Origin of the sequence: Peribacillus sp. NPDC058075 (assembly GCF_042885195.1) — a bacterium.
GTDB lineage: Bacteria > Bacillota > Bacilli > Bacillales > DSM-1321 > Peribacillus.
Map to the genome: position 1 here is coordinate 1146078 of NZ_JBHVSL010000001.1, position 230686 is coordinate 1376763.

The following is a 230686-nucleotide window of genomic DNA, read 5'->3' on the forward strand; positions in this document are numbered from 1 at the left end:
AGAAAATTACAGTAAGGAAAATAAGTTAATTTCAAGGCTTGCGGCAGGTGGATTTCGGGATATTACAAGAATTGCTTCAAGCAGTCCGGAAATGTGGCGTGACATTTTGTTACATAACCGGGATGTGCTACTTGAATTAATGAATGATTGGCTGAATGAAATGGAGCATATAAAAGGTCTGGTCGCGAATGAAGATAGTGAAGAAATCCTTCGATTCTTCACCGATGCCAAGATTTTCAGGGATGATTTGCCAACATCTGCGAAAGGCGCCATACCAGCGTTTTATGATTTATATATCGATATACCGGATTATGCCGGAATAATTTCTGAGATTACCGGATATTTGGCACAGGAAGGTATCAGCATTACAAACATAAGGATCATTGAAACCAGAGAAGAGATATACGGTGTGCTGGTCATCAGCTTCCAAACGGATGTTGATCGCATTAAAGCTTCGGAGTGTATTTCAAGACATACAGATTATGAAACGATCCTGGCATAATATTAATAGGGAAGGATGGTTTTATGAATACAAAAAAATTACAAACGAACATCCAAACATTACGTGGTTCGATTGCCATACCTGGAGATAAGTCGATCTCCCATCGTTCGATAATGTTCGGAGCCCTTGCCGAGGGGGAAACGACAGTCACTAATTTTCTTCCAGGAGCGGATTGTTTGAGTACGATTTCCTGTTTTAAGCAGCTTGGAGTCCATATTGAACAAGATGGCCAGCACGTCAAAATTGCAGGCAAAGGTTTTAAAGGATTAACTGAACCTGAATCAGTGCTGGATGTCGGAAATTCTGGTACCACGATCAGGTTAATGATGGGCATTTTGGCAGGACAGGAATTTTCGGCCGTTTTGGCAGGTGACGAATCAATAGCCAAACGTCCAATGACCCGGGTAGTAAACCCTCTTCGCCAGATGGGAGCGATCATTGATGGCCGCAAAGGAGCCGAATACACCCCGCTTTTCATAAGAGGAGGCCAATTAAAAGGTTTTCGCTATGAATTGCCTGTGGCAAGTGCGCAGGTGAAATCAGCGATAATTTTGGCTGGTTTACAGGCAGAAGGTGAAACGATCATTATCGAACCGGAAGAGACCCGTGATCATACAGAACGAATGATCCAAGAGTTTGGCGGGAAAATCGAAAAGGACGGTCAAACGATTAAAGTAAGTGGAAATCAAGTCTTCAAAGGAACTAACATCCATGTGCCGGGTGATATTTCTTCAGCGGCTTTCTTCATGGTGGCTGCAGCGATTACGGAAAATAGTGAAGTGGTATTAAAGAATGTCGGCCTTAATCCGACAAGGACTGGAATCATCGAAGTCATGAAATCGATGGGGGCGGATATTACGATAGAGAAGAAGACGACCGAGGGTGAACCTGCAGGAGACATCACTGTCAGAAGCTCCCGGCTAAAGGGAACGACCATCAGCGGTGATTTAATTCCGCGTCTCATTGATGAAATACCGGTCATTGCACTTTTGGCAACACAGGCTGAAGGGATAACGACAATCAAGGATGCAGCAGAACTTAAAGTGAAAGAGACGAATCGAATTGATACTGTTGCAAATGAGCTTTCCGTCCTGGGCGCAGATATAACCCCGACAGCAGACGGATTGATCATCAAAGGGCGTAAAGCCTTGAATGGTGGTAAGGTTACAAGCCATGGGGACCATCGTATCGGGATGATGCTTGCTGTAGCGGCTTTGATAACGGATGGGGAAGTGGAACTTGCTGACCCTGATGCCATAGATGTATCATATCCACAATTTTTTGGTCATTTGACGCAATTGATAAAGTGAATATAAAAAAAGTTTACATACCTTATTTGGTCTGTAAACTTTTTTTAAATCCTGAAAAGCGTTGAAAGCGCTAACATTCGGACTTTTTATACCTGTATTGATCATGAAAATAAATGAAAATGGTGTTCATGGTCAAAAAGGAGATTTACCATAGCGTGGAGAATTAACTAGTAACCTTTTTTTAATGAGAATGGGAGGGGACTTCATCAATGGAATACAGGGCTACAGTATGGTAAACTAATGAATACTGTTTACTATACATCTTGCGATTATATGGTATTTTGTTCTTAATGGCAGAGTATGTTACATTATGGCGTGAGTGTGTATGACTAAGGACCAAGTCTATCATGCAAAAGGAAGGATTCAACAATGAACAAAGTGGAACAAGTTATACAGCATTTAAAAAAAGGGGAATTAACAGAAGCTCTTAAACATATAAATCGAATTAAATCATCAGAGTCAGCAGAGGACATATTGTTGCTGGCCGAAGAAATGCTCCAGCTTGGTTTTGCGGAGGAGGCAAAGGATCTTTTTGAACATCTGCTGCAACTCTATCCCGATGAAGGAGAATTAATTGTTTCGTTGGCGGAAATCCTGATTGACATGGACCAGGAAGATGAAGCGATGCTGATGCTTGAAAAAGTAAGTGCAGATGATGAAGTATATCCAAGTGCTTTGCTTTTGGAAGCGGACCTGTATCAATTACAGGGGATGGACGAGGTCAGCGAAAGGAAATTACTGCAGGCCAAAGAAATGCTTCCAGATGAGATCATCATTGATTTTGCACTAGCTGAACTGTTCTTTCATCAAGGAAGGGATCAGGAAGCCATTGCAAATTACATAAAGGTTTTGGAACAGGAACAAGAAATCGCTGGTGTTAATGTCAATCAGAGGCTTGCTGAAGCATTAAGCAGTTCGGGGAAGTTCGAGGATGCCCTTCCGCACTTTGAAAAGGCCTTAAAGGATGGACTTGAAATCAATACCCTATTTGAATATGCATTTACAGCTTTTCAGGCAGGTCTTTATGACACAGCCGTACGAAAGTTCATTGAACTGAAAGAATTAGATCATGAATACCATTCTTTATATTTGTACTTGGCAAAGAGTTATGAACATCTTGAAGATCTGGAAAATGCCCTGAAAACAGTCAAAGAAGGAATCAAGGCTGATGAATTCAATAAGGAACTTTACTTCTTCGGTGGAAAAATTGCCTTGAAAAGCGGGCTTGATGAAGAGGCGGAAAATCTATTTAAAGAAGCACTGGCCATTGATCCGGGATACCTGGAAGCTGCACTCACCCTCTTGAAATTGTATATGCACCACGAACGGTATGAAGATGTATTGGAGTGTATTGGTGAAGTAAGGCGATATGGAGAGGATGATCCGCAGTTTGAATGGATAGCTGCTGTATCATATCAGCATACTGAACAATTTAAAGAGTCATTAACCAGCTATCATAAAGCATATAATTCATTCAAGAACAATCAAGATTTCCTTGAGGATTATGGTTTCTTTTTAATTGAAGAAGGAGACAGAGCCACATCTAGAGAAGTATTTAATAAGCTCCTTGAGATGAACCCGGCGAATGATGAGTATGCGATGATATTGGAGCGGCTAGGTGAAAGCACAGATGAAATGTAGATAAGTGAAACGAAACTAAATCTAGACAGAGGAGGGAATTCATGGTGGCTGCCCCTGTTTCTGTGAATGAGAAGAAGGATTTTATTCGGTGGTTTTTAAATCATTATCAACTGAAACGAAGAGAATGTGTGTGGATTTTGAATTACTTAATGAGTCATGATCAACTAATGAAAAAGGTTCATTTTGTAGAAAATGCACAATATTGCCCACGTGGATTGATTATGTCGACACATTGTGTGGATGAGGTCCCTTTCAGGTTCTATAAGTCCAATATCATGACGACCGATGCAGAGAAATCTTTTCATGATATCCGTTTAAATCGGGATGAAGACATTTATATTCAGCTTAATTTTAAATCGTCTTATTCTTCCTATCAATATGCAGCGGTACTCGAGAACAACCCCTTCATGCCGAAATCAACGGCGTCGAATGAAAAAGACCAGCTGCTGGCTGAACAATTTTTGGAAAGAAGCATGTTGTATTTTCAAAGGGACCGTTTGCTTAAGGAAATCGATGAAGCCCTTGATAAGCATGATGAACTAGCATTTAAGAACTTGACCGAACAATTGAATCAATTAAAAGTACTTGGATGAAATATATTGACCTTTCCGTAATCAGGAAAGGTTTTTATTTTTTATAAAACATTGATAAAATTCACATTTTTGTAAAGACTATGGGTATATGGTAAAGATGTTATAAAAATAATGGTAAAATGATAAGGAGTTGATTTAAAAAATCGGGAGTGAAGAAAAAACATGAAGTGGACAGCAAAAGATCTTGACATGTATATGCAGTCAAAAGAGTATGTGGATACCGTTTTGATTCCTTTGGTTCCCCTATCTTTTCGAGGACAAATGAAGCAAACGGGCTCGATGAATGAATTTCTTACATTTTTAAGCTTGGAAATTGAAAAGCAGATGAAAGGAAGAATTCTTTTATTGCCAACATTTCATTATTTAAGTGATGAATTGGATAAGGTTGAGCGGTTAAAACGTTGGGCCAATGAAGTGAAAGAAAATAATTTCGAGCATGTTTTTTTTCTTACATCGGATTTTGAGTGGAAAAAGGAGGAGCGGGAATTAGAAAATAATTTAGTATGGATTCCTGCCATCCCGCTGGAAGGGCTTGAAATCGAACAAGCAAGGGAAATGATTCACCAGCAAGTTATCCAAATCCTTGATATTTTCTCTTATAATTGGAAAAATGAAAAAAAGTAGGATTTTTCGCATTATTTGACACATAGTTGCCACCTTTTGGGTTTTACAAATATTGACCTTGGTAAATTATTGAGATATCATGGAAATGTCCTAGTTTTATAGTGTCGCTATTTATTGGTCCTTTGGGCTCTCAGTATAGTAATAGAGGGGGGGAAAACGCATGAGCAAGCATAATGTTTCACGACGTCAATTCCTTAATTACACACTTACTGGCGTTGGTGGATTTATGGCGGCCGGTATGTTGATGCCTATGGTTAGGTTTGCAATTGATCCTGTATTATCAGCAGATAAAGGCGGGGATTACGTTGCAACTAAACAGAAGGTAGGTGAACTGACTACCGAACCAACCCGTGTCGACTTTAGTTTTAAACAGGTCGATGGGTGGTATGAGTCTGAAGAAACAAATACAGCTTGGGTTTACAAAACGGATGATGGTAAGATCGTTGCTTTATCTCCAATCTGTAAACATTTAGGCTGTACGGTAGGCTGGAATACGGATAAGACTAATCCGAATCAATTTTTCTGTCCTTGCCATTATGGCAGGTATACGAAAGATGGAGTGAATGTGAAAGGGACACCGCCGGTTTCACCATTGGATGTCTATGACACGAAAGAAAAAGATGGAATACTTTATTTGGGTCAACTAAAACCGCATGGGGAGGCGTAAACATTGCTAACAAAGTTATATGACTGGGTGGACGAGCGTTTAGATATTACGCCATTATGGCGGGATATTGCTGACCATGAGGTTCCAGAACATGTTAACCCCGCACATCATTTTTCTGCATTCGTATATTGTTTTGGTGGGTTAACTTTCTTTATTACGGTCATCCAAATCTTGTCAGGCATGTTCTTGACGATGTACTATGTCCCGGACATTAAAAACGCTTGGGAATCTGTTTATTATTTGCAAAATGAAGTTGCCTTCGGTCAAATTGTCCGTGGTATGCATCACTGGGGAGCAAGTCTAGTTATCGTTATGATGTTTTTACATACTCTTCGTGTCTTCTTCCAGGGAGCTTACAAAAAACCGCGTGAATTGAACTGGATGGTCGGCGTGTTGATTTTCTTCATCATGCTGGCATTAGGCTTGACTGGTTATTTATTGCCTTGGGATATGAAAGCGCTATTCGCAACGAAGGTTACTTTGACAATTGTCGAATCGGTACCATTGATGGGGCCGGCACTCAAGACATTGATAGCAGGAGATCCAACCATCGTTGGAGCACAGACATTGACACGATTCTTTGCTATCCATGTATTCTTCCTGCCAGCAGCATTATTTGCTTTACTAGCGGCTCATTTCCTGATGATCCGAAAACAAGGTATTTCAGGCCCGCTATAAAAGAATGGTGAACCAAAAACCAAATAAACCTTTTCATAAAGGAGGGGAATTGTTCAATGCATCGTGGGAAAGGTATGAAATTCGTAGGTGACTCGCGTATCTCCGCGGACCGTAAACCGAATATTCCGAAAGATTATTCAGAATATCCTGGGAAAACTGAAGCATTTTGGCCTAATTTCCTTTTAAAAGAATGGATGGTAGGAGCTGTATTTCTTGTAGGTTATCTTTGCCTGACAATCGCTCATCCGTCACCATTGGAAAGGATAGCAGATCCTACAGATACAGGGTATATTCCGCTGCCGGACTGGTATTTCCTATTCCTTTACCAATTACTTAAGTATACCTATGCTTCAGGTCCTTATAATGCAATCGGGTCCATGGTAATACCTGGTTTGGCTTTCGGGGCATTGCTTTTGGCACCTTTTCTGGATCGTGGTACAGAGCGGAGCCCGGCGAAACGTCCTTTTGCTGTAGGCTTCATGTTATTGGCAATGGCCGGCGTTTTCTATTTAACATGGGAATCCGCAGCCCATCACGATTGGGAAGCTTCCAAGAAGCAAGGAGCGATCGTGGAAGGTGCAGACATTGATAAAGAGAGCGATGGGTATAAATTAATGGATTCTAATGGGTGTATCAGCTGTCATGGAGCAGAATTAACTGGTGGAGCAGGAGCGCCAAGCTTAATTGACACTGGTTTAAAGCCAGAGGAAATCTCTAAGATCGCAGTCAAAGGCCAGGGCGCCATGCCAGCTGGCATGTTCAAAGGTACAGATGAAGAATTGAAAACATTAGCTGAATTTGTATCAGGTTTATCGGCAAAATAAATAGCATCCACAGCATTTTCTTTCATATGCTGCAAATGAAGCTGACGACTACGGTTGTCGGCTTTTTTTATTGGTAAATTGAAGCGTTAATGAGAAGAAATTGAAATGAATACTTGGTTTTCTGGTTGATGGCCTGTAAAATGAGTATACATGAGAATGTAAGTGAGGGTAAAAGAATGAATGTTATCTACAGTTGGCTTGCAAATCGGCAAATGCTCGTTTTGTTATTATTAATAAATATATTCGGAACAGCCTATGGATATTATTGGTACGGTAGTCAATTGGAAAACACTCCGGCGATTTTTTTGGCATTTGTACCGGATAGCCCGACTGCCAGCCTGTTTTTTGTATTTGTTTTAACGGGTTTCCTTTTAAGAAGGAATTTCGGACTTATGGAAGCATTGGCGATAATGACACTATTCAAATATGGCATATGGGCAGTTGTAATGAATTTGATGACCTACGTGACAACAGGTTCATTGCCATGGGAAGGTTATATGTTAATGGCTTCTCATTTGGGGATGGCGATTCAAGGGATATTATATGCACCATTTTATCGAATAAAACCTTGGCATATGATAGTGGCAGGGATCTGGACCATACATAATGACATAATCGATTATGTTTTTGAAATGATGCCAATATACCGTGATTTATTGGTATATATGAATTCGATAGGTTATTTCACTTTTTGGCTCAGCATACTTTCCATTTTTGTCGGCTGGTACTTTGGATATAGAAATAAGCGAATCACCCTATCCTTCCCTTAAAAAGTTAACTCTAAATACAGCTTTGTAAAAGCTGGGGTAACTTTTTTATGTTGAACGAGGTCTACTCATGTTTTTTCTTTCATATCGTTTTAGTAGAGATATGAGGAGGGACGAGTAGCATGTTGAAAAAATTCATATTAACCATTGCTGTTTTATTTGTCGTCTTACATTTCCCTGTCTATGCAGAATCCTCTTCAAGTTTGGAGCAATTAGATGACATTTCCGATAGAGCCTTGGAAATGACCAAGTTGAAGCGATATGGAGATTCGGAAAAGATGCTGACGTTTTTTTCTGACCGGTTTTTAAAAGATACAGCGAAAGAGCAGATCCTTGACATGGACGAACTTCGAATTATCACTGTAGCTCATAATGAAGCGTTGATGACAATAAAGGATATGAATAAGGGAGATTCCGAAAAGGTTAATTCTGTCACAAAGTTCCGGCTTGTTGTTGATGCGGTCAAGTCTACTCATCAGCCACTTTGGACAGAGATGGAGGATCAAATGATGAATTCTTTCCAGCAGACAAAGAATGCTGCCATCAAACAAGACACCATTACATTTAATAGCCAATTGAACTTATTCCTATCACAATATGAAATGATATATCCAAGCTTGAAAGTCGACCTTTCCAAAGAAACGATGCAGCAACTGGACACGAGGATTCAATACATCAACCAATACCGCCCGGAGGTAATCAGTGATGGAGATAATCAGGAGGAACTGGAAGCGTTGCAAAACGAACTAACCTCCATTTTTGATGATATGGGTGAAGATGATGCAGATCCTTCCCTTTGGTGGGTCATCATTTCGACAGGCTCAATCATTATCATGACGCTTTCTTATGTAGGCTGGAGAAAATATAAAGGGGATAGGGAAAAACCAAGGAAAGAACATAATGATTAAAAAGACACGGGAAGAGAACACTATATTTGACACGGTTGCCTTCAATCCATAGAATTAAGAGTAATAAGAGTTATAGGAGGATACCATGTATTTCATTTATTTGGCGATTATCATTTTAATCCCGATTTATGCACAAATGAAAGTGAAAAGCACGTATAAAAAATATTCAAAGGTATCGGCCTCTTCCGGAATGAATGGTGCTGAGACGGCTCGTGCCATTTTGGATCAAAATGGACTGTTCAATGTCAGGGTCGAAGAGACACCTGGAATGCTTTCGGATCATTATGACCCAAGGGATAAAACGGTGCGTTTATCAACGGATAACTATCACGGCCATTCAGTTGCTGGCGTAGCGGTTGCAGCCCATGAAGTTGGACATGCGATTCAAGATAAAGAAGCATATGCATTCTTGCGTTTCCGCCATGCATTAGTACCGGTAGCTAATTTTGGCTCTAACATATCTTGGATTTTGATTTTAATCGGGATGCTAGCTTCACTTCCTAATTTGCTTTTGGCGGGTATCGTATTTATGTCAGCCGCTGTATTGTTCCAAGTGATAACACTGCCGGTTGAATTCAATGCTTCTTCTCGGGCAATGGATCAACTCGTTTCCGCTGGGGTCATCCGGAATGATGAAGAACGGGAAACGAAAAAAGTATTAAGTGCTGCTGCGATGACTTATGTTGCTGCCGCTCTTGTAGCCGTACTGGAATTAGTTCGTCTTCTGCTTATGTATACAGGAATGAGGGAAGAAGATTAATTTGAAAAGGACTCCATCTTGGGATGGGGTCCTTTTTCGTTTTAAAGAGTTTTTGCTGCACATTGCTAATAAAATGCAGGTAGACAGGGCAAAATTAACCAATGGATTACCTTTCAATGGGATTCTTGTTCTCATCAAGGGTAAAGCCCTCACCCAATACATCATGAACTTCACTTACTGATACAAATGCATGAGGGTCCACCGATGTTATGGCATTTTTTAAGCGGACTAACTCATTTTTGCCGACAACACAATAGAGTACTTCGCGGTCATTGCGTGTAAAGGATCCATAACCCCTTAATACAGTTACGCCCCGCTCCATATCATTCATGATTTTTTCTGCAATTTCCATGTTTTTATCACTAATGATTATTGCACCTCTAGCAGCATAGGCTCCTTCTTGCATAAAGTCGATTACTCTGGCACCTATAAATACGGCAACTAGGGTATACATCGCTTCACGGTAATCCAGGTAGGTAAGGATGGACAGGCCAATGACGACGGCATCAAAGATGAACATCGTCCGTCCCATGCCCACTCCTAAGTAACGATGGGCAAAACGGGCAATGATATCCACTCCGCCTGTTGTCCCTCCGTAACGAAAGATGATGCCCAGCCCGACACCAACAGATACACCGGCAAACAATGCCACCAGCATCAAATCGTTTCCGAGATCGATTTCGATTTCGTATCTTTCGAAAACCCATAGCCAAACGGAGAGGCCAACCGTTCCGATTATCGTATATAAGAAAGATGTGCGCCCTAGATATTTCCACCCTATTAAAAATAAGGGAATATTCAAAATCAAATTAGAATAAGAAGGATTTATCCCGATAAGTTGATATATAATCAATGTGAGACCGGTGAATCCGCCTTCGGCCAAGTTGTTCTGCATGTTAAAATGCACGAGGCCAAAAGCGAAGATTCCAGCCCCAAAAAGGATGAAGATGATATTTTTCAATTTCAAGCCCAAAAGCATGTCCCATACCTCCAAAGGTTTACATTTCATTAATTTACTTATTATAACTAATTAACCAACTATGGGCAATTTTGATTCGCGAACGTATCTGTTGTCATCTGTTTCACTTTTAGCTAACATGGAGAAGGTATGATGTTTGAAAACGAAATCAAGAATGGGTGACTATATGGAAAAGCATAAGACGATCCAACAAATGCAAGCGGAGGTCGACCAATACATAGGACAATTTAAAGAAGGATATTTCAGCCCTCTGGCCATGCTGGCCCGTATGTCTGAAGAACTTGGCGAGTTGGCTAGGGAAGTCAATCATTACCATGGTGAAAAACCAAAGAAGGCAACAGAAGAAGAGAATACGATTGAAGCGGAATTGGGGGACATGCTTTTTGTGTTGATTTGTTTTGCCAATTCTTTAGGGATTGACCTTCAAAACTCGCATGATTTGGTCATGGAAAAGTTCACAACCCGTGATAAAGATAGATGGACAAGAAAAGAAGAATAATTGGAGGAGGAAGGTAAAGATGAGTAAAGTGAAAGTTATAGTAGCTGGTCCACGTGGCAGAATGGGAAATGAAGCGGTGAAGCTTGTACATAGGACAGAAGGGTTTGAATTGGCAGCTGTCATAGATCGCAAGCATAACGGGGAAAGCCTCTCCGCAATAGAAGGTTTTCACGGCATTGAAGCACCGGTTTTTTCGGATATAAATGAATGCTTTTCTTCCGTAAAAGCGGACGTATTGATCGATTTGACCACACCCGAAGTGGGGATGCTTCATACCGAAACGGCACTTAATCATGGCATCCGCCCTGTAGTGGGAACGACTGGTTTTACTAAGGAAGATTTAGCGAAGCTGGATTCATTAACAAAAGAAAAGGGCATTGGCTGCATCATCGCTCCAAACTTTGCAATCGGAGCCATTTTGATGATGAAGTTTTCCCAAATGGCCGCAAAGTACTTCCCGGATGTGGAAATCATAGAAATGCACCATGATCAAAAACTGGATGCACCTTCTGGAACTGCTTCCAAAACGGCAGACATGATTGCAGCAGTCCGTGAAACGAAACAACAGGGGCACCCTAATGAAAAAGAAACCATCCAGGGGGCAAGAGGCGCAAATGTGGATGGTATGCATATCCACAGTGTCCGGCTACCTGGATTGGTTGCCCATCAACAGGTGCTTTTCGGAAGTGATGGAGAGTTATTGACGGTTCGGCATGATTCCTTTAATCGAGCTTCCTTCATGTCAGGAGTCAAACTTGCTGTCGATACCGTCATGAAGTTGGATGTTCTTGTATATGGCCTGGAAAATATTATTGAATAGGGATCAGGAGGATTTACGATGAAAATTGCCTTAATTGCCCATGATATGAAAAAAGAAGATATCATTCAATTTGTAACAGCCTATAAAGAGGTATTTGAGCAGCATGAATTATATGCTACAGGAACGACCGGGAAAAGGATCATGGAAGAAGTATCGCTGCCTGTCCATCGTTTTCATTCAGGACCTCTTGGCGGGGATCAGGAAATAGGTGCAATGATCGCGCGCGGAGAAATGGACATGGTCCTTTTTTTCCGCGATCCATTGACATCACAGCCACATGAACCAGATGTATCGGCGCTTATACGCCTATCAGATGTTTATGAAATTCCCTTGGCGACAAATATGGGCACGGCAGAAGTGCTGATACAAGGTTTGAAGCATGGGTATATGGACTGGCTAAAACTACGGAAAAAACAAGGTGAGATAAATGATAAACAAAAGTAATATAGATATTCTGGCTTTCGGCGCACATGCGGATGATGTTGAAATCGGTATGGGTGGCACGATCGCCAAATATGTGCAACAAGGCAGGGAAATTGTCATTTGTGATTTGACAAAAGCTGAAATGTCATCCAATGGAACCGTTCCATTGCGGCAAGAGGAAGCGAATAAGGCTGCAGAAATTCTTGGGGTGAAGAGGATTTCCCTTGATTTACCCGACCGGGGCCTATACATGAAAGCGGAATACATAAATCAAATCATTACGGTCATTCGCCAATATAAGCCTGCACTTGTATTTGCACCATTTTTGGAAGATCGCCATCCCGATCATGGTAACTGTGCCAAATTGGTGGAGGAAGCAGTTTTTTCGGCAGGAGTAAGAAAGTATATGGAAGAAGCAGGCCTTGATTCTCATCGTGTCCAAAATATGTACTATTATATGATCAATGGGTTTCACAAACCGGACTTTGTCGTGGACATCAGTTCCACAATATCGAAAAAGCTGGATAGCCTTAGGGCATACCGCAGCCAATTCGAAGGAAGTCAAGTATCTGTAGAAACACCGCTGGTGAATGGCTATATCGAGACTGTCGAGGCACGGGAGCGGATGTTCGGCAAAGAAGTGGGTGTCGCCTATGCGGAGGGATTCATGACTAAAAAACCGTTACTGATCGATGCCGACTTGTTAGGAGAAAAATAATCTTATGAAATTAAAAATTGGAATTACCTGTTACCCTACAGTTGGGGGTTCTGGTGTCGTAGCAACTGAATTAGGCAAGATGCTTGCTGAAAAAGGACATGAAATACATTTCATTTCTTCAAGCCTCCCTTTTCGCTTGAATAAGATGTACTGTAATATTTTTTATCACCAAGTTGAAGTGAACTCATATTCAGTCTTTCAATATCCACCATATGACCTGGCGCTTGCGAGCAAGATAGCGGATGTCGTAAAACGGGAGAAATTAGATATTCTCCACGTTCATTATGCAATTCCCCATGCAGTTTGTGCAATTCTTGCAAAGCAGATGTCAGGTAATGAAGTAAAGATCGTAACTACACTGCATGGTACGGACATAACCGTATTAGGCCATGATCCTTCATTGACCAATTTGATAAAATTCGGGATAGAGCAATCAGATGTCGTTACAGGAGTATCTAATTCCCTTGTTCAGCAGACACACGAATTAATCGCACCGGATAAGGAAATCAAAACCGTTTATAATTTTATTGATGAAAGAGATTACCATAAATCAAATTCCGATTACCTTAAGGATGAATACGGAATCAGTGAAGATGAAAAAGTGATCATACATGTTTCGAATTTCCGTTCGGTCAAGCGAGTGAAAGACGTTATCCAAGCGTTTTATCTAACTCAAAAGAAAATGCCTGCAAAGCTTCTACTCGTAGGGGATGGGCCGGAAGTGACAACCGTTTTGAAATTGGCTAATGATCTTGGAATCGATGATTCGGTCTTGTTTCTTGGTAAGCAGGATAACCTTGCCGAATTATATTCAATCAGTGATTTGATATTCCTGTTATCGGAAAAAGAGAGCTTCGGACTTGTGCTGCTCGAGGCGATGGCATGTGGAGTTCCTTGTATAGGGACCAATATCGGGGGAATTCCTGAAGTCATCGTTGACGGGGAGACTGGTTATATTTGTGAATTGGGAAATGTCAAAATGGTTGCTGAAAAAGCGATTGGACTTTTAAGCGACCCGGTTTTACATAAACGCTTTTCTGAAGCTGCGCTGGAAAGGGCCAATACTGAATTTCACAGTGATACGATTATGGCTGAGTATGAAGCCATCTACATTCAAGCACTTGAAGGTAAATCCATGGAATAGGGAGGGGATGCTGATGGATCGGTTATTCTTAAAATCAGTACCCATTCTGGAATTGATTGAAGAAGCAGGATACGAGGCTTATTTCGTTGGCGGCTCTGTAAGGGATTATATCCTTGGAAGGCCCATTAACGATGTGGACATCGCCACTTCCGCAACACCCCAGGAAATCAAAAGAATTTTTCCTAATACGGCTGATATCGGGATTGACCACGGAACAGTGCTCGTCATTACGGATACGGGTACATACGAAATTACGACGTTTAGAACGGAAAGCGGGTATTCGGACTTTCGCAGACCCGATGCTGTACAATTTGTCCGTTCTTTGACTGAGGATTTGCAAAGAAGAGATTTTACGATGAATGCAATGGCAATGGATAAGACCGGTAAGATCATCGATCCATTTAATGGTAAGCGAGATTTGGCTGGAAAAAGGATCATTACGGTTGGCAACCCGCATGAAAGGTTTCATGAGGATGCATTGAGAATGATGCGTGCATTAAGATTCGTCAGTCAACTTGATTTTGAACTGGATCAAGAAACCTTTGCTTCCCTTAAAGAAAACGCCCAGATCATCAGTGAAATTGCTGTCGAAAGAATCCTGGTTGAATTTGAGAAACTATTGGCAGGCTCCAATAAAGTCAGGGCTTTTTCACTCTTGCTGGAAAGCGGTTTATATCGATACCTGCCCCTATTCTCCAGTAAAAAGGATCATTTAATGGAATTATTGAACCTGCGGCTTCATCAGCTAAAAGCGGCAGAAATATGGTCTATAATCATGGTTCACACAAAGGATCAGGAAATGGAAGAGGCTTTGAGGGAATGGAAGCTGCCATTGAAAAGCATAAGAAACGTTCAACGTACGATACAGCTAGTGAAGAAAGAGGATCCATCCGCCATCGATATATTTCGTGCAGGTCATGACGTATCTGTACAAGCTGCAAAAGTCAAGGCGGCGATGACTGGCGGTAATGTATCGGATGCGGAGGAGAATGCACATCAAAGCTATAATGGACTTATTATTAAACAAATGTCGGATCTTGCCGTTAAGGGGACGGATTTATTGAATTGGCAACAAGAAAAGCCAGGTCCATGGGTCAAGGAATACTTGGAAAAAATATTGAAAGCTGTCTTGAATGAAGAATTAAGTAATGAGAAAGAAGAAATAAAGAGGTGGCTGGTGAAATGCAATCTGAGTTAAGAACAAAGCTGATGGAAGCCCTCTCAAAAGCGGATGGTGCGTTTATATCCGGTCAGGAAATTGCTGAATACATTGGCTGTTCGCGCACAGCTGTCTGGAAGCATATAGAAGACCTGCGCAGTGAAGGGTATAATGTTGAAGCTGTAAGGAAAAAAGGCTACCGGATCATATCAGCGCCGGAAAAAGTGTCCGAGAGCGAAATACAGCTTGGCTTGGAAACAAAAACGATCGGCAAGATGATCCACTATCAGGAAACTGTAGAATCCACGCAAAAAATTGCGCATCAACTCGCAAATGAAGGCGTTCAGGAGGGGACCCTCGTCGTTGCCGAGGAGCAGTTATCCGGAAAAGGCAGGCTAATGAGATCTTGGCATTCCCCAAAATTCAGCGGCATATGGATGAGTCTCATCCTAAGACCGAAAATCCCGATTCATGAGGCCCCTCAGCTTACATTATTGGCAGCCGTCGCTGTTGCTCAGGCTATAGAGGATACCACTGAATTGAAGCCGCAAATAAAGTGGCCGAATGATATTTTGGTGAATCGCAAGAAAGTGGTGGGCATTCTTACCGAGATGCAGGCTGAATCAGATAGGATTCATTCTGTCATTATCGGAATTGGAATGAATATCAATCAGCAATTGGAGGATTTTCCTGTAGATCTGCAGGAAAAGGCGTCTTCCCTTCTTATAGAAAGTGGAGGGACGGTTTCAAGGTCAAAGGTCATTCAACGAGCATTGTTTCGTCTGGAAAATTTGTACGAACTCTATTTAGATCGAGGCTTCATGCCAATAAAGGATTTATGGGAGAGTTATGCGATCAGTCTCGGACAGGTAATCAAAGCCAGTACCGTTAATGATACGATTGTCGGAAAAGCGTTGGGCATAACGGATTCAGGCGTTTTACTTCTTGAAGACGGCAAAGGAACCGTCCATTCGATATATTCTGCTGATATTGAAATTCAGTAGATTTTTGTCAAATTCGTGAAAATTAAATAGAAATTTTCAATTTGGCTTGTTATAATGCAAGTGGGCAGTATCTCATGTGAACTGCACCCCCATGAATACCAAATTTATTTGAAAATCTGCCTTGATCCAGAGAACTGGACGGGGACGGAGGGATGAAACTTCTGATGAGACAAAGGGATTGACTAAAAAGATAAGTGCTGTTTATTGATCGATATGTGGCTTTTTCAGCCATTTTTCGTAGTAAAACAGATACTTTTTTAGTCAGTCCTTTTTTTGCGCATGAATGTATAGACACCAGTTTTCGCTGATGTTTTCATCTCCTCCATCAAAAGGAGGAAACGTAATGAAATTGTCTGGGGATTTTTTGAAAATGAAACAAAATCAAGAGAAAATTGTCATGCTGACGGCTTATGATTACCCGTCAGCAAAGTTAGCCGAACAATCAGGTGTAGACATGATTTTAGTCGGAGATTCTTTAGGAATGGTCGTATTGGGATATGAATCAACAGTTCCAGTTACGGTGAATGACATGATCCATCATACAAAGGCAGTAAAACGAGGGGCACCCAATACATTTGTTGTGACGGATATGCCATTTATGAGCTATCACCTATCTATGGATGAAACACTCAAGAATGCAGCCCGGATCATGCAGGAAGGTCATGCGGATGCCGTAAAGCTTGAGGGAGCGGATGATGTGGTTGAAAAAATATCGGCATTGACCAAGGCGGGCATCCCTGTTGTAGCCCATCTTGGCTTGACTCCTCAATCAGTCGGCGTTCTGGGCGGATATAAAGTGCAAGGAAAAGATGCCGAAAGTGCAGCACAGCTATTGGAAGATGCGAGAAAGTGTGAAGCGGCAGGGGCGATGGCAGTAGTCTTTGAATGTGTTCCATATCAAGTGGGGGAACTCGTTACACGGAACCTTGACATTCCAACGATTGGAATTGGGGCAGGTGCTGAAACGGATGGTCAAGTCCTCGTTTACCATGATGTCATCAAGTATGGCGTAGACCGGCTGGCGAAATTCGTAAAAGTTTATGGAGATGCCAATGAACTGATTGGCCAATCGATTACAAGCTACGTGAATGAAGTGAAATCTAAAGTTTTTCCGTCGGAGAAACATACATTCACGATGAAGGAAGAGCAGCTTTCTGAACTTTACGGAGGCAAAAGATGAAAACATTTACAACAGCAGCTGATTTGCAATTGGCACTTAGAGAGGAAAAAAACAATAACAAAAGCATTGGCTATGTAGCGACAATGGGGTTTTTACATGAGGGGCATGCAACCCTTTTGGAAAAGGCGCGCAAAGAAAATGACATTGTGGTAATGAGTATTTTTGTCAATCCGACGCAATTTGGACCCAATGAGGATTTTGAAACATATCCGCGGGATTTGGAACGGGATGAAAAAGTCGCAGCCAATGGCGGAGTTGATTATCTCTTCTATCCAACCGTCCACGAAATGTACGGTGAAGAACCATCTGTAAAAGTGGTTGTCCAAAGCAGGACGGATGTTTTATGCGGCAGACAAAGGCCTGGACACTTTGATGGTGTTGCGACTGTGTTAACGAAATTCTTCAATATCATTCTTCCAGATAGAGCTTATTTTGGTAAGAAGGATGCCCAGCAAGTCGCTGTGATAGATGGACTGATCAAAGACTTTAATTTCCCTATCCAGCTTATTGCTGTAGATACCGTACGTGAAGAAGATGGGTTAGCGAAGAGCTCGCGAAATGTGAACCTATCAGATCAGGAGCGCTTGGAGGCTAAAGAGCTGTACCAAAGTTTATTGAAGGCCAAAGAGGCGGTTGAATCAGGTGAAAGAAATGCAGCAACCGTCACGGCCATAGTAAGTGAACATATTGGTGCCAACACAAGTGGAGTGATCGACTATATTGAAGTCTATCAATACCCTGAACTTAAACCGCTTGAATCGCTGGCTGGAAATATCATCATTGCAATGGCTGTAAAGTTCAAGCATGCAAGACTAATAGATAATATCACTTTATATGTAGAATAATTCATGAATCAGGGGGAATTGAGATGTTTCGAACGATGATGAATGGAAAAATCCACCGTGCAAGGGTAACTGAGGCTAATTTGAACTATGTAGGCAGCATTACGATTGATGAAGACATAATTGATGCGGTTGGTATTCTGCCTAATGAAAAAGTCGCCATCGTGAATAATAATAATGGTGCCCGACTTGAAACGTATGTGATTGCGGGTGAACGGGGCAGCGGTGTCGTGTGTTTGAACGGAGCGGCAGCAAGACTGGTGCAGCCGGATGACATCGTGATAATCATTTCTTATGTGATGGTTTCAGAAGATAAACTGGGGGATCATAAACCAAAAGTTGCGATCATGAATGAAAATAACAAAATCATTGATCTGATTTCAAACGAACCTGCAGCTACAATCATGTAAGCGGAGGGCCGGCACAAAATGCATGGATCATGCATACAGGTGCCGGCCCTTTTCGTTCGTTGATGAACCGCTCGTTTCCTTTATTACGATTATTATGGTATAAAAAAGATAAGAGAATTCCATCAGGAAGTGGAGAAAGTGAAGTTTGAGGTGTACAATTCATGATGCAACGATATGTAGTGGTCGATTTGGAAACAACAGGGAATTCTCCGAAAAAAGGGGATAGGATTATTCAATTTGCTGGCGTGGTCATCGAAAATGACCAGATTGTGGATGAATACTCGACATATATCCACCCTGGACAGGAAATTTCCTTGTTTATTGAAGAATTGACCGGAATAAGCAACGAGACGGTAAAAAATGCACCTGACTTTGAAGATGTTGCAGAAAATATTGCCCGGCTTATAGAAGGGGCTTGTTTTGTTGCCCATAATGTTTTATTTGATTTATCTTTTCTACAGGAAGAACTGGTAAGATGCGGATTTGAGCCGTTTTATGGTTCCACCCTTGATACAGTGGAGTTAGCGAAAATTTTAAAACCAACATCCGATGGATATAAGCTGCACCAGCTGGCTAAAGAAGAAAACCTGGATCATTCCAGGCCCCATCAAGCGGATAGTGATGCATATGCGACCGCTTTATTATTGTTGGAACTGAAAAAAAAGCTGATGAATCTTCCAGTGATGACACTTAAACAGTTATATCGATTATCATATTCCTTACAAAGTGAGATTTCCGAATTGATAGATGCTTGCATTGCAAGCAAACTTGCTAAAGCGGAAGTCCATTCACCTGATCTCATTACTTATAGGGGCCTAGCATTTAAAAAGGCCGAAGACGAAAGTGATCAAAAAGACACGGGGGCGGAATTTCCGCTCGATGATGAGAAAAAAATAGCCATGCTTCAAAGTGCATACCCTTCCTTTGAAGCAAGAAGCGGACAACTTGATATGATGAATATGATTCACCATTCCTTCGAATCCAGCCAGGATGCAATCATTGAAGCTGGGACAGGTATTGGGAAATCCATAGGCTATCTGCTTCCTGCCGTCTATTTTTCAAAAAAGCATCATAAACCTGTCGTCGTTTCGACATACACGCTTCAGCTACAGGATCAACTACTTCAAAACGAGGTTCCCAAACTTAAAAAAATACTTCCCTTTACCTTTCAAGCTGTTTTGCTAAAGGGGAGAAGTAATTATTTGAGCTTGGCAAAGTTCGAAAGGGCATTGCGTGAGAAGGAAGATAATTATGAAACGGCATTAACGAAAATGCAGATATTGGTTTGGCTCACTGAAACCGTAACAGGCGATAAAGATGAATTGAATCTTACAAGCGGCGGTCAGCTATTTTGGAACAGGCTTCAAAGCGATGGTCTTACATACGCCGGATTAAAACAGCCCTGGCTTGAATTGGATTTTTTTGAACGGGCAAAAAGAACAGCTGGCAAGGCGGATATCATCATTACTAACCATTCATTTTTAATGACGGATCTGCTTACAGAAGATGCCTTGATTCCAAAAAAAGGGTATTTGATACTCGATGAAGCACACCATTTGGAACAGGCAGCATCTAAACAGCTTGGGAGCAGGCTTAATTACATTTCGGTGAAGACGGTTTTGAACAGACTAGGGACATCAGATCAAAAGCAATTATTATATAAATTGGACAGGATGCTCTTAAATAATGGACTGGCAGATGGGAAGTCCACCCATGAATTAGATCAAAAGCTTAGTGATTTTGCCTATGAATTCGAACAGCTTTTTTATTACATTTCCAATCAGGCGGAAAAACTTTCACGTTCCATGAGTCCAAAACGGCTTTCGTTCAAAATAGATGATGGAAGATGGGGTAAAGCGATTCTGGTCGCTGAGCGATTGGTGGATTTATTAGGATACATCATCACGGAGTTAGAAAAAAGATTAGCTCTTTTATTGAATAATGAGTCCCCCTTAGGAAAAAATTCATTATTTCACTTGAATGATATCGAGGTGCTGCTAGGACATTTACAGGATACCAGGGACTCCTTGCATGAATTTTTCATCAAGCCGCATGAAGAAAATATTTATTGGCTTGATTATACGAATGCAGCACCCCAGCATGGGGTGACTTTGACGGTTCAGCCGATTGCAGGAAGCAAACGGCTATGGGATTCCTATTTCGGGCGCCAAAAAAGTGTGGTCATGACATCGGCAACCCTCGTGGTGAAGGATTCTTTTAAGTATTTTAAAGAACAACTCGGTTTAGAAAATGAGCCAATGCAGACAGCAAGTTTTCCTTCACCTTTTCCTTATAAGGAACTCGTAAAGGTTCTGGTTCCAAATGATCTACCAGATATTAATTGCTTAACAGTTGAGGAATTCTCCGAAACCGCGGCAAACCATATTATTGCTGCCGCTCAAGCGGCGAAAGGGAGGATGATGGTCTTATTCACCTCGCATGAAATGCTGCGGGCGACCTATCATTCCATCAAGGATAGTGGGGTCCTGGATGAGTTCACCCTGTTTGCACAGGGGATTTCTGGCGGAAGCCGGATGAGGCTCCTAAGGAATTTCCAAAACTTCGAGAAAGCCGTCCTGTTTGGGACAACCAGCCTATGGGAAGGCGTCGATATCCCAGGCGAGGATTTATCTTGTTTAATCATTGTCAGGCTGCCATTTTCGCCACCGGATGAACCAGTGACAGCTGCAAAATGCCAACTTCTCGAGAAGCAAGGGCGTAATCCTTTCTCTGCGTATTCTTTACCGGAAGCCCTGTTAAGGTTCCGGCAAGGATTCGGCAGACTTATACGGACGCCCGAAGATAGAGGGATTTTGGTTATTCTTGATCGCCGCATCATCACTGCTAAATATGGAACTGAATTTCAAAAGGCCATTCCTGAAGTGGACTGGCACCAAGCCTCAATAAAAGAAATGGCTGAAATGATAGAGAATTGGATTTAAAGAATCTATCGTTTTTTCATTAATCTAAATGGATTTTTATGAATTTATAAAGAAAAATAACCTCTGAACTGGTATAATGTGATAGGTGGTAAAGCCTTCAAATCCTATTCATACCAGTGGTTGTTGACAATTTATAAAAATGGAGGGGCGTTTTCATGGAAAGTAAAATCGAAGTAATTTCAACAGTCAGGTTGCAACATTCTCCTGATCTGTATAAAATTGTGGATTCCTTGAACCGAACATTGAAAAAAGACGATTTAATGTTCGGTCTCGCATTGGATTCCGAAGATCAAGAAAAAGCGATATTTACAATTTATCGTACATAGAAAGAGGGAAAAGCAGCTTTGAAAAAATGGTTGATTATTGCTTCCATCTTGGTCCTTTGTTTTATCGGATTTGTCAGCGGGGCATATATTAAAGCGTTGCAGCCTAAAAAAGAGGCTGGTAATGAGGCTTTTAAAAAGGCGAAGGAAGAGGGCGGCCTTGTGACCATGGAAGATTTCTACCTCTATAATGGGCAGGATTCATACTCTGTCATCATTGGTAAGGGAGAAAAAGGGACTAAAAAAATAGTCTGGCTTCCTGAGGACAAGAAGAAAGAAATAGTAGTGGAAAACTATAAAGATGGTAAATCAAAAAAAGAGATTTTAAACATTGTCAAAGAAAAGCTTAATCCCCAAAAAATCATTTCGGTTAAGCTAGGCATGGAAAAGAACGTTCCGCTTTGGGAAGTAACATATCTTGATGAATCCGAGCGTTTTAACTATGACTATTATGATTTTAAAACAGGGGAATGGCTAAAGTATTATCGAAGCATTTAGAATGGAGGATTAATTAAAATGAAATTAGCGAACCGGGTTCAGTCATTAACGCCATCAACAACATTGGCCATAACGGCAAAAGCAAAGGAGCTTAAGGCCCAAGGTCTGGATATAATTGGTTTGGGTGCTGGTGAACCAGATTATAATACACCCCAACATATCATAGATGCAGCACTTCTTTCCATGAATGAAGGTCAAACTAAATACACGCCATCCGCTGGTCTTCCGAAGCTAAAAGAAGCAATTGCGGCTAAATTGAAGCGTGATCAAGGCTTGGATTACAAACCGTCTGAAATTGTAGTTGGCTCAGGTGCAAAGCACGCGCTTTACACATTGTTTCAAGCTATCCTGGATGAAGAAGATGAAGTCATTGTTCCGATACCATATTGGGTAAGCTATCCTGAGCAAATCAAGCTTGCTGACGGAAAGCCGGTTTATGTAGTCGGTAAAGAAGAAAATCAATATAAAATCACAAAAGAACAATTAGAACAAGCAATTACCGAAAAAACGAAAGCGGTTATCATCAACTCGCCAAGCAATCCTACGGGCATGCTTTATTCCAGGGAAGAATTGGCGGCTATCGGGGAAGTTTGCCTTGCTCATGATATCTTGATCATTTCCGACGAAATTTACGAAAAATTGGTTTATGGAAATGCTAAACATACATCCATTGCAGAGATTTCACCTGAATTGAAAAAGCAAACGATCATCATCAATGGTGTATCTAAATCGCATTCGATGACTGGCTGGAGAATTGGTTATGCAGTCGGTGAAGAGTCCATCATTAAAGCAATGACGAACCTTGCCAGCCATAGCACATCAAATCCTACCACAACTGCACAATATGGTGCGATTGCCGCTTATGAAGGCACACAAGAACCTGTTGAAGAAATGCGTCAGGCATTTGAAGGCCGTTTGAATAAGATATATGATAAACTGGTTGAAATTCCAGGCATTAGCTGCATTAAACCACAAGGTGCATTTTATTTATTCCCGAACGTTAAACGTGCAGTTGAATTAACAGGGTACAGCAATGTCGAAGATTTTACGACTGCGTTGCTGGAAGAAGCTCAAGTGGCTGTTATTCCAGGTTCAGGGTTCGGTGCACCTGATAACATCAGACTCTCTTATGCAACTTCACTGGATCTGTTGGAAGCTGCAGTTGAAAGAATACAATCATTCGTTAAATCAAAAATGGCATAATTTTTTAAAAACCTGCAGACTACCTGGCTACAACAGGGTCTGCAGGTTTTTTTGTTGAATTTTATTTTGATATGATACATTCGGGAAGTAGACATGAAAAGCATTTGGCTCACTTCACTATAGCTAAGGAAAAGATGGATTATTTGCCTCCCTTTATGTTTTTTGTCTTCGGAGAAACAGCTCATTAAACAGTTAAACAAGCTTTTAAAGAAAAAATAAAAATCATATATGATTTTTAATAAAAACCGATTGCAATCATATATGATTTCATATATGATGAAAATATGGAAGAGAAAAACAAAACACCCAGCAAAAAACAAATAGCTTATGAGCACCTTCGTAAATTAATTTTGGATGGAACATATGGTTCTGGACAGCGGATCATTATCGATCAAACGGCAAAAGAACTAAGTTTAAGTCCGATTCCTGTCAGAGAAGCGATCAGACAACTGGAATCCGACGGCCTTATTCAATATAAGCCTTATAGTGGAGCAGTGGTTACAAGCATTAATGAGAGCGAATACATTGAAACTCTATCTGTTCTATCTTTACTTGAAGGATATGCAGCTGCCCTCAGTTCTTTAACGATGAAAGATGATGATTTTGAAAATCTGATTAATTTAAACAAAGAAATGGAAAAAGCCCTCCATAACTTTGAATTAGAGCTGTTTGGTAAGTTAAACGAATGTTTTCATGAGCAAATTTATGAAAAGTGCGGAAATTCCTTTTTAAAAGAGGAAATTAAACAGGCGCAACAAAGAATGAATAGAGTCAGAAAGTCCATGTTCACCATGGTACCGCAACGTGCAGTCCAATCGATTCGCGAACATGAAAGCATCATAAAGCTTTTAAAGGAAAAAGCATCTTTTGAAGAAATTGAATCACTGGTGAGAAAGCATAAATTGAATGCCATCAGTACATTCAAACAGAGGTCGGAAACTAACCACGATCAGGCTCTTTGATGACCCAGGCCTTGTTTTATAATAGTCGATCGATTATTCATAAAAGCAAGGCCGATTTTTACGTTAATTATTCCGAATATTCAAATAATGAAAGGGCGGTAGAAAAAATGTACGAGGAAATCAAAAGTCGTTTAAGAGGATCCATCGCTCCAATTATCACTCCGTTTGATGACAAGATGGAAGTGGATGTAAAGGCAATTGAAAATCTAGTAAACTGGCATATTGAAAGCGGTTCCCACGGAATCTCGGTATGCGGGACTACCGGTGAGCCGAGTTCTCTAACGATTGAGGAACGGGAATTAGTGATGGAAACGGCAATCAAAACAGCAAAAGCACGTGTTCCGGTTGCACCAGGTACTGGATCTGCCAATCAGAAAGAAACATTGCATTTGACTAAAAGGGCACAGGAAATGGGGGCTGATGCTGCTTTAGTCATCGTTCCTTATTACAATAAGCCGAATCAACAGGCACTTTTCAATCACTTTAAGACGGTGGCCGATTCAGTTGATATCCCGCTTATCGTTTATAACATTCCCGGAAGAACGGCAACGAATTTGGAAGTGAAGACATTGGCACGCCTTGCTGAAGATTGTGAAAATATAATTGGAGTAAAGGAATCTAATAAAGATTTTGAACATGTGAACCGTGTCTTATTAAATTGCGGAAGGGATTTTCTCTTATATTCGGGCATCGAATTATTATGCTATCCGATGTTGGCTATTGGAGGGGCAGGACATATTAGTGCTACAGCCAATATCACTCCTAAAGAAGTGGCGGAAATTTATAACCATTGGGTGGAGGGGGATGTTGAAAAGGCACTTGACCTACATTACAAATTAATGCCATTGAATGATGTTTTGTTTAAAGAAACGAATCCAGGACCCTTAAAAGCGGCGATGGGGATGATGGGGAAAATCAATCCTGCATTACGGCCGCCTATGGGACCGCCTTCGGAGCCGTTGGAAAAAGAACTGCGTGAAACCCTTCAATCATACGGATTGATTGACCAAATAATCCAGTCATAATTGCTGAATTGGGAAGATTGCACAAATCCAAACGATTTTTGTCATCTTCCCGAATTAATTTTTAAAGGAGGATGTATTCATGCAAACCTTTCCGGTGCAAAATGTCAAGCATTACATCAATGGTCAATTTGTCGATGGTATCTCAGGAAAAACATTTGAAAATCTAAGCCCTTTTAATAATCAGGCAATCAATAATGTGGCAGAAGGATTTAAAGAGGATATTGATCAAGCGGTCGCTGCCGCAAGAGCTGCATTCGATAATGGCCCATGGAGAACCATGAAAGTGGAAGAAAGACTAAAGTACATTAATAGGATTGCTGATTTAATTGAAGAGAATGCCGAAGAAATTTCCTTTCTGGAATCACTTGATACAGGGTTGCCGATTAGCCAAACAAAAAAACAAGCGGCAAGGGGAGCGGAGAATTTCCGTTTTTATTCTGAAATGGTGAAAAGCAGGCTAATAGGAGAGTCATATCAAGTGGATGACACTTTCATCAATTATACGATTCATAAATCGATAGGAGTGGCAGGATTAATCACTCCTTGGAATGCGCCTTTCATGTTAGAAACCTGGAAGATTGCCCCGGCCCTGGCTACAGGTAATACATGTGTCCTTAAACCGGCGGAGTGGTCCCCCTTGACTGCCAATAAATTAGCACAAATCATTGATCAATCCGGTCTGCCAAAGGGAGTATTTAATATCGTTCACGGTTTTGGGGAGACAGCAGGGGCGTCCTTGGTTGCCCATCCTGAAGTCCAATTGATATCCTTTACCGGTGAAACGACAACAGGCGCTGAAATCATTAAAAATGGTGCAGATACAATGAAACGTTTTTCCATGGAGCTCGGAGGGAAATCACCAGCCGTCATTTTTGAAGATGCCGATCTAGAAAAGGCCCTGGATTCAGTGGTATGGGGAATCTATTCATTCAATGGGGAGCGCTGCACAGCCAATTCCAGATTATTTGTCCATGAATCGATAATAGACCAGTTCGTTGCAGAATTGAAGGAACGTGTTCATACTATCAAAATTGGAAATCCAATGGATCCAGACACGGAAATCGGACCGCTGATCCATCGTACCCATTTTAAAAATGTCTCCCGATATCTGGATATAGCAAAAGATGAAGGGGCGGAAATTGTAAGCGGTACCATACCAAGTGCATTCAAGGAAGGGAATTATATTGCCCCGACGCTTCTCTTGAACTGTACAAATGATATGACGGTGGCACAAGAAGAGATTTTTGGACCAGTCATGGCCGTCATTCCTTTCAAGACTGAAGAGGAAGTGCTGAAAATGGCCAATGATGTAAAGTATGGGCTAGCTGCTTATGTATGGACAAATGATATGAAACGGGGACATAGATTTGCTCAAGCCGTCGATAGTGGGATGGTCTGGGTGAATTCCCAAAACGTCAGGGATTTGCGGATACCGTTTGGAGGATCGAAATATAGTGGGGTAGGACGTGAAGGTGGACATTATAGCTTTGAATTCTATACGGAAACACAAGTTATCCACGTAGCAATTGGAGAACATCATATTCCGAAATTTGGGGACGTAAAACGAAATGCCGTTTCTTCTGCTGAAAACTAATCCGGGTGACATAAAGAAGGGGAGATTACTATGAATTTTTCTATTATTCGTGTGGCGAGAACGATACTTAATGTAACGGATTTAGATAGATCCAGAGCCTTTTATGTGGATGCTTTAGGTTTTATTGAAACGGAAAGAACGAATGATCACGTATATTTACGTGGTTTAGAGGAAGCGCATCATCACTCGCTTATCTTGCAAAAGGCAGAAAAGCCGAGCGTTGAAGCAATAGGATACAAGGTTGAAAAAGAGGAAGATCTTGAAGAATTGGAATCTTTCTTGCTGTCCAAGGGAATGAAAATGAAGTGGATGCAGGAAGGAACCCAGCATGCACTAGGCAAGTCGCTCCGAGTACAGGATATTTCCGGATTGCCAATCGAATTTTTCAGCAAAATGGATAAAGCAGAGAGAATGCTGCAACGATTCGATATGCATAGGGGTTCAAGGGTCCAAAGGATCGATCATGTGAATTGTAATGTAACAAATGTGCAAAAAGCCTATGATTTTTATGTGAAAGAATTAGGGTTTGCCTGCTCGGAAGATACAGTGGATGAGTCGGGCCAATTATGGGCAACGTGGCTACATAGAAAACAAACCGTCCATGACCAGGCATTCATGAACGGAATCGGCCCAAGACTTCATCATGTAGGTTTCTTTTTGCCTGACCCCCTTGCAATTATCCAGGCCTGTGATGTACTGGCATCACTTGGATATGCACAGTCCATCGAACGCGGACCCGGACGGCATGGTCTATCCAATGCATTCTTCCTATATTTAAGAGACCCGGACGGTCACAGAATCGAATTATACAATGGGGATTACTTAACATCTGACCCGGATACCGAACCGATTCATTGGGATTTGAATGATCCAAGACGCCAGACATTCTGGGGAGCCAAAGCACCGGATTCATGGTTTGATGAGGCTTCTGCTGTTCTTGATATAATATCAGGTGAAGAAGTTCCTCTTAAAGAACCGATTCTGGCAAAAAGCAAGCCTGAATTCATCATCTGAAAAAAGCGGATTCGGATGAATGATTGATCGAGTGTTTCGGCATAACATGCATTAACTTCACATGGTCATTTGGACAGGGCAGCAGTGGGAACTAACAGCTGCCCTATCTGTAATTGTCCCGGTGACAAAATGCGTACGGAAAGCTTAGGGATGGGCTTAGACCTTCTTTGTGCAGATGAGTTGTTTGGATTTTGTTCGGTGATTTCTGACAATGGAGAGGCTCAATACTATTTGAAAAATAAATATCAGAAGAGGTGTTAAGAGATGGTTCGGTTGGAAAAAAACCTTCAAGAATCGGAACAAATTAATCCAGTGGATTATGAAAGGATTGTTGCCTCCAAAGAGTTTCAGAATATGCTTTCCGATAAAAAGAAATTCGTCATCCCATTTACGATATTCTTTATGGGATATTCCCTGCTTTTGCCCTTCTTGGTTTTTTACACAGATATCCTGGATCACCCTTTCATTGGGGACATAACATGGGCGTGGGTGTACGGTGTCTCCATTACAGTTATGTCTGTATGGGTTTGCAGCGTATATGTAAGGAAATCAGAAAAAATCGATGAACAAATAAAAGAAATCATCGAGAAAGAAGGGCTTTGAAGCATGAATTGGACAGTTATTATTCTCTTTGCACTAATGTCGATAGGCACTCTTTTCATTACGTATTTCGCTTCCAAAAAAACTAAAACGGCAGGCTCATTTTATACGGCTGGGGGCGGTTTGACCGCTAGGCAAAATGGACTTGCATTGGCCGGGGATTTTATGTCGGCTTCCACATTTTTAGGGTTGATTGGAGCGTTTTCCTTAACGGGGTATGATGGTTTCTTCCTGATGTACGGTGCACTTGTTTCATTTCTTGTCGTGTTATTCCTAGTGGCTGAACCATTAAGGAACTTAGGAAAATACACATTGGCTGATATGGTGACTACAAGGTTTAAATATAAACAGGTCCGGGGAGTGACCGCTTTTAATACCTTGGTGATATCAGTCATGTACATGCTGGGTCAACTTGTTGCGGCAGGCGCTTTATTTAAATTGCTTTTAGACATCCCGTATAATACCTCTGTCATCATCGTGGGTATTGTCATGTTGGTATTTGTTCTATTTGGGGGGATGACGGCGACGAGCTGGGTGCAGATCATTAAAGCCATCCTGCTGATTGGCGGAGTGTTTATATTATTCATGATCGTCATGTGGAAGTTGAATTATAGTTTCATTGGAATTTTTACGGAAATGAAAACAGCGACACCCATGGGTGCAGATTACCTGAAGGCAGGTATTAAATATGCCAGTGGGTGGGATGCAGCTTCCTTGTCTCTGGGCCTAATTCTGGGAACGGCGGGTCTACCGCACATTTTAATCCGTTTTTTGACTGTCCCGAATGCACAAGTGGCAAGGAAGTCGGTTGTTTGGGTGATGTGGATTATGGGTGCTTTTCATATCATGGTCATTTTTCTCGGATTCGGTGCTGCGAAGTTGGTTGGAACATCTAATATCATGGCCGCTAATCCGGCGGGTAACATGGCTGCACCTTTATTGGCCCAACTTGTGGGCGGGGACATCTTATTCGCCTTTATTGCGGCCGTTTCCTTCGCAACGATACTCGCAGTAGTTGCGGGAATCGTTTTAACAGGTGCTACGGCATTTTCACATGATTTTTATAATGAGATAGTAAAAGATGGAAAAGCGACGGAAAAACAGCAAATGACGATGGCAAGATGGGCTTCCGTTGGTGTGACTGCACTTGCAATCGTTTTATCATTAGGTCTTCAGGAATTCAATGTAGCGTTTCTTGCATCGATTGCTTTTACATTGGCAGCCAGTTCGAATTTGCCAGTCATCCTTCTCACCATCTATTGGAAAAAATTCAATAAAACCGGTGCAATAGTCGGTATGATGACAGGTCTTTTTGGTACACTTTTGCTAGTGGCATTAAGTCCAAATGTCTGGAACCCGGTACCCGGAGCAACCATCATGACAGGTGATCCGATTTTTCCTTTGAATTCACCAGGAATCGTTTCCATTCCGCTTGGATTCCTCGCGTGCTATTTGGGTGCCTTGATCGGTAATCGCAGGGGTGGTTTGAAAGCGGTTGCAAAAGACAATTATAATGAAATCCTCGTAAAGTCCAATACCGGTCATGATGTTAAGGGTGTTTTGCGACATTGAATGATGTAAAAGCGTGCCTAGAAATAAAGCGCAGGTCAGCACACTTGTGAATGGATTTGAAAAAGCAGCCATCTCCTGATGAGTTGCTTTTTTCTTTACAATGGATAAAGAAATTCGAACAAAGGTGCACTAATATTCAAGGATAACGGGGCATTCATTCAGAAAATGTTTCTAGAAATTTGACGGCGCCTTTGGAAAGATAGCGTTCTTCGAGCCAAATAAGGGCGGCTTCGGATTGTACTTCACAATCTATCAATTCGACAATTTTTATCCCCTGGGTTGAAAACGATTTGGATGTGGTACGTGGCATGATGGTAGCTCCTATTCCTTCCTTCACTAAAGATAAGATCATTGCAGCATCAGGACATTCACAAACAATCGTAGGTTCGAATCCATGTCTTAAGCATTCATCCACTATAAGTTCGTAAGTACCTTGACCGCTAACCCTATGCAGCAATAAGAGGGGATATTCTTTAATTTGTTTGAATTCGATGGAGTCTGGGATATCCCAATCTTTTGGGGTGACAAGCACAAAACCTTCCGGCGGAAGGTTAATCGATGCGAATTGCTTACCGTTAATAGGAAGCCGTACAATGGCCAACTCGATTTCCCTGTTTATTAAGCCTTCTGACAAACGGAACGTATCACCTTCCATTAACTTGAATCGTATGTCAGGGTATTTAACTCTAAAGGTCCTCATCCTTTGCGGAATGTAAGAAAAGCAAGTTTTTACTGACCCTATGGAAAGGGTGCCCTTTACCCCTTTACTGACTTCCTTCACTTCCAGTAGTGATTCTTCAAACTGGTTTAATAGAGCTTCAGCTTTTTTATAAAGGACCTTGCCAGTTTCAGTGAGTTCAAGTTTCTTTCCATTCCGATCGAAAAGTTTTTCACCGATTTCCATTTCCATTAATTTAAGTTGCTGGCTAAGAGGCGGTTGAGCAATATGTAATTTTTTTGCGGCTTTGGTTACTTGCTCTTCCTGAACGATTGTCACAAAATATTTTAACTGCCGGATGTCCATTATATACACCTCATACATATGATTAACATATACATATTGAATTTTTTAAGTATTATATATCTATCATAACACATGGTATATTTTGTTATAGGAATTAATTCAATATTTGGAATTCATTTAATTGTAAGCGCTTTATTAAATTGAACTAAGGGGGATGCAATTATGTCGGCTAAAACAGGTAAAGAATATATCGATAGGGTAGACAAGGCAAAGGCGAATGTATGGATCAATGGGGAGCAAGTTAAAGATAAGATCAGTCAACACCCAGCTTTTAAAGGGGTCATGAAAACACAGGCCGAATTATATGATTTGCAGCATGATTCCGCGAAAAATGACATCATGACTTATATTTCACCAACTTCAAACGAAAGAGTAGGGACCTCATTCATGCAGCCGCGGACTAAGGAAGACCTTGAAAAAAGGAGGAAGATGATTCAGGAATGGGCAAGGCATAATAATGGAATGATGGGACGTTCCCCTGATTATATCAACAGCGGGATGATGGCGTACGGGACTGCAGCGGATATGTTCGGCACTCAGGATTCGGCATTTGCAAAAAATATGAAGGATTATTATGAGCTCTGCCGGGAAAAGGATTTGTCGTTGACACATACCTTGATTCAACCACAGGTTAATAGGGGAGTTAGTGCCGCAAAGCTTCCGGATCCTTACATTGCTGCAAGAATTGCTGGCAAGAATTCAGAAGGGCTTATTATTAAGGGAGCCAGATTATTAGCTACACAAGGAGGAATAACGGATGAAATCATGGTTTTCCCTTCGACATTGCTAAAACAATCAGAAGAAGAAAACCCTTATGCATTCGCATTCTCGATACCAAATAATACACCGGGATTGAAATTCATCTGTCGTGAATCATTCGACTATGGCAAGTCACATTTTGACCATCCACTTGGTTCACGATTTGAGGAGATGGATACGATTATCGTTTTTGATGATGTAGTCGTTCCTTGGAATCGGGTATTTGCATATGGGGATGTCGGCATTTGCAACCAGGCTTATAATGAAAGCAATGCAGTTGTTCATATGACCCATCAGGTGGTATCGAAGAATATCGCCAAAACCGAGTTCATTTTGGGGATTTTGCAGCTTATGGCGGAAACCATCAATATCGGGCAATACCAGCATGTTCAGGAGAAAATCTCGGAAGTCATCATGGCGCTTGAAACGCTAAAGGCTTTCATAACAGCTTCGGAGGCAAACGCGAAATTGGATAAATGGGGAATGATGACACCTGATTTCACACCATTAAACATAGCCCGTAATTATTATCCGAAGATTTACCCTAGATTCAGTGAAATAATGCAGCTTCTTGGAGCTAGCGGCTTAATGGCGATTCCAAATGAAGCCGATTTCAATTCGGAGCTTCGAGGGGATTTGGATAAATATCTTCAAGCCGCGAATGGCGGAGCCTATGACAGGGTCAAATTGTATCGTCTCGCATGGGATGTATGCATGAGTTCATTTGGATCCAGGCAAACCCTGTACGAACGATTCTTTTTTGGAGATCCGGTCCGTATGGCGAGCGCTTTATATAACGGCTATGATAAACAGGAATATGTGGATCGTGTCAAGGAGTTCTTGAACCGTACTGAAAACCTTGCAGAAATCAACTGAGCCCGGCAGTATGGGCAAAACATTTTAATGTAAGGCTCTTTTCGTAAAGATTGTTGTTTTTAAAACAAAACGATTTAAGGTTGATTGGAGCGGAAGTGCGAGACTCCTGCAGGAGCAGCGGGACAGGTGAGACCCCACGTTTACGCCGAGGAGGCTCACCGCCCGCCCCGCGGAAAGCGAGCATCTGGAGGGGAAATCAACCACACCGCACTACTTGGTAAATAGCAGTAAATAGCAACAAAGTATGCGAAAACAGTCTAATTTAAAGGCCTTCCCGATGATGAGGAAGGCCTTTAAATATGAAACCTTGTTCATTTATTATATCGATTATGGATATTATTCTTCTTATATGTTCCAAAATCACTGAATTCCGAAAGTTCCATGGAGAGGGCAAGATATCTTTTTGAAAAGAGGGAAGCCAAATGGGATTCCAACGTTTCGAAAAGTTGCTCACATACTTTGGTTTTATCACTGTCTTTACGTCCAGCGCCAATTTTTAAGATGGCATGAACAAAGGCATCATCCTCTGTACCATCGGCAACACGATAATGATTCAATTCAATGGCCCGCGATCGAATGCCGCCAATTGGAAAGATGGAAGGATAGGATATCAGTACATCATTCACCTTCCTTAATAAGCTGTCAATCTGGATATCCTCTTTGATATTATCCGTATATTCAATAATGATATGAGGCATGTGATTAGTCCCTTCCGTTCATTATGGATTTTAGATGCGGCCTATCCCGGCCTTCGGTAAAAATATCGTCACCGACTATTGTGTTGACGAGTTTCCCGATACCTTCAATTTCAGTGATGATTTCATCGCCTACAGCAGTATCCGCCAATCCTTCAGGTGTGCCTGTCAATATGATATCGCCTGGGCTCAATGTCATGAAGCTGCTAAAATATTCAATTAAATCAGCAATGCCGAAAATCATGTCTTTCGTGTTGCCTTGCTGAGTCAATTTTCCGTTGACGTAAGTTTTGATGGCAAGATTCGAAGTATCTGGAATATCCTCGGCATCGACAAGCCAAGGCCCAATGGGGGTACAGGTATCGCGATTTTTGACCTTTAAGTTTGGTCGGTAGTAATTCTCCAGATAATCCCGTATTGCATAATCATTTGCAATCGTATATCCACTTACATACTTAAAGGCTTCTTCCTTTTTAATGTTCTTCGCCTTTTTACCTATGACCACTGCCAGTTCACATTCATAATGCATAAAAGCTGCATCAGCAGGCCGTCTTGTCTGTCCCCGGTGGCCGATAAAGGTATTGGGGCCTTTTAAGAACGCAAGGGGTTCTTCCGGGGCTTTAAAAGCAAGCTCCTTCGCATGGTCTGCATAATTCAAGCCAAGTGCGAAGACAGTTCGTGGTTCCACTGGGGGAAGCCAGACAACATCCTGCTCATTGACAATCCGGCCATCCGCCAATTGGAGCTGGCCATGATATTCAATTGCTGGATGTACGGCACCTGCATAGGCTACACGTGCGCTCTTCATAAAATCCCCTCCAGTGATAGTTTTTCCTCGGAAATGATTGTATTTTCCAAATATCCGATTTCATCAATTTCTATTCTGACATGATCATTGGCTTTTGCCAGCGGTGCATTCTCTGGAACTCCAACTAGAAGGACGTCACCGGTACTCAATGTCATGAAGTCTGTTACATCCTCAATAAGGCGGGATATGGAGCGAATTAAATTTGACGTTGAATTTTCTTGCTTTAGCTCTCCATTTATATAAACACGTATTCCTAAAGAATCGGGGTTGGATATCGATTCCTTGGATACGACCCAGGGACCGATCGGGCAAAATCCATCACGGGCTTTATGACGGATCGCAGGACGGAAAAAGCTTTCATGAGGAATGCTGATATCATTGGCAATCGTAAATCCTTCTATATAATCCAATGCATATTCTTTCTTGACCCTTGTGGCCGTTTTACCGATTACAATTCCAAGTGCGGCCCCGATTTCCAATTTAGGTATGCTGTTTGGAAGCGGAACTGGATTTGAAAAAGAAGAAAACGTGTTTCTAGGTTTAATATAAAGGATCGGCCCTTTAGGAGGTTCATTATAGGGAGGATGGTCGATCTTTCCCTTCAATGCTTCCAATGATCCTTTATAGTTTAATAATGTTCCATATACCGTTCCTGAAATAGGGTTATCCAACTTGATTTGTGATACCTCATACTTATCACCATTCATTAATATGTGGCGGTTCGACAGTATTTCGATATCTTCTGAATATTCTGACTCAATGAGCTTCACTCTTGCTTTTGTCATGGACACTCACCCCTTGATTTTTTATTAATCATATATGATATCGTATATGATTTTTTGCGTAAGTTCAACATATTTAGATTATTCAGTATAATTAGACAAAAAATGTTAGAAAAAAGAGGTGTTTCAATAGAAAAATGCCTTGAACATTTAGTTAGTATGTAGCTAGGAATTCAAATTGAAAGAATGTGAATGGGGGATGTTCCGATGATGAATGGCAAAGAGTATTTAGAAAGTTTACGTGATGGAAGAACAGTATTCTTGAACGGCGATAAGGTAAATGATGTGACGACACACCCGGCATATCGTAATTCTGCCAGGTCAATTGCCCAACTGTATGATGCTCTCCATGATCCGGTTAGTGCACGGATTTTAACAGCTAAGACAGATGAAGGCCATACCACCCATAAGTTTTTCAAGGCTTCAAAGAACGGAACAGAGCTGCTTGAAGCAAGGGATGCCATAGCGCAATGGTCAAAATTGAGCTATGGTTTCATGGGTCGCACGCCTGATTATAAAGCTGCCTTTACAGGGTCATTGGGACCGTATAGCGATTTTTATAAAGGATTTGAAGATAATGCGAAAAGATGGTATGAAAAAACCACAAGGGATGTTCCCTTCTGTAACTATACAATTATAAATCCGGCAATGGATAGGAATAAATCGCTACATGAAAATAAAGAGGTTTTTGTGCGAACGGTAGAAGAACGGGATGATGGAATAATCGTAAGCGGCGCCAAAATGGTTGGTACTTCTGCAGCTCTTACGAATTATAATTTTGTTGCGAATTATTCTCCTGTCGATCTTGGGGAAGGAGATAGAAGCCATGCATTGATTTTCTTTGTTTCCGATGAATGCCCCTGGATTAAAAATGATCAGCAGACAGTCTTTTGAGGAAACGGCTTTCAAGAGAGGCACTCCTTTCGATTACCCGCTTTCAAGTCGGTTCGACGAAAATGACGCAGTAATCGTCCTTGATCATGTTTTCATCCCATGGGAGAATGTATTCGCCTATAATAATGTGGAAATTGCCAATGGATTTAGATCCAAGACTGGATGGATGAACAGATATACATTTCATGGCTGTACACGCTATGCGGTGAAATTGGATTTTATGGCTGGGCTTCTGATGAACTACGGAAATGGCAGGAACGAATCAATTTAGGGGAGTACAAGCCAATATCGGGGAAGTGCTTGCTTACAGGAATATGTTTTGGGCAATTTCGACAGCGATGGCTACAGATCCTATGGAAGGGCCGAATGGCACTGTTCTGCCCAATAGCACATACGCAACTGCATATAGGGTGTTGGCACCTATGGTATGGCCAAAGGTAAAACAGATATTTGAACAGGTTGTAGCAGGTAATCTCATCCAGCTCCCATCAAGCTCCAAGGATTTTTTAAACCCTGAGGTCCGTCCGTATCTAGATAAATATTATAAGGGTTCAGGCGGGGTTTCGGCAGTGGAAAGGGTAAAACTGATGAAACTTATATGGGATTCCATCGGAACTGAATTTGGTGGAAGGAATGAATTATATGAAATCAATTATGCGGGTAACCATGAAAATATTAGGCTAGAAACCCTGAAAATGGCAAATGGACAATCGGCTAAATTCAAAGCGTTTGTGGACTTGGCAATGGACGATTATGACCTTCATGGCTGGACAAACGATAAGTGGATAAATGAAGATGATGGCGTTGATGTTGATTTGATCCGGCTCCGAATGAATTAATCTGAGCAGGAAAAACGTGAAAAAGAATGGTTTGTTATTGACTCCCGCCGGCTTTTCCACCAATGCATGATATGAATGCGTTTACATTTTTCCTTGATAGGAAAGGTGTGGAAAAAGTATAATATTATGTAAAAGGAAAGCTAGGGGGAGTCATGACGAATCTTTTGAATCTAAAGAATGACGAAGGAGAAATTCATTTAAATGATGAGAGGATGATCCTGACTTCCTCTTCAATTTTCGGTACCCTAAGAAAAGACTTGATTGAGAATATTGGATTTGAAAGAATGAAGTCTTTTTTGATACGTTATGGCTGGAATATCGGAGTCAATGATGCTAAAAAGGCACTAAGAGGGAATTTGTCAACGGTTAAGGAAATACTGAGGCAAGGTCCCATCTTACATATGCTGCAGGGGTATACAAAAGTCAATACTATAAAACTGGAATTATCAATGAATAATCAAACGGATGTACATTCTGTAAAGGTGGAAGGGGTTTGGGTGAATTCTTATGAGGCAGAGGAACATATCACCCAGACAGGCATCGGGGAAAAGCCAATCTGTTATACATTGACGGGTTATGCAAGTGGATTTTATTCAACGGTCTGCGGTCATGAAGTGATTTTTAAGGAAAGAGCCTGTAAGGGAGCTGGGCATTCAGAGTGTAGATACGAAGGTAAATCGATACATTTATGGGGCATGGAGATTCAGGATGAATTGAAATATTATAAAAGCAAACCGATTGTTCAAGAGCTTGCGATGACCTATGAAAAGCTGCTGGAGGAACGCAATAGTTTATCAAAAGTGATGGATATTCATCATTTGCTGACAGAAGAGTTAATTAACGGAAGAAACCTTCAATCGATAGTGAGGACGGTTTATCAGAAAACGAAAATACCTTTGTTGATGGAGAACTTCAATAGCAATCAGGTTTATCATGCTGGATTTCACAAAGGGAAGGTAAGGGAAGTCAGGAATCAGCTCAAACTAATGAGGGAAAATGGACCTGTCACATTGGAGACTGGAAGAATCGTAAAAAATGGGATGGAGCTGCTTTATACTCCCATTACGATACAAAATAAAACTTATGGCTATTGTGTTTTTGCGCAATCGGATTTGGTCGAAGGAAAAATGAACCTGGAAATCAATCGAATGATTCTTGAAAGGGTGTCAATGACCGGTTCCTTATTCCTCTTAAATGAGAAAAGCAGTTTTGAAGCCCTCGAAAGGGTAAAAGGTGTATTTCTTGAACAAATATTAAATGGAGAGTTTGCTTCCAGAGAAGAAATAATCAAAAAAAGCATGTATTTAGACACTTCATTGGATCATCCTTTCACCATTGCGGTGCTTGACTATGGTTTATCCTCCGTTCCGAGGACAGAGAATGACTATTTCAGTCAGCAAAAAATCATCGAAGAGATTTATAGTTTCTTTAAAAAGCGGAATCAAGTTGTCTTAACAGCCTTAAGGGATGGTAATATCGTATTGCTTATACCGCTGAGTCCGGGAAATGAATTTCAACTTCGCACCAAGGAATGCATCAATCACTTATATACTGTTTTTAGCGGATATACCTTTAAAATGGGGCTTGGCACAATAAGTGATGAATTAGAACGGGCTCAGGAGGTTTTTCAAGAAGCTTTAACTGCATTGAATATGAATGAAGGAACCCGGGATGTTATCAAATTTGAAGAAGTGGATCTGCTATCCATCTTAATGCATACGGGGAGTACTCCAGCGGTCCTGCAAAAAGCCGAGAAAATGCTGGGTCCTTTATTGATGAAAGATGACCCAAAATGAATTATTGAAAACGCTTTATGTATTTCTGCAATGCGGTGGAAATCTTGAATGCAGTATGAAAGAATTGAACATTTCAATGAGTGGTTTACGATATCGGATCAAAAGACTTGAAGAGCTGCTTTCCTGCCAAATAAGAAATCCTAAAAGTGCTTTTCAATTATATGCATCATTTGAAACCCTGTTAAAGGCGAAAATGATTTCCATTGGTTGATAGGATTCAATTCTTTGTTGAAAATAGAATTGAATGATACAAGAAGACTTTACTGTAATGAGCTTGGGCGATAGTGAAAGGTAATCTACCATATAATCTGGCTAGTACACTCCAAAACAAAATAAGAGTGAAAAGGCATGAAAGTTCGCTTCAATTGATTTATTTGCTTGTAAGCAGGGCTATGGGTATAATAAGTAGAGTAAATTCCTTAGTAAGTTAAGCTATTTTTGGAGGTAAATTCCGTGAAAATTACAATAAAAGATGCTAGTAAATTCGTCGATCAAGAAGTTACCATTGGAGGCTGGCTTGCCAGCAAACGTTCCAGTGGGAAAATTGCTTTCCTTCAAATCCGTGATGGCTCTGGTTTCATTCAAGGTGTGGTCGTGAAAGCTGATGTGGGTGAAGAAATTTTCGCTCGTGCGAAATCGGTTTCGCAAGAGTCTTCCTTGTATGTAACAGGAGTCATTCAAAAGGATGAACGCTCGCCGTTCGGTTTTGAACTACAGGTGAAAGATATTGAAATCATCCATGAATCATTGGATTATCCCATTACACCTAAAGCGCATGGTCCTGAATTCTTAATGGATAACCGCCATTTGTGGCTGCGTTCAAAACGTCAGCATGCAGTCATGAAGATCCGGAATGAAATAATCCGTGCTACATATGAATTCTTTAATGAAGAAGGTTTCGTTAAAGTTGATCCCCCAATTTTAACTGGAAGCGCACCAGAGGGAACGAGTGAATTGTTCGCGACTAAGTACTTTGATGAGGATGCATACCTTTCACAAAGTGGTCAGCTCTATATGGAAGCGGCTGCCATGGCACTAGGGAAGGTATTTTCATTTGGCCCTACCTTCAGGGCAGAAAAATCCAAAACAAGACGACATTTAATCGAGTTCTGGATGATTGAACCAGAAATGGCTTTTATCGAATTTAAAGAAAACCTGGAGGTTCAGGAGCAATTCGTTTCTTCAATCGTCCAATCCGTATTGAAAAACTGTCAGCTTGAGTTGAATACACTGGGCCGTGACATAGCGAAGCTTGAACAAATTCAAGCTCCTTTCCCGCGTATTACATATGATGAAGCCATTAAGTTCCTTCATGAACAAGGATTTGATGATATCCAATGGGGTGATGATTTTGGGGCTCCGCACGAAACTGCGATAGCGGAAAGTTATGATAAGCCCGTTTTCATAACTCATTACCCAACTAAAATCAAACCTTTTTATATGCAACCAGACCCTGACAGGGAAGAAGTCGTTCTTTGTGCCGATTTGATCGCTCCAGAAGGATATGGAGAAATAATTGGCGGTTCAGAGCGGATTCATGATCAGGGATTGCTTGAGCAGAGAATCAATGAGCATGGCTTGAGCGAGGATGCTTACAAATGGTATATGGAATTAAGAAAATATGGCTCTGTACCGCATTCAGGCTTCGGTTTGGGATTAGAACGCACCGTTGCGTGGATCAGCGGAGTCGAGCATGTCCGTGAAACCATCCCGTTCCCACGCCTATTAAATCGATTATATCCTTGATTCCGTAATGAAGCGGTTATCTTGCCATATTTGGCAGATAACCGTTTTTTGTTAAAATTATAAACTTATTCGGGGAGCCGTATTCATGTTATACTTAACCAGAGGTGTCCAAAAACATGAATAAAGAACATTTATATGCGTGGTTTAAGGAAGGAACGATAACGATTCCATCCTTTTTGCTGACTAACTATAGTACAATGGGACTAAATGAACAAGAAATGGTCCTTTTATTACAATTGCAAAGCTTCATAGATAAAGGTAACCATTTTCCTGCACCATCCCAACTTTCTGACCGAATGACATTGCAGGAAACGGAATGTCTATTCTTGATACAGCGTTTGGTCCAAAGGGGATTTATTGAAATGATGGTTGAGGAGAGCCAAGAAATCGGACAGGAAAAATACTCGTTGTCTCCACTTTATGAAAAAATGATGGACTGTTTCTTGAAAACTTTGAAACAGACAGAGTCTGCTGAAAGCCAAAAAGCGGGGGAGAGCCTTTATACGATTTTTGAACAGGAGTTCGGCCGCCCTTTATCTCCATATGAATGCGAGACATTGGCAATGTGGATGGAGGATGACCATCAACCCGAAATCATTAAGTCAGCTCTGAGGGAGTCTGTCATATCCGGAAAATTGAATTTCCGATATATTGATCGAATTTTATTCGAGTGGAAAAAGAATGGGATTAAAACCTTGGAACAGGCAAGGGAGCAAGGACAAAAATTTAGAGTTCACCAAAAGAGGGACCGAAAGACGGAAAATGCACGACCATTGAAAGATGTGCCTTTCTATAACTGGCTCGAGCAGTAATGTAAATTGAAGGAGAACCAATATGTTGAATAAAGCTCAAATTCGATATTGTCTGGATACGATGGGGGAAATGTTTCCGGATGCCCATTGTGAGCTGAATCACTCCAATCCATTTGAATTGGTGATTGCTGTTGCCCTGTCAGCTCAGTGTACGGATGTATTAGTCAATAAAGTAACGAAGGATTTATTTCAAAAATATAAAACGCCTGAGGATTACATAAGCGTTCCGATAGAAGAGCTGGAAAATGATATTCGCTCAATCGGTTTGTTTCGTAACAAGGCTAAGAATATACAAAAGTTGTCGCGCATGCTGATCGAAGAATACGGGAAGGAAGTTCCCAGTGATCGTGATGAGCTTGTTAAATTGCCTGGCGTTGGCAGAAAGACGGCGAATGTAGTCGTATCCGTTGCTTTTGATGTGCCTGCGATTGCTGTGGATACCCATGTAGAGCGTGTTTCCAAGCGCCTTGGTTTATGCCGTTGGAAGGATAGTGTCCTCGATGTTGAGAAAACGTTGATGGCTAAGATACCAAAGGATGAATGGTCCGTTACGCATCACCGCCTGATATTCTTTGGACGCTATCATTGCAAGGCCCAGTCACCAAGATGTGAAACCTGCCCGCTTCTTGAATTATGCCGTGAAGGAAAAAAAAGAATGAAAAGGAAAGAAGCCAATTGACGCAGTCGATATCACTGAAAGTCCCTGAAGAATTGGACCACCCTTTGTTTTTTCCGGAAAAGAAAACCATCTTGGTAAAAGAGCGTTTTACAGGTTGGAGTGGAACGATCTCATTTGAGGCTTTCCCGTATGAGTTACTTTATTATAATAATGTAAAGGCATATACTCCTTGGACTAAGGGGGCATTGCATATAAAGGAACTTCTGGAAAAATGGAAGGGAATTGATTCAGAATGCAGTTTGCTATTTTCCGAGCGAAAAGTGGGACAGACTTTGGGACTCATGAAGAAAGGAATCGGTTTATTTTTAACCGCAGTCTTCTGGATGCATGGAAAGCCAGTGGTATTGAGTGATTTCCGGGCAAAAATAGAATCCTTTACCCATATTCCGGTGAACCTTGCTGAAAGGCTTTCCTTCATACTAGCTAGACCCGCCTTTTTTCATTCATATAGACAACTTAGTGAGTTGTTCCGAGAATTTGAAAAACAATATGTGAAGTTCATGATTAAAATTAAGAACAGCCAAAAAAACGTCTAAGCTAAAAGCTTAGACGTTTTTTAGTCAATCTTTATATATTTATTCCGTATCTTTGTTTGGATCTGGGTCCGGGGTAGGGTCAGGGTTCTCAACTGGTTTTTCCTCTTTTACCGTACCAGGGTCAGTGGCATCATTCCCGCCTTCGACGTCCTCATCACCACCATTATTGCCATTTCCATCATCAGTGTTGTTGCCATTACCGTTACCATTATTATCAGTGTTGCCATTACCATTATTGCCGTTGTTACCGTTATTACCGTTGTTACCGTTATTACCGTTGTTACCGTTATTACCGTTATTTTCGTCATTGCCATTATTGCCGTTTTCGCCATTGTTATTTTTGTCTTCATCTTGCTTATCTTCTTCGCCTTCAGCAGGCGTTTCTTGTTCCAAATCTTCACCTTCGCCCGGAGCTTCAATCTCCTGGTCCTCAGTATCCTCAGGGACTTCCGCTACAGTAGGTATTTTGACTGATGTACTTGCAGGATCACTTTGTTGGTTATCCACTAAAGCTACCACTGAGAAAGTATATTTACTGCCAGGGGTTGGATTAGGGATCGTTAAACTAGTATCTTTCGATTTTTTTAATACGCTCTCTGCTCCGCCATCAACGGACATCTTAACCTCGAATTGGGTATTCCCATTTCCTTTAGGATATGACCATGATAGATTGATTTCATTGCTTTCCTGATTGTAGGAAGCGTTAATGCCAGGTGTGTCGATTTTTTCATATTCTGTCGTCACTTGTGTTGGTTCGTGACCTTTAACATAATATTCATAAGTGATCTTACTGCTTGGTGTGTATTCATTGGCTTTAACAGCTGGATTCGAACCTTTGATGACTCCAACCTTCACAACACTGTCAGGTTGATCAAAGTCTTTCGTTTCTTTTGATTGAGCCATATGTTCCATTAAATTCTTAAAGATGGATTTAGGGATCCTCTGAGATGATTCACCCAGATATTCCATTTTCTCACCAGATGCATTATCATAACCAGCCCAAACCGCGACAGTATAATTGGTTGTATAACCTGCCATCCAGCTATCTTTTACACCGGAAGATGGGATGTTGTTCGCTGCACGCTGTTCAGGCGTGAAATTGGTTGAACCCGTTTTACCGGCTACAGGGAGACTAGGTATATTGGCTAATCTTCCTGTTCCAAAAGGTTCTTTCATGACGCTTTTCAACATATCCGTCACGATGAAAGCTGTGGAATCTTTCATGACTGGTTTTGATTCTGTCTTGTTTTTAATGGTTGTTTTATCACGTAAGACTATTTTTTTAACACTATGCGGCTCATTATATATACCGTTGTTTCCGAATGAACTGTAGGCTCCGGCAAGTTCGAGTGTAGAAACATCCTTACCGCCGCCCAATGCTGCAGATTCGGTGATTTCCTTGTCAAAAGGAATGCCAAGGTCAGTGGCAAAATCACGTGCACGGTCCAATCCGACTGCTTGAAGCGTTTTTAAGGCAGGGATATTTAATGACCGAGCAAGTGCTTCACGAGTTGTTACAGTACCATAATGTCGTCCGGAAGCATTTTTAAGCGGTGTTCCATCACTGTAACTGTATTCCTCATCCTTGATTTGATGATAGGTGGACCAATTTAAATATTCTACGGCAGGACCATAATCTAGAATAGGCTTAATGGTCGAACCAGGTGATCGCTTGGCATCCGTTGCATAATTCCAGCCGCGTTTAACCGTCGTGTTCCTGCCGCCGCCCACTGCTTTGATTTCACCAGTTTCTGTATCGAGTAATGTGACTCCGGCTTGGAGATCTTTACTTGGATAATTGATGATTTCATCACTGTTCAACATGTTATAGACATATTCTTGGGCATCTTTATCTATTGTCGTTTGGATTTCCAAACCATCTGTAAAGACGTTATAGTCACCCATATCCCCGACTTCCTCAATTACCAAATCGATGAATGCATCATATGCCGTCGTATCGATGTGACTCTTATCGATTTCTTGAAGTCCCTCTGTTATATCGATGCTTTGTGCATTTTTCATTTCCGTTTCGGTGATATATCCATGTTTATTCATTAAGTGCAGGACAATATCACGGCGTTCTTTCGCACGTTCAGGGTATTTATACGGGTCATACCTGCTTGGACTTTGCGGTAATCCTACAAGCATGGCCGCTTCGTTCAATTTTAATTCGTTTAGATCTTTTCCATAATAAGTTTGCGATGCAGTTAAGATCCCGTTTGCGCGGTTTGCAAAGAAAATCTTATTCACATACATTTCAAAAATTTCTTCTTTTGTATATTTTCTTTCAAGCTGAATGGATAGCCACATTTCCTGGACTTTCCTTTTGATGGTCTTATCAGGTGTTAAATAAGAACGCTTGATAACCTGCTGGGTCAATGTACTTGCACCCTCTGAGCCGAACCCGTTTTTTAAGTTGGCTATGACGGCACTGCCCAGACGTAAGAAGTCGACACCATGGTGTTCATAGAATCGTGAATCTTCCGTTGCCAGGAAAGCTTCTTCGACAAGATCGGGTATGTCTTCATAATTTACATAATCCCGGTTTTCCTTTCCGATTTCAGCTAGCAATTTACCATTTTCATCGAGAATCTTGGATGTGACTGGATCTTTCAAAAGCTTTTCGTCGAGTTTTGGAGCGTCGCTTATAAAGTAAGCCATTGCCGCTCCTCCGGCAACAAGGCCTATTATTCCGATTGTAACAAGTATAAGGAAAATTCGCTTAAGCATATTTGTTGGCTTTTTAGGACCTTTATTCTGTCCCTTTTTTTGAGTCTGCCCCTGCTTTCGGCGTTCTTCTCTAGTATTATATTTTTCAGCCATTACAGCTAACCTGCCTTTCTAAAAAAACTAAAAATTTTCTGCGATGAGCGAATCTACTACTTTAATATAGTCAATTCTCGGTTGAAAGCCAAGAGTAATCTTTCGTGAACTGTTTTCAACCTCTTGAAGAGTTATAGATTTGCGCCCGCCTTCTTTCATTCTCTTCCAATAATAACTCAGTTGTTCAGAACTCATTACATATATATCATCCATTGCTGAAAACCGAATGATCACAAATGCAATTCCGTCATGCTGAACGATTTGTTTCATATGTTCAATTTGATGGTCATGAAAATTCTTCAGAGGGAACGAACTGCTGTTTTTCGTTTCCTTTGCCTCAAAATCAATGTACTTTCCTTTATAAACACCATTGTAATCGGTGGTCGATGCTTGTTTGAAATAAGCTTCTTTAATGACTGCAGCACTTCTTTTCGGATAGTGGACATCGACAATTTGAATGGGTGTCGGTTTTTTATGGATGACGGCAATGCCGTGTGCTAAATAATACTGATTGGTTTCGTTCAAATCGTCTTCCAATGTTTTTCCCCGGTTGCTGTAACTGATTTTTTTAAGTGGGCTTTTCTTTTCTTCCATAGCCTGCGGTACAAATCTTCGTCCGTTGGGATAATGAAATGCCACTTTTACCCCTCCTTTTTTTCACTTATCTATATTAGCAAAAAAAGAATCCAAAATGTGAATAAAAAGAATTGTTTCTTAGAACGATAGCATTTATGTACAACTATATGTCACAATTCATCGCTATAGAAAGGTGGACACATAGATGCGATTATTAAAGACGGAAAAGCAATTGCTACATTCCATAAAAGCTCAAACCGCTAAAGGGAATAGGGATAATATATCAAGGACAAAGGCATATGAACGATTTTTCAAAATGCATCCCGAAATACAATGGTCATTTTTAGCGGGGATGGTTTCTAGAAATGCAGGCTGGAATATGTGTGATCTCGAAGGGATTTGGTTTTCCCATTTGCTTGGCCTGAAATACAGGCGTCACTTATTCCTGACGTATGAAGATGCCAACTGGAGAATATTCCAAGATGCATACCCGCAATTGCTTCTCTATCATTATTCGACGAAGTATGAACGTCCTTTGTTTCACTTATGTCATTATTTTTTTATTACCAAATTCATGACGGACGAATGGTATGCCTTTTGGAAACATGGAAATCGGGGAAAATTGGTCACTGCGCTTATCATAAATGAACAAAACATCATAGAAGAACCGGTTATTAAAAAACAATCTCTCGTATTTCATTCACTATTATTTGTCCTGCAGGACTGGATGCATTTTAGCACCGTTTTATTTCCTACTTGCAATGGAGAACTGTATGGCTCGTCCGTTTCTCATTTTAGAAATATCGATAAAAGAATTGAATTGGGGAAAAGGTTGGCTGGCCTTTTATTTTCTGGAGATTTGTTTCCGCTATTCTATGAATTTTCCAGCAGGACAGAACCAACGGGATCCAGATATGATTATGAACAATATCGAAAAAATCCTAGGTACCATGAAACCCCGATGTTGAGGGGAGTATATCCAGTGATTCATCATCAAGCAGGGATGACAGATCAATGGGATATGAAAAAAAAGGTTAAAAAAAAATGGCTCATTGAACCCAAATGGGAAGAAGACCCTCATTTGACCGATTGGTATGACCATAAACAAAAGCAGCTGCATACGGCAGCAATGATCAAAAATTGGATATTATAATAGCAAACAGGGAAGGCGTCGTGTAAGCCTTCCCTGTTTTATCGGTCAGTATTTATGTCTTACGTAGAGGGGCGGTTTTCTCCGCTAAGCTTCGGGTTTCCCGTTCCCGCCTTTTTGGTGGGCGGCTTTTGTCGTTTTTCGTTTTTTTGCTGTCTGCTTTCATTCGACTGCATAAAATCACCTCCTGTCTGTATTCTTGTTTAAAACTTCATTCTTCATTCTGCCATTGTTGTCGAAGGGCATAATAAATTAAGTGAATTGCACTTTCTTTGCCGATTCCCTTCTAGTTTTGTCAGTCATGAAGGGCTTTCTGATAAAAAAAAGAATAGTACAGGTAAAGAATGGGAGGGATCAGCATGGTCAATAAAAGTGTCGCTACAGAGGAGATATTAAGGATGATAGCTGAGATCAGTACCAGCCTGGAACGTTTGGAAATTTCATATGGGGAAACTGTAAATACAGTGCGGTGCAAACTATGGGCGGAGCAATATACATTAGTTAACGAAGCCCAGGAAGCCATTGAGAAAGCCGAGGATTATTGGGTAAATGCTGAAGCTGTAAACCATTCCTTTTCCCTTGCCCCGAAAAAAACAATAATAAAGCATAATGTTCTCACTGAATTGCACGTATAAGCCAGAGGAATATCATTTTATAATGAAGTGGATTATAATAAGGGAAACAATTGTGCGGAGGAATATATTGTGCAAAAAGAAAAACTGCAGCTATTAACGGAACAATTAATAAAATTTACGAACCAAGCGGATGATATCTATGAGGGTGTACGGAAGGAAGGAAAGGAAAAGGATTTTTTTTCGGATGTCAAGCCGTTTGCAGACCAGGTAAGGACCGCATGCATCGAATGGGAAACCGGAATGAAGAAGTGGATGAAAGAAACCGAATTTAGGCATCTTTTCCCCGAGCAAATCGAACAAACCGCCCATAACCTTTCTGATGTGGCCGTACAGGCATTTTTTCCTAAAACAAGTTATAAGCGATTTAAAAGCCATGTTCAATCGGTGGAATTCATCCTTAATAATGTAAGAACGGAAATCAATCGGATTTTATCATAAAAATATCTACACTTTATTACCCCTTTTTTCATATATTATCAGAACCATGTAATGAAAAAAGAGGAGGGCTCATTGACATGATGAGATCCGGTTTTAACCAAATCTCCCCAAATCAAGGACAGTTTCCTCAATCAATGACGGAATATTGGGGAGGGTACCAGCAGCCAATGCCGTATCCTCCGCCCAATAATCATGAACAACCATTTATGTATCCATATCATCTCCAGGATACAGGGGGCTATATGACACCATATCATGATCCTTATCAGCAAGCGGCCTATCATCCATTCCAAGCAGTCCAGCAGCAGGCGATGCCTGTGGGAGCTTATCCAGGCAGCAGTGTGATGCAGCCAATGGCACAAATGCAGCCAATCCAGTCCAATCAGCAGCCGCAAGCTTTTAGTCCGTTCGCCAATCCGTTACAGCCAGCTAAAAGACCTCCGCAAGGTCAGCAGCAGGCTCATAATCCATATCCTAAGCAGCAGTTCATGCAAAAACCCCAGCCGTCTGGTTTCAAATCGGTCATGAATCAATTCAAAACACAAGATGGCTCGATGGATATAACGAAGATGATGAATACAGCTGGACAAATGATGAATACAGTTTCTCAAGTATCTTCAATGGTCAAAGGAGTAGGGGGCTTCTTTAAAGCTTAGATGGTGAATAAAGGAAAAGCAGACTTACAAGTGACCCAGCCACTTTTTTAAGTCTGCTTTTATTCATTTCTAATGGATTTCAATCCGATTCCCCCTGATTTTGGGTAGCTGAAGCGTGAGGATGCCATCGCGATGTCGAGCGATGACATTTGCTTCATCAATGGGTTTTGGAAAGGAAATGGTTCTTGAAAGAGTGCCTGCTGAAACTTCTTTTTGAAACATTCCTTGATTATTATGTCTTCTATCTACTTGCTTTGCAGTTATGGTTACCTCATGGGCCAGTACATCAATGGATATTTGGCTGCGTGCAATTCCAGGCAAAGTGGCGGTAAGGGTATATTCTGAATGAGTTTCATGAACATCAACCGGAAAGCTGCGTTCTTTCGCAGAACCGAAGAAATCGTCAAGAGATTGCAGCATGCCTTTAGGAGGCCTTTCGGAAAACAGCCGATCCATTTTGTTAATGAAATGGGTAAAGGGTTCTTTTCTCCGATTATTATTATTTTCAGAAGAGGTCATCACGGTGCTCCTTTCTAAAAAATTCCTTTGCCTATAGGCTATGTGAGGAATTAAGAAATGTGAATGCACTGTTGGGTTTCAGATAAAGGACTATAGGGAATAACGTTACTGAATGATTAGAAAAGGAAATGAGGGGTTTATATGACAGATAATAGCAAGCTTTCCTACATAGATACCGGGAAAGGAAATGAAACATTGTTGTTTATTCATGGATTTTGCGGAAGCCATGAATATTGGAGTGACATCATTGCTGAATTAAAGGATGAATACCGGGTTATTGCCGTTGATTTACGGGGGCATGGTGCAAGTGAGGAAATGGGGGAATCTTTCTCGATTGAAGATATGGCTGCTGATATTGCGTCATTACTGGACGAGCTGGAAATCGGAAAGGTATATATGTTTGGTCATTCGCTTGGGGGATATATCACCTTGGCGTTCGCAGAAAGGTTTCCTGGGAAATTGTCTGGTTTTTCATTGGTACATTCTACAGCTTTGCCGGACGATGAGACTGGAAAGGCTGGGCGCTTGAAATCTGTCGAGAAAATCAAAAGTGAGGGAATTCCTGCTTTCATTGACGGACTTATACCTAAGCTTTTCGCTAATCCCGAAGATTCCAATATTGAACAAACTAAGGAAATCGGCTATAAAACAAGTGAAAGCGGTGCAATAGGGTCTTTACATGCCATGAGGAACAGAATAGACAGAAATCATGTGCTCCAAGATACAAAGTTGCCTGTCTTATTGGTTGCAGGTGAAGAGGATAAGCTCATTCCCGTTGAAAAAACCTTTTCTGTAAAAGGGAGCCATATCCATGAAGTTATACTTAAGGGCAGCGGCCATATGGGAATGCTGGAAGCTCCAAACAAACTACTCGAAGAAATCATTCGCTTTGTCGAAAAGAATTAAATGATAAAAGACCGAGCTGGAGACGGGATGTTGCCGTTTCCAGCTTTTTTTTGAATAGGAAATAGTTTCCCTTTTGTATAGAACGTTCATTCGGTAGAATAGGAGTATGAGGTGGTTATATGAAACTGCGAAAAAATTTACAAGAAGTTATTAAGGATTTAAAAACAAATGAGGATTTTAAAGATAACATCGTACATTGGCAAGTAATTGAAGCGAAAGAGGCAAAACATGTCCCTTTTCCCGCTGCAATGAATGATAAGATCAAGCATGCTCTTGAAATACGGGGGATAAAGGGGTTGTACACCCATCAGGCAACTGCATTTGATACTGCTGTCAGTGGCAATAGCCTTGTGGCGGTCACACCAACAGCTTCTGGTAAAACATTATGCTATAATTTGCCGGTCCTTCAAAAAATACTGGAAAATGAAAAAACCAGGGCGCTTTATATATTTCCGACAAAGGCGCTGAGCTATGATCAAAAAAGCGAATTGAATGAAATGATCGATGAAATGGATGCTAAGATAAATAGTTATACATACGACGGGGACACACCTTCAAACATCAGGCAAAAAATCCGCCAGGCCGGGCATATCGTGATCACCAATCCTGATATGCTCCATTCCGGAATCCTGCCCCATCACACGAAATGGGTCTCTTTGTTTGAAAACTTGAAGTATGTGGTCATTGATGAACTTCATATTTACCGCGGCGTTTTCGGAAGTCATACAGCCAACGTCATAAGAAGGTTAAAAAGGATCTGCAAGTTTTATGGAAGCGACCCTGTATTCATCTGTACTTCCGCTACGATCAATAACCCAAAAGAGTTAGCAGAAGAGCTTACGGAAAAACAAATGGTCCTTATCGATAATAACGGAGCCCCAAGTGGGAAAAAGCATTTTGTATTTTATAATCCCCCAATAGTCAATAAACCGCTCAACATACGAAGGAGTGCGGTTTTGGAAGTCAGGAAGCTGGCAAATGAATTTTTGAAAAATAAAATACAAACCATCGTTTTTGCGCGAAGCAGGGTTCGAGTGGAAATTCTATTGACGTATTTACAGGAACTTGTGTCAAAGCAATTGGGGCCAAAATCGATCAGGGGCTATCGCGGCGGATATCTGCCAACACAGCGGAGGGAAATTGAACAAGGCCTCAGGGATGGTTCCATTTATGGGGTGGTTTCCACAAATGCACTTGAGTTGGGTGTCGATATCGGCCAGCTTCAGGTTTGCATTATGACCGGTTACCCTGGATCCATATCGAGTGCCTGGCAGCAGGCTGGTCGAGCAGGAAGAAGGCATGGTGAAGCGTTGATCATCATGGTCGGCAGTTCAAGTGCCCTTGATCAATATATCGTACAGCATCCCGATTATTTCTTTACCAGAAATCCAGAAACGGCAAGAATTAATCCGGATAATCTTTTGATCTTGGTTGATCATGTAAAATGTGCAGCATATGAGCTGCCATTTAAAAAAGGCGATACTTTTGGGAAAACAGAGATTATGGACGTTCTTGAATTCCTTACGGAAGAAAGGGTCTTACACCTAAATGGGGATAAATGGCATTGGATGAATGATGCTTTTCCCGCAAGCAATATCAGCCTGCGCTCAGCGGCACAGGAAAATGTCGTGATCATCGACCAAACGAATGCACCGGTTAATCGGGTCATAGGGGAAATGGATACGTTCAGTGCAATGACCCTTCTTCACGATGAAGCCATTTATTTACACCAGGGAATTCAATTTCAGGTGGAAGAACTTGATTGGGATGAAAAGAAGGCTTATGTACGTGAAGTCAATGTGGACTATTATACGGATGCTAACCTTGCTGTCCAATTGTCTGTATTGGAAGTCGATAAACAGCGAACTTTCGCTTCGACAGCAGCTGCTTTTGGTGATGTCGCAATCCGGGCGATGCCTACGATCTTCAAAAAAATCAAATTTGAAACTCATGAAAATATTGGTTCAGGTCCAATCAGTCTCCCTGAGATGGAACTGCATACGAGTTCGGCCATGCTTTCCATGGATCCTGATATATTTAAGTGGGACGAAAATCGAATAGAACAAGGAATGATAGGTGCTTCGCATGCGCTTAATTACATGATTCCGCTATATGTTATGTGCGATCCGCATGATATTCATGTTTATCCGCAGGTGAAGGCAGCGCATAATGAAAAACCGACCATTTTTATCTATGATAGTTATCCGGGAGGCATAGGGTTAAGTGATAAAGTATATGAAAATTCTGAAGTCATTCTGCTGGAAACAATATCAATGATCGATAATTGCACTTGTGAAAGCGGCTGTCCTTCCTGTATCGGTACAGAATCCGCAACGAAAACAGCCAAGAGTGATGCCAAACAATTATTAGGCCAATTTTGTAAGCAAAAACATTAATAGATTGCAGTGATAGATGAAAAGAGGTGTAATTTCATGTCTTTAAAAAATAAATTGAACCGCATGAAAACGCATATGAACCTGGGGAAACATCCTTCTCCTGTAGAAGAAAGTGACCAGGCAGTGAATGAAGAAATTCCTTACTTTGAAAAGTGGCAGGAGAACGATACCGATTCCTTTCACTTCGACGGTGACTATTGTTTCATTAGGGAAGTCCGCTACCCTATAAATCACAAACACGGGTTATATGAATTTTCCGAGCTGAAAAAGGTCGTAAAAGAGTGGAATCAAACTTCATTGGAGCATCCACTCTCCGCCAGGGGCGTTAAGAGTGAAGATCTGTTTTTCTTCGATACGGAAACGACAGGGCTAGGAGGCGGAGCAGGCAATACCATTTTTTTACTAGGGTATGCCTATTTAGAAGGTGAAGAAGTAGTCGTGAAGCAACATATCCTTCCGCAGCCTGGAAGTGAAATACCGCTATATCAAAGCTTTCTGGAAAACATCAATTACGAAACGCTTGTCACATATAATGGTAAATCCTTTGATTGGCCCCAGCTAAAAACGAGACATACCTTGATAAAGGAACATGTACCAAAACTACCGGAATTCGGACATTTCGATTTGTATCATGCTTCAAGACGACTTTGGAGAAACAAATTGGAACGAGTGAAATTATCAGCTGTCGAAACAGATATTCTAGGTGTACATAGGGAGGATGATATTCCTGGATATTTGGCTCCGATGATTTATTTTGATTTTGTTGAGAGGAAGAATCCGGAAATACTGTTTGGGATCATGAAGCATAATGAATTGGATATCTTATCACTGATCACTTTGTATATTCATTTGTCCCGAAAAATCCTCCAAATCGATGGATATACCGAAGAGTCCATGGAAATTGCACGATGGCTTGCTTATTTGGGGAAAAAAGAGGAGTCAGTTGAGACCTATCAAAAAATACTGGAAGCGGGTAATGAGGAAGATCGGATATTAGCCGGCCATGCCTTAGCCTTCCAGAAAAAGAAACAAAAACAATTCGATGAAGCTTTGGAAATTTGGAAGGAAGTCGCCTTAAAAGGGAATGTGCAAATTAGGATACAGGCACAGATTGAATGTGCAAAATTATACGAACATCAATTTAAGGACGTCGGTCATGCTCTAAAATGTTCGATAATCGCGCATCAAGAGATGCTTAGGGAAGGGACGGCCCTGGAAAAAAAACAGCTGGAATTGGAAAAGAGGATCCGGCGGCTTGAAAAGAAAGAGGAATCAAAGGATATTTCCGTATATAAGGGACCAAGAAACTTTTTTTAGTGCAAAAGGCCGAAAATAAAAAATATGAATACAATTATTGTAGCCTTCAACTATTGTGTGTAAAATGGAAAGAGTTGAGGGTGGAATTCAGAAACGTTCATTTCATGCCTTTACATCATATAAAATTAAGGTGAAAGCGGAGCGGAGAAATGTATAAAACGACTTTATTTCTATTTTTTGTAGTTCTTTGTTTAACGATAGTTTTGTTTACTTCATTAAAAGACAGTCTCTATTCCTTTTTATAGAAAATTCCTCATTTCATTTGACGGTTAGCTAGATATAATAATGATAGTGTACTTATTGACAGCCATCCATCGTTTTATACTTATTCTGTATAAATAGGTCATTTCATCAGTACACGTATCCCCTTTTTTTCATAGTCTGTAATGGTAAGACTAAACTTATCATGATGAAAGGGGACGTATTATAAATGTATTTTCGTAATTGTGGAGGAAATAACCCCAATGTAATGGGCACATCCAATGTAATGGGCACATCCAATGTAATGGGAGCATACGGGAACGCACCTGGAGTAATGGGCGCATCAACTGGTAAAAACTCCAACGTAATGGGAGCGTCTACTGGTAAAAAATCTAACGTAATGGGAGCCTATAGTCCAACGGCTGTGTCTCCAGCGCAATATGGTCCATCGGCTGTGTCACCAGCGCAATATGGTCCAACACAAACATCTCCATCTCAAGTTGCCCCAGCGCAAGTCTCTCCAACACAGCAATTTGTCAATACGAATGTTTCGAACACAGTGATCCCTGTCGTTCATCCATCACATACTACAAATGTCAATAAACATGTGAACACGTTTAAGCATTATTTCCCGCATACTCAATCCGTGGTGAACGAGTGCTATAATCAACACTTGATTTGTGGAAGGCCGCCGCACAACCCATGCTGTCCGCCTAGGCATTTCGGATACTAAAAAATAAGGGCTTATTAAGCCCTTGTTTTCTTATATAATCATGTCATGTTAAAGGAGATTAGCCAAGAGATGAAGGTTTTGTATATGACGGGCTACAAGGCTTTTGAATTCGGGATATTCAAAAATGACCATGATGCCGTAAAATATATAAAGAAAGCGATGAAGCAGCGTCTCCTGCCATTGGTGGAAGACGGGCTGGAATGGGTGATCATCTCAGGTCAATTGGGTACGGAACTATGGGGTGCCGAAGTGGTGTTCGAATTACAGGAAGAATATCATCAGCTTAAATTAGGGGTGCTTACTCCTTTCCTGAAACAGGAAGAGTCATGGAACGAGACGAATCAAGAATATTACCGATCCATATTGGCCCGTGCCGATTTTGTTGAGTCCATTTTCAACAAACCATATGAAGGGCCACAACAGCTGAAAACCAAAAATAGGTATATGGTCCATAAAAGCGATGCCATACTCATCATTTTCGAAGCTGAAAAAGAAGGATCAGCCCGATATCCTTATTTCGAGGCGATGAAAAAGGCGGAAACACAGCCTTACCCCATCTTTCAGATAAACTTTGATGATCTGCAACTGGCTGCGGAAGAAGCCAGCTGGTCCGAAGAATGATGGAGTGAAAATAATTATGGATTAAAAGTTGTTTCTAAAGCATAATCATATTATGATGAAATTTAGATACAGATTTAATGGGATTACATAACGTTCTCTGAAACAGTAAGCTTACAAAATGGTGTTTCGTTGACAAACCCAAGCAGATTTGAAAAAATAATAAAAAGTCGATTGTATTGGCGAAAGTATTGAGGTGAAGTCTTATGCTATCAGATAAGATAAAATTAACGGCTAAAGATATTCTTGAAAAAGATTTTAAAACAGCCATGCGCGGTTATAAACCTGAAGATGTGGATCAATTCCTGGATCTGATCATTAAAGATTATGAAGTGTTCCATCAGGAAATTGAAGATCTAAAACAAGAAAATCTTAAATTGAAAAAACAAGCCGAAGAGAGTACAAAACGTCCAAATCAACCTGCACCAAGTGCCACTCCGGGAACCACTAACTTTGACATTCTTAAACGGTTATCCAACTTGGAAAAGCACGTTTTTGGTAACAAGCTTTTTGACTGAGATTTTGCATTGTAAAAGTGAAAGTGATTTTGGTATTGAGTTTTCGTGAATAATGGAGTATAATCAATTATGTTATGTTAACGTTTGGGTAATTGCTGCTGCATTTATGCAGTAGAGGAAAGTCCATGCTCGCACGGACTGCGATGTCCGTAGTGTTCGTGCCTGGCGAAAAAATAAGCTTGGGCAGCAATCTTGGATTGCTGACGGCTGGGAAAATGCCTAAGTCCTTTTGGATATGGCATGAATACCTATAAAAGTGCCACAGTGACGGAGCCTTTACAGAAATGTAAAGGGTGGAACGAGGTAAACCCCACGAGCGAGAAACCCAAATTAATGGTAGGGGCGCTTTCTTCCTTGGAATTGAACGAGGAGAAGGACAGAAGCACTTGCTTCTGTAGATAGATGATTACCGCCGAAGTACGAGACGCGAGTCGCTTGCAGTACTGAGGAACAAAACATGGCTTACAGAACGTTATCATATAACACCAAAAGCACAACTCTCCTTTTAAAAGGGGAGTTTTTGTTTATGGAGAATGCTCTTCTATAAAAAGATCGGGCATTTCCATTTATTTTTCGTTTTCTGTAACACGGCTGTGTTAAACTTAAAACTTGGCATTGCGTTCGAATGATTAGGAAAATGGCTTACATGAAGTCTGTCGGTAACGTTTTTAAAAATAGTGTTGGAATGTTAAGCATTTCTTTGATTCTGGGTATCCTATTTATAAAGGTACCTTAACGCTTCTGTTAGCCCCAAAATGAAGGAATCAAGACAGAACTTCAAACTTCAGGATAATGGATGGGAAGCATACATAATTGGTTGGATGTTTTAATTCCAAGGTGTATTTAAGGTACAAGGATCATTGAGTAAAGCTATACTTCACGGTGATTAATACGCTGCATGATCGGCTAATTGATATATAAAAACGCGGTGGACCATAAGGTTTACATGTAAAAAATCAATGCCTGATTCTAAATACATAAAGGAAAGAAATTCGGGAAAAAGTGCCATTGATTTGGATTAATGGAAAGAAGGTGCAGGATTAATGAAACAATTCGATATAATCGCTACATCAGCAATGGGATTGGAATCAATTGTTGCCAAGGAAGTGCGGGATCTTGGTTACGATTGTCAAGTCGAAAATGGTAAAATCACCTATAAAGGGGATCAATCCGCCATTGCCCGCTCTAATTTATGGCTGCGCAGTGCCGATAGGGTGAAAATTAAAGTCGCGGAATTCAAAGCATATTCATTTGATGAGTTGTTTGAAAAAACAAAGGCCTTGAATTGGGAGGATTTCTTATCAGCCGATGTCGAGTTTCCCGTGAGTGGAAAATCCGTTAAGTCAAAGCTATACAGTGTCCCTGATTGTCAGGCTATTGTAAAAAAGGCGATTGTTGATAGATTGAAAAGTAAATATAAGCAAGTATCTTGGTTTGCGGAGACAGGACCTTTGTTTAAAATTGAAGTGTCTATTTTAAAAGATGTAGTGACACTTACCATAGACACTTCAGGTGCAGGTTTGCATAAACGGGGGTATCGTACAGGGCAGGGAGAGGCGCCCCTAAAAGAAACATTGGCGGCTGCGTTAATCATGCTGACCAATTGGAAACCGGATAAACCTTTTATAGATCCATTTTGTGGATCTGGAACGATTCCCATCGAGGCGGCCTTAATTGGGCAGAATATAGCACCTGGGTTTAATAGGGAATTCGTTTCCGAAACCTGGTCATGGATGGACAGCAAGGTTTGGGATGAAGCGCGGATTGAGGCTGAAGATTTAGCTGACTATGATCAATACTTGGACATAACCGGATGTGATATTGACCATCGAATGGTCGATATAGCTAAGGCGAATAGTTTTGAAGCCGGTCTTGGTGATCTAATTGATTTCAAACAAATGCAGGTGAGGGATATCTCGACCAAGAAAGAGTATGGTGTCATTGTCGGGAACCCTCCTTATGGAGAACGTCTTGGTGAGAAAAAAGAGGTAGAGCAGATGTATAGGGAAATGGGCCAGGCCTTCAAGAAGCTTGATACATGGTCGGTATACATGATTACCTCCAACCCTGACTTCGAACAGCATTACGGTAAGCCTGCAACGAAAAAAAGGAAATTGTTCAATGGTTTCATCCGTGCCGACCTTTATCAATATTGGGGGAAAAGGCCGCCAAGGCAGCCTCAAGGTGAATGAGTAGGTAGAATATAATGGAGGATTTTGTTAGTCAGGACGATTTATTCATAATAGGTTCCAGTCTTGCTTATCATTTCCTTTTCTGTTATTATAATAATGAATTATTTTTGTTCAGATTTAAGGAATACCTTAATATTCTTTTGAGCAAGGATAGTAATATAATGTGTGGAGAACACACTAGGAGGCAACAAAAATGGAACAAGGTAAAGTAAAATGGTTTAACGCAGAAAAAGGTTTTGGATTCATCGAACGTGAAGGTGGAGACGATGTATTCGTACATTTCTCAGCTATCCAAGGCGAAGGTTTCAAAACACTTGAAGAAGGCCAAGACGTTACATTTGATGTAGAACAAGGTCAACGTGGACCACAAGCATCAAACGTAAACAAAGCTTAATTCAACCTTATATTATTTACAGACAGGCTCTCTTGGAGCCTGTCTTTTATTTTACGAATCGGGCAACCGGACAGCATACATACATATTGCCTTTCATTCTTATAATAGGTAAATATCTTGACTACTAATGTGAAATAAAGGATAATATACTTTTGCCTAAGATAATAATGATTCGGATTCTATATAATGATGATAGATAAAAGGGGAGACCATGATGCTTAAAACACTGCCTTTTTCGGTAACAAAGGAAGATTCTTTTTACGATAAGCTTTCAGAATGGATCGGTGATGTTTTTTACGATATTCTTCCCGAAAAAGGATTTGAGCTGCGTGACGAACAAATCTTCATGGCTTTTCAGTTAGAAAAAGCCTTCAAAGAAAAAAATGTAAGTTTTGCTGAAGCAGGGGTAGGGACCGGTAAGACTTTGGTCTATTTACTATATGCGATTTGTTATGCGAGATATACGAATAAACCGGCAATTATTTCATGTGCAGATGAAACGTTGATTGAACAGCTTGTCAAAGAGGAAGGCGACATCCAAAAAATCAAGAATGCTTTAGGTATTGAAGTGGATGTTCGGCTTGCCAAATATCACGATCAATATGTATGTCTTAAAAAATTGGATTATGCTGTGAATCATGAGGATTCAGAGGGGATAGATCAGCTCTATGATGAACTTCCCAAGTTTGTTCATGATAACTCATCCATGAACGCCTATACAGCATATGGGGACCGTAAACAGTATCCATATTTAAATGATGAAGACTGGTCTAAAGTTGGCTGGGATCAGCTTCAAAACTGTTTTACTTGTGATAAACGCCATCGTTGTGGGCAAACCCTATCACGGGACCATTACCGAAAATCAAGTGATTTGATCATTTGTTCACATGACTTCTTCATGGAGCATGTATGGACTAAGGAAAAGCGTAAGCGTGAAGGTCAGTTACCATTACTGCCTGATCATAGCTGCGTTGTCTTTGATGAAGGTCATCTTTTGGAATTTGCTGCTCAAAAGGCTTTAACTTATAAAGTTGGGGAACAAACCCTTGCTTCGGTTCTGGAATTGCTTACAGCTAATCAGGTTCGTGAAGAAACTTTATACATCATCGAGGACTTAATTGATATCAATGAAGAATTTTTTGATTTGTTGGATGAAAAAGCGATACATGTCAGCGGATCTAATCGTTATGAAATCCCGATGTCAAAAGAAATAACAAGCTTTGCCCAAAAGCTTCATAAAAAGGTTGAAGAGTTAGAGGAGAACCTTGTTTTTGAAGCGGAAATGTACACGATCAATGATTATGATCTAAAAGTGACGGAAGAGTATTTAGAGCAGCTGGGCTACTCCCTTTCTCTATTTGTGAAGGATGAACAGGCCGTTTCCTGGTTTGAAGAAAATGAAATGACCAAAACATTGGTCATCATGCCAAGGCTTGTGCAGGATATCTTGTCTGAACAGGTATTCTCGAAAAAAATCCCTTACATTTTTTCATCGGCAACATTATCGGATAATAAATCCTTCCAATATATTGCAGATAGTTTAGGGATAGAAAAGTATGACAGCTTTTCCGTTGAATCACCATTTGATTACGACGAAGTCATGAAAATGAACATGCCGGTCTTCGAAAATGGAAATCAATTGGCAAAACTTCAATATACAATGAAGACAATTGAGGAAAATGAAGGTCGAACACTAGTGTTATTCCATTCAAAAGAAGAATTGCAATGGTTCAAGGAAAACTGCCCAATATCATCTTATCCATTTTATTTTGAAGGGGAAGCGGAAATCAGTGAGCTTGTTAAGAAGTTCCAAGAGGATGAGCAATCTGTCCTTTTCTCCTATCATTTATGGGAAGGTCTTGATGTTCCAGGACCTTCATTACAAAATGTAGTGATACACTCGCTTCCATTCCCGCCTCGCGATCCGGTTTTCGAAGCCAAACGTAACTCGGTTACCGATTCATTCGAAGAAGTGGATCTTCCATACATGCTCCTTCGATTGCGCCAGGGAATAGGGCGTTTGATCAGGACGAGCAATGATACGGGAACCGTCCAGATTTTGATTGAAAAGGATCTTTCGGAACATGTGAAAGAGAAGATTGTATCCATTCTTCCTGTCACGATTTAAATAAAACCCGATCTAAAATGAGAGCCAAGGGAACCCCTTGGCTCTTATTTATTTGAATTTATTAATCGGAGTGGTTCTGAAATGAAAGTCTTTTGTATAATATGGTAAAGTGTAGTTGGAAGGAGCAGTGAATATGAAAAAAAAGAGTATAGAACTGATAGAAAAAGAGTTTAAAGAATATGTAAAGAAAATCTCGGCTTTTAATGAAGCTCTCGCGTTAATTTTTTGGGATTTGCGTACAGGTGCACCTAAAAAGGGAGTTGAGCAGCGTTCCGAAGTTATCGGTATGCTTTCCTCCGAAGTTTTCAATATGAGCACAAGTAAGGAAATGGAATCCTTCATTGAAGAACTTTCGATGGATGAAGCCATTCTTAGTGAATCGATGAATAAGATGGTACAAGAGTGTAAAAAAGAGTTTGAAAGGAATAAGAAAATTCCTGCGAACGAATATAAGGAATTCGTCATTTTACAATCGCGTTCTGAAAGTGCATGGGAAGAGGCAAGGGAAAAAGCTGATTTTTCTTTATTTCAACCTTATCTGGAGCAAATTGTAGCATATACCCGTAGGTTCGTAGAGTACTGGGGATATGAAGGGACGAAATATAATACCCTTTTAAACATATATGAACCAGGCATGACTGTAGACATACTTGACAGCGTATTCAGTGAGCTTCGGTCGAGGATCGTTCCCTTGGTGAAACAGATTGCAAAAAGCGAACATAGACCGGAAACAGCGTTCCTATATAAAGAATTTCCAAAAGAAAAACAGCATCAACTCAACTTGGAAATTTTAAAACAGCTAGGATACGATTTCAAGGCAGGCAGGCTTGATGAAACAGTTCACCCTTTTGAAATTAGAATAAATAGGGGCGATGTCCGGGTGACGACCCGATACGATGAAAATGATTTTAGGGGGGCAATCTTTGGTACCATTCATGAATGTGGACATGCCATTTATGAGCAGAATATCGCCGAAGAGCTAACCGGAACACTTCTCGATAGCGGGACATCCATGGGGATCCATGAATCACAATCTTTGTTTTTCGAAAACTTCATTGGACGGAACCATAGCTTTTGGAAAAATAAATTTTCCTTATTAAAAGAATATGCTCCCGAACAATTCCAAGATGTGTCGCTGGATGAGTTTTACCGGGGCATTAACGAATCAAAACCATCGTTCATCCGTATTGACGCAGATGAACTGACGTATCCTCTACATATTATGATTCGGTATGAGCTGGAAAAGGCCCTCTTTAATGGGGAACTTGAAGTGAAGGATTTACCGCAAGTCTGGAATGAAAAATACAAGGATTATTTGGGAATTGCACCTGAAAATGATGCAATGGGCGTGTTGCAAGATGTACACTGGGCAGATGGCAGCTTTGGCTATTTCCCTTCTTATGCATTGGGATATATGTATGCAGCCCAATTCAAGCAATCGATGCTTAAGGATTTGCCTGATTTCGATGAACTGTTGGAAGCTGGTGAAATTGAACCAATCAGGAAATGGCTTAATGAAAAAATACATAAATACGGAAAAACAAAAAAGCCGCTGGAGATTTTGAAAGAAACGACAGGGGAAGGCCTGAATGTCCAGTATTTAATAAATTACCTTGAAAATAAATATAAAGAAGTTTATAAAATCAAATGAATCAAAGAAGAAGGACTTGGATTAAATCTCAGCCCTTCTCAGTTTGTAGACAAGAGGGTTCGGAATTAAAAAATTCCGGACCCATTTTTAAATTCCATATAAATTTCTGCTTAAAGTTATGAGATTGGGCTCAGTGGCTCAAAGATATGAGTCCAGGGGAGACACCGCAGGCGCAAAGGCGCCGAGAAGGCTCCCGGACCGCCCGCGGAAAGCGAGTGGCTGAAGAGGAAATCAACGGTCTAATTGACAAACCATAAAAAAGAAGAAGGACTTGGATTAAAACTCAAGCCCTTCTTCTTTTTTATGGTCGCTGCAAAAACGCATGGTATAATACCAGTAAAATGGAATATGATGTTTTTTTGATAGGAAATCCAGGTTATTTAGGTTTTTGATTTCGCAATTTTCTAATAATACGAATAATGATTTATTTTTTTAATTTAAAGTTCGGTTTTTATCAAAAATTACTTTTCAAATAGAGCCAGCGTTGATATAATTCATATATTAATAACATATTAAGTTTCACTCGTATAATAGCAGGGATATGGCCTGCAAGTTTCTACCGGATTACCGTAAATAATTCGACTATGGGTGAGTAATAGATCTTGTTGCGTAAATGAAGGCCTTTGCTTATTCATTTTTCATTCATGCCCAAGAAGTATTGCTTCACTCCAAAAAAGTGCCGCAATGTTTCTTGGGCTTTTTTATATGCCGGGAAATAATTGTGTGGTTTATGGATCAATAAACATCCAAGATTGGGAGGAACCTTCATGCAACTTTTAAAGGAAAAAATCTTGTCCGAGGGTCAAGCTTTATCAGAAGATATTTTAAAAGTAGATTCATTCTTAAATCATCAAATGGATCCTATGCTAATGAAAGAAATTGGTAAAGAATTCGTTAAACGTTTCGAACACAAGGAAATCACGAAAGTGCTGACAATTGAATCATCAGGCATTGGTCCTGGTTTGATGGCTGCTTTGGAATTGGAAGTTCCGCTCATTTTTGCCCGTAAACGTAAATCACTTACTTTAACAAATGATTTAGTGACGGCTTCCGTTCATTCCTTTACAAAAAAAGAAACCAATACCATTACGGTTTCCAATAAATATATTGAAGCTGGAGATAAGGTTTTGATCATCGATGACTTCCTTGCGGTCGGACAGGCAGCCAGGGGCTTGGTGGAAATCTGTAAGCAGGTTGGAGCAGAAGTGGCTGGAATCGGCATCGTGATTGAAAAAGCATTTCAAAGTGGTGGTAAGGATCTTAGGCAACAAGGTTTCCAAGTGGAATCACTTGCACGAATTGCTGAGTTGAAATTCGGTGAGATAACTTTCGCTGAGGAAAAGGAAGGAGCATCCGTCAATGTCTAATCAGTCACCATTAAAAGTTGCATCCTTAGGATTACAACATGTTCTCGCCATGTATGCCGGTGCAGTCGTCATTCCATTGATTGTCGGTGGGGCGCTGGAATTGACTGCAGCGCAGTTAACTTATTTAGTATCGATAGATATTTTGATGTGCGGGATAGCAACTTTATTGCAAGTGTGGAAAAATAAATTCTTTGGAATTGGGCTTCCGGTCGTCCTAGGCTGCACATTTACAGCAGTTAGCCCGATGATTGCAATTGGTACGCAATATGGAATCAACTCCATTTATGGATCTATTTTGGCGTCGGGATTGATCGTCATTATCATTAGTAAGTTCTTCGGAAAATTGGCAAGGTTCTTCCCGCCCATTGTCACTGGATCGGTCGTTTTGATTATTGGCATTACGCTCATTCCTGTTGCCATCAACAATCTTGGTGGAGGCCAGGGAGCTGCTGATTTTGGAGACTTGAACAATGTAGCGCTTGGTTTTGGAACTTTGTTATTTATTATATTCATGTATAAATTCTCAACGGGATTCTTACGCTCCATTTCTATTTTATTGGGGCTGTTAGTCGGTACCTTTGCTGCCTTTTTCCTTGGAAAAGTAGATTTTAGCTCAGTGGTCAGTGCGAATTGGCTGCATATGCCTCATTTTTTCTACTTTGGAACCCCGACATTTAACATCACGGCGATCATTACAATGACATTGGTGGCAATCGTCAGCTTGGTGGAATCAACTGGTGTTTATTATGCCCTTGGTGAAATCACGGATAAAGAAATATCAGAAGACGATCTAGCTCGCGGATATCGTGCTGAAGGTCTGGCCATCATGATTGGCGGCTTGTTCAATTCGTTTCCGTATACAGCCTTTTCACAAAATGTCGGCTTGATTCAATTGTCGGGCATTAAAACAAGGAATGTCATATACACAACAGCGGGCATTCTCATTTTCATAGGATTTGTTCCAAAAATCGGTGCTTTCACGACAATTATCCCTTCATCCGTGCTTGGCGGTGCAATGGTTGCGATGTTCGGGATGGTAATTGCCGCTGGAATTAAGATGTTGAGCAAAGTGGATTTTGCTTCTCAAGAAAATTTATTGATCATCGCTTGTTCAGTAGGTATGGGACTTGGGGTGACGGTCGTTCCTGAACTATTTGCACAAATTCCGGAAAGCTTTAAAATCTTGACGGAAAACGGTATTGTAGCCGGAAGTTTGACAGCCATTTTCTTGAATATCGTATTTAACATCATCCCTACAAAAGGGAAAGTGAAGGAAACGCATATTGAAGGGCGAAATGTAGCCTGATTAAACTAGTTTTAGTTAACTTGATAGAATCACAAATTTAATGCCCAAGATCCTCAAGAGATGAGGATTTTGGGCATTTTTTCATTTAGGCCGAATAATATCATGGATAATGAAATTGGCATTTTGTCAGATAAAAGGAAACTCTCTTCACTTTTTGAATATATTGATAGTATATGTTCAGGAAAGTAGTGATAGGGATGGAGAAAAAATATTGTATTCATTGTCGGACCATTCTAAACCAGGAGTATAGGTGCAGTGTGTGTGGAAAAGAGGAGTTTCAAAATATCATTATACAAGTGCAAAATCAATCTTCAGTAAAGAAGGAAGAATGAAAGTGCCCCTTACCGATTATAGGTAAGGGGTTTCTTGTTTCGTGATCACATTTTAATCATTAAGTTGATTTGAAGAGGAACTGCGCATTCCAATGAAATGGGTAAATGGATTTCTTCATGAAACCTATATTTTGGTATCGCCCACAATGACGGCGGGCGGTGTAATATCAATCAATGCATCCTCATCTGTTAAAGAGATGGCAATGTTACCGGCAAGCATGTTACCGAATTTTGCAGCAAAAGATTCAAGCCTAACGGCATGCCAGTCCCCCAATCATTATTCTCCCACGGATATCCCCTGTCATGCCAATAAGGATGCTAATGAATTCCTGAAGGCGTTTGAATGTCCAAAAGAAAGAACTAACGGACTTAACGGCCAGGATGATTCCATTTAACCATTTTGTGATTATTGCGATGATTTCCAATTTCGTTCCTCCGCTTCCATGGTAATGTTCTCTAATTTATCAGATTTATAGTCGTTTTTACCTAGTCAGTTAGAAGAAAAGAAAAAATATTATGAAATGCGAATAAATATAACCATATAGCTATAAAGCATAATTGATATCCGGGTGGGTATATTAACCATATCATGAATAATCAGGGGTGGAATCATGCCATATTTATTATCTGCATCACATATAAAGCTGCCACATTTACTCTCACAGGAAAAAATCATGGAATTTTCGAGAGAAATATTTGGAGCATCATTTAAGAATATAGAACGGTTACTAAAAGCCTTTAAGAATGGGCAAGTGGAAAATCGATATTTTTCAAATGATCTTGAATGGTTTAAAGAGGATCATTCTTTTGCCGATCGTAATGATTTATATATAGAGCAAGCAGTCAAGTTTGGGAAAGAAGCTATAGAAAAATGCTTAGCCAACAGAGAATTTTTAAAAGAAGAACTGCAGGCAAACGAGCTAGATGCTTTCTTCTTTATCTCAAGCACGGGTATTGCTACCCCGACCATTGATGCCAGGATAATGAATGAACTTCCATTTAACCCGCATACTAAAAGGATTCCGATTTGGGGGCTTGGCTGTGCAGGGGGAGCGAGCGGCCTATCACGTGCTTTTGAATATTGCCAAGCATACCCGACGGCGAAGGTCATTGTTTTAAGCGTGGAGTTATGCAGTCTGACATTTCAAAGGAACGATATTTCCAAAAGTAATTTAATTGGAACTTCCTTATTTTCTGATGGAGTAAGCTGTATTTTGGTTTGCGGTGATGAAGTGCAGAATGAACAGTTTTCAAAAAAAGTAAGACATTTGCAATTTTTGGATTCTCAATCTACGCTTATGCCGAAATCATTGGATGTAATGGGGTGGGACGTTAAGGATCAAGGATTATACGTGATCTTTTCGAAAGATATCCCTACAATCATCAAGGATTGGCTTAAACCGAATGTTCAAGAGTTCTTAATGGAGAATGGATTCGATCTAAGTGACATAAAAGATTTCATCGCTCATCCTGGAGGCAAAAAAGTAATCGATGCTTATCACGAAGCCCTCGGATTCGATGAAAGCATGACGGCAGAGTCAATGAGAGTATTGAGGGAATTTGGAAATATGTCCTCAGCAACAATTTTGTACGTCCTGGAGAGGTTCATGCAAAGGGGCGGGAATAAAGGTGAGGCGGGCTTGGCTGCTGCATTAGGGCCTGGGTTTTCATCTGAACTAGTGTTAATGAGGTGGACGTGATGATCTTTGCCATTTTCATTATCGTGATCGCAATACAACGCCTGGTTGAATTATATATCGCCAAACAAAATGAAAAACAGCTGAAAGCTGCAGGAGCAGTGGAATACGGTGAGTCCCATTACAGATGGATGGTTCTAATGCATCTTAGTTTTTTTATTGTTCTCATTATTGAAGTGATCATGCTTGAAAGGAATATGTCTGGACTTTGGCCAATTTGGCTGACCCTGTTTCTAATTGCGCAGTCAGGCAGGATTTGGGCAATCCGTTCATTGGGAAAACATTGGAATACAAAAATCATAGTGGTTCCTGATGCCGATGTAGTCATTAAAGGTCCTTATAAATATGTCAAACATCCGAACTATATCATAGTCGCAACTGAGATTTTAGTTATTTCCTTATTATTCAATGCATATTATACTGCTATCATCTTCAGTTTATTGAATGTCTGGATGATGACGGTAAGAATCCCGATGGAAGAGAAGGCATTGAAGGAACACACGGAATATTCTACGGTTTTTAAGGGAAAATAATAAAAAAAATTAATTTCGTATTGAAAATGATTATCGTTCGTGATAAGATTCTAAATGAAGATGAAAATTATTCTCATTCGGATCTCGATCATTTTATTTAAATAACTAATAACTAAAAGCTAAACAATATATAAGAGGATGGTGTTAGTAATGGTTTGGGTATTCATTTTATTGACAATCGCTACATATGGTTTTGTGATGAAACATGTATTGAATAATATTCAAAAACCGGCAAAGGCAGTAAAACCTTATACCGGGTCACCAATTGAAAACCGAGCTGCTTTTAACCCCACCCCTACAACCAGGTAAACATCCTGGTTTTTTTTTTGCATTCCAAGTCAATATGAATCAAACTGCTTGAATCCACCGATCGGTGGTTTTTTTTTGAACATGGACTGTAATGAATCATATAGTAAAAATAAAGCTGATGGTATGAATAACAAACGAAATCGTTTACAATAAGAATATCAAAATGACGATAGATTAAGGGGTATGGATTCATGATTCAAGAAACATTAAAGCAACAGTCCAAATTGGGGATTTTGACTGCCATGTATGAGAAATTTCAATCGGCAGGTGATACAGGCAATGCCGATAAACTGAAACAGTTAATCATGAAAGTGGATAATGAGGAGTTCATCATTGCTTTTTGCGGGCATTTTTCAGCGGGGAAATCCAGTATGATCAATTTTTTTCTTGGTGATCAAGTACTGCCTTCAAGTCCGATTCCAACGAGTGCAAATACGGTAAAAGTCCAAAAAGGGGAAGACTATGCCAAGGTCTTTTACCATCATCAGCCACCCGTATTATTTCCTGCACCTTATGATTTTAAAGAGGTCAAGAAATTTGCAAAGGATGGAGACTCAGTATCGGCAATAACGATAAGCTCCAATGATTTTTCACTGCCGGATTCATGTGCGATCATGGATACGCCAGGAATTGATTCAACAGATGATGCACATAGAGTCTCTACGGAATCTGCCTTGCATCTGGCTGATGTTGTTTTCTATGTCATGGACTATAATCACGTCCAATCAGAGGTGAACTTCTTATTCACGAAAGAATTGTTAGAGGCTGAAAAACCGACATACTTAATTATCAATATGATTGATAAGCATGATGAGAAAGAGCTTAGCTTTCAAGACTTCAAGCTTTCCGTTACTGAAGCATTTGCGAACTGGAATGTATATCCTGATGGGATTTTTTATACTTCCGTAAGAGACTTGAACAATCGTGAAAATGAAATAGAAGTCGTCAAGCAATTCATATATGAAATGGCTGGCAAAGGTCTAAATGATGGCAAAGATGCCATCATGCAATCGGCTAATGCCCTTGTCGAAAGGCATCTTAATTGGCTGAAGGAGCAGTATGAAGAAGAACATGCAGATGATTTTGAAGTATTGTCGGAACTTCCTCATGAAGAACGAGTACACCTGACGAATCAAGTGGACAGCCTGTTGAAAGAAAAAAAATCATTAACGGGTCGCATAGAGGACATCAAGGTCCAATATGCTCATGCATTAGAAACGATTTTGAAAGGTGCGTACATCATGCCCGCGGCAACACGGGACCTAGGTAAATCTTTCTTGGAATCGGCTCAGCCCGACTTTAAAATGGGATTATTATTTGCCAAGAAAAAAACGGATGCCGAACGTGAGGCACGTATCAAGGCGTTTTTGAACGATTTACAAGAAAAGGTGAAAACCCAGCTTGAATGGCACCTTAAAGAATTAGCCGTTAAAATGCTTAATCAAGCGGAGATCCATGATTCACCGCTTGAAGGTAAGGCTCAGGCACTTCAGATCGAGGTAACGGAATCTTACATAAAAAATTCTTTGAGGCCACAAGTCGATATTACGGGGGAATACGTTTTAAACTATACGAATGATTTGGCATCAGCCATCAAAAAGAAAGCACGTGATGTATCTGAAGGATTTTTAAATGATTTGGTTGACGTTATGGAAGAAGTAGTGGAACAACAGTCCATATCCATCGATAAGGAGCTTGAAGGTTATTCTGAATTTGCGGAAGCCCTTAAAGTTACTGCTGCGATGAACGCGGAAATCGTTTACCAAACGGAGCGTTTAGAGGCCATTGCGAATCAAACTGAATCATTGGTCGATGATCGCGATATTGATATGCTTTTAACTCAATGGAATGAAGAGGAAAAAAATATTACGGTCAAAATCATGAAAACCGATAAAGGAAGTAGCTCAAGGTCAGTCAAGGAACAAATTGAAAGTGATCATTATAAAGAAAACAAGGAAGCTACACCTTCCGTGACTGTTTCTACATCTGATGCTGCTGATTTACGCGGAAAAGAAAAGCTGATGGAGACTGCAGCGAGTTTACAACAGGCGGCCAAGTTAATCCAACCTTTGAGAGGATTTCAATCACTTTATAAGGAATTGAAAGAGAAGGCAAATCGCTTGGAACAGCAGACGTTCACGGTTGCCCTCTTCGGTGCATTCAGTGCGGGCAAATCTTCCTTCGCCAATGCGTTGATGGGAGAAAGCGTCCTTCCTGTATCACCAAATCCGACAACTGCGGCAATCAACAAAATCATGTCTTCGGACGCAGAGCATCCACATGGAACGGCAACCGTCAAATTAAAGACCGAGGCGATGCTGTTGGAAGATGTAAGCCTTGCCTTGGCAGCTTTTGATAAATCGGCAAAGACTCTAGATGAAGCCCTCCAACTAGCAGGGCAAATCATTGCGAAGGCGGGGGAAGTCGATAAGGGGAAGACTCATTTATCCTTTCTAAGGGCGTTCCATCAAGGGCTGCCTGAGTACCAAAATGATTTAGGAAATGTGGTTACGGTAGATCTTGAAGGATTTAAACGTTTTGCTGCAGAAGAGTCCAAGTCATGTCTAGTTGATCTGATTGAATTACGTTATGACTGTGAAATGACTAAGCAGGGGATGGTCCTTGTAGACACCCCTGGGGCGGATTCGATAAATGCACGACATACAGGAGCAGCTTTCGAATATATTAAGAATTCGGATGCCATTCTTTTTGTGACCTATTATAATCACCCATTCTCACGGGCAGACAGGGAGTTCTTGATACAACTTGGACGTGTCAAAGATTCATTCGCTATGGATAAGATGTTTTTCATTGTCAATGCTGTCGATCTGGCACAAACCACTGACGAATTGGACGAAGTGATGGATTATGTCACAGATCAATTGAATGGTTTCGGAATCCGTTTTCCAAAACTGTTCCCGCTTACGAGTAAGGGAGCGTTGATGGAAAAACAAACGCCTGGTTCATTTAAGCATTCGTTCCTTCCTAATAGCGGAATCTCGGAATTCCAAGGCCAATTCGATTCTTTCATAGAAAACGATTTAACTGGACTAGCAATTGAATCGGCTCAAGCGGCTGTAAAAAGAACGGAAGAACTGCTAAGAGATGTAATTACAGCTTCAAGGCAGGATGAGAAAGCGAAACGAAATGCCCTGGAGGCCCTTTCACAAGAGGCACAGTCCATTTCTGAACTCCTCTCAGTCATTAAAGGGGATGCGGAAAGGCAACGTTTGAAAAAAGAAGTCGACGAATTGACCTTCTATAGTAAACAACGAGTCTTCTTCCGGTTTAATGATTTCTTTAAAGAATCGTTCAATCCGGCTGTTTTAAAAGATGATGGAGGCGATCTGAAAATTGTCCTCAAGCAATCGATGAAGAACTTATTGGAAGCGTTAGGCTTTGACCTTGCCCAGGAAATGCGGGCAACGGCATTAAGGACGGAAATGTTCGTAAATAAATTACTGAATGAGAAACAAAGCAGTTTGCTTCAGCAAATGCAAAAAGTAAGAAGAACCCTTTCATTGCAGCCATATGAACCTAATGAGAGGGAGTCCATTGAATTCACTGGAGCTTTTGCCCAATTGGATACGGGAGAATTCAAAAAGGAATTGGCGCTATTTAAAAATCCAAAATCTTTCTTTGAAAAAAATGAAAAAGCGAAAATGAGTGAAGGGCTTCAGAAGCGTTTGGATGAACCTGCCCTAATATATGTTAAAGAACAAGGTGAGCGGATTTTCGAAATGTATAATGAAGTCCTCGATCAAGAGTTACTCGCGATTCAAAAAGAGTTTAAGACGGAAATATCGGATATCTTTGCAGGCTTACGTGCAGCATTGGAGGAAACGGTCGATTTACCGTATTATGAAAATGCTGTAGCTGAATTGGTAAAAATGCATTCGAAATAGAAACGAGGTTCATTCATGAAAGAAAACCTTATTTCAAGATTGAGATACCTGGAAAAGAAAGAGGATATGACCATTTTGATGGCTGCTGTTACTGGCAGCCATTCTTTTGGTTTAGCATCCGGCCTATCTGATCATGATGTTCGATTTATATATGTTCATAATGATAAGCGATCATACCTCAGCTTAAGTCAGCCAGTTGAAGTCATTCAAATGAAAGAAGGCCCATTTGACATGGAAGGCTGGGATCTTTTTAAATCATCACATCTTACCTTAAAGAGTAATCCTGCTTTATTTGAATTATTTCAGTCGCAAATCAAGTTGATTATGCATCACGATTATTATAGGAAGATGAATGGTTTAATAGCGGATTGCTATTCCAAAAAGGCACTGGGGCATCATTATTATCGGATGATGCGCGACAATCTTCAACAATTGACAAAAACAAGGGAATCCAAAAGAAAAGAACTAAAAATATGGGTACAAGTATGCCGTTCATATTTAATCTTGGAATATATCATCCAACGGAGTTCGCTGCCACCTTTATCGGTATGGGAATTACTTGAATTGGTTTCCATTGATCAAGAATTGAAAACCGGGATGACCCGGATATTCAAGGCAAAACAAATGGAAGAATGTATAAGCAACAATGAAAGTGAAAAGAATCTTTCGCTTTTAGAAGGGAAATCACTTTCCTTAAAGAATGAAATAACTAGGCTACATCAAGGGAAGGGCATGGAAACGGAGCTTAATGAATTAATTTGGGCCATTTTGAAGTAGGGGGTTATACAAATGAGTTTTATAATCGAAAAAGAAGAGCTGTTGCCGTTGCTGAATTCCAATGATATAAGAATTTGTGACTGCCGCTTTCAGCTAGGCACTCCTGATGCAGGGTATAAGGCATACAAACAAGACCATATTTCCGGCGCCGTTTATTTCGATCTTGAAAAGGACTTATCGGGTCAGGTTAAAGAACATGGCGGAAGACATCCTCTTCCTGACCTTGAAACCTTTAAAGGTAAACTGGAATCAAATGGAATAACCAATGATACGGTACTTATTGCATATGATGGCGGTGAAGGTTCTTTTGCTTCCAGGTTTGTGTGGCTGCTGAGCTACCTTGGGCATCGGAAAGTTTTTGTTCTTAACGGGGGATATCGCGCCTGGAGTGATGCGGGCTATCCCATTGACTCGAATCAAACGAATGATGTGCCAGCAGAATATCATATCGATTTAAATGAGTCTGTTTTGGCTTCTTTTCAAACAGTAAAGGATTACACAATGAATAGGCCAGACGATGTCATTTTAATCGATTCGAGGGAATCTAAACGCTACGAGGGAATTGAGGAGCCAATTGATAAAAAAGCCGGCCATATACCTGGTGCCGTAAATAAGGTGTGGACGAACGTTCTGGAAAATGGCTATTTTAAAAAGAAGGAAGATCTTCAGTCGAATTTCACAGGCATCGGTAATGATAAGGAAATCATTGTGTACTGCGGTTCAGGTGTAACGGCATCGCCAAATTATATCGCCCTGAAAGAAGCGGGCTTTAATGATGTGAAGATTTATATTGGCAGCTTCAGTGACTGGATCTCCTACGATGATAATCCAATTGAATAATATTATTTCCAATTAAACGATCCTTAAAAAAGAGGCCGGTTATGTTAAAATGGAAGTACATCATGATAGAGGTGATAATGTGTTAATGAAAGAAAACGAGCAGCACCCTTCCTTTATGCTTGTCGATGGGATGGCGCTTTTATTTAGAGCTTTTTATGCAACGGCTGTTACTGGTCAATTCATGATTAACTCGAAAGGCATGCCAACCAATGCCGTTCAAGGTTTTTTGAAGCATATGCTGACGGCGGTGAATCACTTTTCACCCAGTCATGTAGCGGTGTGTTGGGATATGGGCAGCAAGACCTTCAGAAATGAATTATTTGATGGATACAAGGCTAATCGATCAGAAGCTCCAGTCGAAATGATACCTCAATTCGACCTGGCGAAAAAAGCGGTTGAAGCATTTGATATCCCTAACATAGGGCTCTCTGGATATGAGGCAGATGACTGTATCGGGACAATTGCCAAGGCATCTGCTCAAGGTAGCCGGGTGGGTATATTGACTGGCGATCAAGATATGCTTCAGTTAATAGATGAAAACATTTCCGTACTACTGTTAAAAAAAGGGTATGGTAACTATGAGGTGCATAATCCCGATAGCTTTTTTGAATGGAAAGGGATCACACCAAGACAAATGATCGATTTAAAAGCTTTAATGGGTGATACAGCTGATAACTATCCCGGAGTTAAAGGAATAGGGGAGAAGACAGCGTTGAAATTATTGATTCAGTATCAAAGTATCGAAGGGATTCTTGAAAATGTTGCTTCATTGACGAATGGGCAGAGGGCTAAAATTGAATCCGCCGTCGATATGCTTCATTTATCCAGAAAGCTAGCAGAAATAAAATGTGATGTACCAATTTCATGTTCTTTGGATGATGCGGTCTATCAGTATGATCGCGAGAAGGTCAAAAATCTGGCTAGAGATCATGAATTCAGGACATTATTGCGAATGATTTAATCAAACAAAACGGAGCTTCCCAATGGGAGCTCCTTTATTTTGTACGGTGATTTTTTTGTCGAAAAATGGATAGTCAAAATCTTTGATATACGGTAAGATGAAAATAAGGCATGAATTATGGAGTGGATGCAGAAGTGGCGAAATCAACTGAAGAGTATGTTCGTTTTTTAGAGGGTAAAGGATTCACTTTTGGTAATGACGCTATTGGTTTTATTTATTTTGGTAAGCGCTACACGGATGCAAGTGATATTTTAGTCAATGCTGCAATAGAATTGACATTGAAGGCACAAAAGAATTTTGATGGCAGCTTTTATATTTCCTTTTTGGAAAACTTAAAACAAAATGGCATTGAAACGCGTAGTGCAGCGGTATCGTTTGCAAAAGAACAGGGGCTGCTAAAATAAATCGGACTTCGTAACTGGAAGTCCGATTTATTTTATTGGCCTTTTCAAGTAAACTCCTGTGTCACCGGTTTCTTTTTCTTAACAGGCAGTACAGCGAAAATCATTCCCAAGAAAATGAATGCGCAGCCAGTGATGGAGGCGGTAGTCAATTTTTCCCCTATCAATATGTATGAGGATAACGCAGCAAAAACCGGTTCCATTGAAAAGATCAGCGCCACTCTAGTAGGGGTCGTATAGGCTTGGAAGAAGGTTTGGGCGAAAAAGGCGAATGCCGTGGCAAGGGCCGCAGTAACCAATAAAGCAGTCCATACATCCTTCTTTAACATGACCTCTGAGCTGAAGATGACGGAATGATTCTCGTTGAAAATGAAGGCTGAAACAAATGATAATAAAGATACGGTCGAAACCTGAATCAGCGTCAACGGTAAAGCGGGTAGGGTCTTTGCATATCTGGCGGTAGTAATGATCTGCATGGCAAAACTGATTGCGCATAAAAATACCAGTAAATCACCGATATTCAAATTGGAGCGGTCAGCGAAAGTCATTAAATAAAGCCCAATGGTTGCAGCGGCGACACCAATCATTGTATTCCGGGAAAGCCGATGTTTTAAAAGCAGCAAGGAAAAAACAGGTACCATGACGACACTTAATCCTGTTATGAAGCCTGTCTTCGCAGGGGTCGTATAATTCAATCCGATCGTTTGAAGCCCATATCCAAGAAAAAGCCAAACCCCAATATGAAACCCGGCTATAACGAGGTCCTTATTCCACGTTTTCGCCTTTTTGTGTAAAGTCGATATATAAGGAATGAGCAAGAAAACGAAGGCCATGAAAAAACGGACGGCATTAAACGTGAATGGGTCAAGAAATGATAGGGCATTTTGTACCATGACAAAAGTGACGCCCCAAATGAATACAACGAATAATAACGAAAAATCAGCTGTCTTGTTCATGAATTTCCTCAGCCTTATTCATGCGAATGGCCCGTCTTGCCAATTCATCCGCGGACTTGTTTTCAAGGTTTGGAATCCATTTCATGAAAAATAATTCAAGCTCGTCGGAAAGCTTTAACGCCCGTTCCAGCAATATCGCATACTTATTTTTTGCAAATCTTTTTTCAATGGCCTGGTTGATGGCTTGGGAGTCCGTACGGAAAGAAACGATTTGATACTTATTGGCTACACAAATTTCCAATGCTTTGATTAAAGCATGGTACTCAGCTTCATGGTTTTCCATATTTCCAAGCGGAAATGAATGCCTCTCGACCACACCGTTATTATTTATGAAAACACCTGCGCCGCTCGGCCCGGGATTGCCCGCACTGGCACCATCAATATACACTTCGATCAATATATGCTCCTCCTCGAGTTTAACTGTCAATATGCCTTTATAAAAAACGTTTCATAATAAGATTGAAACATGAGAATTTCAGGCTGATATGGGAACTATAATTAAAAAGAGTGGTTCAAATGCTTACAATATATTATAAAGGGTATGACGAAAAAAAGGTATGAAAATTGTAAGCTGTTCTGCATGAATGGTGAATGGATAAGGAGCTGGAAATCTTTGAAGGTAATTATGCAATGGACCTATCATGCTTCCAAAAAACCATCTGCTGATTTCGTTTCGGATTGGCTTGATGCCGGGACTGCACTGGTCATTACGGAAGATCTTGAAAAGGCAGGAAGGCTGAAAGAAGTGGAATTCAAGGATGAATTCGATACAACATGGACGAAGAAAGAGCTAAAGAAACTTCTGACGGAAGTTGAGGAAGAGCCGCAGGATGTGACGGTTTTTTTTGATGGCGGTTATCAAAAAGATGAAAAGGTGGCAGGACTCGGTGTAGCGATTTATTTTCGTCAAGGTAAGAAGTTCTGGCGGTTACGCACAAACGTGAAATTGGACCAATTCGAATCCAATAATGAAGCGGAATATGCGGCCTTTCATGAAGCCGTCAGACAAATGGAGGAACTTGGGATCCACCATCAAAGCTGTGTCTTTAAAGGGGATTCTCTCGTTGTCTTAAATCAACTTTCCGGTGAATGGCCCTGTATGGAAGAAAACTTAAATAAATGGCTGGACCGTATTGAAGCGAAACTGGATAAATTAAAGATCATTCCGGTCTGCAAGCCAATTTCTCGAAAGGAAAACCAGGAAGCTGATCGCCTTGCAACACTTGCACTGCAGGGAAAAGCCATTTTCAGCAAAATAGAGATTGCTGAGTCAAAGGAGCCATAACAACAATGAACAGGAAAAAAATATATGAAGAAGTGGAAGATGTACTCGCTTCATTTTGCCAGGATTGTTTTTTACGAAAGCATTTTCGAAAAGAGAAGGGGCGTACGTATGCCCATCAGTTTTGTATTTCAGAATGTACGGTTGGTGAAAAATTAAAACGCCTGGGCAATGAACTTAGTGACCGAGCTTAAGTACCAAAAAAAATTGTTTTTCGTTAAGATAAAATGTCATGAAGGATATGGTATTATAGGTAAAAAATAGAGAAAAGTGTGAGAGCAATGAAAAATAGAAGAGGGAAGCTGATTAATAAAGCGAATCCGCCTCTTACCATATCTGAAATTGATTTCATAATGGAAGAATTGAAAAAAGGTGAATCTACTTTAACTGAAGATCATGTACAATCTAAAGTAAAGATTCATGAGAGAATCAACAAAGCTTCTACTCAAATCAAAAACATCTTTCAAGATATACGTAAAGAAGGAAAAATACAGCTTGAAAAGGTTGAAGTGATTAAAGCTGAGGTAGCACCTGTCATTGCAGAAGCTGCAAAGAGTCCTGATGTTTATTACCTTTTCGAAGAGATGCAAGCAGAAAGCGAGTACACGTATAAGCATAATATCGGTGTCGGAATCATTGCCACTTATCTAGGGATGAAGCTTGGATTATCAAAAGAAAACCTTTCAGCACTGACACTGGCAGCCACACTGCATGACGTGGGTAAAACAAGGATTCCTGATAGAATATTGGAAAAGCCGGGTAAACTGACTGCGGCAGAATATGAAGAAATGAAACGCCATGCCATCTATGGTTATGAATTACTTAAAAATATCCCTGGAATCCCACCATCGATTGCCGTAACAGCCCTTCAGCACCATGAACGGGAAGATGGGAAAGGCTATCCACTTGGTCTGATGGAGAATGACATTCATCATCATTCGAAAATCGTCGCAATCGCCGATGTATTCCATGCGATGTCTTCAAATCGTGTATATCATCAGGCCATGCCGTTTTATAAGGTGATTGAGCAAATGAACAACGATATGTTCGGTAAATTCAATCCAGAAATACTGCTGGAGTTTGTAAACCGATTAATGTCCACTTTGGTTGGAAAAGAAGTCACGCTTACTAATGGACGAATGGGGACGATCATCATGATCAATCCATACGATCCCCTTAAAGTCCTTTTGAAAACCAGTTCAGGGATCATGGATTTGCGAATGGAAAAAGAATGGAAGATTGAACGAATCATCGGTTAATGAAAAAGAGCCCGATTATAAAAAATCGGGCTCTTCGTCATTCTGCTTTACTGAATCGAAATAAGTTTTGAGCATCACTTTATTTTCGCTGAAGTCTGCAATCGTATATTGATCAAGGACCTTTAAAAAAGCATCCAAGGCATTATTAAGGACAAATTTCAATGAACAAACGGGAGAAATCACACAGTTATCGTGATCTTTAAAACATTCCACTAAATAAAAATCTTCTTCGGTTTTCCGTACCAGTTCCCCTACATTTATTTCAGCGGGTGATTTTGCAAGCCGGAAACCGCCATTTCTTCCACGTATTGTCTCAATATATCCTAATTTACCCAGATTATGAACTATCTTCATCAAGTGATTTTTAGACAGTTGATAAACTTCAGATATCTCTTTAATATTTGACAATTTGCTTTGGTCGTGGGAAGCCAGGTAAATCAACACTCTAAGTGAGTAATCGGAATAACTCGTCAACCTCATGTTTATCGCCTCACATTCTATCCCCATTAGACTATATCATAAATGTGAACATTTTATAAACATGAAAACGTATTGTTTAAAAAGATGTATATAAAATATTGCTTTTCATGCATTTAAGTTCTAATATAAACATGTATTTAAAATACTTGTTTATGAAGAGGGGCTTACCTATGCTATCCCAGAAAACTATCGATGTTATTAAATCAACCGTTCCCGTATTAGAAGTGCATGGTGCAACTATCACAACTGTATTCTATAAAAATCTTTTCGAAGCACATCCTGAATTGTTAAATGTCTTTAATCACGCCAATCAAAAAAAGGGACGCCAGCAAACTGCACTTGCCAACACGGTTTTGGCAGCGGCTATACATATAGATCAGCTTGAAACGATCTTACCTGCTGTAAAGCAAATAGCACAAAAACACAGAAGCCTTGCAGTTAAGGCTGAACATTATCCTATTGTTGGAGAATATCTTTTAGGTGCAATCAAGGAAGTGTTACAAGATTCGGCTACAGAGGAGATCCTCCAAGCTTGGGGAGAAGCCTATGGAGTCATTGCCGGTGTTTTCATTAGCATCGAAAAGGAAATGTACGATCAAGCTTCCAATCAGGTCAGCGGATGGTCTGATTTCAAACGATTCACAGTGGTGGAAAAAGTACGGGAAAGTGACGTAATCACTTCCTTTTATTTAAAACCAGCAAATGGAGATAAAGTCCCATCATTTCTTCCTGGACAATATTTTACTGTTCGTATCGAGATACCGGGTGAACGCTATTTATTCAACCGTCAGTATAGTTTGTCTGATGTTCCGGGAAAAGATTACTTCCGGATTTCCGTTAAAAAGGAAAAGCCTGGAACATCTCCTGATGGAAGGGTCTCTAACTACTTGCATGAATCCATTCAGATGGGTGACAGTATAGACGTAACGGCTCCAGCAGGTGATTTCACCATTGATTTGGGAAAACGAACTCCGGCAGTATTCTTGAGCGGAGGCGTTGGCATAACGCCTTTCATGAGTATGGTTCATGCAGTAGCTGAACAAACACCTGAGCGTGATGTCCAATTCATTCACGCATCCGATAATGGCAATTTACAGCCGTTCAGAACGGACCTGACAGATTTAACCCACAAGCTTTCCAGTTATCATTTATCCTTTGTCTTTAAAAATCCGAGTGAGGATGATAAGAACCTGCCGAATTTTTCAAAGCAAGGGTATGTTGATAAGGAATTATTGAGCAGTATTGTTAAACCTGAAGCTGATTATTATGTGTGCGGCCCTGTGCCTTTCATGAGGGCCATCATCACTTACCTGAAAGAACTTGGGGTAGACACGGATAAAATTCACTATGAATTCTTCGGCCCAGCGATGGCGCTATAAGGTTCATTCATCGAAGGAATGTTATTGACATCAAGAAGATAATTTTGCATACTATATTAAAACAATGAACGTTGAGAGAAGATTAGTATGCGAGAATCACTGTGACAGAGAGCGGCGTCAATTGCTGGAAGACCCGCGACAGGAATGCGCAGAACCTGCTTCTTGAGTCCTATGCAAAACATAGGCGCAAACCCTGGCGTTATCAGGCAAAGTGGAATGCATGAACTTGCATTCAATGAAGGTGGTACCACGGAGAGCAGCCCTTTTCGTCCTTATTTCGAGGATGAAAAGGGCTTTTTTTCATGTCTTAGATATTTATTGGAGGAAGTAATCGATGGAAAAGAAACGCATCGTTGTAAAGATAGGAAGTAGTTCTTTGACCAACACACAAGGTGAAATCGACCAGAATAAATTTTCCGATCATATCCAGGCAGTGGCAGCTTTAAGGAAAGCGGGCCATGAAGTTGTCCTTGTTTCATCAGGTGCTGTAGCGACAGGTTTTCGCAAGCTTGGCTACCCGACGAGACCTGTCACTCTCAAAGGAAAACAAGCTGCGGCAGCTGTAGGTCAAAGCCTTTTGATTCAATCGTATATGGAACAATTAGGGCATTTTGGAATCGTTCCGGCGCAGATTTTATTAACAAGGAAAGATTTTTCGAAAAAAGATAGATATAAAAATGCATATGCCACATTGATGGAATTACTTGAACGCGGCATCCTCCCGATTATAAATGAAAATGATACAGTATCGGTCGAGGAGTTGACTTTTGGTGATAATGATATGCTATCCGCCTTAGTAAGCGGGCTGGTCCACGCGACAAACTTGATCATATTAACGGACATTAATGGGCTTTATGACTCCAATCCACAGTCAAATCCAGGGGCTAAACGATTTGAAAAGCTATCCGAAATAACGGATGATTTATTGCAAATGGCAGAAGGTGCAGGATCCAATGTCGGAACGGGTGGGATGAAATCGAAGCTGATTGCAGCGCAAACTGCATTGTCTCTAGGGGTGAAAGTATTCATCGGTTCTGGTTTGGGGAGTGATAAACTTCTAACAATCCTTGATGGCAATGGTGATGGCACGTATATTGGGAATGAAGTCTTGACGACGGTAACGAAAAACAAACAATGGATATCCCTTCATTCACAAGTATCCGGGAAAATTTTCGTTGATGAAGGTGCCGAAAGGGCCTTAGTTTCAAATGGCAGCAGTCTTCTGCCAGCTGGAGTTTATGAAATAAAAGGAGTCTTCAATAAGGGCGATGTTGTCGAAGTCTTTGGTGCAAATGGATTATTAGGGCGGGGTGAGGTCCTTTATTCCGACGAAGAATTAAAACAGGCGATGGGAAAGAGGACATCCGATCTTATAATCACTTCCATAGAAGTCATCCATCGCGATAAATGGGTGAAAGCATAAAAAATCAATTTCATGAAAGCAAAGGGGGAATTTGGAAATGAGTGAAGTGACGGCGAAAGGAAAGGCAGCCAAAAAAGCCAGTTATCAGCTAATCGGTTTGAGTACGGAAAAGAAGAATGAGGCACTTGGAAAAATTGCTAAACAACTTATTATTGATAAAGATTTTTTGATAAAGGAAAACCAAAAGGATCTGGAAGATGGCAGGAAAAAAGGCTTCAGTGAGTCTATATTAGATCGAATCATGCTGAATGTTAACCGTATTGAGGACATGGCAGCGGCCATTATGCTTTTAATCGATTTAAATGATCCAATTGGTGATCAATTGGAGACGATCGAAAAAGAGAATGGTTTATTGATTAAAAAGCAACGGGTGCCGATCGGGGTAATCGGGATGATTTATGAAGCAAGGCCTAACGTGACCATCGATGCAGCTACATTATCCTTGAAAACGGGGAATGCGGTCCTATTAAGAGGCAGCTCGTCAGCAAAATACTCCAATATTGCACTAGTCTCTTCCATTCATAAAGCATTAGAGAATACCGAAATCCCTGTAGAAGCTGTTCAGTTGATCGAGGATACGAGTCGTGAAACCGCTAAGGAACTTTTTCATCTTAATGAGTATTTAGATGTTTTGATTCCGCGCGGCGGAAAGAATTTAATTGAAACGGTCATTAAGGAGTCCACTGTTCCCGTCCTTGAAACAGGAGCAGGCAATTGCCATATCTTCATCGATCAGACCGCAGATTTCACGATGGTCGAGAAAATTGTTTTAAACGGTAAAACTCAGCGCCCATCCGTATGCAATGCTATTGAGGGGCTTCTAATCCATGAAGAATGGTTTAAAGAAAATGGAGTGCGTATTTTGGAACTCCTGGACGAAAAGGGTATTGAATTATATGGAGATGAAGCGGTTTGCAGCTCCTTTCCGAGAGCGAAAACGGCTACGGAGGAAGATTGGTCAACTGAGTACCTAGCTTTAAAAATCAGCGTAAAAACTGTAAAAAGTGTATACGAAGCCATTGATCACATAAACCGATACGGTTCCAAGCATTCTGAAGCAATCCTGACGGGGGATGAACAAAACGCTTCTGCATTTTTGAATAAAGTAGATGCAGCTGCAGTGTATCACAATGCTTCCACCCGTTTTACCGACGGCTTTGAATTCGGTTATGGCGCAGAAATCGGCATTTCCACACAAAAGCTTCATGCACGTGGACCAATGGGTTTACCTGCCTTAACATCAAGCAAGTACTTCATTTACGGCCAGGGGCAAATCCGGGAATGAAATTCATATCTTTCATGGAAGGTTATTAAAACTCAATTAAGGGTAATGTATAATACATTACTTTTAAAGGAGCAGATACCATGGACAAGAGGTTTATAGCAATATATGAAAATGCAAATGAAGCGACTTCAGCAGTCGAAAACTTAAAGGAACAAGGATATACATCCGATCAAATATCAGTAGTGGCAAAAAATATTGATAAATTACCCAGTGAAGCCGAAGAAGTCGGCCCGGCAAAGACTGATGGATTAGTCGCTGGGGCCGCAGCCGGCGGCGCTGTCGGATTAACAGGTCTGCTTATTGGAATGAGTGCATTGGCCGTACCAGGAATTGGACCGATATTGGCAGCAGGACCGATTTTCGCCACTTTTGGCGGAGCCGCAGCCGGTGCAGTATCGGGAGCAGGCGGATTGAGAAAGCCATTATTGGATCTTGGACTGGAGGAAGCCGAAGTCGAACAATATGTGGAGGATATTAAAGCAGGGAAAATCCTTGTCATAGCGGATCCTATTTAAGTTCGCCAGTAAAACCACCTTGAATGAGCGGATTTACGAAGTTTGATAACTGCTAATGCCCGCAAAGACTCAAAATAATATTTATTGAAAAACCCCGTTCAGGATTTCTTGAACGGGGTTAATATGTTTGTAGACTAATTTTATTGTCACGAACGATAAAATCAAAAGGAATTCCACATTGGTATGAAGAATTAAAGGAATATAGTCCTATTACCGAGAAAGGAAGGGGAATTATGGAATAAAAGTGGATGTCAATGCCACTTTAAGAAATTAAAGAAGATTTTTTCATGATGATTTTCACCTTAAGAATCATTATACTGATAATAATGTTAAAAGGCGTATTCTATTGAAGAAAAGCAAGTTTTAATGTGATGACCTGAATGACCATATTAAATACCCAATCGAAATCCTTATGATGAAAAAACCCATGATAAAGGGTTTTTTATTTTTCAAAGTCATTTTCTGAATTCTAATATCTAAATAAAATGCAGAATTACTATTTTTAAAGTCTCAATTGTACTCACGTCATTACCTTTCTTATTGCGGCTTTGAATGAGAACCTTTGCGGCATTCTTAGCTTACCATATGATATTCATTCATTGTATGACTAGGTCTAGAATAAATAACAGGTTGCTTTTAGCTTATATCCGATAAACCAAAATAATTTACGTTGGAGGTGGGTATTTTGATAAAAATAAAACTCGTCGTTCCTCGAAAAGGGTATATTACGGACGCTTTTGAAAGATTTGAGGAATTCAACAAGTTGGAAGCATCGGAAAACAATGATAACGGTTCGGTGAAGTTTGTGCTAGAGGAGGTAGTTGAGGATGCCGATAAGATTGGGAAGCTGAAGCTTGATGCTGATGTGATTATTTCAAGGGGATTAATCACGAAACTTTTAAAAGAAAGCAATGAATTCATTCCAATCGTTGATATACCAGTACAGGGTATTGATCTTATTCGTTCCCTGCATGATTGCAAGGCACGTTTTGGAAGTAAAAAAGTGGCCGTCATAGGTGCGTTAAATATGATTTATGGCGTGGAGAACCTTTCGGATATCGTTGATTTGCCAATTCAGTCCTATATATTAAATGATATCGAGTCCTCAGTCAGTTTAGTGGATTTGGCAGCCAGGGATGGCTGTGAGGTTGTGTTAAGTGGTTTAAGTACCTGTAAATATGCCGAAGAAATAGGGTTGGGAGCCATTTTGGTTGATACTGGAAAGGAATCATTTCGGCAGGCGTTGATTGAGGCAAAAAGAGTAGCTCTTGTCAGCAGAAGGGAACAGGAGAAGACCAAGCGTTACCAAACGATTCTTAATTATGCCTATGAAGGGGTTATTGCTATAGATTTGAAGGGGCTAATATCCGTATTTAATACGGCGGCTCAGGAAATATTATCGATTGCCAAGGGGAGTTTAATTGGAAATTCAATATACGATATAATAAAGCCCGGGAAATTTCGTAATATGCTTTTAAGCGACGATGAATACGAAAAAGATACGGTTGCTTACCAATCCATTCAATTATCAGTAAAAAAAGTTGGGATATTTTTAAAAGGCAAAAAAGTGGGGGATATGGTCGCCTTTCAGGATGTTACCCGCATACAGGAGATGGAAGGGAAGTTCTTTAGAAAACTTCATTCACGCGGACATGTGGCGAAGTACACATTTGATGATATATTGTATCGAAGCCACGAAATTAAGAGGACGATTGAAACGGCTCAACGTTATAGTGAAGTAGATTCAAACATTCTTATAATTGGAGAAACTGGAACGGGCAAGGAAATATTCGCCCAAAGCATACATAATCATAGCAATCGTAAAAATAACCCGTTTGTAGCCATTAATTGCGCAGCCCTTCCCGAAAATTTATTGGAAAGCGAGCTTTTCGGATATGCAGAAGGAGCTTTCACGGGAGCCATGAAAGGCGGAAAGCAAGGGTTTTTTGAACTGGCCCATAGAGGTACGATTTTTTTAGATGAAATAGGGGAAATCTCCCCAAAAATGCAAAGCCGGCTGCTACGTGTCCTTCAAGAGCGGGAAATCATGCGCATCGGTGATGATAAAGTAATTCCGGTTGATGTAAGAATTGTATCGGCAACGAACAAGGATCTCATGCAAATGGTGAAAAGTAATGACTTTCGGGAGGATCTGTATTATCGCTTGAGTGTGCTGGACCTTGTATTGCCTCCGCTTCGGGAACGCAGAGAAGATATTCCTTTATTGGTGAATGCTTTTATTCGGAAAAGTCATTCGGATCAAGAACAAATCAAGATTACGGATAGTGCCATGAAAAAGCTGAGTGAAGGGAATTGGGAAGGGAATATTCGCCAATTGCAAAATTTTTGTGAGCGATTATGTGCTCTGTATAAGAACAAATTAATTGATGTGTACGATATCGAAATGTATTTTCCAAATAGAAGTAAAAAGAAAGTTCCGCTGTCGCAACAAGACCGAGAGAGCGATATGTCACCTGGAATACATGTATCCGAGCGTGAAAGAATTGTTCAAACGTTAATGAAGGTGAATTTTAATAAAGGAAAAGCTGCCTTTGAGTTAGGCATGAGTCGCACGACATTATGGAGAAAGATGAAAAACTTTAATATTGAAACAAATTGAAACAAATTGAAACAAATTAATTCAGCATGAAACAATTTGTTTACTTTATTTATGTCTTAATTTGAGAACTAATTGGCTTCTTTCTTGAAAAAAGGGATGTTTTTTATGTTGGCACAATAATTGTATATAAACAATGGAGTAGGAAAGATTTTTCCTTCAAGGTTAACATGAAAGGTTGGTGGAAATGTGAGTCATTTAGTGTATATTCCTCAAGATATTGAGAAGGAGGGGAAAAGTTATTTAATAGAAAAAGGCTTTAATATTAAAGTAGGGTCTGATTTGTCGCAAGAAATTCTTATGGAAGAAATCAAGGGGTGTGATGCAGTACTGACGAGATCAACGGCTGTTATAAGTAGAGAAGTTATTACAGCAGCTGAAAACCTAAAAGTAATAGCTAAGTATGGAGTGGGCTTGGACAATATCGATATAGAAGCAGCTACTGAGCGTGGCATTTATGTAACAAATACCCCAGAGGCGAATGCGAATTCTGTAGCTGAACATGTAATGGCATTAATTTTATCATTGTCCAAAAACTTGAGCTTGGCTGATAAAGAGCTGCGCAGCGGGAATTTTGCTATCCGTAATCAACTTTTTGGCATGGACTTGGAAGGCAAGGTTTTGGGGATTATTGGACTAGGGAGAATCGGTAGAATACTGGCAAAAAAGGCTTCCGAAGGCTTCGATATGAAAGTGATTGGCTACGACCCCTATGTTACAGCCAGCCAGAATTCTGTGCTGGAGCTAGCATCAGATTTAGAATGGGTATTCAGAAACTCTGATGTTATTAGTCTACATCTGCCGTTAACGAAAACAACAAAAGGAATAATTGGAAGCCGTGAGTTTTCCTGGATGAAACCCTCCTCCTTTTTTGTAAACGCTTCCAGAGGCGGCGTGGTTAAGGAAAGTGATTTAGTAAACGCTTTGCAAGCGGGCGAGATTGCCGGCGCTGGAATAGACGTATTTGAAGTTGAACCTCCTGATAAAAGGAATCCCCTTTTTAAAATGGATAATGTGATTGTCAGTCCTCATAATGCGGCATTGACGAAGGAAGGTTCGATACGCATGGCTGTACATGCAGCTATGCAAGTGGAACAAGTTCTTACTGGCGTGAAACCGAACTGGGCTGTAAACGAGCCCTTAACTAAAGGGGTGTCAATGTAATAATACAGTGATAATTATCTATTTTTTCTGATAAATAAGGTTTGAAAGATTCGAGTTTGGCATTTGTTGATAAGGATGGTGAACAAATGAAGAAAATAATCTATGTGATAAGTGCAATACCGGCACTTGGCTCGCTTGTGGTTATCAATCGAATTGAACCTTATGTGTTAGGGATGCCATTTGTTCTTTTTTGGGCCATATTATGGGTTTGTCTTACATCAGTGTTTTTGATAATTGCCAATAAACTTGATCCTGCAACCGAGGAGGAAGAAGACTGATGAATGAAGCCCTGCTTGTTATCCTTTTCTTTCTGGTTCTGTGTATTTGGTTAGGGCTTCAAGCTCGAAAAGGTAAAAATATGAGTTTGGAACAATGGGCTATAGGCGGAAGAGGCTTCGGCAGCTTTTTGATCTTCTTCTTGATAGCAGGTGAAATGTTTACGACATATACGTTTTTGGGGGCGAGCGGCGGAGCGTATAGATCTGGCATGCCTCCTGCCTTATACGCATTCAATTGCTTCTATTTTGTAATCGCATATTGGCTGTTGCCGCCTATTTGGAGGTATGCAAAAAAAAATAATGTCATTTCTCAATCTGATTTTTATGACAAAAAGTACAACAGTCCGGCTTTAGGAGTTCTTGTAGCGGTAATTAGCGTCATTTCAATTATTCCATATCTGATCATGCAGTTGAAAGGGTTAGGTATTATCGTATCGGAAACCTCCTATGGGTCCATCTCTCCAAATGTGGCTATAGTTGTTGGGGTAATTGCGATCACAATTTATGTAACTGCTTCTGGAATGCATGGCGTTGCGTGGACCGCGGTCATTAAAGATATCATGATATTGGCTGTTGTCGTCTTTATGGGTATTTATTTTCCACTTCATTATTACGGTGGTCTACAGCCGATGTTTGAAGAAATCAATACAGTAAAACAAGGTTTATTGATATTCCCGGAACAAGGTTTGAGTATCTCTTGGTTTATTTCAGCTACGATCATGACAGCACTGGCATTCTATATGTTTCCTCATATGTTAGCGGGAGTGTTCTCTGCAAAAAGTCCAAAATCACTCCGTTGGAATGCTGGGATTATGCCAATTTATCAAGTAATCATCATTTTTTCGTTATTTATTGGTTTTTCTGCGATTCTCCAAGTTCCGAATTTACAGGGAGCAGAAGCAGACTTAGCTTTATTTAAAATGGCGAAGATGTCATTTGATCCCTGGTTTGTCGGAGTTATTGGAGCATCAGGAGCGATGGCCGCCCTTATACCCAGTTCACTCGTGTTGACGGCTACGGCCACAATCCTTTCAAAAAATGTATATAAGGTATGGAAGCCGAACACTTCAGATGAAAAGCTTCAAAGATTGAGCAGAATGTTAGTGCCTGTCATTTCTATAGTAACTCTATATTTTACGTTCAATGGCGGGGAATCGATTTTCACGTTATATCTTATGGCATATAGCTTCATGGCACAGTTGTTTCCAGCACTATTTTTTAGTCTGTGGAAAAAAAATCCTGTTACCGTTCAAGGAGCTTTTGCCGGAATGATCGTTGGAATCCTACTTGTCATATACTCGACCACATCAGGTACGACGCTTGCCACTTTATTTCCATCTCTACCGCAAGGAATACAAGATCTTGATGTAGGGTTAGCTGTATTATTCATCAACATTGCAGTAACTTTGGGAGTGAGTGCCGTTACTAGAAAAACTTCAATTCGGATGGAAGAGGAAAAACAAGTTTCCGGAATGGAAAAACTTATTAAATGATAGTGGGAAAGAGTTCAATATTAATATAATCATAAATTACGAGAACAAAAACACGTACTTGAAAGCGGGAGGCTTGATTATGAAAGTCAGTGGAGGAAGAGCAGTCGTAGAAGTAATGGCTATAGAAGGGGTAAAGAAAGCTTTTTGTGTACCAGGTGAAAGTTATCTTAGTGTGATGGATGCACTCTATCAACATCCTGAAATAGAACTTATTTCCGCCAGGCATGAAGGAGGTGCCTCTTTTATGGCGGAAGGGTATGCCAAGGCTTCAGGGGAGGTAGGAGTTTGTATGGCAACGCGTGGAGTGGGGGCTACAAACTTAGCTATCGGCATTCATACTGCTGCTCAAGATTCAACCCCTTTGGTTGCGCTTATTGGCCAAGTCGAACGCCCTTTTAAAGAGAAGGAAGCATTTCAGGAAGTGAATTTGACGGGTTTTTTCAGTCATTTATGTAAATGGACGGTAGAGATCGATCGTGTGGAAAGAATTCCGGAATTATTGCAACGGGCTTTCCATATTGCGCGATCGGGTCGTCCGGGCCCTGTTTTAGTGGCTTTGCCGCATGACATGTTAGAGGATGTGGCCGAGTTGAACTTGAATCCTTCTTATCGCCCGCTTCCTCCTCAACCACATATGGAAGATGTGAAGCAGGCGATGGATATGATACGAAACGCAAAGCGCCCCGTTTTGATTGCAGGCGGAGGTGTGAATCATGCTAAGGCCAACAGGTTGCTTGTACAATTTGTGGAGACAATGAAACTTCCGGCCGTTACAGCTTTCCGTCGATTTGATGCGTTTCCGAACTCACATCCTTGCTATGCAGGATGGCTTGGGTTTGGGACACCTCAATATTTACTTGATGCAATCCGTGATGCAGATGTAGTTTTGGCATTAGGGACGCGATTCTCTCAAGTAGGAACTCAAGATTACACCTTGCTTTCTAAAAATACAAAATTGATCCATGTTGATATTTGTCCAGAAATTTTTGGTAAAGTGTATGCTCCTTCCCTTGCCATTGAAGCAGATGCCAAGAGCTTCTTGGAACAAGCATTGCTAACATCAGAATCAGAGTCTTTTATTTCAAGCGAGGATCATTTGAAGGAATTGCACGATGAATATATGGAATTTTCTGAACCGAAGACCGACTATACAGAAGATTTCGTGGATATGGATGGATTGATGCATGATCTAGCCGTCAGTCTGTCGAAGGATACCATCATTACAAATGATGCAGGAAACTTTTTTGGATGGCTATCCAGATATTATCGTTTTGAACAAGAAAACACATACGTGGGGCCAACGTCGGGTGCGATGGGTTATGGACTGCCTGCTGCTATTGGGGCAAAGTTGGCGCAGCCTCACAAACAAGTTGTTTCTATTTCAGGAGATGGCGGTTTCATGATGACTCTCCAAGAGATTGAAACCGCTGTAAGGTATAAAATTCCGACTATATCAATTGTTGTGAACAACAATATTTACGGAACAATTCGTGTACATCAAGAAAGGCATTTTCCAAATCGGGTCGTTGGAACTGACTTGTCTAATCCTGATTTTGCCGAATTGGCTCGCTTATTTGGAGCACATGGTGAAAAAGTTGAAAAAAATAGTGATTTTGCGCCAGCACTGCAAAGGGCGATTGCTTCAGGGCTGCCTGCTGTAATTGAAGTTGCAGTAAATCCAAAGATTCTATCTGTAGGCCAAGACAAGAAGGAAGTCCACGATAAGCTAGTGTCGAACAATTAAATATTGGAAGTTAGCAGGAACCAATGAAAAGAAAGTATTTAAGGGAGGTTTTATAGTTGTTAAAACCATATTTAGTTGTGGAATGGAATGATACGGAAACAAATGCTAAAGGCTGGCTGGTCGTCCATAACTTTGTCAAAGGATACACAGGCGGCGGTACTAGAATGCACCCAACGGTTACAAGAGAAGAAGTCGAGAGGTTGGCCGAGGCTATGGCTTATAAGTATGTAGCCTGTGAGTCTGAGACGACTGGCGGTTGTAAAGCGGGCATTGCCTATGATTATAAAGCGCCAGACGCATATGCAGTGTTAAGGAGATTTCTGATTGCGATGATGCCTTATATAGATATAGGGGTATCGTTAGGCAGTGATTTAGGTACCAAATATGAAGATGTGCTCAAAATATTTAATGAATTTGGCATTGATATCCCCCTAACGAAATCAATGAAGCAGGATCCGAATGTTCTGCAAGGGATAAAAGACTTCGATGAACTGTTGACGACAAAAATCGACGGTTTGTTTTTAAACGATGTCGTAACAGGCTATGGCGTAGCTTTTTCCGCAGATGAGGCATGGAAATTTAAAAGCGGAAAAGGTGGAGCGAGAGTCGTCATTCAAGGATTCGGCTGTGTAGGGGCAAGCTGCGCATTGAAAATGTCCCAGTTAGGTTATAAAGTTGTGGGAATTTCCGATGCAGCCCTTTTGGTTACGTGTGAAGAAGGATTAGATGTCCAAAAGCTTATTGATCATAAGAATATGTACGGGGAAATGGATAAAGCCTTTTTTGAACCGCATTATGATGTAAGGCCAAACATGGAATGGCTCGATATAGATTGCGACATTTTAATTCCGTCCGCATTGGAGGATGTCATCCACAAATCCAATGCCAAAAGCGTAAAAGCGAGCTTGATCGTTGAGGCGGCAAACATTCCCCTTTCTTCAGAGGGAGACGAAATCATAAAACAGAGAGGAATAGATGTTGTCAATGATTTCGTTGCCAACCTTGGGGCGATAAGATTTTATGATGTGGTTATTTTCGGATTAGTTAAACCAAATCCACAAGCAGTCGTTGAGGATATAGAAAAACTATGCAGGAAAAATACGTATCATTTGTTTACACAAGCTAAAAAACAAAAAAAATATCAAAGAGAAGTAGCTTATGAAATATTTAAACCGACAATCAGCGGCCTTCCAGAATATTCAGTGCCTTCCGAAGCGTTATCGTGAAACTCTCGTTAACTTGTGTTAATCATAAAAGTGTTCAGGCAGTTTATCGATAAGAAACGGGGGGGAATTCATGCAAACGGAACATGAAAATCAGCCAAAAGAATTACAGCGTTCAATGAAGAGTAGACATTTATTCATGCTTTCCTTAGGTGGGGTAATTGGAACAGGTCTTTTCCTGGGCTCAGGATATGCAATCGGTGAAGCTGGACCCTTAGGAGCGATTGTTGCCTATTTGATCGGTGGTTTATTAATGTACTTGGCGATGATTTGTCTCGGTGAATTATCGGTAGTGATGCCGGTATCCGGATCCTTTCAGGTCCATGCAACGAAATTTATCGGTCCCGCCACTGGATTTGTCATTGGCTGGATTTACTGGCTGAGCTGGGCTCTTTACGTAGGCCTGGAATTTGTAGCGGCCGGTTTGCTCATGACCAGATGGTTCCCTGATACACCAGTATGGATATGGTGTGTGATATTTACGGTACTCTTATTCACGATAAATGCATTAACAACGAGAAGTTTCGCTGAGACAGAGTATTGGTTCTCCGGGATTAAAGTACTTGCCGTCATTCTATTCATAATTATCGGTGCTGCAGCGATGTTTGGATTGATTCATATGGAGGATGCACAACCTGCCCCGTTCTTTTCCAATTTTATAGGAGATGGACTATTCCCTACAGGATTCACGGGTGTGTTCATATCGATGATGACAGTCGTATATGCTTTCCAGGGATCGGAAATCATGGGTGTTGCAGCAGGAGAGACGGAAAACCCGCAAAAAAGCATTCCGAGAGCAATTCGAAATATCGTAATACGTGTACTGCTTTTCTATGTACTAGCAATCTTTGTTCTATCGGCCATCGTTCCTTGGAAAGAAGTTGGGGTACTGGAAAGCCCATTTGTTACCGTGTTTGAAATGGTAGGCATTCCTTATGCTGCTGACATTATGAATTTCGTAATTTTGACGGCGGTCCTCTCTGTAGGGAACACGGGTCTGTTTGCTTGTACAAGGATCCTTTTCTCCCTTTCTCAAAACGGTATGGCGCATTCTGCATTTGGAAAGCTCAACCGGCGCGGTGTACCTTTTAACGCCTTACTCGTCACCATGGTCTTTGCCTTGCTTTCTTTACTTACTAGTGTAGTAGCGGAAGAAACGTTATTCGTTGTGCTGCTTTCCATAAGCGGGGTTGGAGGGGTGCTTACTTGGATGGCGATTGCGTTCGCACAGTACAGATTCCGTAAGCAGTATATCAGAGCAGGCGGAAAGGTTGAAAATCTGAAGTTTAGAGTACCTTTTTTCCCGTTTGCCCCGATTCTCTGCATCATTATGTGTCTTGGTATTTTCGTGTTCACCGCTTATGATCCGACCCAGCGAACTTCGTTGTATTGGGGATTTGGTTTCGTCGTTGCTTGCTATATATTTTACTATTTTAGATATGCGAGAAGGAAAGTGGAGGTGCCAGCCTTAACAAATGAACAGCCCACTGATTTTATTCAATAGTGATTATTCTTAATATAAATGTTCGGGTATCCAGGAATCGTTGAAGTATCCATTTAGAAGTTTCCGGTTATGAGCAGACCTATTATTTAAAAGTAGAAAAATAGAATACGGAGGAAATCGTATGCGTTACTTAAATTATATTAATGGAAAATGGAAAGAACCCGCTACAGGGGAGTATAAGGAAAATCTAAGTCCCCATAATGGTGAAAATTTAGGGGAATTTCCATCAAGTGCTGCGGCTGATTTAAATGATGCAGTGGCAGCCGCAAAAAATTCATTTCCTGACTGGAAAAAGCTGTCGTTTCAGCAACGGGCTTCATACTTGCAGAAAGCAGCTGATATTTTGAAAAAGAATATTCAGGAAGTAGGTCAAGATTTGATAAAGGAAGAAGGAAAAACATTCTTGGAAGGGATGGGGGAAGCCAATCGTGCTGCCAGCATACTTGAATATTATGCTGCTGAAGCCCGGCAGCCAATCGGGGAAGTAATTCCTTCAGCAAATGCCAATACATTTTTATACACTACCAATAGCCCGCTAGGTCCGGTGGGGTTGATTACACCATGGAACTTTCCTATCGCCATCCCTGTATGGAAATTGGCACCGGCCCTGGTTTACGGGAATACAGTCGTGATTAAGCCGGCTGATCTCACACCGAAGTCAGTCTATCATGTGATGAAAGCATTTGATGAGGCGGGTCTACCGCCTGGTGTCATCAATTGTGTATTCGGTAGGGGTTCCGTCATTGGTGCTGCGTTGGTGGAACATCCGGATGTGAAGGCCATATCTTTTACTGGCTCGAATCAAGTAGGTCAGCAGATTCAAAAACAAGCCATTGAGCATGGAAAGAAAGTGCAAGCGGAAATGGGAGGGAAAAACCCGCTTGTCGTCCTCGCCGATGCAGATGTTGAAAAAGCAGTTGAAATAGCTATAGGCGGAGCTTTTAAATCTACAGGGCAAAAATGCACTGCCACTAGCCGGGTGATTGTGGAAGAAGGAATTTATGAAGTATTCCGGGAGCGGCTTGTCGCGCGTACGAAAGAATTAAAAGTGGGCGACCCGCTCAAAGAGGAAACATATATCGGTCCCGCTGTATCTAGATCACAACGCGATGGCGTGCTTGAAATGATCGAGGTTGGGAAATCAGAAGCTACGCTGTTATGTGGAGGGGATGTTCCGGCAGAAGAGGAATTGGCGAACGGTTTTTATGTCCGGCCGGCTATCTTTGAAAATGTTCCACAACATGCCCGCATTGCACGTGAAGAAATCTTCGGACCAGTCATCGCCCTTTTTAAGGCCGGAAATTATGAGGAAGCAGTTAAGATGGCAAATGATACAGAGTATGGATTGAGCGCAGCAATTTGTTCAAACAATTTAACATTGGCACAGCGGTTTATTGAAGATGTGGAGGTGGGGCTTGTTCATGTCAATTCGGAAACAGCTGGAACGGAACCGCAAATGCCATTTGGCGGATGTAAAAATTCAAGTGCAGGCAGCCGTGAACAAGGGAAGAGTGCCGTTGAATTCTATACAGAGGTCAAGACAGTCTATATGGATCGGGTATAACTAAAATGGTACCAAGCATTTTTAAACTTTTAAATTAGATGATAATCAGGAGGGATTTTCAATATGTCTATTAAAGAAAATGTTCAGTTCAGCCCTACACTCCCGTATTCACGGTATGTCGAACCAGAGGTATTCAATGAAGAAAGAAAAAAAATCTTTAGAAAGAGTTGGATATTAGCTGGGCTTGCAAGCCAAGTTGAAAAAGTAGGCGATTTCATGACAATAGACATCGCCGGAGAGCCTATCATCGTTTCTCACGGTACTGATGGTGAACTGCGTGCTTTTTACAATATTTGCCCTCATCGCGGAATGAAAGTAGAAAACTCCGATAAAGGAAATAAGAAAATTTTACAATGCGGATACCATGGGTGGACGTTCAAATTAGATGGAAGTGTGCATAGAGCCCCTAATTTTAAAACGAATGAACTGGGAATACACAGCTGTATGAAATCCATTCGCTTAGAAGTTCAGAATGCTATGATTTTTGTCAATCTAGATAAAAATGCACCTTCTATGGCAGAAGCATATCGGGAATTTTTAGAGGAAATGAAAGAGTATCCCTTCTTTGATTCACTGAAACTAGTTAGGGAAACCAGGCGTGTAGTAAAAGCTAATTGGAAAGCCGTCGTTGACAATTACCTTGAATGTGATCATTGTTCCATTGCTCATCCTGGCTTTGCAAAATCCTTTGATTTATCAAACTTTTGCACAACGACACACGACAACTTCACTTATCAATATATGACAGCAAGTAAGAATGGCGAAGGTGACCAAGCGCGTTTTTATTGGGTTTGGCCAAATATGATGATTAACGTTTATCCAGGAGACGGGAATGTGAATACCATCCAAGTAATTCCTGTTGATGCCGTGACGTCGTTAGGTATTTATCGTGATTATTCCCTCAATGAAAAAACAACAATAGAAAAAGAAGAATATTTTAAATTTGTTGATCAAGTACGGCAGGAAGATTTTGAACTAGTGGAAAAACTGCAAAAAGGATTAAGTTCCGAGGCTTTTACAAATGGGATCTTTTCTCCAACTGAACATGCTGCAGTCTATTTTCATGAACTTATTGATAAAAAGCTCCAGAACTAACAACAGAGCTGCCAATTGGAATGCACTTAAAAAAGAAACGTGAGACAGAGAATTTTTGAATTGAATAGCCTAAGCAACCAACCAGTGTGATCCGGCAGTTTAGGATCACATTGGTTGAGTTGTTTTTTGTGCTGAGTTTTTTGCTTATTTCAACCGATATTATTCCGGGTGTGAGGAATTGTTCTTCCATTGTTGTTCTTCAGCAAGAAACTCAAAAAAAACATTCATGGCAGTAAGCGGATTCTCGTTTACTCTTTTAAAGTAATTACTTTTTCTGGAATCTGTTAAATAGCTGCTTTTTTTGATTCTATCCAACATATATTTTTGACTCATCTTCACTATTTCTTTTTGGTTATGTTTGTTTTCTTTTAATAAGGCAAACCCTACAGCTCCCACCAAAGCATAGATACCAAGTGCGATTTTCGAGATGGGTAAAGATTCGTTTTTAAATAAAAGGAAAAAAAGATTAATGATGGAAAAGCCTATCATCACCGTCGAAAAAAAACCGTATTTCATATTTTTCTTCAACAAGGGGGATAATTTTGATTGAAGTTGTTCGATTTCGGCTTGCATGAAACTGGGTATATTATTTATTTTAATATTCATTGTATCCTCCTAATGGCACTGAAAAAATCGTACCTATTCAATGAAAAATGAAACAGGAAAAGGAACCTAATTATATATATCTTATCGTTTGGAAACGTGTTTGTCATGTAATATAACCCTTGGACTCTATTAAAGGGAAAAGGACAAGCGGTGACGTGAATAAGAATGCCATTTATACGTTTGAAAACCCAGTTAGACAGCGTTCTTGCAGTATGTTGCCTTCATAAACTAACAATGGTATTAATAATGAGTGAATTATGGTAAAATAGTCCTCAAATGGAAGCCGTATTTTTCATTTTTTGATTAATAATCGTTATGGTTGGACTTGTCGCGCCTTTTTTTGTCATAAATACGTGACTATTGTGGTATTTAGTACTTTTAAATCGAGTTTTGGAACAAATCAATATATAATTAGAAAGCGAGATAGTAGATTCAAAGATTAAGGAGGGACATAAAATGATGGAATGGGCTCTGATCATTTTGTTTGCTGCAGCAGTATTACTGTTCATTTTATCGTTTATTAAAAAGGATTCTGCAAAAGTGGACAGCCAATTGGAACAGCTTGCTATCACTTTTGGAGATGAAATGAATGTATTACAGGAAAAAATCAGGAACATCGAGATAGATGCTGAAATTACGGTGCAAGAGGCAGGCGTTCTAGCAATGTCCTCCGAAAAGCGAAACTTGTTGCGTGAAGTACTCGACCTACATAAGCGAGGCTATTCAATTGAAAGCATCGCACTGAAGACAAAACAGCCGGAAGAAGAAATTGAAAGCATGCTTACTCCTTACATAAAAACGAAGAATGAAAGGAGAAATGTGGCCAATGACATCTAAATCAATGCGCAGCTTTGCCGGAGGCCTTGTTGTTGCAGCAGGCATATGCGGTGCTGTGTACTTCTTTGGTCCAGGAGAAGCGACCGGCACATCGGAGAAACCATCAGAAGATGAAATGAAAGAGTCTCTGGCTGAAGAAGGGTATGTCATCCATTCCGAAAAAGAATGGGAAGATCAAATTGCTGAAGCACAGTCAGTTAAAGATAAAGCGGAAGCGGAAAAAGAAACGGTAAAAGAACCAACAGAAAAGATCATATACCGTACAGTTCTTTCTGTGTCTAAAGGCTCGACAAGCATCGATGTGGGGAAAAACCTGCAAAAGGCAAAAGTCATTAAAAATGCCAATGAGTTTTCTGACGCGGTTGAAAAGAAAGGCAAGGCCAACGGATTACGACCTGGTACATATGTGGTGGATAGTGCGATGACGACGGAAAAAATAATTTCCATCATATTTAAATGAACATAAAAACGACCATTGATAAGAGGGTCAACTTCAGACTGTAGACAAACTCGATGAAAATCGAGTTTATCTACAGTTTTTTTATGGTTTGTACAATGAACGGAGTCTCCATGCATTCGCTTTTCTCGCAGGAGTCTGTACATTCGTTCCAATGAACTTTGTTTTACTATTTTCGACAAATGGGGTTCGAAATGCTTTCACACCGAACATGAATTAAAAAAAACTTGGTTATCCTTCATATTTTTTTGTTTATACAATGAAACCCTCTTTAGATTGAAGAAATTTGCGAAACACCTGCAGAATAACTGGCTAGCCGAGACCTCGGAGACGTTTGCATCGAGGAAGCTTTGCAAACAGTCGGCGGAAAGGGAGCGGATTTATTCAATCAACTGAAATTTTTTTTATGTTTTCTTTAACTTAATCGTTGTCCGCACTCCGGCCCAAACTGCAATGATAAGACCTCCAATAGTATCTGCGATTAAATCTATCATTGTATCTTTATTTCCTCCGCCTTGCAGTGTCATTCCGAATAATTGATCAGAACTAAATTCGTAAATTTCCCAAATGACACCACCAAGTGCTGAGAAGGAGAGGGTAAACAAAAAGACAAACCAAGGAGAAATCTCTTTGCCTGCATTTCGGTATACCAATCGTTCATATAAAGCAATTCCCGTAAAAGCTAGAAGGGAACCGCTTAGTAAATGTAAGAGTGTATCCCACCATCCCAGTCCATACCAGCCTAAAATAGATCCTAAATATTGTGAAGCGAATAAGAAGATTAAATAGGAGATGATAATTGGCAGATTGAATTGAAGCTTGGTAAATAGGGCCAATAAAAGAGGGATTGCTCCACATACCACACCGCCTATCGAAACGAGTGACTTGAAAGTTTCATCGTCTGTATAGTAAAAAACAGATAAAGCTGCCATGAAAAATACATACATTGAACTTAATGAAATAACTAGCTTACGATTCATATGAATACCTCTATAAATTATAATTTTGGTTTATGTACAATAGAATAAATGGAGATAAGCAGGCCGCCCGTAAGACCGGAAATTATATCGTACATGGTGTCTTTGTTACCGCCTCGCTGCATGGTATGAGTAAAAGTGAGATCTCCTACGAACTCATATATTTCCCAAAGAACAGCGGCAATGACTGAAAGTGAGAGAACAAAAAGAAAGGTGATCCACCTTGAAACATCTTTTCTCGCTTTTTGAGGAATGAATTGTTTATAAAGAGCAATTCCAACAAAAGACACGAAAATGCCTTTGTAGAAGTGAAGGCTAGAGTCCCACCATTTAAAATCTACATAAAAATTCGCGATTGACCCTAAAAATGTCGTACAGAAAACAAAAACATAGTAACCGATTATGATTGGAATGTTAAAAGGATTATTTTTAACAAACAGTAATAAAATGGGCAAGGCACTTACCAATATTCCCCCAAGGGCTACCATCCATCGGGAAGAATCATCTTTTATGAGGTAAAAGATGAGTAAGCCAGTCATGAATGCAATAAAAACCAGACTTAAAATGATAATTATTTTATGTTTCAATATACTCACCTCATTCGTAAATATTCATTAACCCCGACAATTTCGGACTTCTGGAATATTTTTATGTTGTTCTTTTAAACGTTTTGGTTATTATCATTGTTGGCTGCCATGGTGCTTATTAATGGTTTTGTTTTTAAATTTAGCCGTGATAATCAATAATAAAGGCATGACCAGACCATAAGTCGCTGCATAGAATAACCAAATATTTTTATTGAATTCCCCGGATGATGGTACCATAGGAAAAACAATCAGTGAAAAAAACATATTCATCCCTATAGCGGTAGTAAATGGACGATAATCTTTTATATTGAATATGTTTGAAAATACAACAACCGATACATAAAAATACATCACCGTCCTGGTATAGGTTGTAAAGATCCAAATCGTGGAAATATATCTTCGATCCGCATTAGGAAATTCCCTACATTTATTTTTTTTGCCATAAAAGTTTCAATCTTAATACTCCAAAGTTTTGGCTATTCATGTTCAAGCTATTCACACGGAAATTAATTTGAATTGTCAGCTTTTTTCCGGAAATCCATTCCCATTTCACTATTTGGGCTAAATGTTGCTGCTTTTTGTATTGCTCTTATTTCTTATTCCGGAATCAAAATCGAAAATAAACAACCTGTATTTTTAAATAAGTGTAAACCTCCTTATCTAAAGTGTTCTCAAATCCGAGACAAAATATTTAATTGTCAATTTATAAACGAGTGATGGGTAAATAACGAATAAAACATGGCAGAACAATTTTACTTGTCCCACTTCCATTATGTAGCTTCTCCTAATGGTCCAAGAGAAAGTTTTTAAATTCCCCCACATCATAATGTTTTAGGAACTGAATATTTGATTTAACTGATACTTAATATTTTTCATCAAATCGTCATCTGGTGAGATTTTCTGATTACCCTGCTTCGTAACGTCAATTAAGGTAAAGGATGCAACAATATATTGATTTGTAATAGATTAGAGTTGGCGCGATTCTTGCATATTATTTATGTGTATATCTATTTTATGTGTATATCTATGTGTGTATATCTAATAAATATGGAGAAAGGAGAAGAAGGGGAAACTGTTAGACACACAATTATTGAAAACATTAATTTGGTGTTTAATTTGCCTTGGTTATATGTCAGAAATTTAATCTGGATTCATAAAGGGAAGGCGAAGCCATTAAACTTAAAAAAGTTAGGGGAATATAACGATGAAAATACCAGTGGAAAATATAGTAGAGTTAACTGTAGAACATCAATTCTTACAGGCTTATCCCATATTAAGTCAGTTGCGTACTGATTTGACTTTTAAGGAATATCTAGAATTATTAAATGATATGCGTAAGGAGGGGAAAAAGTTATTTGCTTTATATCATGATACGAGCATCGTAGCTTTAGCGGGTATTAGCTGGCGTGAAGATTCATATAATGAACGCTATGTTTATGTGCAAGATTTGGTTACTGATGTAAATCATCGTCCTAGTGGCCTTGGATATAATTTACTAAATTATATACATAATTGGGCAAAAGACCAGGGGGCTGAATATATTACATTGGAATCTTGAATTCGGCGCCTTGTTACCATATATGTTCTTCGCCATTCGCCTATTCAAAGGCAAGGTGCCTTACACAAAAAATTAGTTGAAAGCTTATTGAAACTCTGTGGAGAGAAATCTCTGCAGGGTTTTTCTTCATTTATTTTTCATCCACTTTGGTCCAACAAGCAAAAATTAAAATCTTTGCTCTCGAAAATGTTGATAGATTATGCGAATATTGGCAATCTATGCATTTACTCATAGGATACTTTTGAACATTACTTCCAATAAATTTGATTAGTTGTGCTTCAGGATGCCTATAAACGATTAGATGAGGAAACTGTCGCTAGAGGCAAGAAAGTTGAAGATTAATAAAAGACAATTCATATAAAAAATTGCCTTAAGGCATTTTCATCGGAAAAAGCCTGTATCGGGGTTGGCAAAGATTCCATTTTTAATGGTATACCTATGAACTGACTACAAAAGAGAGGTTGCCCCCAGTTTGAAGGGATGGAGGGAAGTGGCTAATGTTATTTAATTTTGTAGAAAAAGCAGGTCCCAAAAAGTTCATATCCGAGGCATCTTCAGCAACCTTTAATAGAATTTTACTCTTGAAAATTAATTTCAATATATTTTACTTAAATGGATATAATTGCAGCCAAGGTGAAAACATAATTTTAACAGGCTTTTGGTTATGAGTTTCTATCTAAAGCCAGCAACCGTGGGAACTGGAGACAAAGTCGTTTTAATTCAAAGTGAGATCCATGGAAATGAGAAAACGGGTACGGATGCCATGTTGAATATCTTGAAGTTTTTGGGGACCAACACTCCTGAAGCGGAGAAAATTCGTAAAGAAATTACCCTTGTTGCTTTGCCTAAAATGAATCCGGATGCTGCTGAATTGAACCGTCGGGGACATGATATGTCCTGGGCAGAGGTCGTGAATCAGTTTCCACAGTTAGCAGGAGCGAGTCCATCTTGGAACGATTATACATACAAAAATGAATCATTCGATTATCAGTCCAAACCTGGTTTCGATGTCAATCGTGACGTTAATCCTGATTTGAATTATATACCCCAAGCTAAAGACTTCCCTGGAAAATCACCCACCTCTGGCTGGTTCATAACACCTGAATCACAAACAACACGTGATGTTTACAAGTCTCTCCTGAAGCAATACGGAAAGGAGGAGATTTTCGTGGACTTGCATCACCAAGCTCCCTATTCTGAAATGGATGGAACGGATGATTTAGTCACATACTCGATTTCCGCTCAATTTGTTCCAGATCCAAGCTCGCCTTCAAGACAAGATTATGCCAAGTATGCAAAAAACTATAATTATGATTTTTCCAGACAATTGAATGTAGCGGTATATAATGCTATGAAAGTACAAGGTAATTCTCCATATGGAAATATATCCTTATATCCGCAAAACCAAAACCATCCTGGAACGGCTTTAGGAGCCTTTGCTTTAAACGGAAGTGGGACAGTGCTCTTTGAAGTTATCCTTTCAAGTTATATTCTGATTGGAAACATAGTTATTTTTCACTATTAACATAAAGTAGTAAAAATGTCAGAATATTAGTAATGGTTATTTTTTTGTAATTACATTTTAAGGAGGGTTTTTATTGAATTTTAAAAAGAAAGTCCTATCAGTTTCATTATCTAGTTTAATGACATTAAGCGCAGTTACAGCTGTTGCGCTGCCAGTCGGAGCGGTTGGAAATGGTCCCAGTGCTGGAAATGGTCAAGTGACAACTTCAAAACTTCATACATATGAAAGTCTGGTAAGCTATCTTAAAACGCAGGATGCTAAACAAGAAAGGCTGGCACTGGAAGTAATCGGCGAAACGGTAAAAGGGAGGGATATTTACTTAGCGAAATATATTTCAAATCCTAAGAATCCTACTATACTATTTTTAACTCAACAGCACGGAAATGAACAGCTGACTACTGAAGGTGCACTCGAATTCATTAAACATCTAGGCACGAACAAGACTAAAGGTATTCTGGAAAATGTTAATATACTGATCATTCCCATGTTAAATGCAGATGGGGCCATGGGAGATGTTAATTTCCCTCTTGATGACTATTTAGCAAAAGGAGATCGACATTTAACACGGGCTAATGCAAATGGGGTAGACTTAAACCGTGAGCATGATAAAAAAACTGATTCCATGCAAGTGGAGGTAAAGGCTTTACACGAAAATGTATTTGCGAAATACGATATAGATTACATGATAGATCTACATCATCAAGGGACGCTAAGCGAAACAGATGGTGAACTTGTTTCAGGTTCAATTCTTTATCCTACAAACGCTAACGTAAAGCCTGAAGTATTAGAAGCGTCAAAAAAACTGGGTGCTGTTGTATATAACTCCATTGAACCAACTGGTTGGGGGCATATTGGCAGGTATGATGGCGGTTCTGGAGAAAATATAGGCCGTAATGGTGCAGCCGTTCGTTATGATATTGCCACACTGCTCTTTGAGATGCGAGGTATGTCGGACCACAATATCGAGTCAGTGGCGCTTGGACAAAAAAGTAATGGCTATCTAATAAAGCAAACAATAACCACTTTGGATGCAGCTGTTAGAGCTATCGCCGATGATTCAATAGAAACTGTTGATGCAAGCTTTTGGAATACCCTGCCAACACAATCCAATCGTCCTGGGGCAGAATCGGACGAATAAAATGATGACACATTCCATTCTTTCAGATGGGATGTGTTTTTTTATTTTCCTACATCGATAGCTCGAACTTGTTCATCAGTTTATATTTATAGAGGAAATTCTGGACAAGATAAAAGATGATATAGAAAAAAGGCATCTGCTTTCACTAGATGCCTTTTGAACGATAACGTTTATCGACCTGAAATATCCTTCTTTAATCATTCCCGCTTGCTCCTATAAGCTTTTTTCTGTTGAATTCTCCTCTTTTTGTTCTTCTTTTAGCTGTAAGGCTACTAAACTGGCAAAGTCATGAATGATGGTGGCTGCCAATAGTGAAGTAATTTGTGTTGGATCATACGGCGGGAGGACTTCCACCAGATCGAACCCAATAAAGTTGAATCCTTGCAGAGAGCGTATCATCTCTAGGGTTTCAAAGCTATTTAGTCCGCCGACCTCCAATGTGCCAGTTCCAGGAGCGCAGGATGGATCAACAAAATCAATATCAAAGGTCAAGAAACATGGAGTATCCCCAATGGTTTTCTTGACTTCCTTCACGACATCTTCGATTCCTCTCTTCTTCAGTTCGGGCGTAGTTATAACATTGTAGCCTAGATCTGTACTTGAATCTATATCTCCTGGATGATTGAGGGTACCTCTGATGCCAATTTGAAAAACTTTATCCGTTTGGAGCAAGCCTTCCTCATATGCACGGATAAACGGGGAACCATGCCAGTATTTTTCATCATAATAAGTATCCCAGGTATCTGTATGTGAATCAAAATGAAGAAGTGCAACAGGACCGTGTATTTTTGCGGCTGCTCTTAGATTAGCCAATGTTACTGAATGGTCTCCTCCGATGCCTATTGGAATGATCCCGTTTTTCATCAGGTCTGACATAGCCTTTTCAATTAACTCATAGCTTCGATGTATATTATGGGGAATCACCGAAACATCCCCAATATCAATTGCATTACATTCGTCAAACGGAAACACCTTTTGAATGGGATGATAAGGAAACAACGTCATGGATGCTTGGCGGACTGCCTGTGGAGCAAACCGGGCTCCTACCCTGAATGAAGCAGCTGTATCAAAAGGCATACCTACCACTGCCAATTTGGCATTTTCTCTTGTAGAAGGTAAGCGCATAAATGATCCTGTCGTACAAAACTCTGGTTTAACATCAGGTGATAAAGGATATTTCATTTTTCCATTCCTCCATTTTCTTATAACGATAATAGTTTTGAAACTCAAATAAATGAATTCCTATAGATGATTAATCTTGCAATTATCATGCCAAGTCACAGTAGGTGATTTAATGAGGGGTTTTACCAGATAACACCGGCTTTGTGTATGCAAAGGCGAATAATTTATGGAAAATTGAATCGCCGATGGATGAGATGCTGAAAGAATTCATTTCTAAAAATCAATCATTTGCCGTTAAGAATACAGGAATTAAGTAGCATTTTAGGCGTTTTTCCTTTGTCGAAGTAAACCGAAATCATGTGGCACAGAAATTGCATTTATTTATACAGAGTATACACATAAAAACTTTTAAAAAAAGGGAGGCATGGGGATTTATCAAGTTAAGAAATTGAACTCACTAATTTGAAAGCGGTTTCAAGGAGGAATGATAGGTGGAAAATGAGGTTACATTGAAAAGATCACTGAAATTATGGCAAATCGTTATGATGGGGTTAGCATATATGACCCCCATGGTCGTATTTGATACATTCGGCATTGTATCTGGGATTACGGGCGGCCATGTGCCGACTGCCTATATCGTTGCATTGGTGGGGATGCTTTTTACAGCTTCCAGCTATGGAAAACTTGTAAAGGTTTTTCCTGCTGCAGGTTCTGCCTACACTTATACGCAAAAGGCCATAAACCCTCATTTAGGATTCTTGGTAGGATGGTCTTCGTTGTTAGACTATTTGTTTTTACCTATGGTAAATGCATTGTTAACCAAAATTTATCTGACTGCATTATTTCCAGGAGTTCCTACATGGATTTGGGTAGTATTGTTCGTAGCAATCGTCACAATTCTTAATCTCAGGAGCGTCAATGTACTTGCTAACTTTAATGCGCTATTTGTTTTAATTCAGATTGCCATCATGGCAGTTTTCATCATTCTTGTTGTCAAAGGTTTGAATAATGGAGAAGGTACAGGAGAAGTGTTTACAATAATGCCTTTCGTAAAAGAAGGAATGGACCTCTCGGCCATAATAACCGGGGCCACGATCCTTTGTTTTTCCTTTTTGGGATTTGATGCAGTAACGACACTATCTGAGGAAACGCCCGATCCGAAAAAAACGATTCCAAAAGCGATATTTTTAACTGCACTTTGGGGTGGAATCATCTTCATTACCACATCTTTCTTTATTCAGCTCTTTTTTCCGGATATATCCCGTTTTAAGGAACCGGATGCTGCATTACCGGAAATCGCCCTTTATGTAGGCGGGAAGCTATTTCAATCCATTTTTCTTTGTACAACTTTTGTCAATACGCTAGCCTCGGGGTTAGCGTCGCATGCCAGCGTTTCCCGTCTTTTATACGTTATGGGCCGTGATAAAGTGTTTCCGGAAAAATGGATTGGATTTATTCACCCTAAGTGGAAGACACCAGCCATTAATGTACTCATAGTTGGAGTCATTTCATTGTCGGCTTTATTCTTTGATTTAGTGACAGCAACGTCACTGATCAACTTTGGTGCCTTAATGGCATTTACCTTTGTAAACCTGTCAGTGATCAGCCATTTTATCATTCGGGAAAAGAAGCATCGAACGATAAAGGGGTGTATTCAATACTTAATTATGCCTTTAATTGGAGCGATAGCAATTGGCATTCTTTGGATCAACCTTGAGGCAAGTTCCCTAATAATGGGGACAAGTTGGTTCATTATTGGTTTTTGTTATCTATTATATATCACAAAGGCATTCAGGAAGGCTCCGCCTCAATACCAAGTTGAAGAAATTCAGCTATGAGATTTTCCAAGAAAAAACGCATCCGATCAGGATGCGTTTTTTTATATGCAATCCAAAAATGCCTATGAATTAATACATATTCACGCCTCTTAACGAAATGTAGTAAAACACATCCTTAAGCAGGCTATCTTCTTAGACGTAGAATTTCTTCACGTGCTTTTTGATATTTATCTATGGTTTTTTTATCGATTCGATGAAAAACACTTAAGTAAAGAGCATCAACCATGTTAAGTTGCATAATTCTAGATGCTATACTACCGATTCGTTGATCATGTTCGATGTCTGGAAAACAAAGTTGTATACTTGCTATTTTCAATAAAGGAGACTTTGTATAAGCGGTTATTGCCAATACTGGTACGTTTATCTTTTTCGCATATGAAGCCATCTCCAATATATCTTTTGTTTTTCCGGATGTGGAAAAAACGACCAATGCGTCTTCTGGTGTAAAATTGGAAATATAGGAAATAACTGTATGAAAGTCAGTGTTCATTCCTGTAGTAACGCCAAGTTTAGCAAATTTATTACTAGCATCCAATGCAGCGGTAGAGGAGCCCCCGACACCAAAAAATGCAATTTTCTTTGCTAGGCTTAAGCATTCTACTGCTTTTTCAAACTCTTTTTTGTTAAGAGTTTGTACTAAAGAGTCTAAAGCAAATTTATTGCTCATAGTTACTTTTTGGAAAAGTTGATAAGGCGTATCATTTTCACGCAGTAAAGAAAGATCATTAATGTTGGCATTATTTGAACTCATTTCTTTCACCAATGTATGTTGAAAGGTTTTAAAGCTGTCTATACCCATTCTTTTACAAAAACGCACAACACTAGCTTGGGAAACATTTGCGTTGGTTGATATTTCAGAAATCGTGTAAGTTTGCACCAAATCTGCATGGTCCAATATATATTTGGCTACTTGCCGTTCAGCACGAGACAAGGAATCGGCTTTTTCATTTATTTTTTGTAATAAAGTTAAGCTCATGATATGTCCCCTTTATTAAACGTTTTATTAAATGATGAAAATCCCTATTGTTTCATTTATATCATAAATGAAATGTTTTTTGCACATAATGCAAAAAAAAATGCCATAAGTGAAATTTTATTTCTTATTATATCAATAAAAACTTGATTTTTTAATTCTTTTTCAATAAGATAGGTTTGTGTGAATATTCAAAAAATTACATTACAAGGAGGAGATAGTTTGAATCGGGCCATTTTACTTGTAAGTCATGGGAATTTAGCTTCGACTATGAAAGACTGTGTAGAACTTATAACAGGGAAACAGAAGCAACTCTTTGCATTGAGCATGGATGATCAAGTAACGTTAGATTCGTTTGCAAGAGAACTGGAATCGGCAGTCAATCAATTATTGGATTGGTACAAAGAAATAATCATTCTGGCAGATATTAAAGGGGGGACCCCATGCAATGCAGCTACACTTCAAGTGTTGAAAGATAGCCGGGTACAAGTAATCGCTGGTTTTCATTTAGGTTTAGTTATTGAATCTTGCCTTTCACTTGTAAGTCCCGAAGAGCTTATAGCTAATACCTCTATGAGTATTAGCTATATAAACTCTACAGTTAACCCCATAAAGGAGGAATTGTAATGAGTATCGTTGTTACCCGTATCGATGAACGACTTATACATGGGCAAGTTGCTTATTCATGGAGTGTTGCTTATCACGTCACAGAATTTATTGTAATTGATGATAGAGTTGCAACCGACCCTACACAACTTTTGTTACTTAGCTTGGCAGTACCTTCGGGGAAAAGACATGCTATTCTTTCTGTCGAAGATGCAGTGAAATATCTGGTTGAGCAGTCTGATCTGGAAAAAACGTTTATCGTAGTAAAAAGTCCTCGAGTCCTTTTATCTCTCATTGAAAAAGGGATAATTCTGCCTTCTATAAATGTAGGTGGCATGTACTATAAAGTAGGAAAACAGGAAATAAGTAAAACAGTCTATTTGGATGAAGAAGATAAATCTATTTTTCTCAAGATTAGAGATCACGGGATCCCTTGTGAGATCAGAACCTCTCCTAATGATAAATCCATTGATTTATTCACCAAGATTTAATGGTCGAAAAGATAGTCAGTGTAAAAAGGGGGAGGAAAATGAAGTGGAAATTGAGTTAATATCAGCGATTTTGTTAAGTGGTTTTGTTGCAATTCTCATGACCGAAAATTATGGATATGGATATTGGATGATTAGCCGTCCCATTTTTGCTGGGCCATTGTTAGGACTAATAATGGGAGACCTACAAACTGGATTGATTGTTGGGGCCAGTGTGGAATTGATGTTTATGGGGGTCTTGCCAATTGGAGGTAGCGTTCCTCCAAATGCACAAATTGCTGGTCTAATGGGGACTATTTTCGCGATTAGTGCTGGGGGTAAGCCTGAGGTTGGAATTGCTCTGGCATTACCAATCGGTATTTTAGCACAATTTTTAATCATGCTAGCTTGGAATTTTAATATTTATCTAGTGCATCGGGCAGACAAAGCTTTACGAGAGCTAAATCTAAAAAGGGCAGAACGGCTTCACCTTTTTGGAATAATTGTATTTTTTACAGTTATGTTCATTCCAACTTTTTTAGCCGTTTATTTTGGTAGTGAATTTGTAAATAATATCGTAGGCTCAATGCCTTCTTGGTTTATGGAAGGATTAAAGATTACAGCAGGAATCCTACCTGCAATTGGAATGGCCATGCTCCTGAAAATGATGAACTTCAAGAAGTTTTGGTCATTTTTCCTAATTGGATTTGTTCTGGCAGTCTACTTGGAACTAAATGTACTTTCGATAGCCTTGTTGGGTCTTGGAATCGCGGTCAGCATTTCAGCAGTAGGAACGAGAGGAAATGATAGTGGAATTTCCCGTGATTCCTCCCGCCAGAGTACAGCTAAAACGACGATTCTGACAAGGAAAGATTTAATGAAAACATTCTTCCGCACTTTCTTCAGTATGACGTCTATAAATTATGAGCGTTATGGCAGTTTAGGATTCTGCTATGCGATATTGCCGGCACTCAAAAAACTGTATCCAAATAATCAGGATTTACAAGAATCGGTTGTTCGTCATAATGAATTTTTTAACTGCCATCCGTATACTTCCAATGCCGTCATAGGTGTTACTCTTGCACTTGAAGAACAACGAGCACAAGGTAATCCCATCTCATCTGAAACAATTTCTTCTACGAAAGCCGCATTGATGGGACCGCTCTCTGGAATTGGCGATTCTGTTTTTAAAGCAACTTTTATGACCATTTTTGCTGCAATCGGCGCTGGTTTGGCGTTGGATGGAAATTCACTTGGACCCATTATATTTATTGTGCCAAACGTCTTGCTCAATATTTTTTCTCGTTACTACGGTATTGTCTATGGATACCAGTTTGGGATAAGCCTAATCCTTAAAATGAAAGACTCTGATGTGCTAAATAAGTTTGTTCAGGGAGCTACCATTGTAGGATTAATGGTAACAGGATCAATGGTAGTGAATTTTGTTAAGGTGGCAGTGGCTGCAAAATGGAACTTTGGTGGAAAAGAAATAAATTTACAAGAACTTCTTGATTCAATTTTACCTGGGCTTTTCCCCCTCCTCTTAACACTTGGTTTCTTATGGGCATTACTTAAATATCAAAAAGCTATCTACTGGTTAATCCTCCTTTGCTTTATTGTAGGATTAGCTGGTAAATTCTTGGGGGTTGTTTAGGTGGTAATTATGGATAAAAAAAACGTATTGGAATCTATTAAGAATGGATTGATAGTTTCGTGCCAGGCTAGAAGGGGATGGCCGATGTATGGGGCGGAAATCATGGGCGCATTAAGCAAGGCTGCAGAAAAAGGAGGCGCAGTTGGTATTAGGGCTACCGGGCCAGAAAATATTAAAGCGATTAAAAAGGTAACAAAATTGCCTGTATTAGGTATTCACAAGCAATGGACCGAAGAATGTGAAGTATATATTACTCCTACCTATGAAAGTGCTATAAGCATTATTGAGGCTGGAGCGTCAATCGTAGCATTAGATGGGACTCAACGAAAGCGCCCTCATGGAGAAACGGTAGAAAAAATCATAGGTAAAATCAATAGTGAGCATCCCAATATTTTAGTAATGGCAGATTGTGCGACTTTTGAAGAGGGACTAATTGCAGAAAAATTCGGTGCTGATATAATATCAACCACATTGTGTGGGTATACAGAGGAAACAAAATACGTGAAGGAGGTTGATTATGACCTTATTCGAAAGCTCTCTTCTGCCTTAAATATCCCCATCTTCGCTGAAGGGCATATTCATACGAAAGATCATGCTAGAAAAGCTATTGAAAGTGGAGCTTTTGCAGTCGTAGTAGGAACTGCCATTACTCGCCCGGAAATTATCACAAAAAGGTTTGTAGATGAGTTAAACCTGTTGGTTGGAAAATAGAAGTTTCAATATAAATTTTGAGAATTTTTTTAAGTTTAACAGTTGGTCTCATGGACTGACTGCCGTTGATTAGACTTGTACCATCATCTGGAATCTTCTACAGATCAACACTTTCTTTTTCAGGATAAAAAAAGCACTCAATGAATGTTTTTACATTTATCTGGTGCTTTTTTATGTTTTTAATCATCACTTTTTACATATGCAAATCTGAATTGCTTATGAATTAATACATATTTCTTGATGATGTTGATGATTGGGAACTGGCGTTATATGGCTATCCATATAATATCCTCAAAGCTGGCACGGAAGTTGCTTAATAAGTTATAAGAATATAAGTGAGGTGCTAAAATGTCAGAGAAAATTAAGGTAATGGAAAAACGTCAATTGGATAATCCACTGCATGAATTCCAGGATATCTTAAAGGAAGCGATTCATGTTTTGAACTATCCAGAGCAGGTTTTTGATTTCCTGAAAGCGCCAATGCGTTTTCTGGAAGTCTGTATTCCTATTCAAATGGATAATGGGGAGACAAGGATGTTTCAAGGGTATCGGGCTCAACATAATGATGCAGCCGGTCCAACTAAAGGGGGGATTCGGTTTCACCCGGATGTCACTCCCGAAGAAGTTAAGGCATTGGCCGGGTGGATGAGCTTGAAATGCGGAATAACCGATCTTCCATATGGGGGGGCGAAAGGCGGCATTGTGTGTGATCCCAGACAGATGAGTTCATCTGAGCTTGAACGATTAAGCAGAGGGTATGTCAGGGCAGTAAGTCAAATAGTGGGACCCACAAAAGATATCCCGGCACCTGATATGTATACGAATTCACAAATCATGGCCTGGATGCTGGATGAATACGATCACATCAGGGAATTCGATTCACCCGGCTTCATTACAGGAAAGCCTCTGAGGTTAGGGGGATCGAAGGGCAGGGAAAAGGCCACTTCCAAGGGAGTATTATACACACTTCAAATGATATGTGATTTAAAGGGGATTCCTATTGAAGGCATGCGGGTAATCATTCAGGGATTCGGGAATGTTGGCAGTCATTTGGCCATGTATTTACATGAAATGGGGGCTAAGGTTGTCGGAATAGCGGATGAGCTGGGAGGTTTATATGATCCGAATGGCTTGGACATTCCTTACCTTTTGGAGAACAGGGACTCGTTTGGGGTCGTTTCGAACTTATACAAAGATTCGTTATCCAATCAAGAATTATTGGAAAAAGAGTGTGATGTGCTGATTCCTGCAGCCATCAGCGGAGTGGTGAATAAAGATAATGCATCACGATTAAAATGTGAAATCCTGATTGAAGCAGCAAATGGTCCGACCACAAAGGAAGCAATCAATATTCTTGATGATAAAGGTATAGTGCTAGTCCCGGATATTTTGGCGAATTCAGGAGGGGTGATAGTCTCGTATTTTGAATGGTGCCAGAACAACCAAGGTTATTACTGGACGGAAGAGCTTGTGGATGAACGATTGAAGGAAAAGATAACGGCCAGCTTTTTGAATGTCTACCATACTTCACAAAAATATTCCGTGAACATGAAAGTGGCGGCTTACATTGAAGGGATTCGCAAAATAGCAGAAGCATCCCAGCTTCGAGGTTGGGTCAGGTTCTGAACGAAATATGGCATACAAGAAAGGAGGCAATCCGTTGAATTTTGATATTCTTTCCGAAAATAAAGAAAACCAGGCTATTCATCATTATTGCTTATTGTCACAAGATTATAGATATGATGTGACCATTGTATATTCGGGCCAGTTTTTCGGTAAAGCAATGGTGACTTCCATGCAAAGCGGAAGAATGATCCTGCTTTGTGCCAATGATATTAATTTAGATCAGTACTGGGCTCCGACCCTGGGCATTGAACAAGATGATATACCTGAGTTCCAAAACTTTCTCAAATTAGTGTTACAAACCCCATTTCATTTTGAAGAATATTGAAGGAAGGAAGGAATGATGTAAATGTACGTGGATGTGATTCTAAGCCCTTGTGATGGCAGGATTGAAAAAATTTCAATAACCAAAGATTCCAGGTTTTACGAATGGGAACAATTATTTCAGATTAAGAAGGCAGATGGATGTGTGGAAATCATTGATATTGGTATCAGCGGAAAGATAGAATCATTGGAGGTATTGGAGGGTGAACCTGTGGTGGCCGGCGAGGTCCTTGCCTATTTCAGGGAAGATTTATTCGTGACCGGCAGCGATTAATATCAAAACGAAAAGAAGATGAAATGATTCATCTTCTTTTTCGGCTTATTAGATAGTTCTCCGCTGCTCTCTTATTCAAGGTCCCCTATACCCCAATTTTGCAGAAACCCGATTGCCCGTTTCCATTACATTCTTTATGAGGAAATCAAGTCTTTCTTCTGTCAGGTTAAAGCTGACAAAACCAATGCTCACCGCACCGTGAACTTCCCCAAAATGGTTCAATATAGGCACGGCAACAGAACATGTTCCCTCTGTTCTTTCACTGTGACTGATTCCATGTCCCTTCATTTTAGTCTCTTGCAATATATCCCAAAAAGCTGCTCTTTCTTGTGATGGCAGAAGAGCATCTACTATTTTTTTCACTTGATTATATGGCATATAGGCGAGCATCGCTTTATTGGCAGCCCCGATATGCATAGGTACACGTGAGCCAAGCTGATCATAAACCCGGATTTGGCTTTTTTCACTGTCGATTCGTTCGATAACGAGTGATTCCATTCCGATTGGCTGGCTAAGGTAAACGCTTTCCTCCACCTTGTTCATCAGCCTTTCCAGTTCAGGCCTTATTTGACTGATGTAATCCATTTTGTCATACATACGCAAACCGTATTCGAGCCAAATATTCCCCAAACCATATTGTTTGGAGTGCCCGTCCTGTTGGATTAATCCATGCGAGGACATCGCTTTTAACAAACGATGCATGGAGCTGACAGGAAGATCACATTCTTGAGAAAGTTCCGTAATAGACAGCCAGTTTTCCGATGAATTGGAAACCAGCACCTTTATAACGTTCATGGCACGATCAATCGATTGCATAAACAAACCACCTATCTTTCATTCCAAGTTAAATAAAACGCTAATTTATTTGAATATTTAAAACATATTGACAGTATACCAAATTTGATTTTATAATAAAAGAAAAATTCCTATTAGCGGAAACGTTTTCCGATATGCGGAAAAGGAGGGGGAGGCAGTGACATATTGTTCGTCCATGTACAAACCTTTGGAACGTGTCATTGTAAAACATCCGAAAGAAGCTTTTATTAGTCAAGAGCATTTAAGCCAAGCATGGCGGAACTTCAACTTTGCGGAAGAGCCGGATTTTAACGAAGCTCTAACAGAGTATGGTGACTTTATTTCCATTTTGGAGAAATATGTTCCAAACATCGATTATTTGCCTGCATCTTCGGTAGTCGGGATTGACTCCTTATATGCGCATGACCCGGTGAAATTCACAAGCCAAGGGGCCATTATTTTAAAGTCAGGGAAAGAATTGAGGCAGCCTGAAGCTAATGTATACAAGGAATTTTGTAAGGAAAAGAACATCCCGATTATTGGGTATTTAACGGGTGATGCGGTCGCGGATGGCGGTGATATCATTTGGCTTGATGATAAAACCCTGGTTGTCGGACATGGTTATCGTACAAACGCAGAAGCCATTCGGCAATTAAAGGAAATGACCGCACATCTTGTGGATGATTTCATCGTAGTTCAGCTGCCGCATGATCAAGGAGAGGGAGAGTGTCTCCATCTTATGTCTTTCATCAGCCTAGTCGACCATGATTTAGCCGTAGTTCATTCCCGCCTTATGCCTGTCTTTTTCAGAAAACTGCTTATTGAACGAGGCATTGAGCTTATCGAAGTGCCGGTTGATGAGTACTTGAACTTGGGCTGTAATGTGCTTGCCATCGCTCCGCGGGTTTGTGTAATATCTTCTGGTAACGCTTACACGAAGCAGCAGCTTCTTGATGCCGGAGCAACGGTTTATGAATACAAAGGAACTGAAATCAGTTACAAAGGAACTGGCGGTCCAACTTGTTTAACCTGCCCGGTGGTGCGTACAAATTTTAAATGATACTTATAAAAACACCAGGAAAAAGCTATGTCCGACCCCGGCCCTTGCACGATTGATTATGAAAAAGTAATGAAACAGATGCGTCTTACGTGGGAGCTTTGGAAATATGACTTTGTGATCATTCCGAAGGGATATGAAGAGAAAGCCCGTCAATTGAATGAAGCTGGATATAAAACGATTGAGCTGGAAAGCCGGAGTTACAAAATCAGGACGGTTGATTGAGATGTTTGTGACTGCCGTTTTATATATCGGGAATCTAATTAGATGAAAATCGGAAAGGGGATTTCAATGAGTCAATTACTATGGGGTACTCCAGAAACGCTCCGTGCTTTATTATGTGAACTTGTTAGCTGGGAAAGCCGGACTCTTACAGTTGGGGAACGCACGTTTCCTTATAAGGTACAAGAGAAATTGAGGGAGCTTGAATATTTTAAAAGGAATCCGGAGTACTTATCGCTTCATGAGGCTGATTTAGGGAGAAATTTTGTCAATGCCTTTTACAAACATCCCGATAGCAAGGAGACCGTTGTATTAATCAGCCATTTTGATACGGTTCATACTGAAGAATACGGCGATCTTGAGACTCTTGCTTTTCAGCCAGAGGAGCTTACTAGAAAACTTCATGACCGGAAAGGTGATCTGCCGGAAGAAGCGCGCCTTGATCTTGAATCAGGAAAGTACTTGTTTGGTAGAGGTACGATGGATATGAAAATGGGGCTTGCCCTTCATATGGCTATCATCGAAAAGGCAAGCATTGAACAATGGCCGATCAATCTCCTTCTGTTAACGGTTCCGGATGAGGAAGTGAATTCTGCCGGAATGAGGGCTGCAGTTAAAGAACTTGTGTCTTTACGTGATAAATATAGCCTTTCCTATAAAATGTTTCTTAATAGTGAACCGTCCTTTTCACAGAAGCCGGGTGATAATAGACATTATATTTATTCCGGAACTTTGGGGAAAATCATGCCCGCTGCCCTTTTTTATGGGAAAGAAACTCATGTAGGTGAGCCATTAAAGGGCATAACCGCTAACTATATAGCCTCGTTCCTCACGCAGCTCATGGAATGGAACACTCTTTTTCTGGAAAGTGATCTTGGAGAGGAAACACCTTTACCGGTATCGCTTCAGCAAAAAGATCTAAAACTACAATATTCAACACAGACACCTTATCGGGCAGCCGCGCTTTATAATGTGTTCATTATGAAAAGAACAGCTGCAGAAATAATGGATCTATTCGAACAGGTTGCATACGAAGCAGCGATGAAATGCAATGAATCTTATAAAGCTCTATGTCTGCGTCAACAAATTGAGGGTGTAGGCGAAGTACAAGTATTGCGCTACGAAAAATTACTTTCATATGCCGAGGGCAAATTTGGCGGCAATTTTGTTGAGCAAATAAAGAGTGAAGTTAAAGGAAACATGGATTTGGATGAGCGGGAAAAATCATTTAGGATCGCTGAAAAATTGATGATACAATGTCAGGAGCTTTCACCCGCCATTGTATTGCTGTTCGCACCGCCATATTATCCAGCCGTCAATACGTCCGATGATCCGCTTATCATGGAATCTGTGAAATTAATGAAGGAAACTGCCAGCTTGCTTGATGAAGAAGTCAGCCAAATTCATTATTTTAATGGCATTTGCGATTTAAGCTATGTTCAATATTCTGATGAGTCTGATGGCTGGACGGCTTTTGAAAAAAATACACCGGTCTGGGGCGATACTTACAGCATTCCTTTTGCAGATATGCAAAAACTTCAGGCACCCGTACTTAATGTGGGTCCGTTCGGCAAGGATGCCCACCAGCGTACTGAGCGCCTTCACATCGAGAGTGCCTTCGTCCATACGCCCGTTGTGCTGGAGAAGTTAGTAAAGAGTATGTTTAAGTGTTTGGTTGAGAAGTGATGATCCGACAGGGAAACTGGATTAATATAGAACTTTAACTGGGGGTATTTATATGAATGACCTGCCTAATGGTCCAATCACTTCCGAGCCGCTTAATCAGAATAATAAGCCACTTAACCAACTAACGGAGCTACCGGAAAAAGGGATTAATCCTTTTGTCTTAATGTTTATCGTAATTGTAATCGTGACGGTTTTAACCTATATCTTACCTGCAGGCCAATATGAAAGAATTGAAAAGGATGGCCGAAGTGTAGTCAATCCCGCTTCCTTTGAGTTCGTAGAATCATCACCAGTGGGATTATTGGAAATGTTCAGCAGCATTCACGCAGGCATGGTTGAAGGAGCATCAATTATCTTGTTCGTCTTTTTGTTTGGCGGAGCATTGGGAATCATGCAGGCAACAGGAGCACTGGATTCCTTCATTAAGTTTGTGGCTGTCCGATTCGGAACAAAAGAGAAATTGCTTATTCCGTTGATGGTATTGATCTTCGCTTCATTAGGGACACTGATTGGCTCTGCTGAAGATGCATTAGTTTATATCGCAATCATTGTTCCGATGACGATTGCATTAGGCTTTGATGCACTTACGGGTTTTGCGATCGTCATCCTTGGGACATTGGCGACTGGATTCATTTCGGGCATTACGAACCCTTTTAATGTAGGAGTTGCCCAAAGTATTGCAGAACTGCCTATGTATTCGGGAATGGGATTGCGAATCGCCCTTCTTGCAGTGTTTTATGTCGTTACAGTATTGTACATCTATTTTCATGCAATGAAGGTGAAAAGAAACCCTGAACTAGGAGAGTATGGGAAATTCAGGCGTGAAGATCATGCACATTTTGATAAAAACTTTAGGATAAATACAAGACATAGCGCCGCTTTAATTATTTTATTGGTGAATTTCATCCTATTAGTATATGGAGTTATTAAATTAGGATGGTATATAAGTGAAATTGGCGGCTTGTTTTTATTAAGTGCAATCATTATGGGCATAATTGGTGGTTTAACTCCATCCAAGATGGCTAATGGTTTTATTTCAGGAGCAGGCGATATGGTTTCTGGGGCATTGATAATAGGAGTTGCGCAGACAATCCTAGTCATCATTACAAGTGGCGGATTGCTGGATACCATTTTATATTATGCTGCAGGATTGGTTGAACAACTTCCTCCCGCCATAAATGCAATCGGAATGTTCATTGTCCAATTATTTCTTAACTTCATTGTTCCATCCGGAAGTGGGCAAGCTGCATTGACGATGCCGATCATGGCTCCATTAGCTGATTTAATGGGTGTGACAAGACAAACAGCAGTATTAGCTTTCCAATTAGGGGATGGGATTTCGAATATGATATTTCCAACTTCTGGAGTGCTATTGGCTGGATTGGCAGTGGCAGGCATTTCATTTACGAAATGGGTAAAATGGGTGTTTCCATATCTACTGATTCAGTTTGCCTTAGCAATTATCTTTTTGATCATTGCTCAAAGCATACAGTATGGCCCTTTTTAAAGATCTGAAAAAACTGAATATTGGCACTAATAGGAGGCGCTTATGATGAAGAAAGTACAGGAGACGGTTGTAGATGAAGTGATTTCATGGAGACGTCATTTTCATGAAAATCCGGAGCTCTCCTATCAGGAGCACCGGACTTCTGAATTTATCTACAGGAAATTAAAAACCTTTTCAGGATTGGAAGTGACGAGACCAACCGAAACGAGCGTTTTAGCGGTTCTTAAAGGAACTAAAAAATCTGCCCGAAAATCGAATACCATTTCTTTTCGTGCAGATATTGATGCTCTCCCGATTGAAGAGGAAGCAGAAATTGAATTCAAATCAAAAAATCCTGGGGTTATGCATGCATGCGGTCATGATGCACATGCTGCGATGTTATTAGGTGCCGCTAAAGTCCTCTCCGGAAAAAAAGATGCGATTGATGGAGAAATCAGGTTTATTTTTCAACACGCAGAAGAGGTATTGCCAGGGGGAGCTCAGGAATTGGTAACAAAAGGGGTCATGGAAGGAGTGGATTATGCATTTGCACTGCATGTTACTCCTTATGAAGGAACAGGAACAATATGTTTAAGGGAAGGGGTATTCTGTGCTGCAGCCGATGATTTTGAAATTAAAATTATTGGTCAGGGCGGTCATGCGTCGACTCCGGAATTAACGGTAGATCCGCTGATCATTGGTGCAGAAATTACGACGAATATTCAGCATATCGTTTCCAGAAAAATTTCAGCACTTCGGACACCAGTCATTTCAGTCACTCAGTTCCATTCCGGAAGTGCGCTCAATGTCATACCAGAATATGCGGAAATCGGTGGTACCATTCGTTCCTTGGATTCTGATAGCCGAGTGAAAGCAAGGGAGCATCTTGAGCGAATCGTTAAGGGGATTTCGGAAGCGCATGGGGCAAAATGTGAAATTACTTGGTATTTAGGGTATCCAGCAGTGGTAAATGATAAAGCTGCTGTTGATATTTCAAGAACGGTCATGGAAGGTATTTTTGAAGAGAATAACATCATCAAGGTTGATGATCCCATGTTTGGAACAGAAGATTTTTCGGCTTTTTCAGAAATCGTTCCTTCTTCAATGCAATTTCTAGGGGTCCATAATAATGAGTTTGGAAAAGCTTATCCTCTACACCATCCTAAATTTAAAATCGATGAGAAGGCTCTAGGGTATGGAGTAAGATATTTTGTAGGAATAGCGGATAAATTGTGCAGTCATTAAAATAATTGAGCAAGCATTGGGCTGGCGTAGACACCCGTTATAGTTTAAAAGAAAACTTACGGTGTCATTTCTCCCTATCATGACTGGTTTTTCCATGGTTTCCGCTTCTGGAATAGTTAAATGCAGTAAAGTGATGAAAAGAAATTTCATTTAAAGAACTTCTGGTTCAAAAAGGTTAATATCCTACATTTAAAAAAATGGCTCTTTTCGTAAAGATTGTTGTTTTTAAAAATAAACTATTTACGGTTGATTGGAGCGCAAGTGCGAGACTCCTGCGGGAGCAGCGGGACAGGTGAGACCCCACAGGCGTTTACGCCGAGGAGGCTCACCGCCCGCCCCGCGGAAAGCGAGCATCTGGAGGGGAAATCAACCACACCGCTTTACTTGGTAAATAGCAACAAAGTATGCGAAAACAGCAAAAAAAATAAACTACCTATTTAGGAGGAATATATATGTTTAACCACGCGATTGTAAGAAAGATTGGTAAAAGTTTTGTAAATGGCTTAACAACATCGGATTTAGGAAACCCGGATTATGAAAAAGCGCTTATACAGCACAAGGCTTATGTAGAAGCATTAAAACGCTGCGGTGTGAAAGTCACCGTTCTCGAATCGGATGAAAGATACCCTGATTCTACGTTTGTAGAAGACACCGCAGTATTGACTCCGAAATGTGCACTTGTAACCAATCCTGGTGCAGATAGCCGTAATGGTGAGATTAATGAAATGAAAGAAGTTTTAAAGGACTTTTATGAAACAATAGAATATATTCAATCACCAGGTATGTTAGATGGCGGAGATGTAATGCAAGTTGAAAATCACTTCTATATTGGCCTTTCAACCAGAACGAATGAAGCAGGTGCTTTGCAATTCAAAGATATCATGGGTAAGTATGGCTATGATACGACCATCATTCCCCTTAAGAAATTCTTTCATTTAAAAACGGGTGTCAATTACCTGGGAGACAATAATTTATTAGTGGCCGGGGAATTCATTAATCACGAGGCTTTTTCTAGCTTTAATCAAATCATCGTAAAAGAGGAAGAAGAATATTCGGGTAACTGCGTCAGAATGAACGACTGCGTTATTGTCCCGAAAGGGTTTGATGGTACAAAGAAAAAAATTGAAGATTTGGGATACACAGTGATTGAAGTGGAAATGTCGGAATTTCAAAAACAAGATGGCGGCCTTAGTTGTCTTTCATTGAGGTTCTAAGATGATTCGGGAGAAGGCATAGGCTAATAGATAAGATAAGGACGTGATTATATGGGGTATGGACTGGAGAATAATGATCAGCTGCAACGCTCAATGAAAAGACGCCATTTATTTATGCTTTCACTTGGCGGCGTAATTGGTACAGGCCTATTTTTAAATGCAGGCTATACAATTAACCAAGCGGGGGCAGGAGGAGCCTTGATCGGATATCTAGCCGGCGGACTTATTTTGTATATGGTCATGGTCTGCCTTGGCGAGCTAGCCGTTCATATGCCGGTTACTGGATCATTCCAAAAATATGCAGCCGAATATATTGGGCCTTCCGCTGGTTTCTCTCTAGGATGGATGTATTTTGTAGGCTCAGCAGCAACTGCAGGAGTTGAGTTTACGGCAGCAGGAATATTGATGAAACAATGGTTCCCCCATAGTCCTACCTGGATTTGGTGTGCTGTGTTCATAGTGCTTTTATTTACATTGAATGCATTAACGACAAGAGGTTTTGCAGAGGCGGAATATTGGTTCGCAGGAATTAAAATCGTTGCAGTGCTTTTGTTTATCTTGATTGGAATCGCTGGCATCTTTGGTTTTGTCTCTTTATCTGATCGTCCAACCCCATTCTTTGAGAATTTGGCACCTTCTGGTCTTTTTCCAGCAGGAGGCATTACAATTATCTTTGTGACAATGATGAATGTGATATTTTCTTATCAAGGCTCAGAACTAATAGGAATAGCGGCAGGGGAAAGTGAAAAACCTGAAGAGAACATCCCTAAAGCCATTCGGAACGTACTATTTAGAATCATTGTTTTTTACATTTCGTCCATTATCATCCTTTCCGCCATATTCCCTTCTTCAGAATTAGGCTTATTGGAAAGTCCTTTTGTAACTTTAATGAAGATAACGGGGATACCTTATGCAGCAAGTATCATGAATTTCATTATTTTGACAGCCATTCTTTCCGTGGGGAATTCATGTCTGTATGCTTCCACGCGTTTGCTTTGGTCGATGGCCCATGATGGAATGGCACCTAAGGTGTTTGGTCTATTGTCCAAAAGGAAAGTGCCATTGAATGCCCTTCTTTTTACGATATGCTTTTCGCTTCTATCGTTATTGACCAGCTTCATTGCGGCCGATACTGTGTTCGTGATACTTATGTCCATAGCGGGAATTTCCGTCACGATCTCTTGGATGGGGATTGCTTTATCGCAATATATGTTCAGAAGGAAGTTTATAAAAGCGGGTGGTAAAACGGAAGATTTACAATACATAGTACCATTTTACCCATTTGTCCCGTTGTTTTGTTTAGGCTTTTGTTTGCTGATTCTAGTATTCCTTGCCTTTGATCCTACTCAACGAGTCGGACTGTTTTATGGGATAGGATTTTTGATAGCCTGTATAGTATTCTATAAATTTAAATTGGCTAAGAAAGTAGAGTCAAACACTAACTATGAAAATGAAAAAATATTGTAATAGAGTTACACCAAAGGCTAGCCAGTTTTTACTGGTTGGCCTTTTTAAATCTTGTACTTGCGGTAACTTGGATGATGATTTACTGAATCGGAAGGATAATGCTGACATTTTTACGAAAAAGAAGGAATACCTTACGAAGGGGGAATTAACAAGTCTGCGGAAAATTAACTTTTTTACGGAGGGGCGGAAAGAAAACAATAATATTAAAATCGGGGGAAGCAATGAAGATCAATCATATTAATTTAACAGTTAATGATGTTACGGCTTCACGTGAGTTTTTAGAAACATATTTTGGACTGACATGTGCAGGAAGTCGTGGAGATGGGTTCGCCGCAATGAAAGATGATGATGGTTCCATATTGACTCTAATGAAAGGAAGCGATGTACAATACCCCAAGACATTTCATGTTGGTTTCATACAAGAAAATGAAGATCAAGTTAACAGGATCAATCAGAAGTTGAAGGATCATGGATTCAAGGTAAAACCCCCACAACACTTACACAGATATACTTTCTACGTAGAAGCGCCCGGAGGATTTAATGTTGAAGTACTGTGTTAACGAGTTACCTTGGAGAAAATCGTAAACCCTAACGAAAAAGCTGACTGCAAAAGACCGTTCAAGGCGGCTCCTGTAATCAGCTTTTTTTTTTACTCTAGTATTCAGTCGGTTTAATAGAATCACTGCATGACTGCATCCTTAAATCAAACATGTATATTGAGTTGCTTACGGAGACGCTGCATTTCCGAATTGAAATAGGCTTTGCTGTAATCACATCCTACAATAGCAACGATATTGCCGTCATCATCAATGATTGGCGCAAAGCTTGTTTTCCACTCACCGTACCTGTCTTCGTATATGGGTGTCACACCAGCTTTACCATTAAACGCCTGGTATGCGGCATTAACCATTTCCGGGGGGCCCAAATATTCTTCCCCCGGTTCAATTACAAAGCCTTTGTCTGCAACGAGGTGAATCAGACGTCCATCCTCCGTCATGATAAATATAAAGACCCATTCAATTACGCCTTCCTTTTCTTGAATCATGGTCAGTTTTTGTTTTAATTTCTGGTTATAGGAAGTTTGCCGGTTCATATTTTTTTGTAGACTGATAACCTCTTCAGCTGGAATGATAGCTGCGGTTACAACGGCAATGGATCGAAGCCGCTGGTTTATTTGTTCTTCTAAAATGGCCCGTTTATCCACTGGTGAAAAGCTTGCCTCTTCAATTTTATTACGTAATTTTTTATATTTCCTGCTCATCGTCGGCTGGCTGACTTCCAATACCTTTGCTGCTAGTTTTATTGATTTGTATTGTTCCATCGCCATGTTGATCAGCTGTTCCTCCACAAGGTCGACTGCTTCCTGCAAAGGCATTAGAAAATCGATAGCGGGAAGTAAAGTGGGTTTGTTGGGTCCTTTAAAAGGAAGCACCTCTCTAACCAACGCAACATCCACTTCGGGTATTCCGCTAGTAATCACAAGCCTCTCAACTGTATTTTCAAGTTCGCGCACGTTGCCGGGCCATTGATAGATACATAGCAAGTCAAGTGCATCCGGTGTGAAAGCTACCTTTCGATTGTACAGTGTATTGTACTTTTGTAAAAAAAACTGAACCAGGTGGGGGATTTCATCTACACGATTTCTAAGCGGCGGAAGATGGATAGGAACGACATGAAGACGATAATATAAGTCTTCTCGGAATTCACCTTTTTTCACCATTTTTTCGAGCGATTTATTAGTTGCGGCAATCACTTGAATGTCAACAGGGTGTGATGTCGTACTTCCAATTGGTGTGACAACGCGTTCCTGAAGGACGCGAAGCAGTTTTACTTGAACATTAAGCGGTAACTCGCCAACCTCATCCAAGAATAAGATACCTTTATGGGCGAGTGTGAATTTCCCTTTGGCGCCGTCTTTCCGTGCGCTGGTAAAAGCCCCTTCTACGTAGCCAAAAAGTTCGCTTTCAATCAGGTTTTCCGGGATGGCGCCGCAATTGACAGGTATAAATGGCCCGTCACTTCTATTACCCATATTATGTATGGCCCTGGCTGCTATTTCCTTTCCTACACCGGATTCCCCCAATAATAGGACGGTTGCGCTGACATCACAAACCATTTGCATGTTATGCAGAACATCAAGCATCGGTTTACTGCGGATCACAAATGGAAATGATGGCTTCTTCGATTCCACTAAAGGCCCCGATTGCCCCCTTGATGTATCTGGATAAGAGTCTTTAATTTCTTTGTAGGCCCAAACCCATTCCCCGGATTCAATCGGGTATACCGTCATCAGCAGCTCTGGACCCTGCCATGTAGACTGCATGAAGGATCTTTTTTCATTTTTGCCCATTATCTCTTCTGCCAAGTTTGTAGCAAATAAATCTTGTTCAACATCCTTGATGGAACCGCCGACATTGGCGGATTTGGCTGTTTGGAATATGGAATTCCCTGTTCCGGTCGATTTCAGTATGGTGCCATTTTTATCTGTCACGATAAGCTGATCGTAAATAGACAAGAGTACAGAGGTGAAGTGATCCATTTATGTCTACCTGCCTTTCAAATAACTTCCTAGTTTTTATATTACAGAAATTTCATAATTGTTCAATAGTTTCAAAAATGAATATTCTTCCTTTTGAAAATCCTGTTAGCATAGTGTTTTCTGATTGGCATGGTTATTGCAATAAAGTAAAGAGAAGGGACTGGAAAGCATGATTGCAAAGGAGGGAGAAGCGATTTTGAATAAAGAGAATCAGTTTCAACAGAATATCAATTCAGAAGATCCCTTTATTAAAAATCTATATTCAGATTTGAATGAGCGGATCAATGCGTATGAGCAGGAAGAAGCCGTGAAAATCGACAAAATGAAATGGAAGGATGCGACAGGTTCTATTTTTTTCATGATTTTAATCATTGTCTACCTAATCTATTCACTTGTCTAATGTAGTTGTTTCGATCACCCAGAACTATATCAGCCGTATTCCAAGTAATACAATCATTATTCTATAGTTGGGAGAGAAGCGTGTGAGCAAAGAGAATTCCTCCATTTCAAAGGATGTGGCCTTTGGGTTCTTACCGGCAAGTAAAAATGACCGGATTTTTAACCTTCGGGATTTAATTTTAGTTCAAGTTGTTATTGGCCTCTCATCTTTTGGGCTGTTAACTGGTGGATACACAGGTACAATGCTTGACGCGAAGCAGTCACTTGCCGCGATTTTATTCGGTAATGCCTTCCCTATGCTGTTGATTGTTCCCATTACCCTTTATTTTGCGCGTTATGGCATAGATACCTTCGTAGGGTTTCGAAGTTCACTTGGGTATTTAGGATCGAATATCTTTTTCTTTGTTTTTCTTATTTTAACTCTCGGCTATATTTCCATTGCGCTTTTTATGTCCGGCCAGGCGTTGGCAGAGGCGGCTAATTGGATGGGCATGCCCGCGATTTTCTCAAGCCAAGCAACGGGAGCGCCGTTTTTCTCGATTTTGCTTTTCGTCTGTGCATTCCTTGTAACGGTGAGGGGACCGGTAGCGATTCAAAAATATACCGCAGTAGCCGTTCCAGTTTTTATGGTTCTCATGTTTGGCCTGCTCGCAATAGTCTTGTTTGGACAGGGGTTCACGGAAGTGGCTCATATACTTCCTTCTGAGCCATTTGAAACGAGTTCTCGTTCATTCGCGACAGCCCTGGAGTTAAACATCGGTCTCGGCTTTTCATGGCTTCCGTACCTTGGCCAATACAGCCGTTTATCTAAAACAGAAGGAGGAGCATTTAAAGCGGGATTTTACGGCTATGGAATTATCGTCTGTATCGCCGCATTAGTTGGGGCCCTTGCTGCATTAGTCACTGGTTCTCTTAATCCTTCTGACTGGATGTTTTCCATCGCAGGAAGTTGGGGCGGCTTCATTGGCTTGATTTTACTTTCGGTAGGGAATGTCGGTGCAGCCATATTCCTTATGTACTCACAAGCTGTCAGCTTTAAAACTGTATTCCCGAAAAAGTCATGGAAGATTGCGATGGGTACAACCGTACCGACTATATTCTTACTTTTAAGCTCAACGTTCTACGATGCCTTTGGTTCATTCATTGCTGTCATCTCTTTTATAATGGCTGTTCTCGGGGGGATTGTCGTTGCAGATTACTTCTTTGTAAAGCGCCAACGCATTTCAATAAGGGATTTGTATGACACGCAAGGCACTTATACCTATTGGAAAGGCATTAACCCTTCGGCCGTTCTCACGGTGGTTATCGGAACGACCGTTTACTGGGCACTCTATAATCCATTGACTTTTGAAGCAAGTGGCTTTTTCCTTTATACAGCTGCTGGAATTCCAACATACTTTGTCGCTTTAGTCACCTACTATGTTTCATCTAAATACATTTTCCGTTATGAAGTCGACATGGAGCGTCCATCCGTGGAATTAAAGGAAGCTAAATAGAAAAAAACTCACTTTAAAGAATCTAGGGAACGAAAGGAGATTGTTCAATGTTTACACAAAGTTTAGATTTCAAAACAACAGATTTAGATACATTCCCATTTCCATTCACTTCAGGTAACTATCGTTATTCAAACGACTTGAAAAAACTCTCAAACGTTAACTGTATTGAAGTTACACCAGAATACAGACTCCAAGTGGAAACGAAGCGTCGTCTCCTTCAAGAACAGCCGCATATAAGGTTTCAATCTTTTTCACACACGATGGAAATGCAATGGGAAGTGTTGGAGATGCTAATCGACATGGCAACTGATCGCTATCCGGAACATTTCGAGGTCATTAAAGATGGAGACAACTGGACTTTCAAGAACCACATTTTCGGGGAATCCGATTCATTCGTGTATGGCGATGCCAGCACGCTTCCAAATGAGCCGCTTGATTATATAGGCCGCCATTTCCATAATGATTTTGTTTTAATGGTTCATCGCGATAGTAATTTCTACTTGGAAGTGGGGCAAGTTTCATACGCTGCACTCTTCTCGGCTAACTGGAATAAAGGCATGTCCTTTGATGAGATCCATGCACCTGTTCCATTCGTATCACGGAAAGGTGATGAACTCGCAGATCGCGTTCGTAAGTTTTTATTATCCATCGAGCCAGGAAAGCCATGGACACGCATTAACTGGAACCTGATGGCGGACCGTTGGGATGTCAACTATGAAACGATGGATGTATGGGGACCGCAGCGCTCTGAAATAACACCGGAAAATGCAGGTAAACTTGTTCGTTTGCGCGTTGAAGAACAAAAATTTTATCGCATGCCCCGAAGCAACGCCATTCTATTCGTATTGAATACTCAGTTCCTGCCGCTGGAGGATTTGACAATGCGCCAGGAGTGGTTTGATCTGACATATAGCGTACTGCAGGATATTCCGGAACCTATTGCTGAATACAAAGGAATTGCCCCGTTTCTTTCGCAATCGGTCGAATATTTGAGGAGTATCGATGAAAAACAAAAAAGCGAAGATAAACAATAAGTAGGAGGATAGGGCCTTGTACAATAGTCCAGTATTGTTTGATAAATCCATTACGATCGTAAATCAATTTACTCCTCGGAATGAACGAAGAAAGTTTGTCGTCATTTCTGATCAAGCCGGATATGAAAAGGCGAAAAGTTTCACTTCTGAAATCGCAGGAACAGTGCCTGTTGAATGTCTTTCCATTAATGGAATGGAAGATAAAGAGGAGATTAAGAGAGTCATCTTGTCACAAAAGATGGGCACCCAATTTTATATTGCGGCAGCTTGGAACAATGCCGTAATGATCTTCTCGCTCGGGGTGGAAGCTGGTCTATCTGAAGCTGAGATCCAGACGGTGATTATTGGCCCTAAACGGCGGTATGTATATTGCATGAAATGTTTCGAAGTGTCGGAAATCGCAGAAGAAGCCGAAATTGCAGAATGTGACCATTGCAAAGCCAGTCTTGAAATAGGACCATTTTATTCAATCGTACGGGAAGGTTATATTGGTTACCCATTCATCCCAATCGGAAAAGAAGAAGTAGGGAGCTGATCATCATGCGGGTAGTAGGAAATATTCAAATGAAAGTAAACAAGATCATTCAAGAAACTCCATTCGTAAAACAGTTCGAAATGATTCCAGTTGATGGAAAACCATTGCCTGCTTTTACTGGCGGTTCGCATTTGACCACTTTCATGCCGGTAGGGGATACGATAATCGAGCGAGAATATTCCCTTATCAGCAACCCAAGGGACCGTAAAAAATATGCCATTTCCATTCGGCGTGATGAGGCGTCACGCGGAGGTTCCGCTTTCTGGCATGATCATGTAACAATAGATTCCAGATTGGAAGTCAGCTTCCCTAAAAACAACTTCCCTCTTAGCTTTCGAGCTAAGCATCATGCATTTTATGCAGCTGGAATCGGCATCACTCCATTTCTGGCAATGATGGAAGATATGGCTGCCGAAGGACAAACCTTCGAACTTCATTATGCAGCACGCACACCGGAATTATGTGCTTTTTATGATCTGTTGAAAGCCAAATATCCTGATCAATGCACCTTTTATTTTTCGCAGACAGAAGACCAACACAGAATGATGCCTGAGACGATGATGGATCATCGCATTGGCACGCATGTATATTTTTGCGGACCAATCGAGATGGTACAAGAGTACCGAAAAGCTGCCAGTTCCTATGGTTATCCGGAACATGCGATTCACTTTGAATTATTTGCTTCAAAACATGACGGGCCGAAAGAACCTTTCATTGTCGACCTTACAGACAGCGATCGGTCCATCCGTGTTCATGAAGGCGAAACACTGCTTGATGCGCTTTTAAGGGAAGGCATTGATGCACCTTATTCTTGTAAAGTGGGCGGGTGCGGAAGTTGTGAGGTGGATGTTGCAGAAGGTGAAGTGGATCACCGGGATTTCTTCCTTAGCGAAGAAAACCGCCAAACACGCGACTCAATCCTGACATGCTGCTCACGTGCGAAGGACGACAGACTAGTTATAAAGCTTTAACGATTCCGTACAGGCTTACAATAAAAATAAAGAAAACCGGAGGCAAAAAACATGACAATTTTAGAAACGGCAGTTATAGAGCTTAAAAATTACATCGACGGTAAGTGGCAGACCTCATCTTCAAATGAAGTAATCCCGGTAATCAATCCCGCAACACAGGAAGTCATTGCAAGGGCTCCGCGTGCCACCAAGGAAGATACAGAAAGGGCAATCTCCGTTGCGAAGGCAGCTTTTGAAAGTGGAATCTGGTCAGGCCTGACAGCACAGGAGCGTGCTTCCTACCTATATAAAATCGCTGATAAAATGGAGGAACGTGCGGAAGAGTTAACGATTCTTGAAACAATGGACAATGGAAAACTCAAAGCGGAGGCAGGTTTCGATATTGCGGATGCCGCCGCGTGTTTCCGTTACTACGCAGGATTGGTCCTTCATCCAGAAGGGGAAACTTATCAAGTTCCCGCTCCGGTACAAGCGATGGTTGTTCGTGAGCCAGTAGGTGTAGCCGGTTTGATTGTACCTTGGAATTTCCCTCTTCTAATGAGTGTTTGGAAAATCGCACCGGCCCTTGCGGCAGGTAACACCATTGTATATAAACCGGCTGAAGTGACACCTGTTACAGCAATGAAATTATTTGAAATCCTGGAGGAAGTAGGCATCCCTAAAGGTGTGGCTAATATGGTGATGGGCCGCGGCACTGTAGTCGGTCAAACCATTGCAGAAAGCAAGGATGTGGACATTGTTTCATTTACAGGAAGTACGGATGTTGGCCGAACAATCATGAAGGCGGCCGCGGGCAATTTAAAGAAAATTTCCCTTGAGCTTGGCGGTAAATCACCTAACATCGTTTTTGCAGATGCAGATTTAGAGACGGCCGTCGATTACGGATTATTCGGCATCTTTTTCGGTGCAGGCCAAGTATGTTCATCAGGCAGCCGCATCCTGGTTGAGGAAAGTATTTATGATGAATATGTAAGACGCTATGTGGAACGCGCAAATAAAATCAAAGTAGGACCTGGACTTGCGGAAGACAGCAACATGGGGGCAATTGTCAGCGAAGCGCAAATGAATAGCATTTTGAACTATATTGAAATCGGCAAACAGGAAGGTGCGACACTTGCAGCTGGCGGTTACCGTCTTGTAGATGAAGACCTTGACAAAGGATACTTCATTGCACCGACTGTATTCACCGATGTAACACCTGACATGCGCATCGTACAAGAGGAAATTTTCGGACCGGTCGTTGTCATTCAAAAGTTTAAAGATGAAGAAGAAGCTATTAAACTTGCAAATGATACAGACTACGGCCTTGCAGGCGGCGTCTTCACTAACGATGGCGCAAAAGGATTGCGAGTGATCAAGAAAGTGCGGGCAGGCATCACATGGGTGAATGATTATCATCCAACATATGTCGAGGCGCCATGGGGCGGTTACAAACAGAGCGGGATTGGACGCAGTTTAGGAAAATACGGCTTGGATGAATACCAGGAAATTAAGCAAATCAACATTAATCTCGATGTAAAACCTCTCGGCTGGTTTCCAAAATAATCATATGATTAGAGCAGAGAGACAAACAACTTACCATAATTAAACTAAAGGGGGCGGAAGTAAAAAATTCCGCACCCTTTTGAAATTTCCTTTGAAACTTTGTCCAAGGTTAATAAATGGCAGGGTTCATTGGCTAAAGTAATCATTTCAAGTTGATCTCGCTGAATGGAATCATATTAAAACCATCCTCATCACCTTAAGCTTTAATCCTACTAAAAGAGTTCTATCAATTAGAGAGAAAGGCACGAGGCTCCTGCGGGAAAAGCGCGTCTAGTGGAGACCCCGCAGGCGCCTGCCAAGGAGGCTCCCCGACCGCCCGCGGAAAGCGAGTGCCTGGATCGGAAACCAACGTTCAAATTGTTCAATCCAAAAAACCTAATCCAAATACGGATTAGGTTTTTTGTCAGAGAAACTTATTAAAACCCTCAAAAAATGTTTCGTAAGCATTTAAATAATGGAGAGGTGAGCATCCGAAGGAATTAGCTTTTGCGCAGTTTTGTTCCTAAACAAAAGGACAAATTTTCCTGTGCTGAGTAAAAATGGATTTGAGCATAAAAAACACCATTGATATGATATAAGTGTCATTCCGAAGCATATTTATCGCTGTAATCAGAAATAGTATATATGGATTGATTTGTTTTACCGGTGTAGCATTTATACATAGTATCATAAAGAGATCAGGTTAGGAGTGAAGACTGATGACTAAGTTTTATTCGGATATGACAGTGGAGGAAGCGATATCATGTTTCCCGATAGGAAGCACTGAAGTGGAAGTATTAGATGATTCAGAGGATTTCATTGGATTTTTGACTATTGAGGCGTTATCTGCGGCAGTGCAGCAGAGTGATTTGACGAAGCCAATTTCTCATTTCATTACTGTGAATGCACCGCTGCAGAATTTACGAAATTACTCAATACCCTATGAACAATTTCAAACATTCTTCGAGAGTGATTTATGCAGGGTTGTATTTAATGCCTTGTATGATGGCGTGTATATCACGGATGGCGATGGAACGACATTATTCATCAATCAAGCGTATCAGCGTATTACTGGAATAAGAGAAGAGGAAATCATCGGAAAACCGATGAGTTATTTAGTTGAGCAAGGCATGATATCCGTTTCAGCTTCATTGGACTCCATTCGAACGAAGAATCAAGTTACATTGACACAAAGAATTCGAAATGGAAGAAAGATTATCGTATCGGCCACACCTATTCTATCGCCGAAGAATGAAGTCATATTTGTCATTAATAGTGTCAGGGATATTACTGAATTAATCCGGATGAAGTATACGATCGACAGCCAAAAGTTATCTTTCCAACCTATTTCTCAATTATTTCCTGGCTCGGAACAGGTGAATTTACAGGAAATAATCATTGGTCCCTCTACAACTCCTTTATTCAAATTGGCTGATAAAGTAGCTAAAACGGATGCGAAGATCTTGTTGCAGGGGGAAACGGGAGTAGGGAAGAGTTTAATTGCCAAGTACATACATGCAAAAAGCTCCAGGAAGGAAAAAATTTTCCTTGAAATAAATTGCGGAGCCATCCCAGCGAACTTGGTGGAATCAGAACTTTTTGGATATGAACCAGGGGCATTTACCGGATCCCTTAAGAATGGGAAAATGGGGATTTTTGAGAAAGTGAATGGTGGCACGTTATTTTTGGATGAAATTGGGGATTTACCTTTAGAGCTACAGGTAAAACTCTTGAAAGTGGTAGAAGAAAACAAGTTTATGAGAGTAGGTTCTACCGAAATGAAAGAAGTGGATGTCAGGTTAATTACAGCCACCCATCGTGATCTGGCCACCCTCGTGCAAGAAGGATCTTTCCGCGAAGATCTTTATTACCGGCTTAATATCGTTTCCTTTGAAGTCCCGCCTTTACGCCAGCGAAAGGAAGAAATGATCCCGCTTTTAGAAATGTATTTGAAAAAATTCAATGAAAAATATAATGAAAAGAAAAAGATGACACCGGAATGCTATGAATGGCTGACGCACTATTCGTGGCCTGGCAATATACGTGAGCTTGCGAGTCTTGCAGAGCGGCTGGTCGTCACGACTTATGATGATACGATTGATTTGCCTAATTTACCATCTTTCATCCAGCCGGTCTTATCAAAAAAAACGACAACACATTCTTTGAAGGAAGCCGTTTCCGAGCTGGAGCGCTCCCTGATATTGAATGCGATGAAGAAGTATGGGACTACAAGGGCTGCTGCCATCTCATTGGATATCAGTCAAAGCGCTTTGGTGCAAAAAATGAAAAAATTTCACATGCGATTAGAAAACGAATCGAATTAGTTTTTTTGATTTGATTTCTACTCATTATTTATACTGTCACCCATGACAAAAAGGTTATCCCCCTTATGAATTAAGCGTTTTCACACTTTGGCATGATTCCTGCATTAGTAAATACATGAAAGGGGAGATAAACATGAATATTTCTATTTTTTCTATGGCTAACAAATTGGTGACAGGAGCAGATTCTTTACAGCAGCTGACTGATGAGGTTACGCGATTAGGGATGAAGAATCCGTTGATCGTTACAGATAAAGTTTTAGTGGGTGCTGGGGTTGTGCAGAGGGTTGAGGATTTACTTTCTGCAGAATGTGGTATTTTTTCGGATGTGAATCCAGAGCCGGAAATTGAAATCGTTGAGCAATGTGTACGGTCAATCAAGGATGGAAAACATGATGGACTGATTGCGGTAGGCGGTGGAAGTGCGATGGATATTGCGAAAGCCTCTTCCGTCATGGCTACGAATTCAGGCAGCATCGAGACATATTTCGGTACGAACTTGATTGAAGTTCCGGGTCTACCTTTAATAGCCATACCGACGACGGCAGGAACCGGGTCAGAAGTGACGAATATTTCGATTTTATCGGACAAAAAAGAACAGGTTAAGAAGGGAATTGTAAGTCCGTATCTTTTACCGGATGTAGCGATTGTATCGCCCGTCATGACGCTGACTTGCCCGCCAAGTGTGACTGCTGCGAGCGGAGTGGATGCACTTGTTCATGCGGTCGAGGCTTATATTTCCAAATTTGCTTCTCCCGTTACGGATGCTTTGGCAATTGGGGCCATGAAGTTGATCGCAAAAAATTTACCAAAGGCTTATGCTGCGCCAGATAATCTGGAAGCAAGGGAAGCGATGATAACTGGTAGCCTAATGGCAGGGTTAGCTTTTGGAAATGCCGGAGTTGGAGCTGTTCATGCCTTAGCTTATCCTCTTGGAGGCCGCTTCCATTTATCACATGGAGTCAGCAATTCATTATTACTGCCATTTGTCATGAAGTGGAATAAAATTGCATGTTTGGAAAGGTTCCGTGACATTGCTGAAGCACTTGGAGAGAAAGTCAATCATTTAAATGATGATGAGGCAGCGGATAAGGCTATAGAAGCGATGACCAGAATATGCCGTTATGTTGATATACCACAGTCACTAAGTGAATTTGACATTCCTGAATCGGCTTTAAATGAAATGGCTGCCGAGGCCATCAAACAAGTCCGTTTACTTCGCAATAATCCCCGTGCATTAAACGTCCGGGATATCGAAAAAATTTACCGTTCAGCCTATGGCTTTTAAGTGGAGGAAACAATATGAAATGGAAAAACCGTCGTTATGGAGAAGAGACATCGTATATACCTGCGGGACCTTTTAAAATTAGACTGCCATTTGTCCATTATCGTTTTGAGTGGCCTGACTATGTTCAAGGCTTATTGATGTGTGCAGTTGATCTTGGGGCGATTACACTGCTTGCAGACCATCTAGGTATGCCTTTTGATGTGGCTCTAGCCGTCGTAGTCTTGAATGGCTTATTGTATTTGGCACATCATTTACTCGGTGACCCAGTTATCCCGGGTTGGATTACACCTGCGGTTCCATTGCTTGTATTGTTCGTCGGGCAATTTCCCGAAGGACCTGATCGGGTCTATGCACTCGTTGCATTTCAACTAACATTAGGTATTTTATCGATATTGCTAGGAATGACCGGACTTGCCAGTAAGGTCGTGCGATTGGTGCCGAACGCAATCAAATCAGGCATTATTTTAGGAGCTGGTATTGGAGCTGTCGTTTCCATCTTTGAAGTGGGTGGAAAGTTTGATTTATTTCCTTATACAATAAGCATTTGTATCGGCTTTGCCTTTTACCTGCTTTTTTCGAAAAGTTTTGGAAAATTGAAAATGCGGAATAAAGTTTGGATATTCATAGGCAATTTAGGGATATTGCCAGCAATCTTGCTTGCGGTCTTTGTAGCCCCAATTTTTGGAGAAGCAAAATGGCCTGATATCCAATGGGGATTCAGCAGTCCGGATTTTGCTACGCTTTGGTCTGACTATACTGTTTTCGGTTTAGGTTTTCCTGCCTTGACCTTCTTTTTAAGTGCGATTCCAGCTGTTTTTGCTACTTATTTAGTCGTATTCGGGGATGTGCTCAAAACGAAAGCGCTGCTTTCTGAATCCGATGAGGTCAGGGAAGATGAAAAAGTGGACTATAATCCAAACAGAGCTCATTTAATTTTTGGCGGCCGAAATGTGATCATGAGTTTTATTGGACCTGATATAACAATGTGCGGTCCGTTGTGGGCAGCCATGCAGGTCGTGGTTGTGGAACGATTCAAGAATGGCAAGAAAGCCATGAATTCTTTCTTCGGAGGAGCCGGCTCGTTCCGTTGGGGTACGAATACAGGGTTATTTTTATTGCCGGTAGTCAGCTTGGTGGAACCAATTCTTGGTGTGGCCTTGGCCTTAACGCTTTTGGTTCAAGGATATGTTAGCGTACGCGTCGGTGTGATGCAGGCGAAGAGCCAACGCGATCTGGGAATTGCAGGGGTCGTCGCTGCCATCCTTGTTATAAAAGGTGCTGGAATGGCGTTTGCAGCAGGAATTCTATTATGTGCCCTTTTATATGGCAAGGACTTTTTCAAAGGAGAGAATGATAAGACATTTACAGATCACGAAGAAGAAGAGGAGATTAAAGCAGGATGAAAAAAGTAGTGGAAAAATGGCCAATTTATATAAACGGCGCACCGATTCATACAGAAAGTCATTTTGTAGTGGAAAATCCAGCAACATTGGAGCCTGTGGGCTATGTTCCGGACGCTAACGAAAAAGAGGCAAAGGCTGCAGTGGATGCAGCTCAAGCTGCTTTTCTGACTTGGTCGAAAACCAGTGCCTATCATAGGGCGGAATTACTTGAGAAGTGGTATGCGATCATTGAGGACAGGCTGGATGAAATCGCAACGATCATGACACTGGAACAAGGAAAGCCATTGGCAGAGGCAAAAGGTGAAATGAAATATGCTTCAAGTTTCGTGAAATGGTACGCTGAAGAAGCAAAGCGCAACTATGGGGAAATCATTCCAGCCTCCGTTGCTTCAAAGCGTATTTTAGTGCAAAAGCAGGCAGTAGGTGTCGTTGCTGCCATTACCCCGTGGAATTTTCCTGCAGCCATGATCACGAGGAAAGTGGCGCCAGCTCTTGCCGCAGGATGTACCGTGGTCATCAAACCTGCGGAACAAACGCCTTTGACCGCTTTGCTATTAGTTGAAAGTGCCCATGAAGCAGGCATTCCGGCAGGTGTGATAAATATTGTAACTACACAGAAACCGGGAGACGTATCAGACGTGTGGATGAATGATTCACGTGTTAAAAAGATCACATTTACCGGCTCCACTCCTGTAGGGAAACATCTAATGAAAAAAGCCGGAGAAACAGTAAAAAAGGTCTCGCTTGAACTCGGTGGATTGGCTCCGTTCATCATTGCTGAGGATGCGAATATCGAAGAAGCTGTAAATGGTTTAATTCAATCGAAATTCAGGAATGCTGGACAAACATGTATTTGTGCGAATCGAATATTTGTCCATGAGACAATCGAACAGCCGTTTTTACAAGCTTTTGAAGCAGCCGTTTTAACGTTGAAGGTTGGAAATGGAATGGAAGGAACCGATCTTGGTCCATTGATAGATGGAGCTGCAGTAAAAAAAGTTCAGCTTCAATTAGAGGATGCTGCTAATAAAGGGGCTATCATCCATAACACCTCAAAAGTCGATGAAAAACAAGGCCATTTTATCGCACCAGCCATACTTTCCAATGTAACGGATGATATGCTATGCATGCAGGAAGAAACGTTTGGGCCAATTGCGCCAGTCACTACATTCAAAACCGATCAAGAAGCGATAGATCGAGCCAATAACACGAATTTTGGCTTGGCAGCTTATGTGTATACTGAGTCATTAAATAAGGCAGTTGCCTATTCGGATGCTCTTGAATATGGGATTGTCGGTATTAATGACAGTGCCCCATCCACTGCCCAAGCACCATTTGGAGGAATGAAGGAAAGTGGTTTAGGTAGGGAAGGGGGACACTATGGCATGGATGAATATTTAGAAGTGAAGTATGTATCCATGCAGCTTGGCAAGTAAAATAAAACAGAAGAGTCGGCGATGATTCTTCAGGCATTTAAAAAAAAAGAGTGGAAGGCACATCAAATATGAAGTGCCTTCCACTCTTTTTAAATGGTTAAACATTATTTTTATGCTCCTTCAGATATGAAGGAGGGAAGGTCATGTTTCCAAGGATGACATCGAAGTCAGCGCCGGTAGCCTTGGGGACGTTACTTGTATTACCATGGAAAGTCTCATTTGCAAGTAATGCAAAGGCTACCGCTTCTTTCGCTTCAGAAGAATATCCCAACTCTTCTTGAGTCAAAACTTGAATAGAATTTCCAAGCAGTGATTGAATCATAGTTAATAACGTTTTGTTATAGCTGCCACCGCCGCCAATAATCACTTCTTCAATATTGGTTTTTGGAAAGATGAAATTTCGATAGTTCTCCACAATCGACTTTGCTGTAAACATCGTTACTGTTGCTAAAATATCATGACTGGGAAGTGATTCAAACATCTTTAATAGTTTTACTACATATTGCTTGCCAAATAATTCCCTGCCCGTTGATTTTGGCGGAGGGCTCATAATATAGGGGTGGCTGAAAGTAGTAAGAATCCCGTTCTAAAAAACCCCCTTGCCTAATATGGAAAAGGGGGTTTTTTAGTAGAATATCATTTTTCAAGTTTGGGAGTTTTCCACCCCGAAAAGGAAAGGTACAAATAACCATCCGGGACTTTCATTATTTCGCTAAACTTTCTGTCAATCGATTTTCTTTCCATATGACTGTAATGCCAAGGCCAATGACGATAATGACAGCAGCGAAAAGATAAGGGTAGTGGATGTTTACATCAAAAAGCAATCCTCCCATGGATGGCCCGGCGATATTCCCTAAGCTCGTATAGGTGGAGTTCATTCCAGCAACGAATCCTTGTTCTTTCCCGGCAGCTTTTGATAAAAATGTCGTCAATGCCGGACGAAGCAGGTCAAATGCAAGGAATATGAAGCAAGTTACCACTAGTACTGCCAAAAAGCTAGAAATCATAGTGGATGCTACCGCAAAAATGGCACCAACGATTAAACATAATTGGATAAGTTTCTTTTCACCGAGAATATCTACCAGCTTTCCAAACATAAATACCTGTACAACAACTCCGAAAATAGAGCTTATTGTAATGATAATGGCAATATCCTTCGGCGTGAAGCCGAATTTATGATCAGAGAATAGGCTAAACACCGTTTCATAGGCTGATAAGCCAAAAGCGAGTACAAATACAATGATGAACGCAATAAAGTAAAGCGGATTTAGTGATTTTTTTAAATCGTCCATAAAGTTTGTATGCTTTGTATTAGCAGAAACCTTTGCAAGCTCTTCCTTTGTCATCGGCTCTTTTAAAATGAATATCGATGAAAGGCATGCTAAAAAAGCAATGGCCGCCGCAAGGAAGAAGGGCAAGCGTATACCATATTCTGCAACAAAGCCACCGATCCCGGGTCCTATTATAAAGCCCAAGCTAATGGCGGCTGAAATATAGCCCATTGCTTTTGGCCTTTCCTGAACGGATGTAATATCTGCAACATATGCCGTAACACCTGGCATGATGAAGGCAGCACTGATTCCCCCAAGGATTCTTGATAAATAGAATACGGATACGTTCGTCCCTACACCGAAGATAAGTTCTGAAACACCAAAAAGGAATAAGCCGATGATGATGATTTTCTTTCTGCCGTAACGGTCAACCCAACGACCTGCGAATGGTGACATAACAAGCTGTGAAACAGCAAATACGGCAACCAGATAGCCCATCGTACTTCCTGATAAATGCATGATATTCATAAATGACGGCATAACGGGGATGATGAGTCCAATTCCCAGAAAAGCAATGAATATATTGCTTAGAAGAATAATTAATACTGCCTTTTGTTCTTTAATTGGTTTATTCATGTTTTAACACCACTTTCTTTGTGAATCATTCTTGCGAAATACCTCTCCAAAAGACTTTCCAAGAGGCTGCTAATTTATCCTTCAGCCGTTTCTCATCATTACCGTATACAAGCTCAAGCAAAATGGAATCCACAACTCCCAAGAAAGCATAGGTTGGCGTTATGGCTTCATCTTCGACGATTAATTTGGCTTTGATCCAATCATGGAATTTACATTCAAGAATCGCCTGCACTTTTTCCTCGATATCTATCACTTCCTGCCCGATTTCTTTTTCAAGATGCGCTGGCGGAAAAAAGGACATACGCAGCCAAAACTTTATATGCTCATTTTCTTGGAAAAGATCGATGACCAATTGTAGGAATCCATATAAATCATTTTCAGGATTTTTTGAATCAACTTTACTGAAATATTGGAGTTTCGAAGATAGCTCCGTTTCTTTCGCATCACGTAAAACGTGCAGAAAAAGATCATCCTTGCCTTTAAAATGAGCATAAATGGATTGCTTTTTCATGCCAACTTCTTCAGCTATTTGAGAAAGCGACGCTCCTTCATAACCATGAATCGTAAAATATTTTAGAGCGGCGTCCTTAATTTCATTACTTTTCAATAATATCACCTCATAATTTAACGAACGTTCGTCAGTTATAATAGCAAATTAAATAAATTTATGCAAGCGAATTTGTTTATTAAAAGGTATTATGCCCAGAAATTACTCATAATTAGGCGATATATTTTGAGAAGGACAATATTGTTTTATACAGCAATGGATAAGCACTCAAGGCTTTTTACAAAATTCCCGCATATAATTCTTTAGGGATAATAAAGAGACAGGTGGGATGAAGGTGGATACGTATGACATTAGAAAGGTGATTCAATACTATTACACAAAAATACAAGAAACGAATCATCCTTATTATTGGTACTGTTTGGCTGAGACTCAAAGCAGGGCCGGGTTAACAAGTGAAGCAATGCAAACGATTGATAACGCCTTGTCGTTTCCACACCCTTATCCTTCAAGACAGGAACTGCAAGACATGCAACTGATCCTCCAAACTGTTTTTACAAGGGAAATGAACTCCAACAGACCAGTCATAGTGACCTCAAAGCAAGGCGATATTGATGGGGACGGGATAAAGGACAATGTTTTTCTAACCGCAAACAAAACCCCTGATAGCCCCTTTTGGAGGGATATAACTTTGGTTATCCAAAATGGGAGGACTCATCAATATCAACAAGTTTCCATGAAAAATAACGCAGGATATAATCCAACCATTTTTCTTGGGGATTTTACAGGTAATAAGGGGGATGACATTTTAGTGGTCATTGATACAGGAGGAAGCGGTGGTTCGATTTATGCGTATGTTTTTGCATATCTTAACGGTCAACTCATGACCATTTTTAATTCAGATACATTCAATGAAACCTATAAATACGATGTGAATTATGAAAACCATTACAAGGCAAAGGTGAACAGTACTTACCTAAAAGAAAGGTACATTCTTGACCTTACTTATAAGGATAAGGACTATTTAGCTGAAATATATAACAAGGATGGTGTACTGAAGGCGCCGATAGAAGGATGGGTCAATCCTTTATCTGGTTTATATCCGGTTGATTACAATAGGGATGGCATATATGAGCTTGAAGCATATCAGAGGATTGCAGGGAGATACAATGCCGACTCACTGGGATTTGTACAGACCGTATTGAAATGGAACGGGCTGGCTTTTGCTCCTGACAGGCAGAATGTGGCTATTTTTGGAGGGGAAATATAGCATAATGGAAGGTTCATGAACAAGGTACGGGCAAAATCTTCGCCCTAATGAAACCGGAAAATATTCTTGGCAATGGTTCAGCTGACTGTGTGCATTTATGATAATTGTACCGGTTTAATAGGACGAGATGGTTTCTTTCCTTCATCTAAGATTAAACAAATTTTTTTAAAGGGGAGTATCAATAATTGGAGCTATTAGTAGGCAATGCCTACACGTGATTTTAAATAATCGCTACTTTTTATTTGGCTGAATGCAAATTCAGCTGTATCCGGCACGGATATTTCAAGCCCATCCTCCGGCAAAAAGTCACCTTCTACACGATATGTACCAACACTTTCTCCATCGGGCAGGTACGTAGGACAGACAATCGTCCATTGAAGTGTTGATTGTTTAAGCATATCGTAAACTTTATGATGTTCTTTCGCTGCGCGGGTAGACCTTCGCTTTGATTCACTAGACTGATAACGCAGAGTATTTGGGGCTGTTCTGCTTTGCAGGATTCCTGCTGTTCCAATGGTTATAATTCGTTGTATTCCTTCGTTTTCCATTGCTTCGATAATCAGGGGCATACTTGCGGATAAAGTGGTTGTCCCATCGGTATTCAGTGCACTAATAACAACATCAACCCCATGCATGGCACGAACGATATCAGTTTTATTTAATACATTACCTTGAATAATGGTTAAATGGGCATTGCTTATTCCCATCTTCTCTGGAGTGCGTACTAAAACTGTAACATGATGCTTATCATGCAGACTATTAGTAACTAATTGACCCCCAACCCGTCCAGTTGCACCCAAAATTAAAATATTCATTGAAACGAACCTCCTTTTGAGAATCCAATCATTCGACTAACATTATATCGTCATTTTCAACTAATGACATCATAATTCAGAGTCTTGCTGTTAAGGAAACTGTACGTTGATTAAAATAAAAAATGGGCCGCTCAAAAACTTAATGAGGGGCCCAATTGAATTAGTATAACAACATTTCTTAAACAAGACATTAGCGACCAGAATTTCTCAATATTCCTGTTCTTTTTTCGATTTTAGAAAAGAATCAACTGAGTCATCCAATAATTTCTCCCGATTAGGATCTTCATTAACATCTGTATCCACTTCCACCACTTCGTTTAATCGACTAACCTGACTTTTTTGTTGAGCTGGATTATTTTTTTTGTACGGCATATAAACTCCTTCTTGAACAGATATTTTTCTTTAGTATGAACAAATGATTCAATATGAAATCCAATAATGTGTAAGATTATGTCCATTGAAATAAGGGACAAAGTACAAGTACAGCAGCCAGGAAACGAGGCGACCCAGGGGAATTAAAACAGACCAGCTCCAGCTATTTCATGAAAGAGTGGGCTTACTTGAAAGAGAGGTTGTTGTTGCAACCTTTTTTCTTATGTTTCAAAAGGGGCAGGCAGTTAATGAAAGTACCGATAGTTGACTCAATTGATAAAATTGGAGAAGTGTTCATTACAGGTGAGGTAGACTAACCTGAAGAGCCACAGGAATATCATTAACGAAAAGGGCGCTTGAATTTAATAAAAAAAGAAGAGCACATATTAGACGTGACTAATATGTGCTCTTCTTTTTAGGAATTTATAATGTTTTAGGTCTTGAAATCTAATGCTTTAAACCATGTTCTGAAGGTATATTGAATAAGGAAGTATAAATTAAAGATACCCATTTAATACTGTGCCAAAAAGATCGAATTCAGGATCTTTTGACGGAGTTATTGGAGGGGCTTCGGATCGCCCTTTTGAAGAGTTGAAAACAGGCTTACCTTCAACTGGCTCTACAGAGTTTTCGTCATTCTTTTTATGCAATGGGTTATCGATCATACCCAAATCAACTCCTTTTAATAAGATTAACGAATGGTAAGTTATTAATTCCCTAAAGATATTGATATTGATTTTATGCTGAAAAATATTGCGATGACTGGGATTCGTTGAAATGAACGGGTAAAACTTGTAACCAATCGTTTATTGCTGGATGCATAATGATTATCTTATGTTCAAAAAAAAGATTGGTACCGATTCTTTAAGTGTAATGAAATTCCAAGCAGGATCATTATCGAAATCTGTACATTATTTTTTTGTGCATCGCCCTTCTTAGTAGCAAAAGGGTTGAAAATCCATCCCTACGATACACATTGTTACTGGATACTCAAGCGATTGGACAAGTTCTATTCCTATTGACTAAGAAGATTAAAGTGGAGTGAGAATCCTTTGCTTGTTAACAAAGTAAGCCCACTCAGAAAATCCAATTTCCTTTAGTCTTTTTTGAACTTGTTCAAATTCATCGCAAATACGCTCAGGTGTATGTGAATCAGATCCAAATGTTACCTTCACATTATAGAAAAGAGCTCGTTCTAGTATGTCATCTGCTGGATACCACCCGCCGCAATCTTTTGTTTTACCAGAGGTATTGATTTCAATGGCGATATCTTCTTGACTAATGATTTTTAATGTCTTTTCAATACTGTCTGTTTCAATGGATGAAAAGGCTGGATAAAACCCTTTCATTGCATCAATATGGCCTAAGATTTGAAACACTCCGCATTTGGCTGATTTCTGGATTAAATCATAGTATTCATCCTTTATTCTTGACTGTTCTTTAGAGGTCAAACCATTCCAACGCCCTCTTTTAAAAATGCTAATATCTTGAACATAATGAACAGATCCAATGATGTAGTCAAAAGGGTGTAAAAGATATTGATCACGGTAGACTTCAATGTGTTCAGGGAAGAAATCACTTTCCATTCCTAATAACAAGTGAATTTTGCCTGCATATTTCTCTTTTAAGCGAAGTACTTCTTCAATATAGGGGACAAGTTCACTTTTTGCCATTGCAATAGTGGGGTAGAGGTGGTCATCTTCGCTGTAGAAATATGGAGAATGATCAGAAATCCCAATATATTGCAACCCGTACTCAATGGCTTGCTTTACATAGTCCTCAATTGTGCCGATAGCATGTCCACAGCGTTGATGGTGAGTGTGCAGATCAAATTTTATTGAATTCGTCATTTCCTTAGGCCTCCTAAAATGAATCAGATATTCTTGTTTTATCATATCCAAAAATCACACTCTTTCCCACGAATTGAAAGAAGATTTATACCTTCAATAAAAATGCCCCTCGAAAACAAATTTCTTAAAAGACATTAGTATATATGTTGAATTCCCTAGACAAACTAAAATGATTAATTAAGTTAATGAGAAAGGGAAGATATAGAATGACAAAGGTATTGTACATCACCGCTCATCCTCATGATGACAAGCAATCTTACAGTATGGCCGTTGGAAAAGCATTTCTTGACACGTATAAAGAAGTAAATCCTAGCCATGAAGTTGTGAATATTGACCTTTATAAAGAAAATATTCCTGAAATTGATGTGGATGTTTTCAGTGGTTGGGGGAAACTTCAATCTGGAAAGGGTTTTGAAGAACTCTCGTCGGAAGAGAAAGCAAAAGTTAGTCGACTTTCAGAGTTATGTGAGCAATTTATAGCGGCGGATAAATATATATTTGTAACGCCTTTATGGAATTTCTCGTTTCCGCCAGTAATGAAGGCATATATTGATTCCGTTGCAGTTGCAGGTAAATCATTTAAATACACCGAACAAGGCCCAGTTGGTCTTTTAACTGATAAGAAAGCCTTGCATATTCAAGCTCGTGGTGGAATTTATTCAGAAGGACCAGCAGCTGAACTGGAAATGGGTCACCGATATCTAAATATCATTATGCAATTCTTCGGAGTGCCTTCCTTTGAAGGTTTATTCGTTGAAGGACATGCAGCAATGCCTGATAAAGCACAAGAGATAAAAGAAAATGCAATAGCACGAGCAAAAGATTTAGCTTCTACTTTTTAAATCAAAGGGCCAACAATTTGTTGGCTCTTTTTTTGTCATAATGAAATGGATATATGTGGAATAATGCTTACTTCACCAATCATGCGTATTTCTCTAATAAAGGAATATGTTTTTTTATTTAGTCTAATAGTGGTTATAGGGGGTAAATTGTAATAGAAATAGCTGAAAGTGAGGGAAGTAGCTAAAAAAGCCCATAAGGGTACCTTGATTAACTAAATTGACTAGTTTAGAAATAATTTAAAGTTATCAAGTTAGGCGTTCAAATTGCCGGAGAATCTCATGCATATCAACATAAGATTTTTTCTCGATGATATTACCAGATGTAACTGGTAAAAGTACCACAAGTGAAAATTTAACGTATTTTCCCGTAGCAGGGATACTTTATTAGTCTAACTGTTGTATAAAAACTCAGAAAAATATAAACTGTATTTAAATTAGAGTTTTTATTATTTACAAAATATAATTTGGGAAACTATTAAAACATCTATTTCGAAGCATTAAATTTATTAAGAAAAGAGTGAGATTAATAATGAAAGACATTAAAAATATCTATTGTGTAGGTCGAAACTATGCCTTGCATGCAAAAGAGTTGAATAATGAAATCCCAACTTCCCCTTTTTTATTTTCAAAACCGACTCATTCGCTTGTGGAAGCTAATGGACAGTCCATCACGTTGCCGAGTAATCAGGGTTCCGTTCATTTTGAAACTGAACTTGTTATACATATCGCAAAACAGTACGAATCAGGAATGAAAGTAGATGAAATAGTAGATGCCATGGCCATTGGGTTGGATTTAACACTTAGAGATGTTCAATCACAGTTAAAACAAAAACAGCATCCTTGGCTTTTGGCTAAAGGATTCAAAAATTCAGCAGTTGTTAGTGATTTTATTCCGTTTCCAGGTGTCGAAGCATGTGAACAATCAGATTTTTCCCTTTTAAAAAATGATGAGCGTGTACAAGTCGGAAATATTAAGGACTTACTTTTTGATTTGCAAACCATTATAGAATTTACAGCGGAGCATTTTGGGCTTGGAAAAGGAGATATAATTTTTACCGGTACTCCAAGCGGCGTCGGTCCTCTTTCAGATCAAGACAAGCTTTCACTTAACTGGGGTGGAACTGAAATAGGATCCTGTTCAGTTACAATGCGTTAAATAAAAGCAGTCATATGACTGTTTTTTTTTATGGAATAAATCAATCTTAGACAAAAAGAAGAAACTCGTCTAAAATGAGAAGAACCATATAACAGATATGGAAACGGCCGATATGGCACGCACTTTTTCAAATGAATTTGACCATCGAATTCCAGCTTTGAAGTATTTTATAACTACTTATGAAAATCAATTAAATGCCATATTTTAATTATATAGGATAGAACAGGGTGGAATGCATGAAAAACAACCAAGAAAAGAAGTACTTAGATAATTGGCTATCTCTTACTAGTATTCAAATGAGCATTACGAATGAGTTGGAAAGTGCTTTGCAAAAAAATCATAACCTGTCGTTAAAAGAGTTTTACGTTCTTTACTTTTTATCGAAAACAAGCGATAAACAATTGAGGCTGCAACAATTACAGGAGATGGTAGGATTAAGCCAAAGTGCTATATCAAGGCTGGTAGGCAGGCTAGAAGCAAAAAGCTGCGGCGTATTACAAAGGCATATATGTGAAGATGATCGTAGAGGTATCTACACGCGTTTAACTACAGTAGGAGAAGAAAAACTACAAATTTCCTTACATACTGTTCACGAAATTCTGCACTCTGCTCTTTCAAAAGGAAACCTTCAAGTGGAATTACAATCATTAATCCAAAAATTATAATAGGGGTTCATATATCTATTACGTAATAAGGGAAGTCGGTTATTTCTATATATCTTGGATAGGAATATCCCTTTAGCCCAGTAAGGTAATTAAAATCGGATCTGTTGAGAAAAAGAGAGTTGTTTATCCGAAGTTGAATGTAAGCGCATGCATTAAAGGGGATAAAAGGGGTTTGTTTGACCAGCGAGGATAAATTAGAGGCAATGGCTATAAAGTAATGGGAAAATCGGGAATTTAAACCATTTCAAAATAGCTAGCCCCTTGCATTTTTTTGAGTGAAAATTAAACTCTCTCTCAATGCTTCGTCGTACAGTTGCTGGATTTCACCTAAATAAACAATAATCTATAATATTCGCCTCCCTTTATACCCTGTTCCTCAAATAAGTATCTTTCTTTCACATGTCCCTTTTTTTCGCTGAGAAGAGTGATACACCATTCCACCGCATTCAATCGATGGTTTATCAAAGGCTAATTCGATAAGAACCAAATTTCACTTATGTTTAATAGCCCTTCATCAACAATGCATTATACAACCATCTTTCAATGGGTGACCCTAACTTGCTGTATTCGGTCAGTGGAACATCCTTTGGTTCATCACCTATTTCATGAAAAGTAAAGTCCAATCGTTCAACACCACCAGCTTCAGAACAAGGATGATGTACTCCATTATCATATGCAGATCACCTACTGCGATAAAATCAATTGAAACCAATTTCATTTTTCGACGTAATACTATCAGGGATAATTAAGAAATCTCATGAAATCCAAAAAGATTCCTTGTTCTTTCTTATTACACCCCATTTTACATATAGAAACTAATAGAGGTTTTACGAAGGGAAGAGGAAGCATGTTCAAAAAAATATTAGCAAGCTTAGGAAAAGGGGCAGCAAGTGTAGATTTACAATATGATAATCGTAATTATCAAGCTGGAGAAAGCGTCCAAGGGGAGGTAGTCATTCAAGGTGGTGAAGTGGAACAGAAAATCAATCAATTGACTATCCGGTTGATGATGAATGTGGTATTAAAACAAGGAAGCGTTTCTAAGGAAGTGGCCCATATACCATTAGTTAATCGAGATTGTATTCACCCCAAAGAGCGTAAGGTCATTCCGTTTCATTACGTTCTACCTACGAATATACCTATTTCAAGAGGAACTGTCTCATACTATCTGGATACACATCTTGATATTGAGGGCGGAGTTGATCGTAAAGATGTAGACCGGCTGGTCATCCAATCCCAGAAATCCATCTCATCCATTTTTAATGCAATGTCTCAATTAGGTTTTCGCGAGACAGCAAACTCGGGTAAACTCGACCAATATGGACAGGAATTTGCTTTTTTTCCCACTCAACAATTCATGGGACAGGTAAATGAAGTTGAAATGAGGTTTGCCAATGAAGAATCAGGTATCCGGGTCTGGATGGAAGTTGACTGTAAAAGCGGCTATAAGGAAATTGAAGCAAAACGTGAGTTTTATTTAAATCAGGATGTTCTCGAGCATGAAGCCGATCTTCATAAACTACTTGGAAAATATATATCGGAAGCAATGGATCAACCTTATGCTTTTACACAGCCGTTCTCTTATTCCACAAACCATCATCATGGTCGCGCTTCCCAATTAGGAAACGCTATACCTGGAATGGTTGGTGGATTAGCAGTAGGTGTTTTAGGGTCGATGTTATTTACTGAGATAATGGATGGTTTTGATGTTGGGGAAATGTTTGAAGAAGCAGCAGAAGATTTTGATGGAGGATTTGATTCATTTTTTGATAGTGAGGATGGGGAATCCTAAGTAAGCCATTAGATAGTCCTGTATCAACCAATATTATTAGTTTGTTTATTTTGTAGAAAAGAAATAGTACCCACTAATCATTACTTAGGTAAGGATTGGTAGTCAAGCGTTATTTACTTTGATCAGTAAGTAACGCTTGTTTTAATGTTGTTTTGCCAGGAGGGCACATTTAATAGTGCAACGTGCTTCTTTTTGCATATGCTCCGATTTTCCTCTAAACCGTAGTTTTTTTGCCTATTAATACTCCTATATTAAGACAGGTTTTATCAACAGTCTGAAATTTCCATTCTTCACCGTAGTAAAGCGTTCATCTCCTGAATATAACCCTTCGGTTTTTGATTTAGCGTGAAAAAAATGAATAAACAATCATATAAAGCCAATTCTATATACAAGAATGATAAAAAGGAGATTACATCGTGAAGCCATATGAAATAAAGAATATGATTATTGATGACGAGTTTGATGGTGAAGAATCGGTTACAGCTGATTTTACTCACAATGGTAAAGATTATAGCATTACTTTAAAAAAAGAAGATCTTGAAATAATTAATACATGGGTTTTTGAGGATGGTTCATCTCTTCCAGCAAATTTATCAGGTACAATCATTGAATCGATAAGGGAAGATATTAAAAAGAAAATCTAGTCATTTGCACTAGATCTTTTTTGTGGTCATTTTCTTAATCGAATAAAAAATTAGCCTTGTTTATTATTGATGAAAAAAGATAATGAAGAATGATTGCTTGTGGTGCAATACCAATAAGAGTGAAATAAGCATTATATAACTAAAATGTTTACTTCAGAAAACTATCGTGGACAAGGAATCTTAACTGTTTTGTTAACTAAATTAGTCGATTTATCAAAAGGTAATTGGGAAATATGACTTAATGAACAAGAGACAAGCCCTTAATTGATGAAAAAAGGGCTTTTTCGTAGTTAATTACCTAAAAGATCCATTAAGGTAACTAACTAAAGTTTCTCTTGAGGATCTTTAATGTTAAAAATACGATGCGAAAGTTAATTCACTGGTATTTTTTTAAAACGATTGCTGCATTATGTCCTCCAAAACCAAATGAATTGGATAGACCAGTACTTATTTCCACCTTACGGGCAATACCCGGTACATAATCTAAATCACATAATGAATCAGGCTTTTCTAAGTTGATGGTTGGAGGAATAATTCCTTCTTGTAAACTTTTTGCCAAAGCAATTGCTTCCACGCCTCCGGCTGCTCCTAACATGTGACCAAGCATAGATTTATTAGCTGTTATTGGGATTTGATAAGCTTTTGATTCAAATAGTTTTTTTATTGCTAGTGTCTCAGAACGATCTCCAACTTCTGTACTTGTTGCATGAGCGCTAATGACATCAATCTCTTCAGGAGAAATTTTTGCGTTTTTCAAAGCCATTTTCATTGCAAGATAGGCTCCTTTACCTTCTGGGTGTGTAGCTACCATATGATAGGCATCAGAACTTGCACCATACCCAATAACTTCTGCATAAATTTTTGCATCTCTACGTAAAGCATGGGACAAAGATTCCAAGATTAAAATTCCTGCTCCTTCTGACATGACAAATCCATCTCGATTTACATCAAAAGGACGGCTAGCTTTAGTTGGATTATCGTTTCTCGTTGATAATGCTGTAGCATTGCCAAAACTAGCTAAAGATAAATCTGTTATAGCTGCCTCTGCTCCTCCTGCAAAAACGGCATCAGCTTCTCCAAAGCGAATAAGTCTGAATGCTTCACCGATAGCTGTATTACCGATCGCACAAGCAGAAACAGGTGACATAGTAGGCCCCATTGCGTTCCATTTGATACTAATTTGGGCTGCAGCAGCATTAGAAATCATGGCTGGTACCAGGGTTGGACTGACTCTTCTTGGACCTTTCTCTCGAAGGGTATCCACATTATCAATCAATGTTTCAATTCCTCCTATCCCCGAACCAACATATACGCCAAGTCTTTCCAGATTGATATCATCCATATCTAATTTAGAATCAGTCCAAGCTTGTTCGGCAGCAGCCAAAGCAAATTGAGAAAAGCGATCTAGACGGCGGGCTTCATTTTTTCCTAAAGTATCATCTGCATTAAAATCACGAATAATTCCTGCAATTTTTGCTTTATGGTTGCTTACGTCAAATGTATCAATAGAGGAAATGCCTGACTTACCTTCAGTCAGATTTCTCCAAAATTTTTCTACGTTGTTTCCAATAGGAGAGACTACTCCCATTCCGGTAATAACGACTCTTTCCATTTTTCATCACCCCAAATGAATAGTATACTTGTATTATACTTTGGCGTTATCCTATTACAAGTGAGCGTTTATCCTGGTATAATAACTACCCGGTTAAATTGTTATGTTGGAGGACTTAGAAATGAATGATAAAACCAGACTTGAAGCTTTGTCTTCATTTTTGAAAACGAAGCGATCCCAAATTAAGCCTGAATCTATAGGTATACCTGCTGGTACACGGAGAAGAACACCTGGCTTACGAAGAGAAGAAGTTGCACATTTGGCGGGAGTCAGTACTACTTGGTATACGTGGCTAGAGCAAGGTCGGGATATAAAGGTCTCTACAAGCGTATTGGATTGCATATCTACAGCTCTGCAATTAAATAATGATGAACGAGAGTATCTATATGATTTAGCTTTAGAAGTGAAATCATCCATTATTCATCAAAAGAAGGATCAGCCAAAACTTAGTGCTTCTTTGGAGAGAATTTTAGCTGAGTTAACGTATTGCCCTACTATCATTACAGATCGACATTGTCATATTGTAGGGTGGAATAATGCTGCTTCTCATGTATTTTTAGATTTTGAACAACTCCCGGACGACCAACGAAATTTGATCCATCTAATATTTACAAGAAAAGAATTAAAAGCATTAGCTGTGAATTGGGAGCATTTTGTTAAAGGATTTCTGGCCATTTTTCGTGCCTATTATGGTCACTACTTAGGGGATGAGTGGTATAACTTATTTATTAAAGAAATGAGTGATTCTCACCCGGAATTTCAATCTTTATGGCAAGAAAGTCAAGTGAGCAAAGCTCCAGAAATGATGATTGAATTTAGACATGCTAAAGCCGGAAAGATGCTGTTTAATTTAACTTCTCTCCAAGTCCAGGGGGACATGGACTTAAGGTGCAGTATCTATACACCAGTAGAGGGAACAGCTACAGAAGATAAATTAAAACGATTAATGAAGAAAATCTCCATTGAAAGTTCATAAATAGCATATTCACTGCCATTTATAGATAGATTATCAGGGTCACACCTTACCCAAACTGATCAACAATTAGTAAAGCCCTTTTTGCCTATTAATTTATAGGACTAATTTTATCATCCAGCCTTAAATTCGCAATCTTCGCCGAAGTAAAGCAGTCATTTCATGCTTTTCCGGGATAATGCAAATTGGGTAATAAAAACTTGAATTTCAATACTCTGATTAAATCTTCCGCTACATTTTCCTCGTTGATATATCAATGTTTATAGAGGGAGGTTAGCAGCAGAGGGATTTAAAACACAATCATACTTAGATTCTGTTTTGAAAAAAATTGAGATAGGACTGGAAGGGCTTTTGTAATCTCTCAGAAATACAAATAATATTCTGGATTGTTTGGCGGCAAAAAGGAAAGAGGCAAACATATTTTTCAACAATTTTATGGGGATATATGGATATGTAAAAAGGTACACTTTAAACTGAGTGCACCTTTTTGTTTGATGATTTATATATTTCTCTGTTCATATTCACACTTTCTTTACTTGAGAGGGGTTTGAGGTTAGAAGCTGATAACTTCTCTATTACCTTATCCCGTAGGTATGGGGCTTTTTCTTTATTAGCTTTTTCCAATGCTTTTGTTAGTTCTGTGCTGTATGCAGGAGTTCCTGGCTGTTGTCTCCACGAATCACTTAAAGGACCACTATCTACTGTGTCGAAGCCTAGCTGGTTTACTTCAAAAACTAGGGTTGATGCAGCAGTCTTTTTTATGGAACTAAGGGGAATCTTCCCTATGTGTAGTGTGACAATTTTGTTCATTAATTCCTTTGAATTTCAGAATTTTCTGGTTGGATATCTCCTATATTTCTCTCTTCGACTACCATGCGCAATCCACGCTTCGGTCTGAGTGTAATAGACGGCAGTGGCTTTACTTCATGATGGTCAGGCGCCAGCCTGATCCGATATCGTTGAGCAATGCATGCTAGGACAAGCACAGCTTCCATCACTGCAAAATGATTACCGATACAAACTCTCGGACCTCCGCCAAATGGAAAGTAAGCGAACGGAGGTAGGGTTTTCATAAAGTTGTTTTCAAATCGCTCAGGTTTAAAGGAATCTGGATTATCAAAATACTCAGGCTTGTGGTGCATCACATACTGACTTAACAGGATCATATCGCCTTTCTTAAAAAGATACCCTCCAATTACCACATCCTCCGCCACTTCCCGTTGTATGATATAGGCAGGTGGGTATATGCGCATTGATTCATGGATAACATTTTGTGTGTATGTTAATTTCATAAAATCGCCAGGTGTTAGATTACGGTTGCCGATTACGCTATCTATTTCATTGAAAAGTTTAGTTTCCACATCAGGGTTTTGGGAAAGCAAGTATAAAGTCCAGGAAAGCACGTTTGCTGTTGTTTCGTGACCGGCAAGGAAGATGGTCATTAACTCATCACGAATCTGCTTGTCTGTCATAGCTAAGCCATCCTCATCATCTCGAGCATCCATTAGAATCCCAAGCATATCCTCATGTCTCTCTGCCTCTGTCCTGCGTTTTTCAATTAAGCTATAAATCATCTTATCAAGTCTCTGTTTCGCCATTTTATATTCACGGTTGTTTTTAGTTGGAACCCATAATGGCATTTGAAGTGTTCGCATTCTTTTAACGGCAACTCTCATGAGGGCTTCTATAGGTTCTCCGAGGATGCCATATCCTTCTTTGAGTCTCATGCTGAACATGGTCTTGCTGATAATACCCAGTGCAAGGCTCATCATATCCTTCGTAATAATCCTTTCTTCTCTGTTTTTCCAAGTGGAAATATAGTCCATTGTTATATCAATCATATCCTGACCATAATTGCTAATATGAGACTTTTTGAAAGCGGGTTGAATAAGCCTTCTTTGGCGCATGTGAATTTCTTTTTCACTTGTAAGAAGGCCTTCTCCGATTACTGGTTTTAAAGCAGAGAAGTCCTTTGATTTCAAGAAGGATTTGTTTTTTGTTACAAGTACCTGCTTAATTAAATCTGAATTTGAAATAAGGTAAACATTATGGAAAGGTCCAAAACGTATTTTTGCAACTTCTCCATATTCATTTGCTAATCGGGTAAGAAAGCCAAGTGTATCTGAAATAAACTCCTTTGAATGGCCAGTAATGAATTTTCCTTTTGGTCCTAGAGAATCTTTTGAAAAATCTGTGTCACTCACTGGTTTGTTTCCTCCATTTCGGTATTATTACTTGTATTCATTCTATGAGGAAAGTATTGATTGGTTTGGACAGGTTGTTAATATGAAGACCAACAAATACAATATTTTTAAAAGATAGTTAATCAATTTGAATTCAATGTGTTTATGAATTTGTAAAGGCACCCATCCATGGTTGTCACTTTCTTTTACTAATGAAAGCAGGAATGTATGGAAACAATCTGAATGCCTTTGCTATCTTTCAAAAACTTAAATACGGAAGTTTTAAACCAAGTGGTACCATTTTGTTATTTCTGACTTTATCGGTCGCTCAAACCGATTATTGAAATCGGATTTAAAAATGATGGCTGATTCGGGTATGATCTCAATCCAGTCCCATACTGCTACACATCCAGATTTGACGGAAATAGAAAATTATGAATATGAACTGAAAGGGTTAAAAGATAATAATCAAAAAATAACAGGCAAACCAGTTATTGCTCTTGCGTATCCATAAGGAAATTTTAATGACAAAGTCGTAGCAGAAACGAAGAAATATTATTTGTTTGGACCTACGACAACTCCTGAACTATTTTCTAAGAAGGGCATTAAAGATGAGCTTTATCTGTTACCACGAATTTATATCAAGTATTCAACTACTCTTGATGACTTTGCAAAGATGGTTGAAGGCGGTTCCTATACCAGGTAATCGCTTTTTCTTTTATAACCAAGGGAAAAGTACTTAATATTGTTTATAAGCAATTGGGTACGGAAAACAAGAAAAACATCATATATAATTCAAAAGTTTAAGGAGATAGATACTAAACTAATTGGGTGATTTATGATTGAAGTTCTTTAAAAACAATGGAGTTGATGAATACAACCTTCGTGTGTCACCAAGTAACAAGCAAGCAATAGCTTTTTATTAAAAAAAGCAATGCTTGAACTTAAATCTGAGTTAGGTGTGAAAGTAGTTAGAATGAAGGGTACAATTTAACTTTCACTCTTTTCAACTAGCGGGTGCGTTAGCTTTAGGTCAAAGCTGTCTTTAAGGCAGCATTCTTATGGAACCAAGAAGGATTTAATCCAGTTTCATATTTAAATAATGTATTTTATGCACTCAGAATTACAATATAAACGGGTCCGGATAGCTTAGCGGAATGGTACGCATAATTCCTCAAAACAGTATGGCTATTTATAGATTTCCAAAAATACATTTGAATTAAAATAAAAGGTGCCTCTACTGAGTGCACCTTTTATTATTTTGGCTGTTTTCGCATACTTTGTTGCTATTTACTGCTATTTACCAAGTAGTGCGGTGTGGTTGATTTCCCCTCCAGATGCTGGCTTTCCGCGGGGCGGGCGGTGAGCCTCCTCGGCATAAACGCCTGTGGGGTCTCAACGGTCCCGCTGCACCCGCAGGAGTCTCGCACTTCCGCTCCAATCAAACTTACATCGTTTTGTTTTAAAAACAACAATCTTTACGAAAAGAGCCATTATTTTTAATTTCTCTGGTATTGGGGTAACGTTTGTCTTAATTAATCTACTTGCTCTCCAAACTTCTTTCCGAATTCTTCCATCAAATCAATAATAGGAATGAATTCCTCTCCTTTTGAGGTCAACGAATATTCAACACGAGGAGGAACCTCTGGATATACCGGATTCCCTTAAAAACGATGCAGGGTTTGTTCTGAATGTCGCTCAGGCGCACAGTAAGTTTGCTAAAGATATACAAGAAGGAACATCCCTAACAACTAGTTTTGCGGATGCAGTAAAACTTCATCAGCTTCTTGATGCAGTGGAAAAAGCAGCACAAACTGGAGAACGCCAACATTTATAAAACCTCTAAGGATTTAAGGGAGAAAATGACCGCTATTTTTGGAAGGGGCGGCCCTTTCCTTTTATGAAAGAAAGGATTATTACAACCTTACCAAGGGGACAGGTATGAGTTAAGGCGCGGATTTATGCTGAGTTTCCATAATCGCATAGGCACATATATATGCTGATTTTTATTCAAAAGGAGTAAATCCAATGATTTCAACAATGCATGAACAAAGTTTAAGATTATTTATATTAGATTTCGTTCACGTTTACAGCATGGCAATCCTACTGATAGTCTTAACAATATGACAGAGGTTGTTAGGTTAACCGAACAATTGGGTTACACCAGATACTGGTATACTAAGATACCACAATACTACTAGTCAAATCAGTACATCTCCTGATTTATTAAGTGTACATGCAGCTTCACAAACTAAAAATATACGTGTAGGTTCTGGAGGGATTATGTTACCTAGCCCACTTAATGTCGTAGGGAACTTTACACTCTTGAAGCTTTACATCCTGGTAGGGTAATATAATGTGTTAGGTTTCTTAATATAAGTTGACACCGATACATAAAAATTGTAATGAAGATAAAACAAAAAAATCCCAACAATTAAGTTGGGATGAATTTTAACTGGTGAGTTGTGTTAATTAGAATATGGCGTCACGCATTTTATGTGTTTCTGTTTTTTTTTATATTTCGGGCATATCGTTTTTTTGTTGAGTAAAGAAGCCTTTTTTGATGAATATATTTTTCCCAATTACTGTTCGTGTGGCAGATGCTGATCAAGAATCTTTCCTTGTACTTTTAATATTTCATTTTATTTAGAAACATAAGCTACTTCTTTATATTTTCTAATGCTCTATAAGCATTTGCTTCTCCTGAACCAAATAAAGCATCTTGTCCATTCTTTCCATAGTCAAGAGCTGTTTGCTTAATACGTGCTGTTACTTGTGCAGGTTTATACTCCGGATGAGCTGCCTTAATAACTCCTGCAATTCCAGCTACTTGAGGAGTGGCCATAGAAGTGCCAGCATTAAATTCATATGAAGTACCTAAATAGGTAGGCCAAGTACTTAGGATTAAGTTACTTGGATCAGCCGCCGCAGGATCATTGGTTTCTGCATATTTAGGCCCGTAATCTCCTCCAGGAGCTGCCACGTCAATAGCACTGTTTCCATAATTAGAGTAGAAAGCAAGCTGTTGGGTGGACCATTTTGTGGAGGCAGACACATTAATAACTCCTGGCATCTGTGCTGGAACCACAGTTGCAGGCCCTTTCACGCTCATCCCATATGGTTCATACATTTTATTTAAAAATTCGTTTACTTCCTTCTTGTCATCTAAATTTAAACTTTCATTACCACTGCCGGCTACTACAGTTACTCCATTCTTTACTGCATATTGAATGGCTCTCTTCCAAAGTAACGTTTCAGCGACTGATTTATAACTTTCTCCCTCAATTGTCATTTTGGTATTATTATAGAACCGAAGAGACATATTAATAACATCTACCTTGTCATTTGTTGCTGCAATTATTCCATCTATAATCCAAGTTGGCAATCCAAGGGCTTGTTCTGAGTATAAAACGCGATAGGATCGGATTCCTAAATCTGGTCCTACTCCGTTTACTTTACCATTTGCCCCAATGATTCCGGCAACGTGAGTACCGTGCCCATTGCGATCTTTTATATCAGTAGGATCACCTGTTTCAGATTCATCCATTCCAGCAGGAACAAGATTACGTCCACCTATAATATTATTCTTTAAGTCAGGATGAGACTCATCAATTCCAGTATCAATCACTCCCACCACTGCTTTATGAGTAATACTGCCATCTTTATTTTTATATCCGCCTGTTTCTAAATCATATGATTTCCCGCCGTTGGTCACCCTTTGAATATCCCATTGGGAGTCCCAATAACTCTCTGAATTTTGCTGGCTGATGATACTAGACTCATAGCTATAAGGGCTGACTGCTGTTTTGTTTAAGGTTAGGGGAATTTCTCTGTTTGCAGCTTCAATTGAAGAATTATTTTTTAGGTTTTTAAGAAAAGAAGGCTCGTCAGATTGAGCTTCTATTCCTCCAACTTCGGGAAGAACTTTGGTTACTTTACCACCAGCTTTCCGTATTACCTCTTGATAATTCTCTGGTAATCCACTTTTAAAAGCTATTGCGTAAGTGTCATTCATCTCCTGATTTTGACTCTTAGCTTGGATAGGAACACCACCAACGGATAGTATCCCTGCTCCTACTGCAATCGAAAGTACCGTATGTAGAATTTTCTTTTTCATATGTCTCCTCCTATATATGGAAAATATTCATCATTTACTATCTTAATATACAACAACTCAAATTCCAAGTTTTCCTAATAATTCTCATATTATTGAAATTGTCAGCTATTTTTCTTATGGAATTATCGGATCAAGATAGTTCCATAAGATTATTGATCAAACGAATTTACAATAGAATGATTGATTTACGTGAAAAGGATGAGAAAAATTAAACTTTTCCTCTTTTGCATTAATCCTTATTGCATTATTTATTTCAACTCTACAATAAATCTTAATGAACTCCCTCAGTTTAATAGATAATGCTCACGAATAACGATCATGTCCCTGTTAGACATAAGGACTCGAAGTTTTTCTATGGATTCTGGGCTATGATAAATCAATGTATAATAGCCATTTTTCACTACATCAGCGATGACGAGAGCGTCCTTTTTATCGCTCTTAGATTGGGTATTATCTCGGTTCTCTTTATTCCTTTTAACAAGGTGCGGATTTACGGTAACAACTTCAACGTTTTGTTCAAATAACCATTTTGATAGATTCAACCAGTAATGACCGGTAGGTTCCATGCCCACGATGGCAGTGTCTAAACGGTTTATTCGTTTAAGTTCTTTGATCCAACTTAGAAATTTAGTAAAACCCTCATCGTTATTTTCAAAGGTTAGAGGATGACCGACCACAATTCCTCGATAGTTAACTGCTCGAGCAACATGAAATTGTTGTGCAATATCAATTCCTACAACAAGATGACGATTCGTGATTCTTTCAATTAGTTGTTTTTGTTTGTTTTGCATTTTAAAATTCATAGTAGAGCTTCCTCCTTAAGATGAGTTTTGGTTTGTGTGTACTCTCATCATACTGAGGAGCTCTGTTTTTTTCAAAGCCGATATTCAACGCTCTACAGGAATGCTAACGGGCCATTTAATGGAATAAAGCTAAATGATAAGATTGATACTATAAGAGTAAAACGAACTAAATGAATCAGGACCATATCTATTTATAAACTATAAATTTTTTTATACCATAAGGATTATTTTCTAATTTGTATTATACATAATTTAGTAATACAATACGATTTGTTAGGAATATTACTAATAACACGCTAGGAGGAAAAAATAATGAAAAAACATATATTAATGGTCGTAACAACGGCTGATAAAATGAACGAGGAACATAAAACGGGTCTTTGGCTATCTGAATTTGGCGAAGCATACGCTGAATTTGACAAGGCAGGATTTGAGATTACAGTTGCAAGTCCTCTTGGCGGTACCAATTGATGAGAGAAGTTTACAAGGAGATGTACTTTCCGACTTTAACATTAATGCTAAAGAAATTGACCTGATGGCTGATCGAGCAATGGTTGCCGAAACGATCGGCAGTTACGTCCCGTTAAAGAGAGACGATGTAAAAGAAATCTTAAGAAACTCTCTATAAATTAGGATTGTATGTTTGGAAACATAGTAAAAAATCTGGATAAAAGGAAGGTCATCATGGCTTCAATTACGATTAATGCGATTTTAAAAGCAAAACAAGGAAAAGAACAAGTTCTTCGGGAAGAATTAGAAAAAGTGATCCAACCTTCACGTGCCGAAAAAGGGTGTATTGAATATACGCTACATGAATCGCTGGAAGATAAGGGAGTATTCGTATTTTATGAAACATGGAAAGACGAAGAATCACTTAAGCTCCATATGGAATCGAATCATTATCAGGAATATCGACAAAACATAGCTCCTTTACTTGATACACGTGAAGTCTATCGCTTACAAAAGATCTTTCAATAAAGTAATTTGAGCACCGTTCAACAAATGAGCGGTGCTTCATTCTTTTCTACGATGCTGTCATACTGAGATTTATGGAAAAAAGGGATTTAATACCAAAAAAATGTATGGCCGACATGCCAATCTCGAGTAAAGAAATCATGAACGAAAAAGGATGATGTAAAAAGACATTACACAGCAGTAATTGAAAAAGCTAAAAATTTAACATCTCAATTATTATGAATAAAAGATTTCTCCATCTTTTATTCTCAAAAGATAAAAAACCAAGCAATTTTTTGTTTCTTTTTTTAAGAATGGGTACAATATATATGTAAATTCGATAAAAAGGATGATTATCATGACGCGTAAAACGACAGAACAAACAATTTCCGTTCAACAAGCTATTGAATCACGGCACAGTATTCGTAAATTCATACAGCAACCTATAGACGAACAAGATCTTCAAAATATTTTTAAACTTGTACGACTATCCCCTAGTGCATGGAACCTTCAACCATGGCGTTTTCATGTGGTAACAGATGATAATCTGAAGAATAAACTTGAAGAAGCTGCTTATGGACAAAAACAGGTTACATCAGCCCCAGCGGTAATTGTGGTAACTAGTGATATGGAAGATATACTTGCAAATATTGGAGATACTGTTCATCCAGGTCTTTCTGGGGAGCAAAAAGAAGAAGAAGTAGCCAATTTATCAGCATTCTTTAATAGTATGAGTGTTGAACAACGCGGCCAATGGGGTTTAACTCAAACGAACATTGCATTTGGTATCCTCATGTTAGCTGTTCAAGGGTATGGGTATTCAAGTAATCCGATGCTTGGATTCGACCAAGACAAGGTAAGGGAATTATTAGAACTTCCTAAACATGTGCAATTCGCAGGAATCCTTCCTATAGGAAAACCTGATAGTGAAGGCTATCCTCATCATCGATTTGATTTGAACAAGATTGTTAAATTTCATTAACTCAAACTTCACACGTAAACATTCTTCTTTAATCAAACGTTTTTATAAAGGATTTCGTATGCTCACTTTGGGTTGGTCAGATGGGGTTACTTTTATGCCTCTTGATTTCACACTATTGAGTTCGAAGAACTCGCAAATTAATGGCTTATCTAACGATATCGATAAACGAAGCTTTGGATATAAACGTCGATTAGAAGCGTTAGAAACAGCTCCATCACTTATTCCAAGCATGATTGAACGAGCATTAAAAGCAGGTGTATCAGCTGAATATGTGTTAACGGATACTTGGTTTACTCAACAACCTCTTATACAATCCATCGTTGAAATCGTTCTTGACGTGATTGGCATGGTCAAGGCAACCAATTAACGCTATTTGGTGAACAATCAAAGGCTGTCATTAAAAGAATTGTATAAAGTTGCCGCACCTATTTCCGATAAGAAAAGCATTTTGCGTTCTATTCATACAACAATGGCAAATGGTGTTTCTGTCAAGGTGGTCTTTGTTCAAAATCGCAATAACATGAGCGAGTGGCTTGCGATTCTCAGCACAGATTGTACGCTTTCCGAACAAGAACTCGTCCGTATTTATGGCTGCGCTGGGACATTGAGATCTTCTTTGAGAAAGAGAAGCGGAAAAAGCAAAAAAAAAAGACTTCTTTGCTCGACTTTTCTGAAAGTAAACAAAGAAGCAACGCTCTTTTTTCTTATTTTACTTTCAAAGCCTCCTCCAGGTTACTGGGAGGCCTTTTTCACATTGACCGTGAATGCAGTCAGGCAAGTTAGTATTCGCATGCCAAATAAACCACGGTATGGTTAATCCATGAACCCTTTTCATTTCCGCATTCTTATGTTCAATTCGCAAGCGCACCTTTTTCCGTTCCTTGTCGTCATCCGATTCAAGGAATTTCATCTGCCTTTTATGTTCTTCGGATTTAATTGAAATCGAATAGGTTTTGCTTTTTCCCGGTTCTTGCCTTTCTGGTGGTCCACTGTCCGGCTGGACATTGAACCTGGTCTTTTTCCTTATCGTACCTAAAAGGGGCCTCTTCACGTGTAACATAAACAGATGGATTCAATGGGATATAGGCTTTTATCTTTTCCTTCTGAAGATACGTTAGGTTATCTTTTCCTGAATAGGCTGGATCTGCGAATACATTTTCAATTTCAAGGGAATGTTTCTGGCTTGCTTCTACCAGGGATTTGAGCTATTTCCCATCATCTTCTATTTCCAGGCGTTCAGTTACACCCCGTAATCATTTCTTCTTCAGTCAAAGCGAGATGGCTTTTATATCCCGTGAAATTTTTGGTAGTGGATTTCCAGGCAAAGCGGGCATCGGGATCCATGGCAGACTGAATTCCCTTTTTCGCTAATAGGCATTCGTCTTCCACAATTTGTTTGGCAATTGTCATCTTTTCGTTTATGGTGCCTTTGGCGTAAGGGATTTTTTCATCGACCATTTCGACGAGTTCAGCCAGATAATGAAGCATTTCTTTGGGAAGTGTTTCATCGGAAGCTTCTTCGAGCTTGGGTAAAGTAGGCAATTCCTGATATACCTTTTTATTTTTCTTTTTAACAGCTCATATTAACCTGTTCGCTACTTCGTCAATACTTTGATTCGCTTTTGCTTGGATGCATTCATAAGAGAATGGGTGGAATCTAGGATGATAGACTTTGATTTAATCAGCCCTTTATCAATACATTGATTTATGATGGCATCTACAACCTTTACTACATTATCGGCTCCAAGCCGGTGATTTCTAAACTGGCTTAATTGGGAAGGGTCGGCAGGATATCCTCCGGATTTAATCTAAGAAACCATTTATAAGCAAGATTAACCCGGGCGTTCTCTATCACTGCATCATCAGACAGTCCATAAAGCGCCTGAAGAAAGAGCAGGCTAAAAAGTAGTTCATGAAATAGAACAAAAAACACATTTATTTTGTATGAAAGATGGTAGTATTAGAATGTCAAACCCTATTATAAGTCATTACTTGCATAGGGTATACTGTTTAGGAAAGGATGTGGTTTATCATGGATACAATGAAGGCGGTAGGACTTACCCAATACCTTCCAATTGAAAATCCAAAAAGCCTGGTAGACATAGTTATAGAGAAACCAAGAGCGACGGGTCGTGACATTTTGGTTAAAGTAGTCGCCATATCGGTCAATCCGGTTGACACCAAGGTGCGGGCGCCTAAAGACAAAGTTGAAGAAGTTTCTAAAATTTTAGGTTGGGATGTAGCAGGAATTGTTGAAGAGGCGGGACCGGATTGCTCGTTGTTCCGTCCAGGAGATGAAGTTTTTTATGCTGGTAGTATTGCACGACAAGGAGGAAACAGTGAATATCATCTGGTTGACGAACGAATCGTTGGACGCAAGCCGGCTTCCTTGAATTTCGCGGAAGCCGCAGCCCTTCCTCTAACCTCTATCACAGCTTGGGAAGCGTTATTTACCCGAATGTTAATTTCCCAAGATCCGCGTGCCAATGAAGGAAAGTCCCTGCTGATCATTGGGGCAGCCGGGGGTGTAGGGTCCATTGCCACTCAGCTTGCAAAACAAGCGGGGCTTACTGTAATCGGGACTGCTTCCCGGCCGGAAACTGTCAATTGGGTTAGATCAATGGGCGCCGACTATACCATCAATCACCATGACCCGCTACTTCCGCAGCTTCAAGCAATTGGGTTTCCAAACGTTCCGTACATTTTCTGCCTGAATGCTTTGGAGAAACACTGGGCCGGCATCAGCGAAGCCGTTTCTCCCCAAGGGGTTGTATGCGCAATTGATGATCCGACCTCTCCGCTTGACCTCAAACTGCTCAAGCAAAAAAGCGTCACCTTCGTGTGGGAGTTTATGTTTACGCGCTCGCTTTATGAAACGGATGATATGATTGAGCAGCACCTGTTGCTTAATCGGATTGCTGATGCAGTGGACCATCAAAAATTGAAGACAACGCTCGCCGAAGTGCTTGAACCCATTTCAGCAGAGAATCTTCGTCAAGCCCACAAGTTATTGGAGAGCAATAGGACGATTGGCAAAGTTGTTCTAGAGGGTTTTGTTTAAAAACCTGTTCGTGGAAAGTACAAAATAATAGAATTCCGTTGCCCGATAAATCGGTGATACGATTATAAGCAATGGGAAATAAATAAAAGGCCGACTGCAGTTCACAGCTAAGTGGAAAGCACCGGCAAGAATTTTATCAAAAGTTTTTGAGTTACAAAAGCAACGCCAAGCAGCGTTGCTTTTGTAACTCTTGCACCCGTTCGTAATATAAGGCTAGCCAGATTTTTCTGGTTGACCTTTTTTCATATGGTCTAAATATAACGGCAGTCGGGGTAGAACGTCGCACCCGTGGGATTTAATCCTGTCAGCTAAACTGTTTACCCCCTACTTGTATAACCATGTTTCAGGCTGTTTGGGACAACGATCCCGTTTAATAAGCGAACCTATGACATTACAAAAAGCCCTAGGGGATACAGACTAATATTGTATTTCTAGGAGGAGATAAAGTATGAATCCAGTCATTGGTCTGGATGTATCAAAAGGAGAAAGTCAGGTAAAGGATTTTTATATAAGGGTAAACCATATCGTAAGAGCATTAGTATTAAACACGATCTTGAAGGTTTAGGGACATGAGGTGGAGAGAGCTGCTGGCGGTTATCAACCTTCGTGTTTTAGAATCAACTGGGCACTATCATACTCCCGTTATTCAGTTTTTAGAGGAACAAAAATATGTTTATATTATTGTTAATCCCCTTATCTCACACAGGGGTACCGTCAGGGAAATGCGGATTTACAACGTTAAGCCGATTTTCCTGACAATTACCTGGTTTTTAACAACGTTAAGTAATTATTAATGGTCTTAATGAATCTCCCGAGACAAATTTTTCAGATTTAAAATTGAAAGTTTTCCTTTCTCGAGGGAAACTCCCTCTAATTTGGTCCAATTAGTAGACAGCCACTTTAGCTTATCATTAAGGCTTTTCGTTTAAGACAGCCATTTCGTAATAGTGACGATTGATTGTACCGTCTGCTTCATATAAGTGCTTCTTCCAACGATTTGATACAAAATCTACTGGTGGGTCAACAGGGATTTTTCGCTTTCCAGAATCGTTCATTCCACGTATAATCTCAACTGCATGCAAAAGTGTTTCGTTGGACTTTGTTGAATGAAAATTTAGAACTTTTAATAGTGTCGGCGTATGTTTTCGTAGGGAATAAAAGCGCGCTTTTGGAGTAAATCCAGATAATCATAATCAACCGGTCGGGCTAGTACTTGAGCTTCTTCAACTGAAGATACAAAAGAATTCCATTCAATAACGGATTCTAAAACCTCAAAGACATCTAATCCTTCCGTTTTTGCTTTTATTAATGCTTGCCCTATGCTAGAAAAATGTATGACCTTTTCGTTTACTTTTTTACCATTCCTCTTCTGCATTTCTTCTTGAGCTTTTCGTCCTTTTGATAGCAGACTTAGTATCTGTCTATCATGAATTTCAAAAGCCTTATCGGTTAACTGTTCAGTAAGTTGCAATAAATATACGGTTAGAATTGTATAGCGTTTATAGAACTCATTACACCCAATTTTTAGCATGGTTTCTTATTAAAGAAATCATACTTTTCATGGACGGAGAAAGCCATTTATCTTTATGATAGGTAAGAAATGTAGCAATTGCCGGATGTTCTGGCTCTACTTCTTCGCCTTTTAGTTTATTACTTTCTATTTCTTCCTTCACCGAAAAGTAAGGCACTATTGAAATTCCTAAACCACTTCTAACACATTGCTTTATCGCTTCAATACTTTGAAAGTCTAAACTTTCTTTAACATCCATCTGCTTATACCTTAAATACTCATCAAACACAGACCTATAACTGCATAATCGCTCAGTATATAGAACTGTTCTAGTGTCTTCTTCTTTCTCTGGTGGGCTAATCAAAACCATTTTTTCTCTTTTCAGTTTTTCACTATAAATCTCAGGAATAGACCAATCTTCTTTTTCTAATACCAATGCTAAATCGATGTCTCCATTTTGAAGTTTTGATGCAACATTATAATTTTCTATCGATTTTAGGGAAAGGTTAACTTTCGGGTAAGACTTTTTATATTCTAAAAGAATAGATGGAACACGACTGATCGTCAGCGATTCCGATATGCCAATAATAAGATCGCCTATTGGTTCATCATCCGTGCTTAACGCCTGAGCATGCAATTCAATGATCTTAACCGCATAAGAAAGAAGTCGCTCGCCGTAATGAGTCAAAACGACTTTCTTGCCGAGTCGATCAAATAAAGGTTTTCCTACTTCCTCTTCTAATTCTTGAATATGAGTTGTAACAGAAGATTGAGCATAGCCAAGATGTTCAGAAGCCTTTTTAAATCCCCCTCTTTCTACAATTGTCTTAAGTGTTATAAGATGACGAAGCTCCATATATAACTGTCTCCTCTATGGTTCAATTTTATTGAACTAATTGTTCGATAATATCAATTTTACTAAACACAGACGGTGAATTACAATAAATAGTACGCAGATACAAAAGTCTGTTTAATATGATTAGTTTCCACCTAAAAAGGTAGGGTATGTTATATATGCAACAAAGATGAGCATGATATAGGAGGTAATAACATGACGGTAAAGATCAAGGTGTATTCAGATTATGTATGTCCTTTTTGTTTTTTGGCAGAACAACCTCTTGAAGAAGCCATAAAAGGAAAAGATGTAGAAGTGGAGTGGATGCCGTATGAGCTGCGTCCATATCCAAATGAAACTTTAAAGCCGGAAGGACATTATTTACAAAGTACATGGAAACAGTCCGTTTATCCGATGGCAGAACGAATGGGGATGGACATTGTCCTTCCAAAAGTGTCTCCTCAGCCATATACTCATTTAGCCTTTGAAGGGTATCAATATGCAAAGGAAAAAGATAAAGGTAATGAATACAATGACCGTATGCTACGCGCCTTCTTTCGGGAAGAACAAGATATTGGTAACATCGATGTACTAACAAAATTAGCTGGTGAAGTAGGATTGGACGAAAAGGAGTTTCGGGAGGCTTTAACAACAAGAAGGTACAAAGATGCACATGAAAAAGCATTGAAACATGCTTATGAAGAAGCAAATATTACTGCCGTTCCGACGTTTATTATTGGTGATACCAAAATCGCTGGGGTGCGTTCTAAAGAAACTCTTGAACAAATCATTAAGGATGAATTGGATAAACAAAAGCCACAAATATTAACAGAAGGTATGACCTGCGGCATTGACGGATGTTAATTCATTCAATGAAATGGAAAATACTTATATATGCTTTTAATTTGGAAGGGGTTTAATTCATGACAAATAAAGACTTGTTGTTTGAAAAAGTGACATTAGGTAGCACAACAATAGAAAACCGGGTAGGAGTTGCTCCAATGACGCGGACAAGTGCTACACCGGAAGGGTATGCAACCGATCAAATGGTTTCGTACTATACGTCATTTGCCCGTGGTGGATTTGGACTGATTATTACAGAAGGAATTTACCCGGATGATAAGTATAGTCAAGGGTATTTAAATCAACCAGGCATTGTTTATGATGAACAAGTACAAGCTTGGAAGAAGGTAGTGGATTTTGTTCATCAATCTAGAGCTAAAATATTTGCACAGCTCATGCACGCAGGAGCACTTTCACAAGGAAATCGTTTGGTGAATGAAACGATTGCTCCTTCTGCTGTTCCGCCAAAAGGTGAACAAATGGAGTTTTACGGAGGAAAAGGGGCTTTTCCAACACCAAGAGAAGCGACAAAGGAAGAAATCACAGAAGTAATAAACGGATTTGTGAATGCGGCTAAACATGCCAAAGCAGCTGGATTTGATGGAGTTGAAATTCATGGGGCAAATGGCTATATATTAGACCAGTTCCTAACGGATTATACCAATCAGCGTAAGGATGAATATGGTGGTTCTACAGAAAATCGTGTGCGTTTACTGGTGGAGGTTTCGAAAGCTGTTCGGGAAGCTGTTGGACAGGACTACACCGTTGGGATCCGAATTTCACAAGGGAAAGTAAATGATTACTCTCACAAGTGGCAGGGAAAAGAAAGGGATGCTGAGATTATCTTTGGTCAGCTAGGCCAAGCTGGTCTTGATTTTATCCATGTCACGGAATATGAAGCATGGCAGCCAGCATTTCCGGAAGGAGAAGGCACGACCGCAACCGATTCAGCTTTTGGAGATGGTGGAGCTTCACTTGCAAGGTTAGCAAAAAAATACAGCAACTTACCTGTTATTGCGAATGGGCACCTTGAGAATCCGGGAACAGCTACAAAAATCATTGGAAAAGGAGAGGCTGACGTGGTTACCTTAGGAAAGGGGGCGCTAGCCAATCATGACTGGGTAAACAAAGTGAAAGCCGGGGAACCTATAGCCGATTTCCAGCCGGAAAAGATACTAAGCCCGAATGCTAAGATTAAAGATTTTGAAGCTCAAGTATAGCTGTCGTTGTGTATTATAAAAAATCTACATCGTGCGTTAATCCCAAAAGGATTAACGCCTTTTTTTGAACTGCTTATTCAACAAAAGAGCGCGATTGTGGAACAACTTAGATAGGAAATGATCAAACTTTTTTATAAAAATTGAACAATACTTCACAAAGAAAGAGCCCATTTTGATCAATCTTTTTTTCAAAATAGGTTCTTCTTATTTATCATAAAATACGGATTTGTGAGGTATTTTTGTTCAAACTTTCTTTCAAATCAACAAGAGGTTAATTGGATAGATAACATTATGGTCTGTTTTATAATGTTCTTGATTATTCTGTTATATAAATGGTAGAAATTCCATACATATAAGTGAAATAAGGACAAATAATGAGTATATATAAACAATAATTTCCTCTTCAACCCCCATGAAAATTAAAAAAGCACAAAATCTAGAAAAAACCACAACAAAATAGACCCAGTAAAAACGCTTTTTATAAAAAGGCTGAGCCTTATGAGTGATCTGATTGAGTTTGGTAAATCGTTAAACAAAAACCTCCAATTAAGTGGAGGCTAGCGCAACGACCAAAAAAGGATTAATCTCCCATGAGTGCTACCCATAAAGGGCGCGACAGTCGGTGGTACACCGTTAAGCAGAAAAGAAACGTACCTAGATTTAGCCTAATTAACGGTTTTGTGAAACAGAGAAAAATCCTTCCAAAAGGGTTTTGGAGGGTTATTTGGCATGGTCAAAAATAGTATATCATAAGGGAAATGAAAATATTAGAGAAAGATATTGACATCCTATTAGTTGGTTTACTTCATTATCAGGAGCTGATCAGCAGCTCCTTTTCTTATGCAACTATCGGGGCAGGATAGTTCAAGAGTAATATATACTAAGATAATGGTAGATGAAAAAGTAGGGAGTTCGAGGAAATGGATGAAATGATAGGTGGTTCATTTGTTTTTGTAACGGGAGTTATTTTTCTGTTGCTTGGTTTGTTTTAGTACAAGTGGTTATATAAGGGTATAAAGGAGGTTGAAGAAGGAAAAATCGATATTTTACCTTTTATAAGTAGTTATTGTTTCTGGCGGATTGTTTTAATCGGAATTGGTGTATTACTCATTTTTACAACTGGAAATTCATTCATTAGGTATGTCTTTAATGAACTAACGGGTGCGTTAGCTGAAGATCAGAGCTGTCTTTAAGGCAGCTCTTTCTTTATGCAACTATCGGGGCAGGTTAGTTCCATAAATAAAGGACTTAAACTTTGAAAGGCGAAGTGAGTCTATAAGAAAATAAAGTCATAAGGAGAGATATATTGAAAAAAATTAGAGAAGCAACAGACAAGGATATGGAAGTAGTTTATATGATGGGCTATGATGTTTGGGGAGACAAAATGCTTTCTCAAGAATATGTAACGATGTGTCAGGGTTCCAGTAAGTACAAAAAGGGGAAATGGTATGTTCTGGAGGAAACTGATACAAAAGAGTTATTAAGTTCCCTAATAGTATATGAATTAAATCTTTCAGAAGACATACTTGTTAGAGGGATTGGGTCAATTGCGACTCCTTTACATTTAAGACAAAAAGGGTATGCTTCTATATTAATTGAAGAAGTTATAAACAAATTAGAGCAAAATATAGATTGTAATAATTTTTTCTTATATAGCGATATTGGGTCAGACTTTTATAGAAGATTTAATTTTATTGAAATACCTTCTTCTAAGCAAAAATATAAGGATAGTATTTGTATGTATTATTCTAAAGAAAATGATATTGACTTTATACCTTTTGATATTCCCGACTACTTTTAAAAGGTATTCTTATAGAACTAACGGGTGCGTTAGCTGAAGATCGGAGCTATCTTTAAGGCAGCTCTTTTCTTATGGAACTAAAGGGGCAGTTTAGTTGAAGAAATAAATTTAAAAGTAACACAGTTGGGAGGTATTTATATGAAAGGGAAATTAGTTTTAACCCTCGGTTTTGCAGAAGTTTTAGCAGTATCAATCGGTTTTGCGAAAGACTTGCAAAAGACAGAAGCATCTGCTGAAGTTTCCTTAAAACAAACAGATACATATAAACTTGTTACTAGAGAGGAACAAGATCGTAGAGAAGGTACGGTAGCTGAAGGAAAAGATGTTACCACAGTTATAACAGCAGAAGAGCAAAATATGGTAGAAAATAGTTCAGCTCAACAAGGGTTTGTTCCACAAGAAAATGGAACAGGTTTCTATTTCGAAAAAGTGAAAAAAATTAAGTTTGTTTATTAAAATAACGTTAGTTGAGGATCAGAGCTGTCTTTAAGGCAGCTTTTTCTTATGGAACTAAAAGGGCAGGTTTGTTACAAGTGTAGTGTATTCGTACTGTTAAGCTACATCGAATAACAATACTTTTAAACATTAGTATGTTATAGTTAATTAGAGTTAAAATTAAAATTATATGGGGCACCTCCAGACTTCTCTTAGTCATCTTCCCTCTGTAATAGAAGGGAGACTAAGACGATATGTCCTTAGGCCACATTAAAACAATGTTAGAAACCTTAAAACAGTATAATAACTGTGAAATAACATTAACTTTCAAAAACAAAAATGGTATACCGTTATTGTCTGTATGCTTTGACAATAATTGTTATAAACTAACACATTTGGATACACAAATTATCGAAAACTGTGAAGATACAAAATCCACTATTTCAGCTATTGATAAAGTTATGCAAGATAGTTCTAAAAAAACCTCTAATTAATAGAGGTTTTTTTTATTTCACAGTTTGTTTTGTCAGTTCTCTTCTTCAACTAACGGGTGCGGTAGCTTAAAATTGGAGCTGTTTTAGGGCAGCTCTTTCTTTATGCTACTAACCGGGCATTTTAGTTGAAGATCAAAACGAATTGATTGGTGTTGAATTAAATACTAAATACCCTAACTATATTTTTTATACCAAGATGTAACTGCTAGGCAGGAACAATTTTTTAGACAGTTGGTCAGAATATAGTCAATTAAAAAAGAGTCGGCAAAGCGACCCTCTTCTAGGATTCTCCGTGTTTAACTTAATAGGTATTTATTCAATGCTTGTTGTAAAGTTCCCAATGTTTGTGCTTTTTCATTTAATCTTATTCCTACGTTTATCATTTTTCTAACCACTTCAGCTCTTAACCCGGTGATCACAGTGGTACATCCCATTAATGAAGTGCCGTCAATAATCTTCATTAAATGATCAATTACTTCAACCTCCATTTCCATAATTCCAGATAAGTCCATAATCAATGTTTGAATACGTAATTTCCCAATCCCTGCTAAAACTTTTTCCTCGAGAATATTCGTTCGGTAAAGATCAACCGCACCAATTAAAGGCAAAATACATATAGTGGGTGTTATTGGGATTATTGGCACAGAAAGATTTTCGACCAATTCTCTTTGAGCCATTATCAATGAATCTTTGTAATGAGAATATGTGATAAAAAAAACATTTAAAAACCTGTCTACTTGATTATTTATTTGTTTTTCTACCGAAAAAAAATCTTCATTTATAACTTGATTCGTTACCTCGTTATATCCTTGTAGGAACTTCCACAAGGTTCTTCGAATGGCTTGCACCCACTCTAATTTGAAATATAATGGTATTGCGTGTGTCGCCCAAGCTATACCTTCTTGTTTAGCAAATGCTTGAAGTTCTTTTTCTTTACCCTCAATAATGTATTGAATCAGACTATGGGCATTATTTATCAGGTCAATATTACCAATTTTTAAAATTTCTTCGATTTTTCCTTTTACATTAGATGCTTCGTTTAATAATGAACCTTCAAAATCCGCTTTCTTTCCTTGGATGAATTCCAGTAATCAGCTAAGCGTTTAAAACTAGCATCTTTTAGATGACCAATCAAATATCTTTATACTGCTCATTCTATTCACCGAAAGCAAGCAGTCATTCCATGCTTTCTACTATCGGTTCAGTAAAAACGAAGTCATATCTAGCCGATTGTGATAATTAAGGTATAATGATAGGGGAAAGATATTTTGTAACGGATTAGGTGAAGATGATCATGAAGCTAATCATTGCGGAGAAACCAGATCAAGGTTCAACGCTAGCGGCTCAATTTAAAACGAAGAAACAGCAAGGCTATATAGAAATCATGCCGAATGAAGTTTTTCCCGATGGAGCTTATGTAACTTGGGCCGTCGGGCATTTATGTCAACTTGTTTCACCGGAAACCTATCATTCAAAATGGAAAAAATGGTCGATGGAAACGTTGCCGATGATTCCTGAGAAATTTCAATATGAAGTGACCCGACAAAAGGCAAAGCAATTCAATGTTGTGAAGACCTTGCTTAGGAAACCGGAAGTCGATGAAATCATTCATGCAGGTGATGCCGGGCGTGAAGGAGAATTGATTGTACGCAATATCGTTAATCTATGCAATGTCAATAAACCGATGAAACGTTTATGGATTTCCTCTTTGACCCCTAAAGCGATTTATGAGGGATTCCAAAATCTTAAGAGTGAGGAAAAAACCAGGCCGCTCTATTATGAAGCGTATACGAGAGCTTGCGCGGACTGGGTTGTGGGAATGAATGCGTCGAGAGCGTATAGCATCCTATTGAAACAAAGGGGCGTTTCGGATGTGTTTTCAGCTGGAAGGGTTCAGACACCGACTCTTGCTTTGATAGTGAAGCGGGAAATGGAAATTGAGCAATTCGAGTCTGAGCCGTTCTGGGAAGTGTTCGCTGACTTCAAGATGGATGGAAAGAAATATCAGGGGAAATGGCAGCAGAACAATGATCCGAGAATAAAGACAAAAGAAATGGCTGATAAAATTGCCGCCTTTTGCAAGGGTAAGGAAGCTGAAATAGCTGAAATGGATACTGAAAGAAAAGAATTTCAGCCGCCTTTGTTATTTAATCTATCGTCATTGCAAGCGACAGTGAACAAGATTTATAAATATTCACCGAAACAGACGCTTGATATCGTACAAAGTTTATATCAAAAAGGGATCGTTTCTTATCCCCGTTCCGATTCCAATTATGTAACGGAAGGGGAAGCCGAAACATTTCCCGATATCTTGCAAAAACTAAGCGGATTTTCAGAATATGAATCCCTGTTTCCTTTGCCGCAACCGAACATCATGAATAATAAAAGGTTTGTAAATGAAAAAAAAGTGACTGATCACTATGCAATTATCCCGACGGAGCAGGTAACCGACCCGAAGCGGCTTTCTGCCGAAGAACGGAATATATACGACTTGGTGGTACGCCGGTTGATTGCGGCCCATTATGAGAAAGCCATTTTCGATTACACCACCATTAAAACGCTTGTCGATAAGCGTGCGGAATTCATTTCTAAAGGCAAGCAGCAGATTCAAGAGGGATGGCGCAAAGTGATTTTCCAAAATGACAAGGATGATGATATCATTTTGCCGTCCGTTTCCGAAGGGGATACTGGAAAGGTCGCCAATATAAAGGTGAAAGAAGGAAAAACCCTGCCTCCTAAGCGCTATACAGAAGGTCAGCTGATCACTTTGATGAAAACGGCCGGAAAGCATCTGGATAATGAAGAGTTAGAAAAAGTGCTGATGAAAACCGAGGGTCTCGGGACCGAAGCAACTCGGGCTGGTATCATTACCATGCTCAAAGACCGTAAATACATCAATGTCAAAAAAAATCAGGTTTTTGCGACAGATAAAGGGAAAGTGCTGATTACTGCCATCGGGGAGAAGATTCTGGCTTCACCTGAAATGACAGCCAAATGGGAACAGCGTTTGAGGGAAATCGGTGAAGGAAAGGCTTCAGCTGGCGGCTTTATGGAAGCAGTTAAAAAGATGTCAGCAAAAATCATCAGTGATGCCGTGGAATCATCGGAAAGCTGGGATTTTCAAGGGCTGGACACCGAGTCGATTCAACGGAGCGGTCCTAAAAAAAGAAGCTCGGCATCTGTGGGCAGCTGTAAACTATGCGGTTCTAAGATTGTCGATAAAGGGGAATTCTATGGATGTGTAAGTTATCAAAAAACAAAGTGTAACTTCACGATCTCCAAAAAAATCCTTAATAAGAAAATCAGTCAAGCAAATATAAAAAAGCTGTTGGCGAGCGGTGAGACGGATTTGATAAGCGGTTTTAAAAAAGGCGAAAAAACCTTTGATGCCATTTTATCGTGGTCCGATTCTGAAAAGAAGATCAGTTTTACATTCCCAACAGAACAAAACGTCAAGCAAACTTGAGAAGAAACATCATTAAAGGCGCCCTGAGACTTATCTTTTCTTGTTTCGGGGTCGTTTATATAGTAAAATTTTTAGATATGCGTTTGAATGGGAGGATTCCGAATGCCTACACCGAGCATGGAGGATTACATAGAACAAATTTATTTACTTATTGAAGAAAAAGGATATGCAAGAGTTTCCGATATTGCCGAAAATCTTTCCGTCCACCCATCTTCTGTTACAAAAATGGTACAAAAACTGGATCAGGAAAAATATTTGATATATGAAAAGTACCGGGGTCTCGTTTTAACTGCAAATGGGAAAAAAGTTGGTAAAAGGCTCGTATATCGTCACGAACTTTTAGAACAGATGCTAAGGTTGATTGGGGTCAAGGAAGAAAATATTTATCATGATGTAGAGGGGATTGAACACCACCTTAGTTGGAATGCCATCGATAGGATTGGAGACCTGGTTGAATTCTTTGAAGAAGCTCCTGACCGTGTCGAGGATTTACGAAAGATACAAAAAAGAAATGAAGAAAATACAAAATAAACTGCCGCTGGCAGTTTTTTTTTGTATTTGAAGATTACTGGCGGGAGACGTTTTAAAAGAGGATTTTTGAATGAAGAGCAGAATAGCTATAGGGAAGCCCCGGTATTTTGATTCGGGTAAATATTTTACAGGAACTTATTTAATTAGGGGTTAAATAGGAGGGTGAATTTCTGATGAATATACATACATGGCATAAAGAGTCGAAAAAGGAATGGGATGTTTTTGCACCTATGTGGGTGAAGAATTCGCAAGAAATGTGGGAAACCGGGAGCCGGAAAAACATTATACCTTTCTTTTCTGAATTTGTACCTTCGGGTGTGAAGGTGGCTGACATAGGCTGTGGAGATGGAGTTGGTTCTTTAAAATTGTCCGAAGCGGGATATGAAGTAACCGGAGTTGATTTATCCAATGTGATGATTGAATTTGCTAAGGGAAAAACCGCTCAACAACCAGGACTTTCTTTCCTGCAAGGAGATTTTTATAATCTTCCATTCAAAGATGAAGAAATGGATGGAGCAATGGTCATTAATTCTTTAGAATATACGGGTGAACCATTAACGGTGATGAAGGAAATCCAACGGGTCATAAAGCCTGGAGGTTATGTCTGTTTTGGAATACTTGGTCCAACAGCTGAACCACGAAAAAAATTCAGTTTTCAACGGCTATTAGGAGACCAAGTTATCATGAATACAATGCAGCCTTGGGAATTTGAAAAAATGGCTTTAGAAACGGGATGGAAGGCAGTAGCGGATACCGGCGTTGCAAAGAGAGGAGTGGACTATACAAAGCTGGGACATTTTTCAAAGGAATTAAAGCAAGCTGTCTCGTTCATGTGGCTGTTCCTCATGCAAAAAGAGGTGGGGCAGTGATGGAGAAGTATCAAATCGATCAATTCGTTGAAAAGACGAAGCAGCGGGAAAAAGGGCAAGGATTATTCGAACTTGAAACGGAACGAATCCTGGAGATTAATTTGGAAAAGCAGATCTGGGCAAAAATGGGAACGATGGTTTCTTATCGCGGTCATATTAAATTCGAGCGGGAAGGCATCTTGGAGCATGGTCTTGGTAAACTCTTTAAAAAAGCCTTAACTGGTGAGGGTGCATCCTTGATGAAAGCGACCGGAAGCGGCAAGCTATACGTCGCGGATCAAGGGAAGAAGATTTCCATTTTACAGTTAAATGGTGAATCGATCTGTGTTAACGGAAATGACTTACTTGCATTTGAGCCGGGGATTTCATGGGATATAAAAATGATGCGGCGCATTGCCGGTTTATTGGCAGGGGGATTGTTCAACGTGAGGCTCGAGGGGAAAGGCATGGTCGCATTTACTTCTCATTATGAGCCGCTTACTTTAATGGTGGAACCTGGGAATCCGGTCTATACGGACCCGAATGCCACAGTAGCTTGGTCAGGGGAATTGCAGCCTGAATTCGTAACGGATGTTTCATTGAAATCGTTTTTTGGAAGGGGAAGCGGTGAATCCGTTCAAATGAAATTCGAGGGTCAAGGATTTGTGGTCGTCCAACCTTTTGAAGAGGTATACTTTGCTAATAAAGAATCATGAAACGAACAACCTGAGTCAGAAACTCAGGTTGTTTCCCATGATAATCGGAAGTGGCTGCCCAAGAAAACGATTCACTTAAAAGTGAAAGCTTCTTTTTTCTTACCCTTTCAATCCCACTCATATGGAGTTGATTGGTAGACATAATAGTTCAGCCAATTCGAGAACATCAAGCTGCAATGGCTTTTCCAGCGGTGAAGTGGTATCCTGGTGGGATCGTTATCAGGAAAGTAATTTTCAGGGAGCTGCGTATTGATCCCACGCTCCCTATCGCGCCTGTATTCTTCACCTAGGGTATCGGCATCATACTCGAAATGGCCCGTAACCATGATCCTTTTTCCATCAACCGAAGCAGCGATCAATACACCAGCTTGATCGGACTGTGCGAGAACCTTCAATTCAGGATGGTTAACTAATTTTTGATAATCAATATCCGTATGGCGTGAATGAGGGGCCATAAAATAATCATCGAATCCGCGGACTAGGTTTTCATTCGGTTCAAGGACCTCATGGGTGTATACGCCGAAGCATTTCTCTGGAAGTTCGTGTTTGCCTATTCCATAATGATGGTACAGGGCAGCTTGTGCCCCCCAACAGATATGTAGGGTGGATGTGACATTTTCGCTTGACCAATTCATGATATTCTGCAGTTCTTCCCAATAATTAACGTCTGAAAATTCCAGCTTTTCTACTGGAGCACCTGTAATGATCAAGCCGTCAAATTTCTTCGTGCGAATTTCATTAAATGATTTGTAAAATTGATCTAAATGAAATTTACTTGTGTTTTTTGATTCATGTGTGCTCAAGCGCAGGAATGAAATATTTACTTGAATGGGAGTATTGCCAAGAAAGCGCAATAATTGGGCCTCCGTTTTTTCTTTCTCTGGCATTAGGTTTAAAATTAATATATTCAATGGACGGATTTCCTGATTGGTAGCTCTTTCCTCATCCATAACGAAGATATTTTCCTGTTCTAAAATTTCCTTTGCTGGCAGTTGTTCCGGAATTCTGATTGGCATAATTAGCCTCCTTCTTCAAAAATCATAATATTTTAATTATATAGAAAATTATTGAATAGAAAAGCTATTTTAATAATTTCTTGAAAATCCCGAAGGAAATGTCCCGGGAATGGTAAAATGGAAAGATCATGAATACATAAACTTATAAGTCGGAGAGGTGTTTGGAGATTGTTTGATCCTACAGCATTTGAGAACATGAAAGTGGTATTGGAAGGAGCGGTTTACGATCGTGACTTCATTGGAGATATATTGGTCATAAACCGTGATGATATAGTGAATCTCTCAACCATGTCCAGATCATATAAGGTTGAGATGGAATTGAAAAAAACAATGACGCCTATTCCGATTAGCGGTGCCATCGAGTTACACGCTTCACTCAAGAACCTAAGTTCGGAGTTACTCGATGCAGATATTGGTGATACGCATACGGGCTGCACGGTCAATATTTTCATTTCTTTTCCCAAAAAGCTTGATGAAGTGAATGCTGAACAATTGTTGAACGACCTGGAAAAAATTTGGGGAGATCAAAGAATCATAACGGTGACGACCAGCGATACGGTCAGTAAAAAAATGCAACCCGTTACTTCATCTATATATAAAGTATCATTTGGGAGGCTTGTAAAAGAAGAGCAAATGGATGATTTGGAAGACATGGTAGAGTATTTGATTCAATCCATCCAAGCCGTGAAGATTCCTGGATGATAGGCAAAGGATAAAAGTTGGTAAACGTACCTTTAAATACGGTAAAATGAATCATCATACTAAAGGGAGAGATCATATATGTCCATTTACGAATTTGAAGTCAAAAAAATTAATGGCGAAACCATCTCACTTGAGGAATATAGAGGGAAAGTGATGATCATAGTGAATACTGCAAGCAAATGCGGTTTTTCGCCACAGTATGATGATTTGCAAAGCCTGTATGTGCAATATAAAGAGGATGGGGTTGTCGTACTTGGTTTTCCATGTAATCAGTTTTTGAATCAGGAGCCTGGTGATGATCTGGAAATCGATTCATACTGCAAATTGAATCATGGTGTAACATTCCCGATGTTTGCAAAAGTGAATGTAAAAGGAAAGGAAGCCCATCCCTTATTCAGCTATTTGACTGAAAATGCTCCAGGAGTGATGGGGTCCAAATCAATAAAATGGAATTTTACAAAGTTCTTGATTGACCGAAATGGAAATATTGTCAGCAGGTATGCACCTAAAACAAAACCTCTGGATATGGAAGAGGATATAAAAAAATTAATATGAGGAATGATATCGAGTCCAACGGAAGCTTCTGTTGGGCTCTTTTTTTGAGGTAAGAAAATTTAATGGATGCATCCGTTTTTTGAGGGGACAGATGGTTGGGATGTTGAATATAATAGAAGACACAAATGAGGGGGGAAAACATGGAACGAATTGCATGGGTAACAGACAGTACGGGAACTTTAGATGAAGAATTATCATTGAATGAACATGTATACGTCGTTCCGATGGTCGTCATCATCGATGGGAAGGAATATGAAGATGGCGTCGATCTATTACCTGAGGAATTATACCGGAGGATGAGTGAGGATAAAATCACCGCCACTACGTCACAGCCCTCGGTCGGCAGATTCCAGGAGTTATATAAGGAGCTTGAAAAACGCTATGATCGAATCATAGCTGTACACCTTTCAAGTGAATTGAGCGGCACCGTTTCCGCCAGCAGGCAAGCTGCTCAAATGGTTACAATCCCCGTTGACGTTTTTGACACTTTACTTATTTCCTTTCCAATGCTATTAATCTTGAAACGCCTTATGCATCATATGGATAATGGCGATACAATCAATGAGGCTTTCGTCAAAACGAGAATGTATGCGGATAACCATGAAACCTATGTACTAATAGGTTCTTTAGATCAGCTGCATCGCAGCGGCAGACTAACAAACGCACAGTATATTCTAGGAAGCCTATTGAGCTTTAAACCCATCATTTCAATCGAAAACGGTGTGCTGCATACTAAATCTAAACCCCGGAACCTTAAAAAAGCGGAAAAACAGATCTTCACTGATTTTCGCAGATCAGTCGAAGAGGGAAAAGTAAAAGAATGCACCATATTATATGGTGCAGTGTCGGAGCAGGCGCAAAGATGGAAAAAGATGATTTCCGAAGAATTTCCTCATGTGTTGACCCATGTATCCCCACTGGGCAGTGCCATCGGTGTGCATACAGGTGAACAGACGATTGGGATCAGTTGGTTCAATGAAGATTAAAGCACACCATTATTGAGAACCATGGTAAAATAGATAGGACATGGAGTGGTGAAATGAAACAAACGATGATTGAATTAACGGAGAAGTATGTATATGACCAATTGAATTCTGATGCCAGCGGCCATGATTGGTTCCATATCGATCGGGTACGTAAGCTGGCTTTACATATTGCAAAAGAAGAACGAAAAGGAAATGAGTTCATCATTGAATTGGCTGCTCTGCTACATGATATCCCGGATGATAAACTAAACCAGGAAGCCGGTGGTGGCTGGAAAAAGCTTGATGCTTGGTTTGATGAAATAAAGTTGGATAATGATAGTGTGGATGCCATCAAACAGATCATCCATACAATTTCATATAGTGCAGGGCATTTGAAGCTTCCCTCGATTGAGGCTGAAATTGTTCAGGATGCGGACCGCTTGGATGCAATTGGCGCCATCGGCATAGCCAGGACATTTGCATTTGGCGGAAAAAAGGGACAACCTATGTATGATCCTTCATTGCCCATAAGGGAAAACATGACCAAGAAGGAATACAGGAATGGCAAAAGCTCATCCATTCATCACTTTCATGAAAAATTATTGCGTTTGCAAGATATGCTCAATACTTGTACAGCCAAGAAGATTGCAAGCGAAAGGCATGAATATATGATTGGATTTTTAAAGGAATTTAATAAGGAATGGGATGTACGATTATGAAAGTTTTTAGCATGGAACATGTAATGAAAACCCAAGGGGAAAAGCTGCTTTTTAAAGATGTCTCTTTTTCCATTACCGAAGGGGAGAAAATCGGGATCGTCGGTATAAACGGCACCGGTAAATCGACATTATTGAATATTATCGCAGGATTGGAAGACAGTGATTTAGGAACGAAGGATCACCCGAATGATTACACGATTTCCTATCTATCCCAAGACCCTCATTTTGATGAGGAATTGACGATCATGGAATATATGTATGAAAGTTCAACTCCTGTATTTTCATTGATTAAAGAATATGAAAAGACACTCGTTCAACTCCAGGTAGATCCGCAAAATGGCGCAGTACAGGACCGTTTGTTAAAACAGCAGCAGGATATGGACACGCTTGGCGCCTGGGATACAAGTGCCAATGCCAGAACGATTCTGACCAAGCTTGGACTTCCTGATCACTCAAGGAAATTGGGGGAACTGTCAGGTGGCCAAAAAAAACGTGCGGCCTTGGCAAAAACCTTGATTGAGACCCCTGATTTACTGATTTTGGATGAGCCTACCAACCATCTCGATTTCGAAAGCATCACTTGGCTTGAAGAATATTTGGGGAAATATCAAAAGTCCGTTTTATTTGTAACCCATGATCGATATTTCCTTGATCGTGTATCCAATAAGATTTGGGAAATTGCCCAAACGCAGCTTTTCGAATACAAAGGAAACTATGCGGATTATTTAGAGTCAAAGGCCATTCGTGAAGAGAACGAGTCAGCTGAAAGAACGAAAAAGGAAAGTCTATTCAAAAAGGAACTGGCCTGGATCCGCAAAGGAGCCAAAGCCCGTACAACGAAACAAAAGGCCAGGATCCAACGCTTCGAAACATTGGAATCAGGCGTAAAGGATAAGCAGAAAACCGAGAACCTTGAAATGGAATTAAGCGGTGCCCGTCTTGGGAAAAAGGTGCTTGAGATGCAGGATGTTTCTAAATCCTTCGGTGATCGAACCATCATCAGCCATTTCTCCTTCCTCTTCAAACCAGGTGATCGGATTGGAATCGTAGGTAATAATGGCAGTGGAAAGTCAACCTTGTTAAATATCCTGGCCGGACGGGAATCCATAGATGAAGGTAACCTGGAAAAAGGGCAAACCGTGAAAATAGGCTACTATACACAAGAAAGCGTCGATATGGATGAGAATTTGCGCATGATAGAGTATATTCGTGAAACGGCGGATTCCATCGCCCTTAAAGATGGCAGTTTCATATCGGCTGCGCAAATGCTTGAAAGGTTCTTGTTTCCAATGGGATCGCATGGAACGCCAATCCGGAAGCTGTCAGGAGGGGAGAAAAGGCGTTTATATCTCCTTAACATATTGATGTCGGCACCTAATGTCCTGCTTTTGGATGAACCGACGAATGATTTGGACACGCAAACCTTGACCGTTCTGGAGGATTATTTAGAAACGTTTTCAGGTGTAGTCATTACCGTATCACATGATAGGTATTTCCTGGATAAGACGTGCCATCAGCTTCTTGTTTTCAAGAATAAAGGTGATATTGATTTCTATTACGGCAATTATTCAGAGTTCTTGGAAGAAAAAACGGAAGAGGCCGTGCCGATAAAAGCACCAGAACCTCAGATGAACCGGACCGAAAAGAAAAAGAAAAAACTGACCTATGCGGAAAGTAAGGAATGGGAAGGAATCGAAGGGAACATGGAACAGGCGGAGCTGCGCCTGAAAGACATAACATCAGAAATGTCAGCGGCGGGAAGCGATTTTGAAAAAGTCCGCCTGCTGCTTGAAGAAGAAAAGGAACTAACGGATAAATTAGAGCATTTAATGGAAAGATGGGCGTATTTAGCGGAAAAATTGGAAGAGGAATGAGTGGGGAGACTGGTCCAAGCGAGCAAACTTGGATCGGTCTTTTTTTTGCCAATCTCAATTGCATGAGAATCTGTTGCCGATGTGATAATATCTAGTACATGGAAACGTCTTGTAAAAGGAGAGAAATGCATTGAAAATTAAGTCGATAGAACCTACACCAAGTCCGAATACGATGAAAATCAATTTAACTGAAGAGCTATTAGCTGGTAAAAGCAATAATTATAAGAAAGATCAAGCTGACCAGGCACCCCAGCTGATCAAAGATTTATTTACGATCGAGGGAGTGAAAGGGGTATATCATGTTGCGGACTTCTTAGCCGTTGAGCGGAATGCGAAATATGATTGGAAAGATATTTTGGTTCAAATCCGTCAGATATTCGGGGAAAAAACCGAAGAACAAAATAAACAAACAACGCTAAATGAACATTACGGAGAAGTAACTGTTGCCATACAGCAATTCAAGGGCATTCCGATGCAAATTAAAGCAAGCGATAGCCAACATGAAAAACGTTTTGCCCTACCGGATTATTTCATAAAGGGCATTGCCGCTGCCCAAAAAGAAGATGACAATGTGGTCCTGCTTCGAAAATGGAAAGATTATGGCGTAAGATATGGTGATATGGAAGATATCGTGAAGGAAGTATCGGATGAGCTGATTGCAGCTTATCCGGAAGAACGAATTAATCGGCTAGTAGACGCTGCAAATGAAATGGTGGATACGAAGGAAGCATTCTTGAAACGGCCAAAAATTAAACTGACTGCAGACATGCTGAATGACGAAAGCTGGGAAAAGCGTTATCAGGCTTTAGAACAAATGGAAGATCCAACGGTTGATGATATACCAGTATTGGACATGGCACTCTCCGACAGTAAGGTCTCCATTCGAAGGCTCGCGGTCGTATACTTGGGTATGATCGAGGATAGAAAAGTGCTCCCGAGCCTGTATAAAGCATTGAAAGATAAAAGTGCGGCCGTAAGACGAACGGCTGGTGATTGTTTATCAGATCTTGGATTTGAAGAAGCGATGGGAGAAATGTCTCAATCACTTTCGGATAAAAATAAATTGGTTAGATGGAGGGCGGCGATGTTCTTATACGAAGTGGGAAATGAAACGACCCTCCCTTTTCTTAAGCAAGCGGAACAGGATCCTGAATTCGAAGTGGCCCTTCAGGTCAAGATGGCCATTGACCGTATAGAAAATGGGGAAGAAGCAAAAGGCTCGGTTTGGAAGCAAATGACAGAATCAAGACAAGCGAATGACAAGTGATTTGGAATAACCCGGGCAAAGGGCATGCGGATGATTTAATCCGCATGCCTTTTTAATTTTGAGGGTCGTTTCCAGTCGTTTGACATAAGTTCCCCTTTGGTCTAATCCCAAAACATTAGTTTCTATATATATAAATGGATCTCTATTATTTTAGTAAAATGATTATTGCAGAAATTTAGTGTTGAATGGTTGCAATTGTATGTAAATATGTTAGAATTTTTAGAGTATACTAAAAATTATATTATATTGAATCATTAAACATTTAGTGGAAATTGGGGGTACAACAAATGTCTACATCAAATATGAGAAGTGACATGATTACAAAAGGGGTCGATCGAGCTCCACATAGAAGCCTGCTGCGGGCAGCAGGGGTTAAAGAAGAAGATTTCGGTAAACCATTCATCGCGGTTTGTAATTCATACATTGATATCGTTCCAGGACATGTCCATCTTCAGGAATTTGGAAAAATCGTGAAGGAAGCGATTCGCGAAGCGGGCGGTGTTCCTTTCGAATTTAATACGATCGGGGTAGACGATGGAATTGCGATGGGTCATATTGGTATGCGCTATTCTTTGCCAAGTCGTGAAATCATCGCGGATTCCGTGGAGACTGTTGTATCAGCACATTGGTTTGACGGTATGGTTTGCATTCCAAACTGTGACAAGATAACGCCGGGAATGATGATGGGAGCACTTCGTGTTAATATTCCCACAATATTCGTAAGCGGCGGACCCATGAAAGCAGGTAAAGATAAAAATGGTAAATCTCTTTCATTAACATCCGTTTTTGAAGGGGTGGGTGCTTATCAAGCAGGTAATATCAATGAAGAGGATTTGCAGGAAATCGAGCAAGTTGCATGCCCTACTTGCGGTTCTTGTTCAGGAATGTTCACAGCAAACTCCATGAACTGCCTGGCTGAAGGATTGGGACTTGCGCTTCCGGGAAATGGAACGATTTTGGCGGTAGCCGAAGAACGTAAGGAATTCGTAAAGAAATCCGCTAAACAGTTGATGGAGATAATCAAACAGGATATCAAGCCTCGTGATATCGTAACGATTGAAGCAATTGATAACGCATTTGCATTGGATATGGCGATGGGCGGTTCGACCAACACCGTTCTTCATACACTTGCATTGGCACATGAAGCAGGTTTTGAATATCCGATGGAACGCATAAATGAAATAGCTAACCGCGTACCGCATCTAGCGAAAATCGCCCCGGCATCCGATTATCATATTGAAGATGTACATAATGCCGGTGGTGTAAGTGCCGTCATTAATGAGTTACTCAAAAAACCAGATGCCTTTAATGGAGATTGCCTTTCTGTCTCAGGTAAAACGCTCCGCGAAAATGTTGCCGGTTGTGAAATATTGGACAAGGATGTAATCCATCCATTGGATAATCCGCATTCTGAGCGAGGCGGGCTTGCGGTATTGTTCGGTAATCTTGCTCCTCAAGGTTCCATCGTAAAAGTGGGCGCCGTTGACGAATCGGTTGGTGGCTACCACAGGGGGCCAGCCATTTGTTTCGATTCCCAGGAAGATGCACTTTCCGGAATCATTACCGGAAAGGTTAAAGAAGGGGATGTAGTGGTCATTCGTTACGAAGGACCTAAAGGTGGGCCGGGTATGCCGGAAATGTTGGCACCAACTTCCCAAATCGTCGGGAGGGGACTTGGAGCGAAAGTCGGTTTGATCACTGATGGCCGCTTTTCAGGCGCATCTAGAGGCATCAGCATTGGTCATATATCCCCTGAAGCGGCTGAGGGAGGCCCGATTGCCTTTGTTGAAGATGGTGATATCATCGAATTGGATTTGAATAATCGTAAAATCCAATTGGAAATTTCCGATGAAGAATTCGAAAAACGCAAAGCGAATTGGAAAGGCTTCGAGTCAAAAGTCAAGACAGGCTATTTAGCACGTTATTCCAAACTTGTAACGAATGCCAGCTCAGGCGGAGTGATGAAAGTTTAAGTTAAAAGGAAGACTAAAACATGGTGACAGAATGAAAGTGGATTCTGTCACCATGTTTCTTTGTGAGGAAAAAAGAATTTTACAAAGCTTTAAGCGTCATTTTTGCATATGCTCTTAAAAGTATAGTATGATTATTCTAATTGAAGAAATGTAATCAAGGGGGTTTTTTTATGTCAATGGCATATGATGAATATATGAAACAAATGGTGAAACCAATGCGTGCGGAACTGGTGCAAGCAGGTTTTGATGAGTTGGAATCCGCTGAAGCGGTTGAAAACTTTATGGAATCGGTAGAAGGTACAACACTTGTGGTCGTGAATTCCGTTTGCGGCTGTGCTGCCGGGTTAGCCCGTCCAGCTGCTACTCAAGCCGTACTGCAAGCAGACAATAAGCCAGATCATTTGATAACTGTATTTGCTGGCCAAGATAAGGAAGCGACAGCTAAAATGCGGGAATATTTCGATGGAATAGAACCTTCATCGCCATCAATGGCTCTTTTAAAGGGCAAAGAGGTCGTACATTTCATTCCACGCCATGATATAGAAGGACAGCCAATGGAAGCTATCATGGAAAATTTATTGGCAGCGTTCAGTCAAGTTAAATAAGTGAAAAAGCGGAATGTCCTGGAAACAGGGCATTCTTTTCAAATTTAAGAGAGTATGAAGGGGTAGGATCCATGTTTGTCACAACAGTAGGAAGAGCCGATAAAGAAACGATGCTATTAGCAAAAAGGTTAGCTGAAGAATTACATATCCCTTTTATAGCCCGAAGAAAACGGTCGGTGAGAGATATCCAAGCGGAACAGAATGAAGATGATTGCCTTGTTTTTGGTAAAAAGCGGATGGAGTTATATCGATACCAGGAAAAGGAACCATTCTTCTTCCACCCGAACTTAGCGATGATCCGTATAAAAAGAATGATGCGCAAAGAGAGTGATCCCTTTCTCATTGCCGGAAATATAAATGAAGGGAATTCTGTGCTTGATTGTACCTTGGGCTTGGGCTCTGATGCGATTGTCGCAAGTTTCAAAGTGGGTGAACATGGACAGGTTGTCGCATTGGAAGGAAATCAATATTTGGCCTTGCTCGTAGACCATGGGATGAAGACGTGGGAGGATGCAGAAGAAACGATGATTTCTGCGATGAGAAGAATAGAGGTCATGCAAGGTGATCATTACGAAATTTTGAAAACATTGCCGGATAATCATTTTGATGTCGTATATTTCGATCCCATGTTTGAAGAAACGATTGAGGAATCGAACGGGATCAGGGGACTGACTCATTTTGCGGAAGGTAATGATTTATCTGTGGAAATAATGAAAGAAGCCATGCGGGTTGCGCGAAAGAGAGTCGTGTTGAAAGACCATTTTCGCAGCTCCCGCTTTGAGGAATTTGGATTTGAGGTAATAAAGAGAAAAACATCCAAATTTCATTTTGGCTTCATTTCCATTCAGTGATCAAGATTTATAATCTGTTTCTTCCAGGCCAATGGCACAGCCTTCTCGACTTGAATCGGCAGCACCATAATTAGAGCCATCAGGGTTGATTTGAATCGCTTGGACATTCCCTATGGAGTGGGGAACTTCATTAAAGGCGAAGCCCATTGCTTCCAATTGGCCTTTGCTGGTCATATCCATTCCTGGTTCCCATTCAATATGAGGGCCCATTGGAGTGAAAATTCTAGGTTCTTCGATGGCTGCTTTCAAGTCCATTTTCATATCGAGTACATTGATGATCGTTTGCACGACTGAACTGATGATGGTTGGTCCTCCAGGTGAACCCAGCGTCAAGATTGGCTCGCCGTCTTTAAAGATGATGGTCGGACTTTTACAGCTGACTGGGCGTTTATTGGGCTGCACTTCATTCATGCCGCCTGGAATGGAATCGAAATCAGTCAGTTCATTATTCAGCATGAAACCATAGTCGGAAACCATGATGCCTGATCCGAATGGATGTTCCACTGTAGATGTGCATGCTGCGATATTTCCCCATCTGTCACGGACGGTGAAATGTGTCGTTTCACTGATATCCTCTTCATTAGGCTGAGAAATGACTTCCCTTTGCTTCACGGAATCATAAATCCAAGGGTTTCCGAAGTCAATGGCATTATTTCTTGTTTTGAAATTGATGAAGGAACGGCGTTTAGCTATATAATCATCATGCATGAGACCCGCCAATGGCAATTCGGCAAATTCGGGATCAGCGAGAAATGCCTTTTTGTCTGTAAATGCCAGACGCATCGCTTCTGCTATTAAATAATATTTTTCCCAAGAACGGACGTCATATTGTTCTATATGAAAGCTCTCCAATATTTTCAGAATTTGGATGACCGTGAATCCGCCAGCACTTGGGGCATATGATGATGCAATTTGATAATCCTTATAAGTCCCATACATGGGTACATCGATTGTAGCTTTATAGTCCTTTAAATCAGAAAGCTCCATGAACCCTCCAAGCTCCTGTAAACAGGAAATGATGCCTTCTCCGATTTCACCTTCATAAAAAGCGGAAATTCCTTCACGTTGTAATATCCGATAGGTGTTCGCCAGTTTTTCTTTTATGAGCAGATCGCCATCTTGATACGCTTTTCCATTTGGCATGAAGAACTTACGGGCTTCATCACCCAATCGATATTCAAAATTTTTAAGAGCGTCGCAAAGAACCCAATTGACGGGAACTCCCTTTTCTGCAAATTCAATGGATGGCTCGATGAGTTCCGCTAATGGCTTACTGCCATTTTCAGCGAGTGCTTCATCCATAGCTTTCAGTATTCCGGGGATGCCTACCGCTGTGGCTTTGATCGATCTTTCTTTAAATGGGATGACTTCGCCTTTTTCATCAAGAAACATGTCTCGATGTGCGGCTTTAGGTGCTCTTACATGGCCATCGTATATTTTCGTTTCCTTATCTTTAGCGTTATATACCATAAGGAAACCACTTCCGCCGATACCGGTCATCATGGGTTCCACAATATTCAGGGCAAATTGGATGGCGACCGCCGCATCGACAGCATTTCCACCTTCACGTAATATTTTTTCCCCTATGGAAGTGGCTAGCGGATGAGCTGTAACGACCATTCCGGCGCCCCCTGTAGCTGTTTCCCTTTTGTAATCCTTATCTTTTATCTTCTCATTGTTGTTTTCCAAAATGATTCCTCCATTATTCAGTCCTTTTTTCTGCCAAATGGTCAGGCTTATGTTTGGGTGAAAAGAAAACCTTGTCATTGTAGAAAAATGACAAGGAAGATTTTTCGTAGGTATTCATTTATTCTTAATCAGCAAATGATAAATATACGAAAAATGCTAATGTTACAAGACATAAAGCTACCATGGCAGTCGAAGCCATATAAGACCCCTCCTTAAAAAGACTTGAATCTAATTAATTTCTCCAATAATCGTCAAAATCCTTCATTAAAATATAAAATTGTTGATATTTACTAAAAAAGTTTTGGTTCATAATGTTTATATAGGTATTTATCCTTTTTTTTGATTTTCAAAACATGGGTAACTATATATTCGTAATTACCAAAAAATAAAAGTATACTAAATATAAAGACAATACAAAAAAGGAGGGGGAGTGTGAGTTGAAAGCAGCAGTTTGGTTCAGGAAAAGTCTCGTCATTTTAGTATCCGTTTTGACGTTTGGTCTTGTCACTCCTTCAGATCTGGCGTGGCTAGCGGAAGCCGATTCGTTAAAGGATACTAAAAAGGGATTAGTGGAAGAAGAGGGATTGGCCTATCTTCCTTCGCAGAATTCAACTGAACTTGAGGAAGAATTCAACCGGGAAGAATTTTTATCGGTCATCCTGAATAAGGCAGAGGAAAACGCATTTATGAAATTTGGCGAAAAGATCAATCCTAAAATTGGCGATGAGTTCAAAATGGCCATATTACCAAAAATGGAAGAAGCCATCACAGAAATGGCTGCACAATTTCCAGATGAAAAATTACAGCAATTAACCATCACTGAGCAGCCGAGCGCAGGCAGGGCCGAGAAAATATTTCATATTTATGATTCAATCAGCGGGAAGGATATCATCAGATTCCATGTCAGGCAGGAAAACCCTCCACTGGAAGGCTATTGGTTCGATTTTCATTATCATACCCATCATGATTCATTTGCCACCCATTATAATTTAGGGAAAATATATTGGGATAAAAATACGCCGCCAGAGTGGACGAGTAAACAAAGGATCTCATAGCGGTTGGTTTCGTTGATTTAATGTAAGTGTAAGAGTATGATAAAAATGAAATGAATTTCTAATAGCATCGAAATGATACGTTGTCATGCAACGTATTTATTTTGTGTTGAAATAAAAGTAGAGTTTTTATCATAACGGGGAACAATGTTATTTTAAAAGGTTTTCTAATTTGGCAGTTATAGTAGCAGAGGAGTCTTTATCATGTCAGAGTTTTTAGATAACATCATGCAAACGTATGCACAGTTTTTTGACTGGCATATGTGGGTGGAGGTTTTATCCGACCCGGTGAGCTGGGGATTGATTGGAACGCTCGTATTAATGGAGGGGTTGCTATCAGCGGACAACGCCTTGGTATTAGCTGTAATGGTCAGGCACCTTCCGGAAAAACAACGGAAAAAAGCACTTTTTTACGGTTTATTAGGTGCTTACGCTTTTAGATTTATAGCGATTGGAATCGGTGTTTTCCTCATAAAGCTTTGGTGGGTGAAGGTGATTGGGGCCGCCTATCTTGGTTGGCTCTCATTTAAATACTTTAGGGATAAAAGAAAAAAACAAACTGATGAAGATATTCAGGGAATGAGTAAAAACAGCATACTGATCCGTATGTTTGGTACCTTATGGGGAACGGTTGCGGCAGTGGAATTGATGGATATAGCATTTTCCGTCGATAGTGTCTTGGCCGCATTCGGGGTGAGTGAAAAAGTCTGGGTGCTTTTGACAGGCGGTATGATTGGTGTTTTAATGATGCGGGGAGTGGCGGGATTATTTCTAAAATTGATAGATAAGGTTCCTGAATTGGAAACTGCCGCATATGTTCTTATCGGATTCATTGCTATAAAAATGTTATTGGCCGTTGTAAGGATAGAAATCCCGCCTGCGATCTTTTTTTCCTTTATTTTGTTGATATTCGGCACCACGATCGTATTCCATTTGAAGAAAGGGAAAAAGCTCAAGGAACATGGTTGAGCACTATTTAAAAAAGCTGTCATCTATAATGATGGCAGCTTTTTGTCGCCAAAAGTTTCGGAATGGTATCATCCCGAAGCCCTTTTACGATTATTTGTTCTTAATTCGACTTGCCAATTACGATTATTACCATTTCTCGTTCTTTCCATAAAAAAGCTCCTTGTGTTATCGTTTGAATTCCTTAATCGTCTACAACTAACGACTCAGGTAAAAAAGGGGTATCAAATCTAGTGAAGAATTAGTTTTGTTAAGAATCTTATTTTACCTGGAGGAAGTATCAATGGAATGACTAGGTGGTTTATATGAAAGAAATATAAAGCTTATGTTCCGAGGGGGATCTGTTGATGATGAAAAATCAGCGTAGCATTATTTTATACATTGGTACTTCAATTGATGGCTATATTGCAAATGATGATGGTACATTAGAGTGGTTAGAATCAACAGAAGTAGAAGGGGAATCTGGCTACAAATCACTGCTGGAAAGAATTGACACTGTTGTAATGGGAAAAGGAACGTATGATGTCATTCGTGGATTTGATATGAATTATCCTTATAGTGAATATAAAAATTATGTATTTTCTAAATCTGTTAGTGGCTCAGATGAACATGCTACATTTATTGATGAAGATGTCAAAACTTTCATTAAAAATATAAAACATAAGCCTGGTAAAGATATATGGTTAATTGGTGGAGGAAATTTAGCACGTGAATTTTTTAAAGAAAATTTAATTGATGAATTCCAGCTAGCCATTGCACCCATTATTTTAGGGAAAGGAATCTCTCTTTATATCGGAGATGATATTACTGTAAAATTCACATTAACCAAAGTAGAAAAATTAGGTCAACTTGCTATGCTTCATTATATTAAAAAATAATCACGCTCTTCGCCCGCAGGAGTCTCGTACACCTCTTCCGATCAACTGGAACGTTTTTTTGAGGGTTAGTAAATCTGAGCGTTGATTTCCACTCCAGGCACTCGCTTTCCGCGGGCGGTCCGGGAGCCTCCTCGGCGCTCGCCTGCGGGGTCTCCCTTGGCCACGCTTTTCCCGCAGGAGTCTCGTACCTTACGTTCCAATCAACTGGAATGTTTTTTAAATTAAAACTGCATGGTAACTCGTTTTTCTTCTAAATTGTCTTCAATCTGGCGACTTGAATGGCCTCAACCCTAACCATAATTTTAAAACAAAACTTTGTTTAGCTTTTTTTATGGACGAAACCCTCATTGAAAAAATTTACGACACTCCTGCCGAATAACTGACTAGCCGAGACCCCACAGACGCTTGCGTCGAGGAGGCTTGGCAGACAGTCGGCGAAAAGGGAGCGGATTTCTGAATACAACTGAAATGTTAATACAAAGAAAAAAAATTAAAGGTGAAAGGTTTTTTCTTCGAATTCACCTACAGTCTAAAGCTGACATCAAAAATGATGTCAGCTTTTGTTTTGGAAAATATCAAGTATTTGAAGAAGGGCTGTAAATGTTGTGAAGAAAAGCAATGGCAATAAAAAGGTAAGCCAAAGTGAAGACAATAGCGGATGCAGCAGTATGCCAAATAAGATGGAGAACAGAAAAAGGTCGAGAATGATGAACACTCTTAAACTGTAAATATCAAGCACTTCTTCAGCAAGTTCACGGCGCTCATTCACGATGGCTTTTTTATTATTGATTTCCATGCGATCACCCTACACCTTTTACGATTATATACTGTTGATATATGAAAAGTGCAGATCAATGGTTCTTCTCATGATGAAAGTGCAACCGAAATTACCAAAAAAACATAGAGCTTTTACATAAGGTTAATATGCTATACTAATATAATAGTATAAAAGGTTTAGAGTTTTTAAATAACATATATTTTCTTAACATAACGAAGAAGGGGGGAAGCGTATGAAAAGGAAGAAATGGTTATCCATACTTGCATTATTCGTCTTTTTATTCTCCATGCTCTCCTATTCATTAGCGAAGGATGAAGGGGTGAAATGGCGGAATTTACCCAAAGATAATCTTTTAAGACAAGCTGAACTTTTTAAAGGCAATAAAGAATTGCAACGAATATTTTTATTTCCAGAAGAGGAGTACGATGAAAGGGAAGCACTTAAAATTGCTGGTACCATTAATAAACTGCCTCATTCCCTTTTGGTGAAAACTGCTGAAAGTGGTGTGAGGATCAAACTATTCGATGGTGATTTAACAGAAAATCAATCCGCGGCAAAATTAAAGGGGAAAACCCCGCGTGGGTATTTGAATAAAGAAACAACTTGGGATGATGTGCCTGGTATGGGCGGATCACATACGGTATTGGTTAAAATCGGAGCAAGTGACAAGGGCAACGGGCATGGCTCCGTTAATTTAGAACTTCATGAGCTGGGGCATTCAATTGATAATATCGTGTTTGATGGAATCCGTGAAGACATGGATTATTTGAAGATTTGGGGTAAGGAAGTGGATGGGCTGTTTCCAGGTAATACGTATTTTTCAAATTACCCAGAGGAATACTTTGCAGAAACGTTTGCCATGTTTTATGTGAACGATGGACAAAATCAATTGCTTAGGCAAAAAGCACCCAAGACTTATAATTTTATTAAACAATTAGATTAAACATTGGGCAATAATACGTTAAAATAAGGAGAATGAAAGTAGAAAAGGTGGTTTATCATGAAGCAATACTTAGATTTATGTAAGCATGTACTCGAAAATGGGACGCAAAAGGGAGATCGTACGGGAACAGGAACGATCAGTACCTTTGGATATCAAATGAGATTCAATTTAAAAGATGGATTCCCTGTACTTACTACGAAAAAGGTAAGTTTAAAAGCGATTATCCATGAACTATTGTGGTTTTTAAAGGGTGATACGAACGTTGGCTACCTTCAGGAAAATAGCGTGCGCATCTGGAATGAATGGGCTGATGAAAAAGGTGAATTAGGTCCGATTTATGGTCATCAATGGCGTTCATGGGGAACGGCTGACGGAAGACAAATCGACCAAATCAGTGAATTGATCGAACAAATCAAAACGAATCCAAATTCAAGAAGGCTGATAGTCAGTGCTTGGAATGTTGGGGAACTGGACGAAATGGCCTTGCCGCCTTGCCATGCTTTCTTTCAATTCTATGTCGCTGATGGTAAGCTTTCATGCCAGCTATACCAACGTTCAGCAGACGTCTTTTTAGGTGTTCCTTTTAATATAGCTTCATATGCGCTTTTAACGATGATGATCGCCCAAGTGTGTGATTTGGAAGTTGGCGAATTTGTACATACTTTCGGGGATGTCCACATCTACTCTAACCACCTTGAACAAGTGGAACTGCAGTTGACTCGTGATCCCAAACCATTGCCAATCATGAAAATCAATCCGAATGTGAAAAATATCTTTGACTTTAGCTTCGAGGACTTCGTTTTGGAAAATTACGAAGCCCATCCCCATATAAAAGGTGAGGTTAGTATATGATATCCTTGATAGTGGCTATGGATCAAAACCGTGTGATAGGTAATAACAATAAACTGCCGTGGCATTTACCTGCAGATTTGCAGTATTTTAAAAAAGTGACGATGGGCCATCCGATCGTCATGGGCCGAAAAACATTTGAATCGATCGGCAGGGTCCTGCCTGGCCGCGAAAATGTCATCGTTACCCGCAATCAGGATTTTAAAGCGGAAGGCTGCGTAGTTTTACATGATATAGCAGAAATCAAAACGTTTGCAGATAACCGAGATGAGGAAGTCTTCGTGATTGGCGGAGCTGAAATCTTCAAGGAGATCCTTCCTTCTACCGACCGCTTGTATATAACGGAAATCCATGAAAGCTTTGAAGGTGATACTTTCTTTCCCGTGATTGATGAAAATGAATGGGATAAAATCTCTTCAAACCCAGGCAGCATCGATGAAAAAAATCGATATGCACATGATTTTATTATTCTGCAAAAAAAATAAAGTGCTAAACCGATTATGGGGAAATGACCATAATCGGTTTTTTTTGGTATGAAACAAACAAAAGAAAGAATTTTTAGAAAAATCAATTACATTAATAACAGTAAAGTGCTATAATGATTGAATTCATTAGGAAGGAAATGAGGGATTGTTATGAATCAGACTGCATCTAAGAATAGGGGGATTCAATTGGAAGATATTCTAATTGCCTATAGAGAACTGAAAGAAATCGTTTTGCATACTCCTTTACAAAAAAATCAGAGACTCTCTGAAAAATATGATTGTAATGTTTATTTAAAACGTGAGGACTTACAACACGTACGTTCTTTTAAATTAAGAGGGGCTTACTATAAAATGAAAAGCCTGACCGCTGAAGAGACGAAGAATGGAGTGGTTTGTGCCAGTGCAGGAAACCATGCACAGGGAGTAGCTTTTTCCTGCAGCCAATTGGGTATCCACGGGAAAATTTATATGCCTGCTACCACTCCAAGGCAAAAAGTCGATCAAGTTCAGCTATTCGGCAGGGATAATGTGGAAATCATCCTTATCGGGGATACATTCGATGATGCATTTGCCATGGCGATGGAATGCTGTGAAAAAGAAGGTCGTTCCTTTATCCATCCATTTGACGATGAAAAAGTAATCGCCGGGCAGGGAACGACCGCAGTAGAAATCCTGAATGATTGTGAAGATGGAATCGACTATGTATTTGCCGCTATGGGCGGAGGCGGATTAATGGCCGGAGTATCAAGTTATTTCAAATCGGTTTCACCAAAAACGAAATGCATTGGAGTGGAGCCGCAAGGTGCTGCTTCGATGGAATACTCCTTCAAGGAAGGTAAAGTTTCTGAACTTGAAAACATAGATACATTCGTTGACGGAGCAGCTGTCAAGTGTGTGGGACAGTTGACATATCAGCTTTGTAAAGAAAACCTGGAAGATATCATTGTCGTCCCTCCAGGCCAAATCTGTACGACGATCCTCGATTTATATAATCAGCATGCGATCGTAGCTGAACCGGCAGGGGCTATATCTGTAGCCGCGTTGGATTTATACAAAGAACAAATCAAAGGCAAAACGGTTGTTTGCATGATCAGCGGAGGGAATAACGACATTGGGCGTATGCAGGAAATTAAGGAGAAATCCTTATTATATGAAGGCCTGCTTTATTACTTCATCGTGAATTTTCCGCAACGTGCCGGAGCTTTAAGGGAATTCCTTGATGAGGTGTTAGGACCGAATGACGATATAAGCCGTTTTGAATATACGAAGAAAAATAATAAAGAAAGCGGGCCGGCCCTGGTTGGTATTGAACTAAAAGATAAAAATGATTATGAAGGGCTCATTCAAAGGATGAACAAGAAAGGATTCTCTTTTGTAGAGGTCAATAAAGACAGTAATTTATTTCACTTATTGATTTAATCATGGACAAAATGTTAAATTAGGATAGAATAATACCTATGTTTTTACATTTTATTCTGCCGGCCCAGTCGTATAAGGGCATACTGTCGATAATTGTTACCATTCTATGACGAATTGCCAGTTCCCTTTCAATTGGTTGGAAATGGTATTATAATCGGAGTAGGTCAAATTACAACACCAAAGGGGATGTATCCATGTCGAACATTGGAGTACCTGGTCTAATTCTCATCTTAATTTTGGCATTAATTATCTTTGGTCCGAAGAAACTTCCAGAAATTGGCCGTGCTTTTGGACAAACGCTTCGTGAGTTTAAAAAATCCACGAGTGATTTAACAAAAGGTGATTATGAAGAAGATAAGAAGCTGCAACAAAAAAATCATGAATGATTGAATGCTGGGCGTAAGATGGAATCGTCTTGCGCCTTTATGCTGGAACAAGATACGGATTTTCAGATGAAGGCGTGATCAACTTTGGAAGATAAAGATTTAAATATCATCGATCATCTCGATGAATTGAGAAAACGGCTCATCATTACAGCTGTTGCTTTTGTCATCTTTTTTATCGCCAGTTTTATTTATGTTGAGGAGATTTATAATTGGTTCGTGAAAGATCTCGATTTTGAACTGATGGTATTGGGACCGAGCGATATAATCTGGATTTACTTTATGCTTGCAGGAGTCGTAGCCATTGCGGCAACGATACCGGTAATTGCCCTGCAAATCTGGTTATTCGTTAAACCCGCTTTATTGCCAAATGAAGTAAGGGCGACCCTTGCCTATATTCCGGCACTTTTCCTGCTTTTTATCGGAGGGCTTGCTTTCGGTTATTTTGTCATCTTTCCGACCATTCTTCAATTTTTGATTGAATTGGGAGATGGGATGTTCATAACCAGTTTTACAGCGGATAAGTACTTTTCATTCGTATTTAATATGACAATACCTTTTGCTGTTTTATTCGAGCTTCCTGTCGTTACGATGTTTTTGACCTCCCTTGGCATAATTAATCCTTATGTACTTCAAAAGTTAAGGAAGTATGCATACTTTGTATTGGTTGTCATAGCGATATCGATTACGCCGCCTGACTTTATGTCAGACTTTATGGTGATGGTTCCGCTGCTTTTATTATATGAAATCAGTATTTCTTTATCTAAAGTCGTCTATAAACGAAGGGTGAAACGTGAAAGCTTGCGGGAAGGCACATACGAGGAAGGTTTATAAAAAGAGGTCCATAATGGCTTTTTGCCTTTATGGGTCTTTTTTTTTGTGAAAGTCAATCTGATTTGTCTGTTTTTTTACACATTTGAATATTTATACTTTTGGTTTTATTGTGTATAATATAAGCAATCGGTGAAAAATGAGGATTGATATATTGATGTTCAAATGCTTGGAATTCAAAGATTGTTTTGGACATAAGGTCACAATTTCAGAAATACCTGTCTTACTGCCTAGTGATCCGAATTTTTTTATGTTGACCGTGCGTTTGGAAGTATTTGTAAAGATGGTTTTTGCCAATAAAGATCATAAAGAAAATTACTCATTTAAGCATTATTTAGCATCCGTACTCAAATGGCCCGTTTATAACAAGCTTTTTTTTGGAAGTTTACTAAATAATGCTTAATGCGGACTGTTCCATAGCTAACTTCTCCGTTAAAAGAGATGACACGAATGCCATGAAATTACGAGTAAATCGGCATGTGTTCAGGTTAGCTCCAAGGAACGGTCTTTTTTTGTGTAATCATTTCAAAAGATAAGTATCACTTCACTTGAAAAAAAGAAAATCTTTGGTTTGAATGCATACCTTGAATAGGTATAATACAATAGATATGTTAACTTAGGGATGTGTAATGATGAATAAAGTAAAGATAGTAACAGACTCGACAGTAGATATGACACCAGAGGAATTGGAATTTTATGATATAACAATGGTCCCTTTATCGATCTTTATAGATGGGGAGACTTTTTTGGATAAGGTTGAAATCGAACAAGAAGAATTCCTGAAAAGGATGAACCAGTCAAAAGAATTGCCAAAAAGCTCACAGCCAGCCGCAGGTACCTTTGTGGAGGTATATGATGAACTAGGAAAGGACGGCAGCGAGATTATTTCCATACATATGACTGGTGGCATGAGCGGCACAGTTCGCTCTGCGGAAAGCGCAGCAGGCATGTCTGAAGCGAAGGTTACTGTTCTTGACTCGAAATTCATTTCAAAAGCGATGTCGTTCCAGGTGATCGAGGCAGCGAAGATGGCGAAGGAAGGGAAATCTGTAGCCGAGATAATTGATCGACTGGAACATATAAAAAAGCAGTCAAGTTTAATCATTGTCATAGAGACACTTGATAACCTCGTTAAGGGTGGAAGGATTGGCAAAGTTTCTGCTTTTATCGGTTCATTGCTGCACATAAAGCCGATTGCACTTCTTGATGATGGTGTACTGAATCCTGTATCCAAAGCAAGGAGCCAGTCACAGGTCGTGAAGTTCATCATCAAGAAATTCAAAGAAGATACTCAAGGCAAAAAAATTAGGGGCATTGGTTTTGTACATGCGAATGGACTTGAAATAGCGGATAAAGTCCGCCACGCCATTGCAGACTTAACAGGATACCAAGACATAAAGATAGAAGCAACGACTGCTGTTGTCAGTACCCATACGGGTGAAGGCGCAATGGCCATCATGTATTATTGGGATTGATAAGGATAAACCATATGAAACTGCGTTTTGAGGCGGTTTTGTCACTTTTACAATTGTCTTTAATTCGTAGAAATAGTTGCTGTTCTCATTCCGATTGGTCTGTTAGAATAAATGAAGTAACAGAATATTTTATACATAAAGGACGGGGTAGGGATGAGAAAGCTGCAATTGCTTATGGCAGCTATGGGAGCATCGATTTTATTGCTGTTGACAGCATGTGGTTCCAATGGTGTACCTGATGCTAAAAATTGGGACCTTGAAGATTTCAGTTACATCGATCAGGAGGGGAAACCTTTCTCAAAAAGCGATCTTAAAGGAAAGGTTTGGGTAGCGGATTTTATATTCACAAGCTGTGAGACGGTCTGTCTCCCCATGACTTCGAATATGACGAAGCTGCAGCAGCAATTGAAGGATGAAGGTATTACGGATGTAGAGTTCGTTTCATTTTCCGTGGACCCGGAAATTGACAAACCTGATGTTTTAAAAAAGTTTGGAGACCAATTTAATGTGGATTACGGCAACTGGCACTTTCTGACCGGTTATGGACAGGAAGAAATCGAGCAGTTTGCATTGGATAACTTTAAAACGATCGTCAAAAAACCAGAAGCGGAAGATCAGGTGATTCATGGTACCAGCTTTTTTCTGATTGATCAAGAAGGAAAGATCATCATGGATTATACAGGCCTGCAGGATATTCCCTTTGATGAAATCATTAAGCATATTAAAATTTTACAGAATTATTGAACAGGTTAAATGACCTGTTCTTTCTGTTTTCATCCATCCTTTATTAGGATGTCAATAGAGCTTAACTGAAAATGAGCAATAACTTTTTTAAAGAAACAGCGGTAGTGAAGAATGATTTTACATGCTAAGTAACATGCTAATTTTTAAAGGACTAGCTTTAATTCACTGCATTTTTCATATTGTATAGTAAGGAATGCTCAATTCTGGAAGTACAATGAAGGTATATTGTTTGCAATCTTTCGTTTTCTGCATGATATAATATATGGGTAGGAAGGTGAGGGTTATGAGGTACAAAATCACCTGTCTTTTCATATGCCTAGTTTGGATTTCAGGCTGCAGTCAAAGTGAAACAGCCTCAAATCAGCCATCTGTTCAGCAGAAAAGCATAGTTGAGCTGAGCAAAAAGGAAACCATTCCTGCCAGCTTTTTTCCGGACCCTGTGAAAATCGTATCGATTGGCGACTCCTTGACTCAAGGTGTCGGTGATAGTAAAGATAATGGCGGGTATCTGCCTTATTTACAAAATAAGCTGGAAAAAGAACCATCGATTACTTCAGTTGAGATGATTAATCATGGCATACGTGGAAATAGGACCGACCAACTATTGAAAAGACTGGATAAGACTAGGATTAAAGAAGACATAAAGCAAGCTGACTCGATTGTCGTCACAATCGGTGGAAATGATATCATGAAGGTCTTTAAACAGAACTTCTCCAACTTGGAACTGAATCAGTTTGATTCGGCAAAAATAGGCTATGAAAAAAGATTAAGGCAGATACTTGATAAGGTTCGTTCAGAAAATGATTCTGCGCAAATTTACCTTGTAGGCGTCTATAATCCATTTTCCAAATGGTTCGGAGATTTTTATGAACTTGATAGGATCATGAATGATTGGAATGAAAGCGGAAAAGAGATCATTGAAGAATATGATTCAGCCTATTTTATTGAAATAGCAGATATTTTCGAGAATTCCGAAGAAGATTTGCTGTATGCCGAGGATTATTTTCACCCAAATGATCGCGGATATGAATTAATCGCGACAAGAATCTATAATGATATGGATATTACCACTATCGGAAAGGACACATTGGAAGCGAGTGCCAAAGGAGATGATGACCAAGAATGACAAATGTCAAATGGAAGACTTTGTTTATTTCCCTATTAGCCCTAAACATCCTGGTCATCCTGTTTGTAACGATTTTAGTTAATCTGCCGACTAAAGATAAAGATCTGATACCCAAAGTAAGCCATGAAGAAGATATCCAATTTCAAATTCATACGAATCGGGAAGATTTGACAAGATTAATCAACCAGTATCTGGATAAAGAGGGATTGACGGGATCCATTCACTATGAAGTGTATTTAACGGATGAAGTCGAATTATATGGAACAATGCCATTTTTCAACCGTGAAGTGGAAATGAAATTGACTTTTGAACCAATTGCCCAAAAGAATGGGGATTTGATCCTGAAGCAAAAATCAATTGCAGTCGGTAAAATGAACCTTCCTGTTTCATATGTAATGAATTTAATAAATGAGCGTTATAATATGCCGGATTGGGTTAGCATCAGTCCCAATGACGAAAGTATTTATGTGTCATTACAGGATATGGAACTGAAAAGCGATATTAGGGTTAAAGCGAATGAATTCGATCTGAAAAATGATGATATTTCATTTTTATTGACCATCCCATCATCATTACAGTGATAGGGAATAGATGGATAAAAAACCAGGATCATTGCATCCTGGTTTTTTATCCATTTATGGAGATAGCGTTAAGGTTTCCAGTGAGGATGACTGCCGATTCGAACCAATTAAATAAATGGATGTAGGAGTATTTACTTGGAAGGCTTTGTTTGGCAAAGGGAGTGCGATTTCTTTTGTCCCAGCTATCCTCACTTCGAAGTCTACTATCATGGGATGTATATTAAGATATTCGCTTGCTTTCCTGAAATGTAGTTGATCAAAAACAACATCTCCATCTCTGACGGCAATATCCACCGGTAGTAAATCATGTGAAAGCTGGATGAATCGTATCTTTGCTTCATTTGGAGGAACAAATGGATTATCTTCGAAAGATAACATGTTCAATGATTCATTAGTCAGGGAAGATGCAAGAGCAATGGTGTATGAAGTTCCGCTTTCGAGAGCTACTTTACAGCTTAAAAGAGGTAAGGCGCTTTGTCCGCTGCGATATATGTCCAATGGGTACTTGCCAGGGGGTAGCGGTAAATAACCATTGTTCTCTTTAAATGAGAAATTTTTAAGGATACGCATTTCATTTAAATAAACATCAAATGAGGGAGCTGTTGGGGCAGCATGCAAAAAGCGTACTTGTACAGGAAGTGGCACATTCATTTGTTCATATCTCAATTGTTGTGTTGATTTTTCGAGACTTTTCAAATGGTTATGGAAATAATAATCATGTAATTGCGGTTTATCGCTCATTTCCAACACCTCTCATTTTTCCAGTATGTTCTTATCATATGTTGTCATGCTTGGGCGTGTGTCTCCCGTATAAAAAGATGGGGGACGATTTTTCGTAAAAGGGTCGATCGGCATATTATTTTACATGCTCACTTAAAAGCGTTAAAATTCATTCATTGGATTGTTTGTAAAAAAGGAGGATTTTCATTTGACTAAGCAATTAGAGAAGGCAACATTCGCAGGCGGATGTTTCTGGTGCATGGTGAAACCATTCGATGAACAGCCTGGCATCGAATCCGTTATCTCTGGCTATACGGGCGGGACTACGGAAAACCCTACGTACAAAGAAGTTTGTTCCGAAACCACGGGCCATTATGAAGCAGTTCAAATCACCTTTGATCCAAGCATGTATCCATATGAGGAGATAATCGAGTTATTCTGGCAGCAAATTGATCCGACAGATGCTGGCGGGCAATTTTATGACCGGGGAAGTTCTTATCAAACGGCCATTTTTTATCATGACGAAAACCAACGTAAAATAGCAGAAGCATCCAAAGCTAAGCTGCAGGCAAGCGGGAAATTTTCAGGACCGATCGTAACGCCTATTATACCAGCCAAAACGTTTTATCCAGCCGAGACATACCACCAGCATTATTATAAAAAGCAACCTGAGCATTATGAAAGATATTCGGTTGGTTCAGGACGGAAAGCATTTATACAACATCACTGGGGGGAAAAAAATGAAAAGTAATGAAGAATTAAAACAAAAACTCACTCCGATTCAATATGAAGTCACACAAAATAATGGAACGGAACCAGCCTTTAACAATGAATATTGGAACTTGAAGGAAGAAGGATTATATGTGGATATTGTTTCAGGCAATCCTCTTTTCACTTCAAAGGAAAAGTTCGATTCAAGCTGCGGTTGGCCAAGCTTCACTAAACCGCTTAAAGAAGAGGAAGTAGTGGAAAACCTCGATACGAGTTATGGTATGAGAAGGATAGAGGTTCGCTCAAAAACTGCCGATTCTCATCTGGGTCATGTTTTCAATGATGGGCCGGGACCGTCGGGCTTACGCTATTGTATCAATTCTGCATCATTAAGGTTCATCCCGCTCCAAGATCTTGAAAAAGAAGGATACGGAGAATACAAAAAGCTGTTTGATTGAATGCAAAACCCCCTATCAGCTAATGATAGGGGGTTTTTTATTGGGTCATATTCAATCTGTGATGATTGACGCGATCCGGACATATGGAATGGTGGTAAGTTCCATTGCTTTAGTCCTGCCAGTCACTTCGAAACGGACAGTATGTGAACCGGGAGGAAGCCCATTTGTGATAAATAAATATCTTTCACGGGCAAATGGCCACCACGTATTCAAAGTCGTGATTTCATTTCCGTCGATCCATACATTCACTTCCCCGCCATCAGGACTTCTAAGCAGTTTCACACCAAGCATACTTCCCTTGAAGTTATATTCAATCACACTGCCCTTTTCACTGCTTGTGAAATAGCCGCCCCTTGGACGGAAGCCGCTTATTTTTCCATAGTGGTCAATTTCCGATAATTCAAATCCAGAACGGGTATGCAGCTTAGATGGAAGGACTGCTACAGCCTTTTCCCGTTTGATGTTATCCAGGAACCGTTCATAAATTGCATCAGCATATAATTTATAACCCAGCCCATTTGGATGAATCAAATCTCTTGTCAGCTGTTTTTCTGTATATCCTGAATCTTTGAATATAGGTCGCATATCCACATTGGTTGCACCGTAATGTTTGGATAAAAGTCCGATGGCTGAAGCGAATTCCTCATATTTCAAGGAACTCTCTGTTATTGTGAATAATTCAGCATTAGGGTGGAGACGTTTCGCCTTTCTCATTAACGCTTCATATGTCATGGTAAAATCATCGACATTCATATATTTGCGATCATTCTCACCAAAAACGAAGAAAATCAGATCTTTATGATCATGCTCCCTTTTTTTGGAAAGCTTGAATAAGCCTTCAAAAGCAGTGGCTCCACTTTGGACCACGTAGTCACCGTGTAAAGAAATATCATTGGCTTCATTCATCTTATTTTCTAACTGGTTGAACCATGTTAGTTCAGGCTTTTCAGCTCCCGACCCTCTTCCGATACTGTCACCAATAACGAGATATTGAATGGGCTGGCCTGATTGGAATTTTTGATAAACATTTATCGAATCATCTGAACCATATGTTTTAGGGACTTTTTGAAGGATATAGCTGATTAGTAGGATCGTGGCGATTGCAGCGAAAGGGATGAAGGATTTTACGTTCGTTTTCAATTATGTTCCCCCGTATTGCCTTTTATGTATCCATGTAGGTATGAGATATCTTAAAGAGGCTAAGAATTGTTTTTTCCTTATTATATCCCAATTTTAACGTAACACAATAAATATGAAACGTTTTTTTTGACATTTTTCATGGTTACTTGCGGTATTTCAGCCATTGAATGATGAACGTTGAAGATGGTGTTGTTTGAAGTTTTTTCTTAAATCCAGAAAAATGGGCAAATGCACAGACCAAGGCGGGCGTATTGACATATGGTAAGGTGTAAAGAGAAATAAGAATTCTAAAAGGAGTGAAACTTAATGTACGGATATGGTGGAAATGTTGCAGGACCAGGATACGGTTATGGCGGTGGATATGGCGGCGGATACGGCGGCGGCGGTTGCTGCGGATTTGGATCAGGCTTCGCATTAATCGTTGTCTTGTTCATTCTATTGATTATCATCGGCGCTTCATTCTGCTGCTAATACAATAACCAAAAGACCAGCTGATAAAGCTGGTTTTTTCTTTTTGGGAGGAATGTGGTTGGACCATTTTAGATTCCATGGTTGTTGACTGAAAAGGCAGGTTACATCCAAGTTGGAAAGGCGATACATCACCCATCTTATTTCCAATCCTGATACCAGCATGGCCAATCTGCAAGAAAATAACTTGTGTGAAGGACATACCATAAAGGTTCTGGGTTTTTCTTTGTTCACCATTTCTGCTAAAATAACGACAGAATGTAATTAATTTAGGGGGATAAAGATATGAAACCTTCCGGTTTACAAGCAGGGGATGAAATTCGCGTAATCGCTCCTTCAAGAAGCTTGGCGATTGTCAAAGGGGAACAACGCAGATTGGCAGAAGAAAGGTTGACTGAACTTGGCTTTAAAGTGACATATGGTGAAACGGCTTTGTTCCATGATGACTTTTTCTCGAATTCGATCGAAGACCGGATCGAGGATTTGCATGAGGCGTTCAGGGATCCAAATGTGAAGGGGATTTTTACAGCCATCGGGGGGTATAACGCTAACCAATTGTTACGGTATATCGACTATGATTTGATTAAGGAAAATCCAAAAGTGCTGATGGGATATAGTGATATAACAGCGCTTTTATTGGCCATTTATAATAAAACAGGTTTAACTACATATTCAGGTCCTCATTTCTCGACGTTCGGGATGAAGGCTGGTCTGGAATATACGATGGAATATTTTAAAAAGGCTGTAATTGAAAGTGAAGGCTTTTATCTTGAGCCAAGTGAGACGTGGAGTGATGATTCCTGGCATTTAGAACAGGATGAACGAATTTTCCACCCGAATGGTGGATATATGGCCATTCAGGAAGGTGAAGCGGCTGGAACAATCATTGGAGGTAATCTTTGTACACTCAATCTATTACAAGGGACAGAGTTCATGCCGTCTTTAAAGGACAGTATCCTTTTCATAGAAGATGACGAAGAAAGCCATCCATTCAGTTTTGACCGGGATTTACAATCCTTGCTCCATCAGTCAGGTGCAAGTGGGATTAAAGGAATCGTCATCGGCCGTTTCCAAAAGGATTCAGGAATGACTGAATATGCCTTGCGGGAAATCATCACTTCCAAAAAGGAGATAAATGGCATACCTGTGATCGCTAATGCCAACTTTGGTCATGTCCATCCATTTGTAACGGTGCCGGTTGGTTCAAAAGCAGTAATGAAGGTGAAGAATGGAAAAGCGACGATCCAGATTCTTTCATGACATTATGAAGACGCCGTTCAAAAAGTGGACGGTGTTTTAATCTGTTCGGGATATGTATGAATATATTTTGCATTCTGGTGTATTTTAGGAGTCTTTCCTCTTGTAAGCCATTGGAATTGTCCTATTTTACAAGCATTATTAGGGAATATGAGTCTAATAGTTCAAATTCTTTATTTTTCTGATATAATACTAAGAGATTTAAAATAGAAAAGGTGATTATGTGTTATTAACAATTCCAGCATCCATTCGTTTAGAAGGGGCTTTGGCCGAGTATAATAAAAAAGGCCGTGTGAGCCATACATGTTTCGTATGTAACGAAGACACTTCTAATGGGGATGCAAGTAACTTGAACTACTATAAGTTAGGAACTAAAAAAGTTTGTCATTCCTGCATGAAAAATGTTTTGCGTCATCCGTCTTTAAAAGAGTATGAATATGTACATACTTCAGTTATCGATAAAACTGCTTTTTATAAAAATGTGCTGGCTGTTTTAAAGGATGAAAGTTTTTTGGAATCAATTCGTGAAGAAAAACTAAATAGCGTATTGTAAGAACAAAGTGTATCTCTTGCGGATACACTTTTTTTTGTCGCCATTTTTTCGAGGGTCTCTCATGAAACCAAGAAACTTATCCGATTACATGCCTAGGTCAATTTCCTTAGCAAGATTGCCTTCACTTGGACATACACTTTAATATATTGCATTTGTTTTTAAAGAGAAGGAGTGTGCAGGCTTATGGAGCAGTCTTCATTAATCAAACCGGTCCTGGGAGGAGCCTACCCGACTATCAGTCATGGTCAGGGAGTTTTTTTGTACGATAAAGATGGAAAGGATTACCTAGATGCTTCTTCCGGTGCTGTTACAGCCAATATTGGCCATGGAGTCCAGGAAGTCATTGAGGCGATGGTCAAACAGGCTAAACAGGTTTCATTCGTGTATCGTTCCCAATTTACCAGCGATGCTGCAGAGAAACTTGCCGGGAAAATTGCAGAATTGACAAAAGGGGAACTGACATACAGCTTTTTTGTAAACAGCGGCTCCGAAGCGACTGAAACGGCATTGAAAATTGCCATTCAGCATTGGCAGGAAAAAGGGAAGCCAAAGAAACAGAAAATCATATCGAGATGGATGAGCTACCATGGCATTACGCTGGGAGCTCTTTCAATGTCCGGACATCCGATTCGCCGAGAACGATTTACTCCTTTGCTTGAATCATATCCTTCTGTATCTCCTCCATATTGTTACCGATGTCCACTTCAACTTGATTCGCATTCGTGCGGAATGGCCTGTGCTTCAGAATTGGAAGCATCAATCCGGCGTATTGGCAGTGAAAATATAGCGGCATTCATTGCTGAACCTGTTATCGGCGCTGCAGGAGGGGCAATCGTTCCTCCAGATGGTTATTTTCGAAAACTCAAGAAAATATGCGAGGAGAATGATATTTTATTCATTGCGGATGAAGTAATGACCGGATTTGGACGTACCGGAAAGATGCTTGCTTCCGAATATTGGGATGTGGAACCTGATATCGTAACATTTGGTAAAGGCATGAGTGGAGGGTATACCCCGATAGCAGCCGCAGTAATGACCAAAAACGTGATGGAGCCCATATTGAAAGGCTCGAAATCAATTATTGGAGGCCATACGCTTAGTGCTAATCCGTTATCATGTGCGGTATCTTTGGCCGTTTTGGAATATGTCGAAAGGAATGAACTTGTCGAAAAATCGGCCGACAGAGGGAATTACCTGATAAGGGGCTTGAAAAAGTTGGCAGAGAAGTATTCCTTTATCGGTGATATACGAGGGAGAGGTTTATTGATTGGCATTGAATTTGTCCAGGATAAAGCAACGTCGGCCCCATTTCCGAAGGAGGCAGACGTGACCAATGTAATCATTGAATTGGGAACGAGAAATGGAATACTACTTTATCCCGCAGCCGCAGGCCTTGACGGTGTAACCGGGGCAGCCATCATCATCTCCCCTCCGTTAACGATATCGGAAGAGGAGTGTGCTGAATTGTTAATGAGAGTCGATATAACGTTTAGGCAATTCAATGAATCGATAGGTAAACGTTCATCACAACAAGGAAGTGAGTCATAGTGGTGGAAAATACATTCCAGAAGATTTGTCGTTTGGAAGATGTGCGCCATCACTTCAAAGATCATCAGTCCATCCTCTATGGGGGATTCGGTGGCATAGGGACGCCTCCGGGATTGATCAATCTGATTTTAGAATCAGGCATTAAGGATTTAACCTTGATTGGGAACGATACAGGTTTCCCCGATATCGGAATCGGAAAACTGGTCACGCAACGCAGAGCGAAAAAGATCATCGTTTCCCATATCGGTTCCAATCCTAATGCAGGACTATTAATGAACAATGGAGAACTCGAAGTGGAGTTCTCTCCGCAGGGGACACTAGTCGAACGCATCCGGGCCGGAGGGATGGGACTAGGGGGTATATTGACCGATATTGGAATGGAGGCCGATATCGTCCGGGACGGCAAGCAAACCGTAAAGCTGGGGAAGAAAAACTATCTGGTGGAACCGGCATTAACTGCAGATATCGCCATTGTTTACGCAGAAATGGCAGATCCTTATGGAAATCTTATATTTGATAAAAGCGCCCGGAACACGAATCCAATCGTTGCTGCCGCTGGACAAATCACTATAGTCGAAGCCATGCAAATCGTTCCGCTTGGCTCTTTGGATCCAGAGGATATCATTGTTCCGGGTGCCTTTGTCGATTATATCATTCCATCAAAAGGAGTCGATTGGAAATGGGTTTGGGAACAGAAGATAGAAATAGAATAGCGAAACGCGCAGCAGCAGAAATAAGCGATGGGATGCTGGTCAATTTGGGAATTGGCATTCCATCACTTGTACCAAATCATCTTTTGGATGACCATAAAGTAATGTTTCATGCGGAAAATGGTCTTGTGGGAATTGGCAGTACTCCTGAAACGGGGAAGGAAGATGCACATCTTTGCAATGCAGGTGGACTGCCGATCACCATTAGAGCCGGGGCTTCCTACTGTGACAGTACTGTTGCATTTGGGATGATACGGCGTGGCAGGGTGGATATCACGATTCTAGGAGCCCTTCAAGTAAGTCAAGCGGGGGATCTCGCTAACTGGATTGTCCCGGGTAAGCGGGTGCCAGGCATGGGCGGTGCCATGGAGCTGGCGGCAAAGGCCAAAAAGGTCATTGTCTTGATGGAGCATAATGATAAAGCGGGCATGTCTAAATTAGTCAAAAAATGTACGTTGCCGTTAACTGCCAAGAAATGCGTACATATGATCATCACCGAATTAGGCGTGTTTTCCGTAACTTCGGGGGGCCTCCTTTTAACTGATGTATTTGATACGTCCAGCATTCAGGAAATCAGGAATCGGACCGAAGCCTCGTTTACCGTCTCTGAAAACATCGATATTTTAAAAGAATGAGAGAGGAGAAAATGGATATGTATGAGGAAAAAATAAGAACATGGTTGAATGAACATCGGATGAATGGGGTTCAGCTTTTGCAAAAACTGGTTCAGGAACCGAGCAAAAGGGGGCAAGAAGGAAGTGCACAAGCCATAGTGGTCGAGAAGTGCAGACAACTTGGTCTAGAAATAGATCTTTGGGAAATCGGGGATGAACAATTAAGAAAACATCCCCATTTTTATTGCGATCGCCGGGATTTTAAAGGGAATCCGAATCTTGTGGCTATTAAAAGAGGAACGGGCCAGGGGAAATCCCTTATTTTAAACGGACATATTGATGTAGTTCCTGAAGGAGATCATGCAGCATGGCACGATGATCCGTATAGCGGCAAGTTGATTGACGGGAAAGTTTTCGGACGGGGAACGACGGACATGAAGGGCGGCAATGTATCTTTATTGCTGGCCATTGAAGCGATCGTCGAATCCGGAATCAAATTGAAGGGGGATGTGATATTCCAGAGTGTGATTGAAGAAGAAAGCGGTGGTGCCGGCACACTTGCGGCAGTCTTACGGGGGTACAAAGCTGATGGTGCAATCATTCCAGAGCCTACAAATATGAAACTATTCCCTTTACAGCAAGGTTCGATGTGGTTTCGACTGAAAATAAAAGGCAAGTCTGCACATGGAGGCACAAGGTATGAAGGAGTCAGTGCAATAGATAAAGCGGTTGGTGTAATGAAAGAAATCAAGATGCTTGAACAACAACGGAATGAGTCACTCCGTCATTCACTATATAAAAATGTCCCTATCCCCATTCCAATCAACATAGGCAGCATTCAAAGCGGGAATTGGCCTTCCTCCGTGCCGGATACAGCCGTTCTGGAAGGTAGATTCGGTATCGCCCCGACAGAAACCATGGAAGAAGCACAAAAGTCGCTGATGGAGCGAATAGATGCTTTAAACCGGAGTGATGCATGGTTTAAAGAAAAACCGATTGAATTAGAATGGTTTGGGGCCAGATGGCTGCCTGGCAATCTCGAAATAGATCATCCGCTCATGAAGACAATTGGCACATATTATGAAAAAGTGGTAGGGGAGGAACCGCTTGTCGAAGCGTCCCCTTGGGCGACGGACGGAGGGTATCTTTCTTCAGTTGGCTCTACCCCCGTAGTTGTGTTTGGACCAGGGGAAACGAAGATGGCCCATGATTCGAACGAATATATAGAGGTGGATAAAATGATGGAGGCTGCGGAAGTCATCGCATTGACCATGATAGAATGGTGTGGGGTGGACCAGGAATAATCATATTTCCCAAGGTCTGATTCCAGGAAGGGTCAGGCCTTTCGCAACAATTTTCGAAGATGTGAAAGGAGCGGACAAATGGAGGCTGGAATCATTGAAAAAAGAATCCAAAAGCCAAGGTGCACCATACATATTACGATCGACCATTTTAATAAGCGAATCAGGGTTGATGATTATCTAGGTCATTTTCAAGATTGCGTGGAGGAATCTTTAAAGGTGGCTAAAGACATTTCAGCAGAAAAAATCATCTTCAAGTCACGCAAGGAAAACGTTCTGTCATTGCTTGCTCAAGGCTTTCTATATGAAGGGAGCATCGATAAATTCTTTTTGGGAAGCGACTGTTTCTTCCTTGTTAAATATAACCTGAATGCAAGGCGCAATAGTGCAGAATGGGAAAAGGAAGATCAAATCCTTACCGATGTACAGAGGCTGCCGATACAATCCGGAAATGATAACCCGCCGTCAGCCTATCAAGGGCGTAAAGCGGAAGTTACCGATGCACTTCAACTGGCCCGATTGTATGGGGAGGTTTTTAAAGTGTATCCCACACCGATGAATGATCCGCTATATGTGAAAAAGTGCATGGAAAAGGGAACGGTTTTTTACATTTATGTCCATGGAGACAGGATTGTCAGTGCTGCCTCAGCAGAAATTGATTCCTTTTATCATAATGCAGAAATCACCGATTGTGCGACATTGCCGGAACATCGGCAGTACGGCTTGATGAAACACTTGATTTCCGCTCTTGAAGAATATCTTATTTCACATGGCATTTTTTGTATCTATTCGATTGCCAGGTCGCTCTCATTCGGCATGAATGCTGCATTGCATCAGCATGGATACTCGTACCGCGGACGTTTGGCCAATAACTGTTACATCTTCGATAAACTGGAAGACATGAATCTTTGGGTGAAAAATTTCACTTGAATGCTCAATTTTAGGCGGTACATGACAAGTTTTTGGCATTTCCTCATATACATCTAGCAAGAAGGTCTTGAGGAGGGATATCTTGCCAAGTGAATTTTTTAATACAAGTGAAGTATTGGAAGCCATATTAGAAACCATTGATGAGGGCATTCATGTGATAGATCCAAAAGGACAGACCATCTTTTATAACGAAGTGGCGGCCAATCATGATGGGATGAAAAGAAGTGAGGTGCTTGGGAAACCGTTGCTTGAAGCCTTCCCTTCTTTGAATCACAAATCATCGACATTGCTGCGGGTCATTAAATCTGAAAAACCAATCTACAACTATAGCCAATCGTATGTAAATGCACATGGGCGAATCATTGAGACGTTAAACACGACGCTCCCCATATATGTAGATGGGTTTATGATAGGAGCTATAGAGATTGCCAAGGATTATTCAAGCTTGAAGCAATTATCTGAAAGATTAGCAGACCTGGAAAGCTCTCTCAAGACGATCAAAAGTCCTGAAAGGAAAAAGCCCGGAACCGGTGGATTATATTCTTTCACTGAAATCCTGACTATTGATGCTGGATTCAAAGGTCTGATCTCACAAGGGAAAAAGGCTGCCCGCTCCTCCTCATCGGTATTGGTTTATGGGGAAAGCGGTGTAGGAAAAGAGCTTTTTGTTCAGAGCATACACCAGAATTCGAGCCGGAGTAAAGAACCATTCATCGCGCAAAATTGTGCAGCCTTACCAGAAAATTTATTGGAATCGCTTCTATTCGGTACCGCTAAAGGAAGCTTCACTGGTGCTGTGGAACGCCAGGGACTGTTTGAATTGGCCAATGGCGGAACCTTGTTTTTGGATGAATTGCAATCGATGCCGATTGACTTGCAAGCAAAGCTTTTGCGTGTTCTCGAAGATGGGTTCATAAGGAGGATAGGTGGAACAAAGAGTGTACAGGTGGATGTGAGGATCATGGCAGCGATGAATATAGATCCGAAAAAGGCGGTATCGGATAACAAACTAAGGCCCGATTTATTTTACCGATTGAACGTATTGAGCTACGAGCTGCCCCCGCTAAGGGAGCGGATTGATGATATAGAGCTTCTTACTGAACATTTCATATCCATATTTAACAGTAAATTAGGATTGTCCATAAAAGGCGTGGATGAGCAGACAAAGGTTTTTTTTCGGGAATATCATTGGCCTGGAAATGTAAGGGAGCTTAAACATACCGTAGAATTCATGATGAACCATACGGAGAATGATGTTTTGAACCTTGCAGATTTGCCCCAGTCTTTAAGAAAGCGCAACCCATCTAAAAAAATACTTCCGCTTCGTGAGGCCATGGTTGAGATGGAAACAAAATTGATTACCGAGGCCCTTCTTCAAACGAACGGCAACGTTTTCCAGGCATCGAAGCTCTTGCAAATTCCAAGACAGACCTTGCAATATAAAATTAAAAAGCATATTTGAATGGAAAAAATCCGGATGCCAGCCAGCAGTCCGGTTTTTTTTTATGGGCTTTTGAATTATTGGGTCATTTTGGCACCCATCTTGCATTTAATACTACTATCATAACTCAGGAGGTATAACCATGTTATTTGACTTATATAAGCCAGATCGCAATTGGAAAGATATAGAGCTATGGAAAGATATAACCGAAGAACAATGGAACAACTGGCTGTGGCAGCTTACGAATACGATCCGAACTGTTGATGATTTGAAGAAAGTGATAAACCTGACTCCGGATGAAGAGGAAGGTGTGAGGATTTCCACAAAAACCATTCCATTGAATATCACCCCATACTATGCTTCGTTAATGAATAAAGATGACCCAAGGTGTCCAATCAGAATGCAATCAGTCCCAATCTCGGAAGAAATGCATAAAACCAAATATGACATGGAAGACCCCCTTCATGAGGATGAGGACTCCCCAGTGCCGGGACTGACCCATAGATATCCGGATCGCGTTCTTTTTTTGGTGACGAATCAGTGCTCCATGTACTGCCGTTATTGTACGAGAAGACGCTTTTCAGGACAAATCGGCATGGGCGTGCCGAAAAAACAATTGGACGCTGCAATCGGTTATATACGTGACACACCGGCAGTTCGGGATGTCCTTATTTCAGGCGGGGACGGATTATTGATCAATGATACGATCCTTGAATATATCCTCAAAAACTTAAGGGAAATTCCTCATGTTGAGATAATCAGGATAGGTACGCGGGCTCCAGTTGTTTTTCCTCAAAGAATCACCGAAAATTTATGCACCATATTAAAAAAATATCATCCCGTTTGGCTGAATACTCATTTCAATACCTCGATTGAAATTACCGAGGAGTCAAAGAAAGCATGTGAGATGCTTGCCGATGCAGGTGTACCTGTGGGCAACCAGGCGGTTATTTTAGCGGGGATCAATGACAGTGTCGCAATCATGAAAAAGCTGATGCATGACCTTGTTAAGATTCGTGTCCGTCCTTACTATATTTATCAGTGCGATCTGTCGGAAGGCATCGGTCACTTCAGGGCTCCCATTTCAAAAGGCATTGAAATCATCGAGGGGCTCCGAGGCCATACATCCGGGTATGCTGTACCTACCTTCGTCGTCGATGCTCCAGGAGGGGGAGGGAAAATCACGCTTCAGCCGAATTATATCCTTTCACAATCTCCAACAAAAACGGTGCTGCGCAATTTTGAAGGTGTGATCACCACATATCCCGAACCTGAGCAATATACACCAGGACTTGCAGATGATTACTTCAAAGGGGTATATCCTGATATGGAAGAAAAACAATCAGATATAGGTGTATCTGGTTTAATGAACGACAAGCAATTCAATTTAGTGCCTGAAGGACTGAAGCGAATGAATCGACGGGAAAATTACGTGACCAACCCGGAGCATGCTTCATTAAAAAATCAACGTGAAAAGCGAGATCAATTAAAAGAAAAGAAATTCCAGGCACAACAAAAAAAGGGCACTCCAAAAGGGGATGAATAGCATGGAAACTTGTCCATGGTGTGAGAAAGGGAAGCTTGCATCAGTAAATGGGACTGTGTATTGGGAACTGCCGGATGGAACGAGGGCAGTTGAAATTACGGAGACCCCCTCATCTCATTGTGAGAGTTGCGATGCGCTTTTTCAAAGTGATGAAATAGTGAAGGAAATTGAAAATCAACTATTTTTAATTGATTCGAAACAGTTAGGGAAACAGACGACGTATGACGAGTTACTGAAGATGAAGAGAGTGTTAAAGCGGAATTATTTTGATTTTGGGAAGTAACAAAATAATTAGAATTAGAAGTTGCCTCATCTACTTTTTTGGTGAGGTTTTTCTGTGCGCCCGGCGGTGCGGCCTATAGGGTGTACATCTCGAACGGTGAAGGCATTAATGGAAATTTCTTCATTGGGTATTAGGGTAGATGAAAAAGTACGTTAAAACAACTAATTTTTATTTTCTAAATAGGAAGAGCAGAAATAAAAAGACCTATTGAAACAAAAATTAAGATCCCTGCGGCTGTAACAGCAACGCAGGGACAATAGATGCAATTAATCCAATCGTTGCTAGACAAAATGAAGGAAGAGGGAATTCCTTATACTTTTTTAGCATTTTAGAGAACAAAGCTGGAGCATCATCGCCATCTGCGAGGGTCACAAGGAGTGTTTTTACCCCAAATAATGAAACGGTCATTGTTGAAAAAACAGCTAAGATAATAGTTGCAGTAAATACATGTGGAAAAAAAGAAAAATGATATTTATCTAATGCCGTTACAAATACATATTCATCCCCCCTCTAAAAGTGATTGTGAGAAATTACCACTATTAATAAACATTTTTTGGGATAACTTAGAAATAAAATCTTAAAAGAAAGGATAAATATATGAAAACAAAAGGGGTTTCATTAGCCATTCTTTCTACCATAGTCAATGTGCTTTCTGGCTGTGAATCATTAGCGGTCTTAGATCCTAAAGGGCCTCAAGCCCAAACGCAAGCCAATGTGATTTGGCTATCAATTGCGATCATGGCGGTTATTGTTATTGTTGTTTGTGCTATTTTAGTCTTTGTGTTAACGAAATACCGTGACTCTAAACTACCTAAAGAATATGAACCACCCTACATTGAAGGGAATCATGTTGTTGAAACGATTATTGTTGGGGTGCCAATTTTAATCGTCATTTTCTTCTCCGTTGTTTCTGTAATTTCCAATAATAAAGTGGAAGCCACTCCGGAAGGGTACAAAGGTCAAGATCCATTAGTTATTTACGCTTCGTCATCTGACTGGAAGTGGCATTTTAGTTATCCAGAAAACGATATCGAGACAGTAAACTACTTGTATATTCCAACAAATCGACCACTTGAATTTAAACTTTATTCATTCGGGCCTATCACGAGTTTCTGGATTCCACAACTTGGCGGTCAAAAATATGCCATGTCTAACATGGTGACCACATTACACTTAGCAGCGGACGAATCAGGGGAAATGATGGGACGAAATGCAAACTTTAGTGGGAAAGGATTCGCTGAAAATACGTTCCACGTCGAAGCGATGTCTCAAGATAAGTTTGATGAATGGGTAAAGGAAGTTAAAGAAACTGCGAAACCTATTACTGAAGTAAGATTCAATGAATTATTAAAACCGGGTCATGAGGGACAGTTAACGTTTACTGGAACTCATTTAGACTTTTCACCAGCTCCAGAAGGTGAAAATGCTGGACATCATCATGGCTCAAGTGACTCTAACACGAATTCAAGCGGTGAACATATGGAGCATGATCATAAGTCAAGTAATAGTAAAGAAAAATCAGCACACAATCATGAATAATTTCTTAGTCTATCTCAAGAAAAATATTATTTTCTGAAAGGAAACACAAAAGTATGGGTTTTTTCTCTAGATTTCTTATACCTAATCCTAGTCCCGTCATTTACTCATCAATGGTAGCCATCGGTGTTACTGTTCTCTTGATCATTGTTGGTTTAACCCACTTTAAAAAATGGTTTTATTTATGGAGTGGCTGGCTAACAACAGTCGATCATAAAAGAATAGGTATTATGTATCTAATATCTGCTTTGTTGATGCTATTTCGTGGTGGGGTAGATGCTGTGATGATGCGTGCGCAACTTGCCGTACCGGATAACAAATTATTAGATTCACAGCACTATAATGAAATTTTTTCAACACACGGGGTTGTGATGATTATCTTTATGGCGATGCCATATATTATGGCCTTAATGAATTTCGTAGTGCCATTACAAATTGGAGCGCGTGATGTAGCATTCCCACGTCTAAACGCCATAAGTTTCTGGTTATTTTTTATGGGTGCGATGCTATTCAACATCTCGTTTGTAATTGGTGGTTCGCCTGATGCAGGGTGGTCATCTTATTTCCCGCTTGCAGGAAATGAATTTAGCCCGCATGTTGGAACGAATTATTATATGATTGGTATTCAAATAGCCGGAATAGGTACATTAATGACGGGGATTAACTTTTTGACGACTATTCTTAAAATGAGAGCACCCGGTATGACATTAATGAAAATGCCAATGTTTACATGGTCTTCTTTAGTCACAAGCGTTATTATCATTTTTGCATTCCCTGTATTAACAGTGGCGCTGATCATGGGAACAATGGATCGACTATTCGCAACCAAGTTTTTCACAATAACTGATGGCGGTATGGATATGCTTTGGGCTAACCTGTTCTGGGTTTGGGGACATCCTGAGGTATATATCTTAATCTTGCCTGCATTTGGTCTTTTTAGTGAAATTATCCCAACCTTTTCGCGACGTAACCTATATGGCTATCGTTCAATGGTTGCTTCAATGGTATTTATCTCTATATATTCATTCTTCGTCTGGACGCACCATTTCTTTACGATGGGGCAAGCAGCATATGTTAATAGTATTTTCTCGATTACAACGATGGTAATTGCTATTCCAACTGGAATCAAGATCTTTAACTGGTTGTTCACGATGTGGAAAGGTAGAATCCGATTTACCGTACCTATGCTTTATTCAATAGGTTTCATACCTCTTTTTACAATCGGTGGAGTTACCGGGGTTATGCTTGCGATGTCAGCGGCGGATTATCAATACCATAATACAATGTTTTTAGTCGCTCACTTCCACAATGTCATTATTCCGGGTGTTGTATTTGCTGTACTTGGTGCCGGAACATACTACTGGCCGAAAATGTTTGGTTTCATGCTGAATGAAAGGATTGGGAAATGGGCGTTCTGGTTTTTAACCATTGGCTTTTGCTTAGCATTCTTCCCTATGTATATCACTGGTTTAGATGGTCAAGCACGTCGTATATACACATACTCTGAATCGACTGGATTTGGACCATTGAATATGATTTCGTTTATCGGGGCAGCTTTTATGGCAATCAGCTTTGTATTAATCGTATATACGATTTACTATAGCATTCGCCATGCTCCAAAAGATGTTGGTGATGATCCGTGGGATGCACGTTCCCTTGAATGGGCTACTCATAATCCAGTACCAGAATATAACTTTGCTATTATTCCACAAGTGAACTCAAGGGAAACGTTTTGGGATGCTAAATATAAAGGTCATGAATTATTCAAGGGTGAGTATGAAAAAATTCATATGCCCAATAACAGCGGTGTACCGTTTATCATGTCCTGTATCTTCTTTGTCTTTGGATTTGCGTTAGTATTCAGCATCTGGTTTCTTGCGATTATTGGGTTAATCGGTATCTTTGTTTGCATGGCTCATCGTTCATTCGAAATAGATCATGGTCATTACATTTCTGTAGAAGAAATTAAAGAGACAGAAGCAAAATTTGGGGGTGTTAATAAATGGAAATAGATCACTCGCAACCTCTTGAATATAGTACGGAACAAAATCGTCTAAATATATTAGGCTTCTGGATTTTCCTTGGAGCCGAAATTATGCTTTTTGCAACACTCTTTGCATCATATTTTACATTAGTTGATCGTACGGGTAACGGTCCTACTGGAGCAGAAATTTTTGAAATCACTCCAGTACTTGCTGAAACATTCTTGCTCTTAACAAGCAGTTTTGTCATCGGGCTTGGAATTCATGCCATGAGACTTGGCAACAAGAAAGCCATGTTGACATTCTTCGTAATCACTCTCCTTCTTGGATTAGGATTCATAGGATTTGAAATTACTGAGTTCATTACCTATTATCGCGAAGGAGCTACACTTCAAACTAGTGCATTTACATCGATGCTCTTTACAACATTAGGGACACATGGAGCACATGTTACATTAGGACTTTTCTGGGGGTTATTTATTATCCTTCAAGTGAAAAAACGCGGGTTGACACCTGAAACAGCCAATAAATCCTTCATTTTCTCTCTATACTGGCATTTCTTAGATATCGTTTGGATCTTCATCTTCACCTTTATCTACATGAAAGGAATGACATAAGCATGAAGGAATTTTTCCCGGCAAAACAAGTATGGGGTTTTGTATTTTCATTGATTTTGACGGTTGTAGCTCTTTTGGTTTACTTTTTCAATATGTCAAAAGCAACAGGAATGACGATTTTTATATTGACAGCATTCATACAAGCGGCTGTTCAACTAGTTGTGTTTATGCATGCTCGTGAAACTGATGATAGCAAATCAATTTTTATGACTCTATATTGCGCTATATTCCTGGCTCTAATTACTGTCTTCGGTACAATACTATGTATGGTCTGGGGTTTTTATTGATATGAAACAGCTCGGGAATCAGTAGGCGTATGATGAGTAATTGAAGTTGAAATAGGGACAATCAGCTATGAATAGCGAAAAGCTTATAATGCCCTATCGCAATATAACTGCTGATAAACTCTATGGAATCTAACTAATGAGTGGTAAAAGTAAAATGATTCTTTCATTTTCTAACGGAGAAATCGATTCTTTAGGGACAGATACAAGTGAATTGCTGGGGGAAATAGCCACTGAAAGTGCGGATTCAGGTGGCCATCTAGGTGAAAAAATGTTTAATAAAACATTAAGTAAAAGTAATGGAAAGGTGTTTGAGGGGTGGGAAGAGTACCAAAAAGAAATTTCCTATTTCTCCTGATGCAATGAAAGCTTATCAAGAACTTCATCGTGAAAATCCTACTTGTGAGTTGTATGTTCTTCATACTAATCGTAAGAACCCCAATATCATTGAGAAAAAATGGGTAGGTGTAAGGCGATAGTGAAATGGCAATAAATAATATAGAAAAAAACTAACAATAGATTTCAATTGAAAGGCAAGTAGAGAGATTATTCTGTACTTGCTTTTAATTTATATGTACCCACTTAAAAAGTAAGTTAAAGAATAGCTAAGTTCTTTTTGCTTATTAAAGTAACAGATGTGCTAGCAAAATAACTAAAGAGTCAGTGGAACAACCGTGTATCTATTGGCTTCTTTTCGCATGTTTTCTTTAGATAAGACACACATCTCATACTTACAATAAAAAACGACGTCCCTGCCTTTGTCATCGATGCTCCACGGTTGAAATTAAGGAAACCCCTTTATCTCAATTGAAAATCAACTATATTTAATTGATTCGAAACAGCTTGAAAAACAAACGAAGTACAGTGAGTTAATGAACATGAAAAGACTGTTGAAACGTACTTTGACTTTTAGTGGTAAGGTGTATTACTTTTCCATAAATGAATAAACCTCCTCATTTTAGACAGAACTGTGAAAACCACTATTTCTTTCTTGGATGAAGGGGATTTTTCCCTTTTGCAAAATGAAAGCCTGCTGGTAAATTGGATAATGAGGTTTTGAAGAAATTCCGCCATCCTTCAAGCGGCACGTCAGAACATGCTTAGCGTATTTGTTAAGGGACCTGGGCATTAGGTTAAACAAGATTGAAGCACTTCGTTTCCTTTATCGAATCATGAAGAACTAAGTCGTTAAAGGAAAAAAATTCTTTAAAAGGATGTAATCAATATGGAATGAGTACGATATTTTAGTGTAATTCCGTAATATAACGAATGCATTTTGTGTTGAAAAATCGTGGATTTCTTAAAATGAGGAAGAAAAAACCAAATTGATTTTAAAAAAAGTGGACGGAAGCGAAAGTTTCCGATATATTAAAGCAGAAATCATAGTTATTTTAGGGGGGGCTCAACAACATGAGACCATTTTATTTATATTTAATGAAATTTCGACAACCAAAGGAAATTGATGCAATCACTAAATTTGCCAATCATGCCTATGAGGATCATGGCTTCCCAAAACAATCGACTGATTATAATGAACTGAGCAGTTATTTAGAATTGAATGCAGACTATCTCGATAGTATGTCACTATTCGATCAAGCATGGGAACAGTATGTCCAAATAGAAGAAGGGCTCTTATTAGGAGATCAGGAATAGGGAGGATCGGAAGGATGCTTAAAAGCCTTCAAGCCCGAATTTTGCTTTATTCATTACTTATTGCAAGTGTTCCTCTTCTGATATTGGGAATTATATCCTATGGATCACAACGGTCCCTCCTTGAGAAGGAAGCAAAAAACGCCCTGAATGCAGGTTCACTGAATATTGTAAATGAAACATATAGCTATTTGAACGAACGGATCAGTGATGTGAAGTTAATGAGCACAAATTCTGTAATCATCAATCCTGGCCATTCAAAAGAAGAGAAGTCAGAGGAACTAAAAAAGATTATCGATGCAAAGGGAAATTATTACGGTGTCTTGCATTTGGATATGGAAGGCAATGTCATTGCAGATACAAACAATAAAATGATCGGAGATAACCTCGCGCAGAGAATATGGTTCAAAGAGGCCATAGAAGGTCATGAATTCCTTTCTGACGTTTATAAAACCCGGGCTTTCTCAGAACCGATAATAGCTCTGAGTGCGCCGGTATATGATCCTGCAGGGAATATGATCGGTGTCGTATCTCCAGCTTTCCGATTGGAAGGACTTTGGGAGATGATGGAGAAAAAGGCTAATGAAGTTAGCGATAAATACCCAGTGAACTTTTTCATGATCAATCAAGAAGGCATCATGATTTCGAAAAAAGACCCGCATGGAGTCATGCAAGATTCTGCCTTGAAAGAAATGGGATTAACGAAAGGTAAACTGATGGAAGCTTCGTTATCGGATGAACTGTACAGTGCAAAGAATGGGGAAAAAATATATTCCATCCAGCCTGTCCATACGATTGCAAAGACGGAGAATAAATGGTTTGTTGTTGTGGGTGCAGATAAGAAACAAGTGTTTCAGCCTTTGAATGACCTTTTAACACGGTATCTGACAATCTACAGCATCGTTTTTGTTTCTATTATTCTGGCTGTCTATCTATTAACAAAGACCCTTGTGCGTCCAGTCCAAGAACTTGTCGAAGCGACAGAGGATTTCATTGGAGGAAAGGAATTCATCATTTCCGACAAAAGAAGCTTCGAGGAAATGGAAAAATTGAACCTTGCCTTTCTAAGAATGATGGAAACGATAGAAGATCGTGAGAAGGAAATCGTCCGTACGGAAAAATTGAAATATGTCGGCCAGCTTGCTGCCGGTGTCGCACATGAAATCAGGAACCCGCTGACGACAATAAAGGGATTTTTCCAATTATTGAAGAGCCAGGATCATGATAAAACATTAATAGAAAAATATAGTGATGTCATGCTCCATGAAGTGGATCGGGTTAATGTATTCGTGACACAACTGCTTGATTTAGCAAAACCGCATCAACTGGAATGGGAGAAAATCGATTTAAAGGTATTCCTTGATGAAATAATAGATACCTATATCCCTTCAATTCCGAGTTCTCATGTAAGGCTAATTAATAAAGTTGAACATTCTGTCGTTGTTTATTCAGACAGGAACCGATTAAGGCAGGTTCTCTTGAATGTAATGAATAATTCTTGTGAAGCTCTTGAAGCAAGGGGACAGATTGAAGTGCATCATACTTCCGAGTCCCATTTTGTAAGATTAGTGATCAGCGATAATGGGAAAGGAATCAGTCCCGAGAATTTAAAAAATATCGGCATGCCCTTTTATACCACCAAACCGGATGGAAACGGATTGGGTGTGGCGACGTGCATTCAGATAATGGAGGAATTAAAAGGGAAATTCCAAATTGAAAGCGTCCGCGACGAAGGAACGAAAGTGACGCTCATCATTCCCACTGCGAACCGTCTCATTAAATGAGGCGGTTTTTGGTTGTAGTGCTATTTCATAAATGGGCCGGTTACTTAGCTAAATGAGCAAAATGCCCTCTCTTTTCCATTAACCTCCATGTTTGTTTGTGCATATAATTTACTAATCAAACGATAAGGACCATATTGGGGGATGTCTCTTATGGGCAAAAAAAAACAGCCGAAATTTAAATTAGGCGATACAGTCGTAATAACAATGTATGGGACAGTCGGGAATATAACCGATGTGAAATTTCTCGATGGTGCTTATGTGTATGAAGTGAACTATAGTGAAGGTCTTTATCTCGAAAAAACACTGCAATCGATAAATGAATATGAAGGTGAAATCCTTTATCAAAAAGAACAAATCGATATTGAATATAAATATTTATTAGGTGACTTGGTCCAGGTGGATGGGTATGAACAGGATTATTTCAAGATTATCGGCTATCGAACGGAAATTTGGCGCTATAAGGAAAACGCCTGGGAGGATGTAATCTATGAGTTATCCAGAATCTCTGATGGTGAATGGCTTGAAGCGCATGAGGAAGAACTGACTTTGATAGCCGATGCTAAACGTGCAGATGGAATCATTAAAAAGTTGGGTCTGCTACTTCCTAAGAAGAAAAATGAGCTTGCTATCATTGCTAAACAAAACAACCCTGGTAAAGGTGAGCGAGAAATGACAATGACAAAAAATGAAAAAAAGGAAATGATTGATGGACTGTTGGATTTATATAATGATTATTGTAAGCTCTACGAACATTTTGGCGATGATGAATATCGTCACATCATGAAGATCGCCCTTGCTAAAATTGAAAAAGCGGCTGAGGAAATTTATCCAGATCATAAAAAGAAGCAAACGAAGTGAAAGGTATCCTGCATTTATTTAGGGGGTAATTTCCCAATTTCTTATAGAAGCTTCCATTCAAATTGAACACGGATGGATCATGATAAATATAGGCCCTTCAAATGATTTTCCATAATGGGATGCCTTACTGGTATATTTGTCTCTACACATTCATAGACCTTTAAATAAGGGGGCGATGATTTGCGAGAAATTGAGGTTTTTATTGATACAGAAGAGATAGCGGAATTCTTTTTTCAAGAATTGATAAGACGGGGCTATCTTCCAACAGAAGCTGAAGTTGAAGATCTTGCTGACATCACATTCGAATATCTTCTTGAAAAGTGCATAATTGATGAAGAAGTCGATGAGTAACCTGTCTTAAGACGGTTAACAGCTTCCTATCCCTTAATTTTATAAACCTTAAAAAAGACGGCGGACCTCCGCCGTTTTGTTGCGGTATTAAGGAAGGGTGCCAAAGTCTTTTCATGATTTCCAGTTTCCTTATCTTTTTCAAGTTCTAGGATAAGGTTCGATTTTCCTAACTTGTGGTTGATATGGTATAGTAGTTTTTGAATATCATTTCAACAATAAGTTAAGGAGGACATAGTGGTATGAGCGTACATATTGGTGCAAAAGAAAATGAAATTGCGGAAACGGTCTTACTTCCTGGGGACCCGTTGCGTGCAAAATATATTGCTGAAACATTTTTAGAGGATGCAAAACTTTATAATGAAGTTCGTAACATGTTTGGATATACAGGGACATATAAAGGGAAACGAATTTCTGTACAAGGTACAGGCATGGGTGTCCCATCCATTTCGATTTACGTGAATGAATTGATGAATAGCTATAATGTCCAGAAGCTGATTCGTGTGGGAACTGCAGGAGCGATTCAGAAGGACGTAAAAGTCAGGGATGTAATCCTTGCAATGAGTGCTTCCACAGATTCCCAAATGAACCGCATGACTTTCGGCGGGGTGGACTTTGCCCCAACGGCGGATTTCGAATTACTAAGAAAAGCTTATGACGCCGGCACAGCTAAGGGCTTGCAATTGAAGGTCGGTAATGTATTTACGGCCGATCAGTTTTATAATGATAATAGTGATTTGGAAAAATGGGCAAAATACCAAATACTAGCAATAGAAATGGAATCAGCAGCGCTATACACGCTTGCAGCTAAATTTGGCCGCCAAGCATTATCTGTGTTAACCATTTCCGATCACATTTTAACTGGTGAGGAAACGTCGGCGGATGAGCGTCAGTCAACCTTTAACGAAATGGTTGAAGTGGCATTGGAAGCAGCTATCCAGGACTGATAATTGGATGTAAATGACAGGCGGGTGACCAGGAATAAGTGAAGCTGTATGATGACAGTTAGTTATTCCTTGGTAGCCCCATTTTTTTAATGCCAATGAATCCCTGTAGTCCATGGAGCTTTCTCTATGATTTAACTTTTCCGAAAGGGTAAATAATACATATGATCATAAGTTGTTAATTTTGATAACAATTATTTTTCGATTGTCATGAAAGCTGTTAAAATAGAAAGAAATCGTTTATATCGTCATGAAGAATGAAAGTGGTGAGGCTTCAGTGGAAGAAGAAAATCAAAAACAGCCAAAAGAGGCAGGGAAATTCATTAAAATAAAGAAGTTTACGTTCATTATGGGGATTTTCTTAGTCATATTTCTAACAGCAGGGATTACTACAATAGCCTTGACCTTTGGCGATGAAAAAGTAGAGTCATTAGCACCGGATAAGCATTCGGAATTTGAAAAGCTGTATACTACATACGATAAGATAAAAGATAACTATTATGAAGAGGTTGATGAAGAAAAGCTGGTTGACGGCGCAATTAATGGAATGATCAAATCATTGGATGATCCCTACTCTGCTTATATGGATAAAAAGGAAGCATCTAGTTTCCATGAAAGCATCTCTTCATCTTTTGAAGGAATCGGTGCTGAGATTCAGGAGCAGGATGGACAAATCATGGTCGTCTCACCGATAAAAGGATCCCCAGCAGAAAAAGCAGGGGTAAAGCCGAATGATATCATTTTAAGTGTGGACGGTAAGAGCGTTGAAGGGCTAAGCTCTTCTGAAGCTGTCCTGAAAATCAGGGGCGAGAAGGGTACGAAAGTGGATCTATCCATCTCAAGAGCTGGTGAGTCGGAACCGATTGAGCTCACCATTAAACGGGACACAATTCCGATTGAGACGGTTTATGCGGAAATGCTTGATGATGGAGTTGCAAAAATTCAAGTGACCAGTTTTTCCGAACATACAGTCCAAGAGCTGAAAACGGCGCTTGAAGAAATGTCCAAGAAGGATATGAAGGGTCTTGTATTGGATTTGCGGGGAAACCCGGGGGGACTGCTTGACCAAGCAATAGAAATGGCAAGCCTGTTCATACCTAATGGGGAAGTGGTCCTTCAAGTTGAGGATCGCAGCGGGAAAAAACAAGTCTATAAATCAGAGAATGATGGAGAACTGAAAATCCCCGTTGACGTGTTGATTGATGACGGAAGTGCCAGTGCATCTGAAATCGTTGCAGCGGCTGTCAGTGAATCTGCGGATATTCCATTGATTGGTGTCAAGTCATTTGGGAAAGGGACAGTGCAGACTGCCGAAGACTTTAAAGATGGATCTAACTTCAAATATACGGCAGCTAAATGGTTGACACCTGAAGGCAATTGGATTCATAAAAAAGGAATCAAGCCGGATATTACTGTGAAGCTTCCTGATTATGCTAGCCTTCCGTACATTTCGCCTGACAAGGAATTGAAAGCATCCGATTCATCGAGTGAAGTGAAAGCTGCTGAAGAGATGCTGAAGGAAGCAGGCCATGACCCGGGTAAGATAGATGGAATCTTTGATGAAGCAACCGCGAATGCGGTAACAGCATTCCAAAGGGAACAAAAAATTAAAGAAACTGGCACCATTAAAGATGATACTACCGTGAAATTGATGCAGGTCATCCAGGAGAAAATCCTTAAGAACGATACACAAGTGAAAAAGGCGGTAGAAGTATTAAAGAAAGAAATCAATAAATGATTTTGCCCGAAAAGCCTGTCAGCGATTATCGTTGGCAGGCTTTTTTTGTCGTTTAGTGCATATTATTCCAATATTAGACAGAGAATAGGGGTAATTTTCCGATGAGGTGAGGTAATGAAAGAAAAGGTATTGTTCATATATCTATTGATCTTGATTCTGGCAGGTTGCACTTATGCCCCTTTACCCAAACAAAATGGAAATGCAGGTACGGAAAAAAAACTAACCAAAGAAGAGAACCAGGAAAGCGTGAAAACATTTCTATTAATTGGTGTTGATACAAGGGGAGAGGAAAAGTCTCGATCAGATGCGATTATACTGGCAAAATATTTTCCTGAGCAGGAAAAACTGAAGCTGGCTTCGATAATGCGTGATAGTTATGTTAAAATCCCTGGGATTAAATCAGGATATAACAAAATAAATGCAGCTTATTATTATGGTGGAAGGGAACTTCTCAAGAAAACCATACAGGAAAATTTCGATGTCAAGGTAGATCATGTAGCAGTAATTGACTTCCAGGGATTCGTGAAGATGGTCGATTTACTTGCACCTGAGGGAGTAGCGGTGAATGTGGACCAGGAAATCATTGATGATATGAGCATTCAAGCAAGCGTCGGTAAAAATGTTTTACATGGGGAGGAAATCTTGAAATATGTCCGTTTTAGACATGACGATGAAAGTGATTTTGGAAGGGTTGAGCGTCAACAAGAAGTAATGGTTCAATTAAAAACAGCGTTTATAAATCAAATCTCATCCTTCGAAGGGATGGCAGCCCTTCCTAGTATAATCGAACAAGGACTCTCATACTTGGATACAGATATTGGACTGAAAACAATAATGGAAATGGGTCCAAAAGCCGTCTTCCATACACCGGACACCGTCGAAACCTTAAGGGTTCCAGTGGAAGGAAGCTTTAACGATGAAATATATCCCCAGTCCGGAGCCGTTTTGGAAATGGACTACACTAAAAATAAGAAGGCACTTCAGGAGTTCTTTTCAAAAAAATAAAAATTGTATTATGGACCTCGCAAGAATAATCACAAAAACGAGAAGGATACGAAATCCTTCTCGTTTTTTGTCATCAATAAAGCAACCTGGATCATTTAACGAAAAGCGGAATGTTCTTAATGAAATCCGGTGTTATAATGCCATTTTCGGTAATGATGCTTGTAATTAGATGATTCGGTGTAACGTCAAAGGCTGGATTGAAAGTCTTCACGTTTTCGGGAGCGACCCTAACACCTTGAATGAAGGTGATTTCCGCTTCATTGCGTTCTTCGATCGGGATGGAAGTGCCGGACTCGAGAGTAAGGTCGAATGTGGTTGATGGAGCGGCCACGTAAAAAGGGATACCAAAGTGCTTGGCTAATATGGCCAATCCCAATGTCCCGATTTTATTGGCTGTATCTCCATTAGCCGCAATTCTGTCGGCACCGACAATGATTCCATTTATGCCTTTCTGGTGAATCGTATGGGCAGCCATATTATCAGAAATTAATGTGACATCAACCCCCGCTTGCATCAATTCCCAGGCAGTCAAACGCGCTCCTTGCAGGACAGGCCTTGTTTCACATGCATACACTTTTAGCGGAAAGTCTTTTTCTTTAGCCAGGTGGAAGGGAGCCAAGGCTGTGCCATATCGAGCCGTGGCGATTCCCCCAGCGTTGCAATGCGTTAGAATGGAATCTCCTCTAGCGAATAAGGATAAACCATGTTCCCCGATTTTCCTGCACATTTCTTCATCTTCAGCAAAGATGGTTTTAGCCTCCGATACAAGTGCTTCCTTGGCAGTTGAAATGCTTTGCGCAGCTTGCAGAGTATTTTCCATCCTCCTTAACGCCCAAAAAAGGTTGACAGCAGTTGGCCGTGAAGAGGCGAGTTTTTCAATATGCCTCGCTACATTTTTCTTGAATTCCGCTAATTCAGCGGTTGTTTCCTGTTTCGCACCAAGTGCAACACCAAATGCTGCAGTCAGTCCAATTGCTGGGGCTCCGCGAACTTTTAATGTCAAAATGCTGTCATATACATCATCAACAGAATGAAGTTCAATAAATTCAGTTATGGAAGGAAGGGCTTGTTGATTTAATAAGGTAATATGGGTATCATCCCATTGTACCGAATAAGGTAATGGTGCTAGTGTTGTCATGTGCAGGTCTCCTTTTAAATGGTTGAATAAGATGGCAATGTACGTTGCTTCAACGCTTCAATGACAGCTGGAACATCCAATTTTCCCCGGTTTTTAATTAAAAAAGCACCAATTTCCAATGTTGCCGTTTTGGCAGCGATCCTTGTTTCTTTATCTTCAATGATATTTAAATCGGCAACATGGGAAAGTCCGATGGTTCGCCGAATCAGTTCACAGCCAGCAAAGCCGAATGCATCTTTTTTGAATTTTGTCAGTAAATAAGGCAGATAACCTTTCACATGGCGAAATGGGCTTTTATTTTGGCCATCCCATAATTCGGAATAAGTTTCTTCAAAGGCCTTCCAACATTCATGAAGGTGTGTGTAAATCTCTTCCTTTCCAGCGCTATTACGTGTGATAGCCTGAAAGAGAAGGTTGGCGGTGTATTGACCTAGGTCAAAACCAACTGGACCATAAAAAGCGAATTCCGGATCGATAACCTTTGTTTCAGTTGCACTTGCAAATATACTTCCAGTATGTAAATCTCCATGAAGCAAGGCTTCCTGCTCGGTTTCGAAGCTTTGTTTCAGCTTAGCGACCTCAAGGATCACTTCTTTATCATCCCATATATTTTTGGCGGCATCAGTCAATTCCACCTCGAAATCTCCCGGGAGTTCCTCAAAAAATGGATCCGTGAAAATAAAGACTTCAGTGATTTTGCAGAGTTCGGGATTCGTGAAATGTCGGGCCACTTCCTTTTTCGCAGAGGGTTCTAAATGATAATCGGATGTATAAAATGCCGTTTTCGCCACATATTCACCAATATGCTGTGAAAGCAATGGATATGAATCTCCTTCGATCAATCCTGTTCTAACGATTTTCAAGTGCGATAAATCCTCCATGACCGTGATGGCAAGCTGTTCATCAGAATAATAGACTTGCGGTACGAATTCTGGGCAATAACTTCTGAAATGAATCAGCGCATTCGCTTCTATGGCAGCTCTTTTCAATGTCAGCGGCCAGCTCTCGCCAAGCACCTTGGCATAAGGGACCGCTTGTTTAATTATAATTCCTTTATTTGTGACTGTGTCTGTAATATGAAAAACATAATTTAAGTTTCCATCGCCGATTTCTTTACATGTTAAACTTGCATCCGCATTGACCAACCCAAGTTTTTTTGCAAGGGTTACAGCTGTTTCGTTTGTCAATCTCTTAAAATTTGAATGGTTTTGAGTCATTCTTTTCCCCTCCGGATTCAAAATAAGAATAAAAAAGCCTCTTTCATATAGAAAGAGGCAGAAGTTTTGGCTTCGGACCTCTTATCTTCCAGAATATGAATTCTGGTGGAATTAGCACCGTGCTCTGTGGATTTTATAATCCGGCGGTGAATCCGCCCCATTTCGCAATGGTATTACAGTCGGTTGCTGGGCTTCATAGGGCCTTTATCCCTCAGCCTGCTCTTGATAAGAGTAAATGTTTTCTGAAATTTTAATCTTCGGGAAAATAATATCAACTTTTTAAATAGTTTGTCAATGGGTAAATTAATAAAAATCAGGACGGCGATCTTCGAATACAGGTATTTTGTTACGTGCTTCCGTAACTTTATTGAAGTCCAAGGTGCCTGTCAGGAGTTCATTTCCTTCTCCGGCTTCACTTATGATATTCCCCCAAGGATCAATAATCAAGGAATGCCCGGCAAAGATATTATTGACATCAGAGCCTGAACGATTAACGGCTACAACATAGGCTTGGTTCTCGATGGCACGGCTAATCAATAAGGCTCTCCAGTGATCGAGTCTCGGCTTTGGCCATTCAGCCGTAACGAAGAGAACTTCGGCGCCTTTAGCGG

Annotated in this window: 223 protein-coding genes, 1 other RNA gene, 9 pseudogenes, 2 riboswitches and 1 other annotated feature (2 of these 236 only partly in view); of the genes and pseudogenes, 186 read left to right on the forward strand and 47 right to left on the reverse strand. The window is 40.0% G+C overall.

What is annotated here, in order from left to right:
• From ACFVS1_RS05810 to ACFVS1_RS05860, 11 genes are all read left to right on the forward strand, one after another.
• Positions 1-502, forward strand: the final stretch of a protein-coding gene (locus ACFVS1_RS05810) for a prephenate dehydrogenase (RefSeq protein WP_241592121.1). It extends 602 nt beyond the left edge of the window; 502 of the gene's 1104 nt are visible here — the last part of the coding sequence; its start codon lies beyond the left edge, outside the window; its stop codon occupies positions 500-502.
• 23 nt (positions 503-525) lie between these two features.
• Positions 526-1812 carry a 3-phosphoshikimate 1-carboxyvinyltransferase gene (gene aroA, locus ACFVS1_RS05815; protein ID WP_387545598.1) on the forward strand — a complete coding sequence of 429 codons (1287 nt, stop codon included), beginning with the start codon at positions 526-528 and terminating at the stop codon, positions 1810-1812.
• A 369-nt stretch (positions 1813-2181) separates the two neighbouring features.
• A complete protein-coding gene (locus ACFVS1_RS05820) occupies positions 2182-3453 on the forward strand; it encodes a tetratricopeptide repeat protein (RefSeq protein WP_387545600.1) in 1272 nt (423 codons plus the stop codon).
• Between the two features lie 41 nt (positions 3454-3494).
• Positions 3495-4046, forward strand: coding sequence for a ReoY family proteolytic degradation factor (locus tag ACFVS1_RS05825; protein WP_241590168.1), 552 nt, complete (start codon positions 3495-3497; stop codon positions 4044-4046).
• Between the two features lie 162 nt (positions 4047-4208).
• Positions 4209-4670: a YpiF family protein gene (locus ACFVS1_RS05830; protein ID WP_387545602.1), complete on the forward strand. Its 462-nt coding sequence runs from the start codon at positions 4209-4211 to the stop codon at positions 4668-4670.
• A gap of 160 nt (positions 4671-4830) precedes the next feature.
• On the forward strand, positions 4831-5337 hold the full coding sequence (locus ACFVS1_RS05835; RefSeq protein ID WP_352920301.1) for a Rieske (2Fe-2S) protein: 507 nt from the start codon (positions 4831-4833) through the stop codon (positions 5335-5337).
• 3 nt (positions 5338-5340) lie between these two features.
• Positions 5341-6015 carry a menaquinol-cytochrome c reductase cytochrome b subunit gene (qcrB, locus tag ACFVS1_RS05840; RefSeq protein ID WP_034307974.1) on the forward strand — a complete coding sequence of 225 codons (675 nt, stop codon included), beginning with the start codon at positions 5341-5343 and terminating at the stop codon, positions 6013-6015.
• Between the two features lie 56 nt (positions 6016-6071).
• The gene (locus ACFVS1_RS05845) at positions 6072-6839 is read left to right on the forward strand and encodes a menaquinol-cytochrome c reductase cytochrome b/c subunit (RefSeq protein WP_352920305.1); all 768 of its coding nucleotides are present in this window, start codon (positions 6072-6074) and stop codon (positions 6837-6839) included.
• Positions 6840-7015: 176 nt separating this feature from the next.
• Positions 7016-7609 carry a lipoprotein heptaprenylglyceryl N-acetyltransferase LhaT gene (lhaT, locus tag ACFVS1_RS05850; RefSeq protein ID WP_192205336.1) on the forward strand — a complete coding sequence of 198 codons (594 nt, stop codon included), beginning with the start codon at positions 7016-7018 and terminating at the stop codon, positions 7607-7609.
• Positions 7610-7728: 119 nt separating this feature from the next.
• Positions 7729-8514, forward strand: a complete 786-nt coding sequence (ypjB, locus tag ACFVS1_RS05855) for a sporulation protein YpjB (protein WP_387545607.1) — start codon at positions 7729-7731, stop codon at positions 8512-8514.
• An 85-nt stretch (positions 8515-8599) separates the two neighbouring features.
• Positions 8600-9274: a zinc metallopeptidase gene (locus ACFVS1_RS05860; protein ID WP_101222407.1), complete on the forward strand. Its 675-nt coding sequence runs from the start codon at positions 8600-8602 to the stop codon at positions 9272-9274.
• Between the two features lie 106 nt (positions 9275-9380).
• On the opposite strand, the gene ACFVS1_RS05865 is transcribed toward ACFVS1_RS05860, so the two are convergent.
• Positions 9381-10253, reverse strand: coding sequence for a YitT family protein (locus tag ACFVS1_RS05865; RefSeq protein WP_352920316.1), 873 nt, complete (start codon positions 10251-10253; stop codon positions 9381-9383).
• 166 nt (positions 10254-10419) lie between these two features.
• On the opposite strand from ACFVS1_RS05865, the gene ACFVS1_RS05870 reads away from it, so the two are divergent.
• From ACFVS1_RS05870 to ACFVS1_RS05965, 20 genes are all read left to right on the forward strand, one after another.
• Complete coding sequence (locus ACFVS1_RS05870) at positions 10420-10752, forward strand: nucleotide pyrophosphohydrolase (RefSeq protein ID WP_352920856.1); 333 nt, start codon at positions 10420-10422, stop codon at positions 10750-10752.
• Positions 10753-10771: 19 nt separating this feature from the next.
• The gene (gene dapB / locus ACFVS1_RS05875) at positions 10772-11572 is read left to right on the forward strand and encodes a 4-hydroxy-tetrahydrodipicolinate reductase (RefSeq protein ID WP_137015994.1); all 801 of its coding nucleotides are present in this window, start codon (positions 10772-10774) and stop codon (positions 11570-11572) included.
• A gap of 18 nt (positions 11573-11590) precedes the next feature.
• Positions 11591-12016, forward strand: coding sequence for a methylglyoxal synthase (locus ACFVS1_RS05880; RefSeq protein WP_352920319.1), 426 nt, complete (start codon positions 11591-11593; stop codon positions 12014-12016).
• Entirely contained in the window at positions 12000-12713 is a 714-nt protein-coding gene (bshB1, locus tag ACFVS1_RS05885; protein ID WP_387545613.1) for a bacillithiol biosynthesis deacetylase BshB1, read from the forward strand. Before ACFVS1_RS05880 ends, bshB1 begins: the two co-directional genes overlap by 17 nt.
• Positions 12714-12717: 4 nt before the next feature.
• Positions 12718-13857 (forward strand): N-acetyl-alpha-D-glucosaminyl L-malate synthase BshA, encoded by a 1140-nt coding sequence (gene bshA / locus ACFVS1_RS05890; RefSeq protein WP_352920324.1) that lies wholly within the window; start codon positions 12718-12720, stop codon positions 13855-13857.
• Positions 13858-13870: 13 nt separating this feature from the next.
• Positions 13871-15055: a CCA tRNA nucleotidyltransferase gene (locus tag ACFVS1_RS05895; RefSeq protein ID WP_387545615.1), complete on the forward strand. Its 1185-nt coding sequence runs from the start codon at positions 13871-13873 to the stop codon at positions 15053-15055.
• Positions 15040-16020 carry a biotin--[acetyl-CoA-carboxylase] ligase gene (locus ACFVS1_RS05900; protein ID WP_387545618.1) on the forward strand — a complete coding sequence of 327 codons (981 nt, stop codon included), beginning with the start codon at positions 15040-15042 and terminating at the stop codon, positions 16018-16020. Before ACFVS1_RS05895 ends, ACFVS1_RS05900 begins: the two co-directional genes overlap by 16 nt.
• Positions 16021-16363: 343 nt before the next feature.
• Positions 16364-17200 (forward strand): 3-methyl-2-oxobutanoate hydroxymethyltransferase, encoded by an 837-nt coding sequence (panB, locus tag ACFVS1_RS05905; protein WP_352920330.1) that lies wholly within the window; start codon positions 16364-16366, stop codon positions 17198-17200.
• The gene (gene panC, locus ACFVS1_RS05910) at positions 17197-18045 is read left to right on the forward strand and encodes a pantoate--beta-alanine ligase (protein ID WP_387545622.1); all 849 of its coding nucleotides are present in this window, start codon (positions 17197-17199) and stop codon (positions 18043-18045) included. Before panB ends, panC begins: the two co-directional genes overlap by 4 nt.
• Positions 18046-18068: 23 nt before the next feature.
• Complete coding sequence (gene panD / locus ACFVS1_RS05915) at positions 18069-18452, forward strand: aspartate 1-decarboxylase (RefSeq protein WP_275727760.1); 384 nt, start codon at positions 18069-18071, stop codon at positions 18450-18452.
• Between the two features lie 161 nt (positions 18453-18613).
• On the forward strand, positions 18614-21394 hold the full coding sequence (gene dinG / locus ACFVS1_RS05920) for an ATP-dependent DNA helicase DinG (protein ID WP_387545624.1): 2781 nt from the start codon (positions 18614-18616) through the stop codon (positions 21392-21394).
• Positions 21395-21549: 155 nt separating this feature from the next.
• Positions 21550-21720, forward strand: coding sequence for a YpmA family protein (locus ACFVS1_RS05925; RefSeq protein ID WP_064505144.1), 171 nt, complete (start codon positions 21550-21552; stop codon positions 21718-21720).
• Positions 21721-21738: 18 nt separating this feature from the next.
• Complete coding sequence (locus ACFVS1_RS05930) at positions 21739-22215, forward strand: cell wall elongation regulator TseB-like domain-containing protein (protein WP_352920340.1); 477 nt, start codon at positions 21739-21741, stop codon at positions 22213-22215.
• 18 nt (positions 22216-22233) lie between these two features.
• A complete protein-coding gene (locus tag ACFVS1_RS05935; RefSeq protein WP_387545627.1) occupies positions 22234-23418 on the forward strand; it encodes a pyridoxal phosphate-dependent aminotransferase in 1185 nt (394 codons plus the stop codon).
• A 284-nt stretch (positions 23419-23702) separates the two neighbouring features.
• The gene (locus ACFVS1_RS05940; RefSeq protein ID WP_241590185.1) at positions 23703-24380 is read left to right on the forward strand and encodes a GntR family transcriptional regulator; all 678 of its coding nucleotides are present in this window, start codon (positions 23703-23705) and stop codon (positions 24378-24380) included.
• A gap of 107 nt (positions 24381-24487) precedes the next feature.
• Positions 24488-25405: a 2,4-dihydroxyhept-2-ene-1,7-dioic acid aldolase gene (hpaI, locus tag ACFVS1_RS05945; RefSeq protein WP_387545629.1), complete on the forward strand. Its 918-nt coding sequence runs from the start codon at positions 24488-24490 to the stop codon at positions 25403-25405.
• 79 nt (positions 25406-25484) lie between these two features.
• Positions 25485-26999, forward strand: a complete 1515-nt coding sequence (gene hpaE, locus ACFVS1_RS05950; RefSeq protein WP_387545632.1) for a 5-carboxymethyl-2-hydroxymuconate semialdehyde dehydrogenase — start codon at positions 25485-25487, stop codon at positions 26997-26999.
• 30 nt (positions 27000-27029) lie between these two features.
• Entirely contained in the window at positions 27030-28013 is a 984-nt protein-coding gene (gene hpaD / locus ACFVS1_RS05955) for a 3,4-dihydroxyphenylacetate 2,3-dioxygenase (RefSeq protein WP_387545635.1), read from the forward strand.
• Between the two features lie 264 nt (positions 28014-28277).
• Entirely contained in the window at positions 28278-28616 is a 339-nt protein-coding gene (locus ACFVS1_RS05960; protein WP_387545637.1) for a DUF485 domain-containing protein, read from the forward strand.
• A gap of 3 nt (positions 28617-28619) precedes the next feature.
• Positions 28620-30185, forward strand: a complete 1566-nt coding sequence (locus tag ACFVS1_RS05965; protein WP_387545639.1) for a solute symporter family protein — start codon at positions 28620-28622, stop codon at positions 30183-30185.
• A 154-nt stretch (positions 30186-30339) separates the two neighbouring features.
• Here ACFVS1_RS05965 and ACFVS1_RS05970 read toward each other — a convergent pair whose 3' ends face one another.
• Positions 30340-31209: a LysR family transcriptional regulator gene (locus ACFVS1_RS05970; RefSeq protein WP_387545641.1), complete on the reverse strand. Its 870-nt coding sequence runs from the start codon at positions 31207-31209 to the stop codon at positions 30340-30342.
• Between the two features lie 162 nt (positions 31210-31371).
• Here ACFVS1_RS05970 and hpaB point away from each other — a divergent pair, with 162 nt between their 5' ends.
• Positions 31372-32844, forward strand: coding sequence for a 4-hydroxyphenylacetate 3-monooxygenase, oxygenase component (gene hpaB, locus ACFVS1_RS05975; protein ID WP_387545643.1), 1473 nt, complete (start codon positions 31372-31374; stop codon positions 32842-32844).
• A gap of 311 nt (positions 32845-33155) precedes the next feature.
• On the opposite strand, the gene ACFVS1_RS05980 is transcribed toward hpaB, so the two are convergent.
• From ACFVS1_RS05980 to ACFVS1_RS05990, 3 genes are read right to left on the reverse strand one after another with little or no spacing between them, the layout of a single operon-like run.
• Entirely contained in the window at positions 33156-33542 is a 387-nt protein-coding gene (locus tag ACFVS1_RS05980) for a 5-carboxymethyl-2-hydroxymuconate Delta-isomerase (protein WP_387545646.1), read from the reverse strand.
• Between the two features lie 4 nt (positions 33543-33546).
• The gene (locus ACFVS1_RS05985) at positions 33547-34347 is read right to left on the reverse strand and encodes a fumarylacetoacetate hydrolase family protein (protein WP_387545649.1); all 801 of its coding nucleotides are present in this window, start codon (positions 34345-34347) and stop codon (positions 33547-33549) included.
• Complete coding sequence (locus ACFVS1_RS05990; RefSeq protein ID WP_352920369.1) at positions 34344-35132, reverse strand: fumarylacetoacetate hydrolase family protein; 789 nt, start codon at positions 35130-35132, stop codon at positions 34344-34346. The genes ACFVS1_RS05985 and ACFVS1_RS05990 overlap by 4 nt, the downstream gene beginning before the upstream one ends.
• Before the next feature lie 204 nt (positions 35133-35336).
• On the opposite strand from ACFVS1_RS05990, the gene ACFVS1_RS05995 reads away from it, so the two are divergent.
• From ACFVS1_RS05995 to ACFVS1_RS06035, 9 genes are all read left to right on the forward strand, one after another.
• Positions 35337-36023, forward strand: a complete 687-nt coding sequence (locus ACFVS1_RS05995; RefSeq protein WP_387545653.1) for a 4-hydroxyphenylacetate 3-hydroxylase N-terminal domain-containing protein — start codon at positions 35337-35339, stop codon at positions 36021-36023.
• Positions 36001-36294, forward strand: coding sequence for a 4-hydroxyphenylacetate 3-hydroxylase N-terminal domain-containing protein (locus tag ACFVS1_RS06000; protein ID WP_387545655.1), 294 nt, complete (start codon positions 36001-36003; stop codon positions 36292-36294). Before ACFVS1_RS05995 ends, ACFVS1_RS06000 begins: the two co-directional genes overlap by 23 nt.
• Positions 36272-36862 carry a 4-hydroxyphenylacetate 3-hydroxylase C-terminal domain-containing protein gene (locus ACFVS1_RS06005; protein WP_387545658.1) on the forward strand — a complete coding sequence of 197 codons (591 nt, stop codon included), beginning with the start codon at positions 36272-36274 and terminating at the stop codon, positions 36860-36862. Before ACFVS1_RS06000 ends, ACFVS1_RS06005 begins: the two co-directional genes overlap by 23 nt.
• Positions 36863-37014: 152 nt before the next feature.
• Positions 37015-38658, forward strand: coding sequence for a XylR N-terminal domain-containing protein (locus ACFVS1_RS06010; RefSeq protein WP_387545661.1), 1644 nt, complete (start codon positions 37015-37017; stop codon positions 38656-38658).
• The gene (locus ACFVS1_RS06015) at positions 38645-38869 is read left to right on the forward strand and encodes a helix-turn-helix domain-containing protein (RefSeq protein WP_387545663.1); all 225 of its coding nucleotides are present in this window, start codon (positions 38645-38647) and stop codon (positions 38867-38869) included. Before ACFVS1_RS06010 ends, ACFVS1_RS06015 begins: the two co-directional genes overlap by 14 nt.
• 242 nt (positions 38870-39111) lie before the next feature.
• Entirely contained in the window at positions 39112-40404 is a 1293-nt protein-coding gene (asnS, locus tag ACFVS1_RS06020) for an asparagine--tRNA ligase (protein ID WP_352920376.1), read from the forward strand.
• Positions 40405-40520: 116 nt separating this feature from the next.
• Positions 40521-41216 (forward strand): DnaD domain-containing protein, encoded by a 696-nt coding sequence (locus ACFVS1_RS06025; RefSeq protein ID WP_241590199.1) that lies wholly within the window; start codon positions 40521-40523, stop codon positions 41214-41216.
• Between the two features lie 22 nt (positions 41217-41238).
• Positions 41239-41895: an endonuclease III gene (nth, locus tag ACFVS1_RS06030; RefSeq protein ID WP_352920380.1), complete on the forward strand. Its 657-nt coding sequence runs from the start codon at positions 41239-41241 to the stop codon at positions 41893-41895.
• Complete coding sequence (locus ACFVS1_RS06035) at positions 41892-42431, forward strand: YpoC family protein (RefSeq protein WP_352920383.1); 540 nt, start codon at positions 41892-41894, stop codon at positions 42429-42431. Before nth ends, ACFVS1_RS06035 begins: the two co-directional genes overlap by 4 nt.
• A 39-nt stretch (positions 42432-42470) precedes the next feature.
• Here the strand turns inward: ACFVS1_RS06035 and ACFVS1_RS06040 are convergent, their stop codons facing one another.
• Positions 42471-45254, reverse strand: a complete 2784-nt coding sequence (locus ACFVS1_RS06040) for a PBP1A family penicillin-binding protein (protein ID WP_387545667.1) — start codon at positions 45252-45254, stop codon at positions 42471-42473.
• A gap of 27 nt (positions 45255-45281) precedes the next feature.
• A complete protein-coding gene (gene recU / locus ACFVS1_RS06045) occupies positions 45282-45893 on the reverse strand; it encodes a Holliday junction resolvase RecU (protein ID WP_387545669.1) in 612 nt (203 codons plus the stop codon).
• A gap of 142 nt (positions 45894-46035) precedes the next feature.
• On the opposite strand from recU, the gene ACFVS1_RS06050 reads away from it, so the two are divergent.
• The 4 genes from ACFVS1_RS06050 to ACFVS1_RS06065 all read left to right on the forward strand — a co-directional run bounded on the left by ACFVS1_RS06050 (position 46036) and on the right by ACFVS1_RS06065 (position 48709).
• Positions 46036-46983: a DUF2515 family protein gene (locus ACFVS1_RS06050; RefSeq protein ID WP_387545671.1), complete on the forward strand. Its 948-nt coding sequence runs from the start codon at positions 46036-46038 to the stop codon at positions 46981-46983.
• A gap of 356 nt (positions 46984-47339) precedes the next feature.
• Positions 47340-47615: a hypothetical protein gene (locus ACFVS1_RS06055; protein ID WP_352920392.1), complete on the forward strand. Its 276-nt coding sequence runs from the start codon at positions 47340-47342 to the stop codon at positions 47613-47615.
• 69 nt (positions 47616-47684) lie between these two features.
• Positions 47685-48053, forward strand: a complete 369-nt coding sequence (locus tag ACFVS1_RS06060) for a YppE family protein (protein WP_387545674.1) — start codon at positions 47685-47687, stop codon at positions 48051-48053.
• Between the two features lie 77 nt (positions 48054-48130).
• Positions 48131-48709: a YppG family protein gene (locus ACFVS1_RS06065; RefSeq protein ID WP_387545676.1), complete on the forward strand. Its 579-nt coding sequence runs from the start codon at positions 48131-48133 to the stop codon at positions 48707-48709.
• A gap of 69 nt (positions 48710-48778) precedes the next feature.
• Here ACFVS1_RS06065 and ACFVS1_RS06070 read toward each other — a convergent pair whose 3' ends face one another.
• Positions 48779-49228 (reverse strand): Hsp20/alpha crystallin family protein, encoded by a 450-nt coding sequence (locus ACFVS1_RS06070; protein ID WP_387545679.1) that lies wholly within the window; start codon positions 49226-49228, stop codon positions 48779-48781.
• Positions 49229-49369: 141 nt separating this feature from the next.
• On the opposite strand from ACFVS1_RS06070, the gene ACFVS1_RS06075 reads away from it, so the two are divergent.
• From ACFVS1_RS06075 to ACFVS1_RS06135, 13 genes are all read left to right on the forward strand, one after another.
• Positions 49370-50134 (forward strand): alpha/beta fold hydrolase, encoded by a 765-nt coding sequence (locus ACFVS1_RS06075; RefSeq protein ID WP_352920403.1) that lies wholly within the window; start codon positions 49370-49372, stop codon positions 50132-50134.
• A 119-nt stretch (positions 50135-50253) separates the two neighbouring features.
• A complete protein-coding gene (locus ACFVS1_RS06080; protein ID WP_387545683.1) occupies positions 50254-52530 on the forward strand; it encodes a DEAD/DEAH box helicase in 2277 nt (758 codons plus the stop codon).
• Positions 52531-52566: 36 nt separating this feature from the next.
• Complete coding sequence (locus ACFVS1_RS06085) at positions 52567-53847, forward strand: ribonuclease H-like domain-containing protein (RefSeq protein ID WP_387545685.1); 1281 nt, start codon at positions 52567-52569, stop codon at positions 53845-53847.
• Between the two features lie 430 nt (positions 53848-54277).
• Positions 54278-54781, forward strand: a complete 504-nt coding sequence (locus tag ACFVS1_RS06090; protein ID WP_352920412.1) for a CotD family spore coat protein — start codon at positions 54278-54280, stop codon at positions 54779-54781.
• 69 nt (positions 54782-54850) lie between these two features.
• Positions 54851-55402, forward strand: coding sequence for an SLOG family protein (locus ACFVS1_RS06095; protein WP_387545689.1), 552 nt, complete (start codon positions 54851-54853; stop codon positions 55400-55402).
• A gap of 203 nt (positions 55403-55605) precedes the next feature.
• Positions 55606-55917: a cell division regulator GpsB gene (gene gpsB, locus ACFVS1_RS06100; protein ID WP_061463822.1), complete on the forward strand. Its 312-nt coding sequence runs from the start codon at positions 55606-55608 to the stop codon at positions 55915-55917.
• A gap of 80 nt (positions 55918-55997) precedes the next feature.
• Positions 55998-56387, forward strand: an RNA gene (gene rnpB, locus ACFVS1_RS06105) — RNase P RNA component class B.
• 573 nt (positions 56388-56960) lie between these two features.
• Positions 56961-58109 (forward strand): THUMP domain-containing class I SAM-dependent RNA methyltransferase, encoded by a 1149-nt coding sequence (locus ACFVS1_RS06110; RefSeq protein ID WP_352920419.1) that lies wholly within the window; start codon positions 56961-56963, stop codon positions 58107-58109.
• A 193-nt stretch (positions 58110-58302) separates the two neighbouring features.
• Entirely contained in the window at positions 58303-58503 is a 201-nt protein-coding gene (locus ACFVS1_RS06115; RefSeq protein ID WP_034307871.1) for a cold-shock protein, read from the forward strand.
• 211 nt (positions 58504-58714) lie between these two features.
• Complete coding sequence (locus ACFVS1_RS06120) at positions 58715-60631, forward strand: ATP-dependent DNA helicase (RefSeq protein ID WP_387545693.1); 1917 nt, start codon at positions 58715-58717, stop codon at positions 60629-60631.
• 133 nt (positions 60632-60764) lie between these two features.
• Positions 60765-62282, forward strand: coding sequence for a carboxypeptidase M32 (locus tag ACFVS1_RS06125; protein WP_387545695.1), 1518 nt, complete (start codon positions 60765-60767; stop codon positions 62280-62282).
• 503 nt (positions 62283-62785) lie between these two features.
• A riboswitch (purine riboswitch) is annotated at positions 62786-62887 on the forward strand.
• Between the two features lie 162 nt (positions 62888-63049).
• On the forward strand, positions 63050-63649 hold the full coding sequence (locus ACFVS1_RS06130) for a xanthine phosphoribosyltransferase (protein ID WP_352920427.1): 600 nt from the start codon (positions 63050-63052) through the stop codon (positions 63647-63649).
• The gene (locus tag ACFVS1_RS06135; protein WP_352920430.1) at positions 63642-64955 is read left to right on the forward strand and encodes a nucleobase:cation symporter-2 family protein; all 1314 of its coding nucleotides are present in this window, start codon (positions 63642-63644) and stop codon (positions 64953-64955) included. Before ACFVS1_RS06130 ends, ACFVS1_RS06135 begins: the two co-directional genes overlap by 8 nt.
• A gap of 456 nt (positions 64956-65411) precedes the next feature.
• Here the strand turns inward: ACFVS1_RS06135 and ACFVS1_RS06140 are convergent, their stop codons facing one another.
• Together ACFVS1_RS06140 and ACFVS1_RS06145 are read right to left on the reverse strand one after the other, a co-directional pair.
• On the reverse strand, positions 65412-65561 hold the full coding sequence (locus ACFVS1_RS06140) for a hypothetical protein (RefSeq protein WP_387545699.1): 150 nt from the start codon (positions 65559-65561) through the stop codon (positions 65412-65414).
• Positions 65539-65712: a hypothetical protein gene (locus tag ACFVS1_RS06145; RefSeq protein WP_387545701.1), complete on the reverse strand. Its 174-nt coding sequence runs from the start codon at positions 65710-65712 to the stop codon at positions 65539-65541. Before ACFVS1_RS06145 ends, ACFVS1_RS06140 begins: the two co-directional genes overlap by 23 nt.
• 186 nt (positions 65713-65898) lie before the next feature.
• Between ACFVS1_RS06145 and ACFVS1_RS06150 the strand changes: the two genes are divergently transcribed.
• The 8 genes from ACFVS1_RS06150 (at position 65899) to ACFVS1_RS06185 (ending at position 74713) form a co-directional block, all read left to right on the forward strand.
• A complete protein-coding gene (locus ACFVS1_RS06150) occupies positions 65899-66987 on the forward strand; it encodes a type III polyketide synthase (RefSeq protein ID WP_387545703.1) in 1089 nt (362 codons plus the stop codon).
• Entirely contained in the window at positions 66987-67517 is a 531-nt protein-coding gene (locus tag ACFVS1_RS06155) for an isoprenylcysteine carboxyl methyltransferase family protein (protein WP_387545705.1), read from the forward strand. The genes ACFVS1_RS06150 and ACFVS1_RS06155 overlap by 1 nt, the downstream gene beginning before the upstream one ends.
• Positions 67518-67667: 150 nt before the next feature.
• Positions 67668-67826: a hypothetical protein gene (locus ACFVS1_RS06160; protein WP_352920444.1), complete on the forward strand. Its 159-nt coding sequence runs from the start codon at positions 67668-67670 to the stop codon at positions 67824-67826.
• 191 nt (positions 67827-68017) lie between these two features.
• Positions 68018-71731, forward strand: coding sequence for a dynamin family protein (locus tag ACFVS1_RS06165; RefSeq protein WP_387545707.1), 3714 nt, complete (start codon positions 68018-68020; stop codon positions 71729-71731).
• Between the two features lie 15 nt (positions 71732-71746).
• Positions 71747-72508: a DNA polymerase beta superfamily protein gene (locus ACFVS1_RS06170; protein ID WP_387545709.1), complete on the forward strand. Its 762-nt coding sequence runs from the start codon at positions 71747-71749 to the stop codon at positions 72506-72508.
• A gap of 12 nt (positions 72509-72520) precedes the next feature.
• Positions 72521-73348, forward strand: coding sequence for a sulfurtransferase (locus ACFVS1_RS06175; RefSeq protein WP_352920452.1), 828 nt, complete (start codon positions 72521-72523; stop codon positions 73346-73348).
• A gap of 85 nt (positions 73349-73433) precedes the next feature.
• Positions 73434-74309, forward strand: coding sequence for a 5'-3' exonuclease (locus ACFVS1_RS06180; RefSeq protein WP_387549210.1), 876 nt, complete (start codon positions 73434-73436; stop codon positions 74307-74309).
• A gap of 122 nt (positions 74310-74431) precedes the next feature.
• Positions 74432-74713, forward strand: a complete 282-nt coding sequence (locus ACFVS1_RS06185; protein WP_387545712.1) for a DUF6123 family protein — start codon at positions 74432-74434, stop codon at positions 74711-74713.
• Between the two features lie 44 nt (positions 74714-74757).
• Here ACFVS1_RS06185 and ACFVS1_RS06190 read toward each other — a convergent pair whose 3' ends face one another.
• Together ACFVS1_RS06190 and ACFVS1_RS06195 are read right to left on the reverse strand one after the other, a co-directional pair.
• Complete coding sequence (locus ACFVS1_RS06190) at positions 74758-75666, reverse strand: DMT family transporter (RefSeq protein ID WP_387545714.1); 909 nt, start codon at positions 75664-75666, stop codon at positions 74758-74760.
• Positions 75650-76063, reverse strand: a complete 414-nt coding sequence (locus tag ACFVS1_RS06195; protein ID WP_230176921.1) for a reverse transcriptase-like protein — start codon at positions 76061-76063, stop codon at positions 75650-75652. Before ACFVS1_RS06195 ends, ACFVS1_RS06190 begins: the two co-directional genes overlap by 17 nt.
• Before the next feature lie 216 nt (positions 76064-76279).
• On the opposite strand from ACFVS1_RS06195, the gene ACFVS1_RS06200 reads away from it, so the two are divergent.
• From ACFVS1_RS06200 to ACFVS1_RS06210, 3 genes are all read left to right on the forward strand, one after another.
• A complete protein-coding gene (locus tag ACFVS1_RS06200) occupies positions 76280-76951 on the forward strand; it encodes a reverse transcriptase-like protein (protein ID WP_241590225.1) in 672 nt (223 codons plus the stop codon).
• A 5-nt stretch (positions 76952-76956) separates the two neighbouring features.
• The gene (locus tag ACFVS1_RS06205) at positions 76957-77142 is read left to right on the forward strand and encodes a zinc-finger domain-containing protein (RefSeq protein ID WP_352920462.1); all 186 of its coding nucleotides are present in this window, start codon (positions 76957-76959) and stop codon (positions 77140-77142) included.
• An 87-nt stretch (positions 77143-77229) separates the two neighbouring features.
• A complete protein-coding gene (locus ACFVS1_RS06210; RefSeq protein ID WP_387545717.1) occupies positions 77230-78207 on the forward strand; it encodes an HD-GYP domain-containing protein in 978 nt (325 codons plus the stop codon).
• A 15-nt stretch (positions 78208-78222) separates the two neighbouring features.
• Here ACFVS1_RS06210 and ACFVS1_RS06215 read toward each other — a convergent pair whose 3' ends face one another.
• The gene (locus ACFVS1_RS06215; protein WP_241590228.1) at positions 78223-78687 is read right to left on the reverse strand and encodes an RrF2 family transcriptional regulator; all 465 of its coding nucleotides are present in this window, start codon (positions 78685-78687) and stop codon (positions 78223-78225) included.
• 170 nt (positions 78688-78857) lie between these two features.
• On the opposite strand from ACFVS1_RS06215, the gene hmpA reads away from it, so the two are divergent.
• From hmpA to ACFVS1_RS06280, 13 genes are all read left to right on the forward strand, one after another.
• Positions 78858-80066 carry an NO-inducible flavohemoprotein gene (hmpA, locus tag ACFVS1_RS06220; protein ID WP_387545719.1) on the forward strand — a complete coding sequence of 403 codons (1209 nt, stop codon included), beginning with the start codon at positions 78858-78860 and terminating at the stop codon, positions 80064-80066.
• Between the two features lie 62 nt (positions 80067-80128).
• Positions 80129-80343 (forward strand) — a binding site (T-box leader).
• A gap of 57 nt (positions 80344-80400) precedes the next feature.
• A complete protein-coding gene (gene proB / locus ACFVS1_RS06225; protein WP_387545722.1) occupies positions 80401-81489 on the forward strand; it encodes a glutamate 5-kinase in 1089 nt (362 codons plus the stop codon).
• Positions 81490-81526: 37 nt separating this feature from the next.
• Positions 81527-82774, forward strand: coding sequence for a glutamate-5-semialdehyde dehydrogenase (locus ACFVS1_RS06230; protein ID WP_387545725.1), 1248 nt, complete (start codon positions 81527-81529; stop codon positions 82772-82774).
• Positions 82775-82854: 80 nt separating this feature from the next.
• Positions 82855-83289 carry a general stress protein gene (locus tag ACFVS1_RS06235; protein WP_387545728.1) on the forward strand — a complete coding sequence of 145 codons (435 nt, stop codon included), beginning with the start codon at positions 82855-82857 and terminating at the stop codon, positions 83287-83289.
• A 685-nt stretch (positions 83290-83974) separates the two neighbouring features.
• Positions 83975-85909: a sigma 54-interacting transcriptional regulator gene (locus tag ACFVS1_RS06240; protein WP_387545730.1), complete on the forward strand. Its 1935-nt coding sequence runs from the start codon at positions 83975-83977 to the stop codon at positions 85907-85909.
• Between the two features lie 186 nt (positions 85910-86095).
• Positions 86096-87070, forward strand: coding sequence for a hydroxyacid dehydrogenase (locus ACFVS1_RS06245; protein ID WP_352920483.1), 975 nt, complete (start codon positions 86096-86098; stop codon positions 87068-87070).
• An 86-nt stretch (positions 87071-87156) separates the two neighbouring features.
• A complete protein-coding gene (locus ACFVS1_RS06250; protein ID WP_034307824.1) occupies positions 87157-87348 on the forward strand; it encodes a DUF3311 domain-containing protein in 192 nt (63 codons plus the stop codon).
• Complete coding sequence (locus ACFVS1_RS06255) at positions 87348-88841, forward strand: sodium:solute symporter family protein (protein ID WP_387545735.1); 1494 nt, start codon at positions 87348-87350, stop codon at positions 88839-88841. The genes ACFVS1_RS06250 and ACFVS1_RS06255 overlap by 1 nt, the downstream gene beginning before the upstream one ends.
• 79 nt (positions 88842-88920) lie before the next feature.
• Complete coding sequence (locus tag ACFVS1_RS06260) at positions 88921-90585, forward strand: thiamine pyrophosphate-dependent enzyme (protein WP_387545737.1); 1665 nt, start codon at positions 88921-88923, stop codon at positions 90583-90585.
• 56 nt (positions 90586-90641) lie between these two features.
• The gene (locus ACFVS1_RS06265) at positions 90642-91811 is read left to right on the forward strand and encodes a Glu/Leu/Phe/Val family dehydrogenase (protein ID WP_352920492.1); all 1170 of its coding nucleotides are present in this window, start codon (positions 90642-90644) and stop codon (positions 91809-91811) included.
• 70 nt (positions 91812-91881) lie between these two features.
• A complete protein-coding gene (locus ACFVS1_RS06270; RefSeq protein ID WP_387545740.1) occupies positions 91882-93312 on the forward strand; it encodes an amino acid permease in 1431 nt (476 codons plus the stop codon).
• Positions 93313-93433: 121 nt separating this feature from the next.
• Complete coding sequence (locus ACFVS1_RS06275) at positions 93434-94876, forward strand: aldehyde dehydrogenase family protein (protein WP_387545743.1); 1443 nt, start codon at positions 93434-93436, stop codon at positions 94874-94876.
• 63 nt (positions 94877-94939) lie between these two features.
• A complete protein-coding gene (locus tag ACFVS1_RS06280) occupies positions 94940-95971 on the forward strand; it encodes an aromatic ring-hydroxylating oxygenase subunit alpha (protein ID WP_387545745.1) in 1032 nt (343 codons plus the stop codon).
• 159 nt (positions 95972-96130) lie between these two features.
• On the opposite strand, the gene ACFVS1_RS06285 is transcribed toward ACFVS1_RS06280, so the two are convergent.
• Positions 96131-96577 (reverse strand): DUF5392 family protein, encoded by a 447-nt coding sequence (locus ACFVS1_RS06285; RefSeq protein WP_387545748.1) that lies wholly within the window; start codon positions 96575-96577, stop codon positions 96131-96133.
• 456 nt (positions 96578-97033) lie between these two features.
• On the opposite strand from ACFVS1_RS06285, the gene ACFVS1_RS06290 reads away from it, so the two are divergent.
• Both ACFVS1_RS06290 and ACFVS1_RS06295 read left to right on the forward strand, forming a co-directional pair.
• A complete protein-coding gene (locus tag ACFVS1_RS06290; protein WP_387545750.1) occupies positions 97034-97414 on the forward strand; it encodes a hypothetical protein in 381 nt (126 codons plus the stop codon).
• Positions 97404-97874, forward strand: coding sequence for a hypothetical protein (locus ACFVS1_RS06295; RefSeq protein WP_387545753.1), 471 nt, complete (start codon positions 97404-97406; stop codon positions 97872-97874). The genes ACFVS1_RS06290 and ACFVS1_RS06295 overlap by 11 nt, the downstream gene beginning before the upstream one ends.
• Positions 97875-98275: 401 nt before the next feature.
• Here the strand turns inward: ACFVS1_RS06295 and ACFVS1_RS06300 are convergent, their stop codons facing one another.
• Positions 98276-98851: a DUF2238 domain-containing protein gene (locus ACFVS1_RS06300; protein WP_387545756.1), complete on the reverse strand. Its 576-nt coding sequence runs from the start codon at positions 98849-98851 to the stop codon at positions 98276-98278.
• A gap of 17 nt (positions 98852-98868) precedes the next feature.
• Entirely contained in the window at positions 98869-99435 is a 567-nt protein-coding gene (locus tag ACFVS1_RS06305; protein ID WP_352920514.1) for a DUF2238 domain-containing protein, read from the reverse strand.
• A 1204-nt stretch (positions 99436-100639) separates the two neighbouring features.
• On the opposite strand from ACFVS1_RS06305, the gene ACFVS1_RS06310 reads away from it, so the two are divergent.
• The 3 genes from ACFVS1_RS06310 to ACFVS1_RS06320 all read left to right on the forward strand — a co-directional run bounded on the left by ACFVS1_RS06310 (position 100640) and on the right by ACFVS1_RS06320 (position 103656).
• On the forward strand, positions 100640-100993 hold the full coding sequence (locus ACFVS1_RS06310) for a GNAT family N-acetyltransferase (RefSeq protein ID WP_352920520.1): 354 nt from the start codon (positions 100640-100642) through the stop codon (positions 100991-100993).
• Between the two features lie 664 nt (positions 100994-101657).
• Entirely contained in the window at positions 101658-102518 is an 861-nt protein-coding gene (locus ACFVS1_RS06315; protein ID WP_387545759.1) for a M14 family zinc carboxypeptidase, read from the forward strand.
• 73 nt (positions 102519-102591) lie between these two features.
• On the forward strand, positions 102592-103656 hold the full coding sequence (locus ACFVS1_RS06320) for a M14 family zinc carboxypeptidase (protein ID WP_352920526.1): 1065 nt from the start codon (positions 102592-102594) through the stop codon (positions 103654-103656).
• Positions 103657-103869: 213 nt separating this feature from the next.
• Here ACFVS1_RS06320 and speB read toward each other — a convergent pair whose 3' ends face one another.
• Positions 103870-104838, reverse strand: coding sequence for an agmatinase (gene speB, locus ACFVS1_RS06325; RefSeq protein ID WP_387545762.1), 969 nt, complete (start codon positions 104836-104838; stop codon positions 103870-103872).
• Between the two features lie 431 nt (positions 104839-105269).
• On the opposite strand from speB, the gene ACFVS1_RS06330 reads away from it, so the two are divergent.
• Entirely contained in the window at positions 105270-106616 is a 1347-nt protein-coding gene (locus ACFVS1_RS06330) for an APC family permease (RefSeq protein ID WP_387545764.1), read from the forward strand.
• A gap of 124 nt (positions 106617-106740) precedes the next feature.
• On the opposite strand, the gene ACFVS1_RS06335 is transcribed toward ACFVS1_RS06330, so the two are convergent.
• Complete coding sequence (locus ACFVS1_RS06335) at positions 106741-107595, reverse strand: MurR/RpiR family transcriptional regulator (RefSeq protein ID WP_387549212.1); 855 nt, start codon at positions 107593-107595, stop codon at positions 106741-106743.
• A gap of 216 nt (positions 107596-107811) precedes the next feature.
• Between ACFVS1_RS06335 and ACFVS1_RS06340 the strand changes: the two genes are divergently transcribed.
• The 7 genes from ACFVS1_RS06340 to ACFVS1_RS06370 all read left to right on the forward strand — a co-directional run bounded on the left by ACFVS1_RS06340 (position 107812) and on the right by ACFVS1_RS06370 (position 113248).
• Positions 107812-108216 carry a PTS sugar transporter subunit IIA gene (locus tag ACFVS1_RS06340; protein WP_387545766.1) on the forward strand — a complete coding sequence of 135 codons (405 nt, stop codon included), beginning with the start codon at positions 107812-107814 and terminating at the stop codon, positions 108214-108216.
• Positions 108216-108686, forward strand: coding sequence for a PTS sugar transporter subunit IIB (locus tag ACFVS1_RS06345; protein WP_352920535.1), 471 nt, complete (start codon positions 108216-108218; stop codon positions 108684-108686). The genes ACFVS1_RS06340 and ACFVS1_RS06345 overlap by 1 nt, the downstream gene beginning before the upstream one ends.
• A gap of 43 nt (positions 108687-108729) precedes the next feature.
• Entirely contained in the window at positions 108730-110316 is a 1587-nt protein-coding gene (locus ACFVS1_RS06350) for a PTS system mannose/fructose/sorbose family transporter subunit IID (RefSeq protein WP_387545770.1), read from the forward strand.
• Positions 110317-110325: 9 nt separating this feature from the next.
• On the forward strand, positions 110326-111027 hold the full coding sequence (locus ACFVS1_RS06355) for an N-acetylmannosamine-6-phosphate 2-epimerase (RefSeq protein ID WP_352920540.1): 702 nt from the start codon (positions 110326-110328) through the stop codon (positions 111025-111027).
• 348 nt (positions 111028-111375) lie between these two features.
• Positions 111376-112653, forward strand: a complete 1278-nt coding sequence (locus ACFVS1_RS06360; protein WP_387545772.1) for a Glu/Leu/Phe/Val family dehydrogenase — start codon at positions 111376-111378, stop codon at positions 112651-112653.
• 34 nt (positions 112654-112687) lie between these two features.
• Positions 112688-112978, forward strand: coding sequence for an SAV0927 family protein (locus ACFVS1_RS06365; protein ID WP_352920544.1), 291 nt, complete (start codon positions 112688-112690; stop codon positions 112976-112978).
• Positions 112979-112999: 21 nt separating this feature from the next.
• Positions 113000-113248: a biotin/lipoyl attachment domain-containing protein gene (locus tag ACFVS1_RS06370; RefSeq protein WP_352920546.1), complete on the forward strand. Its 249-nt coding sequence runs from the start codon at positions 113000-113002 to the stop codon at positions 113246-113248.
• Between the two features lie 75 nt (positions 113249-113323).
• Here the strand turns inward: ACFVS1_RS06370 and ACFVS1_RS06375 are convergent, their stop codons facing one another.
• Complete coding sequence (locus tag ACFVS1_RS06375) at positions 113324-114064, reverse strand: IclR family transcriptional regulator (RefSeq protein ID WP_352920548.1); 741 nt, start codon at positions 114062-114064, stop codon at positions 113324-113326.
• 175 nt (positions 114065-114239) lie between these two features.
• Here ACFVS1_RS06375 and ACFVS1_RS06380 point away from each other — a divergent pair, with 175 nt between their 5' ends.
• From ACFVS1_RS06380 to ACFVS1_RS06415, 8 genes are all read left to right on the forward strand, one after another.
• Positions 114240-115103: a dimethylarginine dimethylaminohydrolase family protein gene (locus ACFVS1_RS06380; RefSeq protein WP_387549214.1), complete on the forward strand. Its 864-nt coding sequence runs from the start codon at positions 114240-114242 to the stop codon at positions 115101-115103.
• A gap of 27 nt (positions 115104-115130) precedes the next feature.
• Complete coding sequence (locus ACFVS1_RS06385) at positions 115131-115325, forward strand: hypothetical protein (RefSeq protein ID WP_387545776.1); 195 nt, start codon at positions 115131-115133, stop codon at positions 115323-115325.
• A 66-nt stretch (positions 115326-115391) separates the two neighbouring features.
• Positions 115392-117008 carry a M20/M25/M40 family metallo-hydrolase gene (locus ACFVS1_RS06390; RefSeq protein ID WP_387545778.1) on the forward strand — a complete coding sequence of 539 codons (1617 nt, stop codon included), beginning with the start codon at positions 115392-115394 and terminating at the stop codon, positions 117006-117008.
• 163 nt (positions 117009-117171) lie between these two features.
• Positions 117172-118515 (forward strand): YfcC family protein, encoded by a 1344-nt coding sequence (locus tag ACFVS1_RS06395; RefSeq protein ID WP_387549216.1) that lies wholly within the window; start codon positions 117172-117174, stop codon positions 118513-118515.
• Between the two features lie 45 nt (positions 118516-118560).
• Positions 118561-119739 carry an amidohydrolase gene (locus ACFVS1_RS06400; RefSeq protein ID WP_387545781.1) on the forward strand — a complete coding sequence of 393 codons (1179 nt, stop codon included), beginning with the start codon at positions 118561-118563 and terminating at the stop codon, positions 119737-119739.
• A gap of 452 nt (positions 119740-120191) precedes the next feature.
• Complete coding sequence (locus ACFVS1_RS06405) at positions 120192-120953, forward strand: dimethylarginine dimethylaminohydrolase family protein (RefSeq protein ID WP_352920555.1); 762 nt, start codon at positions 120192-120194, stop codon at positions 120951-120953.
• A gap of 51 nt (positions 120954-121004) precedes the next feature.
• Complete coding sequence (locus ACFVS1_RS06410) at positions 121005-122420, forward strand: amino acid permease (RefSeq protein WP_352920557.1); 1416 nt, start codon at positions 121005-121007, stop codon at positions 122418-122420.
• A gap of 221 nt (positions 122421-122641) precedes the next feature.
• Positions 122642-122980, forward strand: coding sequence for a VOC family protein (locus ACFVS1_RS06415; RefSeq protein WP_387545784.1), 339 nt, complete (start codon positions 122642-122644; stop codon positions 122978-122980).
• 143 nt (positions 122981-123123) lie between these two features.
• Here the strand turns inward: ACFVS1_RS06415 and ACFVS1_RS06420 are convergent, their stop codons facing one another.
• Positions 123124-124959, reverse strand: a complete 1836-nt coding sequence (locus ACFVS1_RS06420) for a sigma 54-interacting transcriptional regulator (protein WP_387545786.1) — start codon at positions 124957-124959, stop codon at positions 123124-123126.
• 169 nt (positions 124960-125128) lie between these two features.
• Here ACFVS1_RS06420 and ACFVS1_RS06425 point away from each other — a divergent pair, with 169 nt between their 5' ends.
• From ACFVS1_RS06425 to ACFVS1_RS06470, 10 genes are all read left to right on the forward strand, one after another.
• Entirely contained in the window at positions 125129-125359 is a 231-nt protein-coding gene (locus tag ACFVS1_RS06425) for a hypothetical protein (RefSeq protein WP_241590268.1), read from the forward strand.
• Positions 125360-125441: 82 nt separating this feature from the next.
• The gene (locus ACFVS1_RS06430; RefSeq protein ID WP_387545789.1) at positions 125442-126854 is read left to right on the forward strand and encodes a purine-cytosine permease family protein; all 1413 of its coding nucleotides are present in this window, start codon (positions 125442-125444) and stop codon (positions 126852-126854) included.
• Positions 126855-126901: 47 nt separating this feature from the next.
• Positions 126902-127888 (forward strand): heme-dependent oxidative N-demethylase family protein, encoded by a 987-nt coding sequence (locus tag ACFVS1_RS06435; protein WP_387545791.1) that lies wholly within the window; start codon positions 126902-126904, stop codon positions 127886-127888.
• A gap of 16 nt (positions 127889-127904) precedes the next feature.
• Positions 127905-128423, forward strand: a complete 519-nt coding sequence (locus ACFVS1_RS06440) for a hypothetical protein (RefSeq protein ID WP_387545794.1) — start codon at positions 127905-127907, stop codon at positions 128421-128423.
• Between the two features lie 29 nt (positions 128424-128452).
• Positions 128453-129394 carry a PDR/VanB family oxidoreductase gene (locus tag ACFVS1_RS06445; protein ID WP_387545796.1) on the forward strand — a complete coding sequence of 314 codons (942 nt, stop codon included), beginning with the start codon at positions 128453-128455 and terminating at the stop codon, positions 129392-129394.
• Between the two features lie 51 nt (positions 129395-129445).
• Entirely contained in the window at positions 129446-130939 is a 1494-nt protein-coding gene (locus ACFVS1_RS06450) for an aldehyde dehydrogenase family protein (RefSeq protein ID WP_387545798.1), read from the forward strand.
• Between the two features lie 698 nt (positions 130940-131637).
• Complete coding sequence (locus tag ACFVS1_RS06455) at positions 131638-133242, forward strand: sigma-54 interaction domain-containing protein (protein ID WP_387545800.1); 1605 nt, start codon at positions 131638-131640, stop codon at positions 133240-133242.
• Positions 133243-133375: 133 nt separating this feature from the next.
• Positions 133376-134527: an iron-containing alcohol dehydrogenase gene (locus ACFVS1_RS06460; protein WP_387545803.1), complete on the forward strand. Its 1152-nt coding sequence runs from the start codon at positions 133376-133378 to the stop codon at positions 134525-134527.
• A 14-nt stretch (positions 134528-134541) separates the two neighbouring features.
• Positions 134542-135930 (forward strand): hypothetical protein, encoded by a 1389-nt coding sequence (locus ACFVS1_RS06465; RefSeq protein ID WP_387545805.1) that lies wholly within the window; start codon positions 134542-134544, stop codon positions 135928-135930.
• Complete coding sequence (locus tag ACFVS1_RS06470; protein WP_387545807.1) at positions 135927-137366, forward strand: NAD-dependent succinate-semialdehyde dehydrogenase; 1440 nt, start codon at positions 135927-135929, stop codon at positions 137364-137366. The genes ACFVS1_RS06465 and ACFVS1_RS06470 overlap by 4 nt, the downstream gene beginning before the upstream one ends.
• 97 nt (positions 137367-137463) lie before the next feature.
• Here the strand turns inward: ACFVS1_RS06470 and ACFVS1_RS06475 are convergent.
• From ACFVS1_RS06475 to ACFVS1_RS06485, 3 genes and pseudogenes are all read right to left on the reverse strand, one after another.
• Positions 137464-137931: pseudogene (locus ACFVS1_RS06475) on the reverse strand (anhydro-N-acetylmuramic acid kinase); the annotation flags it as partial.
• Positions 137932-138070: 139 nt separating this feature from the next.
• Entirely contained in the window at positions 138071-139273 is a 1203-nt protein-coding gene (locus ACFVS1_RS06480) for an MFS transporter (RefSeq protein ID WP_352920601.1), read from the reverse strand.
• Between the two features lie 25 nt (positions 139274-139298).
• Positions 139299-139880, reverse strand: a complete 582-nt coding sequence (locus ACFVS1_RS06485; protein ID WP_352920603.1) for a TetR/AcrR family transcriptional regulator — start codon at positions 139878-139880, stop codon at positions 139299-139301.
• Positions 139881-140307: 427 nt separating this feature from the next.
• On the opposite strand from ACFVS1_RS06485, the gene ACFVS1_RS06490 reads away from it, so the two are divergent.
• Positions 140308-141048, forward strand: a complete 741-nt coding sequence (locus tag ACFVS1_RS06490; protein ID WP_387549218.1) for a VCBS repeat-containing protein — start codon at positions 140308-140310, stop codon at positions 141046-141048.
• 194 nt (positions 141049-141242) lie between these two features.
• Here the strand turns inward: ACFVS1_RS06490 and ACFVS1_RS06495 are convergent, their stop codons facing one another.
• The 4 genes from ACFVS1_RS06495 to ACFVS1_RS06510 all read right to left on the reverse strand — a co-directional run bounded on the left by ACFVS1_RS06495 (position 141243) and on the right by ACFVS1_RS06510 (position 144085).
• Complete coding sequence (locus ACFVS1_RS06495) at positions 141243-141863, reverse strand: NAD(P)-dependent oxidoreductase (RefSeq protein WP_352920604.1); 621 nt, start codon at positions 141861-141863, stop codon at positions 141243-141245.
• Between the two features lie 207 nt (positions 141864-142070).
• Positions 142071-142235 carry a hypothetical protein gene (locus ACFVS1_RS06500; protein WP_387545811.1) on the reverse strand — a complete coding sequence of 55 codons (165 nt, stop codon included), beginning with the start codon at positions 142233-142235 and terminating at the stop codon, positions 142071-142073.
• 497 nt (positions 142236-142732) lie between these two features.
• On the reverse strand, positions 142733-142906 hold the full coding sequence (locus ACFVS1_RS06505) for a hypothetical protein (protein WP_387545813.1): 174 nt from the start codon (positions 142904-142906) through the stop codon (positions 142733-142735).
• 360 nt (positions 142907-143266) lie between these two features.
• The gene (locus ACFVS1_RS06510; RefSeq protein WP_352920610.1) at positions 143267-144085 is read right to left on the reverse strand and encodes a histidinol-phosphatase; all 819 of its coding nucleotides are present in this window, start codon (positions 144083-144085) and stop codon (positions 143267-143269) included.
• Positions 144086-144291: 206 nt separating this feature from the next.
• On the opposite strand from ACFVS1_RS06510, the gene ACFVS1_RS06515 reads away from it, so the two are divergent.
• The 6 genes from ACFVS1_RS06515 (at position 144292) to ACFVS1_RS06540 (ending at position 149421) form a co-directional block, all read left to right on the forward strand.
• On the forward strand, positions 144292-144927 hold the full coding sequence (locus ACFVS1_RS06515; protein WP_352920612.1) for an FMN-dependent NADH-azoreductase: 636 nt from the start codon (positions 144292-144294) through the stop codon (positions 144925-144927).
• 529 nt (positions 144928-145456) lie between these two features.
• Complete coding sequence (locus tag ACFVS1_RS06520; RefSeq protein WP_387545816.1) at positions 145457-146083, forward strand: fumarylacetoacetate hydrolase family protein; 627 nt, start codon at positions 145457-145459, stop codon at positions 146081-146083.
• A gap of 236 nt (positions 146084-146319) precedes the next feature.
• Complete coding sequence (locus ACFVS1_RS06525) at positions 146320-146748, forward strand: MarR family winged helix-turn-helix transcriptional regulator (RefSeq protein WP_352920615.1); 429 nt, start codon at positions 146320-146322, stop codon at positions 146746-146748.
• Between the two features lie 847 nt (positions 146749-147595).
• Positions 147596-148540, forward strand: coding sequence for a sporulation protein (locus ACFVS1_RS06530; RefSeq protein ID WP_387545818.1), 945 nt, complete (start codon positions 147596-147598; stop codon positions 148538-148540).
• 416 nt (positions 148541-148956) lie between these two features.
• Positions 148957-149184, forward strand: a complete 228-nt coding sequence (locus ACFVS1_RS06535; protein ID WP_352920619.1) for a hypothetical protein — start codon at positions 148957-148959, stop codon at positions 149182-149184.
• Positions 149185-149319: 135 nt separating this feature from the next.
• On the forward strand, positions 149320-149421 hold the full coding sequence (locus tag ACFVS1_RS06540) for a hypothetical protein (RefSeq protein ID WP_387549220.1): 102 nt from the start codon (positions 149320-149322) through the stop codon (positions 149419-149421).
• A gap of 139 nt (positions 149422-149560) precedes the next feature.
• Here ACFVS1_RS06540 and fabF read toward each other — a convergent pair whose 3' ends face one another.
• The gene (fabF, locus tag ACFVS1_RS06545; RefSeq protein ID WP_387545820.1) at positions 149561-150796 is read right to left on the reverse strand and encodes a beta-ketoacyl-ACP synthase II; all 1236 of its coding nucleotides are present in this window, start codon (positions 150794-150796) and stop codon (positions 149561-149563) included.
• A 121-nt stretch (positions 150797-150917) separates the two neighbouring features.
• On the opposite strand from fabF, the gene ACFVS1_RS06550 reads away from it, so the two are divergent.
• Positions 150918-151772 carry a helix-turn-helix transcriptional regulator gene (locus ACFVS1_RS06550; RefSeq protein WP_387545823.1) on the forward strand — a complete coding sequence of 285 codons (855 nt, stop codon included), beginning with the start codon at positions 150918-150920 and terminating at the stop codon, positions 151770-151772.
• 465 nt (positions 151773-152237) lie between these two features.
• Here the strand turns inward: ACFVS1_RS06550 and ACFVS1_RS06555 are convergent.
• Together ACFVS1_RS06555 and ACFVS1_RS06560 are read right to left on the reverse strand one after the other, a co-directional pair.
• Positions 152238-152492: pseudogene (locus ACFVS1_RS06555) on the reverse strand (3-hydroxyisobutyrate dehydrogenase); the annotation flags it as partial.
• A gap of 86 nt (positions 152493-152578) precedes the next feature.
• Entirely contained in the window at positions 152579-153973 is a 1395-nt protein-coding gene (locus tag ACFVS1_RS06560; RefSeq protein ID WP_352920624.1) for a cytochrome P450, read from the reverse strand.
• A 340-nt stretch (positions 153974-154313) separates the two neighbouring features.
• On the opposite strand from ACFVS1_RS06560, the gene ACFVS1_RS06565 reads away from it, so the two are divergent.
• Positions 154314-154466, forward strand: coding sequence for a polysaccharide deacetylase family protein (locus ACFVS1_RS06565; RefSeq protein ID WP_387545826.1), 153 nt, complete (start codon positions 154314-154316; stop codon positions 154464-154466).
• Between the two features lie 1021 nt (positions 154467-155487).
• On the opposite strand, the pseudogene ACFVS1_RS06570 reads toward ACFVS1_RS06565, so the two are convergent.
• Positions 155488-155607, reverse strand: a pseudogene (locus tag ACFVS1_RS06570) (winged helix-turn-helix transcriptional regulator); the annotation flags it as partial.
• On the opposite strand from ACFVS1_RS06570, the gene ACFVS1_RS06575 reads away from it, so the two are divergent.
• Positions 155562-155789: a hypothetical protein gene (locus ACFVS1_RS06575; protein WP_352920628.1), complete on the forward strand. Its 228-nt coding sequence runs from the start codon at positions 155562-155564 to the stop codon at positions 155787-155789. The pseudogene ACFVS1_RS06570 and the gene ACFVS1_RS06575 sit on opposite strands and share 46 nt — an antisense overlap.
• Positions 155790-156611: 822 nt before the next feature.
• Here ACFVS1_RS06575 and ACFVS1_RS06580 read toward each other — a convergent pair.
• Positions 156612-158069 (reverse strand): S8 family serine peptidase, encoded by a 1458-nt coding sequence (locus tag ACFVS1_RS06580; protein ID WP_352920630.1) that lies wholly within the window; start codon positions 158067-158069, stop codon positions 156612-156614.
• A gap of 305 nt (positions 158070-158374) precedes the next feature.
• A pseudogene (locus tag ACFVS1_RS06585) lies at positions 158375-158872 on the reverse strand (IS110 family transposase); the annotation flags it as partial.
• Positions 158873-159184: 312 nt separating this feature from the next.
• On the opposite strand from ACFVS1_RS06585, the pseudogene ACFVS1_RS06590 reads away from it, so the two are divergent.
• From ACFVS1_RS06590 to ACFVS1_RS26875, 4 genes and pseudogenes are all read left to right on the forward strand, one after another.
• A pseudogene (locus ACFVS1_RS06590) lies at positions 159185-159380 on the forward strand (type 1 glutamine amidotransferase domain-containing protein); the annotation flags it as partial.
• A 176-nt stretch (positions 159381-159556) separates the two neighbouring features.
• Positions 159557-159850, forward strand: coding sequence for a putative quinol monooxygenase (locus tag ACFVS1_RS06595; protein WP_352920631.1), 294 nt, complete (start codon positions 159557-159559; stop codon positions 159848-159850).
• Between the two features lie 334 nt (positions 159851-160184).
• Positions 160185-160808 carry a nitroreductase family protein gene (locus ACFVS1_RS06600; protein ID WP_387545831.1) on the forward strand — a complete coding sequence of 208 codons (624 nt, stop codon included), beginning with the start codon at positions 160185-160187 and terminating at the stop codon, positions 160806-160808.
• A 19-nt stretch (positions 160809-160827) separates the two neighbouring features.
• Positions 160828-161433: pseudogene (locus tag ACFVS1_RS26875) on the forward strand (IS4 family transposase); the annotation flags it as partial.
• Positions 161434-162044: 611 nt separating this feature from the next.
• Here the strand turns inward: ACFVS1_RS26875 and ACFVS1_RS06610 are convergent.
• A complete protein-coding gene (locus tag ACFVS1_RS06610; RefSeq protein ID WP_352920635.1) occupies positions 162045-162350 on the reverse strand; it encodes a hypothetical protein in 306 nt (101 codons plus the stop codon).
• 226 nt (positions 162351-162576) lie between these two features.
• Positions 162577-162741 carry a transposase gene (locus ACFVS1_RS06615; RefSeq protein ID WP_352920637.1) on the reverse strand — a complete coding sequence of 55 codons (165 nt, stop codon included), beginning with the start codon at positions 162739-162741 and terminating at the stop codon, positions 162577-162579.
• 99 nt (positions 162742-162840) lie between these two features.
• On the opposite strand from ACFVS1_RS06615, the gene ACFVS1_RS06620 reads away from it, so the two are divergent.
• Positions 162841-163869: a zinc-binding alcohol dehydrogenase family protein gene (locus ACFVS1_RS06620; RefSeq protein WP_352920639.1), complete on the forward strand. Its 1029-nt coding sequence runs from the start codon at positions 162841-162843 to the stop codon at positions 163867-163869.
• A 448-nt stretch (positions 163870-164317) separates the two neighbouring features.
• A pseudogene (locus tag ACFVS1_RS06625) lies at positions 164318-164597 on the forward strand (IS110 family transposase); the annotation flags it as partial.
• A 95-nt stretch (positions 164598-164692) separates the two neighbouring features.
• Here the strand turns inward: ACFVS1_RS06625 and ACFVS1_RS06630 are convergent.
• Positions 164693-165370: pseudogene (locus ACFVS1_RS06630) on the reverse strand (hypothetical protein); the annotation flags it as partial.
• A gap of 10 nt (positions 165371-165380) precedes the next feature.
• Positions 165381-166235 carry a LysR family transcriptional regulator gene (locus ACFVS1_RS06635; protein ID WP_352920641.1) on the reverse strand — a complete coding sequence of 285 codons (855 nt, stop codon included), beginning with the start codon at positions 166233-166235 and terminating at the stop codon, positions 165381-165383.
• Positions 166236-166430: 195 nt separating this feature from the next.
• On the opposite strand from ACFVS1_RS06635, the gene ACFVS1_RS06640 reads away from it, so the two are divergent.
• From ACFVS1_RS06640 to ACFVS1_RS06655, 4 genes are all read left to right on the forward strand, one after another.
• Positions 166431-167078, forward strand: a complete 648-nt coding sequence (locus ACFVS1_RS06640; protein WP_387545838.1) for a DsbA family oxidoreductase — start codon at positions 166431-166433, stop codon at positions 167076-167078.
• 59 nt (positions 167079-167137) lie between these two features.
• Positions 167138-168277, forward strand: a complete 1140-nt coding sequence (locus tag ACFVS1_RS06645; protein ID WP_387545840.1) for an NADH:flavin oxidoreductase — start codon at positions 167138-167140, stop codon at positions 168275-168277.
• A 1306-nt stretch (positions 168278-169583) separates the two neighbouring features.
• Positions 169584-170078, forward strand: coding sequence for a GNAT family N-acetyltransferase (locus ACFVS1_RS06650; RefSeq protein WP_352920646.1), 495 nt, complete (start codon positions 169584-169586; stop codon positions 170076-170078).
• Positions 170079-170216: 138 nt separating this feature from the next.
• Entirely contained in the window at positions 170217-170534 is a 318-nt protein-coding gene (locus ACFVS1_RS06655; protein WP_387545843.1) for a hypothetical protein, read from the forward strand.
• Positions 170535-171303: 769 nt separating this feature from the next.
• Here ACFVS1_RS06655 and ACFVS1_RS06660 read toward each other — a convergent pair.
• Positions 171304-172095, reverse strand: a complete 792-nt coding sequence (locus ACFVS1_RS06660) for an STAS domain-containing protein (RefSeq protein ID WP_387549222.1) — start codon at positions 172093-172095, stop codon at positions 171304-171306.
• Positions 172096-172301: 206 nt separating this feature from the next.
• Here ACFVS1_RS06660 and ACFVS1_RS06665 point away from each other — a divergent pair, with 206 nt between their 5' ends.
• From ACFVS1_RS06665 to ACFVS1_RS06680, 4 genes are all read left to right on the forward strand, one after another.
• Complete coding sequence (locus ACFVS1_RS06665; protein WP_387545845.1) at positions 172302-174473, forward strand: DNA topoisomerase III; 2172 nt, start codon at positions 172302-172304, stop codon at positions 174471-174473.
• Between the two features lie 102 nt (positions 174474-174575).
• The gene (gene mntR / locus ACFVS1_RS06670) at positions 174576-175004 is read left to right on the forward strand and encodes a transcriptional regulator MntR (protein ID WP_387545848.1); all 429 of its coding nucleotides are present in this window, start codon (positions 174576-174578) and stop codon (positions 175002-175004) included.
• Positions 175005-175177: 173 nt separating this feature from the next.
• A complete protein-coding gene (locus ACFVS1_RS06675) occupies positions 175178-175873 on the forward strand; it encodes a class I SAM-dependent methyltransferase (RefSeq protein ID WP_352920652.1) in 696 nt (231 codons plus the stop codon).
• On the forward strand, positions 175873-176568 hold the full coding sequence (locus ACFVS1_RS06680; protein WP_352920654.1) for an AIM24 family protein: 696 nt from the start codon (positions 175873-175875) through the stop codon (positions 176566-176568). The genes ACFVS1_RS06675 and ACFVS1_RS06680 overlap by 1 nt, the downstream gene beginning before the upstream one ends.
• Positions 176569-176675: 107 nt before the next feature.
• Here ACFVS1_RS06680 and metA read toward each other — a convergent pair whose 3' ends face one another.
• Positions 176676-177584, reverse strand: a complete 909-nt coding sequence (gene metA / locus ACFVS1_RS06685) for a homoserine O-acetyltransferase MetA (protein ID WP_387545851.1) — start codon at positions 177582-177584, stop codon at positions 176676-176678.
• Between the two features lie 168 nt (positions 177585-177752).
• On the opposite strand from metA, the gene ACFVS1_RS06690 reads away from it, so the two are divergent.
• From ACFVS1_RS06690 to ACFVS1_RS06730, 9 genes are all read left to right on the forward strand, one after another.
• A complete protein-coding gene (locus ACFVS1_RS06690) occupies positions 177753-178286 on the forward strand; it encodes a hypothetical protein (RefSeq protein WP_387545853.1) in 534 nt (177 codons plus the stop codon).
• 78 nt (positions 178287-178364) lie between these two features.
• Positions 178365-178841, forward strand: a complete 477-nt coding sequence (locus ACFVS1_RS06695; RefSeq protein ID WP_387545856.1) for a glutathione peroxidase — start codon at positions 178365-178367, stop codon at positions 178839-178841.
• A gap of 140 nt (positions 178842-178981) precedes the next feature.
• Entirely contained in the window at positions 178982-179827 is an 846-nt protein-coding gene (locus tag ACFVS1_RS06700) for a DegV family protein (RefSeq protein ID WP_387545859.1), read from the forward strand.
• Positions 179828-179880: 53 nt separating this feature from the next.
• Positions 179881-180525 (forward strand): HD domain-containing protein, encoded by a 645-nt coding sequence (locus ACFVS1_RS06705; protein WP_352920663.1) that lies wholly within the window; start codon positions 179881-179883, stop codon positions 180523-180525.
• Positions 180522-182399: an ABC-F family ATP-binding cassette domain-containing protein gene (locus tag ACFVS1_RS06710; RefSeq protein WP_387545862.1), complete on the forward strand. Its 1878-nt coding sequence runs from the start codon at positions 180522-180524 to the stop codon at positions 182397-182399. Before ACFVS1_RS06705 ends, ACFVS1_RS06710 begins: the two co-directional genes overlap by 4 nt.
• Positions 182400-182529: 130 nt before the next feature.
• Entirely contained in the window at positions 182530-183666 is a 1137-nt protein-coding gene (locus tag ACFVS1_RS06715; protein ID WP_387545865.1) for a conserved virulence factor C family protein, read from the forward strand.
• A gap of 302 nt (positions 183667-183968) precedes the next feature.
• Complete coding sequence (gene ilvD, locus ACFVS1_RS06720) at positions 183969-185639, forward strand: dihydroxy-acid dehydratase (RefSeq protein WP_352920868.1); 1671 nt, start codon at positions 183969-183971, stop codon at positions 185637-185639.
• Between the two features lie 170 nt (positions 185640-185809).
• The gene (locus ACFVS1_RS06725; protein WP_352920668.1) at positions 185810-186244 is read left to right on the forward strand and encodes a BrxA/BrxB family bacilliredoxin; all 435 of its coding nucleotides are present in this window, start codon (positions 185810-185812) and stop codon (positions 186242-186244) included.
• Positions 186245-186315: 71 nt separating this feature from the next.
• Entirely contained in the window at positions 186316-187095 is a 780-nt protein-coding gene (locus tag ACFVS1_RS06730) for a class I SAM-dependent methyltransferase (protein ID WP_387545869.1), read from the forward strand.
• On the opposite strand, the gene ggt is transcribed toward ACFVS1_RS06730, so the two are convergent.
• Positions 187096-188784 carry a gamma-glutamyltransferase gene (ggt, locus tag ACFVS1_RS06735; protein ID WP_387545871.1) on the reverse strand — a complete coding sequence of 563 codons (1689 nt, stop codon included), beginning with the start codon at positions 188782-188784 and terminating at the stop codon, positions 187096-187098.
• Positions 188785-189221: 437 nt separating this feature from the next.
• Between ggt and ACFVS1_RS06740 the strand changes: the two genes are divergently transcribed.
• From ACFVS1_RS06740 to ACFVS1_RS06750, 3 genes are all read left to right on the forward strand, one after another.
• Entirely contained in the window at positions 189222-189839 is a 618-nt protein-coding gene (locus ACFVS1_RS06740) for a YpjP family protein (RefSeq protein ID WP_352920673.1), read from the forward strand.
• 201 nt (positions 189840-190040) lie between these two features.
• The gene (locus ACFVS1_RS06745; RefSeq protein WP_387545874.1) at positions 190041-190805 is read left to right on the forward strand and encodes a TerC family protein; all 765 of its coding nucleotides are present in this window, start codon (positions 190041-190043) and stop codon (positions 190803-190805) included.
• A 344-nt stretch (positions 190806-191149) separates the two neighbouring features.
• Positions 191150-191680: a dihydrofolate reductase family protein gene (locus ACFVS1_RS06750; protein ID WP_387545876.1), complete on the forward strand. Its 531-nt coding sequence runs from the start codon at positions 191150-191152 to the stop codon at positions 191678-191680.
• 553 nt (positions 191681-192233) lie between these two features.
• Here the strand turns inward: ACFVS1_RS06750 and ACFVS1_RS06755 are convergent.
• Entirely contained in the window at positions 192234-192476 is a 243-nt protein-coding gene (locus tag ACFVS1_RS06755; protein ID WP_352920677.1) for a hypothetical protein, read from the reverse strand.
• 214 nt (positions 192477-192690) lie between these two features.
• Between ACFVS1_RS06755 and ACFVS1_RS06760 the strand changes: the two genes are divergently transcribed.
• The 11 genes from ACFVS1_RS06760 (at position 192691) to ACFVS1_RS06810 (ending at position 201294) form a co-directional block, all read left to right on the forward strand.
• Positions 192691-193401 carry an anthrax toxin lethal factor-related metalloendopeptidase gene (locus ACFVS1_RS06760; RefSeq protein ID WP_352920678.1) on the forward strand — a complete coding sequence of 237 codons (711 nt, stop codon included), beginning with the start codon at positions 192691-192693 and terminating at the stop codon, positions 193399-193401.
• Positions 193402-193458: 57 nt separating this feature from the next.
• Positions 193459-194253 (forward strand): thymidylate synthase, encoded by a 795-nt coding sequence (locus ACFVS1_RS06765; RefSeq protein ID WP_352920680.1) that lies wholly within the window; start codon positions 193459-193461, stop codon positions 194251-194253.
• On the forward strand, positions 194250-194735 hold the full coding sequence (locus ACFVS1_RS06770) for a dihydrofolate reductase (RefSeq protein WP_352920682.1): 486 nt from the start codon (positions 194250-194252) through the stop codon (positions 194733-194735). The genes ACFVS1_RS06765 and ACFVS1_RS06770 overlap by 4 nt, the downstream gene beginning before the upstream one ends.
• Positions 194736-194885: 150 nt before the next feature.
• The gene (gene ilvA, locus ACFVS1_RS06775) at positions 194886-196154 is read left to right on the forward strand and encodes a threonine ammonia-lyase IlvA (protein ID WP_387545880.1); all 1269 of its coding nucleotides are present in this window, start codon (positions 194886-194888) and stop codon (positions 196152-196154) included.
• Between the two features lie 194 nt (positions 196155-196348).
• A complete protein-coding gene (gene tatA, locus ACFVS1_RS06780; RefSeq protein WP_034307557.1) occupies positions 196349-196540 on the forward strand; it encodes a twin-arginine translocase TatA/TatE family subunit in 192 nt (63 codons plus the stop codon).
• An 84-nt stretch (positions 196541-196624) separates the two neighbouring features.
• Positions 196625-197371 (forward strand): twin-arginine translocase subunit TatC, encoded by a 747-nt coding sequence (gene tatC, locus ACFVS1_RS06785; RefSeq protein ID WP_352920687.1) that lies wholly within the window; start codon positions 196625-196627, stop codon positions 197369-197371.
• A gap of 154 nt (positions 197372-197525) precedes the next feature.
• Positions 197526-197771: a DUF2535 family protein gene (locus ACFVS1_RS06790; protein WP_352920688.1), complete on the forward strand. Its 246-nt coding sequence runs from the start codon at positions 197526-197528 to the stop codon at positions 197769-197771.
• A 229-nt stretch (positions 197772-198000) separates the two neighbouring features.
• Positions 198001-198843: a DegV family protein gene (locus ACFVS1_RS06795; RefSeq protein WP_352920690.1), complete on the forward strand. Its 843-nt coding sequence runs from the start codon at positions 198001-198003 to the stop codon at positions 198841-198843.
• Between the two features lie 153 nt (positions 198844-198996).
• Positions 198997-199587 (forward strand): SCO family protein, encoded by a 591-nt coding sequence (locus ACFVS1_RS06800; protein ID WP_352920692.1) that lies wholly within the window; start codon positions 198997-198999, stop codon positions 199585-199587.
• A gap of 283 nt (positions 199588-199870) precedes the next feature.
• Positions 199871-200713, forward strand: coding sequence for an SGNH/GDSL hydrolase family protein (locus tag ACFVS1_RS06805; protein ID WP_352920693.1), 843 nt, complete (start codon positions 199871-199873; stop codon positions 200711-200713).
• Entirely contained in the window at positions 200710-201294 is a 585-nt protein-coding gene (locus ACFVS1_RS06810; RefSeq protein WP_101225282.1) for a YpmS family protein, read from the forward strand. The genes ACFVS1_RS06805 and ACFVS1_RS06810 overlap by 4 nt, the downstream gene beginning before the upstream one ends.
• A gap of 54 nt (positions 201295-201348) precedes the next feature.
• On the opposite strand, the gene ACFVS1_RS06815 is transcribed toward ACFVS1_RS06810, so the two are convergent.
• Positions 201349-202035: a DUF4397 domain-containing protein gene (locus ACFVS1_RS06815; RefSeq protein WP_387545885.1), complete on the reverse strand. Its 687-nt coding sequence runs from the start codon at positions 202033-202035 to the stop codon at positions 201349-201351.
• 187 nt (positions 202036-202222) lie between these two features.
• Here ACFVS1_RS06815 and msrA point away from each other — a divergent pair, with 187 nt between their 5' ends.
• Together msrA and msrB are read left to right on the forward strand one after the other, a co-directional pair.
• Positions 202223-202765, forward strand: coding sequence for a peptide-methionine (S)-S-oxide reductase MsrA (gene msrA, locus ACFVS1_RS06820; RefSeq protein ID WP_387545887.1), 543 nt, complete (start codon positions 202223-202225; stop codon positions 202763-202765).
• The gene (gene msrB / locus ACFVS1_RS06825; RefSeq protein ID WP_352920700.1) at positions 202755-203183 is read left to right on the forward strand and encodes a peptide-methionine (R)-S-oxide reductase MsrB; all 429 of its coding nucleotides are present in this window, start codon (positions 202755-202757) and stop codon (positions 203181-203183) included. The genes msrA and msrB overlap by 11 nt, the downstream gene beginning before the upstream one ends.
• 51 nt (positions 203184-203234) lie before the next feature.
• Here the strand turns inward: msrB and ACFVS1_RS06830 are convergent, their stop codons facing one another.
• On the reverse strand, positions 203235-204323 hold the full coding sequence (locus ACFVS1_RS06830; protein WP_387545889.1) for an SGNH/GDSL hydrolase family protein: 1089 nt from the start codon (positions 204321-204323) through the stop codon (positions 203235-203237).
• A gap of 306 nt (positions 204324-204629) precedes the next feature.
• On the opposite strand from ACFVS1_RS06830, the gene ACFVS1_RS06835 reads away from it, so the two are divergent.
• The 11 genes from ACFVS1_RS06835 (at position 204630) to ACFVS1_RS06885 (ending at position 214974) form a co-directional block, all read left to right on the forward strand.
• Positions 204630-204794 (forward strand): YjcZ family sporulation protein, encoded by a 165-nt coding sequence (locus tag ACFVS1_RS06835; RefSeq protein ID WP_352920704.1) that lies wholly within the window; start codon positions 204630-204632, stop codon positions 204792-204794.
• Between the two features lie 282 nt (positions 204795-205076).
• Entirely contained in the window at positions 205077-206051 is a 975-nt protein-coding gene (locus ACFVS1_RS06840; protein ID WP_387545893.1) for a S66 family peptidase, read from the forward strand.
• A gap of 220 nt (positions 206052-206271) precedes the next feature.
• The gene (locus ACFVS1_RS06845) at positions 206272-206601 is read left to right on the forward strand and encodes a hypothetical protein (RefSeq protein ID WP_089364046.1); all 330 of its coding nucleotides are present in this window, start codon (positions 206272-206274) and stop codon (positions 206599-206601) included.
• Between the two features lie 183 nt (positions 206602-206784).
• On the forward strand, positions 206785-208149 hold the full coding sequence (locus ACFVS1_RS06850; RefSeq protein ID WP_387545896.1) for an aspartate aminotransferase family protein: 1365 nt from the start codon (positions 206785-206787) through the stop codon (positions 208147-208149).
• A gap of 23 nt (positions 208150-208172) precedes the next feature.
• The gene (locus ACFVS1_RS06855; protein WP_352920872.1) at positions 208173-208862 is read left to right on the forward strand and encodes a CoA transferase subunit A; all 690 of its coding nucleotides are present in this window, start codon (positions 208173-208175) and stop codon (positions 208860-208862) included.
• Entirely contained in the window at positions 208829-209494 is a 666-nt protein-coding gene (locus ACFVS1_RS06860) for a 3-oxoacid CoA-transferase subunit B (protein ID WP_352920710.1), read from the forward strand. Before ACFVS1_RS06855 ends, ACFVS1_RS06860 begins: the two co-directional genes overlap by 34 nt.
• An 11-nt stretch (positions 209495-209505) precedes the next feature.
• Positions 209506-210777 carry a peptidase gene (locus ACFVS1_RS06865; RefSeq protein ID WP_352920711.1) on the forward strand — a complete coding sequence of 424 codons (1272 nt, stop codon included), beginning with the start codon at positions 209506-209508 and terminating at the stop codon, positions 210775-210777.
• 78 nt (positions 210778-210855) lie between these two features.
• The gene (ablB, locus tag ACFVS1_RS06870) at positions 210856-211704 is read left to right on the forward strand and encodes a putative beta-lysine N-acetyltransferase (RefSeq protein WP_352920713.1); all 849 of its coding nucleotides are present in this window, start codon (positions 210856-210858) and stop codon (positions 211702-211704) included.
• Positions 211705-211786: 82 nt separating this feature from the next.
• On the forward strand, positions 211787-213166 hold the full coding sequence (locus ACFVS1_RS06875; RefSeq protein ID WP_352920715.1) for a sigma-54 interaction domain-containing protein: 1380 nt from the start codon (positions 211787-211789) through the stop codon (positions 213164-213166).
• A gap of 121 nt (positions 213167-213287) precedes the next feature.
• The gene (gene kamA / locus ACFVS1_RS06880) at positions 213288-214691 is read left to right on the forward strand and encodes a lysine 2,3-aminomutase (protein WP_352920717.1); all 1404 of its coding nucleotides are present in this window, start codon (positions 213288-213290) and stop codon (positions 214689-214691) included.
• Position 214692: 1 nt separating this feature from the next.
• Positions 214693-214974: a YokU family protein gene (locus tag ACFVS1_RS06885; RefSeq protein ID WP_387545901.1), complete on the forward strand. Its 282-nt coding sequence runs from the start codon at positions 214693-214695 to the stop codon at positions 214972-214974.
• Between the two features lie 237 nt (positions 214975-215211).
• Here ACFVS1_RS06885 and ACFVS1_RS06890 read toward each other — a convergent pair.
• Positions 215212-215475 (reverse strand): annotated as a pseudogene (locus ACFVS1_RS06890) (amino acid permease); the annotation flags it as partial.
• Positions 215476-215571: 96 nt separating this feature from the next.
• Here ACFVS1_RS06890 and qoxA point away from each other — a divergent pair.
• The 13 genes from qoxA to ACFVS1_RS06955 all read left to right on the forward strand — a co-directional run bounded on the left by qoxA (position 215572) and on the right by ACFVS1_RS06955 (position 227720).
• Positions 215572-216513: a cytochrome aa3 quinol oxidase subunit II gene (qoxA, locus tag ACFVS1_RS06895; RefSeq protein ID WP_387545903.1), complete on the forward strand. Its 942-nt coding sequence runs from the start codon at positions 215572-215574 to the stop codon at positions 216511-216513.
• A gap of 53 nt (positions 216514-216566) precedes the next feature.
• Positions 216567-218522 (forward strand): cytochrome aa3 quinol oxidase subunit I, encoded by a 1956-nt coding sequence (qoxB, locus tag ACFVS1_RS06900; RefSeq protein ID WP_387545905.1) that lies wholly within the window; start codon positions 216567-216569, stop codon positions 218520-218522.
• Positions 218513-219109 (forward strand): cytochrome aa3 quinol oxidase subunit III, encoded by a 597-nt coding sequence (gene qoxC / locus ACFVS1_RS06905; RefSeq protein WP_387545908.1) that lies wholly within the window; start codon positions 218513-218515, stop codon positions 219107-219109. Before qoxB ends, qoxC begins: the two co-directional genes overlap by 10 nt.
• A gap of 2 nt (positions 219110-219111) precedes the next feature.
• Positions 219112-219396, forward strand: coding sequence for a cytochrome aa3 quinol oxidase subunit IV (qoxD, locus tag ACFVS1_RS06910; RefSeq protein ID WP_352920727.1), 285 nt, complete (start codon positions 219112-219114; stop codon positions 219394-219396).
• Between the two features lie 136 nt (positions 219397-219532).
• Positions 219533-219751, forward strand: coding sequence for a hypothetical protein (locus tag ACFVS1_RS06915; RefSeq protein ID WP_387545911.1), 219 nt, complete (start codon positions 219533-219535; stop codon positions 219749-219751).
• 448 nt (positions 219752-220199) lie between these two features.
• Entirely contained in the window at positions 220200-220340 is a 141-nt protein-coding gene (locus tag ACFVS1_RS06920; protein WP_352920874.1) for a YokU family protein, read from the forward strand.
• A 463-nt stretch (positions 220341-220803) separates the two neighbouring features.
• Positions 220804-221046, forward strand: coding sequence for a YozE family protein (locus ACFVS1_RS06925; protein WP_101225334.1), 243 nt, complete (start codon positions 220804-220806; stop codon positions 221044-221046).
• A 14-nt stretch (positions 221047-221060) separates the two neighbouring features.
• Entirely contained in the window at positions 221061-222827 is a 1767-nt protein-coding gene (locus ACFVS1_RS06930; protein ID WP_387545913.1) for an ATP-binding protein, read from the forward strand.
• A 150-nt stretch (positions 222828-222977) separates the two neighbouring features.
• Positions 222978-223685: a hypothetical protein gene (locus ACFVS1_RS06935; protein ID WP_352920733.1), complete on the forward strand. Its 708-nt coding sequence runs from the start codon at positions 222978-222980 to the stop codon at positions 223683-223685.
• Positions 223686-223865: 180 nt separating this feature from the next.
• Positions 223866-224036 carry a YozD family protein gene (locus ACFVS1_RS06940; RefSeq protein WP_064505166.1) on the forward strand — a complete coding sequence of 57 codons (171 nt, stop codon included), beginning with the start codon at positions 223866-223868 and terminating at the stop codon, positions 224034-224036.
• A 239-nt stretch (positions 224037-224275) separates the two neighbouring features.
• Positions 224276-224980: a purine-nucleoside phosphorylase gene (gene deoD, locus ACFVS1_RS06945; RefSeq protein ID WP_230175687.1), complete on the forward strand. Its 705-nt coding sequence runs from the start codon at positions 224276-224278 to the stop codon at positions 224978-224980.
• Positions 224981-225254: 274 nt separating this feature from the next.
• Positions 225255-226715, forward strand: a complete 1461-nt coding sequence (locus tag ACFVS1_RS06950; protein WP_483878249.1) for a lmo1851 family serine protease — start codon at positions 225255-225257, stop codon at positions 226713-226715.
• A 114-nt stretch (positions 226716-226829) separates the two neighbouring features.
• A complete protein-coding gene (locus ACFVS1_RS06955; RefSeq protein ID WP_352920737.1) occupies positions 226830-227720 on the forward strand; it encodes an LCP family protein in 891 nt (296 codons plus the stop codon).
• A 91-nt stretch (positions 227721-227811) separates the two neighbouring features.
• Here ACFVS1_RS06955 and mtnA read toward each other — a convergent pair whose 3' ends face one another.
• From mtnA to ACFVS1_RS06970, 3 genes are all read right to left on the reverse strand, one after another.
• Positions 227812-228858: an S-methyl-5-thioribose-1-phosphate isomerase gene (gene mtnA / locus ACFVS1_RS06960; RefSeq protein ID WP_387545919.1), complete on the reverse strand. Its 1047-nt coding sequence runs from the start codon at positions 228856-228858 to the stop codon at positions 227812-227814.
• Between the two features lie 14 nt (positions 228859-228872).
• Positions 228873-230075 (reverse strand): S-methyl-5-thioribose kinase, encoded by a 1203-nt coding sequence (mtnK, locus tag ACFVS1_RS06965; protein ID WP_387545921.1) that lies wholly within the window; start codon positions 230073-230075, stop codon positions 228873-228875.
• Positions 230076-230153: 78 nt separating this feature from the next.
• Positions 230154-230307: riboswitch (SAM riboswitch) on the reverse strand.
• Between the two features lie 71 nt (positions 230308-230378).
• Positions 230379-230686 carry the 3' end of a carbon-nitrogen family hydrolase gene (locus ACFVS1_RS06970; RefSeq protein ID WP_387545924.1) on the reverse strand. It continues 475 nt past the right edge of the window, so 308 of the gene's 783 nt are visible here — the last part of the coding sequence; its start codon lies off the right edge, out of view — the gene reads right to left on this strand; it ends in the stop codon at positions 230379-230381.

Bases quoted from the DNA above. Each gene is read 5' to 3' on its own strand.
- bshA (WP_352920324.1), top strand. From the start codon at position 12,718: ATGAAATTAAAAATTGGAATTACCTGTTACCCTACAGTTGGGGGTTCT.
- panB (WP_352920330.1), top strand. From the start codon at position 16,364: ATGAAATTGTCTGGGGATTTTTTGAAAATGAAACAAAATCAAGAGAAA.
- ilvD (WP_352920868.1), top strand. From the start codon at position 183,969: ATGAGAAGTGACATGATTACAAAAGGGGTCGATCGAGCTCCACATAGA.
- ACFVS1_RS06465 (WP_387545805.1), top strand. From the start codon at position 134,542: ATGAAATGGAAAAACCGTCGTTATGGAGAAGAGACATCGTATATACCT.
- ACFVS1_RS06385 (WP_387545776.1), top strand. From the start codon at position 115,131: ATGTCCGACCCCGGCCCTTGCACGATTGATTATGAAAAAGTAATGAAA.
- ACFVS1_RS05995 (WP_387545653.1), top strand. From the start codon at position 35,337: ATGATGAATGGCAAAGAGTATTTAGAAAGTTTACGTGATGGAAGAACA.
- ACFVS1_RS06180 (WP_387549210.1), top strand. From the start codon at position 73,434: ATGAAAGAAAACGAGCAGCACCCTTCCTTTATGCTTGTCGATGGGATG.
- ACFVS1_RS06835 (WP_352920704.1), top strand. From the start codon at position 204,630: ATGTACGGATATGGTGGAAATGTTGCAGGACCAGGATACGGTTATGGC.
- hpaI (WP_387545629.1), top strand. From the start codon at position 24,488: ATGTACGAGGAAATCAAAAGTCGTTTAAGAGGATCCATCGCTCCAATT.
- ACFVS1_RS06565 (WP_387545826.1), top strand. From the start codon at position 154,314: ATGGCTGATTCGGGTATGATCTCAATCCAGTCCCATACTGCTACACAT.
- ACFVS1_RS06770 (WP_352920682.1), top strand. From the start codon at position 194,250: ATGATATCCTTGATAGTGGCTATGGATCAAAACCGTGTGATAGGTAAT.
- ACFVS1_RS06165 (WP_387545707.1), top strand. From the start codon at position 68,018: ATGATTCAAGAAACATTAAAGCAACAGTCCAAATTGGGGATTTTGACT.
- ACFVS1_RS05970 (WP_387545641.1), bottom strand. From the start codon at position 31,209: ATGGACATCCGGCAGTTAAAATATTTTGTGACAATCGTTCAGGAAGAG.
- ACFVS1_RS06310 (WP_352920520.1), top strand. From the start codon at position 100,640: ATGAAAATACCAGTGGAAAATATAGTAGAGTTAACTGTAGAACATCAA.
- ACFVS1_RS06405 (WP_352920555.1), top strand. From the start codon at position 120,192: ATGTTTAACCACGCGATTGTAAGAAAGATTGGTAAAAGTTTTGTAAAT.
- ACFVS1_RS06620 (WP_352920639.1), top strand. From the start codon at position 162,841: ATGGATACAATGAAGGCGGTAGGACTTACCCAATACCTTCCAATTGAA.
- ACFVS1_RS06010 (WP_387545661.1), top strand. From the start codon at position 37,015: ATGACGAATCTTTTGAATCTAAAGAATGACGAAGGAGAAATTCATTTA.
- ACFVS1_RS06600 (WP_387545831.1), top strand. From the start codon at position 160,185: ATGACGCGTAAAACGACAGAACAAACAATTTCCGTTCAACAAGCTATT.
- ACFVS1_RS05845 (WP_352920305.1), top strand. From the start codon at position 6,072: ATGCATCGTGGGAAAGGTATGAAATTCGTAGGTGACTCGCGTATCTCC.
- ACFVS1_RS06355 (WP_352920540.1), top strand. From the start codon at position 110,326: ATGGATAAAAAAAACGTATTGGAATCTATTAAGAATGGATTGATAGTT.
- ACFVS1_RS06655 (WP_387545843.1), top strand. From the start codon at position 170,217: ATGAAAGGGAAATTAGTTTTAACCCTCGGTTTTGCAGAAGTTTTAGCA.
- ACFVS1_RS06415 (WP_387545784.1), top strand. From the start codon at position 122,642: ATGAAGATCAATCATATTAATTTAACAGTTAATGATGTTACGGCTTCA.
- ACFVS1_RS06800 (WP_352920692.1), top strand. From the start codon at position 198,997: ATGAGAAAGCTGCAATTGCTTATGGCAGCTATGGGAGCATCGATTTTA.
- fabF (WP_387545820.1), bottom strand. From the start codon at position 150,796: ATGGAAAGAGTCGTTATTACCGGAATGGGAGTAGTCTCTCCTATTGGA.
- ACFVS1_RS06450 (WP_387545798.1), top strand. From the start codon at position 129,446: ATGACAATTTTAGAAACGGCAGTTATAGAGCTTAAAAATTACATCGAC.
- dinG (WP_387545624.1), top strand. From the start codon at position 18,614: ATGATGCAACGATATGTAGTGGTCGATTTGGAAACAACAGGGAATTCT.
- ACFVS1_RS06255 (WP_387545735.1), top strand. From the start codon at position 87,348: ATGAATGAAGCCCTGCTTGTTATCCTTTTCTTTCTGGTTCTGTGTATT.
- ACFVS1_RS06635 (WP_352920641.1), bottom strand. From the start codon at position 166,235: ATGGAGCTTCGTCATCTTATAACACTTAAGACAATTGTAGAAAGAGGG.
- ACFVS1_RS06110 (WP_352920419.1), top strand. From the start codon at position 56,961: ATGAAACAATTCGATATAATCGCTACATCAGCAATGGGATTGGAATCA.
- proB (WP_387545722.1), top strand. From the start codon at position 80,401: ATGGAAAAGAAACGCATCGTTGTAAAGATAGGAAGTAGTTCTTTGACC.
- ACFVS1_RS06640 (WP_387545838.1), top strand. From the start codon at position 166,431: ATGACGGTAAAGATCAAGGTGTATTCAGATTATGTATGTCCTTTTTGT.
- ACFVS1_RS06135 (WP_352920430.1), top strand. From the start codon at position 63,642: ATGTCTAATCAGTCACCATTAAAAGTTGCATCCTTAGGATTACAACAT.
- ACFVS1_RS06915 (WP_387545911.1), top strand. From the start codon at position 219,533: ATGAGTGGTAAAAGTAAAATGATTCTTTCATTTTCTAACGGAGAAATC.
- ACFVS1_RS05925 (WP_064505144.1), top strand. From the start codon at position 21,550: ATGGAAAGTAAAATCGAAGTAATTTCAACAGTCAGGTTGCAACATTCT.
- metA (WP_387545851.1), bottom strand. From the start codon at position 177,584: ATGCCAATCAGAATTCCGGAACAACTGCCAGCAAAGGAAATTTTAGAA.
- ypjB (WP_387545607.1), top strand. From the start codon at position 7,729: ATGTTGAAAAAATTCATATTAACCATTGCTGTTTTATTTGTCGTCTTA.
- ACFVS1_RS06295 (WP_387545753.1), top strand. From the start codon at position 97,404: ATGACATCTAAATCAATGCGCAGCTTTGCCGGAGGCCTTGTTGTTGCA.
- ACFVS1_RS06410 (WP_352920557.1), top strand. From the start codon at position 121,005: ATGGGGTATGGACTGGAGAATAATGATCAGCTGCAACGCTCAATGAAA.
- qoxC (WP_387545908.1), top strand. From the start codon at position 218,513: ATGGAAATAGATCACTCGCAACCTCTTGAATATAGTACGGAACAAAAT.
- ACFVS1_RS06275 (WP_387545743.1), top strand. From the start codon at position 93,434: ATGCGTTACTTAAATTATATTAATGGAAAATGGAAAGAACCCGCTACA.
- ACFVS1_RS06080 (WP_387545683.1), top strand. From the start codon at position 50,254: ATGAAACTGCGAAAAAATTTACAAGAAGTTATTAAGGATTTAAAAACA.
- ACFVS1_RS06645 (WP_387545840.1), top strand. From the start codon at position 167,138: ATGACAAATAAAGACTTGTTGTTTGAAAAAGTGACATTAGGTAGCACA.
- speB (WP_387545762.1), bottom strand. From the start codon at position 104,838: ATGAAATATCCTTTATCACCTGATGTTAAACCAGAGTTTTGTACGACA.
- ACFVS1_RS06090 (WP_352920412.1), top strand. From the start codon at position 54,278: ATGTATTTTCGTAATTGTGGAGGAAATAACCCCAATGTAATGGGCACA.
- ACFVS1_RS06730 (WP_387545869.1), top strand. From the start codon at position 186,316: ATGTTTGTCACAACAGTAGGAAGAGCCGATAAAGAAACGATGCTATTA.
- ACFVS1_RS06745 (WP_387545874.1), top strand. From the start codon at position 190,041: ATGTCAGAGTTTTTAGATAACATCATGCAAACGTATGCACAGTTTTTT.
- ACFVS1_RS06280 (WP_387545745.1), top strand. From the start codon at position 94,940: ATGTCTATTAAAGAAAATGTTCAGTTCAGCCCTACACTCCCGTATTCA.
- nth (WP_352920380.1), top strand. From the start codon at position 41,239: ATGTTGAATAAAGCTCAAATTCGATATTGTCTGGATACGATGGGGGAA.
- ACFVS1_RS06160 (WP_352920444.1), top strand. From the start codon at position 67,668: ATGGTTTGGGTATTCATTTTATTGACAATCGCTACATATGGTTTTGTG.
- ACFVS1_RS06065 (WP_387545676.1), top strand. From the start codon at position 48,131: ATGATGAGATCCGGTTTTAACCAAATCTCCCCAAATCAAGGACAGTTT.
- ACFVS1_RS05985 (WP_387545649.1), bottom strand. From the start codon at position 34,347: ATGAAGAGCGCACGTGTAGCCTATGCAGGTGCCGTACATCCAGCAATT.
- ACFVS1_RS06525 (WP_352920615.1), top strand. From the start codon at position 146,320: ATGAAAAACAACCAAGAAAAGAAGTACTTAGATAATTGGCTATCTCTT.
- ACFVS1_RS06170 (WP_387545709.1), top strand. From the start codon at position 71,747: ATGAAAGAAAACCTTATTTCAAGATTGAGATACCTGGAAAAGAAAGAG.
- ACFVS1_RS06375 (WP_352920548.1), bottom strand. From the start codon at position 114,064: ATGCAATCGATTGATCGTGCCATGAACGTTATAAAGGTGCTGGTTTCC.
- ACFVS1_RS06680 (WP_352920654.1), top strand. From the start codon at position 175,873: ATGGAGAAGTATCAAATCGATCAATTCGTTGAAAAGACGAAGCAGCGG.
- ACFVS1_RS06695 (WP_387545856.1), top strand. From the start codon at position 178,365: ATGTCCATTTACGAATTTGAAGTCAAAAAAATTAATGGCGAAACCATC.
- ACFVS1_RS06120 (WP_387545693.1), top strand. From the start codon at position 58,715: ATGATGCTTAAAACACTGCCTTTTTCGGTAACAAAGGAAGATTCTTTT.
- ACFVS1_RS05880 (WP_352920319.1), top strand. From the start codon at position 11,591: ATGAAAATTGCCTTAATTGCCCATGATATGAAAAAAGAAGATATCATT.
- ACFVS1_RS06215 (WP_241590228.1), bottom strand. From the start codon at position 78,687: ATGAGGTTGACGAGTTATTCCGATTACTCACTTAGAGTGTTGATTTAC.
- ACFVS1_RS06955 (WP_352920737.1), top strand. From the start codon at position 226,830: ATGAAAGAAAAGGTATTGTTCATATATCTATTGATCTTGATTCTGGCA.
- ACFVS1_RS06420 (WP_387545786.1), bottom strand. From the start codon at position 124,959: ATGGATCACTTCACCTCTGTACTCTTGTCTATTTACGATCAGCTTATC.
- ACFVS1_RS06235 (WP_387545728.1), top strand. From the start codon at position 82,855: ATGGACAAGAGGTTTATAGCAATATATGAAAATGCAAATGAAGCGACT.
- ACFVS1_RS06005 (WP_387545658.1), top strand. From the start codon at position 36,272: ATGGCAGGAACGAATCAATTTAGGGGAGTACAAGCCAATATCGGGGAA.
- msrB (WP_352920700.1), top strand. From the start codon at position 202,755: ATGAAAAGTAATGAAGAATTAAAACAAAAACTCACTCCGATTCAATAT.
- ACFVS1_RS06115 (WP_034307871.1), top strand. From the start codon at position 58,303: ATGGAACAAGGTAAAGTAAAATGGTTTAACGCAGAAAAAGGTTTTGGA.
- ACFVS1_RS06190 (WP_387545714.1), bottom strand. From the start codon at position 75,666: ATGAACAAGACAGCTGATTTTTCGTTATTATTCGTTGTATTCATTTGG.
- ACFVS1_RS05940 (WP_241590185.1), top strand. From the start codon at position 23,703: ATGGAAGAGAAAAACAAAACACCCAGCAAAAAACAAATAGCTTATGAG.
- ACFVS1_RS06290 (WP_387545750.1), top strand. From the start codon at position 97,034: ATGATGGAATGGGCTCTGATCATTTTGTTTGCTGCAGCAGTATTACTG.
- ACFVS1_RS06360 (WP_387545772.1), top strand. From the start codon at position 111,376: ATGTCAGAGAAAATTAAGGTAATGGAAAAACGTCAATTGGATAATCCA.
- ACFVS1_RS06865 (WP_352920711.1), top strand. From the start codon at position 209,506: ATGGATATGTATGAGGAAAAAATAAGAACATGGTTGAATGAACATCGG.
- ACFVS1_RS06500 (WP_387545811.1), bottom strand. From the start codon at position 142,235: ATGCCGTACAAAAAAAATAATCCAGCTCAACAAAAAAGTCAGGTTAGT.
- bshB1 (WP_387545613.1), top strand. From the start codon at position 12,000: ATGATAAACAAAAGTAATATAGATATTCTGGCTTTCGGCGCACATGCG.
- ACFVS1_RS06435 (WP_387545791.1), top strand. From the start codon at position 126,902: ATGTTTACACAAAGTTTAGATTTCAAAACAACAGATTTAGATACATTC.
- kamA (WP_352920717.1), top strand. From the start codon at position 213,288: ATGTTATTTGACTTATATAAGCCAGATCGCAATTGGAAAGATATAGAG.
- ACFVS1_RS06885 (WP_387545901.1), top strand. From the start codon at position 214,693: ATGGAAACTTGTCCATGGTGTGAGAAAGGGAAGCTTGCATCAGTAAAT.
- ACFVS1_RS06085 (WP_387545685.1), top strand. From the start codon at position 52,567: ATGTCTTTAAAAAATAAATTGAACCGCATGAAAACGCATATGAACCTG.
- ACFVS1_RS05935 (WP_387545627.1), top strand. From the start codon at position 22,234: ATGAAATTAGCGAACCGGGTTCAGTCATTAACGCCATCAACAACATTG.
- ACFVS1_RS06675 (WP_352920652.1), top strand. From the start codon at position 175,178: ATGAATATACATACATGGCATAAAGAGTCGAAAAAGGAATGGGATGTT.
- ACFVS1_RS06595 (WP_352920631.1), top strand. From the start codon at position 159,557: ATGGCTTCAATTACGATTAATGCGATTTTAAAAGCAAAACAAGGAAAA.
- ilvA (WP_387545880.1), top strand. From the start codon at position 194,886: ATGAATCAGACTGCATCTAAGAATAGGGGGATTCAATTGGAAGATATT.
- ACFVS1_RS05960 (WP_387545637.1), top strand. From the start codon at position 28,278: ATGGTTCGGTTGGAAAAAAACCTTCAAGAATCGGAACAAATTAATCCA.
- ACFVS1_RS06750 (WP_387545876.1), top strand. From the start codon at position 191,150: ATGATGAAAAATCAGCGTAGCATTATTTTATACATTGGTACTTCAATT.
- ablB (WP_352920713.1), top strand. From the start codon at position 210,856: ATGGAGGCTGGAATCATTGAAAAAAGAATCCAAAAGCCAAGGTGCACC.
- ACFVS1_RS06130 (WP_352920427.1), top strand. From the start codon at position 63,050: ATGCAACTTTTAAAGGAAAAAATCTTGTCCGAGGGTCAAGCTTTATCA.
- ACFVS1_RS06055 (WP_352920392.1), top strand. From the start codon at position 47,340: ATGGTCAATAAAAGTGTCGCTACAGAGGAGATATTAAGGATGATAGCT.
- ACFVS1_RS06710 (WP_387545862.1), top strand. From the start codon at position 180,522: ATGAAAGTTTTTAGCATGGAACATGTAATGAAAACCCAAGGGGAAAAG.
- ACFVS1_RS05860 (WP_101222407.1), top strand. From the start codon at position 8,600: ATGTATTTCATTTATTTGGCGATTATCATTTTAATCCCGATTTATGCA.
- ACFVS1_RS06150 (WP_387545703.1), top strand. From the start codon at position 65,899: ATGCCATATTTATTATCTGCATCACATATAAAGCTGCCACATTTACTC.
- tatA (WP_034307557.1), top strand. From the start codon at position 196,349: ATGTCGAACATTGGAGTACCTGGTCTAATTCTCATCTTAATTTTGGCA.
- ACFVS1_RS06000 (WP_387545655.1), top strand. From the start codon at position 36,001: ATGATCAGCAGACAGTCTTTTGAGGAAACGGCTTTCAAGAGAGGCACT.
- ACFVS1_RS06425 (WP_241590268.1), top strand. From the start codon at position 125,129: ATGATTGCAAAGGAGGGAGAAGCGATTTTGAATAAAGAGAATCAGTTT.
- panD (WP_275727760.1), top strand. From the start codon at position 18,069: ATGTTTCGAACGATGATGAATGGAAAAATCCACCGTGCAAGGGTAACT.
- ACFVS1_RS06025 (WP_241590199.1), top strand. From the start codon at position 40,521: ATGAATAAAGAACATTTATATGCGTGGTTTAAGGAAGGAACGATAACG.
- ACFVS1_RS06700 (WP_387545859.1), top strand. From the start codon at position 178,982: ATGGAACGAATTGCATGGGTAACAGACAGTACGGGAACTTTAGATGAA.
- mntR (WP_387545848.1), top strand. From the start codon at position 174,576: ATGCCTACACCGAGCATGGAGGATTACATAGAACAAATTTATTTACTT.
- deoD (WP_230175687.1), top strand. From the start codon at position 224,276: ATGAGCGTACATATTGGTGCAAAAGAAAATGAAATTGCGGAAACGGTC.
- hpaE (WP_387545632.1), top strand. From the start codon at position 25,485: ATGCAAACCTTTCCGGTGCAAAATGTCAAGCATTACATCAATGGTCAA.
- ACFVS1_RS06075 (WP_352920403.1), top strand. From the start codon at position 49,370: ATGACAGATAATAGCAAGCTTTCCTACATAGATACCGGGAAAGGAAAT.
- ACFVS1_RS06455 (WP_387545800.1), top strand. From the start codon at position 131,638: ATGACTAAGTTTTATTCGGATATGACAGTGGAGGAAGCGATATCATGT.
- ACFVS1_RS06300 (WP_387545756.1), bottom strand. From the start codon at position 98,851: ATGAATCGTAAGCTAGTTATTTCATTAAGTTCAATGTATGTATTTTTC.
- ACFVS1_RS06665 (WP_387545845.1), top strand. From the start codon at position 172,302: ATGAAGCTAATCATTGCGGAGAAACCAGATCAAGGTTCAACGCTAGCG.
- ACFVS1_RS06860 (WP_352920710.1), top strand. From the start codon at position 208,829: ATGGGTTTGGGAACAGAAGATAGAAATAGAATAGCGAAACGCGCAGCA.
- mtnK (WP_387545921.1), bottom strand. From the start codon at position 230,075: ATGACTCAAAACCATTCAAATTTTAAGAGATTGACAAACGAAACAGCT.
- aroA (WP_387545598.1), top strand. From the start codon at position 526: ATGAATACAAAAAAATTACAAACGAACATCCAAACATTACGTGGTTCG.
- ACFVS1_RS06935 (WP_352920733.1), top strand. From the start codon at position 222,978: ATGGGCAAAAAAAAACAGCCGAAATTTAAATTAGGCGATACAGTCGTA.
- ACFVS1_RS05900 (WP_387545618.1), top strand. From the start codon at position 15,040: ATGCAATCTGAGTTAAGAACAAAGCTGATGGAAGCCCTCTCAAAAGCG.
- ACFVS1_RS05870 (WP_352920856.1), top strand. From the start codon at position 10,420: ATGGAAAAGCATAAGACGATCCAACAAATGCAAGCGGAGGTCGACCAA.
- hpaD (WP_387545635.1), top strand. From the start codon at position 27,030: ATGAATTTTTCTATTATTCGTGTGGCGAGAACGATACTTAATGTAACG.
- panC (WP_387545622.1), top strand. From the start codon at position 17,197: ATGAAAACATTTACAACAGCAGCTGATTTGCAATTGGCACTTAGAGAG.
- ACFVS1_RS06520 (WP_387545816.1), top strand. From the start codon at position 145,457: ATGAAAGACATTAAAAATATCTATTGTGTAGGTCGAAACTATGCCTTG.
- ACFVS1_RS06510 (WP_352920610.1), bottom strand. From the start codon at position 144,085: ATGACGAATTCAATAAAATTTGATCTGCACACTCACCATCAACGCTGT.
- dapB (WP_137015994.1), top strand. From the start codon at position 10,772: ATGAGTAAAGTGAAAGTTATAGTAGCTGGTCCACGTGGCAGAATGGGA.
- hpaB (WP_387545643.1), top strand. From the start codon at position 31,372: ATGTCGGCTAAAACAGGTAAAGAATATATCGATAGGGTAGACAAGGCA.
- ACFVS1_RS06390 (WP_387545778.1), top strand. From the start codon at position 115,392: ATGAGTCAATTACTATGGGGTACTCCAGAAACGCTCCGTGCTTTATTA.
- qoxD (WP_352920727.1), top strand. From the start codon at position 219,112: ATGAAGGAATTTTTCCCGGCAAAACAAGTATGGGGTTTTGTATTTTCA.
- ACFVS1_RS05825 (WP_241590168.1), top strand. From the start codon at position 3,495: ATGGTGGCTGCCCCTGTTTCTGTGAATGAGAAGAAGGATTTTATTCGG.
- qoxB (WP_387545905.1), top strand. From the start codon at position 216,567: ATGGGTTTTTTCTCTAGATTTCTTATACCTAATCCTAGTCCCGTCATT.
- ACFVS1_RS06270 (WP_387545740.1), top strand. From the start codon at position 91,882: ATGCAAACGGAACATGAAAATCAGCCAAAAGAATTACAGCGTTCAATG.
- ACFVS1_RS06155 (WP_387545705.1), top strand. From the start codon at position 66,987: ATGATCTTTGCCATTTTCATTATCGTGATCGCAATACAACGCCTGGTT.
- ACFVS1_RS06460 (WP_387545803.1), top strand. From the start codon at position 133,376: ATGAATATTTCTATTTTTTCTATGGCTAACAAATTGGTGACAGGAGCA.
- ACFVS1_RS06400 (WP_387545781.1), top strand. From the start codon at position 118,561: ATGAAGAAAGTACAGGAGACGGTTGTAGATGAAGTGATTTCATGGAGA.
- ACFVS1_RS06125 (WP_387545695.1), top strand. From the start codon at position 60,765: ATGAAAAAAAAGAGTATAGAACTGATAGAAAAAGAGTTTAAAGAATAT.
- gpsB (WP_061463822.1), top strand. From the start codon at position 55,606: ATGCTATCAGATAAGATAAAATTAACGGCTAAAGATATTCTTGAAAAA.
- ACFVS1_RS06315 (WP_387545759.1), top strand. From the start codon at position 101,658: ATGAGTTTCTATCTAAAGCCAGCAACCGTGGGAACTGGAGACAAAGTC.
- ACFVS1_RS05835 (WP_352920301.1), top strand. From the start codon at position 4,831: ATGAGCAAGCATAATGTTTCACGACGTCAATTCCTTAATTACACACTT.
- lhaT (WP_192205336.1), top strand. From the start codon at position 7,016: ATGAATGTTATCTACAGTTGGCTTGCAAATCGGCAAATGCTCGTTTTG.
- ACFVS1_RS06795 (WP_352920690.1), top strand. From the start codon at position 198,001: ATGAATAAAGTAAAGATAGTAACAGACTCGACAGTAGATATGACACCA.
- ACFVS1_RS06850 (WP_387545896.1), top strand. From the start codon at position 206,785: ATGGAGCAGTCTTCATTAATCAAACCGGTCCTGGGAGGAGCCTACCCG.
- ACFVS1_RS06930 (WP_387545913.1), top strand. From the start codon at position 221,061: ATGCTTAAAAGCCTTCAAGCCCGAATTTTGCTTTATTCATTACTTATT.
- ACFVS1_RS06175 (WP_352920452.1), top strand. From the start codon at position 72,521: ATGAGTTTTATAATCGAAAAAGAAGAGCTGTTGCCGTTGCTGAATTCC.
- ACFVS1_RS06765 (WP_352920680.1), top strand. From the start codon at position 193,459: ATGAAGCAATACTTAGATTTATGTAAGCATGTACTCGAAAATGGGACG.
- ACFVS1_RS06550 (WP_387545823.1), top strand. From the start codon at position 150,918: ATGAATGATAAAACCAGACTTGAAGCTTTGTCTTCATTTTTGAAAACG.
- ACFVS1_RS06790 (WP_352920688.1), top strand. From the start codon at position 197,526: ATGTTCAAATGCTTGGAATTCAAAGATTGTTTTGGACATAAGGTCACA.
- ACFVS1_RS06095 (WP_387545689.1), top strand. From the start codon at position 54,851: ATGAAGGTTTTGTATATGACGGGCTACAAGGCTTTTGAATTCGGGATA.
- ACFVS1_RS06480 (WP_352920601.1), bottom strand. From the start codon at position 139,273: ATGAATAAACCAATTAAAGAACAAAAGGCAGTATTAATTATTCTTCTA.
- ACFVS1_RS06070 (WP_387545679.1), bottom strand. From the start codon at position 49,228: ATGACCTCTTCTGAAAATAATAATAATCGGAGAAAAGAACCCTTTACC.
- ACFVS1_RS06040 (WP_387545667.1), bottom strand. From the start codon at position 45,254: ATGGCTGAAAAATATAATACTAGAGAAGAACGCCGAAAGCAGGGGCAG.
- ACFVS1_RS06810 (WP_101225282.1), top strand. From the start codon at position 200,710: ATGACAAATGTCAAATGGAAGACTTTGTTTATTTCCCTATTAGCCCTA.
- ACFVS1_RS06530 (WP_387545818.1), top strand. From the start codon at position 147,596: ATGTTCAAAAAAATATTAGCAAGCTTAGGAAAAGGGGCAGCAAGTGTA.
- ACFVS1_RS06760 (WP_352920678.1), top strand. From the start codon at position 192,691: ATGAAAAGGAAGAAATGGTTATCCATACTTGCATTATTCGTCTTTTTA.
- ACFVS1_RS06395 (WP_387549216.1), top strand. From the start codon at position 117,172: ATGTTTATCGTAATTGTAATCGTGACGGTTTTAACCTATATCTTACCT.
- ACFVS1_RS06755 (WP_352920677.1), bottom strand. From the start codon at position 192,476: ATGGAAATCAATAATAAAAAAGCCATCGTGAATGAGCGCCGTGAACTT.
- ACFVS1_RS06370 (WP_352920546.1), top strand. From the start codon at position 113,000: ATGTACGTGGATGTGATTCTAAGCCCTTGTGATGGCAGGATTGAAAAA.
- ACFVS1_RS06380 (WP_387549214.1), top strand. From the start codon at position 114,240: ATGTACAAACCTTTGGAACGTGTCATTGTAAAACATCCGAAAGAAGCT.
- ACFVS1_RS06015 (WP_387545663.1), top strand. From the start codon at position 38,645: ATGACCCAAAATGAATTATTGAAAACGCTTTATGTATTTCTGCAATGC.
- ACFVS1_RS05865 (WP_352920316.1), bottom strand. From the start codon at position 10,253: ATGCTTTTGGGCTTGAAATTGAAAAATATCATCTTCATCCTTTTTGGG.
- mtnA (WP_387545919.1), bottom strand. From the start codon at position 228,858: ATGACAACACTAGCACCATTACCTTATTCGGTACAATGGGATGATACC.
- ACFVS1_RS06495 (WP_352920604.1), bottom strand. From the start codon at position 141,863: ATGAATATTTTAATTTTGGGTGCAACTGGACGGGTTGGGGGTCAATTA.
- ACFVS1_RS06490 (WP_387549218.1), top strand. From the start codon at position 140,308: ATGCAACTGATCCTCCAAACTGTTTTTACAAGGGAAATGAACTCCAAC.
- ACFVS1_RS06210 (WP_387545717.1), top strand. From the start codon at position 77,230: ATGAAAAATAGAAGAGGGAAGCTGATTAATAAAGCGAATCCGCCTCTT.
- ACFVS1_RS06445 (WP_387545796.1), top strand. From the start codon at position 128,453: ATGAAAGTAAACAAGATCATTCAAGAAACTCCATTCGTAAAACAGTTC.
- ACFVS1_RS06805 (WP_352920693.1), top strand. From the start codon at position 199,871: ATGAGGTACAAAATCACCTGTCTTTTCATATGCCTAGTTTGGATTTCA.
- ACFVS1_RS06205 (WP_352920462.1), top strand. From the start codon at position 76,957: ATGAACAGGAAAAAAATATATGAAGAAGTGGAAGATGTACTCGCTTCA.
- ACFVS1_RS06470 (WP_387545807.1), top strand. From the start codon at position 135,927: ATGAAAAAAGTAGTGGAAAAATGGCCAATTTATATAAACGGCGCACCG.
- ACFVS1_RS06840 (WP_387545893.1), top strand. From the start codon at position 205,077: ATGAAACCTTCCGGTTTACAAGCAGGGGATGAAATTCGCGTAATCGCT.
- ACFVS1_RS06815 (WP_387545885.1), bottom strand. From the start codon at position 202,035: ATGAGCGATAAACCGCAATTACATGATTATTATTTCCATAACCATTTG.
- ACFVS1_RS05895 (WP_387545615.1), top strand. From the start codon at position 13,871: ATGGATCGGTTATTCTTAAAATCAGTACCCATTCTGGAATTGATTGAA.
- ACFVS1_RS06285 (WP_387545748.1), bottom strand. From the start codon at position 96,577: ATGAATATTAAAATAAATAATATACCCAGTTTCATGCAAGCCGAAATC.
- ACFVS1_RS05830 (WP_387545602.1), top strand. From the start codon at position 4,209: ATGAAGTGGACAGCAAAAGATCTTGACATGTATATGCAGTCAAAAGAG.
- ACFVS1_RS06705 (WP_352920663.1), top strand. From the start codon at position 179,881: ATGAAACAAACGATGATTGAATTAACGGAGAAGTATGTATATGACCAA.
- hmpA (WP_387545719.1), top strand. From the start codon at position 78,858: ATGCTATCCCAGAAAACTATCGATGTTATTAAATCAACCGTTCCCGTA.
- ACFVS1_RS06725 (WP_352920668.1), top strand. From the start codon at position 185,810: ATGTCAATGGCATATGATGAATATATGAAACAAATGGTGAAACCAATG.
- ACFVS1_RS05980 (WP_387545646.1), bottom strand. From the start codon at position 33,542: ATGCCTCATATCATTATTGAATATACGGATAATATCAAAGAGGATATC.
- ACFVS1_RS05965 (WP_387545639.1), top strand. From the start codon at position 28,620: ATGAATTGGACAGTTATTATTCTCTTTGCACTAATGTCGATAGGCACT.
- ACFVS1_RS05990 (WP_352920369.1), bottom strand. From the start codon at position 35,132: ATGACAAAAGCAAGAGTGAAGCTCATTGAGTCAGAATATTCAGAAGAT.
- ACFVS1_RS06250 (WP_034307824.1), top strand. From the start codon at position 87,157: ATGAAGAAAATAATCTATGTGATAAGTGCAATACCGGCACTTGGCTCG.
- ACFVS1_RS06925 (WP_101225334.1), top strand. From the start codon at position 220,804: ATGAGACCATTTTATTTATATTTAATGAAATTTCGACAACCAAAGGAA.
- qoxA (WP_387545903.1), top strand. From the start codon at position 215,572: ATGAAAACAAAAGGGGTTTCATTAGCCATTCTTTCTACCATAGTCAAT.
- ACFVS1_RS06580 (WP_352920630.1), bottom strand. From the start codon at position 158,069: ATGAAAAAGAAAATTCTACATACGGTACTTTCGATTGCAGTAGGAGCA.
- ACFVS1_RS06345 (WP_352920535.1), top strand. From the start codon at position 108,216: ATGAGTATCGTTGTTACCCGTATCGATGAACGACTTATACATGGGCAA.
- ACFVS1_RS06050 (WP_387545671.1), top strand. From the start codon at position 46,036: ATGCGATTATTAAAGACGGAAAAGCAATTGCTACATTCCATAAAAGCT.
- ACFVS1_RS06515 (WP_352920612.1), top strand. From the start codon at position 144,292: ATGACAAAGGTATTGTACATCACCGCTCATCCTCATGATGACAAGCAA.
- ACFVS1_RS06260 (WP_387545737.1), top strand. From the start codon at position 88,921: ATGAAAGTCAGTGGAGGAAGAGCAGTCGTAGAAGTAATGGCTATAGAA.
- ACFVS1_RS05820 (WP_387545600.1), top strand. From the start codon at position 2,182: ATGAACAAAGTGGAACAAGTTATACAGCATTTAAAAAAAGGGGAATTA.
- ACFVS1_RS06230 (WP_387545725.1), top strand. From the start codon at position 81,527: ATGAGTGAAGTGACGGCGAAAGGAAAGGCAGCCAAAAAAGCCAGTTAT.